214 protein-coding genes and 5 pseudogenes (2 of these 219 running past the window's edge) are annotated in these 225,205 nt (G+C 64.9%); 113 read left to right on the top strand and 106 right to left on the bottom strand.

The features are described from left to right. On the top strand, positions 1–104 hold the final stretch of the coding sequence (locus ACVWZM_RS42165) for a DEAD/DEAH box helicase (protein ID WP_456856208.1). Its footprint begins 1,378 nt before the window's first position; only the last 104 of its 1,482 coding nucleotides appear in the window; its start codon lies beyond the left edge, outside the window; the stop codon is at positions 102–104. Positions 105–520: 416 nt separating this feature from the next. Further along, positions 521–1,588 carry a GGDEF domain-containing protein gene (locus tag ACVWZM_RS42170; RefSeq protein WP_456856210.1) on the top strand — a complete coding sequence of 356 codons (1,068 nt, stop codon included), beginning with the start codon at positions 521–523 and terminating at the stop codon, positions 1,586–1,588. A 147-nt stretch (positions 1,589–1,735) separates the two neighbouring features. Here ACVWZM_RS42170 and ACVWZM_RS42175 read toward each other — a convergent pair whose 3' ends face one another. The 7 genes from ACVWZM_RS42175 to ACVWZM_RS42205 all read right to left on the bottom strand — a co-directional run bounded on the left by ACVWZM_RS42175 (position 1,736) and on the right by ACVWZM_RS42205 (position 8,798). Continuing rightward, the gene (locus ACVWZM_RS42175; protein ID WP_050384272.1) at positions 1,736–2,125 is read right to left on the bottom strand and encodes a HesB/IscA family protein; all 390 of its coding nucleotides are present in this window, start codon (positions 2,123–2,125) and stop codon (positions 1,736–1,738) included. A 162-nt stretch (positions 2,126–2,287) separates the two neighbouring features. Further along, positions 2,288–2,659, bottom strand: coding sequence for an SUF system Fe-S cluster assembly protein (locus tag ACVWZM_RS42180; RefSeq protein ID WP_016845787.1), 372 nt, complete (start codon positions 2,657–2,659; stop codon positions 2,288–2,290). Then, positions 2,656–3,903, bottom strand: a complete 1,248-nt coding sequence (locus ACVWZM_RS42185; RefSeq protein WP_456856212.1) for a cysteine desulfurase — start codon at positions 3,901–3,903, stop codon at positions 2,656–2,658. Before ACVWZM_RS42185 ends, ACVWZM_RS42180 begins: the two co-directional genes overlap by 4 nt. Then, a complete protein-coding gene (gene sufD, locus ACVWZM_RS42190) occupies positions 3,900–5,222 on the bottom strand; it encodes a Fe-S cluster assembly protein SufD (RefSeq protein WP_456856214.1) in 1,323 nt (440 codons plus the stop codon). The genes ACVWZM_RS42185 and sufD overlap by 4 nt, the downstream gene beginning before the upstream one ends. Before the next feature lie 17 nt (positions 5,223–5,239). Further along, positions 5,240–5,992 (bottom strand): Fe-S cluster assembly ATPase SufC, encoded by a 753-nt coding sequence (sufC, locus tag ACVWZM_RS42195; protein ID WP_057018615.1) that lies wholly within the window; start codon positions 5,990–5,992, stop codon positions 5,240–5,242. 57 nt (positions 5,993–6,049) lie between these two features. Next, entirely contained in the window at positions 6,050–7,546 is a 1,497-nt protein-coding gene (sufB, locus tag ACVWZM_RS42200) for a Fe-S cluster assembly protein SufB (protein ID WP_038380064.1), read from the bottom strand. A 94-nt stretch (positions 7,547–7,640) separates the two neighbouring features. Beyond that, the gene (locus ACVWZM_RS42205) at positions 7,641–8,798 is read right to left on the bottom strand and encodes a cysteine desulfurase family protein (RefSeq protein WP_253590347.1); all 1,158 of its coding nucleotides are present in this window, start codon (positions 8,796–8,798) and stop codon (positions 7,641–7,643) included. Between the two features lie 462 nt (positions 8,799–9,260). On the opposite strand from ACVWZM_RS42205, the gene ACVWZM_RS42210 reads away from it, so the two are divergent. Beyond that, positions 9,261–9,908: an alpha/beta hydrolase gene (locus ACVWZM_RS42210; RefSeq protein WP_016843213.1), complete on the top strand. Its 648-nt coding sequence runs from the start codon at positions 9,261–9,263 to the stop codon at positions 9,906–9,908. 98 nt (positions 9,909–10,006) lie between these two features. On the opposite strand, the gene ACVWZM_RS42215 is transcribed toward ACVWZM_RS42210, so the two are convergent. The 3 genes from ACVWZM_RS42215 to ACVWZM_RS42225 form a co-directional block, all read right to left on the bottom strand. After that, positions 10,007–10,336, bottom strand: a complete 330-nt coding sequence (locus ACVWZM_RS42215) for a DMT family transporter (protein WP_028332217.1) — start codon at positions 10,334–10,336, stop codon at positions 10,007–10,009. Between the two features lie 3 nt (positions 10,337–10,339). Continuing rightward, a complete protein-coding gene (locus tag ACVWZM_RS42220) occupies positions 10,340–11,017 on the bottom strand; it encodes a glutathione S-transferase family protein (RefSeq protein WP_141342564.1) in 678 nt (225 codons plus the stop codon). 82 nt (positions 11,018–11,099) lie between these two features. After that, positions 11,100–12,203 carry an anhydro-N-acetylmuramic acid kinase gene (locus tag ACVWZM_RS42225; protein ID WP_057020017.1) on the bottom strand — a complete coding sequence of 368 codons (1,104 nt, stop codon included), beginning with the start codon at positions 12,201–12,203 and terminating at the stop codon, positions 11,100–11,102. Between the two features lie 152 nt (positions 12,204–12,355). Here ACVWZM_RS42225 and tyrS point away from each other — a divergent pair, with 152 nt between their 5' ends. Further along, positions 12,356–13,609, top strand: a complete 1,254-nt coding sequence (gene tyrS, locus ACVWZM_RS42230; protein ID WP_057020016.1) for a tyrosine--tRNA ligase — start codon at positions 12,356–12,358, stop codon at positions 13,607–13,609. Between the two features lie 56 nt (positions 13,610–13,665). After that, the gene (locus ACVWZM_RS42235; protein WP_229192431.1) at positions 13,666–14,913 is read left to right on the top strand and encodes an MFS transporter; all 1,248 of its coding nucleotides are present in this window, start codon (positions 13,666–13,668) and stop codon (positions 14,911–14,913) included. A 675-nt stretch (positions 14,914–15,588) separates the two neighbouring features. On the opposite strand, the gene ACVWZM_RS42240 is transcribed toward ACVWZM_RS42235, so the two are convergent. Continuing rightward, positions 15,589–19,293, bottom strand: a complete 3,705-nt coding sequence (locus ACVWZM_RS42240; protein WP_141342565.1) for a YhdP family protein — start codon at positions 19,291–19,293, stop codon at positions 15,589–15,591. A gap of 227 nt (positions 19,294–19,520) precedes the next feature. On the opposite strand from ACVWZM_RS42240, the gene ACVWZM_RS42245 reads away from it, so the two are divergent. Continuing rightward, a complete protein-coding gene (locus tag ACVWZM_RS42245; protein ID WP_076832291.1) occupies positions 19,521–20,246 on the top strand; it encodes a peroxiredoxin in 726 nt (241 codons plus the stop codon). Positions 20,247–20,346: 100 nt separating this feature from the next. Then, positions 20,347–21,703, top strand: a pseudogene (locus ACVWZM_RS42250) (peptidoglycan DD-metalloendopeptidase family protein). 70 nt (positions 21,704–21,773) lie between these two features. On the opposite strand, the gene ACVWZM_RS42255 reads toward ACVWZM_RS42250, so the two are convergent. Further along, the gene (locus ACVWZM_RS42255) at positions 21,774–21,977 is read right to left on the bottom strand and encodes a hypothetical protein (RefSeq protein WP_076832286.1); all 204 of its coding nucleotides are present in this window, start codon (positions 21,975–21,977) and stop codon (positions 21,774–21,776) included. Further along, positions 21,974–22,849, bottom strand: a complete 876-nt coding sequence (locus ACVWZM_RS42260) for a DUF6502 family protein (RefSeq protein ID WP_076832283.1) — start codon at positions 22,847–22,849, stop codon at positions 21,974–21,976. Before ACVWZM_RS42260 ends, ACVWZM_RS42255 begins: the two co-directional genes overlap by 4 nt. 162 nt (positions 22,850–23,011) lie before the next feature. Here ACVWZM_RS42260 and ACVWZM_RS42265 point away from each other — a divergent pair, with 162 nt between their 5' ends. From ACVWZM_RS42265 to ACVWZM_RS42280, 4 genes are read left to right on the top strand one after another with little or no spacing between them, the layout of a single operon-like run. After that, complete coding sequence (locus ACVWZM_RS42265) at positions 23,012–23,740, top strand: hypothetical protein (protein WP_456856216.1); 729 nt, start codon at positions 23,012–23,014, stop codon at positions 23,738–23,740. Next, on the top strand, positions 23,741–24,385 hold the full coding sequence (locus ACVWZM_RS42270) for a glycosyltransferase (RefSeq protein WP_456856218.1): 645 nt from the start codon (positions 23,741–23,743) through the stop codon (positions 24,383–24,385). It begins immediately after the preceding gene. Between the two features lie 6 nt (positions 24,386–24,391). After that, positions 24,392–24,535, top strand: a complete 144-nt coding sequence (locus ACVWZM_RS42275) for a hypothetical protein (protein ID WP_456856220.1) — start codon at positions 24,392–24,394, stop codon at positions 24,533–24,535. 24 nt (positions 24,536–24,559) lie between these two features. Further along, positions 24,560–25,747 carry an O-antigen ligase family protein gene (locus ACVWZM_RS42280; RefSeq protein WP_456856222.1) on the top strand — a complete coding sequence of 396 codons (1,188 nt, stop codon included), beginning with the start codon at positions 24,560–24,562 and terminating at the stop codon, positions 25,745–25,747. 189 nt (positions 25,748–25,936) lie between these two features. On the opposite strand, the gene ACVWZM_RS42285 is transcribed toward ACVWZM_RS42280, so the two are convergent. Continuing rightward, the gene (locus ACVWZM_RS42285) at positions 25,937–27,172 is read right to left on the bottom strand and encodes an ABC transporter substrate-binding protein (RefSeq protein WP_057020008.1); all 1,236 of its coding nucleotides are present in this window, start codon (positions 27,170–27,172) and stop codon (positions 25,937–25,939) included. A gap of 160 nt (positions 27,173–27,332) precedes the next feature. Here ACVWZM_RS42285 and ACVWZM_RS42290 point away from each other — a divergent pair, with 160 nt between their 5' ends. Next, entirely contained in the window at positions 27,333–29,486 is a 2,154-nt protein-coding gene (locus ACVWZM_RS42290; protein WP_076832281.1) for a carbamoyltransferase C-terminal domain-containing protein, read from the top strand. Here ACVWZM_RS42290 and ACVWZM_RS42295 read toward each other — a convergent pair. The 6 genes and pseudogenes from ACVWZM_RS42295 to ACVWZM_RS42320 all read right to left on the bottom strand — a co-directional run bounded on the left by ACVWZM_RS42295 (position 29,446) and on the right by ACVWZM_RS42320 (position 37,973). Next, a complete protein-coding gene (locus tag ACVWZM_RS42295; protein WP_076832278.1) occupies positions 29,446–30,381 on the bottom strand; it encodes a DMT family transporter in 936 nt (311 codons plus the stop codon). The two genes, ACVWZM_RS42290 and ACVWZM_RS42295, sit on opposite strands and share 41 nt — an antisense overlap. Positions 30,382–30,464: 83 nt before the next feature. Then, entirely contained in the window at positions 30,465–31,334 is an 870-nt protein-coding gene (locus tag ACVWZM_RS42300) for an NAD(P)-dependent oxidoreductase (RefSeq protein ID WP_057020005.1), read from the bottom strand. A 3-nt stretch (positions 31,335–31,337) separates the two neighbouring features. Beyond that, positions 31,338–32,469, bottom strand: a protein-coding gene (gene prfB / locus ACVWZM_RS42305; RefSeq protein WP_141342568.1) for a peptide chain release factor 2 whose coding sequence is annotated in 2 segments (ribosomal slippage) — positions 31,338–32,399 and positions 32,401–32,469 — 1,131 coding nt in all. Because the reading frame shifts where the segments join, the coding sequence is not laid out codon by codon here. Between the two features lie 106 nt (positions 32,470–32,575). Further along, positions 32,576–35,077 carry a penicillin-binding protein 1A gene (locus ACVWZM_RS42310; RefSeq protein ID WP_028332239.1) on the bottom strand — a complete coding sequence of 834 codons (2,502 nt, stop codon included), beginning with the start codon at positions 35,075–35,077 and terminating at the stop codon, positions 32,576–32,578. A gap of 237 nt (positions 35,078–35,314) precedes the next feature. Next, a pseudogene (locus ACVWZM_RS42315) lies at positions 35,315–36,626 on the bottom strand (N-acetylmuramoyl-L-alanine amidase). 615 nt (positions 36,627–37,241) lie between these two features. Further along, positions 37,242–37,973, bottom strand: a complete 732-nt coding sequence (locus ACVWZM_RS42320; RefSeq protein WP_283805978.1) for a hypothetical protein — start codon at positions 37,971–37,973, stop codon at positions 37,242–37,244. A gap of 21 nt (positions 37,974–37,994) precedes the next feature. Here ACVWZM_RS42320 and ACVWZM_RS42325 point away from each other — a divergent pair, with 21 nt between their 5' ends. Together ACVWZM_RS42325 and ACVWZM_RS42330 are read left to right on the top strand one after the other, a co-directional pair. After that, complete coding sequence (locus tag ACVWZM_RS42325; protein ID WP_456814388.1) at positions 37,995–40,526, top strand: Rne/Rng family ribonuclease; 2,532 nt, start codon at positions 37,995–37,997, stop codon at positions 40,524–40,526. 106 nt (positions 40,527–40,632) lie between these two features. Beyond that, entirely contained in the window at positions 40,633–41,865 is a 1,233-nt protein-coding gene (locus tag ACVWZM_RS42330) for an NAD(P)/FAD-dependent oxidoreductase (RefSeq protein ID WP_076832265.1), read from the top strand. Between the two features lie 10 nt (positions 41,866–41,875). Here the strand turns inward: ACVWZM_RS42330 and ACVWZM_RS42335 are convergent. Together ACVWZM_RS42335 and ACVWZM_RS42340 are read right to left on the bottom strand one after the other, a co-directional pair. Beyond that, positions 41,876–43,211 (bottom strand): annotated as a pseudogene (locus ACVWZM_RS42335) (dicarboxylate/amino acid:cation symporter). 219 nt (positions 43,212–43,430) lie between these two features. Then, positions 43,431–44,618 (bottom strand): pyridoxal phosphate-dependent aminotransferase, encoded by a 1,188-nt coding sequence (locus ACVWZM_RS42340; RefSeq protein WP_076832263.1) that lies wholly within the window; start codon positions 44,616–44,618, stop codon positions 43,431–43,433. A gap of 227 nt (positions 44,619–44,845) precedes the next feature. Between ACVWZM_RS42340 and ACVWZM_RS42345 the strand changes: the two genes are divergently transcribed. The 10 genes from ACVWZM_RS42345 (at position 44,846) to ACVWZM_RS42390 (ending at position 55,064) form a co-directional block, all read left to right on the top strand. Further along, a complete protein-coding gene (locus ACVWZM_RS42345) occupies positions 44,846–46,252 on the top strand; it encodes a M48 family metalloprotease (protein WP_057019998.1) in 1,407 nt (468 codons plus the stop codon). An 87-nt stretch (positions 46,253–46,339) separates the two neighbouring features. Next, entirely contained in the window at positions 46,340–47,107 is a 768-nt protein-coding gene (locus ACVWZM_RS42350; RefSeq protein ID WP_016840097.1) for a DsbA family protein, read from the top strand. A 391-nt stretch (positions 47,108–47,498) separates the two neighbouring features. Continuing rightward, on the top strand, positions 47,499–48,317 hold the full coding sequence (locus tag ACVWZM_RS42355; RefSeq protein ID WP_057019995.1) for a DUF1236 domain-containing protein: 819 nt from the start codon (positions 47,499–47,501) through the stop codon (positions 48,315–48,317). A gap of 335 nt (positions 48,318–48,652) precedes the next feature. Then, the gene (gene aroQ / locus ACVWZM_RS42360) at positions 48,653–49,126 is read left to right on the top strand and encodes a type II 3-dehydroquinate dehydratase (protein WP_456856224.1); all 474 of its coding nucleotides are present in this window, start codon (positions 48,653–48,655) and stop codon (positions 49,124–49,126) included. Positions 49,127–49,178: 52 nt separating this feature from the next. After that, entirely contained in the window at positions 49,179–49,676 is a 498-nt protein-coding gene (gene accB, locus ACVWZM_RS42365; protein WP_456856226.1) for an acetyl-CoA carboxylase biotin carboxyl carrier protein, read from the top strand. 24 nt (positions 49,677–49,700) lie between these two features. Next, the gene (gene accC, locus ACVWZM_RS42370) at positions 49,701–51,059 is read left to right on the top strand and encodes an acetyl-CoA carboxylase biotin carboxylase subunit (RefSeq protein ID WP_028344933.1); all 1,359 of its coding nucleotides are present in this window, start codon (positions 49,701–49,703) and stop codon (positions 51,057–51,059) included. Between the two features lie 93 nt (positions 51,060–51,152). Then, positions 51,153–52,688, top strand: a complete 1,536-nt coding sequence (locus ACVWZM_RS42375) for a sensor histidine kinase (protein ID WP_456815246.1) — start codon at positions 51,153–51,155, stop codon at positions 52,686–52,688. After that, positions 52,685–53,125 (top strand): response regulator, encoded by a 441-nt coding sequence (locus tag ACVWZM_RS42380; RefSeq protein WP_057019991.1) that lies wholly within the window; start codon positions 52,685–52,687, stop codon positions 53,123–53,125. Before ACVWZM_RS42375 ends, ACVWZM_RS42380 begins: the two co-directional genes overlap by 4 nt. Then, positions 53,122–54,213, top strand: coding sequence for a sensor histidine kinase (locus tag ACVWZM_RS42385; RefSeq protein ID WP_076832255.1), 1,092 nt, complete (start codon positions 53,122–53,124; stop codon positions 54,211–54,213). Before ACVWZM_RS42380 ends, ACVWZM_RS42385 begins: the two co-directional genes overlap by 4 nt. A 158-nt stretch (positions 54,214–54,371) precedes the next feature. Then, positions 54,372–55,064, top strand: a complete 693-nt coding sequence (locus ACVWZM_RS42390) for a hypothetical protein (RefSeq protein ID WP_456856228.1) — start codon at positions 54,372–54,374, stop codon at positions 55,062–55,064. Between the two features lie 25 nt (positions 55,065–55,089). Here the strand turns inward: ACVWZM_RS42390 and ACVWZM_RS42395 are convergent, their stop codons facing one another. The 7 genes from ACVWZM_RS42395 to ACVWZM_RS42425 all read right to left on the bottom strand — a co-directional run bounded on the left by ACVWZM_RS42395 (position 55,090) and on the right by ACVWZM_RS42425 (position 66,552). After that, positions 55,090–55,416: a BA14K family protein gene (locus tag ACVWZM_RS42395; RefSeq protein ID WP_229160042.1), complete on the bottom strand. Its 327-nt coding sequence runs from the start codon at positions 55,414–55,416 to the stop codon at positions 55,090–55,092. 11 nt (positions 55,417–55,427) lie between these two features. Further along, positions 55,428–55,736: a hypothetical protein gene (locus tag ACVWZM_RS42400; RefSeq protein ID WP_076832247.1), complete on the bottom strand. Its 309-nt coding sequence runs from the start codon at positions 55,734–55,736 to the stop codon at positions 55,428–55,430. Between the two features lie 8 nt (positions 55,737–55,744). Then, on the bottom strand, positions 55,745–57,217 hold the full coding sequence (locus ACVWZM_RS42405; RefSeq protein WP_076832244.1) for an efflux transporter outer membrane subunit: 1,473 nt from the start codon (positions 57,215–57,217) through the stop codon (positions 55,745–55,747). Beyond that, positions 57,218–60,502 carry an efflux RND transporter permease subunit gene (locus tag ACVWZM_RS42410; RefSeq protein ID WP_141342708.1) on the bottom strand — a complete coding sequence of 1,095 codons (3,285 nt, stop codon included), beginning with the start codon at positions 60,500–60,502 and terminating at the stop codon, positions 57,218–57,220. It lies immediately after the preceding gene. A 3-nt stretch (positions 60,503–60,505) separates the two neighbouring features. Next, positions 60,506–63,613, bottom strand: coding sequence for an MdtB/MuxB family multidrug efflux RND transporter permease subunit (locus tag ACVWZM_RS42415; RefSeq protein WP_456856230.1), 3,108 nt, complete (start codon positions 63,611–63,613; stop codon positions 60,506–60,508). Next, entirely contained in the window at positions 63,610–64,929 is a 1,320-nt protein-coding gene (locus tag ACVWZM_RS42420) for an MdtA/MuxA family multidrug efflux RND transporter periplasmic adaptor subunit (protein ID WP_206601537.1), read from the bottom strand. The genes ACVWZM_RS42415 and ACVWZM_RS42420 overlap by 4 nt, the downstream gene beginning before the upstream one ends. Positions 64,930–65,106: 177 nt before the next feature. Further along, positions 65,107–66,552: a DASS family sodium-coupled anion symporter gene (locus ACVWZM_RS42425; RefSeq protein WP_018271403.1), complete on the bottom strand. Its 1,446-nt coding sequence runs from the start codon at positions 66,550–66,552 to the stop codon at positions 65,107–65,109. Between the two features lie 223 nt (positions 66,553–66,775). Between ACVWZM_RS42425 and aat the strand changes: the two genes are divergently transcribed. Next, positions 66,776–67,456 (top strand): leucyl/phenylalanyl-tRNA--protein transferase, encoded by a 681-nt coding sequence (gene aat / locus ACVWZM_RS42430; protein ID WP_076832236.1) that lies wholly within the window; start codon positions 66,776–66,778, stop codon positions 67,454–67,456. 142 nt (positions 67,457–67,598) lie between these two features. Here the strand turns inward: aat and ACVWZM_RS42435 are convergent, their stop codons facing one another. Then, positions 67,599–68,600: a DUF2155 domain-containing protein gene (locus ACVWZM_RS42435; RefSeq protein WP_076832233.1), complete on the bottom strand. Its 1,002-nt coding sequence runs from the start codon at positions 68,598–68,600 to the stop codon at positions 67,599–67,601. Between the two features lie 246 nt (positions 68,601–68,846). Between ACVWZM_RS42435 and ACVWZM_RS42440 the strand changes: the two genes are divergently transcribed. From ACVWZM_RS42440 to ACVWZM_RS42455, 4 genes are all read left to right on the top strand, one after another. After that, on the top strand, positions 68,847–69,626 hold the full coding sequence (locus ACVWZM_RS42440; RefSeq protein ID WP_456814386.1) for an SDR family NAD(P)-dependent oxidoreductase: 780 nt from the start codon (positions 68,847–68,849) through the stop codon (positions 69,624–69,626). Positions 69,627–69,737: 111 nt separating this feature from the next. Beyond that, on the top strand, positions 69,738–70,679 hold the full coding sequence (locus ACVWZM_RS42445) for an alpha/beta hydrolase (protein ID WP_076832230.1): 942 nt from the start codon (positions 69,738–69,740) through the stop codon (positions 70,677–70,679). A gap of 164 nt (positions 70,680–70,843) precedes the next feature. Beyond that, positions 70,844–72,067, top strand: a complete 1,224-nt coding sequence (locus tag ACVWZM_RS42450; protein ID WP_253590372.1) for an SLC13 family permease — start codon at positions 70,844–70,846, stop codon at positions 72,065–72,067. A gap of 114 nt (positions 72,068–72,181) precedes the next feature. After that, complete coding sequence (locus ACVWZM_RS42455; RefSeq protein WP_229193149.1) at positions 72,182–72,616, top strand: hypothetical protein; 435 nt, start codon at positions 72,182–72,184, stop codon at positions 72,614–72,616. A 247-nt stretch (positions 72,617–72,863) separates the two neighbouring features. On the opposite strand, the gene ACVWZM_RS42460 is transcribed toward ACVWZM_RS42455, so the two are convergent. Continuing rightward, the gene (locus tag ACVWZM_RS42460; protein ID WP_456814384.1) at positions 72,864–73,082 is read right to left on the bottom strand and encodes a hypothetical protein; all 219 of its coding nucleotides are present in this window, start codon (positions 73,080–73,082) and stop codon (positions 72,864–72,866) included. Positions 73,083–73,204: 122 nt separating this feature from the next. Then, the gene (locus ACVWZM_RS42465) at positions 73,205–74,143 is read right to left on the bottom strand and encodes a GlxA family transcriptional regulator (RefSeq protein WP_229162640.1); all 939 of its coding nucleotides are present in this window, start codon (positions 74,141–74,143) and stop codon (positions 73,205–73,207) included. Positions 74,144–74,283: 140 nt separating this feature from the next. Here ACVWZM_RS42465 and ACVWZM_RS42470 point away from each other — a divergent pair, with 140 nt between their 5' ends. Further along, positions 74,284–74,970: a DJ-1/PfpI family protein gene (locus ACVWZM_RS42470; RefSeq protein ID WP_057019976.1), complete on the top strand. Its 687-nt coding sequence runs from the start codon at positions 74,284–74,286 to the stop codon at positions 74,968–74,970. 373 nt (positions 74,971–75,343) lie between these two features. Here the strand turns inward: ACVWZM_RS42470 and ACVWZM_RS42475 are convergent, their stop codons facing one another. Next, positions 75,344–75,754 carry an NADH:ubiquinone oxidoreductase subunit NDUFA12 gene (locus ACVWZM_RS42475; RefSeq protein ID WP_057019975.1) on the bottom strand — a complete coding sequence of 137 codons (411 nt, stop codon included), beginning with the start codon at positions 75,752–75,754 and terminating at the stop codon, positions 75,344–75,346. 269 nt (positions 75,755–76,023) lie between these two features. Between ACVWZM_RS42475 and ACVWZM_RS42480 the strand changes: the two genes are divergently transcribed. Continuing rightward, positions 76,024–76,584: a BA14K family protein gene (locus ACVWZM_RS42480; RefSeq protein ID WP_456814382.1), complete on the top strand. Its 561-nt coding sequence runs from the start codon at positions 76,024–76,026 to the stop codon at positions 76,582–76,584. Between the two features lie 67 nt (positions 76,585–76,651). Here the strand turns inward: ACVWZM_RS42480 and ACVWZM_RS42485 are convergent, their stop codons facing one another. Further along, entirely contained in the window at positions 76,652–77,548 is an 897-nt protein-coding gene (locus ACVWZM_RS42485; RefSeq protein WP_076832182.1) for a DMT family transporter, read from the bottom strand. A gap of 180 nt (positions 77,549–77,728) precedes the next feature. Between ACVWZM_RS42485 and ACVWZM_RS42490 the strand changes: the two genes are divergently transcribed. Both ACVWZM_RS42490 and ACVWZM_RS42495 read left to right on the top strand, forming a co-directional pair. Next, on the top strand, positions 77,729–78,133 hold the full coding sequence (locus ACVWZM_RS42490) for a response regulator (RefSeq protein ID WP_026192708.1): 405 nt from the start codon (positions 77,729–77,731) through the stop codon (positions 78,131–78,133). Between the two features lie 19 nt (positions 78,134–78,152). Next, positions 78,153–80,390 carry a CHASE3 domain-containing protein gene (locus ACVWZM_RS42495; RefSeq protein ID WP_456814381.1) on the top strand — a complete coding sequence of 746 codons (2,238 nt, stop codon included), beginning with the start codon at positions 78,153–78,155 and terminating at the stop codon, positions 80,388–80,390. Positions 80,391–80,396: 6 nt separating this feature from the next. On the opposite strand, the gene ACVWZM_RS42500 is transcribed toward ACVWZM_RS42495, so the two are convergent. After that, positions 80,397–81,290, bottom strand: coding sequence for a DMT family transporter (locus ACVWZM_RS42500; protein WP_456814380.1), 894 nt, complete (start codon positions 81,288–81,290; stop codon positions 80,397–80,399). Between the two features lie 818 nt (positions 81,291–82,108). Between ACVWZM_RS42500 and ACVWZM_RS42505 the strand changes: the two genes are divergently transcribed. From ACVWZM_RS42505 to ACVWZM_RS42515, 3 genes are all read left to right on the top strand, one after another. Beyond that, positions 82,109–85,882, top strand: coding sequence for a vitamin B12-dependent ribonucleotide reductase (locus ACVWZM_RS42505; protein WP_456814379.1), 3,774 nt, complete (start codon positions 82,109–82,111; stop codon positions 85,880–85,882). A gap of 233 nt (positions 85,883–86,115) precedes the next feature. After that, positions 86,116–87,147 carry a hypothetical protein gene (locus tag ACVWZM_RS42510; protein WP_456856233.1) on the top strand — a complete coding sequence of 344 codons (1,032 nt, stop codon included), beginning with the start codon at positions 86,116–86,118 and terminating at the stop codon, positions 87,145–87,147. A 334-nt stretch (positions 87,148–87,481) separates the two neighbouring features. Further along, positions 87,482–88,336: an SDR family NAD(P)-dependent oxidoreductase gene (locus tag ACVWZM_RS42515; protein WP_456856234.1), complete on the top strand. Its 855-nt coding sequence runs from the start codon at positions 87,482–87,484 to the stop codon at positions 88,334–88,336. A gap of 133 nt (positions 88,337–88,469) precedes the next feature. Here ACVWZM_RS42515 and ACVWZM_RS42520 read toward each other — a convergent pair whose 3' ends face one another. Next, a complete protein-coding gene (locus ACVWZM_RS42520; protein WP_456815245.1) occupies positions 88,470–88,865 on the bottom strand; it encodes a lysozyme inhibitor LprI family protein in 396 nt (131 codons plus the stop codon). Between the two features lie 87 nt (positions 88,866–88,952). Next, positions 88,953–89,660, bottom strand: a complete 708-nt coding sequence (locus ACVWZM_RS42525; protein ID WP_456815244.1) for a L,D-transpeptidase — start codon at positions 89,658–89,660, stop codon at positions 88,953–88,955. Positions 89,661–89,969: 309 nt separating this feature from the next. Here ACVWZM_RS42525 and ACVWZM_RS42530 point away from each other — a divergent pair, with 309 nt between their 5' ends. Then, positions 89,970–90,665: a hypothetical protein gene (locus ACVWZM_RS42530; RefSeq protein ID WP_456814353.1), complete on the top strand. Its 696-nt coding sequence runs from the start codon at positions 89,970–89,972 to the stop codon at positions 90,663–90,665. A 283-nt stretch (positions 90,666–90,948) separates the two neighbouring features. Then, complete coding sequence (locus tag ACVWZM_RS42535; protein WP_063790162.1) at positions 90,949–91,203, top strand: hypothetical protein; 255 nt, start codon at positions 90,949–90,951, stop codon at positions 91,201–91,203. 206 nt (positions 91,204–91,409) lie between these two features. Here the strand turns inward: ACVWZM_RS42535 and ACVWZM_RS42540 are convergent, their stop codons facing one another. Next, on the bottom strand, positions 91,410–92,534 hold the full coding sequence (locus ACVWZM_RS42540; RefSeq protein ID WP_456815243.1) for a metallophosphoesterase: 1,125 nt from the start codon (positions 92,532–92,534) through the stop codon (positions 91,410–91,412). A gap of 483 nt (positions 92,535–93,017) precedes the next feature. On the opposite strand from ACVWZM_RS42540, the gene ACVWZM_RS42545 reads away from it, so the two are divergent. Further along, positions 93,018–93,806: a hypothetical protein gene (locus tag ACVWZM_RS42545; protein WP_456856236.1), complete on the top strand. Its 789-nt coding sequence runs from the start codon at positions 93,018–93,020 to the stop codon at positions 93,804–93,806. A 13-nt stretch (positions 93,807–93,819) separates the two neighbouring features. On the opposite strand, the gene ACVWZM_RS42550 is transcribed toward ACVWZM_RS42545, so the two are convergent. Continuing rightward, positions 93,820–93,960: a hypothetical protein gene (locus ACVWZM_RS42550; protein ID WP_316395795.1), complete on the bottom strand. Its 141-nt coding sequence runs from the start codon at positions 93,958–93,960 to the stop codon at positions 93,820–93,822. 84 nt (positions 93,961–94,044) lie between these two features. Between ACVWZM_RS42550 and ACVWZM_RS42555 the strand changes: the two genes are divergently transcribed. Then, on the top strand, positions 94,045–95,040 hold the full coding sequence (locus ACVWZM_RS42555) for an LLM class flavin-dependent oxidoreductase (protein ID WP_456814351.1): 996 nt from the start codon (positions 94,045–94,047) through the stop codon (positions 95,038–95,040). Positions 95,041–95,078: 38 nt separating this feature from the next. On the opposite strand, the gene ACVWZM_RS42560 is transcribed toward ACVWZM_RS42555, so the two are convergent. Continuing rightward, positions 95,079–96,311, bottom strand: coding sequence for a S1C family serine protease (locus ACVWZM_RS42560; RefSeq protein WP_456814350.1), 1,233 nt, complete (start codon positions 96,309–96,311; stop codon positions 95,079–95,081). 274 nt (positions 96,312–96,585) lie between these two features. Between ACVWZM_RS42560 and ACVWZM_RS42565 the strand changes: the two genes are divergently transcribed. Next, positions 96,586–96,936: a zinc ribbon domain-containing protein YjdM gene (locus ACVWZM_RS42565; RefSeq protein ID WP_076832150.1), complete on the top strand. Its 351-nt coding sequence runs from the start codon at positions 96,586–96,588 to the stop codon at positions 96,934–96,936. A gap of 11 nt (positions 96,937–96,947) precedes the next feature. Here ACVWZM_RS42565 and panD read toward each other — a convergent pair. The 7 genes and pseudogenes from panD to ACVWZM_RS42600 form a co-directional block, all read right to left on the bottom strand. Further along, positions 96,948–97,336 (bottom strand): annotated as a pseudogene (panD, locus tag ACVWZM_RS42570) (aspartate 1-decarboxylase). 241 nt (positions 97,337–97,577) lie between these two features. Continuing rightward, the gene (locus ACVWZM_RS42575; RefSeq protein ID WP_057019963.1) at positions 97,578–97,880 is read right to left on the bottom strand and encodes a putative quinol monooxygenase; all 303 of its coding nucleotides are present in this window, start codon (positions 97,878–97,880) and stop codon (positions 97,578–97,580) included. A gap of 113 nt (positions 97,881–97,993) precedes the next feature. Beyond that, entirely contained in the window at positions 97,994–99,277 is a 1,284-nt protein-coding gene (locus tag ACVWZM_RS42580; RefSeq protein WP_076832148.1) for a cystathionine gamma-synthase family protein, read from the bottom strand. Positions 99,278–99,458: 181 nt separating this feature from the next. Beyond that, positions 99,459–99,719 carry a PepSY domain-containing protein gene (locus tag ACVWZM_RS42585; RefSeq protein ID WP_057019961.1) on the bottom strand — a complete coding sequence of 87 codons (261 nt, stop codon included), beginning with the start codon at positions 99,717–99,719 and terminating at the stop codon, positions 99,459–99,461. A gap of 128 nt (positions 99,720–99,847) precedes the next feature. Next, positions 99,848–100,585, bottom strand: a complete 738-nt coding sequence (locus ACVWZM_RS42590) for an ROK family protein (protein WP_253590384.1) — start codon at positions 100,583–100,585, stop codon at positions 99,848–99,850. A 228-nt stretch (positions 100,586–100,813) separates the two neighbouring features. Next, positions 100,814–101,551 carry a DUF6065 family protein gene (locus ACVWZM_RS42595; RefSeq protein WP_456814349.1) on the bottom strand — a complete coding sequence of 246 codons (738 nt, stop codon included), beginning with the start codon at positions 101,549–101,551 and terminating at the stop codon, positions 100,814–100,816. 9 nt (positions 101,552–101,560) lie between these two features. Then, positions 101,561–103,273 carry an autotransporter domain-containing protein gene (locus ACVWZM_RS42600; protein ID WP_456814348.1) on the bottom strand — a complete coding sequence of 571 codons (1,713 nt, stop codon included), beginning with the start codon at positions 103,271–103,273 and terminating at the stop codon, positions 101,561–101,563. A gap of 5 nt (positions 103,274–103,278) precedes the next feature. On the opposite strand from ACVWZM_RS42600, the gene ACVWZM_RS42605 reads away from it, so the two are divergent. Continuing rightward, the gene (locus ACVWZM_RS42605) at positions 103,279–103,464 is read left to right on the top strand and encodes a hypothetical protein (RefSeq protein WP_200844517.1); all 186 of its coding nucleotides are present in this window, start codon (positions 103,279–103,281) and stop codon (positions 103,462–103,464) included. A 1,095-nt stretch (positions 103,465–104,559) separates the two neighbouring features. Here ACVWZM_RS42605 and ACVWZM_RS42610 read toward each other — a convergent pair. Continuing rightward, the gene (locus ACVWZM_RS42610) at positions 104,560–105,498 is read right to left on the bottom strand and encodes a LysR family transcriptional regulator (protein ID WP_456814346.1); all 939 of its coding nucleotides are present in this window, start codon (positions 105,496–105,498) and stop codon (positions 104,560–104,562) included. Between the two features lie 116 nt (positions 105,499–105,614). Here ACVWZM_RS42610 and ACVWZM_RS42615 point away from each other — a divergent pair, with 116 nt between their 5' ends. Continuing rightward, the gene (locus tag ACVWZM_RS42615; RefSeq protein ID WP_456856238.1) at positions 105,615–106,418 is read left to right on the top strand and encodes an alpha/beta fold hydrolase; all 804 of its coding nucleotides are present in this window, start codon (positions 105,615–105,617) and stop codon (positions 106,416–106,418) included. Between the two features lie 272 nt (positions 106,419–106,690). Here the strand turns inward: ACVWZM_RS42615 and ACVWZM_RS42620 are convergent, their stop codons facing one another. Beyond that, positions 106,691–107,359 carry an FMN-binding negative transcriptional regulator gene (locus tag ACVWZM_RS42620; RefSeq protein WP_456856240.1) on the bottom strand — a complete coding sequence of 223 codons (669 nt, stop codon included), beginning with the start codon at positions 107,357–107,359 and terminating at the stop codon, positions 106,691–106,693. Positions 107,360–107,445: 86 nt separating this feature from the next. Then, on the bottom strand, positions 107,446–107,688 hold the full coding sequence (locus ACVWZM_RS42625; RefSeq protein WP_057019953.1) for a hypothetical protein: 243 nt from the start codon (positions 107,686–107,688) through the stop codon (positions 107,446–107,448). A gap of 588 nt (positions 107,689–108,276) precedes the next feature. On the opposite strand from ACVWZM_RS42625, the gene ACVWZM_RS42630 reads away from it, so the two are divergent. The 7 genes from ACVWZM_RS42630 (at position 108,277) to ACVWZM_RS42660 (ending at position 111,436) form a co-directional block, all read left to right on the top strand. After that, complete coding sequence (locus tag ACVWZM_RS42630) at positions 108,277–108,450, top strand: hypothetical protein (RefSeq protein WP_016840760.1); 174 nt, start codon at positions 108,277–108,279, stop codon at positions 108,448–108,450. Positions 108,451–108,460: 10 nt separating this feature from the next. Continuing rightward, positions 108,461–109,333 carry a pyridoxal kinase PdxY gene (gene pdxY, locus ACVWZM_RS42635; RefSeq protein WP_456856242.1) on the top strand — a complete coding sequence of 291 codons (873 nt, stop codon included), beginning with the start codon at positions 108,461–108,463 and terminating at the stop codon, positions 109,331–109,333. An 18-nt stretch (positions 109,334–109,351) separates the two neighbouring features. Beyond that, positions 109,352–109,978: a LysE family translocator gene (locus ACVWZM_RS42640; protein ID WP_253590391.1), complete on the top strand. Its 627-nt coding sequence runs from the start codon at positions 109,352–109,354 to the stop codon at positions 109,976–109,978. Beyond that, positions 109,978–110,322 (top strand): tRNA-binding protein, encoded by a 345-nt coding sequence (locus ACVWZM_RS42645; protein ID WP_076832119.1) that lies wholly within the window; start codon positions 109,978–109,980, stop codon positions 110,320–110,322. The genes ACVWZM_RS42640 and ACVWZM_RS42645 overlap by 1 nt, the downstream gene beginning before the upstream one ends. A gap of 140 nt (positions 110,323–110,462) precedes the next feature. Continuing rightward, a complete protein-coding gene (locus ACVWZM_RS42650) occupies positions 110,463–110,693 on the top strand; it encodes a DUF6894 family protein (protein ID WP_028332292.1) in 231 nt (76 codons plus the stop codon). 9 nt (positions 110,694–110,702) lie between these two features. Continuing rightward, positions 110,703–110,876, top strand: coding sequence for a hypothetical protein (locus ACVWZM_RS42655; RefSeq protein ID WP_168857013.1), 174 nt, complete (start codon positions 110,703–110,705; stop codon positions 110,874–110,876). Positions 110,877–111,199: 323 nt separating this feature from the next. Further along, positions 111,200–111,436 carry a hypothetical protein gene (locus tag ACVWZM_RS42660; protein ID WP_016840755.1) on the top strand — a complete coding sequence of 79 codons (237 nt, stop codon included), beginning with the start codon at positions 111,200–111,202 and terminating at the stop codon, positions 111,434–111,436. A gap of 89 nt (positions 111,437–111,525) precedes the next feature. Here ACVWZM_RS42660 and ACVWZM_RS42665 read toward each other — a convergent pair whose 3' ends face one another. Next, a complete protein-coding gene (locus ACVWZM_RS42665; RefSeq protein WP_016840754.1) occupies positions 111,526–111,711 on the bottom strand; it encodes a hypothetical protein in 186 nt (61 codons plus the stop codon). Positions 111,712–111,839: 128 nt separating this feature from the next. Between ACVWZM_RS42665 and ACVWZM_RS42670 the strand changes: the two genes are divergently transcribed. Next, a complete protein-coding gene (locus tag ACVWZM_RS42670; RefSeq protein WP_456856244.1) occupies positions 111,840–112,568 on the top strand; it encodes a class I SAM-dependent methyltransferase in 729 nt (242 codons plus the stop codon). A gap of 61 nt (positions 112,569–112,629) precedes the next feature. On the opposite strand, the gene ACVWZM_RS42675 is transcribed toward ACVWZM_RS42670, so the two are convergent. The 3 genes from ACVWZM_RS42675 to ACVWZM_RS42685 all read right to left on the bottom strand — a co-directional run bounded on the left by ACVWZM_RS42675 (position 112,630) and on the right by ACVWZM_RS42685 (position 114,139). Continuing rightward, positions 112,630–112,836, bottom strand: coding sequence for a hypothetical protein (locus tag ACVWZM_RS42675; protein ID WP_456856246.1), 207 nt, complete (start codon positions 112,834–112,836; stop codon positions 112,630–112,632). 104 nt (positions 112,837–112,940) lie between these two features. After that, entirely contained in the window at positions 112,941–113,165 is a 225-nt protein-coding gene (locus tag ACVWZM_RS42680) for a hypothetical protein (RefSeq protein ID WP_456856248.1), read from the bottom strand. Between the two features lie 392 nt (positions 113,166–113,557). After that, positions 113,558–114,139: a septal ring lytic transglycosylase RlpA family protein gene (locus ACVWZM_RS42685; protein WP_456856250.1), complete on the bottom strand. Its 582-nt coding sequence runs from the start codon at positions 114,137–114,139 to the stop codon at positions 113,558–113,560. A gap of 588 nt (positions 114,140–114,727) precedes the next feature. On the opposite strand from ACVWZM_RS42685, the gene ACVWZM_RS42690 reads away from it, so the two are divergent. Next, the gene (locus ACVWZM_RS42690; RefSeq protein WP_456856252.1) at positions 114,728–115,600 is read left to right on the top strand and encodes a hypothetical protein; all 873 of its coding nucleotides are present in this window, start codon (positions 114,728–114,730) and stop codon (positions 115,598–115,600) included. A gap of 75 nt (positions 115,601–115,675) precedes the next feature. Here ACVWZM_RS42690 and ACVWZM_RS42695 read toward each other — a convergent pair whose 3' ends face one another. Further along, positions 115,676–116,305, bottom strand: a complete 630-nt coding sequence (locus tag ACVWZM_RS42695; RefSeq protein WP_016843930.1) for a L,D-transpeptidase — start codon at positions 116,303–116,305, stop codon at positions 115,676–115,678. 174 nt (positions 116,306–116,479) lie between these two features. On the opposite strand from ACVWZM_RS42695, the gene ACVWZM_RS42700 reads away from it, so the two are divergent. Then, entirely contained in the window at positions 116,480–116,863 is a 384-nt protein-coding gene (locus ACVWZM_RS42700; protein WP_229193534.1) for a hypothetical protein, read from the top strand. Positions 116,864–116,948: 85 nt separating this feature from the next. Here ACVWZM_RS42700 and ACVWZM_RS42705 read toward each other — a convergent pair whose 3' ends face one another. Both ACVWZM_RS42705 and ACVWZM_RS42710 read right to left on the bottom strand, forming a co-directional pair. Continuing rightward, positions 116,949–117,731 carry an SDR family NAD(P)-dependent oxidoreductase gene (locus ACVWZM_RS42705; RefSeq protein ID WP_229193535.1) on the bottom strand — a complete coding sequence of 261 codons (783 nt, stop codon included), beginning with the start codon at positions 117,729–117,731 and terminating at the stop codon, positions 116,949–116,951. Positions 117,732–117,765: 34 nt separating this feature from the next. Then, the gene (locus tag ACVWZM_RS42710; RefSeq protein ID WP_456856254.1) at positions 117,766–118,356 is read right to left on the bottom strand and encodes an NADPH-dependent FMN reductase; all 591 of its coding nucleotides are present in this window, start codon (positions 118,354–118,356) and stop codon (positions 117,766–117,768) included. Positions 118,357–118,548: 192 nt separating this feature from the next. Here ACVWZM_RS42710 and ACVWZM_RS42715 point away from each other — a divergent pair, with 192 nt between their 5' ends. Further along, on the top strand, positions 118,549–118,800 hold the full coding sequence (locus tag ACVWZM_RS42715) for a hypothetical protein (RefSeq protein WP_057019943.1): 252 nt from the start codon (positions 118,549–118,551) through the stop codon (positions 118,798–118,800). Between the two features lie 164 nt (positions 118,801–118,964). Next, a complete protein-coding gene (locus ACVWZM_RS42720) occupies positions 118,965–121,046 on the top strand; it encodes a methyl-accepting chemotaxis protein (RefSeq protein ID WP_456856255.1) in 2,082 nt (693 codons plus the stop codon). 149 nt (positions 121,047–121,195) lie between these two features. Here the strand turns inward: ACVWZM_RS42720 and ACVWZM_RS42725 are convergent, their stop codons facing one another. Continuing rightward, positions 121,196–122,359: an acyl-CoA dehydrogenase family protein gene (locus ACVWZM_RS42725; RefSeq protein WP_456856256.1), complete on the bottom strand. Its 1,164-nt coding sequence runs from the start codon at positions 122,357–122,359 to the stop codon at positions 121,196–121,198. Between the two features lie 234 nt (positions 122,360–122,593). After that, positions 122,594–123,271, bottom strand: a complete 678-nt coding sequence (locus ACVWZM_RS42730; protein ID WP_092086314.1) for a nitroreductase — start codon at positions 123,269–123,271, stop codon at positions 122,594–122,596. Positions 123,272–123,421: 150 nt separating this feature from the next. Between ACVWZM_RS42730 and ACVWZM_RS42735 the strand changes: the two genes are divergently transcribed. After that, a complete protein-coding gene (locus tag ACVWZM_RS42735; RefSeq protein ID WP_021079659.1) occupies positions 123,422–123,670 on the top strand; it encodes a hypothetical protein in 249 nt (82 codons plus the stop codon). 124 nt (positions 123,671–123,794) lie between these two features. Here the strand turns inward: ACVWZM_RS42735 and ACVWZM_RS42740 are convergent, their stop codons facing one another. Together ACVWZM_RS42740 and ACVWZM_RS42745 are read right to left on the bottom strand one after the other, a co-directional pair. Then, the gene (locus tag ACVWZM_RS42740; RefSeq protein WP_076832093.1) at positions 123,795–124,040 is read right to left on the bottom strand and encodes a hypothetical protein; all 246 of its coding nucleotides are present in this window, start codon (positions 124,038–124,040) and stop codon (positions 123,795–123,797) included. Between the two features lie 71 nt (positions 124,041–124,111). Then, the gene (locus ACVWZM_RS42745; RefSeq protein WP_316395812.1) at positions 124,112–125,080 is read right to left on the bottom strand and encodes an AraC family transcriptional regulator; all 969 of its coding nucleotides are present in this window, start codon (positions 125,078–125,080) and stop codon (positions 124,112–124,114) included. Positions 125,081–125,392: 312 nt separating this feature from the next. On the opposite strand from ACVWZM_RS42745, the gene ACVWZM_RS42750 reads away from it, so the two are divergent. From ACVWZM_RS42750 to ACVWZM_RS42760, 3 genes are read left to right on the top strand one after another with little or no spacing between them, the layout of a single operon-like run. Further along, the gene (locus ACVWZM_RS42750; RefSeq protein WP_456856258.1) at positions 125,393–126,187 is read left to right on the top strand and encodes a DUF2336 domain-containing protein; all 795 of its coding nucleotides are present in this window, start codon (positions 125,393–125,395) and stop codon (positions 126,185–126,187) included. Between the two features lie 4 nt (positions 126,188–126,191). Next, a complete protein-coding gene (locus ACVWZM_RS42755; protein ID WP_057019938.1) occupies positions 126,192–126,494 on the top strand; it encodes a PilZ domain-containing protein in 303 nt (100 codons plus the stop codon). A gap of 50 nt (positions 126,495–126,544) precedes the next feature. Next, positions 126,545–126,736 carry a hypothetical protein gene (locus ACVWZM_RS42760; protein ID WP_057019937.1) on the top strand — a complete coding sequence of 64 codons (192 nt, stop codon included), beginning with the start codon at positions 126,545–126,547 and terminating at the stop codon, positions 126,734–126,736. Positions 126,737–126,761: 25 nt separating this feature from the next. Here the strand turns inward: ACVWZM_RS42760 and ACVWZM_RS42765 are convergent, their stop codons facing one another. Next, positions 126,762–127,637: an MBL fold metallo-hydrolase gene (locus ACVWZM_RS42765; protein WP_076832081.1), complete on the bottom strand. Its 876-nt coding sequence runs from the start codon at positions 127,635–127,637 to the stop codon at positions 126,762–126,764. Between the two features lie 110 nt (positions 127,638–127,747). On the opposite strand from ACVWZM_RS42765, the gene ACVWZM_RS42770 reads away from it, so the two are divergent. From ACVWZM_RS42770 to ACVWZM_RS42780, 3 genes are all read left to right on the top strand, one after another. After that, on the top strand, positions 127,748–128,659 hold the full coding sequence (locus ACVWZM_RS42770; RefSeq protein WP_456856259.1) for a dienelactone hydrolase family protein: 912 nt from the start codon (positions 127,748–127,750) through the stop codon (positions 128,657–128,659). A 65-nt stretch (positions 128,660–128,724) separates the two neighbouring features. Beyond that, on the top strand, positions 128,725–129,699 hold the full coding sequence (locus ACVWZM_RS42775) for a glycerophosphodiester phosphodiesterase family protein (RefSeq protein WP_456856261.1): 975 nt from the start codon (positions 128,725–128,727) through the stop codon (positions 129,697–129,699). A gap of 76 nt (positions 129,700–129,775) precedes the next feature. After that, on the top strand, positions 129,776–130,408 hold the full coding sequence (locus ACVWZM_RS42780; RefSeq protein ID WP_168857003.1) for a DapH/DapD/GlmU-related protein: 633 nt from the start codon (positions 129,776–129,778) through the stop codon (positions 130,406–130,408). A gap of 1 nt (position 130,409) precedes the next feature. Here ACVWZM_RS42780 and ACVWZM_RS42785 read toward each other — a convergent pair whose 3' ends face one another. Beyond that, positions 130,410–132,032: an ABC-F family ATP-binding cassette domain-containing protein gene (locus ACVWZM_RS42785; RefSeq protein WP_028344860.1), complete on the bottom strand. Its 1,623-nt coding sequence runs from the start codon at positions 132,030–132,032 to the stop codon at positions 130,410–130,412. A 159-nt stretch (positions 132,033–132,191) separates the two neighbouring features. Between ACVWZM_RS42785 and ACVWZM_RS42790 the strand changes: the two genes are divergently transcribed. Beyond that, positions 132,192–132,635 (top strand): DMT family transporter, encoded by a 444-nt coding sequence (locus tag ACVWZM_RS42790; RefSeq protein ID WP_456856262.1) that lies wholly within the window; start codon positions 132,192–132,194, stop codon positions 132,633–132,635. A 10-nt stretch (positions 132,636–132,645) separates the two neighbouring features. Here ACVWZM_RS42790 and ACVWZM_RS42795 read toward each other — a convergent pair whose 3' ends face one another. Beyond that, entirely contained in the window at positions 132,646–133,350 is a 705-nt protein-coding gene (locus tag ACVWZM_RS42795) for a GrlR family regulatory protein (protein WP_057019933.1), read from the bottom strand. A 285-nt stretch (positions 133,351–133,635) separates the two neighbouring features. Between ACVWZM_RS42795 and ACVWZM_RS42800 the strand changes: the two genes are divergently transcribed. The 4 genes from ACVWZM_RS42800 (at position 133,636) to ACVWZM_RS42815 (ending at position 138,797) form a co-directional block, all read left to right on the top strand. Further along, a complete protein-coding gene (locus tag ACVWZM_RS42800) occupies positions 133,636–134,727 on the top strand; it encodes a hypothetical protein (RefSeq protein ID WP_456856263.1) in 1,092 nt (363 codons plus the stop codon). A gap of 145 nt (positions 134,728–134,872) precedes the next feature. Beyond that, a complete protein-coding gene (locus tag ACVWZM_RS42805) occupies positions 134,873–137,647 on the top strand; it encodes a xanthine dehydrogenase family protein molybdopterin-binding subunit (protein ID WP_456856855.1) in 2,775 nt (924 codons plus the stop codon). Beyond that, complete coding sequence (locus tag ACVWZM_RS42810; RefSeq protein ID WP_028332318.1) at positions 137,644–138,168, top strand: (2Fe-2S)-binding protein; 525 nt, start codon at positions 137,644–137,646, stop codon at positions 138,166–138,168. Before ACVWZM_RS42805 ends, ACVWZM_RS42810 begins: the two co-directional genes overlap by 4 nt. An 11-nt stretch (positions 138,169–138,179) precedes the next feature. After that, entirely contained in the window at positions 138,180–138,797 is a 618-nt protein-coding gene (locus ACVWZM_RS42815) for an Isoquinoline 1-oxidoreductase subunit (RefSeq protein WP_456856264.1), read from the top strand. 16 nt (positions 138,798–138,813) lie between these two features. Here ACVWZM_RS42815 and ACVWZM_RS42820 read toward each other — a convergent pair whose 3' ends face one another. The 5 genes from ACVWZM_RS42820 to ACVWZM_RS42840 form a co-directional block, all read right to left on the bottom strand. Then, the gene (locus tag ACVWZM_RS42820; protein ID WP_092086355.1) at positions 138,814–138,963 is read right to left on the bottom strand and encodes a hypothetical protein; all 150 of its coding nucleotides are present in this window, start codon (positions 138,961–138,963) and stop codon (positions 138,814–138,816) included. A 63-nt stretch (positions 138,964–139,026) separates the two neighbouring features. Continuing rightward, positions 139,027–139,848, bottom strand: a complete 822-nt coding sequence (locus ACVWZM_RS42825) for a tetratricopeptide repeat protein (RefSeq protein ID WP_076832067.1) — start codon at positions 139,846–139,848, stop codon at positions 139,027–139,029. A 32-nt stretch (positions 139,849–139,880) separates the two neighbouring features. Further along, positions 139,881–140,567, bottom strand: coding sequence for a substrate-binding domain-containing protein (locus ACVWZM_RS42830; protein ID WP_456856266.1), 687 nt, complete (start codon positions 140,565–140,567; stop codon positions 139,881–139,883). 5 nt (positions 140,568–140,572) lie between these two features. Further along, entirely contained in the window at positions 140,573–141,277 is a 705-nt protein-coding gene (locus tag ACVWZM_RS42835; RefSeq protein ID WP_057020062.1) for a hypothetical protein, read from the bottom strand. Positions 141,278–141,460: 183 nt separating this feature from the next. Then, positions 141,461–142,495, bottom strand: a complete 1,035-nt coding sequence (locus tag ACVWZM_RS42840; RefSeq protein ID WP_024581543.1) for a glutamine synthetase beta-grasp domain-containing protein — start codon at positions 142,493–142,495, stop codon at positions 141,461–141,463. Between the two features lie 539 nt (positions 142,496–143,034). On the opposite strand from ACVWZM_RS42840, the gene ACVWZM_RS42845 reads away from it, so the two are divergent. Next, entirely contained in the window at positions 143,035–143,247 is a 213-nt protein-coding gene (locus tag ACVWZM_RS42845) for a DUF2735 domain-containing protein (protein WP_051002896.1), read from the top strand. Between the two features lie 90 nt (positions 143,248–143,337). On the opposite strand, the gene ACVWZM_RS42850 is transcribed toward ACVWZM_RS42845, so the two are convergent. Continuing rightward, entirely contained in the window at positions 143,338–143,649 is a 312-nt protein-coding gene (locus ACVWZM_RS42850) for an MliC family protein (protein ID WP_057019926.1), read from the bottom strand. A gap of 85 nt (positions 143,650–143,734) precedes the next feature. Here ACVWZM_RS42850 and ACVWZM_RS42855 point away from each other — a divergent pair, with 85 nt between their 5' ends. Further along, positions 143,735–144,478 (top strand): tyrosine-protein phosphatase, encoded by a 744-nt coding sequence (locus tag ACVWZM_RS42855; RefSeq protein WP_456856268.1) that lies wholly within the window; start codon positions 143,735–143,737, stop codon positions 144,476–144,478. 84 nt (positions 144,479–144,562) lie between these two features. Here ACVWZM_RS42855 and ACVWZM_RS42860 read toward each other — a convergent pair whose 3' ends face one another. Together ACVWZM_RS42860 and ACVWZM_RS42865 are read right to left on the bottom strand one after the other, a co-directional pair. Beyond that, positions 144,563–144,769, bottom strand: a complete 207-nt coding sequence (locus ACVWZM_RS42860; protein WP_035634033.1) for a hypothetical protein — start codon at positions 144,767–144,769, stop codon at positions 144,563–144,565. Between the two features lie 134 nt (positions 144,770–144,903). Further along, positions 144,904–145,593: an SGNH/GDSL hydrolase family protein gene (locus ACVWZM_RS42865; RefSeq protein ID WP_141340476.1), complete on the bottom strand. Its 690-nt coding sequence runs from the start codon at positions 145,591–145,593 to the stop codon at positions 144,904–144,906. A 125-nt stretch (positions 145,594–145,718) separates the two neighbouring features. Here ACVWZM_RS42865 and fabG (ACVWZM_RS42870) point away from each other — a divergent pair, with 125 nt between their 5' ends. Both fabG (ACVWZM_RS42870) and ACVWZM_RS42875 read left to right on the top strand, forming a co-directional pair. After that, positions 145,719–146,399, top strand: coding sequence for a 3-oxoacyl-ACP reductase FabG (fabG, locus tag ACVWZM_RS42870; RefSeq protein WP_456856270.1), 681 nt, complete (start codon positions 145,719–145,721; stop codon positions 146,397–146,399). A 49-nt stretch (positions 146,400–146,448) separates the two neighbouring features. Then, the gene (locus ACVWZM_RS42875) at positions 146,449–146,658 is read left to right on the top strand and encodes a hypothetical protein (protein ID WP_371852171.1); all 210 of its coding nucleotides are present in this window, start codon (positions 146,449–146,451) and stop codon (positions 146,656–146,658) included. A gap of 277 nt (positions 146,659–146,935) precedes the next feature. Here the strand turns inward: ACVWZM_RS42875 and ACVWZM_RS42880 are convergent, their stop codons facing one another. Next, positions 146,936–147,280 carry a hypothetical protein gene (locus ACVWZM_RS42880; RefSeq protein ID WP_456856272.1) on the bottom strand — a complete coding sequence of 115 codons (345 nt, stop codon included), beginning with the start codon at positions 147,278–147,280 and terminating at the stop codon, positions 146,936–146,938. Positions 147,281–147,413: 133 nt separating this feature from the next. On the opposite strand from ACVWZM_RS42880, the gene ACVWZM_RS42885 reads away from it, so the two are divergent. The 3 genes from ACVWZM_RS42885 to ACVWZM_RS42895 all read left to right on the top strand — a co-directional run bounded on the left by ACVWZM_RS42885 (position 147,414) and on the right by ACVWZM_RS42895 (position 148,902). Then, a complete protein-coding gene (locus ACVWZM_RS42885) occupies positions 147,414–148,097 on the top strand; it encodes a DUF2161 domain-containing phosphodiesterase (RefSeq protein WP_057020059.1) in 684 nt (227 codons plus the stop codon). A gap of 107 nt (positions 148,098–148,204) precedes the next feature. Further along, the gene (locus ACVWZM_RS42890) at positions 148,205–148,504 is read left to right on the top strand and encodes a putative quinol monooxygenase (protein WP_076832055.1); all 300 of its coding nucleotides are present in this window, start codon (positions 148,205–148,207) and stop codon (positions 148,502–148,504) included. An 89-nt stretch (positions 148,505–148,593) separates the two neighbouring features. Then, positions 148,594–148,902 carry a hypothetical protein gene (locus ACVWZM_RS42895; protein WP_057019921.1) on the top strand — a complete coding sequence of 103 codons (309 nt, stop codon included), beginning with the start codon at positions 148,594–148,596 and terminating at the stop codon, positions 148,900–148,902. Positions 148,903–149,038: 136 nt separating this feature from the next. Here ACVWZM_RS42895 and ACVWZM_RS42900 read toward each other — a convergent pair whose 3' ends face one another. Beyond that, on the bottom strand, positions 149,039–149,662 hold the full coding sequence (locus tag ACVWZM_RS42900) for a GNAT family N-acetyltransferase (protein WP_141340474.1): 624 nt from the start codon (positions 149,660–149,662) through the stop codon (positions 149,039–149,041). 140 nt (positions 149,663–149,802) lie between these two features. Then, on the bottom strand, positions 149,803–150,201 hold the full coding sequence (locus ACVWZM_RS42905) for a PaaI family thioesterase (RefSeq protein WP_057019919.1): 399 nt from the start codon (positions 150,199–150,201) through the stop codon (positions 149,803–149,805). Between the two features lie 149 nt (positions 150,202–150,350). On the opposite strand from ACVWZM_RS42905, the gene ACVWZM_RS42910 reads away from it, so the two are divergent. Next, positions 150,351–151,136, top strand: a complete 786-nt coding sequence (locus ACVWZM_RS42910; protein WP_057019918.1) for a cobalamin-binding protein — start codon at positions 150,351–150,353, stop codon at positions 151,134–151,136. A 209-nt stretch (positions 151,137–151,345) separates the two neighbouring features. Here the strand turns inward: ACVWZM_RS42910 and ACVWZM_RS42915 are convergent, their stop codons facing one another. The 3 genes from ACVWZM_RS42915 to ACVWZM_RS42925 form a co-directional block, all read right to left on the bottom strand. Continuing rightward, a complete protein-coding gene (locus ACVWZM_RS42915) occupies positions 151,346–152,431 on the bottom strand; it encodes an IS4 family transposase (RefSeq protein ID WP_456851881.1) in 1,086 nt (361 codons plus the stop codon). Between the two features lie 248 nt (positions 152,432–152,679). After that, positions 152,680–153,957 (bottom strand): ArgE/DapE family deacylase, encoded by a 1,278-nt coding sequence (locus ACVWZM_RS42920; RefSeq protein WP_456856274.1) that lies wholly within the window; start codon positions 153,955–153,957, stop codon positions 152,680–152,682. A 54-nt stretch (positions 153,958–154,011) separates the two neighbouring features. Continuing rightward, positions 154,012–154,704: a pyridoxamine 5'-phosphate oxidase family protein gene (locus ACVWZM_RS42925; RefSeq protein WP_456856856.1), complete on the bottom strand. Its 693-nt coding sequence runs from the start codon at positions 154,702–154,704 to the stop codon at positions 154,012–154,014. A gap of 105 nt (positions 154,705–154,809) precedes the next feature. Here ACVWZM_RS42925 and pdxR point away from each other — a divergent pair, with 105 nt between their 5' ends. The 3 genes from pdxR to ACVWZM_RS42940 are packed head-to-tail and all read left to right on the top strand — an operon-like array spanning position 154,810 to position 156,777. After that, positions 154,810–156,324: a MocR-like pyridoxine biosynthesis transcription factor PdxR gene (pdxR, locus tag ACVWZM_RS42930; RefSeq protein WP_456856276.1), complete on the top strand. Its 1,515-nt coding sequence runs from the start codon at positions 154,810–154,812 to the stop codon at positions 156,322–156,324. 46 nt (positions 156,325–156,370) lie between these two features. Further along, positions 156,371–156,520, top strand: coding sequence for a hypothetical protein (locus tag ACVWZM_RS42935; protein ID WP_167350431.1), 150 nt, complete (start codon positions 156,371–156,373; stop codon positions 156,518–156,520). 11 nt (positions 156,521–156,531) lie between these two features. Further along, positions 156,532–156,777 (top strand): DUF6719 family protein, encoded by a 246-nt coding sequence (locus ACVWZM_RS42940; RefSeq protein WP_210262764.1) that lies wholly within the window; start codon positions 156,532–156,534, stop codon positions 156,775–156,777. Positions 156,778–156,828: 51 nt separating this feature from the next. Here the strand turns inward: ACVWZM_RS42940 and ACVWZM_RS42945 are convergent, their stop codons facing one another. Together ACVWZM_RS42945 and ACVWZM_RS42950 are read right to left on the bottom strand one after the other, a co-directional pair. After that, positions 156,829–157,236 carry a hypothetical protein gene (locus tag ACVWZM_RS42945; RefSeq protein WP_018271325.1) on the bottom strand — a complete coding sequence of 136 codons (408 nt, stop codon included), beginning with the start codon at positions 157,234–157,236 and terminating at the stop codon, positions 156,829–156,831. A 42-nt stretch (positions 157,237–157,278) separates the two neighbouring features. Beyond that, complete coding sequence (locus tag ACVWZM_RS42950) at positions 157,279–157,437, bottom strand: hypothetical protein (protein ID WP_310879470.1); 159 nt, start codon at positions 157,435–157,437, stop codon at positions 157,279–157,281. Positions 157,438–157,868: 431 nt separating this feature from the next. On the opposite strand from ACVWZM_RS42950, the gene ACVWZM_RS42955 reads away from it, so the two are divergent. Beyond that, positions 157,869–158,093, top strand: coding sequence for a hypothetical protein (locus ACVWZM_RS42955; protein WP_076832039.1), 225 nt, complete (start codon positions 157,869–157,871; stop codon positions 158,091–158,093). A gap of 43 nt (positions 158,094–158,136) precedes the next feature. Here ACVWZM_RS42955 and ACVWZM_RS42960 read toward each other — a convergent pair whose 3' ends face one another. Continuing rightward, positions 158,137–158,694 carry a CreA family protein gene (locus ACVWZM_RS42960; RefSeq protein WP_028332339.1) on the bottom strand — a complete coding sequence of 186 codons (558 nt, stop codon included), beginning with the start codon at positions 158,692–158,694 and terminating at the stop codon, positions 158,137–158,139. Between the two features lie 223 nt (positions 158,695–158,917). On the opposite strand from ACVWZM_RS42960, the gene ACVWZM_RS42965 reads away from it, so the two are divergent. The 5 genes from ACVWZM_RS42965 to ACVWZM_RS42985 all read left to right on the top strand — a co-directional run bounded on the left by ACVWZM_RS42965 (position 158,918) and on the right by ACVWZM_RS42985 (position 163,515). Further along, complete coding sequence (locus ACVWZM_RS42965; protein ID WP_456856279.1) at positions 158,918–160,648, top strand: L,D-transpeptidase family protein; 1,731 nt, start codon at positions 158,918–158,920, stop codon at positions 160,646–160,648. 102 nt (positions 160,649–160,750) lie between these two features. Then, positions 160,751–161,320 carry a glutathione peroxidase gene (locus ACVWZM_RS42970; RefSeq protein ID WP_456856280.1) on the top strand — a complete coding sequence of 190 codons (570 nt, stop codon included), beginning with the start codon at positions 160,751–160,753 and terminating at the stop codon, positions 161,318–161,320. A gap of 171 nt (positions 161,321–161,491) precedes the next feature. Next, complete coding sequence (locus tag ACVWZM_RS42975; RefSeq protein WP_057019910.1) at positions 161,492–162,493, top strand: polysaccharide deacetylase family protein; 1,002 nt, start codon at positions 161,492–161,494, stop codon at positions 162,491–162,493. A 17-nt stretch (positions 162,494–162,510) separates the two neighbouring features. After that, complete coding sequence (locus ACVWZM_RS42980) at positions 162,511–163,068, top strand: dihydrofolate reductase (RefSeq protein WP_076832031.1); 558 nt, start codon at positions 162,511–162,513, stop codon at positions 163,066–163,068. A gap of 18 nt (positions 163,069–163,086) precedes the next feature. Beyond that, positions 163,087–163,515 (top strand): hypothetical protein, encoded by a 429-nt coding sequence (locus ACVWZM_RS42985; protein ID WP_316395832.1) that lies wholly within the window; start codon positions 163,087–163,089, stop codon positions 163,513–163,515. Between the two features lie 109 nt (positions 163,516–163,624). Here the strand turns inward: ACVWZM_RS42985 and ACVWZM_RS42990 are convergent, their stop codons facing one another. Both ACVWZM_RS42990 and ACVWZM_RS42995 read right to left on the bottom strand, forming a co-directional pair. After that, positions 163,625–164,077, bottom strand: a complete 453-nt coding sequence (locus ACVWZM_RS42990) for a DoxX family protein (protein ID WP_057019907.1) — start codon at positions 164,075–164,077, stop codon at positions 163,625–163,627. Positions 164,078–164,233: 156 nt separating this feature from the next. After that, positions 164,234–166,543, bottom strand: coding sequence for an NADP-dependent malic enzyme (locus tag ACVWZM_RS42995; RefSeq protein ID WP_057019906.1), 2,310 nt, complete (start codon positions 166,541–166,543; stop codon positions 164,234–164,236). A gap of 231 nt (positions 166,544–166,774) precedes the next feature. Here ACVWZM_RS42995 and ACVWZM_RS43000 point away from each other — a divergent pair, with 231 nt between their 5' ends. Beyond that, positions 166,775–168,766, top strand: a complete 1,992-nt coding sequence (locus tag ACVWZM_RS43000; protein WP_456856283.1) for a hypothetical protein — start codon at positions 166,775–166,777, stop codon at positions 168,764–168,766. Between the two features lie 177 nt (positions 168,767–168,943). Here ACVWZM_RS43000 and aspS read toward each other — a convergent pair whose 3' ends face one another. Further along, positions 168,944–170,719 carry an aspartate--tRNA ligase gene (gene aspS / locus ACVWZM_RS43005; RefSeq protein WP_225164578.1) on the bottom strand — a complete coding sequence of 592 codons (1,776 nt, stop codon included), beginning with the start codon at positions 170,717–170,719 and terminating at the stop codon, positions 168,944–168,946. A 200-nt stretch (positions 170,720–170,919) separates the two neighbouring features. Here aspS and ACVWZM_RS43010 point away from each other — a divergent pair, with 200 nt between their 5' ends. After that, on the top strand, positions 170,920–172,392 hold the full coding sequence (locus ACVWZM_RS43010) for a protein adenylyltransferase SelO (RefSeq protein ID WP_456856285.1): 1,473 nt from the start codon (positions 170,920–170,922) through the stop codon (positions 172,390–172,392). A gap of 109 nt (positions 172,393–172,501) precedes the next feature. On the opposite strand, the gene ACVWZM_RS43015 is transcribed toward ACVWZM_RS43010, so the two are convergent. Beyond that, entirely contained in the window at positions 172,502–173,491 is a 990-nt protein-coding gene (locus tag ACVWZM_RS43015; protein WP_456856287.1) for a zinc-dependent alcohol dehydrogenase family protein, read from the bottom strand. Positions 173,492–173,592: 101 nt separating this feature from the next. Here ACVWZM_RS43015 and ACVWZM_RS43020 point away from each other — a divergent pair, with 101 nt between their 5' ends. The 6 genes from ACVWZM_RS43020 to ACVWZM_RS43045 all read left to right on the top strand — a co-directional run bounded on the left by ACVWZM_RS43020 (position 173,593) and on the right by ACVWZM_RS43045 (position 178,918). Continuing rightward, complete coding sequence (locus ACVWZM_RS43020) at positions 173,593–174,492, top strand: LysR family transcriptional regulator (protein ID WP_456784740.1); 900 nt, start codon at positions 173,593–173,595, stop codon at positions 174,490–174,492. Positions 174,493–174,609: 117 nt separating this feature from the next. Beyond that, positions 174,610–174,813, top strand: a complete 204-nt coding sequence (locus tag ACVWZM_RS43025) for a hypothetical protein (RefSeq protein ID WP_253590428.1) — start codon at positions 174,610–174,612, stop codon at positions 174,811–174,813. A 25-nt stretch (positions 174,814–174,838) separates the two neighbouring features. Then, on the top strand, positions 174,839–175,333 hold the full coding sequence (locus ACVWZM_RS43030; protein WP_028344824.1) for a YciE/YciF ferroxidase family protein: 495 nt from the start codon (positions 174,839–174,841) through the stop codon (positions 175,331–175,333). Positions 175,334–175,613: 280 nt separating this feature from the next. Next, positions 175,614–176,135, top strand: a complete 522-nt coding sequence (locus ACVWZM_RS43035; RefSeq protein WP_057019900.1) for an OsmC family protein — start codon at positions 175,614–175,616, stop codon at positions 176,133–176,135. 334 nt (positions 176,136–176,469) lie between these two features. Continuing rightward, positions 176,470–177,693 (top strand): chromate efflux transporter, encoded by a 1,224-nt coding sequence (gene chrA / locus ACVWZM_RS43040; protein ID WP_456780647.1) that lies wholly within the window; start codon positions 176,470–176,472, stop codon positions 177,691–177,693. 70 nt (positions 177,694–177,763) lie between these two features. After that, the gene (locus ACVWZM_RS43045) at positions 177,764–178,918 is read left to right on the top strand and encodes an acyltransferase family protein (protein WP_456856289.1); all 1,155 of its coding nucleotides are present in this window, start codon (positions 177,764–177,766) and stop codon (positions 178,916–178,918) included. 151 nt (positions 178,919–179,069) lie between these two features. Here the strand turns inward: ACVWZM_RS43045 and ACVWZM_RS43050 are convergent. From ACVWZM_RS43050 to ACVWZM_RS43060, 3 genes and pseudogenes are all read right to left on the bottom strand, one after another. After that, positions 179,070–182,538: pseudogene (locus ACVWZM_RS43050) on the bottom strand (ATP-binding protein). Positions 182,539–183,123: 585 nt separating this feature from the next. After that, positions 183,124–184,374: a group II intron reverse transcriptase/maturase gene (gene ltrA / locus ACVWZM_RS43055; RefSeq protein WP_456855066.1), complete on the bottom strand. Its 1,251-nt coding sequence runs from the start codon at positions 184,372–184,374 to the stop codon at positions 183,124–183,126. Positions 184,375–184,897: 523 nt separating this feature from the next. Next, complete coding sequence (locus ACVWZM_RS43060) at positions 184,898–185,521, bottom strand: hypothetical protein (RefSeq protein WP_456856291.1); 624 nt, start codon at positions 185,519–185,521, stop codon at positions 184,898–184,900. A 737-nt stretch (positions 185,522–186,258) separates the two neighbouring features. Here ACVWZM_RS43060 and rnd point away from each other — a divergent pair. Both rnd and ACVWZM_RS43070 read left to right on the top strand, forming a co-directional pair. Next, positions 186,259–187,407: a ribonuclease D gene (gene rnd / locus ACVWZM_RS43065; RefSeq protein WP_057019895.1), complete on the top strand. Its 1,149-nt coding sequence runs from the start codon at positions 186,259–186,261 to the stop codon at positions 187,405–187,407. Positions 187,408–187,763: 356 nt separating this feature from the next. After that, positions 187,764–187,967: a cold-shock protein gene (locus ACVWZM_RS43070; RefSeq protein WP_016847412.1), complete on the top strand. Its 204-nt coding sequence runs from the start codon at positions 187,764–187,766 to the stop codon at positions 187,965–187,967. 77 nt (positions 187,968–188,044) lie between these two features. Here ACVWZM_RS43070 and purN read toward each other — a convergent pair whose 3' ends face one another. Beyond that, on the bottom strand, positions 188,045–188,695 hold the full coding sequence (gene purN / locus ACVWZM_RS43075; protein WP_225159066.1) for a phosphoribosylglycinamide formyltransferase: 651 nt from the start codon (positions 188,693–188,695) through the stop codon (positions 188,045–188,047). After that, entirely contained in the window at positions 188,692–189,765 is a 1,074-nt protein-coding gene (gene purM, locus ACVWZM_RS43080) for a phosphoribosylformylglycinamidine cyclo-ligase (RefSeq protein WP_456856293.1), read from the bottom strand. The genes purN and purM overlap by 4 nt, the downstream gene beginning before the upstream one ends. 160 nt (positions 189,766–189,925) lie before the next feature. Between purM and ACVWZM_RS43085 the strand changes: the two genes are divergently transcribed. The 4 genes from ACVWZM_RS43085 (at position 189,926) to ppx (ending at position 195,085) form a co-directional block, all read left to right on the top strand. Then, complete coding sequence (locus tag ACVWZM_RS43085) at positions 189,926–190,468, top strand: CDP-alcohol phosphatidyltransferase family protein (protein ID WP_028332358.1); 543 nt, start codon at positions 189,926–189,928, stop codon at positions 190,466–190,468. Positions 190,469–190,555: 87 nt separating this feature from the next. Beyond that, positions 190,556–191,233 carry a P-loop NTPase family protein gene (locus tag ACVWZM_RS43090; RefSeq protein WP_168856980.1) on the top strand — a complete coding sequence of 226 codons (678 nt, stop codon included), beginning with the start codon at positions 190,556–190,558 and terminating at the stop codon, positions 191,231–191,233. 131 nt (positions 191,234–191,364) lie between these two features. Next, entirely contained in the window at positions 191,365–193,569 is a 2,205-nt protein-coding gene (locus tag ACVWZM_RS43095; protein WP_076831991.1) for an RNA degradosome polyphosphate kinase, read from the top strand. Positions 193,570–193,582: 13 nt separating this feature from the next. Further along, on the top strand, positions 193,583–195,085 hold the full coding sequence (gene ppx / locus ACVWZM_RS43100; RefSeq protein WP_310884761.1) for an exopolyphosphatase: 1,503 nt from the start codon (positions 193,583–193,585) through the stop codon (positions 195,083–195,085). A gap of 3 nt (positions 195,086–195,088) precedes the next feature. On the opposite strand, the gene ACVWZM_RS43105 is transcribed toward ppx, so the two are convergent. Next, on the bottom strand, positions 195,089–195,928 hold the full coding sequence (locus ACVWZM_RS43105; protein WP_057019890.1) for a TerC family protein: 840 nt from the start codon (positions 195,926–195,928) through the stop codon (positions 195,089–195,091). A 112-nt stretch (positions 195,929–196,040) separates the two neighbouring features. Then, a complete protein-coding gene (gene ndk, locus ACVWZM_RS43110; RefSeq protein WP_016847423.1) occupies positions 196,041–196,463 on the bottom strand; it encodes a nucleoside-diphosphate kinase in 423 nt (140 codons plus the stop codon). A gap of 346 nt (positions 196,464–196,809) precedes the next feature. Here ndk and ACVWZM_RS43115 point away from each other — a divergent pair, with 346 nt between their 5' ends. From ACVWZM_RS43115 to ACVWZM_RS43125, 3 genes are all read left to right on the top strand, one after another. Beyond that, positions 196,810–197,073 (top strand): hypothetical protein, encoded by a 264-nt coding sequence (locus ACVWZM_RS43115; RefSeq protein ID WP_018271306.1) that lies wholly within the window; start codon positions 196,810–196,812, stop codon positions 197,071–197,073. 210 nt (positions 197,074–197,283) lie between these two features. Beyond that, positions 197,284–197,466 (top strand): hypothetical protein, encoded by a 183-nt coding sequence (locus tag ACVWZM_RS43120; RefSeq protein ID WP_038377182.1) that lies wholly within the window; start codon positions 197,284–197,286, stop codon positions 197,464–197,466. A gap of 107 nt (positions 197,467–197,573) precedes the next feature. Then, positions 197,574–199,436 carry an ABC-F family ATP-binding cassette domain-containing protein gene (locus ACVWZM_RS43125; RefSeq protein ID WP_456856294.1) on the top strand — a complete coding sequence of 621 codons (1,863 nt, stop codon included), beginning with the start codon at positions 197,574–197,576 and terminating at the stop codon, positions 199,434–199,436. A 269-nt stretch (positions 199,437–199,705) separates the two neighbouring features. On the opposite strand, the gene ACVWZM_RS43130 is transcribed toward ACVWZM_RS43125, so the two are convergent. The 3 genes from ACVWZM_RS43130 to ACVWZM_RS43140 form a co-directional block, all read right to left on the bottom strand. Then, on the bottom strand, positions 199,706–200,260 hold the full coding sequence (locus tag ACVWZM_RS43130; RefSeq protein WP_083715152.1) for a hypothetical protein: 555 nt from the start codon (positions 200,258–200,260) through the stop codon (positions 199,706–199,708). A 101-nt stretch (positions 200,261–200,361) separates the two neighbouring features. Beyond that, entirely contained in the window at positions 200,362–200,814 is a 453-nt protein-coding gene (locus ACVWZM_RS43135; protein ID WP_456856296.1) for a DNA polymerase III subunit chi, read from the bottom strand. A gap of 15 nt (positions 200,815–200,829) precedes the next feature. Further along, the gene (locus ACVWZM_RS43140; protein ID WP_456856298.1) at positions 200,830–202,332 is read right to left on the bottom strand and encodes a leucyl aminopeptidase; all 1,503 of its coding nucleotides are present in this window, start codon (positions 202,330–202,332) and stop codon (positions 200,830–200,832) included. 369 nt (positions 202,333–202,701) lie between these two features. Here ACVWZM_RS43140 and lptF point away from each other — a divergent pair, with 369 nt between their 5' ends. From lptF to ACVWZM_RS43180, 8 genes are all read left to right on the top strand, one after another. Continuing rightward, positions 202,702–203,868 (top strand): LPS export ABC transporter permease LptF, encoded by a 1,167-nt coding sequence (gene lptF / locus ACVWZM_RS43145; protein WP_016847429.1) that lies wholly within the window; start codon positions 202,702–202,704, stop codon positions 203,866–203,868. Continuing rightward, on the top strand, positions 203,865–204,962 hold the full coding sequence (lptG, locus tag ACVWZM_RS43150) for an LPS export ABC transporter permease LptG (RefSeq protein WP_028335173.1): 1,098 nt from the start codon (positions 203,865–203,867) through the stop codon (positions 204,960–204,962). Before lptF ends, lptG begins: the two co-directional genes overlap by 4 nt. Before the next feature lie 77 nt (positions 204,963–205,039). Further along, positions 205,040–207,457 carry an LPS-assembly protein LptD gene (locus tag ACVWZM_RS43155; RefSeq protein WP_456784733.1) on the top strand — a complete coding sequence of 806 codons (2,418 nt, stop codon included), beginning with the start codon at positions 205,040–205,042 and terminating at the stop codon, positions 207,455–207,457. Positions 207,458–207,539: 82 nt separating this feature from the next. After that, positions 207,540–208,487 carry a SurA N-terminal domain-containing protein gene (locus ACVWZM_RS43160; RefSeq protein WP_143271139.1) on the top strand — a complete coding sequence of 316 codons (948 nt, stop codon included), beginning with the start codon at positions 207,540–207,542 and terminating at the stop codon, positions 208,485–208,487. A gap of 17 nt (positions 208,488–208,504) precedes the next feature. Beyond that, positions 208,505–209,506: a 4-hydroxythreonine-4-phosphate dehydrogenase PdxA gene (pdxA, locus tag ACVWZM_RS43165; protein WP_076831975.1), complete on the top strand. Its 1,002-nt coding sequence runs from the start codon at positions 208,505–208,507 to the stop codon at positions 209,504–209,506. Then, a complete protein-coding gene (gene rsmA / locus ACVWZM_RS43170; protein ID WP_456856300.1) occupies positions 209,507–210,361 on the top strand; it encodes a 16S rRNA (adenine(1518)-N(6)/adenine(1519)-N(6))-dimethyltransferase RsmA in 855 nt (284 codons plus the stop codon). A gap of 19 nt (positions 210,362–210,380) precedes the next feature. After that, positions 210,381–211,439, top strand: a complete 1,059-nt coding sequence (locus tag ACVWZM_RS43175; RefSeq protein WP_456856302.1) for an alcohol dehydrogenase — start codon at positions 210,381–210,383, stop codon at positions 211,437–211,439. A gap of 291 nt (positions 211,440–211,730) precedes the next feature. Continuing rightward, positions 211,731–212,837, top strand: a complete 1,107-nt coding sequence (locus tag ACVWZM_RS43180) for a hypothetical protein (RefSeq protein ID WP_456856304.1) — start codon at positions 211,731–211,733, stop codon at positions 212,835–212,837. A 43-nt stretch (positions 212,838–212,880) separates the two neighbouring features. Here ACVWZM_RS43180 and gmk read toward each other — a convergent pair whose 3' ends face one another. The 9 genes from gmk to ACVWZM_RS43225 form a co-directional block, all read right to left on the bottom strand. Further along, entirely contained in the window at positions 212,881–213,543 is a 663-nt protein-coding gene (gmk, locus tag ACVWZM_RS43185) for a guanylate kinase (RefSeq protein ID WP_456856857.1), read from the bottom strand. Positions 213,544–213,546: 3 nt separating this feature from the next. Next, positions 213,547–214,434 (bottom strand): YicC/YloC family endoribonuclease, encoded by an 888-nt coding sequence (locus tag ACVWZM_RS43190; protein ID WP_316399111.1) that lies wholly within the window; start codon positions 214,432–214,434, stop codon positions 213,547–213,549. 212 nt (positions 214,435–214,646) lie between these two features. Beyond that, entirely contained in the window at positions 214,647–215,897 is a 1,251-nt protein-coding gene (mltG, locus tag ACVWZM_RS43195; RefSeq protein ID WP_076831963.1) for an endolytic transglycosylase MltG, read from the bottom strand. A gap of 127 nt (positions 215,898–216,024) precedes the next feature. Then, positions 216,025–217,290, bottom strand: a complete 1,266-nt coding sequence (gene fabF / locus ACVWZM_RS43200) for a beta-ketoacyl-ACP synthase II (RefSeq protein ID WP_092088244.1) — start codon at positions 217,288–217,290, stop codon at positions 216,025–216,027. A 96-nt stretch (positions 217,291–217,386) separates the two neighbouring features. Then, positions 217,387–217,626: an acyl carrier protein gene (locus ACVWZM_RS43205; protein WP_002716125.1), complete on the bottom strand. Its 240-nt coding sequence runs from the start codon at positions 217,624–217,626 to the stop codon at positions 217,387–217,389. Positions 217,627–217,915: 289 nt separating this feature from the next. Beyond that, positions 217,916–218,653, bottom strand: a complete 738-nt coding sequence (gene fabG / locus ACVWZM_RS43210) for a 3-oxoacyl-[acyl-carrier-protein] reductase (RefSeq protein WP_456856307.1) — start codon at positions 218,651–218,653, stop codon at positions 217,916–217,918. 21 nt (positions 218,654–218,674) lie between these two features. After that, positions 218,675–219,628 (bottom strand): ACP S-malonyltransferase, encoded by a 954-nt coding sequence (gene fabD, locus ACVWZM_RS43215; RefSeq protein ID WP_456856309.1) that lies wholly within the window; start codon positions 219,626–219,628, stop codon positions 218,675–218,677. A 414-nt stretch (positions 219,629–220,042) separates the two neighbouring features. Beyond that, a complete protein-coding gene (locus tag ACVWZM_RS43220) occupies positions 220,043–221,068 on the bottom strand; it encodes a fatty acid desaturase family protein (RefSeq protein ID WP_456856310.1) in 1,026 nt (341 codons plus the stop codon). Further along, a complete protein-coding gene (locus ACVWZM_RS43225; RefSeq protein ID WP_456856312.1) occupies positions 221,065–221,781 on the bottom strand; it encodes a TetR/AcrR family transcriptional regulator C-terminal domain-containing protein in 717 nt (238 codons plus the stop codon). The genes ACVWZM_RS43220 and ACVWZM_RS43225 overlap by 4 nt, the downstream gene beginning before the upstream one ends. A 338-nt stretch (positions 221,782–222,119) precedes the next feature. Between ACVWZM_RS43225 and rpsF the strand changes: the two genes are divergently transcribed. The 4 genes from rpsF to rplI all read left to right on the top strand — a co-directional run bounded on the left by rpsF (position 222,120) and on the right by rplI (position 224,579). After that, positions 222,120–222,584: a 30S ribosomal protein S6 gene (gene rpsF, locus ACVWZM_RS43230; protein ID WP_029083529.1), complete on the top strand. Its 465-nt coding sequence runs from the start codon at positions 222,120–222,122 to the stop codon at positions 222,582–222,584. A 6-nt stretch (positions 222,585–222,590) separates the two neighbouring features. Continuing rightward, entirely contained in the window at positions 222,591–222,830 is a 240-nt protein-coding gene (gene rpsR / locus ACVWZM_RS43235; RefSeq protein WP_016844287.1) for a 30S ribosomal protein S18, read from the top strand. Positions 222,831–222,956: 126 nt separating this feature from the next. Beyond that, positions 222,957–223,925, top strand: a complete 969-nt coding sequence (locus ACVWZM_RS43240; RefSeq protein ID WP_456856314.1) for a hypothetical protein — start codon at positions 222,957–222,959, stop codon at positions 223,923–223,925. Positions 223,926–223,976: 51 nt separating this feature from the next. Beyond that, positions 223,977–224,579 carry a 50S ribosomal protein L9 gene (gene rplI / locus ACVWZM_RS43245; protein WP_057019875.1) on the top strand — a complete coding sequence of 201 codons (603 nt, stop codon included), beginning with the start codon at positions 223,977–223,979 and terminating at the stop codon, positions 224,577–224,579. A 49-nt stretch (positions 224,580–224,628) separates the two neighbouring features. On the opposite strand, the gene ACVWZM_RS43250 is transcribed toward rplI, so the two are convergent. Together ACVWZM_RS43250 and ACVWZM_RS43255 are read right to left on the bottom strand one after the other, a co-directional pair. Then, positions 224,629–225,090: a PaaI family thioesterase gene (locus tag ACVWZM_RS43250; RefSeq protein ID WP_028344793.1), complete on the bottom strand. Its 462-nt coding sequence runs from the start codon at positions 225,088–225,090 to the stop codon at positions 224,629–224,631. Continuing rightward, on the bottom strand, positions 225,087–225,205 hold the final stretch of the coding sequence (locus tag ACVWZM_RS43255) for a TetR/AcrR family transcriptional regulator (protein ID WP_456784728.1). Its footprint extends 487 nt past the window's final position; 119 of the gene's 606 nt are visible here — the last part of the coding sequence; its start codon lies beyond the right edge, outside the window; its stop codon occupies positions 225,087–225,089. Before ACVWZM_RS43255 ends, ACVWZM_RS43250 begins: the two co-directional genes overlap by 4 nt.

Genomic DNA, 225,205 nt, shown 5'->3' on the forward strand with positions numbered 1-225,205 from the left:
GGCGTGCCGAGCCACGGCGGCCGCAGCGCGAGGTGGACCATGAGCCCGCCGATCATTCGCACCTGCCCGCCTTCCTGCTACGACCTGTGCGCGCACGCGCATAAGGCCTGCTCTGATGCCGCCGCGCCAGCGGCGGTATTCCGGACACTTCTGTTACCGCCCACGACCGGCGCACGCGCTGATCCTCAGCGTTTGAAGCAAATGCGCCCAGTTTGCGCCTCGCACCAAAGCGCGATGAGATTTGCGCGAAGCGTCATCGCGCCTTAGCTCGTTGTTTGAGCATGATCTTTTCGGAAAACCGCTGCGCACTTTTCCGGATCATGCTGTAGCGAGCAAACGAAAAGCGCCCGAAAGTGGCGCTCAAGGCGGACAAACATCGGGCGCGCCGCATGGTCGCCGCAGCCGGCTCCCCGTAGTTCCACTGTTTACCTTGCCTTCACTCTCGTCCCGTACCCTCGCCCCAATAGTTTAGTCATTGCTGCCGGGTTTAATCGGCATTGCGTGCATTGAGGACGTGACAGTGGTCAAGCTGCTGGACGAACACGAACGTACGTTGGCCTTTGCCGAAGTCGCGCTTGGCCAGATCCGCTCGCTTCGCCAGACCGCAGTCCCCCGCAACTATGAAATCTGGTACGTCTACGCGACCGGATACAACGCGCCGCTCAACAAGGTCATCAACGAGACGCTGGCGCGCAGTGGCAAGCTCTCTGAATCCGATCTCGAGCAGATCTACGAAACCTACCTTTCGCACATCAAGACCTCGGACCGCATCGACAAGGTCGGCGCGCGCGTCATCGGCGAGATCGACGCCGTCATGAAGCTGATCACCGATGCGCTCGGCGTGTCCGCGACCTATGACGCCAGCCTCGTCGGCGCCAGCGATAAGCTTGCGAGCGCGACCACCCGCGATCACATCAACGCAATCGTCGATAGCCTGGCGAAATCGACGCGCGAGATGCGCGAGACCAATCAGGCATTGGAGAACCGGCTCGCGCTGTCGAAGTCGGAGATCAGCGACCTGCAGCACAGCCTCGAGGCGATCCGTGCCGAGAGCCTGACCGATCCGCTCACCGGCCTCGGCAACCGGAAATATTTCGACCGCTCGATCGACATGGCGGTGCAGGCCGCGCTGGCCAGCGGCGAGCCGCTGTCGCTCCTGATGTTCGACATCGACCACTTCAAATCGTTCAACGACTCCTACGGCCATCTCACCGGCGACCAGGTGCTGCGGCTGGTGGCGCAGTCGCTGAAGCAGAACATCAAGGGCCAGGACATCACCGCCCGCTATGGCGGCGAGGAATTCGCAGTGGTGCTGCCCAACACGGCGCTGCGGCAGGCGCTGACGGTCGCCGACCACATCCGCCGCGCCGTGATGGCCAAGGAGCTGAAGAAGAAGTCGACCGGCGAGATCCTCGGCCGTGTCACGATCTCGGTCGGCGTCTCCATGCTGAAGCCGACTGACGACACCGACTCGCTGATCGAGCGCGCCGACGCCTGCCTCTATGCCGCCAAGCGCGCCGGCCGCAACCGTGTGATCTGCGAGGCCGATCCGGAATACAGCACCGAGATCCAGACCCGCGTGGCGTGATCTGGTCGCTCAACTGCCTCCACCGTCATTGCGAGCGAAGCGAAGCAATCCACCTGCCGCATATGCGGATCCATGGATTGCTTCGCTTCGCTCGCAATGACGGGCAACACAGGTGCCGATCACACAACAATCGATATGCGGACGTCTCTAAACCGTGGCCGGCTTGAGCTGCACCGATTCGCCGCAGCCGCAGGCGGAGACCTGGTTCGGGTTGTTGAACACGAACTGGGCCTGCATCTTGTCGGCCACATAGTCCATCTCGGTTCCAAGCAGGAACAGCACGGCCTTCGGATCGACCAGGATCTTCACGCCCTTGTCCTCGACCACTTCATCGGTCGGACGGATCTCGTGAGCGTATTCGACGGTATAGGACTGTCCGGCGCAGCCACCATTCTTGATGCCGACGCGCAGCCCGACGATCTCGGAATCGGCGCGCTTGGTCAGCTCTGTGATCCGCTCCGCGGCGGCATCGGTTAGTTTCATGACCTGCGGGCGCGGCCGCTTCGGCTTGGCTGGGGTTGGTGAAGCTTGCGTCATGTCACTCATGTGGTCAGTCCCAGCGGCAATTCAATTGCCGGTCCTCTTGAGCCTAAGTTCAATCCGTAAAGGTTCTGACTTGATCAGAACCTTTACCTCTTGTTCTGACGCGTTTTCTTCACGCGAACCGGCATCCACTTCGCTCGAAAACGCTGTGACGCATCACCACATATTGAGGACGAGGCGTGCCTCGTCCGACATCCGGTCCGGCGTCCAGGCCGGATCCCACACCAGATTGACGTTGACGACGCCGACGCCGGGAACGCTGGCGACCGCGTTCTCCACCATCTGCGGCAGCTCGCCGGCGGCCGGGCAGTTCGGCGTGGTCAGCGTCATCATGATGTCGACCGAGCGATCATCCTTGAGATCAACCTTGTAGATCAGGCCGAGTTCGTAGATGTCGGCCGGGATTTCCGGGTCGAATACCGTCTTCAGCGCCGCGACGATCTCGCCGCTCATGCGCTCGGTCTCCTCCGCCGGCAGTGCCGAGGTGGTTTCCATGGTGGCCGTCTTGACTTCGGCTGTATCGGTCATGCGAACAATTCCCGCGCCTTGATCAGCGCCTGCGCCAGATGGTCGACTTCTTCCCTGGTATTATACATCCCGAAGGATGCACGGCAGGTGGCCGTCACGTTGAACCGCTCTAAAAGCGGCATCACGCAATGCGTGCCGGCGCGCACCGCAATGCCCTGACGATCGATCACGGTCGCGACATCGTGGGGATGCGCGCCCTTCATTTCGAACGAGATCACCGGGCCCTTGTTGCGAGCGGTTCCGATCACCCGCAGCGAGTTGATCTCGCGCAGGCGCTCCTGCGCATAGGTGAGCAGCTCATGCTCATGCGCGGCGATGCGCTCCTTGCCGATCGAATTGACGTAGTCGATCGCAGCCCCCAGCCCGATCGCCTCGACGATCGGCGGCGTCCCGGCCTCGAACTTGTGCGGCGGATCGCCATAGGTGACCCAGTCCTTGGCCACCTCACGGATCATCTCGCCGCCGCCGTTGAACGGCCGCATCGCCACCAGATGCTCGTGCTTGGCATAGAGCGCGCCGATGCCGGTCGGTCCGTACACCTTGTGACCGGTAAAGGCGTAGAAATCGCAATCGAGGTCCTGGACGTCGATCGGCAGGTGCACCGCGCCTTGCGCGCCGTCGACCAGCACCGGGATGCCGCGGTCGTGCGCCAGTCGGATCACGTCCTTGACCGGAACCAGCGTGCCGAGCGCGTTCGACATCTGGGTGATCGCGACGATCTTGGTACGCGGGGTCAGAAGCTTCTCGAACTCCTCGATCAGGAAGTTGCCCTCGTCGTCGACCGGTGCCCACTTGATCACGGCACCATGGCGCTCCCTGAGGAAGTGCCACGGCACGATGTTGGAGTGGTGCTCCATGATCGAGAGGACGATCTCGTCGCCCTCCCTGATGTTCACCCCGCCCCAGGACGACGCCACCAGGTTGATCGCCTCGGTGACGTTGCGGGTGAAGACGATCTCTTCACTGCGGCGGGCGTTGATGAACTGCGCGACCTTGCCGCGGGCGCCCTCATAGGCCTCGGTCGCGGCATTGGCGAGGTAATGCAGGCCGCGATGCACATTGGCGTATTCGCTCTTGTAGGCCTCGGTCATGCGGTCGAGCACCGCATTCGGCTTCTGCGCCGAGGCCGCGTTGTCGAGATAGACCAGCGGCTTGCCGTAGATCTGCATGGCGAGCGCCGGGAAATCCTGCCGCACCAGCGCGACGTCGTAACTGCCGTTGGCGACCGCCTTGTGCATGCTCACGCCCTCGCCTGAAGCCAGCGCTGCGCGGTGGCAATTGCGACCTCGCGCAACGCGTCGCTGGCGATGGTCTCGATCGCCTCGCCGACGAAGGCCTGGATCAGGAGCGCCTGCGCTTCCTTCTCGGGCAGTCCGCGGGCGCGCATGTAGAACAGCAGGCTTTCGTCGAGCGCGCCGGTGGTCGCACCGTGACCGCAGGTGACGTCGTCGGCGAAGATCTCGAGTTCGGGCTTGTTGTCGGCCTCCGCGTCGTCGGACAGAAGCAACGCACGGGTCATCATCTTGGCGTCGGTCTTCTGCGCGTCGGGGCGGACGATGATGCGGCCCTGGAACACCGAATGGGCGCGGTCGTCGACAACGGCACGGAAGATCTCGCGGCTCGCGCAGTGCGGCACCGCGTGATCCATGAACAGCGTGGTGTCGGCGTGCTGCTTGCCGTTGATCAGATTGACGCCGTTGGTCTCGACCGTCGAGCCCTCGCCGGCGCAGGTCACCGCCAGCTGATAGCGGCTGACATGACCGCCCGAGGTCAGGCCGAAGGTGTTGAAATGGGCATGCGCGCCGAGCGACACCGTCGCCGAGGAAATGTTGAAGGCATCGACGCTGTCTTCGACCAGGCGCACGTGATCGAGCCGTGAATTGTCACCGATCGCAACAACCAGTCCGTCATGGGTCTGGTAGGCCTTGGCGCCGTCGGCGGCGAGACAGCTCTCCACCAGCGTCACGCCGGTATCGCGGCCGAGCCGGAGCAGCGACCGCGTGAACGTCGAGGCCGGCGCAGTGCCGGATGCGACATGCACGATGTGCAGCGGCTGGGTCAGCACCGTGCCGTTGGCGACGTCGATGACGACCCCGTCGGTCGCCATCGCGCCATTCAGCGCGATCATGGGGTTGGCGACATCAGACGCGAGAGCCTGTGTCGCGACGATCTCGTCGCCGGCTTCCAGCGCAACGCGCAGCGGATTGATCGAGAGCCCTTTCTCCAGATCTCGCCAATCGGAGAGATCAGGCGCGAACGCGCCGTCGACCAGCACCAGACGCCGGACGCCTTCGATCGCGCGGGCCTGTACGACGGCCCTGGCGCGGCTCAGCGCGGCATCATCCGGTGCCGCCGCGAGCGGCAGCACCTCGCGCATCAGCGCGCGCAGGTCGGTGTATTTCCAGTCCTCGATCCGGCGATGCGGCAGGCCTGATCGTTCATAAGCCTCGAAGGCCTGGCGCCGCTGATCGGCGATCTTGCCCTCGCCCGGCAGACGGTTGCGCACCACGGCGAATGCATCGCCCAGCGCGCGCCCGGTCTCGGTCTTTGCAACAACGTTCATCACAAAACCCGCGTTTGTCAGGCAGCGTCTTCGAACTGCGCGTAACCGGACTCTTCCAGCTCCAGCGCCAGTTCCTTGCCGCCGCTCTTCACCACCCGGCCCTTCGACATCACGTGCACGAAGTCCGGCACGATGTAGTTGAGCAGCCGCTGATAGTGGGTGATCACGACCATCGCGCGCTGCGGCGAGCGCAGTGCGTTGACGCCGTCGGCCGCGATCCGCAGCGCGTCGATGTCGAGGCCGGAATCCATTTCGTCGAGGATGCAGACGGCCGGCTCGAACAGCGCCATCTGCAGAATCTCGTTGCGCTTCTTTTCGCCGCCGGAGAAGCCGACATTGACGCCGCGCTTCAACATGTCCTGCGGAATGTTCAGCGACTTGGCGACCTCGCGGACCTTCTTGAGGAAGGCCGGCGACGAGATCTCCTCCTCGCCGCGCGCCTTGCGCTGGGCGTTGAGCGCCGCGTGCAGGAAATTCCAGGTGGTGACGCCGGGGATCTCGACCGGATACTGGAACGCCAGGAACACGCCCTTGGCGGCGCGCTCGTTGGGCTCCATCTCCAGCAGGTCCTCGCCCCTGAACAGGATCTGCCCGCCGGTGACTTCATAGCCCGGCTTGCCGGCGATGACGTGGGAGAGCGTCGACTTGCCGGAGCCGTTCGGCCCCATGATCGCGTGCACCTCGCCCGGGTTCACCGTGAGCGACAGCCCGTGGAGGATCTCACGCTCCTCGACACGAACCTGCAGATCTTTCACTTCAAGCAGAGACATCTGATTTTTCCTGAGCATCACCCCGAGGCGCGTCGGCCGCGCCGTTGGCGGGATGGATTAGCCAACCGAACCTTCAAGGCTGATCGAGATCAGCTTCTGCGCTTCCACCGCGAACTCCATCGGCAGTTGCTGCAGCACGTCCTTCACGAAGCCGTTGACGACGAGGCCGACGGCTTCCTCCTGCGAGAGCCCGCGCTGGATGCAGTAGAACAGCACGTCCTCGGAAATCTTCGACGTCGTCGCTTCATGCTCGAACGTCGCCGAGGAATTCTTGGCCTCGACATAGGGCACGGTGTGCGCGCCGCATTTGTCGCCGATCAGAAGCGAGTCGCAGGCGGTGTAGTTGCGCGCGCCGGTGGCCTTGCGGTGCGCGCTGACCAGGCCGCGATAGGTGTTCTGCGACTTGCCGGCGGCGATGCCCTTGGAGATGATCCGGCTCGACGTGTTCTTGCCGAGATGGATCATCTTGGTGCCGCTGTCGACCTGCTGGAAGCCGTTCGAGATCGCGATCGAGTAGAACTCGCCGCTCGAATTGTCGCCGCGCAGGATGCAGCTCGGATATTTCCAGGTGATCGCCGAACCGGTCTCGACCTGGGTCCAGGAGATCTTCGAATTGCGACCACGGCAGTCGCCACGCTTGGTGACGAAATTGTAGATGCCGCCCTTGCCTTCCGAATTGCCCGGGTACCAGTTCTGCACCGTCGAATATTTGATCTCGGCATCGTCGAGCGTGACGAGCTCGACCACGGCGGCGTGCAGCTGGTTCTCGTCGCGCTGCGGCGCGGTGCAGCCCTCGAGATAGGAGACGTAGGAGCCCTTGTCGGCGATGATCAGCGTGCGCTCGAACTGGCCGGTGTTGCGCTCGTTGATGCGGAAATAGGTCGACAGCTCCATCGGGCAGCGCACGCCCGGCGGCACGTAGACGAACGAGCCGTCGGAGAACACAGCCGAATTCAATGTCGCGAAGTAATTGTCCGAGGTCGGCACCACGGTGCCGAGATATTTCTGCACCAGCTCGGGATGCTCGCGGATCGCCTCCGAGATCGGCATGAAGATCACGCCGGCCGCCTTCAGCTCCTTCTGGAAGGTGGTCGCAACAGAAACCGAATCGAACACGGCGTCGACCGCGATCTTGCGGTTCGGCGTCTGCTCGCCACCGGGCGGCGGCTCGACGCCCTCGAGGATCGCGACCTCGCGCAAGGGGATACCGAGCTTCTCGTAGGTCTTGAGGATTTCCGGATCGATCTCGTCGATCGAGGACAGCGTCTTCTTCGGCTTCGGCGCCGCGTAGTAGTAGATGTCCTGGTAGTCGATCTTCGGATAGTCGACGCGCGCCCAGGTCGGCTCGGTCATGGTCAGCCAGCGGCGATACGCCTCCAGGCGCCATTCCAGCATCCAGGCCGGTTCGTTCTTCTTTGCGGAGATGAAGCGGACGGTGTCTTCCGACAGCCCCTTCGGGGCCTTGTCGGACTCGATCAGCGTCTCAAACCCATATCGATACTGGTCGACGTCGATGCGCCGGACGCGCTCGACCGTCTCTTGTACAGCAGGCATTCAATCCTCCGCTCGCGGTTTCAAGGACCGCGGTGGATCTCAAGTTCCGAAAATCTCTTACGATGCTTTGATGACGAAATCCGCTTAGAACAGTTCAAGCTGTGTTTCGTCGTCCCCCCTTAACTAAGGTATCGGCGAGCTTTCGCCAAGCCTTGAGGGTCAAATCCACGTCTGTCTCCGTGGTAGACCAGCCAAGACTAAGCCGCACCGCTCCCTGGGACACCTCCGAACGGTATCCCATTGCCTCCAGCACGTGGGACGGCTGGACCTTGCCCGAGGAGCAGGCGGAACCGGACGAGACCGCGATTCCCCCAAGGTCGAACCCGATGACCGCCGTCTCGGCCTTCATTCCGGGCGCCGTGAACAGAACGGTATTAGGCAACCGCTTGACGTCATCGGAGAACACCAGCACGTCCGGCGTCTGCCGCAGCCCGTGCTCGAGCCGGTCGCGCAGTCCCCTGACGCGGGCTGCATCGGCCTTCAGCGCCGCCATCGCGGCCTTGGCGGCCGCACCGAACCCGGCGATGCCGGCGATATTCTCGGTCCCTGCCCGCCGCCCGAGTTCCTGCCCGCCGCCGCGCAGAAACGCCTCAAGGCCCTCGACGCCCTCGGCGAGCACCAGCGCGCCTGCGCCCTTCGGTCCGCCGATCTTGTGCGCCGACAGCGTCACCAGGTCGGCCTGCGTCGAGGCCAGATCGAACGGGATCTTGCCGAACGCCTGGATCGCATCGACATGCAGCAGCCCGCCAGCCGCATGGACGATTTCGGCGACATCAGCCACCGGCTGAATGGCACCGGTCTCGTTGTTCGCCAGCATCACCGAGACCAGAGCCGGCGGACCATCGGCCAGCAGTGCGCGCAGATGGTTGAGATCGATCACACCGGCCCGCGTGACATGGATTGCGGAGGTCGCCTCCGTCGCAAACCGACCGCCCGCGAGCACGGACGCGTGCTCGATCGCCGACACCAGGAGCCGCTGCACCGGCGCGCCCGCAGCGCGGCGCAATCCCGGCGTCAGTGCGAGCGCATTGGCTTCGGTCCCACCGGAGAGAAACACCACGTCCCGCGGCCGGCCGCCGACCGCCTTCGCCACGGCATTGCGGGCATCCTCAAGCAGCCGTCGCGCCCGCCGTCCCTCGCTGTGCACCGAGGACGGGTTGCCGATCAATTCCCACGCCGCAGCCATCGCCGCCTTCGCCTCCTGGCGAAGCGGCGTGGTGGCATTCCAGTCGAGATAGACGCGATCGTCCATGGAGCTATCCGCGGCAACCACCATGGTTGCGGCCTTCACTGCGAGATAACGACAGTTAACGACCGAGACCAGATCAGACGTCACCGGCACGGGAGATTTTTCCCGCGCGGCGGGAGCCTCGCGCTGCAGCCAGACACGGCGTTCGCGGTCCCCCAAGCGCGATCGCATTTTGACAGACTGAAACTTCAGGTAGCCTCCGAAGCAATCCGGCCGTGTCGATCCGGATCGCCGTCGCCGCGTCGGCAACGTGCGCGTCGCGACGCGGATTCGCGACCGCCAAGCGGCACAATTTCCTTGATTTTTGCCCCTTGCGTCATGCTAGAAGGCCTCCAGCGTGCCGCGCGGCGGTGCCTGCGCCGATTTCATCACGAGCTGCTCTGTTCGCGAACCGTCGCTGAAGATGGCTCCAACCGGTTGATTGATCGACGTCAATCAAGGGAACGCGGCAATCAAGGGAACACAATGCCTGAAGTCATTTTCACCGGCCCTGCTGGCCGCCTCGAGGGCCGCTACCACCCGGCCAAGCAGAAGAACGCGCCGATTGCGATGATCCTGCATCCGCATCCGCAGTTCCACGGCACGATGAACCACCAGATCGTCTATCAGTGCTACTACGCGTTCGCGCATCGCGGCTTCTCGGTGCTGCGCTTCAACTTCCGTGGCGTCGGCCGCAGCCAGGGCTCGTTCGATCACGGCACCGGCGAATTGTCCGACGCCGCGAGCGCGCTCGACTGGGCGCAGGCGATCAATCCGGAGGCCCGTGCCTGCTGGGTTGCGGGCTTCTCGTTCGGCGCTTGGATCGGCATGCAGCTTCTGATGCGCCGGCCGGAGGTCGAGGGATTCATCTCGATCGCGCCGCCCGCCAATCTCTACGACTTCTCGTTCCTCGCGCCCTGCCCGTCGTCGGGCCTGATCGTGCACGGCGACAAGGATGCCGTGGTGCCGCCCAAGGACGTCAACACGCTCGTCGAGAAGCTGAAGACGCAGAAGGGCATCGTGATCGACCAGCAGGTCATCCCCGGCGCCAACCACTTCTTCGACGGCAAGCTCGAGCCGCTGATGGAGACGGTGACCGGCTATCTCGACATGCGTCTCGCCAACGTGCGCTGACGACGCCGACCTTGTAGCCCGCATGAGCGAAGCGACGTGCGGGTCGCGGCCGACAAGACCCCGGATATCGCTGCGCTCATCCGGGCTACGGCACTGACCTATTCCGGCGCCAGCTTCAGCGCCGCAATCCCGACCAGCACCAGCGCAATCCCTGCGACCTTCATCGGATTGAGCGCCTCGTTGAACAGCAGCACGCCCATGGCCAGCGTGCCGGCCGCGCCGATGCCGGTCCACACCGTGTAGGCGACGCCGACACCGAGCACCTGCAGCGCGCGTCCGAGCAGGAACACGAACGCGGCGAGCAGCAGCAGCGAGACCAGCGTCCAGCCGAGCCGCGTATAGCCTTCGGCATATTTCATCGAAATCGCCCAGCCGACGTCCAGCAGGCCGGCGACGACGAGCGCGATCCAGGCAACCGAATGCGACATGGCTTACGCGGCGAGCTTCAGCATATGCGCGCGGTGGCCGACCAGGAACGCATGCAGCAGCGCCGGATAGTCAGGCGACACCGCACTGCGTACGCTCGGCCGCTGTGCCAGCGCGCTGCGCCAGGCGCGAAGTTTTGGCGTGTGCGTGAAAACAGCGAGATCGGTCAGCTGGTCGAACAGATCGAAATAGCGGAAGATCGGCGCGAACACCGCATCCACCAGACTGAAATTCTGGCCAGCGAAGAACGGACCAGCGCCGAGTGCGGCCTCGACGCGCGCGAATTTTGCCACGACCGCCTGCCGCTTGCTCTCGAAGGCCGCGGCATCGGTGGCAGTCTCGAGCCCCCAGAGATCGCCGAGAATGGCCGAGCCGAACTCCATCCAGGCGCGATGCTCGGCGCGGACAAGAGGATCCTGTGGGTGCAGCTTCGCCCCCGCCTGCGTCTCCTCGATGTACTCGCAGATCACGTTGCTCTCGAACAGCGCGACCTCCTTGCCGTCGTCGCGCGTCACCACCAGCACCGGCACCTTGCCGAGCGGCGAGATCTTCAGGAACCAGTCCGGCTTCCTGGCGAGATCGATGTCGATCCGCTCGAACGGCACGCCCTTCTCACGCAGCGCGATCACCGCGCGTTGCACATAGGGGCAGAGCTTGTGGCTGATCAGTTTCAGGGCGGCCATGACGAACCTCGCGTTCAATGCAACTGCATCGAATTAAATGCAGCGGCATGGAACTGTCAAGGTAGATGCATTTGCATCTAAATCACGGTCGCGCGATAATGCCCCCGGTCATCGGGATCGGCACCCCCGTTGTGGCAGGGTAGCTCAGAGGCAGGCCCTTCATGCCGCGCGCGGCAAGGAAGCCGAACGCCTGCGCCTCGATCGCATCCGCCGCCCAGCCGAGCGCCTCGGCCGGCTCGACGGTCGCCGGCGCGAGGCGCTCGCGCAGCATCCGCAGCATCGTGAGGTTGGAGGCGCCGCCGCCGCAGATGATCCAGCTTTTCGGCTGTTTCGGCAGCAGCGGCACGACGCGGGCGATGGCCGCGGCCGTGAAGGCGGTCAACGTCGCGGCGCCATCGGCCGGCGCCACGGCGCCGAGCTTGAGACTGGCGAAGTCGTTGCGGTCGAGCGATTTCGGCGGCGGCAGCGCAAAGAACGGCAGCTTCAGCGCCTGTGCGATCCAGGCGTCGTCGGGCTTGCCCATTGCGGCGAACTTGCCGGCGGTGTCGAACGGCTGATGCATCTGACGGAACATGAAGTCGTCGAGCAGCGCATTGCCCGGCCCGGTGTCGCAGGCGATCAGCGTGTCCGTGCCGTCGATATACGTGATGTTGGAGACGCCGCCGATATTGACCACGACGATCGGCCCCTCGCGGTTTAGCGATTGCGCCAGCGCGCGGTGGTAGACCGGCACGAACGGCGCGCCCTGCCCGCCGGCCTCGACGTCGGCGGCACGGAAATCGTGCATCACCGGAATGTGGATCACCTTGGCGAGCGCCAGGGCATCGCCGATCTGCACCGTCAACCTCCGCTCGGGGCGATGCAGCACGGTCTGGCCATGGAACCCGACGATGTCGATATCCTGGGCCGAGATCCGGTGCTGTGCTGTGAAGCTGGCGACCGCCTCGGCATGGGCCGTGGTGACGGCCTGCTCGGCCTGCCGCAAAATCCCCGGCCGGGCGTCGCGCCGCGACAGATGGACCGCCTCCGTCAGCGCCTGGCGCAGCAGGCTGCGCTCGCCTTCGGTATAAGGCCGATAGCCCGAGGGGCCGAAGGCCTTGATCTGGCGGCCGTCGGTCTCGATCAATGCCACGTCGACCCCGTCGAGCGAGGTGCCGCTCATCAGACCGAGTGCCGTTAACATCATGCTGGAAGCGCCCCAGCCGGGAACCCCCGGCTTGTCTCAAACAAGTACATCCTATAATGCCACTGCGCGTCCGCCTGCGGCAGCCTCAAGCATCAAGGTTCCGCAAATAGATGCAAAAACCGTAAAACAAGAATGATCTGGCTCGCCGACAAATGACTGCATTTAAATCGGATTTCCTGAACACTTTACAGGAACGCGGCTTCGTCCACCAGTGCTCCGATTTCGAGGGCCTCGACGCGCTTGCCGCGAAGGGCCAGGCGACCGCCTATGTCGGCTATGACTGCACCGCGCCGTCGCTGCACATCGGCAACTTCCTCACCATGATGATGCTGTACTGGCTGCAGCAGAGCGGCAACAAGCCGATCACGCTGATGGGCGGCGGCACCACGATGGTCGGCGACCCCTCGGGCAAGGACGAGACGCGCGCAATGCGCACGGTTGCGGAGATCGAAGCCAACAAGGTCTCGATCCGCGGCGTGTTCGCCAAGGTGCTGCGCTATGGCAACGGGCCTTCCGACGCCATCATGCTCGACAATGCCGAGTGGCTGACCAAATTGAACTGGATCGAGATGCTGCGCGACATCGGCCGGCACTTCTCGGTCAACCGCATGCTGACCATGGACTCGGTGCGGCTCCGGCTCGAGCGCGAGCAGGAGATGAGCTTCATCGAATTCAACTACATGGTCTGCCAGGCCTACGACTTCGTCGAGCTGTCGCGCCGCGCGGGCTGCCGGCTGCAGATGGGCGGCTCCGACCAGTGGGGCAATATCGTCAACGGCGTCGATCTCGGCCGCCGCATGGGCACGCCGCAGCTGTTCGCGCTGACCACGCCGCTGCTCACCACCGCCTCCGGCGACAAGATGGGCAAGACCGCCAAGGGCGCGGTGTGGCTCAACGCCGACCAGTTCTCGCCCTACGATTTCTGGCAGTACTGGCGCAATGTCGAGGACGCCGACGTCGTCAAGTTCCTCAAGCTGTTCACCATCCTGCCGATGAGCGAGATCAGCAAGCTTGCGGCGCTGGCCGGCGGCGAGATCAACGAGGCCAAGAAGGTGCTGGCGACCGAAGCGACCGCCCTGCTTCATGGCCGCGATGCAGCGAACGAAGCCGCCGAGACCGCGCGCCGCACCTTCGAGGAAGGTGCGCTGGCCGAAACCTTGCCGACGGTGGAAATTCCGCGCGGCGAATTTGAAGCCGGCGTCGGCGTGCTGGTCGCCTTCGTCAAGGCCGAGCTCGTCGCTTCCAACGGCGAAGCGCGCCGGCAGATCAAGGGCGGCGGCCTGCGCGTCAACGATGCAGCCGTGACCGATGAGAAGATGCTGCTGACTTCGGCCAATCTCACGCCGGAAGGCGTGGTGAAACTGTCGCTCGGCAAGAAGCGCCACGTCCTGCTGAAGCCTGCATAGGCGCATTCGCATTTGTCGGTTGTCGGGAGCGCGGAAAGCGCGCTCCCATCTTTCCGATGGACCAGACCACGCCTCCGAACGACACGCTTGCAACGCCGGCGAAGCAGTCCCGCGTCGCGCTGAACGTGCTCGCGCTCTGCTTCGTGCTGTCGGTGCTTGGGCGCGGCCTTAGCGACAGCTTCACCGTTTTCCTGAAACCGATCTCGGAAAATTTCGGCTGGGACCGCGCCTCTGTGGTGTCGGTCTACTCGCTGACCTGGCTCGCCAGCGGCCTGACCGCGCCACTGGTCGGACGCCTGTTCGACCGCTCGGGTCCGCGCCTGGTCTATGCGCTCGGCCTCTCGCTGCTCGGTTGCGCCTTCCTCGTCGCCTCGCGCGCGCAAGCGCTCTGGCAATTCCAGCTCAGCGTCGGCCTCTGCGTCGGTTTCGGCACCGCGCTGATCGGCAATGTGTCGAATTCGATCCTGCTCGGCCGCTGGTTCGGACCACGCCTGCCGACCGCGATGGCCGTGATGTATTCGGCGACCGGCGCGGGCCTGTTGCTGCTGTTGCCGCTGTCGCAGGTTCTGATCGACCGGATCGGCTGGCGCGAGGCCTATCAGGCGTTCGGCGTCGGCGCGCTCTGCCTGCTTGTTCCTCTGGTCTTTCTGCCGTGGCGGCTGCTCGCCGGCGGATCGCCGCATATCGTCAGAAAGGCAGAGGCTAGTCTGGCCGACGAAGGCTGGACGCTGCTCAGCGCGATGCGCCACCACGCCTTCTGGGCGCTGTTCTCCACCTTCTTCTTCACCGCGATCGCAATGTATGCGCTGACCGCGCAGATCGTCGCCTATCTGATCGATGTCGGCTTCCCGCCGCTACAGGCGGCAACCGCCTGGGGCTTCTCCGGCGTAGCCCTGTTCGTCGGCATGCTCGGCGTGTCCACCCTCGACGGCATCATCGGCCGCCGGCCCTCGGTGCTGTTCAGCTACGGCGTCTCGATCCTCGGCATCATTCTGCTCTGGCTGCTGCAGTGGTATCCGAACTACTGGCTGCTGACCGGCTTCATCATCTGCTTCGGCAGCATGATCGGCTCGCGCGGCCCGTTGATCACCGCGACCGCGCTGAAGATTTTTCGCGGCGAGCGCGTCGGTACGATCTACGGCACGATCATGATCGGCAGCGGTCTTGGATCAGGGCTAGGCTCATGGGGCGGCGGCCTGATCCACGACTGGACCCACAGCTACAATCCGCTGATCGTCTTCGCGCTGGTCAATGTGGTGCTCGGCCTGATCCCATTCCTGGTGGTGCCGGCGCTGCGACGGTGAGTTCGGACGCGTCCGCTTGCCCCTGCGGAGGCGATGTGGAATCCGACACAAACGCATGCCGGCCTTGGGCCAACGCCTTTGGGCCGACAGGCGGCATTCGCGAAATGAAACAGGCCGCCAACAGCAGCGGCCCTAGTCGATGGCTCCAATTCCTTGATTGCGAGAACCGACTCGAGCAGGCTTGTAAGCCCGGAAGTCGATCCTCTGGTCCGGTACTGCTAGCCGCAGCGACGAACTCTCCGGACCGATCCGTCGTCACGCTCGATCGTGACGGTGCGGCATCCGCGATATCCGCGATCATACCCGTAGGCGCGATAAGCGGGTCGATCGTAGTCTCGGTAGTAACGGGGCTCCGGGCCCACTCTCACGCCGCCGAGCGGAGTATCAACGGCAACCTGAGCTGACGCGGGTGCAATGGAGATCGGCGTGGCCATAGCGAAACCGGCGACCGCCAGTACACCAGCCAATAACAGGGCTCTCATGAGAGTTCCTCCTGAGTTGTTGAATTGCTCTCCAACATCCCAGACAGGGCAAGGTTCCTGCGCGAACGTCATCCGGGCGGCGGGCCGCTCGGACTTGGTCGCAGCCTCGGATGAATGCGGACAGGAACCCGCCGCTGCGCGTCAGCGCGCGAGCTCGACCGACCTTGAAAGCAGGCGTCGATGAGCGAGCGTTCTAGTTGTTCGTCGTCGGCAGATCGTTCGGGCCGTACTGCTTGAACTCGAAGATCTTGCGCGTCAGGCCGGGCGCCAGCGCAGAGATCGGATTGACGCGCAGCACCGGTGCGCTCGGCGTTCCCACCACTTCGTAGGTCACGCCGATCAGGCCTTCATTGCTGCCGGCGCCGAGGAAAATCCCGAAGAACGGGATCTGGCCGAACATGTTGTTCAACCCGTACATCGGAATGAAGGTGCCGTTCATCCGCACCTGGTTGCCGATATAGTCGATGCTGCCTTCGATGGTCGCGCCGATGGTCGGTCCCTTGACCACACCATTGCGGATCGAAAGCTGGCCGCTCTGGCGCGTGAATTCGGCGCGTAGCGCGTCGAACCCGATGCCGTTCTGGGTGCTGACCGGCCCGCCGGCAACGGCCCGATCGAGCTGGGTTTCGCCCTTCACCGAGAATCCGGTGATATTGATGAGCCCTTCCCTGGGGCTCGGCTCAGGGATCGGCGGCTCCATCGCGAGCGTAAGCTGGCCGCCGACCACCTTCGAATAGGTGTCGATGAAGCGCAGGAACGCACCGGCGTCGCTGGTCTGCAGATAGATCACCTCGCGGCCCTGCTGGCGTCCGCGCATATCGACCGTGACGGGGGTGTCGCGACCGACCTTGCCGCTCAGCGTGAACGCCTTGAAGAACCCGTTGCGGCGCGAGACCTTGGCGTCGACGCTGCGCAGCGCTTCGCCGTTGAATCCTGCGACCGCGCCGAGTTTCAGGTCGACATCGAAATCGGTGGTCCTGGTCTTGCTCTTGGGATCGCTATCGCGGCCGGAGATCGCCGACTTCAGGAAGCCGCGGCCGTCGAACACGTCGCCGCGCATCGTCACCTTGATCACGCCGTCGGGACCGCGATCGGCCCGCAGCGAGGTCTTGTCGCCTTCCGACGGCGCGTAGGTCGGGAAGTACGCATTCATGAGATCGCCGTTCTGGTCGACCTCGAGCGCCCCCTTGATCGACACGCCGGCGCCGTCGATCGAGATATCCTCGAACCGGGTCGATTGCCCCTTCGGCACCACGTTGAAGGTCGCCTTGCCGGCCCGGCCCTGCGCCTTGACCCAGCCCGGCAGGATGTTGTCGAGCTTGAGCTGGGTCAGGTCGGCCTCGACGCCCATCTTGGTGGTGGGATTGTCGCCGCTGCCGATCTTGCCGCTCAGCTTGATCGGGATCGCGCCCGAGACCGCGGGACCGAGGTCGAGCCCGAGGCGCGCGCGGCTCGCATCGTCCAGCGTCGCCTGCAGCTTGACGTCGGCGTCGCCCTCAGCCGGCTTGCGGTAGTCGAGCGAGGCCGCCTGCCCGTTGATCTTGACGTCGCCCTTGACCTGGAAGCCGGCATTGCTGGCAATCACTTTCAGCGCGTTGGCTTCGAGCTTCTGGTTCATCACCAGCTTGTCGACGGCAACGCCGGCGATGTCGGCGGTGACCGAGTAGAGCGTATCGGCCTTGGTCAGCTCGCCCTTCACGGGCATGCCGAGATTGATCGTCGCGGTGACGTTGCCCTTGCTGGCGTTGGGATCGATCGGCGGACCGGAGAGATCGCTGAGCCGGTCGGAGGCGAGGATTTCGGCGGCAGCCGGCACCGGACAGTCGACCCGGAACTTGACCTTCGACGGCGACGGCTTCGGCGCCATGTCCGGCACCTCGAAGGTGAAGTCCGACAGCGTGATCTTGCGGCCCGCCGGCGTGTCGGCAATGCCCTGGTTGATGGTCACGGTCGCGCTGCGGCCGGTCACCCTGGCCTTCAGATCCGCGTCATGCACCGCGGGCATCTGATCCACCGGACGCACCGTGACACCCGAGGCGACAATGTTGACCGAGAGGCCGTCATCCGGAATCGGCGGTCCCTTGCGCGACAGGTTGTGCACCGGCGAATTGACGCCTACATCGATACGCTGGAGCGTGCCGCGGTCGATGCGCTCGAGCACCCATTCGCGAACCTCGGGCACGATGATGACCGGCCACATCCGTTTCAGGGCCGAGGCCGACATCGGCGTGCCGGCGAATCCGAGCTGCAGCCGCGGCTCGCCGGAATAGTCGATGCTGCCGGTTCCGGCGACGCCGATCTCGCCATTGGAGATGTCGGCCTGGGTCAGCAGCACGCGCTTCTTGTCAGTGTCGAACCGGAAGCCGATGTTGATGCGATTGAAGATCAACGGCGGTTCGTTCTTGTCGGCGCCGGCCAGCACGATGGTGCCGCCCGACAGGCCGGCCTGCCAGTCGGTGACGTTGTCGTTCGGCGGCTCGAGATGGCCGAGCAGCGTGATGCGGTTGGCGCCCGAGACGACCTTGATCGGCGCCAGCAGTACGCGCCGACCCGAATCCCATTCCACGCTCATCTCGGCCGCATCGATCGGCATCGGATAGTCGGGCGTGTCGGTGTCGATGATGTTGCCGGCGCCGACATTGATCTTGCCGCGGAAGTATGTCGGCAGGCCGTCGCGGCCGAGTTCGCCCTTCATCTCGCCCGACAGCGGCAGGTCGGCGGTGTAGGTCAGATCCTTGGTCCGGAGCGCGAGCAAGATGTTCCGGGTGGAAACCTTGTCGGCTTTGATGTCGACCGAGCGCACGCCGTTCTGCTGCGGTCCGACCAGCACGCGCACCGACCAGGGCTTTGCGCCCTCCTCGCCGAAGCTGAGCGCGACGCCGCCGCCGCTCGGGCGCCGCAGGCTGAGGCTGATGTTCTCGAAGCTCCATTTGTTGCCGCGCTGCTGATCGTCGACGACGAGATTGCCGTTCTTCAGGCCGATCTCGTTGAGGTTCTGCCCGTCGAGGCCGGTCATGCTGAGGCTGTCGAGCCAATCGAGACCGGCGAGCAGCCCGCTCTGAGCCGAATCGGACGCGCCCGCGGAGGGCTCGGCGGCAGCTGGCGGCGAGGCAACCGGCGGCGGCGGGGCTGCGGGTGTCGGACGCGGGAATGTCGGCGGCATCCCCGCCTCCCGCTTGGAGGCAACGCCGGTGGCCAGCGGTTTTGCGGTGTCACCGGCGGACACGGTGACATTGCCGTCTGGCGTGATGCGCACCGACAGCTCCGCGTCGACCAGATTGAGGCTCTCCGCCCGCAACTGGCCCATCAAGAGCGCGGTTCCCGACAGGCGCACTTCGGCCTTGGGCGCGCTCGCAACCACCGCATGGTCGCGGTCGCGGACGATGATGTCGCGGATGCGCACCGCGATCCTGACGCGGCCGGCGCGCTCGATCTGCGTTCCGCCGACCTCGACCGTGTTGCCGTGGCCGATGTTCTCCTCGATCGCCGCGGCGAGCCACGGCGTCGCCATGTCGAGATTGATCGGGCCGGCGCCGAGCCGCCACCACAGCCCGCCGAAGCAGGTCGCGAACATCGCGACCAGCACCACGAGGACCAGTCCGATGCGACGGATCCAGCGCTCGCCGTTCAACCAGCGCCGCATGCCGGAGCAGAAATCGGTGAAGCGATGCAGGTTGGTGTGGGAACGCGCCAGCAATTGCCGCGCACGGTTGCCCGCCGCCTCATCCTGCTCGTCCCACGCAGCGTCGTCCTCCCATTGCGAGAGGTCAGCCCCGGCGCGCGGATTTGGACCCTGCGGCGACGTGTTCCTTGCCATTGCCTCTCGGTGCTGACGGCGAAGCTGATCGCCGCCATCGGGGCGCCCGTCGATCCGTATCGAGCGCTCCTGTGCCGGCATCGCCGCCTATCCTCGCCTAATCATGTTACTCGCCGATGGCCCCCAGAGCGGACCAAACCAACCAATCAAAAGCCAATTCAGCAAGCGGACGGGTCACGCGTCGAATTCCTTGTCACCATACTCCGTGGCCATCAAACTTGCCCAGCGGCCGGTGCGAATCCGGCCGCCGCCAATAAGACCGCAATACCCCAATGGTTGAGCTTCGGAAAGCGACGAAAGGAAGGCGTATGTCCAAGAAAACGCGCAAGAAATCCTCCAACACAACCGGGAAGCGGGTCGCAACAAAGGTTGCGCGCGCCGCAAGCGCAAGCACTGGGAAGTCCGCGACGAAAACCCGCACAGCGGTTGCGAAGAAGGCAGCGGCCAAGAAAACAACTAAGAAAACGACCAAGGCGACCGCAGCGGGTCTTCGAAGCAAAGCCTCGCACAAGGCGGCATCGAAACCGTTAAAGCGAGAGCCGGCCGCGACCGTGACCAGTTCGTCCGCCGTCACACTTGCCGAGGGCGCCGCGGCGCCTGGCTTCAACCTGCCGCGCGACGGCGGGGACAGCGTTTCGCTGAAGGATTTTGCCGGCAAGAAGCTGGTGCTGTTCTTCTACCCCCGCGCCGACACCCCCGGCTGCACCCGGGAGGCGATCGATTTCACCCGGCTCAAAAGCGAGTTCGTAGCGGCAGGGACCGAAGTGGTCGGCATTTCCGCCGACACGGTTAAGGCGCAGGAGTCATTTCGAAACAAACACCAGCTGTCGGTGCCGCTGGTCTCCGATCCGGCCCACCAGATGCTGGAGGCCTATGGCGCCTGGGGCGAAAAATCCATGTATGGCAGGACCTTCATGGGAATTATTCGCACGACGGTTCTGGTCGATTCCGGTGGAAAGGTCGCCCGCATCTGGCGTCATGTGAAGGTCGACGGCCACGCCGAAACGGTATTGGAGGCCGCCCGGGCGCTCTGACGGGACGGGTTCCGTTTCCAGAAAATTAACCATGACGAGCTCAAATCGGCCCCGCAAATTAGCCGTACGGAGCTTGGTCCGACCGGCCGCGGGAGTACCGATGTCGAGCCGGTCCGGACACCACAAACACCATCATCCGCAGGACCATGGCCGGACGCCGGTACGCCGTCCGGCAGCCCATCACCCCGCACCTGCCGCCGCGGCGGTGGCGGCCTCCGGCGAGGGCTATACACTGGTCCATGCCGGCAAGCAGGTCCGGTTCGGGCCGGTGGTGTTCTGGATCATCGTCGGCACCGTGGTGCTGCTCGGCATGTGGTCGGCGGCGACCGCGACCTATTTCGCGTTCCGCGACGACGTGCTGACCCGGCTGATCGCGCGCCAGGCCGAGATGCAATACGCCTATGAGGACCGCATCTCGGAGCTGCGCGCCAAGGTCGACCGCACCACCAGCCGCCAGCTGCTCGACCAGGAGCAGTTCGACCAGAAGCTCGACCAGATCATGAAGCGGCAGTCGACGCTGGAATCGCGCGCCACCGCGCTCGGCGCGATGCCTGACGTCACCAGCACCGGATCGATCAAGCCGCAGGGCCGCGCCGAGGCGGCGCCGTCCTCGGGCACCCTGAAACCCTCCCCGATCAGCGACACCGTGATCTTCGTGGCGCCGCCGGATCGCGAGGCACGACTGGAATCGCGCGCGCCACTGATCGCCAAGATGCAGCCGAACCAGTTCGCCAAGGCCCAGGGCGTCGACAACGTGCTGGTCCGCCTGCAGACCTCGCTTGACCAGGTCGAGCGGCGCCAGGTTGCCGCGCTCGCCTCGGTCGAGGACAGCATCGATTCCAGGGTGCGCCGGATGCGCGGCGTGATCTCCGATCTCGGCCTCAACATGGCGCAGCTCGAGGCGGCGACGCCGCGCTCCGGCATGGGCGGGCCCTTTGTCCCTGTGAAACTCTCTGCCGACGCCGGCGCGTTCGAACGCCAGCTCTATCGCATCAACATCAACCGGGCACAGATGCAGCGACTGAACCAGACGCTGGCGCTGGTGCCTTACCGCAAGCCCGTGGTCGGTGAAGTCGAATTCACCAGCGGCTTCGGCGTGCGCTCCGACCCCTTCCTCGGCCGGCCGGCAATGCATACCGGCCTCGACTTCCGCGCCGCGCAAGGCGATCCGGTGCGTGTCACCGCCAATGGCAAGGTGGTGTCGGCGGGCTGGGCCGGCGGCTATGGCCGCATGGTCGAGGTCGATCACGGCAACGGGCTCTCGACCCGCTACGGCCATCTCTCCGAGATCGGCGTCAAGGTCGGTGAATACGTCAAGATCGGCCAGGGTGATCGGCGCCGTCGGCTCGACCGGCCGCTCCACCGGTCCGCATCTGCACTATGAAACCCGCATCGACGGCGAAGCGGTCGATCCGCAGAAATTCCTCCGCGCCGGCGTCCGGCTCAGCGCGGGCTAGCTCAATCTCACGACGATCGATCTGAAGATCGGCGCAAGCGGTCTCGCTTGCGCCGATCTTGTTTGTGGTTTCAGCGGCGGCCGCCGCCCATGCCGCCGGGCGGTCCGCCGCCACCGAATCCGCCGCCGGGCCCGAACGGACCACCGCCACCGCCGCCAGGGCCGTTGCCCTGGTCGTTGCCGCGCTTCTTGACCTGCGCGCCCGCGAGCGACGTTCCGGCAAGCCAGAACGCTGCCAACAGCGCGCGGCGCGAAATGACCGGCGGGCGCTTCACGCTGCACCGCCTTCGTCGGCATCGTCATCGACCGGACCATCCGGCCCCTCGCGGTAGATGTAGATGCCGAAATTCAAGCGATAGTCGCCGCCCTTGTCTTTTGCGAGCGCGCGGTTGGCCTCGCGGTTGGCGACCTTGAGCGCCTCCATCGCCAGCTCGCGCGAGCGGCCCTCGAGCCGTTTCGCCAGCTTCGCCGACAGGCCGTCGTAATGCACCGCGCGTTCGAGGAAGCGCGGCGCGGCCGACGACACGTTCATCTCGGCGGCCGCCACGTGATCATGCAGGTTGCGGCCGAGATAGTGCCATTTGCGGTCGTCGTCGCCATGCGGCACGAAGGCCTCCTCGACCAGCATGATCTCGTCGTCGTCATTGATGGTGACGAGCTTGCGGTCGAGCCATTCGTCCAGCACGGCGCGCGGCCGCACATCCTTGGTGATCGATTCGACCAGCGTCTCGAACGACGGCGCGCCTCCGTCCGCGGTGCGCGGCAGCGGCAGCGGATCGCCCTTGGCATCGGTGAACTCGGGCCCGGCCAGCCAGCGCGCGATGATCGCGCTGGTGCGCGACAGCGTCGCCGGCACTGCATTGACCGGCGCGCCGGCGCCGCGCAGCCGCGCCACCTCCTTGCGGTGGATGCCGGTCAGCAGGCTGACGCGGCTGTCGGTCTGCTCCTTGCCCTCGAGCGCGAAGTCGTGCTCGGCGACGTTGACATAGAGCTCGCGCAGCAGCTGGGTCAGCGCCGGAAACGTCATGCCGCCGCGGATGCAAAGCCGCACCAGCGGGCGGAACATCCGCGCCAGCGGCGTGTGCAGCTTCGCTGCGGCGATCGGCGCGAACGATCCCACCTTCGACTTCGGGGCCTTGGCATTCATGCCTAACTTTTAGCCGTCCGCGCCGTGGGACACAATCCCACCTCACTTGACGTGTGATATTTTCCCACTTGTGGGAAACAAAATCATCTCCGGACAAGGTTCGCGCGCTCGCCAGCGGGTGTCACGGAGTCCGGCACTGCCGCCATCGCCACGGACCGCTCCATGACGTCTGCCCGATTCGACCTTGCGATCGCGGAAGCCTGCCGGATCGCCCAGGTTCCGTTTGAGGAGTTCGTGTCGACGGTGATGGCGGGCGGCTATCCCTGCCTGCCGGGCGTTGCGCCCGGAACGCCGCGCCGCTTCGACGAAACCGACCTGCTCGCGCTCTATCGTTACCTCGATGAAACCGACATGAACTCGCCGATCATGCGCGGCGGCCTGCGCCGCACCGTCAGCTGGTTCAAGCACAAGCTCGACGCGGCGACCTCGCTCGAATTCATCATCGCCTTCCTGCGCTCGATTCATCTGCTGCCGACCAGCGTCAAGCTGATCGAGAACCGGACCGAGGGCCTCGAATACATTCCGACCGATTTGCGCGATCTCGAATTGTTCGGCGATTTCCTGCTCGAGCCCGGCTTCTACAGCTATCAGGACACCTCGGCCCTGACCCGGTTGCCGCCACCGCGGGTCGATGCGCGCGACTACGACGTCATTCTCGTCGACACCCCGACGCGGGTTGCGATCCAGCGCCGCCCGGGCGCAAAGGTGATTTGCGTCGTGCATGACCTGTTACCGATCACCGATCTCAAGCTGGATGACATCGCAACACGCCTGTTCCTGTCGCGTCTTTACACCAGCGTGAATCAGGCTGACGAGCTCGCCTTCGTCTCGAACTACAGCATGAACCGCTTCCGCGCCCTGCTCCCGCAATATGCGCACATTCCGGTGTGAGTGGTCTATCCGCGGACCCGTTTCGACGTCGCGGAAGCGCCGCTTGTACCGGCGCCAACCGCCGTCCCGGCACGGCCGAGCTTCGTCGTCATCGTTTCAAACGAGCCCCGCAAGAACCTCGCCGCCGTCATCCGCGCCTTCCGCAAGTTGCCGGAGGCCGATCTCGTCGTGATCGGCTATGCCGGTGGCGCCAACCAGGCGCGCAACCTGCCGAAGAACGTCCGTTTCTCCGGCTATGTCGACGAGCACGAGAAGGCGGCATTGATCGCGGACGCGCACGGCCTGATCATGCCGAGCCTCGCCGAAGGCTTTGGCGTCCCGATCATCGAGGCATTCGCGGCCAACACTCCTGTGCTGTGCTCCGATATTGCCGTGTTCCGCGAGGTCGCGGGCGAGCTTGCCGACTATTTCGATCCGTTCTCGACCGACTCGATCTGCGCCTCGGTGCGACGCGTGCTGGCGCAGCAGGAGCAATGGCGCGACCGGATCCGCGCGCGGCGGGCCGAGCTGGCCGAGCGCTTCGGCCACCACACCCAGGCGCGCGACCTGCTGTCGCATCGTGCTGCCCCGGACGTCGCGGCCGCTGCTGCGGCGCTCACCGCCGCGATGGCGACCTTCAACGGTGCAACCGCGCACGGCGTGTAACCGGTCATGAGCACCGATTCCGACGCCATTGGTCTCGCAATCGAACCGCCAGCACGATGGCGCGATCGCGTCCGCACCTGGTCCGCCTCAGTCGCCTATGTCCGCGCCACCGATACCCTGATCGCCCTGGCCACGGCGTCGCTACCCTAGTCGACCACGGCACTCGCCGTCTTCATGCTGCTCTGGCTTGTCGCCGTGATCCCGACCATCGACTGGGAGCAGTTCGTGCTCGACCTCGCGCGGCCTTCCTTGGCGTTGCCGATCGCGCTGGTCGCACTCGCCGTGATCGGTGTGGCGTGGTCGGAGACGAGTTGGGCCGAGCGGCTGCAGGGCATCAAGCCGCTCGGCAAGCTGCTGCTGCTGCCGTTCCTGCTCGGCTACTTCCAGCGCTCGCAGCGCGGGCTCTGGGTGTTCCTGGCCTTCCTGGTGTCCTGCACGGTGCTGATGATCCTGTCCTGGATCGTGCTGGCGCTGCCGCAGCTCAAGCTCGCGCACACCGCATCCGACGGCGTGCCGGTCAAGAACTACCTCGACCAGAGTCAGGAGTTCGCGCTCTGTGCGTTCGCGCTGGCACTGCCGGCATTGACGACGCTGCGGGCCCGGCAATGGCGCTTCGCTGCCGGCGCCATCGCGCTGATGCTGCTGTTCGTCGCCAACATGCTTTATGTCGTCTCGGCGCGGACCGCGCTGGGCTACATGCCGGTGCTGTTGATCCTGTTCGCGTCGCTGCATCTGTCGCGGCGCGCCACGCGGCTGCTGTTCGCCGGCGTCGCGGTCACCAGCCTCGTGGTCTGGACCACGTCTCCCTACCTCCGCCAGCGCATCGCCGACGTCGGCATCGAGTATCGGGCCCACGATACGTCAGGCATCGCTTCCACGGCGCAGCGCCTGACCTATTGGCGGAAGTCGGTGAAGTTCATCGGCGAGGCGCCGTGGCTCGGGCACGGCACCGGCGCGATTAGGCGCATGTTCACGCAGGATGCCGTCGGACAAGCCGGCCTTGAGGCCGAGGTGATCAACAACCCGCACAACCAGACCCTCAATGTCGGGGTCCAGTGGGGGCTGATCGGCATCCTGCTGCTCTACGCGATGTGGATCAGCCACGTCAGGCTGTTCGCCGGCCGCGATCTCGTGAGCTGGATCGGACTCGCCGTGGTCGTGCAGAACATCACAAGCTCGCTGCTCAATTCGCATCTGTCCGATTTTCACGAGGGCTGGATGTACGTGATCGGCGTCGGCGTCGCCGGCGGCATGGCGCTCCGCGCCCGCCGGCCGGAGAAGATTTTGGCCGGACAATGCCGCGGCAGGCGGGTTGAAGCGGCTTGTATAATCCGGAGCTGCATCTGCTCGCGCCGTGTGTGACTCACGGGTGGCGCAACAAATTCAGCGTCGTCCCGGCGTAGGCCGGGACCCATTACCACCGAAGACGATTGTTGCGCGACGCTAGGGCCACAGCTTCCTCACCAACCCAATCCTGTGGTTATGGGTCCCGGCCTACGCCGGGACGACGGTGGTGTTTGCCGAGCGAGCATCGGCTTCATCACTCCCCGCCTACCGCGACGCTTCGTGCCCGACCTCGCCGGTGATGACGTCACCGAACAGCTCCCACGCATCGCCGTTGAAGCGCATCAACTGCATCTGCTCGATCGGGAAGTAGTCGTCGGGAGAGGTGTTGACCATGACGCCCGGCAGCATCAGGTCGGAGTGGAAGTTCTTCAGGTTGGCGGCCTGCTTCATCACGTTCTCGCGCGTGAGATTGTCGCCGCATTGCTTCAATACCTGCATCATCGCCTCGGCCTGGACATAGCCATAGAGGTTGTTGGCATTGGCCTTGTCGCCGTCGGGGTAATACTTGTCCATGAAGGCACGCCAGCTCTGCACCGCCGGATCCTTGTCCCAGGTCGGATCGGTCGGGTCCTTCAGATAGGCGGTCGAGATGATGCCCTTGGAGAACTCGAGCCCGGCCGGCTTCAGCACCGAGGCAACCGAGGTCGCGGTGTTGGCGAGGAAGAATTTCGGCTTCCAGCCGAGCTCGCCCACCTTCCGGATCGCCTGCGCCGAGCCCTTCGGCGCCGCCCAGGAGAAGAAGATGTCGGCGCCGGAATCGTGCAGCGCGACGATCTGCGAATCGATCGAGGGATCGGAGACCTCGTACGACTTGTCGGCGATGATCATGCCGACCTTGTCGCCGAGCCCGTCCTTCAGGCCCTTGAACTGATCCTTGCCGGCATCGTCATTCTGCCAGAACACCGCGATCTTGCTGTCGGGGAATTTGTCGCGAATGTACTTTGCGTAGATGCGGCCCTCGCTCTGGTAGTTGGGCTGGAAGCCCATCGTCCAGGGAAAGTTCTTGGGATCACCGAACTTGGTGCCGCCGGAGGCGACGAACAATTGCGGCACCTTCTTGGCATTCATGTATTTCATGATTGCCGAATTGGACGGCGTGCCGAGCGGCTGGAAGATCAGCAGCACCTCGTCGCTCTCGACCAGCTTGCGCGCCTGCTCGATCGCCTTCGGCGGCGAATAGGCGTCGTCGTAGCTGATGAAGTTGATCTTGCGGCCGTTGATGCCACCCTGCTCGTTGGTCATCTTGAAGAACGCGGCCTCGGTCTTGCCGATCACCCCATAGGACGACGCCGGGCCGCTGTATGGCATGATGTTGCCGATCTTGATTTCGCCATCACTCGCGCCGGGATCGTATTTCTTCTGCGCGGTGGCCGAGGTCGCGATCAGTGCGGCACTTGCGAACGCCGCGATTGCGCCAATATATCCGAAACGAGCCGGCATCGTTTTCTCCCGATTTTTGTCGTTGGTTTTGGCGGCAAGTCTCGCAAGAGACGCATGTGCTGGCAAGCGCTGGGTTTTTCCGCTGGGCGAAACGGCATTGTTGCCTGGCGCTATTTATGATTGAAGGTCGATCTGGGGATCACGAGTCGAGGCGTTCTGATTGCGTAAACCGGACATCCGTACCGGTCCGCGGCATCCGCATCTTGCGGCCGCGGGCTATGAGATCACGCGCCGCCTCAGCGAGTCTGCGCTGGCGAAGCGTGGCCTGCACAAGGCCAATGGCGCGTTCGCGCAGCGCACGATCGCCTCGATCCGCGAAAAGCTGCAGCGCGGCGAGACCGTCTATATCGCAGGCCTCGCCTGCCCCGGCACGCACAATACCGGCGTCGCGCTGGTCGAGATCACCCAGAAGGACGGACCGCGCCTGATCGTCAACAACGAGGAAGAGCGCTTCTCCGGTAACAAGCACACCAACGAGTTCCCGCAACACGCGCTCGACGACATGCGCAAGGTGTTGCAGCGGATGGGCCGCGACATCGGCGATATCGCCGCCTTCGTCACGACATGGGACTATCCGGCGCTGCTGGCGATGCTGATCCGCACCTCGCTCGAGGAAGCGCCGGCCAGCCTCAAACTGCTGCGCGCCCCGATCGCACCGGCGATCAATCTGCGCCAGCTGGATCAGGTGCGGCGGCTGTCGCACCGGCTCGGCAGGATGTACGGGCTCGACAAGCAATTGCCGCTGATCTGCATGCCGCATCACGACAATCACGCCTGGTACTCGTTCACGGCCTCGCCATTCGCCGATGCGCGCGAGCGTGTCGCGATCGCGGTGCTCGACGGTACCGGCGACGTCGGCTCGATCTCGCTCTATGTCGCCGAGAACGGCGAGATGAAGCAGCTCTATTGCAACGAGAGCCTGTTCGACTCGCTCGGTGCTTTCTACACCGTGATCTCATCCAGCCAGGGCGGCTGGACTTGGCTGTCCAGCGAGGGACGCTACATGGGCGCCGCCGCCTGGGGCGACATGAACCGCGCCACCAATCCGTATTATCAGCGCTTGAAGGCGGTGCTGCAGCTCGGGCCCAACGGCAGCGTGCAGCTCAATCGCGCGATGGCCAATTGGTACGCCGATCCCGCCGACAATCCCTATCGTCAGCCGCTGATCGACATTCTCGGCCCGCCGCTGCGCCCGGACCAGCTCTGGAATCCAGACGCCGTGCTGCGCGTCGAGGACATCAATCACCGCCCCGACACCAAGGACCGCGTTGATAAGGCAGCCGCGACGCAACTGGTGTTCGAGGACGCGATGATCCATGTCATCGACCATCTCCTGCGCACCACCGGCACCGACCGCCTGGTGCTGACCGGGGGCGTCGCGCTGAACGCGCTCGGCAACATGCGGCTGCTCGAGCATTTCGACGAGGCGTGGTTCGAGCGGGCGCAGCAGCGCAAGACGCGACTGCATATGTGGGTGCCGCCGGTGCCCGGCGATCCCGGCGTGCCGATCGGCGCCGCCTGGCTGTTCGCGCATATGGCGGGCGCGCCGCGCGGCGCGCCGCTGTCGCACGCATTCTATTGCGGCCTGCCGCCCTCGAACGCCGGCATCACCGCGGCGCTGCAAGCCGACGACATCGCCTCGACCGAGATCGGCAATGTGGCGACGTCAGAAGGGCGCGATGCGGTTGCCGACCTGATGGCATCCATGGTCGCGCAAGGCGGCGTGATCGCGATCTATCAGGGCGCCGCCGAAACCGGCCCGCGCGCGCTCGGCCATCGCTCGATCCTCGCCAATCCCTGCGATCCCGAGGTGCGCGAGCGGCTCAACGAGCGCGTCAAGTATCGCGAGGCGATCCGGCCGCTGGCGCCGATGGCGACGCTGCAAGCTGCGCGCGATTATTTCGAGCTGGAAGACGGCGCCTCCGACGCTGACTACAACGCCTATAACTACATGGTGCTCACGGCGCATTCGAAGCCCGAGGCGCGCGCGAAGATTCCGGCGGTGGTGCATGCCGACGGCACCGGCCGCGTCCAGATCGTGCGCGAGGCCGACGATCCCCTCACCTATGCCTATCTGAAGGCGCTCGGCCGTCATATCGGCGTCGAGATGTCGGTCAACACCTCGTTCAACGTCGCAGGTCCGATCGCGCAGACGCCGGCGCAGGCGATGAACACGCTGCGCCGCTCCAAGGGGCTCGATGCCGTGGTGTTGGTCGCCGACGACGGCACCGCCTACGCCGCCTGGCACGGCGGCGAGCGCGACAGCGGCCGCTTCAGCGGATGGTATGCGGCGTGGAAGCAGGCGCGCGGCTGAACCAAACCAGCACGCGGCCGTCGATCAAGAGCAGCGCGCTCGCGATCACCAGCGCGCCGATCACCTCGCGCAGTGCGATCGGCTCGCCGAGCACGAGATAGCCGAGCAGCATCGCGGTGACCGGAATCAGCAGCGTCACCAGCATCACATTGGTCGCTCCGGAGCGCTGCAGGATCTGAAAGAACACGATATAGGCCAGCGCCGTCGACAGCGCCGCGAGCCCGAGCACGGCGAGCCATGTCGCGGGATGCGGCATCGGCAACAGCCACGGCCGATCGACGACGGCGGCGATGGGCGCCATCAGCACCGCCGAGGCCATCATCTGGAACGTCGCGGTGCCCAAGGGCGGCACGCGCTGCGGCAGCCGCCGTCCGACCAGCGCCGCGATGCCGTAGCTGAAGGCGCCCGCGAGGCACAGCAGGATGCCGATGCCCTGCCGGCTCTCGAAGCCGAGCGCATCGCCATGCAGGATCGCAACCCCGATCAGCCCGACCAGAACGCCCGCCACGCGGCGCGCTTGCAACCGTTCCTCGCCGGCCGCCGCCATCACGACCACCGCGAACAGCGGCGTCGTCGCGTTGAGGATCGAGGCCAGCCCGCTCGGAATATAGGTCTGCCCGAACACGATCAGCGCGAACGGCAGCACATTGTTGAACAGCCCCATCGCAACGAACGGCGCCCAGCCGGACAGGCTGCGCGGGAATTCGATTCCGGCGGCCCGCAGCAGCGGCAGCAGGATGATCGTGCCGAGCACGACGCGCAACAGCACCAGGGTCAGCGGCGGCAATTCGCGCAGGATCACGCCGTTGAAGAAGAACGAGCCGCCCCAGAGTACCGACAGCAGGACAAGCAGCCCCCAGTCGCGGCGATCGATCCAGTTGTCGGCGGAAGGCATGTCGGGCACTCACCTGCAGTCGGACAGGTGACTAGGGCAGCGCCGCGAATATTCCCACCCGATTTCCGACAATGGCGGCCCGCCTATTTCGGCCGCGACACGATCTCGATCATCTGGCCCTCGTCGGCGTCGGGCGCATGGGCCTTCGCCTTGTCGTAGGCGGCGAGCGCGGCGCGGCTCACGGGCACGCCGGGCAGCAAGGTCTCGGCGAGCCGCACGGCGTAGTCGGCATCCTTGTGGCGCAGCGCCGCGGTGAACGATGCGCCGGAGAAGTTGCGGTCGATCATCCGCTTGGAGTGGCGGATCACCTGCGGGCTCGCCACCGCGCCGGTCGCCAGCGCCTCGGCCACCAATTGCATGTCGAGGCCCGCCTGCTCGGCGATCGCCACGCCCTCGGCGAGGCTTGCGATCTGCACCGCGCCGATCAGGTTGTTGATCAACTTGAACACAGTGCCGGTGCCAACCGCGCCGAAATGGCGGATCGTGCTGCCGATCGGCGCTAGGAACGGCCGCGCCCGATCGAGATCGGCGGGATCAGCGCCCACCAGCAGCGTCAGCTTGCCGGCCGCCGCCGCCTCCGGCAGGCCGGTGACCGGGCAATCGATGTAGACCAAGCCACGGCTCTGCAGTTCGCGCGCCATCTCGACCGTGTGCTGGTACGAGACCGTGGAGCATTCGATCGCGAGCGTGCCGGCCTTCATGTTGGCGGCGGCGCCGTCCCTGGTCAGCCAGACCGCGCGCGAGGCTTCGTCGTCGGCGACCATGGTCACGACAGCATCGGCGTCGATTGCGGCATCCTCCGGCGAGGTCGCCCACAGCGCGCCGCGAGCGATCAGGTCCGCGGCCTTGGCCTTGCTGCGGTTCCACACGGCGACCGTGAAGCCGGCATCGAGGTAACGGCCGGCCATGCCGTGGCCCATGCGTCCCAATCCGATGAAAGCGACGCGCGGCATGGGCTAATCCACATCCTCAACGGAACCGGGCCCGGTGCCGAAGGCACGCTGCGCCAAGGTCGCCGCCATGAATTCATCGAGGTCGCCATCGAGCACCCCCGACGTGTCGGAGGTCTGCACACCGGTGCGCAGGTCCTTCACCATCTGATAGGGCTGCAACACATAGGAGCGGATCTGGTGACCCCAGCCGATGTCGGTCTTGGCGGCCTGATCGGCGGCAGCCTGCTCCTCGCGCTTCTTCAGCTCGATCTCGTAGAGCCGCGCGCGCAGCATGTCCCAGGCCTGCGCCCGGTTCTTGTGCTGGGAGCGGCCGGCCTGGCAGACCACCGCGATGCCGGTCGGGATGTGCGTCAGGCGCACCGCCGACTCGGTCTTGTTGACGTGCTGACCGCCGGCGCCGCCCGACCGCATGGTGTCGGTGCGGACATCGGACTCCTTGATCTCGATCTTGATGGAGTCGTCGATCACCGGGAAGATCTGCACCGACGAGAACGAGGTGTGCCGCCGCGCGTTGGAATCGAACGGCGAGATGCGCACCAGGCGATGCACGCCGGCCTCGGTCTTCAGCCAGCCATAGGCGTTGTGGCCGCTGATCTGGATGGTGGCGGACTTGATGCCGGCCTCTTCACCCTGGGATTCTTCGAGGAACTCGATCTTGAAGCCGTGCTTCTCCGCCCAGCGCGTGTACATGCGCAGCAGCATCTGCGCCCAGTCCTGGCTCTCGGTGCCGCCGGCGCCGGCATGGACTTCGAGATAGGAATCGAACTTGTCGGCCTCGCCCGACAGCAGCGCCTCCAGCTCGCGCCGGGCGACCTCCTTCTTGAGATCCTTGAGCGCCTTCTCGGCCTCGGCGACCACGCCCTCATCGTTCTCGGCCTCGCCGAGCTCGATCATGCCGATATTGTCCTCGAGCTCGCGCTCGACCTTGCCGATGCCTGAGAGCGCGTCCTCCAGTGAGGTACGCTCCTGCATCAGCCGCTGGGCCTTCTGGGGATCGTTCCAGAGATTGGGGTCTTCTGCGAGCTTGTTCAGCTCAGCGAGGCGTGCCGTCGATTGTTCGACGTCAAAGATGCCTCCTCAGCAGCCCGACTGACTGCTTGATCTCTTCAACAAGGCGTTCGATTTCCGCGCGCATGGTCTTTCAGGTGTTGGCTAAAAAGGTTCCGGGGGATGTAGCGACCGGCGCGGCAAAGCGCAATCGACTTGGCCGCACTATCCCGGCGATTTGGCCGGACAGGCCGCTAGTAAAGCCCCCCGGTTCCCGGACGCATGAAGAAGCCGCCATCCGGCTGCGCCCCATTCTGCGACGGCTGCGGGCCAGGCGCAGGGCCGCGCCCATCGGCATCGGCGACGCCGATGACCGAATAGTTCTCCGGCGGCGCGGTGCCCGGCTTGAAGGCTTCGAGGATGGTGTTGCCGCCGTCGCCGGGACCGGCGCGCATGCCGGTCTTGGCGTCGACGCGGATCAGCTTGATGCCGGCCGGAACCTTGAACGGCGTCGGCGGCTTGTCGGCGAGCGCAAGCTTGAGGAAGTCGCGGGCGATCGGCGCTGCGACGTGGCCGCCGGTGGCGGCGCGGCCGAGATTGCGCGGCTTGTCGTAGCCCATGTAAACGCCGACTGCGAGATCCGGCGAGAAGCCGACGAACCAGACGTCCTTCTCGTCGTTGGTGGTGCCGGTCTTGCCGGCGATCGGCTTGCCGACCTCCTTCACGACGGTCGCGGTGCCGCGCTGGACCACACCTTCCATCATCTCGGTGATCTGGTAGGCGGTCATCGGGTCGAGCACCTGCTCGCGGCGGTCGACCAGCTGCGGCTCCGGCTGGCTCTTCCAGCCCCCGGGCGCGTCGCAGCCGCGGCATTCGCGGGTGTCGTGCTTGAAAATGGTATGCCCGTAGCGATCCTGGATGCGATCGATCAGCGTCGGCTTCACCCGGCGGCCGCCATTGGCGAACATCGAATAGGCCGTGACCATGCGCATCACGGTCGTCTCGCCGGCACCCAGCGCATACGACAGATAGTTCGGCAATTCGTCATAGACGCCAAAGCGCTTGGCGTATTCGCCGACCAGCGGCATGCCGATGTCCTGCGCGAGCCGCACCGTCACGGTGTTGAGCGAGCGCTGCAACGCGTTGCGCAGCGTGGTCGGGCCGTAATATTTGCCGGTCGAATAGTTTTCCGGACGCCACACGCCGGCGCCCTGCCCCTGATCGATCTCGATCGGCGCGTCGATCACGGTGGTCGACGGCGTATAGCCATTGTCCAGCGCCGACGAGTACACGATCGGCTTGAACGACGAACCCGGCTGCCGGTAGGCTTGCGTCGCGCGGTTGAACTGGCTCTGGTCGAACGAGAAGCCGCCGACCATCGCGAGCACGCGGCCGGTCCACGGATCCATCGCCACCATGGCGCCGGACACTTCAGGCAATTGCCGCAGGCGATACTGGCCTTCGACCGCGTTGCCGTCCTTGGTCACCAGCGGATCGGCGTAGATCACGTCGCCCGGCTGCAGCACCTGCGAAACGGCGCTCGGCGCCTTGCCCTTGGTCTTGGCCCAACGTACGCCGTCCATCGTGATGATGCCGGTCTGCCGCTCCTTGCTGACCGCGCCGCCGAGTTCGCGGCCCGGCTGGAAGCCGATCCGCGCCGACTGATCGCTGGTCTCGAGCACGACAGCCATCCGCCACGGCGAGATGTCGGAGAGCGACTTCACGTCGGCAAGCTTGACGCCCCAGTCACCGGAAATGTCGAGCTTGTGCAGCGCCCCGCGCCAACCCTGCGCCTCGTCGTAATTGACGAGCCCCGCGACCATGGTCTTGCGCGCCATCACCTGGATCTTGGGATCGAGCGTGGTGCGCACCGACAGACCACCCTCGTAGAGCTTCTTTTCGCCGTAGCGCTCGAAGATGTCGCGGCGGACCTCCTCGGCGAAATATTCGCCGGCGAAGATATGCGCGCCGTTCGAGCGGCTGGTGACGTTGAGCGGGTCCTTGCGCGCCTTGTCGGCGTCGGCCTGCTTGATCCAGCCGTTCTCCAGCAGACGATCGATCACATAATTGCGGCGCTCGATCGCGCGGTCGCGGTTGCGCACCGGATGCAGCGCCGCCGGCGCTTTCGGCAGCGCGGCGAGATAGGACGCCTCCGCAATCGTCAGCTCGTTGACCGACTTGTCGAAATAGACCAGCGACGCCGCCGCGATGCCGTAGGCACCGAGGCCGAGATAGATTTCGTTCAGATAGAGCTCGAGGATGCGGTCCTTGGAATAGGCGCGCTCGATGCGCATCGCCAGCAAGGCTTCCTTGATCTTGCGGCTGAACGAGACCTCGTTAGTGAGCAGGAAGTTCTTCGCGACCTGCTGGGTGATGGTCGAGGCGCCCTGCGGGCGACGGTTCGAGCCGTAGTTCTGCGCATAAAGGATCGCAGCGCGCGCCATGCCCTGATAGTCGATGCCGCCGTGCTCGTAGAAGTTCTTGTCTTCGGCGGCGAGGAAGGCGTTGATCACGAGCTTCGGCACCGCCTGGATCGGCAGATAGAGCCGGCGCTCCTTGGAGTATTCGCCAAGCAGCGCGCCGTCGGCGGCATGCACGCGGGTCATCACCGGCGGCTCATAGTCCTGCAGCTGCGAGTAGTCGGGCAGATCCTTGGAGAAATGCCAGATGGCGCCAGCGACGGCGGCGACACCGACCAGGAACACGACGGTTCCGGCGGCGAACAAGAAACCCATAAACCGCACGAGCAGGCGCATTATCGACGTTCCGTTCCTACCCTCCGGCGCTCAGTCGTCAGAAGCGCCTGTCCAAAAGTGCGAAAGCCTCACACAACGAAGCTTTGGCCCAGCGAGCCACCTTGCGCACGCGAGTATACAAGAGCCGCCGGACAATATGGTCGATTCTGCGGACCTGCGGTCCATTGTCTATACCGTCGCGGCTGTGGCCAAACTAGGGCTTCGGCGCAACGGCCCCGGCTTTTCAGCGAGCCGATTTCACTTTGCCGACCCGGCAGTTGCCAGCCGTTTGGCGAAGAACGTGTCGATCGCCTGCACCATCGAGCCGACCGCCTTGTTCCGCCAGCTCTCCGAGACCAGGTGCTCGAGGTCCCCCTTGTTGGAGACGTAGCCGATCTCGACCAGCACGGACGGCACGTCGGGCGCCTTCAGCACCCGGAAGCCGGCCGATTTGAGCGGATGCTTGTGCATCCGCACCGTGGTCTTCATCTCGTCCATCAGAAGACGGGCGAAGCGATTGGAAAACGTCTTGGTTTCACGCTGCGCGAGGTCGATCAGGATGTCGGCGACCTCGGTCGGTTCGTCGGTCAGGTTCACCCCGCCGATGGCGTCGGCCTTGTTTTCCGCCTCCGCCAGCCGTTCGGCCTCGGCGTCGGAGGCCTTGTCCGACACCGTGTAGATCGTGGCGCCCTGGGCATCGCCCTCGCGGCGCGGCAGGGCGTCGGCGTGGATCGAGACGAACAGCGCCGCGGACTGGGAGCGCGCGATCTTCACCCGATCGTTGAGCGGGATGAAGGTGTCGTCGGACCGCGTCATGACCACCCGATACTTGCCCGACTTCTCGATCCGGTCGCGCAGGGCAAGGCCAAAGCCGAGCACCAGGTTCTTCTCGGTCTGGTCGCCGGATTGCGTGCCGTTGTCGATGCCGCCGTGACCGGGATCGATCACGATCAGCGGGCGCGCGTCGGTGACCGCGACCGGCGGCAGCGCCGCCGAGGTGACGGCCGGAATGGTGGCGGGTGGTGGATTCGGAAGTCGCCGGTTTCGATTCGGGCCGGCTCGCGGGCGCCAGCGACTGCACGAAGCTGGTGCGGTCGACCTCCTCGAAGTCCAGCACAAGCCGCGGCGGCTGGCCGTTGGCGGCGTCGAGCACGTAGGAATTCGCGATCTTCACCGGTCCGGTCAGGTCGAACACGATCCGCGAGCCGCCGGGCATCACGAGGCCATAGCGGAACGCCTTCACCAGGCCCCGCCCCGCCGAGCCGGTGCCGGCCGCGAGCTGAAAATCGACCTGCGGGATATCGACCACGACGCGGTAGGGGTCAGCCAGCGGGAAGGCGCGAAATTCGATCTTGCGGTCGAGGTCGAGGATGAATCGGGTCTGCTTGGCGTCGCCGGCGAGCCTGGCGCCGGATGCGACCGGGAAATTCGGGGAGCTCGCGGCCGGCGCAGGCGGGCTGTTCTGCGGGCCCTCAGCGGCGCTCGGGGCGCCGGCAATGGCAAACACCGATGTTGCGGCGCAAAATAGCCCGCATCCCAGAAAAACAAGGTGTTTTGCGCGGTTCGCCACCCGATTCGTAGCCTCCCAGCTGCTTCTTACCGCATTAGAACCACACGGTTAATCGCCCCCTAATGACGCTCCGGCGAAAAGAACCGAGTGTTGCGGCGGCGTGACGCTTCCCTTGCACGCGGCGGTCAATCCACGTATGTACGAGGTGCTGACGGCTAGTACTCCCGGTTGTGTCGCGTTCAGCCTCCCGGTGCAGCGGTGGAACCTTCCTGATCGAAGATCCCGCCGTGTTTTTCCGGTCCCTCCCCAGCCAGCGCCGCGCGCGGCTGACACGGAGTGGCGGATTCAAGCCCGAGCGGCGTCCGGTCCCAGGCACACTCCCTCGCCAGAGGGACGGTTTGAGACAAGGCATAACCGATTATCCGGTCCCTTGGGGCCTCGATATGCGATGGCCGGCAGGCGCTTCGGCGCCAGACGGGGCTTTCAGCAAAAGATACGGCGGTATTTTTCGCCGCCAACATGTTTAGACGGGCCGACGCTTAATGCGCCAGACTGCATTGCCGACCAGGATCCCCCGAATGATCGCGCTGACGCGAGGTGAAAACTTCGCCCGTCGCATCATCCCGGTGAGTTCCCGTCCGGCGCTGCGCCGCGAGATGCGTTTCGGCCTTCCCCTCACCCCCGAATCAGGTGGACCGTCGCGTCACCGGGCGGCGCAGTTTGCGCGCGCCATGATCCGCGCCCGCCGCCGTCAAGAGCTCCAAAATGCCCAACAAGATGTTGATCGATGCCACCCACCCGGAAGAGACCCGGGTCGTCGTGGTCCGTGGCAATCGCGTCGAAGAGTTTGATTTCGAGACCGCCCAGCGCAAACAGCTGCGCGGCAACATTTATCTCGCCAAGGTTACGCGCGTAGAGCCGTCGCTGCAGGCCGCCTTCATCGAGTATGGCGGCAACCGGCATGGCTTCCTGGCCTTCAGCGAAATCCATCCCGACTATTACCAGATCCCGGTCGCCGACCGTCAGGCGCTGATCGAGGCCGACGAGCGCGCCCATCGCGAGGCCGAGGAAGAGCACGAGAACCGCGGCCATCGCCGCCGGTCGCGCCATCGCAATGCCCGTCGCCGCGGCCATGGCGAGCGCGTCCAGAGCGAGGTGATCGAGGGCGCGAACGACACCCAGGCGCTGCCCACCATCGAGGCCCACGAACATCCCGTCGATGCCGAGCATCATGAACATGATGCCGGGCACCAGGATCACGGCGTGGTCGCCCACGAAGGCCACGAGCATGAGGCGCATGATCATGCGCATCACGAGGACCATGAGCATCACGATGATCATGACCACGACGATCATGGCGACCACGATCATGGTCACGACGACCATCACGACCACGATCATGCCCATGATCACGACCACGCCCCCGAGGTGAGCGAGGCGGCGGTTGCCGACGCCCCCTCCGACCCCGTCGTTGCGGTGGTCGAAGCCTCCGCCGCGTCGGCCGCGCCCGAGACCGTCGAGACGATCGAGGTCAATCACGAGCCCGAGCGCGCCCATGAGGAGCAGATCGAGGAAAACGCCGCGCATGCCGACGACGCGCCGCGCGTGGCTTCCGACGAGCTTCACGCCGCCGCGGATGAACACGCGGTCGCCGAATATGGCGCGCTCGCCGAGGTGGTCGCGCCCGAGACCGGGCCTGGCGACGAGGCCGGCGAAGATGACGAAGAGGATGAGGGCGAGGAAGGCGAGGAAGAGGACGTCGTCGAGTCGGTCGGCGGCGACGACGTGCTCGAGGAGGTTCCGGAGCGCCCGTTCCGCCCGCGCCGCCAGTACAAGATCCAGGAAGTGATCAAGCGCCGGCAGGTGATGCTGGTGCAGGTCGTCAAGGAAGAGCGCGGCAACAAGGGCGCCGCGCTGACCACCTATCTGTCGCTCGCCGGCCGCTACGCCGTGCTGATGCCCAACACCGCGCGCGGCGGCGGCATCAGCCGCAAGATCACCTCCGCCCAGGACCGTTCGCGGCTGAAGGAAGTGGTGCAGGATCTCGACGTGCCCGAGGGCATGGGGATCATCCTGCGCACCGCCGGCGCCTCCCGCAGCAAGCCGGAGATCAAGCGCGACTTCGAATATCTGATCCGGATGTGGGAAACGGTGCGCGACCTGACGCTGAAGTCGCAGGCGCCGACGCTGGTCTACGAGGAAGGTTCGCTGATCAAGCGCTCGCTCCGCGACCTCTACAACAAGGAGATCGACGAGATCCAGGTGGCCGGCGAAGCCGGCTACCGTGAAGCGCGCGACTTCATGAAGATGCTGATGCCGGCCAATGTGCGCGCGGTGAAGCAGTATCGCGACGGTCAGCCGCTGTTCTCGCGCATGGGCGTCGAAAGCCAGCTCGACGCAATGTTCTCGCCGACCGTGCAATTGCGCTCCGGCGGCTACATCGTGATCAACCAGACCGAGGCGCTGGTCTCGATCGACGTCAACTCCGGCCGCGCCACGCGCGAGCACCATATCGAGGACACCGCGCTCAAGACCAATCTGGAAGCGGCGGAAGAAGTCGCGCGCCAATTGCGCCTGCGTGACCTCGCCGGCCTGATCGTCATCGACTTCATCGACATGGACGAGAAGCGCAACAACCGCGCGGTCGAGCGCAAGCTGTCCGACTGCCTGCGCCAGGACCGTGCGCGGATCCAGGTCGGCCGCATCTCGCATTTCGGCCTCTTGGAAATGTCGCGCCAGCGCATCCGCGCCAGCGTGCTCGAAAGCTCGACGGAGCCCTGCCCGCAATGCGGCGGAAGCGGTCACGTCCGCTCGGTCTCGTCGGTGGCGCTGCAGCTCTTGCGCGGCATCGAGGAGATCCTGATGAAGGGCGCGACCCACAACCTGGTGGTCCGCACCCGCACCGACGTCGCGCTCTACGTGCTCAACCACAAGCGCGGCCATCTGCGCGACCTCGAAGACTCCTTCCGGGTTTCGCTGTCGATCGTCGCGGATGCCACGGTGCACGGCCAGCAGTCCTACATCATCGACCGCGGCGAGCAGGTGCATACGCTCGAAGCCGCCAAGGCGCTGCTCGCTGCGCAGGCTGCCGCCGCGCCGGCCCAGGCCGAAGAGGCCGATGACGAGGAAGAACTGTTCGAATACGAGGCCGAGATCGAGACCGACGAGACCGAGGGTCTCGCCGACGAGCGGGCGGCCGGTGATGAAGCAAGCGCCGCTGATGGAGAAGGCGACGGCCAGCGCCGCAAGCGGCGCCGCCGGCGCCGCGGCCGCGGTGGCGGCAGCGAGGCGCGTGAAGGCGCCCAGCAGCTGCGCGAGGACGGCGATCTCATGCATGTCCTGCCCGAAGGCACCGAGGCGGTTGCCGCCGCCGATGCCGAAGGTGATGAGGACGAAGGCGACGAGCAGCAGAGCGCTGCCCGCGACGACCAGGCCGGCAATGGCGATCGCCGTCCGCGGCGCCGCGGACGCCGTGGCGGCCGGCGCCGGCGCGGCAGTGGCGGACCGGATGACGGTCTCGCCGGATCGATCTCCGATGAGTTGAGCCCGGCGGCGACGTCGGAGGCCTCCGACGCAGTCGCCGATTTCGATAGCCATGATATGGAGCCGGCTCCCTCGCTGGCGCAGCCCGAACTGGTCGCCGAGCCGCCGGAGTGGCAGCCGACCGAGGTCGCGCCTGTCGAGCCGGTCGCGGCACCCGAGCCCGAAACCCCCGCGGCGTCTGCCGCCGAGGACACTGCCGAAGGTGACCGCGCGCAGCGTCGCCGCTCGACGGTGCGCGAAAAGGTCAACTTCGCATCGCCCCCTCAGCCCGAGGCATCAGCGGCGCTGGTTCAAAGCCCGCCGGAGGAAGCTGCCCCTGAGCCGGCCGCGGCTGCTCCGGAGCCGGCACCGGCCGCTGCGGCCGAGGCTCCGGCCCGCAAGGGCTGGTGGTCGCGCCGCTTCGGCGGCGGCAACTAGCACCACCTGCAAGTCAGAACGCCCGGCTCACGCCGGGCGTTTTTATTGAACAGGCAATCCGTTCGTCAGACGCCGGCGTAACGAAGCCTGACGGAGACGGATCCCAATGCAAAGCGCTATCGTTCTTGGCGGCGGCATGGTGGGCGTCAGCACGGCGCTGCATCTGCAGCGCCGCGGCTGGTCGGTGACGCTCGTCGACCGCAAGGATCCGGGCCGCGAAACCAGCTACGGCAATGCCGGCATCATCCAGAGCGAGGCGGTGCGGCCCTACCCGATGCCGCGCGATCCTGCCGTCCTCGCCCGGATCGCGATGGGGCGCACCAACGACGTGCGCTACCGCCTGGCTTCGCTGCCGCAGCACGCCGGTCCGCTGCTGCGCTATTGGTGGAACTCGACGCCCGAGCGGCACCGTGAAGCCACCATCGCCTGGGCGCGCCTGATCGCCTACGCCACCGCGGAGCACGACACGCTGATCCGCGATGCCCATGCCGACAATCTGATCCGCCGCGCCGGCTATCGCCTGCTACATCGCGACCCGGCCGCGCTCGAACAGGCCATTGCGATCGCCGAGGAGAACCAGCGCGACTTCGGCGTGACGTTTCGCGTGCTTGATGGCCGCGAGCTCGCCAAGGCGGAGCCGTTGCTGCGCGACGACCTGCCCGGCGCCATTCACTGGCTTGGGCCCTGGACCGTGTCGGACCCCGGCGGGCTTGTTTCCGCCTATGCCGGACTGTTCGAGCGTCTCGGCGGCACGCTGTTGCGCGGCGATGCGCAGACGCTGACGGAGACGACGTCCGGCTGGTCGGTCGACACCAGTGGCGGCCGGATCGATGCCGCCCATGTCGTGGTCACGCTCGGCCCGTGGTCACCGCAATTGCTCCGCAAGTTCGGCTACCGGATCCCGCTGGTGCGCAAGCGCGGCTACCACATGCACTACCAGGGCGGCCGCTCGCTCGACCTGCCGCTGGTCGACACCGCGAACGGCTATGCGATGGCGCCGATGGCCAAGGGCATCCGCATCACCACCGGCGCGGAGCTGACCAGTCCCGACGCACCGGCGACGCCGATCCAGCTCGGCTACGCCGAAGCGGCCGCGCGCGAGCTGATCGAGATCGGCAGCCGCGTCGAGCCCGAACCGTGGTTCGGCACCCGCCCCTGCACAACCGACATGCTGCCGGTGCTCGGGCCGGTGCCGCGGCATCGCGGGCTGTGGGTGAATTTCGGCCACGGCCATCAGGGCTTCACGCTCGGCCCCGCGACCGCGCGGGTGCTGGCCGAAACGATGAACGGCGAGGCATCCGCGGTGGACACCTCGCCGTATCGGCTGGACCGGTTCTAACTAAGGAGAACTAGTCCGTCGTCAACGCGGTCTCCATGTCGGTTGGGTCGACCTGTTTGGCGAGATTGGCATTGAGCTTGTCGCGGTCGAGCTCGCCCTCCCACCAGGCGACGATCACGCAAGCCACGCCGTTGCCGCACAGATTGGTCAGCGCGCGGCACTCGCTCATGAACTTGTCGATGCCGAGCACGATCGCCATGCCCGGCACCAGCCGCGGATCGACCACCGCAAGCGTCGCCGCCAGCGTGATGAAGCCGGCACCGGTGATGCCGGAGGCACCCTTCGAGGTCAGCATCGCCACGATCAGGATGGTGATCTGCTGGCTGAAGGTGAGATCGAAGCCCAGCGCCTGTGCGATGAACAGGGTCGCCAGCGTCATGTAGATGTTGGTGCCGTCGAGGTTGAACGAATAGCCCGTGGGCACCACGAGGCCGACCACCGATTTCGAGCAGCCGAGACGTTCGAGCTTCTCCATCAATGATGGCAGCGCGCTCTCGGAGGACGAGGTGCCGAGCACGATCAGGAGCTCGTCCTTGATGTAGGCCAGGAACTTGAAGATCGAGAACCCGGCGATCCGCGCGATGATGCCGAGCACCACGAACACGAACAACGCGGCGGTCAGATAGAACGTCGCGATCAGCCCCATCAGGTTGAGGATCGCGCCGGTGCCGAACTTGCCGATGGTGAAGGCCATCGCGCCGAATGCGCCGATCGGCGCCGCCCGCATCACGATCGAGATCACGCCGAACACCGCATGCGCGGCGTCGTCGATGAACGAGCGGATGGTGTGGCCGCGCTCGCCAAGGCCCATGATCGCGAAGCCGAACAGCACCGAGAACAGCAGCACCTGCAGGATCTCGCCCTGCGCGAATGCGCCGACCACGGTGTCCGGAATGATGTGCAGCACGAAGTCGACGCTCTTCTGCGCCTCCGCCTGCTTGGCATAGCCGGCAACCGCCTGCGCGTTCGCCGCCGCATTGCCGAAGCCGGCACCGGGCCTGACCAGATTGCCGACGAGCAATCCGATCACCAGCGCGAAGGTCGAGACGACCTCGAAATACACCAGCGCCTTGACACCGATGCGGCCGACCTTCTTGGCATCTTGTATATGGGCGATGCCCGATACCACGGTGCAGAAGATGATCGGCGCGATCACCATCTTGATCAACTTGATGAAGCCGTCACCGAGCGCCTTGATCCACTCGTTGGTTGGCAAGGCCCGGCCACAACCAGCCGACCAATGCGCCGAGCACGATCGCGATCAGGACCTGGACATAGAGAACTTTATACCACGGCTTGCTGCCGGCGCTCGCCGGCGCAGCCGTGACAACGGTTGCCGTTGCCATGTGTCACTCCCCCTCAGAAATGGCGGAAACAGCCAAGATCAACTTGGCGGTTCAAGTCAAATGGAACTGTGTGGGCCCTGCCGCTTATCCGCGATGATCCGCCCGCCACAGTGCCGGCGAAACCACGGCACTGCGCTGCGAAACCGATCCGAAAGGCAAAGCGAACGCCGGAAGGCTCTTGATGGCTCTTGGAGTTTGAAGGCTCCTGGAGTTCGCGGGCTATTTAAGCCAATGCGCGATCCGTGCAACTGCTTCCTGCATCTCCGCGGCCGAGCGTGCATAGGAAAAACGGATGAAGGCGCGGCCGTGGATCGGATCGAAATCGACGCCGGGGGTCGCTGCGACATGCGCCTTCTCGAGCATCTCGCTGGCGAAGGCGAAGCTGTCGGAGGTGAAGTCGGAGACGTCGGCATAGAGGTAGAACGCGCCGTCAGCGGGGAGGAATTTGGTCAGGCCGGCCTTCGGCAGCCCTTCGATCAGGATGCGGCGGTTCTCCTGATAGCCGCGCTTGATCGCCTCCATCTCCTCGCGGCCTTCGAACGCCGCTTCGGCCGCGATCTGCGACAGGGTCGGCACCGAGATCGACAGGTTCTGCTGCAGCCGCTCGATCGGCCGCACCAGCACGTCGGGCACCACCATCCAGCCGACACGCCAGCCGGTCATGCAGAAGTACTTCGAGAACGAGTTGATCACGAGCGCGTTCGGCGACAGCTCTGCGGCCGTCACCGCAGGAAACGCATAGTCGAGCCCGTGATAGATCTCGTCGGAGATGAAGCGGATGCCGGCGCTGTCGGCGGCCGCCATCAGGGTCGACAGCGCCTCGCGCGACATCATGGTGCCGGTCGGGTTGGCGGGGCTGCCGACCAGCACGCCCTTCAGCGGCGCCTTGCGATGGGCGGCGAGCAACGCCTCGCCGGTCAGGGCATGGCGGGTGTCGCCGGAGGTTTCGATCAGCACCGGCTCGCAGCCCAGCGCGGTCAGGATATGCCGGTACGGCGGATAACCCGGCACGGTCACGGCGACCCGGTCGCCCGGCTCGAACATCGCAAGGAACGCCAGGATGAACCCGCCCGACGAGCCGGTCGTAACGATGATGCGTTCCGCGTCGACCGCGCAACCATACGTGTCGCTGTAGTGCCGGGCGATGCGCGCGCGCAGCGAGGGAATGCCGAGCGCCGAGGTGTAGTCGATCCGCCCGTCCGCAAGCGCGGCCTGCGCGGCCGCGATCGCCGGCCTCGGCGCACCTGCGGCGGGCTGCCCCACCTCCATATGGATGACATGGCCGCCGGCGGCCTCGATTCGCGCGGCCGCCGCCATCACGTCCATCACCATGAACGGCGGAACATCGCTCCGTCCGGATGCTGTCAACCGGCTGCCTACACGGTCTCTCGGTGTCGCTTCACGCATGGATTTCTGCTATTGCACGGCCGCTGCCGAATTCGGGTTCCCGTTACCGGCTGCCGCCCCAGACTGGCCGCATTCGGTGGCTCCTTATAACGCTTTCAGGCCTAGTGAATACCCGGTTCGCGTGAAGAAGAACTGCAAAAACAACAGACTGCGCCACGCGCCTGATCCGGTCGGGCCCGGAACACGGACTTGTGCCGGCGCGGCCAGTCATCGCCGATAGATCGCCCATGCTGTTCCGCCTCGCGCTTCGCACCAGGACCTTCAAGCTGACCGCGCTCATGACCGCGGTTGCGCTCGCGGTCGGCCCCGTGGTCCCTGCGCGAGCCCAGCAAAAAGGCCCGCCGGTGCTGCGCGACACCGAGTCCGAGCAGCTGTTGCGCGAATACACAAGGCCGATCCTGCGCGCCGCCGGTCTGGAGAAGCAGAACATCCAGATCGTGATCATCAACGACGGCTCGTTCAACGCCTTCGTCGCCGACGGCCGGCGCATCTTCGTCAATTACGGCGCGCTGCTGCAATCGGAGACGCCGAACCAGATCATCGGCGTGCTGGCGCACGAGACCGGCCACCTCGCCGGCGGCCATCTCGCCAAGATGCGCGAGCAGCTGGCGCAAGCCCAGACCCAGATGATCATCGCGATGCTGCTCGGCGTCGGCGCGCTTGCCGCGGGTGCGGGCGGCCGCGGCGGCGGCAATGGTCTCTCCAGCGCCGGCGCCGCGGCGATCTCGGCGCCGCAAGCGGTCATTCAGCGCACGCTATTGTCCTATCAACGCCAGCAGGAGGAGAACGCCGACCGCGCCGGCGTCAAGTTCCTGAATGCGACCGGACAATCCGCCAAGGGCATGTACGAGACGTTCAAGCGCTTCACCGACGAGAGCCTGTTCGCCTCGCGCGGGGCCGATCCCTATCTGCAGTCGCACCCGATGCCGGTCGATCGCGTCTCCGCGTTGCAGGAACTGGCGCGCTCCAGCCCCTATTGGGACAAGAAGGACGATCCGGCACTGCAGCTGCGCCACGACATGATGCGCGCCAAGATCTCGGGCTTCATGGAGCGGCAGGACACGGTCTACCGCCGCTATCCGCTGTCCAACACCAGCCTGCCGGCGCGCTATGCACGCGCGATCACGACCTATCTGCACGGCGATCTGCGCTCGGCGATCGCGCAGATCGACGGCTTGATCCAGGTGCAGCCCAACAATCCCTATTTCCATGAATTGCGCGGCCAGGCGCTGCTCGAAGGCGGCCGGCCGGCCGAAGCCATCGCGCCGCTGCGCCGCGCAGTGCAGCTCTCCAGCAATTCGCCGTTGATCGAGATGCTGCTCGGCCAGGCGCTGGTCGCCTCGGACAACAAGGCCTACACCGACGAGGCGATCAACATGCTGCGTGCCGCGGTGGCGCGCGAGCCAGAGGCGCCGCTCGGCTATACCCAGCTCGCGATGGCCTATGGCCGCAAGGGCGACTATGCCCAGGCCGACCTCGCCTCGGCGCAGGCCGCCTATCTCCGCGGCGACACCAAGACCGCCCGCGATCTTGCGTCACGCGCCAAGACGCGGTTCGCGATCGGCACGCCCGGCTGGGTCAAAGCTGACGACATTGTGAGCGCCAAGCCCATGCCGGGTCAGAAAAACAACTAGAAATAAACCGTAGTTCCATACAACGATCACCTAAACCGGCTCACGGCCCCGCCGTTTTTTTGAGCCACCGCGAACAAGGATTTTGTCATGCCAGCGCTTCGTTTTCTTGCCCCTGCCCTGCTCGCGCTCGGCGTTTGCGCCGCGCCGCTTCCGGCGTCCGCGCAGAGCTTCACCGACACCCAGCGCGGCGACATCGAGACCATCGTGCGCAACTATCTGATCGCGCACCCGGAGGTGCTCGAGGAGGCGATGAACGAGCTGAGCAAGCGGCAGGCCGCCGCCGAAGCCGAGAAGCATGAGCAGAGCGTCGCCAAGAACGCCGACACCATCTTCAATTCGCCGCGCGGCGTCATGCTCGGCAACAAGGACGGCGATGTCACCTTCGTCGAGTTCTTCGATTACAATTGCGGCTACTGCAAGCGCGCGATGTCCGACATGCTCGATTTGATGAAGGCGGATCCGAAGCTGAAGGTCGTGCTGAAGGAATTCCCGGTGCTGAGCCAGGGCTCGGTCGAGGCCGCGCAGGTCGCGGTCGCCGTGCGCATGCAGGATCCGACCGGCAAGAAGTATCTCGATTTCCACCAGAAGCTGCTCGGCGGCCGCGGCGCCGCCGACAAGGCGCGCGCGCTGGCGGTCGCCAAGGAGGTCGGTCTCGACATGGCGAAACTCGAGAAGGATATGGCGAGCCCCGAGGTGAAGGCGACCATCGAGGAGAACTTCCGCCTCGCCGAATCCATGGGCATGAACGGCACGCCGAGCTACGTGATCGGCAAGCAGGTCGTGATCGGCGCCGTCGGCGTCGACAACCTCAAGGAAAAGATCGGCATCGCCCGCTGCGGCAAGGCGACCTGCTGATCGCCGCTCCGACAGCGCTCATCGCGTACAAGATCCGGCTGCGATGCAGCCGGATTTTTTGTGGCCGCCACCGAACCGATTCCGCGCGGGTCGCAACCAAGGGCCGTCACCAACGACGCAAGTCGCGCGAGGCCGAAAATATAGCGCGACCTAATCTCGAGATCGAAGAGCATTTCGGCGGCTTCAATTTCGGCGGCGGCAACGGCCAGCTCGATCATGCGGGCGCGGAGTTCGACTGGGCCTGCGGTTGAAGCAGCCGCGCATTCATCTCGCGCGTTCATCGCGCATTCACCTCAAGAACAAACCGCAAGGAACCGCAAATCAACAGGAACATCGCACATGCTCTCCCGTTGTCGGCGCGGGCAATGCTGAAAAACGAGGAGGAATTACGATGTCTAACCGCTTTCTGATTTCGGTCGCGGCGGCGGCTTTGATCGCCGGCACCGGTTTCGCGAACGCACAGGGCGCCGGCGGCGCCAACAAGGAAACTGGGGCCGGTGGTGGTGCGACCACGCAGCAGTCTGCACCGTCCGGTGGTGCGTCATCGGGCACCATGCAGCATGACAAGAGCGGCATGAAGGGTTCCGAGCATTCGACGACCGGTGAGTCGAGCACCAAGGGTGCGGAGTCCGACAAGTCCGGCACGGCCACCAAGGGCGCGCAGGACAGTACCCAAAAGTCGAAGGGCATGAGCTCGGAGAACGAAGCGACCAAGGGCTCCAAGGAGGGCTCGAAGGACATGAAGGCCGAAGGTCGCGACAAGAGCGGCAACATGAAAGCCGAGGAGCGTGACAAGAGCGGCAAGATGAACGCCGAGGGCCGCGACAAGAGCGGTGCCGGTGCCACGACCAACCAGAACGCTCAGACCAAGAGCCCGGCCGACCCCAACCGCGCGCAGACCAACGACACGAGCCGCACGCAGACCACGACCGGTAACGCGGCAACGTCGGCCACCGCGGCTCCGCCGGCCGAGAAGCGCAGCCAGATCACGACCGCGATCAAGTCGGAGCACGTGACCGAAGCCACCAACGTCAACTTTAACGTGTCGGTCGGCACCCGCGTTCCGGCTGACGTTCACTTCTACCCGGTGCCGGAGCGGGTCGTGACGATCTACCCGCAGTGGCGCGGCTATCAGTTCATCCTGGTCAAGGGCCGCTACGTGATCGTGCAGCCTGAGACCCATGAGATCGTCTACATCATCGAGGGCTAAACCGGCCTCGGTGCGAGGGCGCCCAAACGGGCCCTCGCCTTCATCTCGACCCCGCCCCTTCGGGGCGGGGTCTTGCTTTCGGCCGCACCCCGCAACGCGCCGGTGGATGGCGGGCCGGAGCGCCCGCTGAAGGCAGCTTCCGCAAGATTTGGTTAATCAGCATTTTCCGCAGGTTAGGGCAGGCACCTAACAGGGTGGAGGAAGTTGTTGAAGACGTTCCGATTTCACCTAAAGACTTCCCCTTCGGCCGGTTGTTACCTATAACCCGGCCCACTCCACCCCTTGTCGGACCCCCTCTCGGAACCTTTGGCCGGAACTTGGCAGGAAACTCTGGAATGGCTGCTGCCGGAACGATCTATGTGCTGAACGGCCCGAACCTCAATCTGCTGGGGACGCGCGAGCCGGAGACCTACGGCCGTGCGACCCTCGCCGATGTCGAGAAGCTGTGCGCGGACACCGCACGCCAGTTCGGGCTGACCGCCGACTGCCGGCAGTCCAACCGCGAGGGCGAACTGATCGACTTCATCCATGAGGCCCACGCCAAGAAGGCGGTCGGCATCATCATCAACGCCGGTGGCTACTCTCATACCTCGATCGCGCTGCATGACGCGCTGATCGCGGTCAAGATCCCCGCGGTCGAAGTTCACGTCAGCAACATCCACGCCCGCGAAAGCTTCCGACACCACTCGTTCACTGCTAAAGCCGCCTTCGCGTCACTTTGCGGCTTCGGCATCGACGGCTACCGGCTTGCGATCATCGGCCTCGCCACCAGGATCGGCGTCAAGATCGACGCCAAGCCAAAGACTTAATCGTCAATCCTGACGTTCCCCGTCACCAGACAAAGATTTCGGATCACAGAGCATGGCGCGCCAGCCAGACGACAAATCAACCGCAAAAAAGAACGACTCCAAGAGCGACGACAGCGCCCTCATTCGCGAACTCGCGCTGCTGCTTGCGGAAACCAATCTGACCGAGATCGAGATCGAGCGTGCCGGCCTGCGTGTCCGCGTCGCGCGCAACATCAGCATCGCGGCCTCGGTGCCCGCCGCCTCCGTGGCGGGCGTTGCCGCACCGGCCGCCATTGCCGTCCCGGTGGCTGCGGCTGCGACCGATCTCGCCAAGCACCCGGGCGTCGTGCCGTCGCCGATGGTCGGCACCGCCTATTGGGCGCCCGAGCCGGGCGCCAAGCCGTTCATTGAAGTCGGCACCAAGGTCTCCGCCGGCCAGACGCTTCTGATCATCGAGGCGATGAAGACGATGAACCAGATCCCGTCGCCGCGCGCGGGCACCGTGACGCAGATTCTCGTCGAGGACGGCCAGCCGGTCGAATTCGGCGAGCCGCTCGTCATCATTGAATAGCTTCCGTCAACACCAGGCGCTGCGATGTTCGACAAGATCCTCATAGCCAATCGCGGCGAGATCGCGCTTCGCGTGCTGCGCGCCTGCAAGGAGCTCGGCATCTCGACCGTCGCGGTGCATTCCACCGCCGACGCCGACGCCATGCATGTGCGGCTCGCCGACGAGAGCGTGTGCATTGGCCCGCCGCCGTCGAAGGATTCCTATCTCAACGTGCCGGCGCTGCTCGCGGCCTGCGAGATCACCGGCGCCGACGCCGTGCATCCCGGCTACGGCTTCCTGTCTGAGAACGCGCGCTTCGCCGAGATCCTCGCCGACCACAATCTGGGCTTCATCGGACCGAAGGCCGAGCACATCCGCCTGATGGGCGACAAGATCGAAGCCAAGAAGACCGCCAAGCGCCTCGGCATTCCCGTGGTGCCCGGCTCGGACGGCGCGGTGACCTCGGAGGCCGACGCGCTCGCGATCGGCAGAGACATCGGATTCCCGGTGCTGGTCAAGGCGGCGGCCGGCGGCGGCGGCCGCGGCATGAAGGTCGCCCATACCGAGGCTGACCTCGCGCTCGCGCTCTCGACCGCGGCCAACGAGGCCAAGTCGGCGTTCGGCGACGCCTCGGTCTACCTGGAGAAATACCTGCAGAAGCCGCGCCACATCGAGATCCAGATTCTCGGCGACGGCCGCGGCGGCGCCATCCATCTCGGCGAGCGCGACTGCTCGCTGCAACGCCGTCACCAGAAGGTCTGGGAGGAAGGCCCCTCGCCCGTGCTCGCGGCGGCGGCGCGCGCCAGGATCGGCGAGACCTGCGCCAAGGCGATGCGGGACATGAAATATCTCGGCGTCGGCACCATCGAATTCCTCTACGAGGACGGCGAGTTCTATTTCATCGAAATGAACACGCGCATCCAGGTCGAGCATCCCGTCACCGAAAGCATCACCGATATCGATCTCGTGCTGGAGCAGATCCGGATCGCCGCCGGCGGCGACCTTCCGGCCAAGCAGGACGACATCGCGATCATCGGCCACGCCATCGAGTGTCGCATCAATGCGGAGAACCCGCAGACCTTCCGTCCCTCGCCCGGACGCATCACGCAATTCCATCCGCCCGGCGGCCTCGGCGTGCGGATCGATTCCGCCGTTTATCAGGGCTATGTGATCCCGCCCTATTACGACTCGCTGGTCGGCAAGCTAATCGTGCACGGCAAGACCCGCGGCGAGTGCCTGATGCGGCTGCGCCGGGCGCTGGACGAGATGGTGGTCGACGGGATCGAGACGACGCTGCCGCTGTTCCGCGCGCTGGTGCGCGAGCCCGACATCATCGAGGGCGACTACCACATTCACTGGCTGGAGCAGTACCTCGCCGGTCAGCCGTCCGACGCCGCAAAATAGTTCGGAACTCCGTGGAACCCAGCCCTTCCTCAGACGTACTATAGGATTATTGGCTTTCCACGGGGACGCGTTGAATCCCACTCCCATAGCGAGATCGTCGTGACGGTCGTTTCACGACGCCGGTCGACGTTACAGATCCTCCTGCTGTCGGCGGGATTTTTCGTGCTGGTCGCGGTCAGCGTGGCGTCCGTCCTGCTGGTCAACAAGGCGCGCGAGGACAACGCCTGGGTGATTCACACCGTCGAGACCGACAGCCAGATTGCCAACCTGCTGCTCGACATCAGGCGCGCCGAAAGCGCGACCAGGGCGTATCTGCTGACATCAGCACCACAATACCTGTCCGAGTACCAGTCCGCGGCAGCAGGAGTCCCGGCCGCGCTCAACCATCTCCAGATGATGACCGTGGATAATCCGGCGCAGGTCGCCAATGCCGCGAAGCTCAAGGCCGCCGTCGAGCAACGGCTGGCCGAGTTCGCGCTCAGCATCGAGCGCGTCAAGAACAACGACACGGCGACCAGCATCGACGTCCTGCGCAAGACCACATCGACCGATGCGGTCGAGGCGATCGTCCGGATCGCCCGCGACATCCGCACCGAGGAGGATCGTCTGCTGGTGCTGCGCACCGCGACGGCGGACAAGACCCAAGTGCTGGCCTCCTCCGTCACGATCGCCGGCTCCTGCATGGTGCTGGCGCTCGCCGCTCTCTCGGTGGTGCTGCTGCGGCGATCGTCGCGGGCGCGCGACGAGGCCGAGGCCAGGTTGCGCGACAGCAACGTCAATCTCGAAACCATCGTTGACGAGCGCACCTCCGACCTGCGCGAGGCCAACGAGGAAATCCAGCGCTTCGCCTATATCGTCAGCCACGATCTGCGCTCGCCGCTGGTCAACATCATGGGCTTCACCAGCGAGCTCGAGGAACTGCGCGGCGACATCTTCAAGCGGATCGCCACGCTCAATCGCGCCGCCTCGCTGGCGCCGGCGATGCCGGAAGACGCGACCGATGTGGCCGAGCCAGAGCTCGAAGGCTCCGACAAGCAGCTATCCGACGACTTCAATGAATCGCTCGGCTTCATCAAATCGTCGATCGCCAAGATGGATCGCCTGATCAGTGCGATCCTCAATCTCACCCGCGAGGGCCGCCGCGAGTTCAAGCCCGAACGCATCGATCTGTATGAGCTGATCGACGGCATCGTCAAGACGATGGCTCACCAGGCCGTCGAGGCCAACGCGACCGTCGAGGTCGGCGCGCTGCCCAATATCGTCAGCGACCGCCTCGCGCTGGAGCAGATCTTCTCCAATCTGATCGACAACGCCCTCAAGTACCTCAGGAACGGCGTTCCCGGCGAGATTTCGATCGAGGGCCGCACCAAGCTCGGCTTCGCGATCTTCGAGGTCACCGACAACGGCCGCGGCATCGATCCGAAGGACCACCAGCGCATCTTCGATTTGTTCCGTCGGGCCGGAACCCAGGACAAGCCCGGTCAGGGCATCGGGCTTGCCCATGTCCGCGCACTTGTGCGCAGACTGGGCGGCACCATGTCGGTAGCATCGGAACTTCACAACGGCAGCACCTTCACGATCACGCTGCCTATCAATTGGTCAGGCAAGAACCGGGACAAAGTGACATGAGTGATCCAGTCACCATCATCATGATCGAAGACGACGAGGGCCATGCCCGCCTGATTGAGCGGAATATCCGGCGCTCGGGTGTCAACAATGAGATCATCCCGTTCACCAACGGTACAGAGGCGGTCAACTACCTGTTCGGCAAGGATGGCAGCGCCGTCGAGCGCAAGGGCCAGGCCCTGCTGATCCTGCTCGATCTCAATCTGCCCGACATGACCGGCATCGATATTCTGAGGCGGGTCAAGGAGAACAAATATCTCAAGTCGACGCCGGTGGTCGTGCTGACCACGACCGACGACTCCCAGGAGATCAAGCGTTGCTACGAGCTGGGTTGCAACGTCTACATCACCAAGCCGGTGAACTACGAAAGCTTCGCCAACGCCATTCGTCAGCTTGGCCTGTTCTTTTCCGTGATTCAGGTGCCGCCGGCTGCCGTATGACCAGCGCAACGCCGACACTGCTCTACATCGACGACGACGCGGCGCTGGCGCGCCTCGTCGAACGCGGGCTGACGCGCGCAGGCTACAAGGTCGTGCACGCCGCAAGCGGCCAGGAAGGCCTCGATCGGCTCGCCCAGGGCGGCATCGACGTCGTCGCGCTCGATCAGTATATGCCTGGCCTCGACGGGCTGGAGACGCTGGAGCAGATCCTCAAGATACCGGACGCTCCGCCGGTGGTGTTCGTCACCGCGTCGCAGGATTCGGCGATCGCCGTCACCGCACTGAAGGCCGGCGCGGCGGACTATCTGGTCAAGGACGTCAGGGGCGAATTCATTCCCCTGCTCCAGGTCGCGGTGAACGGCGCGATCCGGCAGGCCGCGCTCCAGAAGGCGCGCGACGAAGCCGAGGCCGAGGTGCACGCCTCGCGCGACCGCTATGCCGCGCTCGCCGCGGAGCGTGAGGTTCTGCTCCGCGAGGTCAACCATCGCGTCGGCAATTCGCTGCAGATCATCGCCTCGTTGCTGCATCTGCAGGCCAACTCCGCAAGCCAGCAGGATGTGAAGGCCGCGCTCACCAACGCGATGGGGCGCGTCGCGGCCGTCGCACAGGTGCACCGCCGCCTCTACACCTCGCACGACTTCAAGACGGTGATGCTCAACCAGTATCTCGAGGCGCTGCTCGAGGATCTCCGGCGATCGGCCGAAGGCAACAAGATGTCGCGGCTGACCTTGAAGGCCGACCCGATCGAGATCGATCCCGACCGCGCGGTAGCGATTGGCATCATCGTCAACGAGCTGGTCATGAACGCCGTGAAATACGCCTATCCCGACGGCGCCGGCCCGATCCATGTCGAGCTGAAGCCGCAAGGCGACGATCTGCAGCTCGCGATCAGCGACGACGGGGTCGGCTTTTCCGATAAGGCCGATCCGCGCGGCACCGGCATGGGCCAGCGGATCGTCAGCGCGATGGCAGCCAAGCTCGATGCCAGCGTCGAGCGCGACCCCGGCCACAAGGGCACCCGCTTCGTGGTGCGGTTCGCCCGCGTCAGCCCGGCGCTCGACAAATCGACAAGCGCCGCCGCCAGCTAATGCCGCCAATTTCAGCAAATTCGATTGATTTGTCCGGTTCGCTTTAACGACTGCGTCATGCTGTTGATGAATCGCGGCGCGCCAAGCCTGACCGATTAAGGAAGTTCTGGGCGTCCCTTGCGATGCTTGTGCCGACTGCTTGGCAGGAGCGGCACGCGATGTTCGGGCGCAGGCCAATTTTTGGAAAGAAGCAAGAGACGACCCAAGAGACAAACTCGGGCGAGCTCAAGGAGACCGTGCGTCCGGCGCCGGGCGCCGAGGGCGCGACGCAGGCTTTTCACAAGCAGCAGTGGGATCACCCGCTGATCGGGTCGATGCTGCGCGATGCAGGCTTCGCGCCTGCTGACGAAGCCAGCATCGTGCCGACGGCAGACAATCGCCTTGCCGTGTTCGCGGCGGCCAACAAGCGATTGCAAGACCGCACCGAGACCTTCAACCGCGACATGACGGCGCGGCACGGCCACTGCCACGCGGTGCCGTTCTTGGTCATCGACCAGAAGATCTGGGATGGACCGCATGGCGCGTTTCTCTACGCGCAGATGGGGCTGATCGGCTACGACGAGTGGAACGTGATCATGCTGGCAGAAGACCCGCAGACCACGGCGTCATGCGGCCTGGCAGGCCATCCCGGCTTCCTTCCATCCGTGACGCAAGTCATGACCGAGCATGTGATCGCGTGGAAGGCGCGGCACAACGCTCTGCTCGAGACATTCGGGATCACCGCGACCGGCGGCCGGGATATCCCGCACGAACAATACGAGATGGAAAAGGACACCCTGCGCAACGAAATCATCGACAAGGCCGGCTGGATGAAGCCGCGCATCATCGACGAGCTCTTGCGCAAGGCCTAGAGGCATCAAGCCTCTGCGAAGCGCCTTACTCGTGCCTGCCGTGGTGCCGGCGTGTGCGCTGCGGACGGCAATCCTGACACGGTGCGCCAAACACCACCTGCGACGGATACGGCCGCGCGGAGTGATATGGCGTCGAGCCGAACAGGCCGGCCGCGCCGAACCCCGCGCTGAAGGGATCGGCCGCGAAATTGCCGGGGAAATAGCCGTTGCTGCGAAAATCGCGGTCGTCGTCCCTGCCGTCGAAATACGCGCCGCCGGTGCTGCCATAGCGCAGCGGCCGCTGCTGGGCCGACGCCGCGGCTACGCTCAGCGCGATGGCGGCGCAGGCGATCAATCCTCTCATGGCGATCATGGCCAGAACCCTCATTGCGGAAGGGTGCCCCAGTCGCCCTTCCAGGCGATCAGGCGTCCCTTGCCGAATTGCAGATAGAGCCCGTCGCTGCGCCTCGACAGCACGCTGCCCCTGACATTGGGCAGCGCGACGAACAATTCATTGCCCGGCGTGCCGCGCACGTAATTCAGGGGAACGCCGAGCGACCGGCTGGCCTGGTCGGCGCTCATGCCGAAGGCGAGCGGAACGCTGTTCGGTGGCCGCTGCTGCGGGCGGGACGCGCCGGTCGATGCGCCGAGCGCGATGACGAGGGCAACGAGGAGTGTCGCGAAACGCTGCATGGCTGACCTCATGGCACTGCCGCCGCCAGCGTACCGGCGGGCGTCCAGCCGCCGCCGAGCGCCTGGAACAGGCTGCTCGCCGCCAGCAGCTTGTTGAGCCGGACCGTAACCAGATTGTTTTCTGCCGTGAACAGCGTCTGCTGCGCCTGCAGCACCGTGATCAGGTTGACCGTGCCGCCGCGCAGCTGCGTCTCGGCGACCTCGAACGCCTTGCGCGAGGCGGCGACGACGTCGGACTGCAGGCGCTCCTGCAATGTGTACTTCTGCAACGCGATCAGCGCCTTCTCGACATCGGCGAAGGCCGACAGCACCGCCTTGCGATAGGCCTGCAGGTTTTGCAGCTGCTGCCCCTTGGCGAGCTTGAGCTGGCTCTCCAGCAGGAAGCCGTCGAACAGCGGCTGGGTCAGCCCGGCGGCGAGCGTGTAGTACCAGGCGCCGGGCGCGAACAGCGCGGCGAGCGCCGCGCTCTGGAAGCCGGTAGTGCCGGTCAGCTGGATCTGCGGAAAGAATGCCGCGCGCGCCGCGTCGACGCTGAAATTGGACGACGCCAGCTGCGCCTCGGCCTCGCGGACGTCAGGCCGCTGGTAGAGCAATTCCGACGGCAGTCCCGGCGTGACGCGCGGCACCGCGATCTGCGTGGTGGACCCGCCGCGCACCTTGAAATCGGCCGGCGCGCGCGCCACCAGCACGGCGAGCGCCGCGGTGTTCTGCCCGACCGTTACCTCGAGCGGCGGGATCGCCGCGCGCTGCGTGGCGACCAGCGCCTCCTGCTGCGACAGATCCAGCTGCGAAGCGGTGCCGCCCGCAAATTGCGACTTGATCAGCGCAAGGATGCGCTCGGCCGCCGCGAGGTTGCGGCGGGTGACCTTGATCTGGTCCTGCGCCGCCAGCAGCTGGAAATAGGTGTTGGCGACCGTCGCCATCGTGGTCAGCGCGACCACCTCGCGATTGTAGCGCGCGACGGTCGCGCTCTCCTCGGAGGCCGACAGCGTCGCGCGGTTCTTGCCCCAGAAATCGACGATGTAGCTTGCGCTCAGCCCCAGGCTGTACTGCGAGAAGGTGCCGCTGGTGCCGAACGACGAACTGGATCCCGTTGCCACGCGCTGACGCTCGGCATTCGCCGATCCGGAGATGGACGGCAGCAGCGCGGCGCCGGACACGCCGACCTGGGCGTCGGCCTGCACGATCTGGGCGATCGCCACCGCGATGTCGAGATTGTAGAGCTGCGCGGACTCCATCAGCCCGGTCAGCTCGGGCGAGCGGAAGCCGCGCCACCAGGCAAGCGCCGGAACAGCCGCGTCGGCATCGCCTTTGGCCGCAGTCTTGTAGCTCGCCGGCACTTCGAGGCTGAGCTCCGGCTTCTCCGCCCCGGGAATACAGCCGGACAGACCGAGGCTGAGGCCGCCGAACGCCGCCACGCGCAGAAACCGGATCGGCTTGCGCATCAACTGAAGATTTCGCAACGCTGTACCTGTCGGCATTTACTCGCCCGGTTGAAGTGAGGAGCCCGGCGTCCGCATCGCGCCGCCACGGCGCGCGCGCTGGGCCCACAGGCGGAACCGGTCGAGATAGAGGTAGATAACCGGCGTCGTGTAGAGCGTGAGGACCTGGCTCAGGATCAGGCCACCGACGATGGCGATGCCGAGCGGCTGCCGCAGCTCGCCGCCGTCGCCCATGCCGATCGCCAGCGGCACCGCCCCGAGCAGCGCGGCCATCGTCGTCATCATGATGGGGCGGAAGCGCAGCAGGCAGGCCTCCCGGATCGCCTCGAGCGGCTCCAGCCCGCGCCTGCGTTCCGCTTCCAGCGCAAAGTCGATCATCATGATGGCGTTCTTCTTCACAATGCCGATCAGCAGGATGACGCCGATCAGCGCCATGATACTGAACTCGGTCTTGAATGCCATCAGCGCCAGCAAGGCGCCCACACCCGCCGAGGGCAATGTGGACAAGATGGTCAGCGGATGGATGTAGCTCTCGTAGAGCACGCCCAGCACGATGTAGATCGCCACCAGCGCGGCCAGGATCAGGAACGGCTGGTTGCTCAGCGAGTCCTGGAACGCCTTGGCGGTACCCTGGAAGGTGCCGCGGATCGTGGCCGGGACCCCAATCCGGTTCATGGTCGCCTCGATGCTGCCGACCGCCGTGCTCAGCGACACGTTCGGCGGCAGGTTGAACGAGATGGTGTTGGCGACCAACAGACCCTGGTGATTGACCGCAAGCGGCGTCGCGCCCTGCTTGAATGCTGCAACTTCCGACAGCGGGATCATGGTCTCGCTGCTGGTGGAGACGGCCGATCCGGTCGAGGCAACGCCCTTCCCGGTCGAACCGATCGAGTTGGTGGCCTGGTTGCGCGCGGCCTGGGCGTTGGCTGCACTGGCCGCGCTGGAGTTGCCTGGGGCGACGACCGTGCCTGCCACCGCGTTGGTCGATTGCGAGCCGCCGACCGATCCGCCGGACGTGCTGATATAGACGTCCTTCAGCGTCTCCGGGTTCTGCCAGTAGCGCGGCGCGACCTCCATGATGACGTGATACTGGTTGCGCGCGACATAGATCGTCGACACCTGCCGCTGGCCGAAGGCGTCGTAGAGGGTGTTGTCGATCTGGCTCACCGTGATGCCGAGCCGGGCCGCGGCGTCGCGGTCGATCACGAGATCGGATTCCAGGCCCTTGTTCTGCTGGTCGCTGTTGACGTCGGCGAGATCAGGATCGCGCTGCAGGGCCGCCGCGATCTTCGGCGTCCATTCATTGAGCTCCTCCAGCGTCGATCCCTGCAGCGTGTACTGATACTGCGCGTTCGAGGCCCTGCCCCCGACCCGGATGTCCTGCACCGCCTGCAGGAACAGGCTCGCGCCCGGCACCACCGACATCTCGCGGCGCAGCCGCGCGATCACGCCGTCGGCGCCGATCTTGCGCTCATCAAGCGGACGAAGCGAGACGAACACGAAGCCGGAATTGGTCTGCCCGCCGCCGGTGAAGCCGACCGCCGTCTCAACCGCCGGATCGCGCTTGATGATGCCGACGAACCGCGCGAGCTTCTGCTGCATCAGCTGGAACGACACGCTCTGGTCAGCCTGGATCGAGCCGACCAGCCGGCCGGTGTCCTGCTGCGGGAAGAAGCCCTTCGGGATCACGTCGTAGAGATAGAAGTTGAGGCCGAACACCGCCGCCAGGATCAGCATCACCGACAGCGGATGCGCCAACGCCGCGGTCAGCGTTCTGCGGTAGAAATTTAGCATCGCCTCGAAGAAGCGCTCGCTCGCCCAATAGAGCCGGCCATGGCTGCCGGCGTCGGGCTTGAGCAGCACGGCGCACATCATCGGCGTGGTCGCCAGCGAGACCGCGAGCGAGATCAGGATCGAGATCGAGATCACCATCGCGAACTCGCGGAACAGCCGCCCGACGATGCCGGCCATCAGCAGGATCGGGATGAACACCGCGATCAGCGAGATGCTCATCGACAGCACGGTGAAGCCGACCTCGTTGGCGCCCTTCAGCGCCGCCTCGAGCGGGCTCAGCCCCTGCTCGATGTAGCGGGTGACGTTCTCCAGCACCACGATGGCGTCGTCGACCACGAAGCCGGTCGCGACCGTCAGCGCCATCAGGGAGAGGTTGTCGAGGCTGTAGCCGAACAGGTACATCGCCCCGAAGGTCGCAACCAGCGACACCGAGACCGCCACCACCGGAATGAAGGTGGCCCGCGCATTGCGCAGGAAGGCGAACACCACGATGATGACCAGCAGCACCGCCAGAACCAGGGTTCGTTCGACGTCCCGGAGCGAGGTGCGGATGGTGGTCGAACGGTCGACCGCAAAGCCTATATCGATCGCCGGCGAGACTGACGCCTGCAGCTGCGGCATCACCCCCTTCACGAGGTCGACGGTACTGATGATGTTGGCGTTCGGCTGCCGGTAGAGGATGATCAGCACCGCCGGCTTGCCGTTCGCGAGACCGGCATTGCGCAAATTCTCGACGCCGTCGGCCACCTCGCCGACGTCGGAGAGATGAACCGGCGCGCCATTGCGGTAGGCCACGATCAGCGACTTGTAGTCGCCGGCCTTGTTGGCCTGGTCGTTGGCGTAGACCTGGTAGCGCTGGTCGCCGACGTCGATGCCGCCCTTCGGGCTGTGGGCGTTGGCGCTCGACAGCGCCGCGCGGACGTCTTCCAGACCGATGCCGTATTTGTAGAGCGCCTGCGGGATCAGATCGACGCGCACGGCCGGCAGCGAGCTGCCGCCGACCACGACCTCGCCGATGCCCTCGACCTGCGACAGCTTCTGCGCCAGCACCGTGGAGGCGGCGTCGTAGAGATCGCCGCGCGTCAGCGTATCCGACGTCAGCGTCAGGATCAGGATCGGCGCGTCGGCCGGGTTGACCTTGCGGTAGGTCGGATTGCTGCGCAGGCTGGTCGGCAGGTCGGCCCGCGCCGCATTGATCGCGGCCTGCACGTCGCGCGCCGCGCCGTTGATGTCGCGGTTCAGCCCGAACTGCAGCGTGATGCGGGTCGCGCCCACCGAGCTCGACGACGTCATCTCGGTGACGTCGGCGATCTGGCCGAGATGTCGCTCGAGCGGACTTGCGACCGTGGTCGCGACATCCTGCGGGCTGGCGCCGGGCAGCGTCGCCTGCACCGAGATGGTCGGGAAATCCACCTGCGGCAGCGGCGACACCGGCAGCTTGAAGAACGCGACAATGCCGGCCGCCGCAAGCCCGAACGTCAACAGCGTCGTTGCCACCGGCCTACGGATGAAGGGCGTTGACGGATCCATGGCTCAACGCGACCCGCTCGCCTCGCCGATCTCGTCCGCCCGCCCGGCAAACCGCAGCGCGAGGCGATCGAACCAGAGGTAGATCACCGGTGTCGTGAACAGGGTCAGCAGCTGGCTCACCAGGAGGCCGCCGACGATCGAAATGCCGAGCGGATTCCGCAGCTCGGATCCCGCGCCGCTGCCGAGCATCAGCGGAAGCGCGCCGAGCACAGCTGCCATCGTCGTCATGATGATCGGCCGGAACCGCAGCAGGCAGGCCTGATAGATCGCCTCCCGCGGCGGCTTGCCCTCGTTGCGCTCGGCATCGAGCGCGAAGTCGATCATCATGATCGCGTTCTTCTTCACGATGCCGATCAGGAGGATGATGCCGATGATCGCGATGATCGTGAGATCCTGTCCGGCCATCATCAGCGCCAGCAGCGCGCCGATCCCGGCCGAGGGCAGCGTCGAGAGGATGGTTAAAGGATGGATGAAGCTCTCATAGAGCACGCCGAGCACGATATAGACCGTGATGATCGCGGCGAGGATCAGGAACAGCTGGTTGGACAGCGAGGACTGGAACGCCAGCGCCGCGCCCTGGAAGCTCGTGATCATGCCGAGCGGCTGGTTGATGTCGGCCTGCGCCTGCTTGATCGCCGTCACCGCCCCGCCGAGCGAGGCGCCGGGCGCCAGGTTGAACGAGACGGTCGCCGACGGGAACTGGCCGAGATGCGAGATCTGCAGCGGCGCGGTCTCCACCCGCATCTTGGCCATCACCGACAGCGGCACCGGCGTCGAGCCCACCGATGACGGCAGGTAGATCGACGACAGAGAGTCCAGCGAAGTCTGCAGCGACGGATCGGCCTCGAGGATCACGCGGTACTGGTTCGAATTGGTGAAGACGGTCGAGACGATGCGCTGGCCGTAGGAATCGTACAGTGCGTTGTCGATCGTCGCCGGCGTGATGCCGAATCGCGCCGCCTGGTCGCGGTCGATGTCGACGAACACCGAAAGCCCCTGCGCCGAAATATCGCTCGTGACATCGCTGAGCTGGGGCAATTCCCGGAGCTTGTCGACCAGCTTCGGCGTCCATTCCGCAAGCTCGTTCGGATCGGCATCCTGCAGGATGAACTGGTACTGCGTCCGGCTCACCGTGCCTTCGATGGTGAGGTCCTGGACCGGCTGCATGTAGAGCGTGATGCCGGTCAGCGCCGCCGTGCTCGCCTTGATCCGGTCCATGATCGTCGAGACATTGGCCTTGCGCTGCTCATGCGGCTTCAGATTGATCAGGATGCGGCCGCTGTTCAGCGTGGTGTTGGTGCCGTCGACGCCGATGAACGACGACAGGCTCTGCACGTCCGGATCCTTCAGGATCGCGCTGGCGAGCCGCTGCTGCCGCTCGGCCATCGCCGCATAGGACACCGATTGCGGCGCCTCGGAGATCGCCTGGATCACGCCGGTGTCCTGCACCGGAAAGAAGCCCTTGGGGATAACGACGTAGAGCAGCGCCGTCAGACCAAAGGTGGCGAGCGCGATCAGCAGCACGAAGGTCTGGCGATCCAGCACCAAATTGAGCATCCGGGCGTAGATCGCAATGACGGCATCGAAGCCTTCGCGGCTGAGCCGCTGGAAGGTGTTTTCCCGCGCCATGGCCTCCGGCTTCAGTAGCTTGGCGCAGGCCATCGGCACCAGGGTCAGCGACACCACGGCCGAGATCAGGATCGTGACCGACAGCGTGATGGCGAATTCGCGGAACAGGCGGCCGACGACGTCGCCCATGAACAGCAGCGGGATCAGGACCGCGATCAGCGATACCGTCAGCGAGATGATGGTGAAGCCGATCTGCTCCGACCCTCGCAGCGACGCCTCGAGCGGCGACTCGCCCTCCTCGATGTAGCGCGAGATGTTCTCGATCACGACGATGGCGTCGTCGACCACGAAGCCGGTCGCGATCGTCAGCGCCATCAGCGACAGATTGTTCAGGCTGAAGCCGAACAGATACATCGCGCCCAGCGTGCCGACCAGCGAGAGCGGCACCGACAGGCTCGGGATCAGCGTGGCGCGGGTCGAGCGCAGGAACACGAAGATCACAAGCACGACCAGAATCACGGCGAGCGACAGCTCGTATTCGACGTCGCGCACCGAGGCCCGGATCGTGACGGTGCGGTCGATCAGGATATTGAGGTCGATCGCGGCCGGCAGCGTGGCCTGCAGCTGCGGCAGCAGGTCCTTGATGCCCTGCACCACCGAGATAACGTTGGCGCCGGGCTGGCGCTGGATGTTGAGGATGATCGCCGGCGTCTCGTTCATCCAGGCGCCGAGCTTGTCGTTCTGCGCACCGTCGACGACGTTGCCGACGTCGCTGAGGCGGACCGGCGAGCCGTTCTTGTAGGCGATGATCAGCGAGCGGTAGTCGCTGGCATTGCGGATCTGGTCGTTGGCATTGATGGTGTAGGCGCGCATCGCGCCGTCGAAGTTGCCCTTCGGCGTGTTGACGTTGGCGTTGCCGAGCGTGGTGCGGAGATCGTCGATGTTGAGGCCATAGGCCGCGAGCTTGCGGATATCAGCCTGGATGCGCACCGCGGGCCGCTGGCCGCCGCTGATGCTGACGAGGCCGACGCCCGGCAGCTGCGAGATCTTCTGCGCCAGCCGCGTGTCGACGAAATCCTGTACCTGGGCCAGCGGCATGGTCTTCGAGGTCAGGCCGAGGGTCAGGATCGGCGCATCGGCCGGATTGACCTTGGCGTAGATCGGCGGCGCCGGCAGGTCCGACGGCAACAGATTGCCCGCGGCATTGATCGCGGCCTGCACCTCCTGCTCGGCGACGTCGAGCGAGATCGACAGGCCGAATTGCAGCGTGATCACGGACGAGCCCGCCGAGCTCACCGAGCTCATCTGGGTCAGATTCGGCATCTGGCCGAACTGCACCTCGAGCGGCGCCGTCACCGACGAGGTCATCACGTCGGGGCTCGCGCCCGGATAGAAGGTCTGCACCTGGATGGTCGGGTAGTCGACCTCCGGCAGTGCCGCGACCGGGAGAAATCTGAATGCCAGCATGCCCGACAGCATGATGGCGATCATCATCAGGGTCGTCGCTACCGGCCGCAGGATGAATGGCCGCGACGGGTTCATTTCTTCTGCCCGTCCTCGGACCGCTTGTGGTGGCCGCCTCCGGGATCAGCGCCGTCCTTACTATCTCCCTTGCCGTCTCCCTTCGCGGCCCCGTTCGCCGCCCCCTTGGCCGCAGCGGCAGGGTTCGCGGCATCGGCGGCGGAGCGCACCACCACCTTCGCACCCTCGCGCAGCTTGTCGGCGCCGTCGATCACGATGCGATCGCCGGCCACGAGCCCGGACAGCACCTCGACCCGGTCGCCGTCGGTGACGCCGAGCTTGACCGGCCGAACCGAGACCGTGCTGTCGGCGTTGACGAGATAGACGAAGGTGCCGGGGACACCGCGCTGGATGCCGGCGGTCGACATCGTCGTCGCATCCTTGTGGGTATCGAGCAGCAGGCGGACGTTGACGAACTGGTTCGGAAACAGCGTGCGCTTGTCGTTCTCGAACTGCGCCCGCAGCTTGATGGTGCCGGTGGTCGCATCGATCTGGCTGTCGAAGGTCTGCAACGATCCCTCGGCGAGCTTGTTGGCGCCGCTGCGGTCATAGGCCGCCGTCGGCAGCACCGCGCCCTCCCTCAACCGCTTCGAGACCGCCTGCAGATTGTCCTCCGGCAGCGTGAACAGCACGCTGATCGGCTCGAGCTGCGTGATCACGACGAGGCCGTTGGTATCGCCGGGCGTCACATAGTTGCCGAGATCGACCTGGCGCAGTCCGACGCGCCCGTTGATCGGCGACACGATGTGACAATATTGCAAATTCACCTCGGCCGACTTCACCGAGGCGCGATCGGCCTCCACCGTGCCCTGGTACTGCGCGACCAGCGCGACCTGGGTATCGAGCGTCTGATGCGGCACGGCGTTCTGCGCGGCGAGGTTCTGGTAGCGGGTGAGATCGACCTGGGCGCCCTTCAGCTGCGCCTCGTCGCGGGCGAGCTGGCCCTTGGCCTGCGCCAGCGTCGCCTCGTAGGGGCGCGAATCGATCTCGGCGATCAGGTCGCCCTTCTTGACCTCATCGCCCTCCTTGAAATCGATCTTCATCAGATAGCCGCTGATCTGGCTCCTGATCGTCACGGTCGCGAGCGACGTCACGGTGCCGAGCGCATTCAGGCTGACGCCGATATCGCCCTTGCCGATCGTCTCCGGTACGATCGACATCGGCCCGGCGTTGCGCCCGCCACCGGCCTGCGGCGGCGCGGCCTGCTGCCGCGTCCACCAGACGATGCCGGCAAGCACCGCCAATACGAGACATCCCGTCAGAAACCCCCGCCAACGCGATCCTCGCCTGGTTCGCTCGGGCGCCACAATCGACGGGTCTTTGATCTGCTGGTCCATAACCTGCCCACGAAGAAACACGAATGAGCTCGCGCGGCTCTATGTGTCCCCTGAACTCCGCGCGCGCCACATCCGACGAAGCATTTTGAAGGCTTCTGCCGGACAAAGCGCGTTAAGAATTGTAAGGATAGCGGCTCTTCCCGGTCGGCCGCTGTTTCTCGCTGGATTGTGGCTATTTTACCCGATCATTTGTAACCAGGGCAACACGATCAGCAACAATCCGGCAAAGTAGATCAGGCCGAAGATCAGCCCGAATTTCCAGAAGTCGCCTTTGCCGATATAGCCGCTGCCGTAATACATCGGCGCCGGTCCCGTGGCATAGGGCGAAATCACGCCCATCAGGCCCAGCGAATAGACGCAGAGCAGCATCAAGGTCTGCACCGACAGGCCGGGAATGCTGGAGCCGACGGCGAGCACCACCGGCAGCACCGCGGCGGTATGCGAGGTGATGCTCGAGAAGAAATAGTGGATCCAGAAGAAGAAGGTGACGAGCAGGATCATCCCGACCAGCGGCGACGTGCCGGAAAGCGGCTTGGCATAGCCCTCGGCGACCCATTTGATGAAGCCGATCTCGTTGAGGCCGGACGACAGCGTGAGCAGCGAGGTGAAATAGAAAAATACCTCCCACGCACTCTTCTCCGCGACGATGTCCTCGAACGCGATCACGCCGGTCAGCAGCATCAGCGAGATCACGACGAACACGACCGTGGTCGCGTTGATGAAATTCGAGCCGAGCAGCGGCACGCTGATGTTGGGATTGGAGCCGCAGATCCACAGGAACATCGCGAGCACCACCAGCACCGCCATGATCCATTCGTGCCGCGACGGCGGCCCCATCTTGGCGAGCTCGCCCTCGCTCCAGGTCACGATCTCGGGGCTCTCCTTGATCTCGGGCCGGCAGACCAGATAGCTGAGCAGCGGCACCAGCAGCAGCAAGAGGATCCCGAGCGGCGCGAAGCCGATGAACCATTGCGACCAGCCGACCTCGATGTTGACGAGCTTCTTGGCGATCGAGAGCGCGGCGGCGTTCGGCGCCAGCGCGGTCAGGAACAGCGAGCTGGTGACGGCCGTGGTCGCGAACGCGGTCCACATCACGAAGGTGCCGATCTTGCCCGCGGTCGGGCCGGGCTCGGAGCCGTAGATGCGCGGGATGTTGCTGACGATCGGATAGATGGTGCCGCCGGAGCGCGCGGTGTTGGACGGCGTCGCCGGCGCCAGCACGAGATCGGAAAACGCCACCGCATAGCCGAGCCCGATGGTGCGGCGGCCGAGGCCGCGCACCAAGAGCAGCGCCAGCCGGCGGCCGAGCCCGCTCTTGCGATAGCCGATCGAGAACACGAAGGCGCCGACGATCAGCCACACCGTGCTCTCGGAAAAGCCGCCGAGCATCCAGCGCAGCGATTTGTTCGGGTCGTGCTCGACATAGCCGCCGATGCCGGCGACCGTCAGGCCGATCAGACCGACCGCGCCGACCGGCATCGATTCAAGGATCAGCCCGGTGATCACGGCGGCGAACACCGCGAAATAGTGCCACTGATTGGCGTTCAGCCCCGAAGGCACCGGGACCAGATAGATCACAAGCCAAACCAGCAACGGCGCAAACGTCCGCCATGACCATTTCATGCAGCGTCCCCCTCACCTGTGTCGATTGTCGGGCGCGCAAGCCGCCGTGTCCCGGCAGCGCCGCCATCTTTTTGTTGCAATCTAGCACGACCGCGCAGTCCGTCTCGGGAAACTGCTGCGGAACGGCGCGCCTTGTGGAGGAACCAGCGCGTTTCGTCAACACGTAGCGTCCCGGTGGCAGCCCCCATCGCAAGACCGCCCGCGCTTTGCTATCCTTGGCGGTATGACGTCACGCGACTCCGCCTCCTCCGAGATCACGCCCGAGGTGCTGCTGCGCGCCTATGCCTGCGGCATCTTCCCGATGGCGGAGAGCGCCGACGATCCGACCCTGTTCTGGGTCGAGCCGGAATTGCGCGGCGTGATTCCGTTCGACGGCTTCCGTGTCGCCTCCCGCCTGGCGCGCACCGTGCGCTCCGATGCCTTCACGGTCACCGTCGATACCGCGTTCAAGGCCGTGATCGCCGGTTGCGCGGCGCCGCAGCCCGGCCGCGACGACACCTGGATCAATAGGCGCATCCGCGATCTCTATGTCGGGCTGTACGCGTCGGGCCATTGCCACAGCGTCGAGGTCTGGCAGGACGACAATCTGGTCGGCGGGCTCTACGGCGTCAGCCTCGGCCGCGCGTTCTTCGGCGAAAGCATGTTTCACACCACGCGCGATGCATCGAAGGTCGCGCTGGTGCATCTGGTGGCGCGGCTGATCGCGGGCGGGTTCGAACTGCTCGACACGCAATATGTGACGGAGCACCTGAGGACGTTCGGCGCGATCGAGATCTCGCGGCGCCGCTATCGCGCGCTGCTCGACAAGGCGATCACGGGCGCGCCGGCGGATTTCCGCAAGCTCGACGCCACCCAGCCGGTCAAAGGTGCCGACGCGCTGGCAATCATCGCCGAGCGCAATTGAACGGTTGATCGCGTAGCCCGGATGAAGCCAACGGGTCGCGCGAACGCGCGCCCGATGACAGGCTCCGCGCAATCCGGGACAAGTCTCTCCGCGGAGAGAAACCCGGAGTTCGCTGCGCTCCATCCGGGCTACGCCGTGCTTGCTAGTTCCCAAACAATCCGCCGAACAACCCGCCCGGCCGCTGCTGTTGCTGGGGCGGCGGAGGTGGCGGCTGCTGCTGCTGGTATTGCGGCTGTGGCGGCGGACGCGGCGCGGCCTGCTTCGGCGGCGCGCGCTTCTGGGCCGGCGGTGGCGGAGGCGTCGGCGCCTTCGGCGGGTCGGGCGCAGCGGTCACGATGGTCTGGTCCGGCCCTTTGCAGTCGGTCAGCCAGATGTCGTAGATCGGATGCTCGACGCCGTGCAGGCCAGGGCTCGCCGCGAACATCCAGCCCGAGAAGATCCGCTTCACCTCGCCCTGCAGCGTGATCTCGTCGACCTCGACAAAGGCATCGGTGTTGGCGGCTTCCGTCGATGGCCTCGTGTAACAGGCATCGGTCTTCACCCGCAGCGCGCCGAACTGCACGGTCTCGCCGATATCCTCGTCGAAATTGATGATGCGCCCGGTGATCTTGTCGAGACCGGAGAAGCTCGCCTTCTTGTTGGTGATCTTGGTCGACGGCGGCTCCTGCACGACCTCGTCGCCCGGCTGCAACGTGGCAGGCGTCTGCGGCGGGGTGCCTGGGGGCGTGCCCTTGGGACGCTGCCCCGGCGGCAGCGGGTTGGCGCCGGGCGGCGTATTGGCGACGGCGGGACCGCCGGGTTGCGGCGGCTGCACCGCGACACCGGGCTGGGTGCCCTGCGGAGCCACCGTCGAGCCGGGCGGCGGCGCCAGCGGCTGCGACTGCACGCTGCCGGGCGGCGGCACCGCCTGGCCTGGCGGCAGCGCCCGCGGCTGTGTCGGCAACAGACGGCCGCGCGGCAATTCCGGCACTTCCTCGTCGTCGTCGCTGGGAGGGGCCGGCTGACCACGCGGGATCGCACCGGGCGGACGCGGCGCGGGATCGGAGAAAATCGTTCCGATCTGCGCGCGCGCGGGCGGCGCAAGCGAGATGGTTGAGGCGGCAACCAGGGCCGCAAAGCCAGTCAGGGCAACGGTTCGAAGCATCTCGCGCGGCTTTAAAGGGCGAATCGGGCTCGCGACAGTCTACCTTGATATCGGCCGCTCGCAGGCCACCGGTTAACACGCCGAATACGGCGGGGAAAGGGCACCCGGCCACCCCTCCCCGGTCCACTGGGCAGCCTCTGGTCACTCCTGGGAACACGTGTGATAGTCCTCACGCTGAAGGCACGCCGCCGCGCGTGAAAACCAGGAAAATCCGGATCGAACCGGACCAGCCAGAGGAAACCCACCATGCCCGATCGCATCAGGCTCGACGGCCGGGTCGCCGTCGTCACCGGGGCTGCCGGCGTCATCGGAACCGCCTCGCTTCAACTGCTCGCCGAACGGGGTGCGCGGATTGTCGCAGTCGACCGCAAGGGCGCCGATCTCAAGGCCGCCATCAAGGACCTGCCCGCCTCGGCCGAGGCCCTCGCAATCGAAGCCGACGTTACCGACGAGGACGAGGTCAAGGACTATGTCCGCGCCGCCGTCGACCACTTCGGCACCATCGATGCCTTCTACAACAACGCCGGCGTCGAGGGCGACATCAGGCCGATCCCCGAATATTCGCTGGAGAGCTTTCGCCGGGTGCTCGACGTCAATGTGGTCGGCGTCTTCCTCGGCATGAAGCATGTGCTGCCGGTCATGCTGAAGCAGAACCAGGGCAGCATCATCAACACCGCCTCGATCGCGGGCCTGATGGGATCACCGATGATCGCGGTCTACAGCGCGAGCAAGCACGCGGTGATCGGGCTGACCAAGAGCGCGGCCTGGGAATGCACCGGCACCAGCGTGCGGGTCAATTGCGTCTGCCCCGGCATGATCGAGAGCCGGATGCTGAGCACGATCCTGCAGGGCCGCTCCGGCGGCAACGCGCCGCCGCCGATCGAGAAGATCGTCGACCGCATCCCGGCGCGCCGGCTCGGTCTCGCAAGCGAGGTCGCCTCCATCGTCGCTTTTCTTGCCTCCGACGAGGCGAGCTACGTCTCCGGCTCCGCCTACACCGTCGACGGCGGCCGCACCGCCGCCTGACACGACCGTCATTCCGGGATGGTGCGCAAGCACCAGACCCGGAATCTCGAGATTCCGGGTTCGATGCTTCGCATCGCCCCGGATTGACATCACCAAAAGAAGGTCCTCCCAATGCCCGTCGTTCTCGATCCCGATGCCGCTGCCGTCTACAAGGCGTTCCAGGAGGCCGGCCGTCCCGCCTATGAGACGCTGACCGCGCCGGAAGCGCGCGACTATTATCGAGCCGCCCGCGTCGTCTCCAATCCCGAGCCTCCCGCGTTGGAATCGAGCAAACCGCTCGCGATCCCGGCGCCGCACGGCACGATCCCTGCCCGCATCTACACGCCGAACACGCTGCGCAAGAAAGACGGGCTCGCGCCCTGCCTGGTGTTCTTCCACGGCGGCGGCTGGGTGATCGGCGACCTCGATACCCATGAGGTGGTTTGCCAGAAGCTTGCCCATGAGGGCGAGCAGATCGTGATCTCGATCGATTATCGGCTCGCGCCCGAGCATCGTTTCCCCGCCGCGGTCGATGACGCCATCACCGCGACCCGATGGGTCGCCGCCAATGCCAGGGATCTCGGCATCGACGCCGCGCGCCTGATCGTCGGCGGCGACAGCGCCGGCGGCAACCTCGCGGCGGTGGTTGCCCTGACCGCCCGCGACGGCGGGCCGAAGCTCGCGGCCCAGCTGCTGATCTATCCCGCGACCGATTTCTCGCGGAAGCATCCCTCGCATCGCGAGCCCGAGACCAGCATCCTGCTGACGCATTCGGTGATCGGCTGGTTCGCCAACCATTATCTCGGTGACGCCGACAACAACGACTGGCGTGCCTCGCCGGCGCGCGCGAAGGACTTTGCCGGCTTGCCGCCGGCCTATGTGCTGACCGCCGGCGCCGATCCGCTCCGCGACGAAGGCGACGAGTATGCGAAATTCCTCAAGGACGCCGGCGTGCCGGTGACCTACCGGCATTTTCCCGGCCAGTTCCACGGCTTCTTCACCATGGGCAAGCTGCTCAATCAGGCCAATATCGCGGTGACCGAGATCAGCGCCTGGCTGAAGACGCTGGGCTGAGCAATCGGACTCGCGGCGACGTGGCTGGCGTCGTTCCCGATCGGGGCTCGCGAGCGCATCGCGAGCCTCTTGCGGCGTTAGTGCGCCTTGAAGTTCCCCACGCCGCGCGATAGTGCCGCCGTCAGCGCTTCACGCCGCCGGGCACTCCAGCCATCGAGATCGACTTGCTCACGCCACTCCTCGTCTACGGTATCCCGCTCGATTTCATCCTGTTCGCGCTGACGCTGCTCGGCGTCGCGATCTTCCATCACCACACGCTCGCGGTGGCGCTGACGGGCCTTGCCGCGATCGTCGCCTACAAGCTGCTGTTCGCGGGCTTTGCGAAATTCGGCGCCGGCCTGCCCGGTCTCGCGCATCACATGGAGCATGAGTGGGTCACGCTCGCCAACCTGTTCCTGCTCCTGATGGGCTTTGCGCTGCTGTCGCGCCATTTCGAGGAGAGCCGCATTCCCGACGAGATGCCGGCGCTGCTGCCCGATGACTGGAAGGGCGGACTGATCCTGCTGGTGATCGTGTTCGTGCTGTCGGGCTTCCTCGACAATATCGCGGCCGCGCTGATCGGCGGCACCGTGGCCCGCCACGTGTTCCGAGGCCGCGTCCATATCGGCTATCTCGCGGCCATCGTCGCCGCATCGAATGCCGGCGGCGCCGGCAGCGTCGTCGGCGACACCACGACGACGATGATGTGGATCGACGGCATCAGCCCGCTCACGGTCGTGGAGGCCTATGTCGCAGCCATCGTCGCGATGCTGGTGTTTGCGGTGCCGGCCTCCCTGCAACAGCACCGCTTTTCCCCGATCGTGAAGGATGCACCGTCCGGCCTCAGAATCGACTGGGCGCGGATTGCGATCGTGGCCGTGATCCTGCTCGCCGCGCTGACGGCCAATGTGACGGCCAATCTGAAGTTCCCCGCGCTGCTCGATACGCTGCCCGTGCTCGGGCTCGCGGTCTGGGCCGCGATCCTGGTCACCTCGGTGCTGCGGCGGCCGGACTGGTCGGTGATGCCCGAGACGCTGAAGGGCACCGTCTTCCTGCTCGCGCTGGTGACGGCGGCCTCGATGATGCCGGTCGAAAAATTGCCCACCGCATCGTGGCAGACCGCGCTCGGGCTCGGCTTCGTCTCGGCGGTGTTCGACAATATTCCCCTGACCGCGCTGGCGCTGAAGCAAGGCGGCTATGACTGGGGCTTCCTCGCCTACGCGGTCGGATTTGGCGGGTCGATGGTCTGGTTCGGCTCGTCGGCGGGCGTTGCGGTGTCCAACATGTACCCGGAAGCCAAATCGGTGGTCCGCTGGATCACCCAGGGCTGGCCGATCATGGCGGCCTATGTCGTCGGCTTCTTTGTGATGCTCGCACTGCTTGGCTGGCATCCCGACGCGCCACATTGACGCAACACAATGCTGCAGTGCACAATTGCACTTACCTCAAAACTGTGGAAAATCGAGACAATTCCGTTGACATTGCTAAACTCCATTCGCCGTAACAAGTTATGGAGAGTTCGCATGAGTGTTAGTGCAGAAGTCCTCGCCCGCGCTCCGTCGGAGCAGATGGAGGACGAAATCAACACGGTGACTTCGCATCGACCACGCAGCAACATCCGGCCCCTCTCGCCGATGCCGGACTATGTCGAGCATCGCAACGGCGTCAACGAGGTGGGCAAGCTGTCGGCCGAGGCGGTCGTGCGCGAATATGAAGCGGCGGTGAAAGAGATCGAGGCCCTTGGATCGGAACTGCAACTGGCCGCCAAGAACTGCGAGGTCATGGTCGCAGGCGTTCATGACATGATCGCGGAGATCAAGGAGTTCGCTGCCGGTTACCGCGATCAGGGCAAGCGCTTCTTCCTGCAGATCGAAGCCGTCTCGCTGATGACCGCGGAGGTCAGGGATACCTGCGAAGCACTCAAGAAGAAGATCGCAACCGATACATTGGGCCAGTGATCTTTCGGTTGAAGCACGGTTCGCGATCAGAGCATCCGTGGATCTCTGCGATCGTGGGCTGATCCTGTATTGGTGAATGACTGCGCTATTCCGGCGCGGCGGAACCGTTAGTTCTATTCAAGACCAAGTCGCTCAAGACTAAGTCGTTCAACATCTTGCCCCGCTTCGGCGGGGCATTTTTTGTTGCGAGACGAGTGATCTCTGCACGGGCTGCGTCCTCGAACCGGCCGGACCTCCGTCCATGCCCTTAACGTGCGTCAGTTGCACGCCCGGTCATGTCCGTTGCCGGAGGCAAATCGGATATCGCGGACCAGCGATCGATGAAATCCTTGGCCGGGAGCGTGTCCGTGCCGGCGACGGCAATGCCGTCGGTCCGGGGCGCGTGCGACTTGATGGTCGCGGCGGTCGCGGTGACAGCCAGCAGGGCGACAGCCACGAACCCGGTAATCGTTCGATGCTTTGTCATTAGAACCTCCTCGGGTCCCCAATGCCCACTTAACGTGGGTCACGGGAACCCTCGTCAGGTTCATCACTGCAAAGACGACATGGATCGCGTGAAATCGGACAACGAGCTTGTCCCAAACGCGCCTACCCGGCCCGCGCCGCACGCCGTAGCGATTGCGGCGGCTGGCCGAAGGCGCGGATGAAGGCGCGGCGCATCCGCTCAGGATCGCGGAAGCCGGTGATCTCGGCGACGCGCTCGATCGCCTCGCCCGACGACTGCACGCGCTGCCGCGCGACTTCGATCCTGAGCCGCTCGACCGCTTTCGACGGCGTCGTGCCGGTCTCCGCGATGAAGGCGCGGGTGAAATGCCGCGAACTCATCCCGGCCTTGTCGGCGAGGTCCTCGACCGTCAGCGGCGCATCGAGATGCTCGCGCGCCCAGGCGAGCAGCGGCCCGAACCGGCCATTCGGCGTCTTCAATTCCAGCAGCGAGGAAAACTGCGACTGCCCGCCGCTGCGCCGATGATACAGCACGAGTTGCCGCGCGGTGTTCTGCGCGACCTCGTCGCCATAGTCCTCGGTGATCATCGCGAGCGCGAGGTCGATGCCGGCGGTGATGCCGGCCGAACTCCAGATATTGCCGTCGCGGACGAAGATCTGGTCCGGCTCGAGCTTGATCTTCGGATAGGTCTTCACGAAATGCGGCGTGCGCTGCCAATGCGTGGTGGCGCGGCGGCCGTCGAGCAGGCCCGCCTCGGCCAGCACATAGGCGCCCGAGCAGACGCTGGCGACGCGAATGCCGCGGCCGGCCATCCGCCGCACGAATGACAGCGTGGCTGGACAGGTCGCCGGCGTGCGCACGCCGTTGCCGCCGGCAATGATCAGCGTCGTGATCGCCGTCGATGGCTTGAAGCCGCGTGCGAGCATCTCGACACCGGACGAAGAGCGCACCGGTCCTGCCTTCACGGCAAGCGTCCTGATCGCCGGCGCGTTGTTGGCGAAGCGCGCCGCGATCTCGAAGGCCGCGATCGGCCCGGCCGCGTCGAGCAGCTGGAAGTCGGGAAAGATCAGGATGCCGATCATCGCCAAATCCTCGCGGGTGACGTTACTTTCCTGGCAGCCCTCTCTCAGGAGCCTTCGTCCGAAAATGAGGGAAATACGCCATTTTGGACGAGAGGCCATCATGCCATCGTGGTTCCGTCAAGCGCTATTTGGAGCCCCCGATGACCGAACCCCTGCAGATTGGATTGCTCGTCTTCCCGAAGGTGACCCAGCTCGACCTGACCGGTCCGCTGCAGGTGTTCTCCTCGGTCCCCGGCGCCAAGGTGCATCTGATCTGGAAACGCATCGAACCCGTTCCGACTGATTCCGTCATGGTCCTGACGCCGACCACGACCTTTGCCGATTGCCCGCAGCTCGACGTGATCTGCGTGCCCGGCGGCTTCGGCACCGACGACATGGTCGGCGACGAGGAGATGCTGGCCTTCCTGCGCAAGCAGGCCGAGGGTGCGAAATACGTCACGTCGGTCTGCACGGGATCGCTGGTGCTCGGCGCGGCCGGCCTGCTCAAGGGCTATCGCGCCACCACGCATTGGAGCTCGATTGATTTCCTGTCGGGCTTCGGGGCCATTCCGACCAGGACGCGCGTCTGCGTCGACCGCAACCGCTTCACCGGTGGCGGCGTCACCGCGGGCATCGACTTCGCGCTGACGCTGGTGTCGGAGCTCGTCGACCGCAAGACCGCGGAAGCGATCCAGCTCAGGCTCGAATACAACCCGGCCCCGCCGTTCAACGCGGGCTCGCCGGAGACCGCACCGGCCGAGATCCTCGCTTTCATGAAAGAGCGGATCGCGCCGTCGCAGGCGCGCCGCGCCGACTTGATGGGCCGTGCCGCGGCACGGCTGTCCTGACCTGATCGCCGCAAAGAAAAAGGCCGCCCGGTTTCCCGAGCGGCCCTTCCTGTCTCACGGTAGCCTCACATTTGCGGGCGATTTCAGGACGTCTGTACCGGGGGCCTATCTCCCGGCCGCATCCAACTCGGAGGCCGCTGCACATCGGGACAGTCGCGATCTGGAGCCCGATCCGACGCGATGGTTTCCCATCTCCGTAAGATGGCCCTATTGAGCCGCGAACCCGCGCCCGGCGCAAGCGGGCAGCATCGGCTGCAGCCCACCTGTCCCCGCTGTTACCGTTGTTCACAGGCGCGCGCTTGCGCTGCCGGGCGCGTGTGCGATGCACGCGCGTCGTTACGCACGTGCACGTCAGAACAACAATGCGTCAAAGTCAGCTTCCCGGCGTCCAGGCGTGATAATCGCCGGTCGCCTTGGGGCGGCGGCCGCTCGCCAGCGTCGAGCCGGACGGGCGGTAAGCCTGCGCGGTGCCGGTCAGGTTCGGCAGATGCGGCTTCTCCCATTCGCGCGCCTGGTAGCTCTCCTCGGTCGGCGGCACATCAACCGTGTGATGCAGCCAGCCGTGCCAGCCGGCCGGAATGCGGGAGGCTTCGGCGTAGCCGTTGTAGACCACCCAGCGGCGCTCGAAATGCAGCGTCGGGTCGATCTCACCGCCCTTGGTGCGGTAATAGCGGTTGCCCTGCTCGTCCTCGCCGACCAGTTCGCCGAATCGCGAGGTCCACAATTGCGTGCCAAAGGTCTGGCCATTCCACCAGGTGAAGAATTTCAGCAGGAATTGTTTCATGCGTGGCCGGTCGTCGGTTCGAGACTATGCGGCTCTGATGCCACCTCATTCCCCAAATGTCCAGCCGCCGCCAAGGTAGCCCCGCACCCCTCGGACAGCCCCCGGTTTATGCACCCGTTTGGCGACCAAATGACGCGCTCACGAGGAGTTTTGTTCAGCTGCCATACATGAGCCGCCGGCTACGCGAAGATGACCCACAATCAATGTGGAGCACGGGAACGTCCGACCACAGAGATGGTTAGACATTCACCGTTTTGATGGAGTCCAAAATGATCAATATGAAGGTTCTGAGCACCGCCGCGGCTCTGGCGCTTGCGCTGCCGTTGGCTGTGGCGCCGACCGTTTCGTTCGCCCAGTCTGCCGCACAGATGGGTGCGATGGGCGGCGGCGGCCACGTTGGCGGCGGCGGAGGTGGTGGTGGCGGCGGCTTTGGCGGCGGCCGCGGAGGCGGAGGTGCCATGGGCGGCGGCGGTGGCGGCGGCTGGCACGGCGGCGGTGGCGGCGGTCACTGGGCCGGTGGTGGCGGCGGCGGTTGGCGCGGCGGTGGCGGCTGGCACGGCGGGTATCATCGTGGCGGCGGGTTCTGGCCCGGCGCGGTGGCCGGTGCGGTCGTCGGCGGCGCCCTCGCCTCGGGCGCGTATTACGGCTCCGGCTATGGCTACGGCCCCGGCTATTATGACGACAGCTACGGCTATTACGATGAACCGTCTGTTGCCGTGGAGGTGCCGAGTGGCGGCGGCGCCAGCTACTGCGCGCAGCGCTACAGGTCCTACGATCCTGCCTCGGGCACCTATCTCGGCTATGACGGCCGGCGGCATCCCTGCCCGTAATGAAGGCCTGAATTCTTGATTGCAAAAGGGCGGCGCCAGCGCCGCCCTTTTTTCATGTACGCAAGTCTTATGTGCGCAAGGCGACCGCGACGGCCGCGAACGTCACCACGAGCGCTGCGATGTCGCTCGTGCTGAGCGGCTCGCGCAGCATCGCCGCTGCCGCAAGCACGCCGACGACGGGGACCAGCAGCGTGCCGATCGACGCGGTCGCCGCCGGCAATCGCTCGAGCGCCGCAAACCAGCAGACATAGCAAAGGCAGAACTGGATCAGCGTCATGTAGATCATCGACGCCCAGCCGAACTGCGACAGCGCGGCGAGCTGCGGCTGCTCGATCATGATGCCGATGATTGCGATCGGCACGCAGCCGATCGCAAGCTGCCAGGCCGCGAGCGACAGCGGCGGCATCGCGAGCTTGAACGATTTGGTCAGCACCGTGCCGAGCCCGACGCAGACCGCGCCGGCGAGCGCGAACAGAATCCCCGGCAGCTTGCCGAGGCTTGCGTCGATGCCGCCGCCGCCGATCAGCACCGCGATCCCGGCGAGCGCCACCGCAAGCGCAAGCGCACGCGGCAGCGACACACGCTCGCCGAGCACCGGCCAGGCCACCAGCGCGACCCACACCGGAATCGATATCCCGAGCACGGCCGCCTCGCTGGCCCGCAGCCAGATCAGCGCGAGGCCCATGGACGCGACCCAGCCGCCGATCGACAGTGTCGACACCAAAGCAAGCCGCAACCACATGCCGTCGGGCACGCGCAGCGTCTGTCCCCGCACCAGCGCGACCAGCCCGAGCGCAACCGCGCCGACCACGCCGCACAGCCCGCGCGCGGACAGCGGCGGCCACTCCGTGAGCAGGAACTTCATGATCGGGAAGTTGAGTCCCCAGCCGATCGAGGCGACCACCAGGAATGCGACGCCAAGCGGTGACAGCGGGGCGCGGCCGGCGATGGGAACTGCGGTCATGGACCTGTCGTAAAGGGGATGGACAAATACAGGTGATGTGTCACGGCTAGCTGGAAATCTGCTTGTCAGCAAACAGCATATGCATTCTATGATACAGACTTTCCGTCTAGGTTCCGCCTTAATTGACGAACAGGCCAAGCGAGTCGCCGGCACGCGAGGCCGTTAGAAAGAGGATGCATCGTGCCGAGCGTTCTCGTGGTTGATGACGACCCGATGGTGTGCGTTGCCATCGAGGTGTGTCTGCAACGCCAGGGCTTCGAGGTCACCGTCGCCGATGGCGGCGAAGCCGGCATGCGCGCGCTCGAGCAGGCCACCTTCGACGTCATGCTGGTCGACGTCTTCATGCCGCATATGCGCGGGTTCGAGGCGATCCGCGTCTTCCACGAGCGTGCCCCCGATATTCCCGTCATCGCGATGTCCGGCTATGCCTTCGCCAATGCCGATCGCGCGCCGGACTTCCTGCGGATGACGATCGAGCTCGGCGCGTCCGCCTGCCTGCGCAAGCCGTTCACCCCGCAGGCGCTGATTGCCGCCGTTAACGAATGTCTTGCGAAGTATGCACCTTCCGCTCGTCTTTCGAAATAATTGCTCGTACTAATCGTCGATGGCTTCCCAGCGTCTCATTCTCGGCAGCGGCCTTGCGATCCTCCTCGTCATCAGCGCGGCGTCGATCGGGTTGGACGTCAAGTCGCGCAGCGAGATTGATTCGGTCGATCGCACGCTCAGCATCCTGAAGCGCATTTCGGACGCGCGTCAGCTGCCGCGCAGCGTCGAGAGCGCGGCGCGCGGTTTCGCGCTGACCGGCGATGCGTCCTTTGCCGACGAGTTTCGCGAGCAGAGCGCAGCCCTCACCGCGGCCTTCGACGATCTGATGGCGGCGGTGACGTCGGCCCCCGAGGAGGCGCAGCTGATCACGGGCACCAGGGTCGAGGTCCAGCGTGCCATTGCGCTCGGCGCCGAGCTGATCAGGTTGCGCAGCGCGGGCGACACGGCCGGCACCGCGGCGCTGGTCTCCGCCGGCGAGAGCCGCGCGCTGACCGACAAGGTCGGCGCGGCGCTCGACCGCCTGGTCACCGAAGAGCGCCGCCTGCTCCGGATTCGCACCGACCAGTCCAAGACCAATGGACGGCTGCTGCTGATGATCGATCTCGCCGGTGTGGCGATGATCCTGCTGCTCGCGATCGCGCTGACGCTGACGGCCCGGCGCGCCAGCCGCGAACTGCAGGGCGCGCTCAGCGCGACCAAGGCGACCAATCTGTCGCTCGAGGGCAAGGTCGCCGATCGCACCAAGGATCTCGGTGCCGCGCTCGAAGAGCTCCGCCGTTCCACCTCGGTGATGGAAACCACCTTCCGCACCATGGCGGAGGCGGTGCTGGTGATCGACAGCGCCGGCACCGTGCTGCTGTCGAACCCGGCCGCCGAGAAGATGCTGCGCTACAAGCCGGGCATGACGGTCCGGCAGCTGCGCGCCATGAGCAACGTGTTCCAGTCCGACGGCGTCACGCCGATGCAGGCCGACGACATGCCGTCGGCCAGGACGCTGCGCGGCGAGGAATTCGACGGGCTGGAATTCGTCGCCAAGCCGGTGCGCGGCGCGCCGGAGATTCACCTCGTGGTGTCGGGCCGGCCGCTGCGCGATGGCGACGACACCATCACCGGCGCGGCGCTGATCTATCACGACATCACCGCCTCGCGCGAAACCGAGCACAAGCTGCAGCAGGCACAGAAGCTCGACGCCATCGGCAAGCTGACCGGCGGCGTCGCGCACGACTTCAACAACATGCTGACGGTCATCACCGGCACCACCGAGACGCTGGTCGACAGCCTGCGCGCCCAGCCGCAGCTCGCGAAAACCGCCGAGCTGATCGACCGCGCCGCCGAGCGCTGCCGCGAGCTGATCCAGCATCTGCTCGCCTTCGCGCGCCGCCAGCCGCTGGAGCCGCGCACCGTCGACATCAACGGCACCGTGGTCGACATCGCCAAGCTGCTGCGGCCGACGCTCGGCGAGCAGATCGAGATCAGTTCGGTGCTGGCACCCGATGTCGCCAGCGTCCATATCGATCCGTCGCAGCTTGCCAACTCGCTGCTCAACATGGCGATCAACGCCCGCGACGCGATGCCGAACGGCGGCAAGCTGCTGTTCGAGACCAGCAACATCGTGCTCGACGACGCCTATGCGGCTGTCAATCCCGACATCACGCCGGGCCGCTACGTGCTGCTCGCGGTCAGCGACACCGGCACCGGCATGTCGCACGCGGTGCAGGACAAGGTGTTCGAGCCGTTCTTCACCACCAAGGAAGTCGGCAAGGGCTCCGGCCTCGGCATGAGCATGGTCTACGGCTTCGTCAAGCAGTCCGGCGGACATATCAAGATCTACAGCGAGGAAGGCCACGGCACCACGATCAAGCTCTATCTGCCCCCCGCCCGCGGCCAGGTCGAGGTCGAGGCGCCCCCGCCGGAGCCGGTGCGGCGCGGCAGCGAAGTCATCCTGGTGGTGGAAGACGACCAGCTGGTGCGCAACTACGTCGTCACGCAGCTAGGCGCGCTCGGCTACAAGACCATCGCCGTGCCCGACGCCCGCGCCGCGCTGGCGCTGGTCGACAAGGGTGAGAAGTTCGACCTCCTGTTCACCGACGTGATCATGCCCGGCGGCATGAACGGCCGCCAGCTCGCCGACGAGGTGCAGAAACGCCGCCCCGGCGTCAAGGTGCTCTACACCTCGGGCTACACCGAGAACGCGATCGTGCATCACGGCCGCCTCGACGAGGGCGTGCTGCTGCTGGCCAAGCCCTACCGCAAGGCGCAGCTCGCCAGCATGCTGCAGCAGGCGCTCGGCGAGTGATGTGAGCTACCTCGTCGCAAGCGCGACGCCGGCGAGGGTGAACAGCAGCGCGACGATCTGGCTTGGCCCCAGCGGCTCGTGCAATGCGACCGCGGAGGCCACCACGCCGATCACAGGCACCGCCATGGTGCCGATCGCCGCGACCGAGGCCGGCAGGCGCGCGAGCGCGGCGAACCAGGCGACATAGGCGACGCAGAACTGGATCAGCGTCGAGTAGACCAGCAGCCACCAGCCGACGGTCGTGATGCGGTCGACATGCGTGGTCTCGATCATCATGCCGACGATCGCGATCGGCACGCAGCCGAGGCCGATCTGCCAGGCCGCGGCCGGGATCGGCGGCATCACCAGCGGATATTTCTTCGCCAGCACGGTGCCGAGCGCAAAGCCGAAGGCGCCGCCGAGCGCCATGATGATTCCCGGCAGCTTCTCCTTGCTTGCGGTGATGCCGCTGCCGCCCATGATCGCGGCGAGGCCTGCAAAGGCCATCACCAGCGCGATGGTCCGCAGCAGCGTCGGCCGTTCGCCGAGCACCGGCCAGGCCAGCAGCGAGGCCCATACCGGCATGGTGTAGGCGATCAGCGCGGCCTCGCTCGCCGGCAGCCAGAGCAGCGCCAGCCCCATCAGCACCATCCAGCCGGTGACGTTGAGCGCCGCATAGAGCACGAGCCGCGGCCACAGCCGTTTCTCGACATGCAGGCTCTGGGCGCGGATCAGCGCCAGCACCGCCAGCAGCACGGCGCCGATCACCCCGGTGGTGCCGCGCAAGGTCAGCGGCGGCAGTTCGCTGAGCAGGAACTTGGTGGACGGCCAGTTGAACCCCCAGCCCACCGAGGTGATGGCGAGGAACATCAGGCCGGCGGGCGCAAGGCGCGGCCGCGCTTGAGGCTTCTGGAGTGTCATGGAACCCGGCAAGGGTGTGAAAAGGATGTGAGTCGGCCTCACCTTGCCCGCGATTTTGTCGCCCGACCATCACGGCTCTGACATGCCTGATCCGTACTTTGCCCGTAGGCCTACGTGAGTCCCCAAAATTCAATCCGGGACCGCGAATAAAAACTTCGCCTGTGAACAGCGGGGCGAAGCTCCGATCCACAGGCGATAGGAATTTTTTTGGCTTGGGAATCCCTGAGGACTCACCGATAGTTGGCCCGATCACAGGCGCGGCACCGACCCCTGTTATCCCCCTCTTTCCACCATATTTAGTGTTTGATTCAGAAACTCGTACTAGTCCTTGACGGGCGTGACGGACATGGCCTAGCTTTCAACCTGTTCGGCGCGAGTGTGTTTGGGTCCCCGCCGGTCGCTCCCACAAGGGTTCCAAAATGACCACTCCGCCAGGCCTTCGGGCCGCGGGTGAAGGGCTTTTCTGCCCTGATTTTGGGGCCGCCGTCGGGGACGACAAACGGGCCGCGAAGGACCCGGAAGCAGAGGCCGTAACCGGCCCGTAAAGAAGCGTACGCGTGACGTGTCGCGTGAAGCGTTTGGGGCGTTGAATGCATGACCCGGAGCACCCGACCAGTCGGGCGCCGCGCCGGGACGATGCCGCCGCAGGACCGGTCATACCGGTGCCCAGCGGATGAGAGAAAACAGGCCGGATCCACCGGCTGAGCTGCGGATGACGGGAGGCGTGCTGACGCGTGTTCCGAAGTCCGCGAACAGACAACATTCCGGCACCTGCGGGGAAACGTGGGGCCGGGCAGAAGAAGAGACGGGGCTCGACCATGCGAATCGAACGACGCAACACCACCAGCGGACAATCTCCCTACGCCGGGATCAATTTCCGCCTGACCACCTCAGAGATCCGCAATCCGGACGGCTCGGTCGTGTTCCGCGCCGAGAACGTCGAGGTTCCGGAGTTCTGGTCGCAGGTCGCCTCCGACGTGCTGGCGCAGAAGTATTTCCGCAAGGCCGGCGTTGCCGCGCGCCTGAAGAAGGTCGAGGAAGAGACCGTGCCGTCGTGGCTGTGGCGTTCGGTGCCGGACACCGAGGCGCTTGGCCTCCTGCCCGAGAACGAGCGCATCGTCGGCGAGACCTCGGCCAAGCAGGTGTTCGATCGCCTCGCCGGCTGCTGGACCTATTGGGGCTGGAAGGGCGGCTACTTCTCCACGGAAGAAGACGCCCTCGCCTTCTTCGACGAGCTCCGCTTCCAGCTCGCAAAACAGATGGTCGCGCCGAACTCGCCGCAATGGTTCAACACCGGACTGCATTGGGCCTATGGCGTCGATGGTCCCGGCCAGGGCCACTATTACGTCGACTGGAAGACCGGCAAGCTGACCAAGTCGAAGTCGGCCTATGAGCATCCGCAGCCGCATGCCTGCTTCATCCAGGGCGTCGGCGACGACCTCGTCAACGAGGGCGGCATCATGGACCTCTGGGTGCGCGAGGCGCGCCTGTTCAAATATGGCTCCGGCACCGGCTCCAACTTCTCGAGCCTGCGCGGCGAAGGCGAGAAGCTGTCCGGCGGCGGCCGCTCAAGCGGCCTGATGAGCTTCCTCAAGATCGGCGACCGCGCCGCGGGCGCGATCAAGTCGGGCGGCACCACGCGCCGCGCCGCCAAGATGGTCGTGGTCGACGCCGATCACCCCGATATCGAGACCTATATCGACTGGAAGGTGAAGGAGGAGCAGAAGGTCGCCGCGCTCGTCACCGGCTCCAAGATCAACCAGAAGCACCTCAAGGCCGTGATGAAGGCCTGCGTCAACTGCGAAGGCAGCGGCGACGACTGCTTCGATCCGGAGAAGAACCCTGCGCTCCGCCGCGAGATCAAGCTCGCGCGCCGCGCGCTGGTGCCGGACAACTACATCAAGCGCGTCATCCAGTTCGCCAAGCAAGGCTACAAGGACATCTCGTTCGACACCTACGACACCGACTGGGATTCCGAGGCCTACCTCACCGTCTCCGGCCAGAACTCCAACAACTCGGTGTCGCTGAAGGACGATTTTCTGCGCGCGGTGGAAACGGACGGTGATTGGAATCTCGTCGGCCGCACCACGAAGAAAGTGACCAAGACGCTGAAGGCCCGCGACCTCTGGGAGAAGATCGGCTACGCCGCCTGGGCGAGCGCCGATCCCGGCCTGCACTTCAACACCACGATGAACGACTGGCACACCTGCAAGGCGTCCGGCGACATCCGCGCGTCCAATCCGTGCTCGGAATACATGTTCCTGGACGACACGGCGTGCAACCTCGCCTCGGCCAACCTGCTGACGTTCTACAGCACCACCACCAAGCGGTTCGACATCGAGTCCTACGAGCACCTCTGCCGGCTCTGGACCATCGTGCTCGAAATCTCCGTCATGATGGCCCAGTTCCCGTCGAAGGCGATCGCCGAGCTGTCCTACGAATTCCGCACGCTCGGCCTCGGCTTCGCCAACATCGGCGGCCTGCTGATGACCATGGGCCTGCCCTATGACAGCAAGGAAGGCCGTTCGCTGTGCGGCGCGCTGACCGCTGTGATGACCGGCATCGCCTACAAGACCTCGGCCGAGATGGCGGCCGAGCTCGGCACCTTCCCGGGCTACAAGAAGAACGCCGCGCACATGCTGCGCGTGATCCGCAACCACCGCCGCGCCGCCCACGGCAACGCGGCCGGTTACGAGGCGCTCTCGGTCAACCCGGTGCCGCTCGATCACGCCTCCTGCCCGCAGGAAGACATCGTCACCCATGCCAGGCTGGCCTGGGACGACGCGCTAGCGCTCGGCGAGGTCAACGGCTACCGCAACGCCCAGACCACCGTGGTGGCGCCGACCGGCACCATCGGCCTCGTGATGGATTGCGACACCACCGGCATCGAGCCCGACTTCGCGCTGGTGAAGTTCAAGAAGCTCGCCGGCGGCGGCTACTTCAAGATCATCAACCAGGCGGTGCCGTCGGCGCTGCGCGCACTCGGCTATCGCGAGAGCGAGATCGCTGAAATCGAGGCCTACGCCGTCGGTCACGGCTCGCTGTCGAATGCGCCGGGCATCAATGCCTCGACCCTGAAGACCAAGGGCTTTACCGACGAAGCGATCGCAAAAGTCGAGAAGGCGCTGCCGACCGCGTTCGACATCAAGTTCGCCTTCAACAAGTGGACTTTTGGCGAAGACTTCATCCGCGACCAGCTCGGCATCGGCGCAGAAGCCATTGCTGCGCCGGGCTTCGACCTGCTCTCGGCGGTTGGGTTCACAAAGCGCGAGATCGAGGCCGCCAACGTGCACATCTGCGGCGCGATGACGGTGGAAGGCGCCCCGCATTTGAAGGCCGAGCACTATCCCGTGTTCGACTGCGCCAACCCCTGCGGCAAGATCGGCAAGCGCTACCTCTCGGTCGAGAGCCACATAAGGATGATGGCGGCCTCGCAGCCGTTCATCTCGGGCGCGATCTCCAAGACCATCAACATGCCGAACGACGCCACGGTGGAGGACTGCAAGTCCGCCTACCTGTTGTCGTGGAAGCTGGCGCTGAAGGCCAACGCGCTGTACCGCGACGGCTCGAAGCTGTCGCAGCCGCTGAACTCGCAGCTCATCGCCGACGATGAGGACGAAGACGATGCGGTCGAGGCGCTCTACGAGAAGCCGATGGCCGCGCGTGCCGCCCAGGTCTCGGAGAAGATCGTCGAGAAGCTGGTCGAGCGCATCGTCGTGATGCGCGAGCGCGAGAAGATGCCGGACCGCCGCAAGGGTTACACCCAGAAGGCCGTTGTCGGCGGCCACAAGGTCTACCTGCGCACCGGCGAATATGACGACGGCAGGCTCGGCGAGATCTTCATCGACATGCACAAGGAAGGCGCGGCGCTGCGCTCCTTCATCAACAATTTTGCGATCGCAGTATCTCTGGGTCTGCAATACGGCGTGCCGCTGGAAGAATATGTCGACGCCTTCACCTTCACCCGCTTCGAGCCCGCGGGTCCGGTGCAGGGCAACGACTCCATCAAGTACGCGACCTCGATCCTTGACTATGTGTTCCGCGAGCTCGCGGTCAGCTACATGGCGCGCTTCGACCTCGCCCATGTCGATCCGAACGAGTCTGGCTTCGACGCGCTCGGCAAGGGCGTCGAGGAAGGCAAGGAGCCGGATGAGGCCCCCGCCCAACACCAGGCGACCAAGTATCTGTCGAAGGGCCTGACCCGGTCGCGCACCGACAACCTCGTCGTCATGCGCGGCGGCTCGGCCGCGGTGAGCCAGGGCGCCGACAACGCGCCCGCCGGCAACCGCGTCACCGCGCTCGCCTCCCACGGCGCAACCTCGCGCGGCGCCTCCGACACCGTCGAAGGCGCGGTCGCCCTGAAGCAGGAAGTCAGCCACGACCTCTCGCCGACCGAGAAGCTCGAGGCGCTGAACTGGAGCAAGCCCGGCACCGCCGCAGCCGCCGCCCCGTCCAAGGCCGAGCGTCGCGCCGAAGCCAAGGCCAAGGGCTACGAGGGCGAGATGTGCTCGGAGTGCGGCAACTTCACGCTGGTGCGGAATGGGACCTGCATGAAGTGCGATACGTGCGGGTCAACGACGGGGTGTTCGTGAGGCTCAACTGAGCAGAGAAGATCGACGCTTTGTCCGGGTTTGCCCCGGGTATCCACGAAGGGCGGCCGACAGGCCGCCCTTTTGCTTTGCTTATTCTCGCACTGTCGCCGGTGTTCAAAAGACTGCGCCAAACTCCTCTTTAGTATCAAACTTCCATTTTCTGTTTGCTTAGCGATCGACCTTCGCTTAACCATAGGTTGTTACAACCTTAAGGATATTCGAGCCGCGATATCATGGATCTCATTACTTCGTCTCTCCTCAACGACTTTACTAAGGAATTTCAGCTCGACGACCTGCCGGAATCCGAGCGCTTTGAACATTTCACAGCGTACGTGACCATTAGAAGACACTATTCCGAGATTTTTGACACGAGCGATGTTGCAGTTGGCTCCGGCAATGATCTCGGAATTGACGCCATAGCCATAATCGTAAACGGCGTTCTCATCACGGACACGGACGCATTCAACGATTTGATCGGAGGCAATCCAGATTATTTGGACGTCTCTTTCATTTTCGTGCAGGCGGAGCGCAGCCCATCCTTTGACGCCTCTAAGTTGGGCAACTTCGCCTACGGCGTCACCGAGTTCTTCAATCCCGACACCAAAGAGCCGCGCAACGATCAAGTGTTGGCGGCCGTCAATCTTATGCAGGCAATCTTTTCGAAGAGCGCCAAATTTAAGAGAGGCAATCCAACTTGTCGTCTCTACTACGCCACAACAGGCAAATGGTCCGGCGATGGCGCGCTTGAAGCTAGAAGGACAGCCGTGGAGGGTGACCTCGATAGCCTCGACTATTTTCCTCAGACAAATGCGATCCGAGCGTTCGCTGCGATGTTCTTGAACGAGCCGCACAATACCGTAAGAAGCTACAAGGCGTTGGCGGAACGGGTTGGCAAAGATATCTTTGTGCAAGGCCATAAACTCCTTCCTTACTACACTGCAGCCTATACGCTTTACCTCCTCGAATATCTCTTCAGGAATCAGAAACTGGATTCTTCGTATAAGATTGCCCGGTATCAGATACTCCTGGCTTATCGCATCTTGGCCAACAAGAATGGCGTACCCGCACTAAATTCACGACACGTAGAGACCTATTGCAAAGATATTTGTGACACCCTTTGGGCTGGAGGAACCACTTCAACCAAGATTATGTTTAGCGCGGTAGAGGCCGTTAAGGCGGTGGCAGGAAAGCACTTTGACCGCGACCCAATTCACACCGCCGCCTTCACCGAATCCTTGATTGAGTATTGCAAAAAACATGCGTAGCAAGCGTGAGGCAGATTAGCCAAACGCATATCGGTAGCGCTCTTGGTTTGAAACGATGACGAACAATTGTGCCCGGCGCATCTCAATCGCGGACACACCATCACGCGAACCACGCGAGCGGACGTAGGGCGGATTAGCCGAAGGCTTAATCCGCCCGTTCGCTGGAAACGATCGCGGGGGGTTACGCTTCGCTGATCCCGTCCTACACGCTACCCCTAGATTACCTGGGCACAGACGCAGACATCCGGCGCGCTTCCCAATCGCTCGAAAGTGCGGTCATATGCGCTCCGGAGACACTTGGCGTTTAGGGCAAGGTCTCGGCTTGCGGGGGAGAATGCGCGTGAAAGAACTCGCTGGAAAGACTGCGTTCGTGACCGGTGCAGCGTCGGGCATCGGACTGGGGATCGCGACTGCTTTGGCCCAGGCGGGGGCGAAAGTCATGCTTTGCGATGTTGAGGAAGCGGCTCTCGCCACGGCGCTCGAGCAACTGAGGCGCACCAACGTCGATGTCGACGGCGTGAAAGCGGACATCTCACTCAAAGCCGAACTCGTGGCGGCCGCCGAAGCCACGACTGCCCGCTACGGCAAGGTGCACATCCTCGTCAACAACGCGGGCGTCGGTGGCGGTGGGCCCTATGGCACCTGGACCGACGCGTCGTGGGATTGGACCCTGGGCGTCAACCTGATGGCGACCATTTGGGGAATCGAGATTTTCGGGCCGTTGATAGAGCAGCATGGCGAGGGCGGACACATTGTCTCCACAGCCTCGATCGCCGGTCTTATTTCAGGGGCGAGCAACGCATACAATGTTTCAAAATACGGCGTTGTCGCGCTGTCCGAGGGACTGCGCCTTGAACTCGCGCCGCGCGGGATCGGCGTATCAGTACTGTGTCCCGGGTTCATCCGCACGCAAATCGTGAACTCGAGGCGCAACCTTCCCGAGCGCTTCGAGGGGGCGGTCCGTACCTTGCCGACGTCGGGCCCAATTGCCGATCAGATCAATCTGATCCGCCAACGCGTCTCCGAGGGCATCGATCCCAACTATGTCGGTGAGCTCGTCCGCGAAGGCATCGAAAACGACTGGCCCTACATCTTCACCGACCTCGAATTCGAGCCGCTCGTCGACGCGCGCTTCGCCGCAATCAAGCAAGGCTTTGACCGGATCCGCGGGCGCACCCCGAAGCGATGAGCGCGCAGCAAGCGTAGGGCGGATGAGTCAATGCGTCGCGCGAATGCGCGCCCGATGACAGGCTCCGCGACATCCGGGACCAGCATCACAGGACGTTGCCACCCGATCCCGCATATCGCTTCGCTCATGCGGGCTACCGGCTGGCACGCTTTTCAAGAAGCAGCGTGCGGTCGGCGATGTCCTTTAATTCGAACGCCTGGGAGTCGAGGAACGCGACGGACCCGTTGTCGGGGTCCGCGGCGAGGCGATGGGTTTCGCTGAGATGATGCTTCAGCCAGGCCCGCTGCTCCCCGAGCAATTGCGCGTGCGCCTCGCCCTTCGAGCTGGCGAGAAGGGCTTGATAGGCGGTGTTGAGCCTCGTGTCCCACTTGTCGATTTCGGTCTTGCCGCACGCGAGCATCTTCGTTGACACCCCTGCGGCCTTGTCCATGCACGCATCATACTCGACGCTTTGCTGCGCGCGGACCGATAAGGTCCCGAGCACGAGCATCGCCGCAACAATGACTGGCCTCCGCGAAAGCATCACCACGTCCAAATCACCCTGCCTGCGTCTTTCGACAACCATCGCCGCACAAAGGCGTCCCTGGCAGCGCCTGGGGCCGACGGCCAACGCAGTTTACGCCGGCAGCACGATCACCTTCGTTTGGAGGGGCGTTCGCGAATAGAGGTCGATCATGTCCTGACTGAGGAGGCCGGTACAGCCGCTCGTAATACCGTTCCCGATCGTTTCGGGGGCGCTGGTGCTATAGATCGTGTAAAGCGTGTACACCCCATTTTGGTAGAGGTAGAGCACGCGCGCGCCAAGTGGATTGTCGAGACCCCCCGCCATGCCGCGAGCATATTTGCCCGCCTCCGGCTGGCGCGCGATCATCTCCTTGGGCGGCGTCCAGGTCGGCCATTCGGCTTTGCGCCCGACATAAGCCTCCCCGCTCCACCGGAACCCATCGCGGCCGACATTGGCGCCATAGCGGGTCGCGTTTCCTTCGCCTTCGATGCGGTAGACATAGTATTTGCTCGGATCGACGATGATCGTACCGGGCGCCTCATCGCTGTGGTACTTCACGGTCTTGCGAAAATATTTCGGATCGACCTTACTGACGTCGACCGCGGGGATCGGGAATTTCTCGTCGGGCACGGGCCCGTAGACCTTCTCCGCCTCGGCCAAGCTCATGTAGTCGGACGCACAACCGGCCAGGCTCAGTGCGGCGAGACCAGCAGCAGAACCGACCAGAAACGCCCGGCGGTTGAGAAGCCGCGACCGAGGCCCAGGCAGAGCGCCCTCGCTCATCGCACCGGCGTCGGCAATTCCACGGTCCATGATCATGATTTCTGATTTTCCCTTGTCCCGTTGCGCGGCCGAAGCAGACTTTGGCATACAGTAGAAGGGAAAAGAAAAGTTCTTCGTCATTGTCTGAGGTTGACCAACAGATAGTCTTGTGAATCCTTCCGAGAACAATGCGAGAACTTCGGCGGATTACGCCTTCGGCTAATCCGCCCTACGCGATGGCAACAACTGATTGATCTCGTGCATGCGATTGATCTGCGGCGCTTTGTCGGACCAAATTAGTATGGAATCACCGCCCCGCCACCCTGCCGCATTCCATGCGGAAAATGAATCGAAGGTGAAAACCCAATGAGACGCGTTGTCGAGGCTTCGCTCGGACTCCTCGCATGGAGCATTCTCCAAACCTCGCCCGCATCCGGCCAGCTCAAGGGCAACGCCGACAACATTTGTCGGAACGGATATTTCCCGCGCGAGAGCACCGACTACAGGCTGGCGAAGATCAAAGGCGCAGCCGGCGACAGGATCTATTTTCGCGGCGACGGCAACGAGCGTTGCCCCGACGACCAAGCCTGTCGTCTGAAAACTTATGTCGTTCGCAACGATGAAGTCATTGTTTCCCGGACGTCAGGCAAGTTCGCATGCAGTTGGTTTCAACCTCGCAAGGGCACTGAGACGGTCGGCTGGATCGAGATCGAAAGGCTTGCGTGGCAGGAGGACATACGAGGACCGGCAGAACGGGATTGGCTCGGCGAATGGCGTGCCTACGACAACGTCATTCGCATCTCGAAATCGAAAGAGGCAGGTCAGCTGGCCATCAAGGGCGAGGCCATTTGGGGTTCGGGCAGCCGCACCCATTCCGGCGAGCTTGATTACGAAGCAAAACCTTCAGGCGATAAGATGAAATTCGGTGACGGGACGGACGAACTCGACTGTCAGGTCACGATGCAGCTCGTCGGCAAGTTACTGGTTGTCGGCGACAACCTCCATTGCGGCGGGACAAACGTCTCATTTTCAGGTGTCTACCAAACGAGACCGACGCGATGAGCATCTCGCGGCTCGTAGGGCGGATTAGCGCAGCGTAATCCGCCCTTCGTCGCGGTAACGCCGAGCGGCGGGTCACGAGGAGTCTATCATCGGACACGCGCTCCGCGCGATCCGTTGGCGAACCCACCCTACTCGTTACGTGCTTGTTCGTTTCGCTCAGGCCGCCTTCGCTGCACCTCGATCGCGAAGAGATTGGTGTGAAGCTGGCAAGATCATTGCCGCTGTCAGACCGAGATCGGCGGGACGAAATCGACCCGTTGCGGACGTAGATGGGTCGGCCATAATGTCTTCTTTTCAAGGCAATTCGGTCGGAGGCGAGATGGTCGATCCGTGGCCCGCAGATGCAAAGTTTCAAATGGGTGACTATGCCGCCAAGAAAGGGCGAGCATCATGGCGCGGTCGAATCGTTGGTTGGTATCGTACGGATTTGACCAGGCTCGGATATGCGATCGAGAGCTACTTCGAGCCCGGCTCGGTGCAGATTTACCCGGAGACGGCGATCGACGCATGGCAGCCGCCGGCCTTGGAACGTGAGTGACCGGTTCTCACCCTCCTGCGACCTTCGGAAAGTTTGCTCGTGCACGAATCGGAAGCCTCGTAGCCCGGATGAGCGAAGCGATATCCGGGACCGGCATCGCCATACGCACGACCGACCCCGCATGTCGCTTCGCTCATGCGGGCTACCGCTGCCGCCCTGGCCGAGAAACAGACCGGACACCGCGCATCGCATGCGCAACAAATCGATCAGACGCCTTCAGCCACACGCAACGTGATCCGGGTCAATTCCGACGGGCGGCCGAGCCGCAAGGCAAAGCCGGGCCATAGCGCGGTGCCGTTGTTGACGTAGAGCGTCATCCCGTCGACGTCGTAGCGGCCGGAGACGAAGCCGGCATTGGCGCGCGCGGCGAGGCGATCGATCCCCAGGATCAATCCGCCATGGGTGTGTCCGGAGAGCTGCAGGGCGACGCCGAGCCGGGCTGCCTTTCGTGCGTCGCTCGGCTGGTGGTCGAGCAGGACGATGGGCGCGCCTTTCGGGGCGCCGTCGAGAACCGCGGCAAGGTCGCGGATGGAATGCCCCCTGTGGCGCGATGCGCGGTCGGTAATCCCCGCGATCACCAGGCGGCCGCCGCCGCGTTCGAGCACGATGTGCCTGTTCTCGAGCGAGCGCAGGCCGAGCGCTTCGTAGTGCGCCATCCAGCCGTCATAGCCGAAGATATACTCGTGATTGCCCGAGATCACGTAGACGCCGTCGGCGGCCATCAGGTCGCGCAGCGGCGCGATGTCGTTGCGCCGCGCATCAATTGTGCCGTCGATCAGGTCGCCGGTGATCGCGATCAGGTCGGCGCCGAGCTTGTTCGAACGCTCGACCACGGCGCGCGCCCATGGCGCGGGAAACAGCCGACTGATGTGCAGATCGGTCAGTTGCAGGATGGTGTAGCCGTCGAACTGTAGCGGAAGTCCCCTTATGCCGACTTCGACATCCCTGAGCGGCGGAATCCGCATCGCCTGATGCACGCCGATCGCGGCGGCTGCGCCCGCGAGCGCAGCAAGTGCGTAGCGGACGCCGTCGGGCGCGCCGACGAAGCCGCCGTGGATCAGCGCGGCCACCAGCAGCCCGGCATCGAGCGCCAGTTGCAGCAGCGCCAGCAGCATGATCGCACCGAACGCCCAGTTGAACAGGACGACCACCGGACGCGGAAACTCCGGCGAGAATTCCGATCCCGACGACAGTCTGTTCCAGCGGTGAAACTGCAAGGCGACCAGCACCAGCAACGCGGCGACGATCTTTGCCGGCAGCGGCCAGTCGAGCGGCCAGATGAAGCGGGCCAGGATCAGCAGGCTGGTCAGGCCGAAGATGAGTTGGGGAATTGGTTCGCTCCGGATCGGATCGGTGAAGACTGTGCGGGTCGGCGCCCGGCGAAGGTAAGGTGGATCGGCAGCGCGCGTAAGCCGCCATCTTCAGCACATTTTCGGCAAGTCGCGCGTCGCCGAAACGCTCTGCGCTTTTGTCCCGGTAGCCCGGATGAGCCAGCGGGTCGCGCGAACGCGCGCCCGATGACAGGCTCCACGACATCCGCGATCTGCCTCGCACCGGCCCCCGCATATCGCTTCGCTCATGCGGGCTACGGGCTGCACGCCTTGCTGCGGAGCGCAGCCGGAGGCCGCGTTGACGCCTCGGGTCTCCTGGCACCTTCCCCATCAGCATTATCGGCCCCTCCCGAAAAATGAACTTGAACATTGCTCATTTCCATGTCAGATATTGAACATTGTTCATTTTTGTCAGAGCCGACGATGCAAACGACCTTCCGGATGGACGGATTGACCGGGTCGGAACGGCCCGTGAAACCGTGGATGAAAGTCGCCCCGACGATCATCACGATCGGCATCATCGCGGCATTCGCGGCGCACGGACGCATCGCGCAGCCGGCGGGCTACAACGATTTCGCCGACCACTCGGCCCTGTCAGGCATTCCGCACGCAGCCGATGTCCTGTCGAACATCGGCTTCGCCCTGGTCGCGATCTGGGGCTGGCTGGCGCTGCGCCCTCACCGCAACAGCGACCAGCTGCGCCCCGGCTGGCCGGGCTATCGCCTGTTCCTGATCGGATTGTTCCTGACCGCGTTCGGGTCCGCCTTCTTTCACCTCGCCCCCGGCAATGGCCGGCTGACTTGGGACATGCTGCCGATCGCGCTTGCCGGCGCGGGCCTGCTGGTCGGCGTCCGCGGCGACACCCGGCCGGGATCGAAGACGAACATCGAAACGATCCTTCTCGGGCTTTACGCCGCCGCCAGCGTCGCGTGGTGGGTCCATACCGACCGGCATGGTGCGGGCGACCTGCGGCCCTATCTGCTGCTGCAGGTCCTCCCGCTCATCCTGATCCCGCTCTGGCAGTCGATCTATCGCGCGCCGCGTGCCGACCGCATCGCATTCGCCGCCGCGATGATGTTGTACGTGCTGGCCAAGATCAGCGAGGTGCTCGACCATCAGATCGCGAACACGCTCCATTTCGTCAGCGGACACACCTTGAAGCATCTGCTCGCGACTTCAGCCACGGCCGCAATCGTCTGGGGACTGACGCGACGGATCTCCGATGGCGGCGGGCGACGGGGTCATTTCGGAATAATGGAAAAGTATCGCTGATTTGCCCGACGCGTCAAGTCGCTTTTCCGAGTGCCGGCGGCAGCCTGCACCTTTGCATGGGGTTGTTTTCGATATTTTGGATGGGCAGCTCTGCTTCCTCGATCGCATCGGGCGGATTGACCGGCAAGGCGACCGCATCCATATGCATCTGCATGAACCGGCTGCCCCCGCCGTTTCGCATCCACCTGGACACAGCCAAATACCATCGGCTCCCCGTCCCTAACGCTCCGGAGTCGCCGTGGCCGCCCTCTCCATTCTCGATCTCGTCCGCGTCACCGAGGAAACCGACGCGCGCGGCGCGCTCTATAACGCGCGCGATGTCGCCGTGCATGCGGAGGCGCTCGGCTATCGCCGCATCTGGGTGGCGGAGCATCACAACATGGCGGGCATCGCGAGCGCGGCGACGTCGGTCGTGATCGGGCACATCGCGGCGGGCACCAAGACCATCCGGGTCGGCGCCGGCGGCATCATGCTGCCGAACCACGCGCCCTACGTTATCGCCGAGCAGTTCGGCACGCTGGCGCGGCTGTTTCCTGACCGTATCGACCTCGGCCTCGGCCGCGCCCCGGGCACCGACCAGCTCACGCTGCGCGCGCTGCGCCGCACGCCGGAATCCGCCGAGAACTTTCCGCAGGACGTGCTCGAGGTGCAGGCCTTCCTCGCCGCCGCCGGTCCCAACCAGCGCATCCAGGCGGTGCCGGCCGCGGGCACCGACGTGCCGCTGTGGATTCTCGGCTCGAGCAATTTCGGCGCGATGCTGGCCGGCGAGCTCGGCCTGCCCTACGCCTTCGCCTCGCACTTTGCCCCCGAGCTGCTGATCCAGGCGCTGCAGATCTATCGCGCCCGCTTCAAGCCGTCGGAGCAGCTCGACCGCCCCTACACCATGGTCGGCGTCAACATCATCGCCGCCGACACCGACGAGGAGGCGCGGCGGCTCGCGACCACGCAGCAGATGTCGTTCACCAACATCTTCCGCGGCGCGCGCGGCCTCAGCCAGCCACCGATCGACGACATCGAGAGCTACTGGTCGCCGGCGGAGAAGGCGCAGGCGATGCGGATGCTCGCGCGTTCCATCATCGGCTCGCCCGCGACGGTGCGCGCCGGCATCGACGCGCTGGTCGCCGAGACCGGCGCCGACGAGCTGATGATCGTGTCCGACGTCTATGATCACCAGAAGCGGCTGCGATCGTTCGAGTTGATCGCCAAGGCCGGCGCGATCGCGCCGCAGACGTAGCCTGCAGGATGGGCAGTAGCCGACACACTAACGCAGCCTCACTTCGGCGCGCCGGCGGGCGCCTGCGACTGTGCGAGCTGGCCGAGCGTCACGCTCAGCGAATTCGGCGCATTGTCCCGCAGCATCGAAAGCTTGACCGAACTGCCCGGCGCTCCCGCATAGACCTTCTTGGTCAGCTCGTTGGCGCTCTTGATCGGCTCGTCATTGACCGAGGTGATCACGTCGCCTCGCCTCAATCCGGCCTTCGCGGCCGGGCCGCCGGTCTGCACGCCGACCACGACCGCGCCGTGCAGATTGTTCGCACCCAAGCTTTCGGCAATGCCGGGGGTGATCGATTGAATCTGGGCGCCCATCCAGCCGCGCGTGACCGAGCCCTTGTCCTTCAGCTGCGGGATCACCGTCTTCACGGTATCGGCGGGTATCGCAAACGCGACGCCGACCGAGCCGCCGGAGGGCGAGAAGATCAGGCTGTTCACGCCGATCACCTCGCCATGCGTGTTGAAGCTCGGCCCGCCGGAATCGCCGCGGTTGATCCGCGCGTCGATCTGGACGAAATCTTCCGACGACCCCGTTTCCAGGTCGCGTGCACGCGCCGAGACGATCCCCGCGGTGACGGTGTTTCCGAGACCGAATGAATTGCCGGCCGCGAGCACCCAATCGCCGGTGCGCGGCGCTTGATCCGCGAGCCTGACATAGCTGAAGTCGGTCCGCCCATCGACCTTGAGCAGGGCCAGGTCGCTGACCGGATCCTTGCCCAGGACTTTCGCCTTGTAGACCTTGTTGTCGCTGGTGCGGACATCGGCGCGGTCGCTCCCGCCGAGGACATGATTGTTCGTCACTGCGTAGCCGTCCGCCGAGATGAAGAAGCCCGAACCGATCGAGGTCATCTCACCCAACTTCGGCAGATTGCCCGGTCCGCGCCTGCCGGGATCCGGAACGGCCCTTCCCGGCGTGTCCTGATCGGGAGAGCCGTCCGGCCCGAGAGAACCGCCGGGGGAGTCACCGGGAGACGAGTCGTCGTCATCCGCCGCAGCCGCCACCTTGGCGTTGACGCCAATCACGGCCGGCCCGACCTTCTCGGCAAGGTCGGCGAACTCGCCGGGACCACCGTTGCCATGATCCGCGCGCGAATTCACCGGCTGTGCGTGGGCAAGACTTGCGGTTACAAGACTTGCGCTCACAAGACTAGCGCCCACCAGCAACGCCGACGTGAAGGCGGCGGTGACGAGCGACGTGCGAAGGCAGACGAAGGCCGAATTTCTCTTATTCATCTTCCGCGTCCATGTTTGGGATCAGCCGATTGCTCCTGGATGAATTGCCGGCCCGGACGCGACGATCAGTGAACCGTTCCCCGCAAGCACAGGGGCGCAATGCCGAGCGACGGACGGCAACGGATAGAGGCGCAGACCGTTCCACCGGCATCCGCGGGTGGACGAGTGGCTCGCCACCTTTGCGCCGCTTTGCGCATCAAATCGCCGGGTTTTTGCTTGCTTTGGCCGCCTGTGCCTCTACGGTGCGCCCGCAACGACGGAGACGATCTCGACTATGGACGCCGCAATGAACTGCCCGAAATGCAATTCCGAGCATGCCTATCAGGACGGCGTTCTCTGGGTTTGCCCGGAATGTGCCCATGAGTGGAGCAGCGATGCGGCCGCGGCCGCCGAGACCGCCCAGCAAGCGGGCGTGCGCGACGCGCATGGCAACCCGCTGACGGACGGCGACAGCGTCATCGTGATCAAGGACCTCAAGGTCAAGGGCTCGTCGTCGGTGGTCAAGGGCGGCACCAAGGTCAGGAACATCCGCCTCACCGAGGGCAGCGACGGACACAACATCGCCTGCAAGATCGACGGCATCGGCGCGATGAATCTGAAATCGGAGTTCGTCAAGAAGGCCTAGCGTAGCCCAGCTTACGCATCCGCCAATGCTTTCGCCGGTGCGGCGGCAGCCTTCGCGATGGGCCGGTTCTTGTCGTCGACCAGCACGACCCGCGGATGAAATTTGCGCGCCTCGTCGGCGTCGAACTGGCATAGGCGACGATGATGACCTTGTCGCCGGCCATGGCGAGCCGTGCGGCCGCGCCGTTGAGGCCGATGGTGCCCGATCCCGCCGGCGCCTCGATCACGTAGGTCGAGAAGCGCGCGCCGGTGTCGATGTTATAGATGTCGACGCGTTCATTGATGAGGAAACCGGCGGCCTCGATCAAATTGCGGTCGATCGAAATCGATCCCTCGTAATGCAAGTCCGCTTCGGTGACGTGCGCGCGATGAATCTTGCCCTTCATCAAAGTCACTTGCATCGAGACCATCCCGTATCGTTGCGTCGGAATTTTCCGCGCCGCCAATAACGGCGCGCCGCCTCCGCGTCAACGTTGTCCGGGTGTACGCTCGCTTCGAGCGCAGTTCCGCGACGATGGGTTTGTCCTGAAATCATTACCGCGCCGGGCTGCAATGCTCCGCGCCACCGAAATCGGAGAATGAATGCGCTGCGGCGGATCCTTTCCGGAGCAGGCTATTATTTGTGACTCGGTAGCGAACGCCCTACTCTCGCTTGCTCGCAATCTCGTTCGCCAAGACCACTATCACCTCGCCGTCGAGGATCGGCTTCGCGACCTCAAAGAAGCGCGCCACAGCCGGCGAATTGTTGTGCCGGTCCATCGCCGCCTGATCCAGGTATCGCTCATACGTCGAAAATATCCGCGGACTGTCGACATCCTGCGAGACGTAGTAGCCGACGGTGGACGGCTCGTTGGCGCGGACATGCTCGACGACGTCGAGCAACGCCTGACGCATCGCCGCCTCATGGCCCTTCTTCGCGCGGATGATCGCCGTGATTGCCAGCATGCACTCTCTCCGGAGGTTGGTAGCCCGTAGGACGGGTTTCGTGGAGTTTATCAACGGGGCCGCGCGACGCGCGGCCCCGTTGGCTCGACCCATCCTACACGCTTTTGACTGGCTCACACCCGGCTCAACGCCTGCGCGATGTCGGCCACCAGGTCGGACGGATGCTCGATCCCGATCGAGAGCCGGATTGTCGAATCCAGCACGCCGATCCGCTTGCGGATGTCGGCTGGCACGCCGGAATGCGTCATGGTGGCCGGCAGGCTCGCGAGCGACTCGGTGCCGCCGAGGCTGACTGCGAGCTTGAAGATCTGCAGCGAGTTGAGGAATTTCTCCGCCGCCTGCTGCCCGCCGACGATATCGAACGAGAAGGTCGAACCGGCGCCGCTGCTTTGGCTCGCGAACACGCGCCCCGCGGGGGACGCCGGATCGTGATGGCCGAGGTAATGCACCTGCGCCACCTTGGGATGGTCGCGCAGATAATCGGCGACGATCCGCGCGTTGCGGTCGGCCTTTTCCATGCGCAGGCTGAGCGTTTCCAGCGAACGGCTGATCATCCAGCAGGAATGCGGATCGAGCTGGGTGCCGATCGCGCCGCGCAGCGCCTTGATGTCCTTCATCAGCTTCTTCGAGCCGAGCGCCGCGCCCGCGATCAGGTCGGAATGGCCGCCGACATATTTCGTCAGCGAGTACAGCGAGAGATCGGCGCCGTGCTCGATCGGCCGCTGAAATACCGGCCCGAGCAGCGTGTTGTCGCAGGCGATGATCGGCGTATGGCCCTGTGCCTTGCCGATCGCATCGGCGATGCGCCGCGTCAGCGCGATATCGACCAGGCCGTTGGTCGGATTGGCCGGCGTCTCGATGAAGATCATCGCGACACGGCCCTTCTTCATCGCCTCGTCGGCAGCGGCGCGGATGACACTCTCGTCGAGGCCGTCGGCAAAGCCCACGGCGTGAATCGAGAAGCCCGCCAGTGTCCTGGTGAACAGCGTCTCGGTGCCGCCATAGAGCGGCTGCGAATGCAGGATCACGTCGCCGGGCCGCGCGAAGGCCAGCACCGTGGTCGAGATCGCCGACATGCCGGAGGAGAACAACGCGCAGCTCTCGGTGCGCTCATAGATCGCAAGCCGGTCCTCGACGATCTCGCTGTTCGGATGGTTGAAGCGCGAATAGACCAGCCCCGCCCCCATGCCCTCCGGAGGCTCGCGCCGGCCCGCGACAAAGTCGAAAAAGTCCTTGCCGTCCTCGGCGGTGCGGAACACGAAGGTCGAGGTCAGGAACACGGGCGGCTTGACGGCGCCCTCCGACAGCTGCGGGTCGTAGCCGTAGTTCAGCATCTGGGTTTCCGGATGCAGCAGGTGATTGCCGATATGGGTTTTGGACGGAAACGGTTTTGTCATGGCCGGTCTCCTGTTCACGGGCCGCCGCGCTGGCGGCGATTCCCGGAATGATGGGACCAGCATACCCCAGCTTTATGCCATTCAGCCAAAGCACGGCATCAGACAGTTCTGGATAACGAACGGCCGGCGTGCGCCTTGCTCCGCCGGCCGTTCCGAATGTCAGGCAGTGTGAAGACGCGGGCTACCAGCCGCGATCCACGTTGCGCACCTCGCCGGTCCGCGCGTCGACATCGACCTTCATCCAGCGGCCGAGGCGGTCACGCCCCTCGACCTCCCACTCGTCGCCGAGGAACTGGGTATTGGACACCGTCACGATGCCGAGACCGGTCGCGACATCGAGCGCGGCCTCCATCGAGACCTGGCTGCCGGAATCGTAGGCCATCGCCGGCGTCGCTGCGCCGATCGCCAGGGCCGCGATCGCGGGAATAATGAAACTTCGCATGGCTCACTCCTCATGGAACAGGATGTTATGCCGCATAAAACGAGCGGCGCACCCATCAGTTCCGACAACAGGAGTGCGAAGCAGCGCGAAACTTCAGCAGTTGCGGCGATTTGGTGGCGGTTCCGGTTTCATCGACGCACGCCGTTCGCCTTGCGCGCTCTCTTCTTCCACATTCGAAATCCGCCTTCGAATGCGTTGGCGTTGTCGCCGAACCTCACCTTGGGCGGCGGGTTGTCGACCTTGTCGGCATTGCCGCCGCCGAGCACGATGTACTCGGGCTCCAGCGCGGCGGACAGCCGCGCGATGACGTCGTCGACGCTCTTGCGCCATTTCTTCCGGCCGCGCCGCTCGAGACCCGCGGCGCCGACATAATCCTCGAACGTCGCGCCCTTGCGGTACGGCAAATGACCAAGCTCCATCGGCTCGTAAACACCGTCCACGATCATCGCCGAGCCGAGGCCGGTGCCGAGGCCGAGAAACAGCATCCGCCCGCCCTGATAGCTGCCGATCGCCTGCATCAGCGCATCGTTGACGACCCTGGTCGGGCGGCCGAACGCGTGGTGAAAATCGAAGCCGGCCCAGCCGCGGCCGAGATTGTGCGGCTCGGTCAGCGGACGGTTGTGAACGACGGGTCCCGGATAACCGACCGAGATCACATCATAGGACCAGTCCTTGGTGAGCAGCTTGACCTGCCGCACCATCTCGGTCGCGGACAGAGTTGGACCCGACTCGAATTCGCGCTTGATGCGCTCCTTGTCGGTCATGACCTTCACATGCGTGCCGCCGACGTCGATCGCCAGCACAGTGCGGCGCGACGCGGGCCCGTTCGTCTTCTTGCTGGTCTTGTTGCCTGCCTTCTTGGCCATCAATCCACTCTCCTATGCGCGCCGAGTGGAGCAGAGAAACGCATCGCGCACCACAGCGACGTTCTGCATCTGACTCCAATTTGTTCGCCAAGAACGAATCGGAATCGAACAAGTCAGGAGAGTCCAAACATTAAGAAGTCGTGTGCATCATCAACGGCGCGTAGCGATTGCGCTGCGGGGCGATGTGGGGCCGTGCGCTGTCCGCACAAATTCGGCCCGTCGGCCGGACTAATCCTTTGACACGAAATCCTTCAAGCGAAGCCGGCTCCGGTGATCCGCATGCGTTTCTTCGCCCGAAGGATTGAGGCCTCGAAAATAGGTCTTTTGCCACCGCTGCTGCGTTGCCCCCGATCCCGGGTCCTGCAAGTCGGTATTGAAGGCGTTGCGGCCTTCGGACCACAGTCTGTGCTCGCGCTCGATGTCGGGCGCCTTCGATAGTGGCAACGTCTCCGGCTCGATCCGCTCAAGACTGCCACGCTCAATCGGAAAAAGATGGCAATAGGGCTCCCCCCGCTCAAATCGTATCTTTGTGTTTGAACGCGTGAATCGCCAGTTCATCGTGAAGGTGTACGGTGACCAATCCGTCTCGATGACCCCGCTCAACGGCGCAATGGCGTCTTTCGGCCTGTTGATGGGTCCGGTGACAAAAAGGTCGAAACCAGGATCGGTGCGGAACAGGCACGGGACGTGGAAGGTCAATACACCATGTCCGAAGTGACTCACAGCCGGCGCGTCGGTGCCGAGATCAGCCTTGACCCGAATGGTCTCCTTATGATTGAGCCCGTCCCAACGAGCCGAGAAGCCTGACGGACAGAGCAGTTCCCAGCCATGGGCGTTTGTAATGTTGAGTGGCAGGCAGCGGTACGCATAGCGCTGGTCGGAAGCATCCATCCAATCGCGCTCGGGCGATGCAGGCCGGATGTGAACCGCATGGCCGTCCATCGTATAGGCAATGAGCTTTGGCATCACCCAGCCTTATCGCGAGAACCAGCTGCTGCCGCTGCTTGGCGGACCAGTCAACTTATAGCTCAACCCTACGCGAACAATGTTTTCAGTCAATTTCGCCGAGTGGTCCCAAGCGTACGCGCTGAGCCCACCGATGTTCTGCGGTGCCGGGGCCATCCGATCACCGAGATCGACATAGAGATATTCGAACTTGGCGGTCCAAGGGCCGCTCACGACGGCCTCCCAGCCGACGCCCGCCGTCCAGCCCGGCTTCACACGGGAGTCGGAGCCCGCAAATCGAAAGCCACTGAAGCCGGGAAAATCTGTTGCCGTCGAAAATGCATAATCCGCATAGGCGAGGCCCGCGGTCACGTACAGCATGTTCGATTGATTGGCCAGGATTCCCAGACGCCCACGGACCGTGCCGAGGTAATTCGAGCGAAAACTGTTCTCCCAGGTGGTTGATACGCCGGCCGCGAGCGGAAACGGCCCGCGCAGCTGGGACGATTGCAGATCTGTGTAGTTGATGTCGGTTTCTAGTCCGATGACCGTCTTGTCATACTGCACGTTGCAGGAAAGGCCGCCGCCGGCAGTCAGCCCTCCCGTGTTCCGGGTACTGATCGAGCCCGCCTGTTGAGCGGCGATTTCGGGAAGGACGCCGTTACGTTGCGCGAAATCGATGATGGCGCCATTTGGATCGGAAGAGAATTGCGCCTTGGCTGAACCATACCCCGCATTCACGCCGACACTGCAGCCAGTCCAGCTGAACGGGGCGACTGGCGGCGGCGCCTTGACCGGCATATAAGCGGCCAACGCCGAGTTCGTCTCGTCGAAGCGCATCCGGAAATGCGCTTTCGCCTCCCAGGCATCGATCCCGGGTGTGAAGAATGACAAATAGCCGCCCGATAGCCATAGTTCGGCTTGCGATCCAAGTTGGGCGCGAACGCCGCCACGCAGCTGTCCATGCCAGCGCGTGAGCCCAATGTCGGTGCCGTCGATCGTGGTAACGGTATCGACAAGCTGTTGCGTGTCGTATCGCAACGTTGCCTGGACGAACGGCTGCAGTAGGAAACGCTGGTCGACCACGAAATCTCGATTGACCTCCACAGAACCTTCGACGTGGCCCCAGCTGTAGGCTTGGCCGGGGATGGGAAATCCCTGGCCGCTTGTAACGCCCCCGACGTCGTCGTGAGCATGAAAAAACGTGAACCGGGGCACGACGCGCGCCCATGGCGTATCGACAATCTGGGTCAGGCTCGCCGATAGAAACACGCGGTCGACAGGCATATTGGCACCATGGCCGAAAACGTCGAAGGCACGATCAAGCCGTGCGTAACCGAGCCAGGCATCAAACAGTGTCGTCGGGCTGACGAACCATCCCAGGTAGGGTCCGCCGCCGATTCCCGACTGATAAATCGATGCATTCAGTCCGTCGTAGGTGACTTTGGTGCTTTCAGGATTGAACGCAAAGCCGGCAACGAGATCCGGGCTGACACGGTAGTCGAGCCCGTATGTGAGTTCAGACAGCGTGCCGTACGACGTGAGTCCGACGATGCGGTCGGTGAAATTGACCTGGCGCGGTGTTACCCAAGCATGCCAACCGTGGCCGATCGACGCATAGGAAGGATTGGTGGCGATGCTTGCGTACTGGTTGAACCCCGCAAGGATCGCGTCCGAGATGAAGTAGCTGCGCGCAAAGTCCGTCCCCAACGCGCGTGCGAGGTTCGCATGCGGCACCGGCATTGGCGATGGCGGCGGAGGTGGTGGCGGCGCCGGTGGTGGTGGTGGCGGCGGTGGCCCCGGCGGAGGCGGTGGCGGCGGTGACGGTGGCACCGGAGTGGGTGGAGGTGGAGGCGGAGGCGGAGGTGGCCCCGGCGGCCCTGGTGGCGGTGGCGGCGGCGATATCGAACAGACCTGGTCACGGAACGCATTGACATCGTTTGATATGGATTTTTCGCCGATCAGAGGTCCTAGGACGCTGCCCCAGGCCCTGAACTTCTCATGATCGTCGAACGATGGCGGAAACACCTCGGTTGCAGTGTCCGTTCGCAGATCGAGGAAGGTAGGTCCTCCGGTAAGCGTTCCGCTCTTGCTGAAGCGCCACATGAATCCAGTCTGCGGATCGCCCTGCACGCTGCTCGCATTGATGCAATAGTCATTGGTCGCGGAGCGATAGCCGTCGAAGCCCAGATGGATTCGGTCCGCGGCGACCGCGACGTTGCCGGAAACGAGCGACGCCGCGGTCCCCAATAAGAAGGGACGAACTCGCGTCTGCCAGTATCGCTCCGTCGGAGCGGAACATGCGTGCTGTCGGTTGGATCCTACCGAGGCTTCGGTTGGCATCGTTGATGGAATCAAGGCCGAACGAGTTCGCGGTGCATCCATCCGCGGTCTCCACAAATCGGCCCCACTGCACGCTAACGCTTGGGGATGAAATATTCAGTCACATAATTGCGGCGTGATGAATTGCTACCTGAAATAGTTTCTTGATGTTGCCGCGTGGCAACGATTCACTACAATTTCCACGATAGTTCCTCGCAACCTCGCGCGATCGGCGCCGAACTCTCCGCATCGTCGCGCAAGCTATGGCATAAACTGCACCTTGCTCCCGTGGGCCGCACAACGATCGCGTTCGCGATCCGACTCCAGTTTGTTCGCGAGGAACGAATCGGAATCAGGAAAATCGGCGCGATCCAGATGTTAACAACGCACATACATCGACCGCATCCGAACAATCGATGTTGTATCATGATGGGATTATTGCTCTCGGCGTGCAACACCGCGGCGCATCTCAGGCACACTGCGTTCTCCCGCATCACTGATCGATCGATGAGTCGCACCACGGCCACGTTCCCGATCCGACTCCAGTTTGTTCGCGAGGAACGAATCGGAATCGAAAAATCGACGCAAAACGATACTTAACAAGAGGTTTGCGCGATTCGATGCAGCGGCGCTTCGTACGGCGGATGAGCGCAAGCGTAATCGGACATCCACCGACGACATCACCGCGTCGGGTTACTCCGCGCCCATTATCGGCCGCGCTTCGCGCGGACCGGTCGGGTCGCCCGCCCTGCACGCTGAGCGAGCCGCCAGCCTTTGAGGTGAAGCCACAGCGCTTCGGCGACCGGTCCGTGCGAATGCTGGCGATGACGGACTGCCGCAAGATTTTCCTCGCGGCCCGGAAAATTCGGTCCGGCGATGCTGATCAGCCTGCCGTCCCGCAGCTCGTCCTCGATCAGCCATGCGGGCAGATGGCCCCAGGCAAGACGATGCAGGATCAGCTCCTTCTTCATCATCTGGTCCGGCACGCTACACTGATGCGCACCTTCGATCAGGAAGAAGTTTTCCGGCGACGCTCGCCGCGCCGTGTCGCGGATGACGCACTGCGTGAAGGGGCGCATCTGCTCCGGCGTGACTTTCTTCGTCCACGCAAACGGCAGAAAGCCGGGAGCGACGACCGGCACCATGGTCGTGCGCGAGAGCCTGATCTGTTCGAAGCGCGGATCGGACGGCTCCGCGCGATGAAACACCAGATCGGCGTTATCATCGATCAGGCGCTCGAGCGGTCCGCCGACCGCCTCATATTCCAGGTGCAGGCGCGTGTTGGGATAGCGGGCAAAGAACGCCGAGAGCATCTGCAGCACCGGCGGCCGCGGACACAGGTCGCCGATGACGATGCGCAGGACGACTTCTTCTCCGCCTGCAAGCTGCTCCGCATAGCCCCGCAGCAGATCGAGCTCGCGCAGCGTCACCTGCGCGCGTGCGTGAAACGTCCGGCCGGCGTCCGTCAGCCCGATACGGTATCCGCTGCGATCGAACAGCGTGAGGCCGAGTTGCTGCTCGAGCCGGGCGACAGCCGCAAACACCGACGGGTGCGACCGGTTCAGCGCCGTGCCGGCGGCCTGAAAGCTTCCCTCGGTCGCGACAGCGTCAAAGCAGCGCAAATCGTGCAGCTTGATCCGATCCATTGTCCATAAAACCTACAGAGATTGATCAATCTTAGTAATTTTTCTTCGAAGGCGCGAGTCCTAGCCTGGGTCGACGCGAAGCCTGCCGGCTTCCACCAGCACAAGGGACTGACGAGATGAGCGGCGATCGACACTTCACCACGGCGGATGGCTGCCGGATTGCGTACCGCATCGACGGTCCCGACGATCGGCCGGTGCTCGCGCTGTCGAACTCGATCGCCACCAACCTGCACATGTGGGATCGTTCGATGCCGGCCCTCAGCCGGTCGTTTCGGGTGCTCCGCTACGACACCCGCGGTCACGGCGGTTCGGACGCACCCACGGGCGCCTACTCGATCGACCGGCTCGGCCGCGACGTGGTCGAACTGCTCGACGCCCTCGACATCGATCGCGCGCATTTCCTCGGTCTGTCGCTCGGCGGCTTCGTCGGGCAATGGCTCGGCATCTTCGCGCCTGACCGCATCGACCGCCTGATCCTCTCGAACACCTCGTCCTATCTGGCGTCCGAACTGGCGTTCGACGAACAAATCCGCGCGGTGCTCGCGGCCACGGACATGAATGGAATCGCGGACGGCTTCATGCGCAACTGGTTTCCGGCAGCGATGCTGGCCGCGCCGAACGAGGTCGTCGACGAATTCCGCAACATGGTGCTGACCACACCGCCGCACGGTCTCGCCGGATGTTACGCCGCACTGCGCGACGTCGATCTCCGCCGCGTCATCTCACTGATTGCGGCGCCGACCCTCGTCATCGGCGGCGAAAGCGACACCGTCACGCGGGCCAGCCACAGCGCTGATATCGCCGCGACAATGACCGATGCCAAGCTCGTTCTGCTGCCCGGCGTTCACATCCTCAATATCGAGCAGCCGGATCGCTTCAACCGAGAGGTCGTGAGCTTCCTGGCGCTCTCCGCCACATGACTGCGTAGCCCAGATGAGCGAAGCGAGATCCGGGACCGCTCCAAGAGTACGTGATCGGGCCCGCATATCGCTTCACTCACGCGGGCTACATGGATCACGCACCACATGTTCCCCATTCGACTCCATTTTGTTCGCAAAGAACGAATCGGAATCGAACAAATCAGCGCGGAGCGATTCTTAACAACACGTTTGCGGATTCGATGGCGATCGGCTCCGTGGAGCGGATTAGCGCAAGCGTAATCCGCCCTCTGCCGCGTTGAGACAGCGCCGGGTTACACGGAGCTGACCCTCCCTGCGCACCGTCCAACGTCGTATTCAAGCTCCGGCCGCAGCGCGCGCATCTTCTCCGCCAGCCTTTGGCTTGCCGTCTCCTCCGCGCGCGCGAGGCGATTGACCAGCGCGACATAATCCGCATCGCTCTTGTGCTGGTTCAGCTTTGACTGGCCCTCGATCTCGTCGACGACGATGTCGATCACCCTGATCCCCGCCAGCATCGCTTCGCGCTTGCCGGGCTCCATCTGCGTCAGGTCCCAGGGTTGCTTTTGCAGCCGCGCCTCGGAGACCGCGAGCAGCGCGTCGCCATGGCCGCGGTTCTCGCCGTGATCGCGCAGATGCGCGACGCCGGACAAATGCACCGCCTCGTAGAGCCAGGTCGAGACGTTGTCGGGTGAGACATACCAGTCGTTCGAGATGTAGGCGTCATCGCCGGAGACGATCAGGAGAAAGCGCCTGACACCGTCGGCGAGCTCGACCAGCGGATTCTTCGCGGTGAGATGGATCTGCACGATCACGCGATCGTCGCGCCGCTCGATCACGAACGGCACGTGGGACGCGCGCGGGCCGCGTGCATCGGCGGCGACGATGGCGCCGAAGCCGCGCGCCGCCGCAAAGGCGAGCGCGCGGTCTTGCTCAATGCGAAACTGGGGACGGAGGATGTGCATGGCGGCGGCGCTCGCGAGCTGGAGGGAGACGACCCAGCAAGGCTAGCGCAACTTTCGCCGGAGATCACCGCCATGCACGATCCGGCTCAGCAGATCATGGCATTGTCGCCGTGATCGCAGACGCCGCCGGGCTGGTCGCGCGGCAGCGCCTCGGACTCGCCGAAATGCGGGACCGCCATGCGCGGCGGACCGCCGCTCCAGCGGCCGGCGGCGGCATGGCTCTTCACGAGCGCGGATGGGCCCGCCGCCGGCACTTCGTGTGCCATGGCCGACGCCGTCAGCATGGCGAGCGCGGTCAGCGCGGCCGCAATCTGTTTGATCCCTGACATCAGTTGCTCCTGTTGGATACGGCGCGCCGGCGCGTTGTTCGCCGCCGCCGATCGGTTCGCGCTCACATCATGATCGATCGCTCTGCCGTCTTATTCCGACGCCATGAGGCAAGCGTTTGGATGCAGGACAGTCCACCCACGCATCTTCTTCCACGTCGATCCGACACGATCGGTTGATCGCAGCGTGACAGACGAGGTCCCGACGCGAACCCGCAAATCAAACCCGGCTGCGCCGCCTGCGACAAAACAGCCCCACGGGCAACTCAGCAAAACCTGTCGATATCAGAGTAAGAAAATATTCCGCTTACTGCCCTTTGCTCGCGGCCCATGGGTGCGATCAGACAAAACATGTCGCGAGAATGCGGATGTATGACTCGCAGCGCACCACACGTTCGATGTCGTCCCGGCGAATGGAGAAAGATGCGCGCGCCGACTCCATCACCGTCATGCCGGCAGTAAAGGCGAGGGCTTTGCCCAGGAATGATCGAGCTTAGCAATGCCGCGGAATCCCAATCCGCCGTTGAACTGACGGCAACTGGCAGGTTACGCTGTCTCCACGCTCACGCCCTCCCGCTGGAAGGATTCCCCATGAACGGCAATCGATATTATGGCGTCCGCGTCGAGGGCGCGAAATACGGCGTGGGGTTCGGCTCGGCGCTGGCGATCGCGATCTCCTACACCAAGAACCATTCGATCCTGTGGGCCATCATCCACGGTATCCTGGGCTGGCTCTACGTCATCTACGCCGCACTGTTCGGGTGATGCGCACAAGATGACCGTCATCTCGATCCAGTCACAGGTCGCCTGGGGCCATGTCGGCAACAGCGCCGCCAGCTTTCCGATCCAGCTGCACGGCATCGATGTCGTCGCCGTGCCGACCACGCTGCTCAGCAATCGGCCGGGCTATCCGACCATCCGCGGCCGGGTGCTCGACGTGCAGCTGGTCGCTGACCTGCTGCGCGGCATCGAGGAGCGCGGCGCGGTCGAGGCCGCGCGGCTGATCCTGTCGGGCTATCTCGGCTCGGCCGACATCGCGATGGACGTTGCCGACTTCGTCGAGCGCGCGAAGGCGGCGAACCCGGCCCTGCTCTATTGCTGCGATCCCGTGCTCGGCGACCGCGACCGCGGCATGTTCGTGCGATCGGACATTCCGCCGCTGGTGCGCGACCAGCTCTGCCCGCTCGCCGACATCATCACGCCCAATCATTTCGAGTTCGAATTCCTCTGCGGCGCGCGCGTGACGACGATCGACGACGTCGTCGCGCAGGCGAGTGCGCTGATGGCGCGGGGACCTGCGACCGTCGTCATCACCAGCGCCGAGCTGGCGCGCACGCCGCACAGCGAGATCGAGACGCTGGCGATCGAGCGCACCCAATCCGACAAGACTTGCGCCTGGCGCCTGCGCACGCCGCGGGTTCCGATCAGCCCGTCCGGCACCGGAGACCTGTTCGCCGCGCTGTTCGTCGCCGCCCGCGCGCGCGGCCTGGCGACGCCGGATGCGCTCAGCCACGCTGGGTCAGGCATCCACGGCGTGCTGGAGCGCACGGCGCAGAGCGGAACCGAGGAAATGCGCATTGTCGAAAGCGCCGGCGTGATGCTTGATCCGAAGCCACGCTTCGCGGCGGTCGCCATCGCCGTATCCTGACATCCGGGACAGGTCTTCATGATCGACATCACCACCCTCCTCACCTACGCCGCCGTCGTGCTCGGTCTGTTCCTGATCCCCGGGCCGGCGGTGCTGCTGGTGCTGGCGCGCTCGGTCACCGGCGGAGCGCGCGTCGGCCTCGCGACCGGGTTCGGTATCGCGCTCGGCGATCTCGTCCACACCGCGATGGCGACATTCGGCCTCTCGGCCGTGCTGATGACCTCGGCGCTGGCGTTCTCGGTCGTGAAATATGCCGGCGTGATCTACCTGATCGTGCTCGGCGTCCGCGCCCTGTTCGAGAAGAACGACGAGCTGGATTTGCCGGCGGCGCAGCCGGTCGATCCGCGCCGCGCGTTCCGGCAGGCGATCTGGGCGGAAATGCTCAATCCGAAGACCGCGCTGTTCTTCCTCGCCTTCCTGCCGCAGTTCGTGCACCCCGGCCACGGCTCGGCGGTGGCGCAGTTCGCGACCCTCGGCCTGATCTTCGTCGTGATGAGCGCGGTCTACACCTCGCTGCTGGCGCTCGCCGCCGGCCAGATCAGCCCGTGGATCAGTCGGCATCGCCGCATCGGGCAGTGGCAGGGCCGCGTGGTCGGCACGATCTATATCGCGCTCGGTGTCCGCCTTGCGTTCCAGGAGCGCTGATGTCCCCGCTCAAGCCGCAGGCCAGCTACGACGACTTCGCCCGCCTCGATATCCGGATCGGCGAGGTCGTCGAGGTGCAGCCGTTTCCCCGCGCCCGCAATCCGTCCTACAAGGTCGGCGTCGATGTCGGCGCCGGGCGAATCATGTGGTCGAGCGCGCAGATCACGAATTACGAGCCGGCGGCGCTGGTCGGCGCGCTGGTCGTGTGCATCTGCAATCTCGGGCCGAAGAACATCGCGGGTTTCACCTCGGAACTCCTGATCCTCGGCGCCAAGGACGCCAGCGGCGAGGTGATCGTGCTCGGTCCGCGCAGCGAGGTTGCGATCGGCGAGCCGATCTTCTGACGTCGGGCTGATCACGGCCGCGTGATTCAAATCGTCTGGATTCCCCGTAGTTTACCGATGGGGGATCACCCGGATTCTCAGTGCCCGCGCGCGCTGCTATTGCAGCGCGCGAGAATCGCTTCGGCATGGGAATCGGAAGAATGTCCGCAGTTTTCTTTCACTGCTCCGACGACAAGCACGTCATCCTGGATCGCACCGGCGCCGCGATGGATCTGGCGGAGGCGCGCGTGTATGCGGAGCAACTGGCGCGCAGCTTTGTCATGACACCGAGCGTGGAGGACTGGCGCAACTGGGCGGTCCACGTCACCGACGACATCGGAACCGAGATCTTCGAGCTGCCGTTCACCGCCATCCTCGGCGAGCTGCACTGAGGGCGTGCCATGAATGCGATGGAACTTGCCCTGCAGCCGTTGCGGCGCCACCTCGCCCGCCTCGTCGCGCGCTGCGTCGCGCTGATCGATGGCGTCATCAATCCCTATCGCCCCGAACTGTATTACATGCGCGGGCCTGGCCCGAAGTGCCGCGCCCGGCGGCAAGCCGCGCTGCGCGACTAGCTTCGCGGCATCCACAATGAGAAAAGGCCGGCGGGCGTTACGCCACCGGCCTTCTCCTGCAGCTGCCGGTTCCCGGAGTCCGGTTCCGCTGCGATTCCACTTGGTCCTGAGCTTGCGACGACTGTTTTAATCAAATCTTAACGGCATGGCGGTGAGCTGGTTCAAAGGACTCCTTCGCCGTGCGGCGTGGCTTGTTCGTTCGTCGTGCTTGATGCGCTGCACATCGTTTTTGCGCCGATCGCACGTTGATTGTGCGCCACGCATCTTAGGGAATGCTCGACTCAGTGTTACCCTGTGATGCAAACCGAAACGGAGACTTCGGAATGCCGTACTACACCTTCGATCTCGTGGTGGGGGACGAGTTCCGCAATCAAGGAACCATCATCCTCGAAGACATCAGCCTCGCCTCCGACCGCGCCGACCAGCTCGCCAACGAGCTGTCGCAGGTCAAGCCGGAGCTGAAGGCGCGCGGCTGCGCGGTGCGCGTCACCGACATCGACCGGCGCGAGCTCTACCGCACGCCGCTCGATCCCGTGCCGCGGTGGCGCAGGGCGGGCTAGCGTCCGTCGGTTAGATCTGCGGCGACCGCGCTCGCCTCGCGCGGTCCCAGTGTTGTTGCGCGACGGCGGGGTCGCTGCCCCGCCCGCCGTCAGCTCTGATGCGGTCCGCGCATCATCTTCAGCGCGTCCTCGATATGGCGCCAGTCGCGCGCGTCGTCGGTCTCGCCCTTGCTTTCGCAAGCAACGGCGTTCTGCGCGGCCTGGGCGATCGCCTCCGGACCGTGCTTCAACAGCATCTGCCGCGCGATGGTGTGGATTTGCATCTCGGCTAACATGGCGCTCTCCTCGGCTGTCGACTGCTGACATCAGAAACCACTGAGCGCCGCGTCTGGTTCCAGCAGCGCGCCGGGCGCGCCACAATCAGCGGTTCCCACCCGGCGCGGCGGCGGCTACAGAGAGAGCCATGGCGCAGAACATCTACGACGATCCCGGCTTCTTCGCCGGCTACAGCCAGCTGCCGCGGCAGGTCCGCGGACTGCTCGGCGCGCCCGAATGGCCGGCGATCCGCGCCATGCTGCCCGATGTCGCGGGCAAGCGCGTGGTCGATCTCGGCTGCGGCTTCGGCTGGGTATCGCGCTGGATGCGCGAGCAGGGCGCCTCCGACGTGCTCGGCATCGACCTCTCGCAGAACATGATCGGCCGCGCCACCGCCATGACGCAGGATGCGGCGATCACCTACGAGATCGCCGACCTCGAGACGCTGGAGCTGCCGAAATCGACCTTCGATCTCGCCTACTCCGCCCTCGCCTTCCACTACATCAGGGATTTCGATCGCCTGGCGCGCATGCTGTATCGCGCGCTGGTCCCGGAGGGGCATCTGGTCTTCACCGTCGAGCATCCGGTCTACATGGCGGCCGTCCATCCGGACTGGGGGCAGGACGAAGACGGCCGCAAGACCTGGCCGGTCAACCGCTACTTCATCGAAGGCGAACGCCGGACCGACTGGTATGTGAAGGGCGTGCTGAGATATCACCGCACCATCGGCACCACGCTCAACGTGTTGATCGGCGCCGGCTTCACGCTGCGCCATGTCGAGGAGTTCTGCCCGACGCGGGAGCAGGTCAAGGCCGCGCCCGAACTGGCCGACGAGCTCGAACGGCCGATGATGCTCCTGGTGTCAGCGCAACGCTAAAGCATGATCCGAAGAGCTAAAGCGCGATGAAGCTTCAACCCGAACTCATCGCGCTTTGGCGTCAAGCCGCGAGCAGCTTGTCGAACTCCTCGGGCGGGTATGATTTACCGTCCTTGTCGGTGATCACCACCTGCCACCCTTCGCTCGCCCAGATCTTGGCCTTGGCGATGATGATGAAGGTGCTCTCGCGCTCGATCCTGACCGTTTCGTTCTCGCGTTCTGCGATCATCTTGTAGGCCAACGCTTGTCCCTCGCCGACTTGGTCCATCCGGCGTTTGTTGGCAGCGGCTTTGGGCCGGATTTCGCTGGGACTGTGACAATTTGGTGGAACCGCCGGCGCAGGATCCGCCAGCGCGCAACGTTCGGTCGCGCCTATGCGAGCTTTCCCATCAAGGTCGGCATATCCAGCGCCAATGAGTTGACGCTGCGCGCGAATCGCATCTGCGGCCCCTCGAAGGTGCAGGTCACGGTGTCGCGAAACGCCGATTCCACGCAGGTCCAGGTCATCACGAACGTGCGCAGGTCGCGCCAGCTGCCGCTCGCGACCATGCGCATCAGGTCGGGCTGGTATTCGTGATGCAGCTTGTTGCCGGTCATCGTCGTGGTGCCCTCGCGCGGCGCATCGAGACCGACCTCGATCCGGTGCGTGCCTCTGCCGTCATCGAGCGTGCGAAGCCGTCAGTTTCTTGATTGTTGTTTGGCATGGCCGCCCTCCAAAGCAGGACGGAGGTTATGGCGCCGGCTCGCCCTGTCGACGCATGCGGCGCGCATGGCGGCCACAAGAAAAACCCCGCCCTGGAGGGACACCAAGGCGGGGAAGGTTCATTGGGTAGAAATCCACGCGCCTGGAAATGGAGAGCGCGGGGAAGTAGCGGCAACAATTCTATTTGCCGCCGTCATTCGGACAACAGGATTAAAGCGCTCGCAACGCCGGGACTTTTTCCCGATCGAGCTGGCAAAAATCCCGGACCTCGCCTGTGCGGCGCGGTTCACTGCACCACGTCGAGCCTGACATTCGTGATGCCCTTGCCGATCATGCCGAGCGATTGCGCCGCAGAATGCGAGACGTCGACGATGCGCCCGGGGACGTAGGGTCCGCGGTCATTGACGCGCACGGTGACCGAACGACCGCTCTTGACGTCGGTCACGCGCAGCTTGGTGCCGAATGGCAATGTCGGATGCGCGGCGGTCAACTCGCGCCCGTCGAACTTCTCGCCGCTCGCGGTCGGCTGCTCCTCGCTGTAGAAGCTCGCGACGCCCTGCGACGCAATCTTGGTGTGGCCGGTCCTGCGCGAGGCATACGGCGTATGCTTGCGCGCCGTGGCGACACGTGTGCGTGTCGTAGATGACGCAGCCCGCGTCGGCTCGATCGACGCAGGCCGGCTCGCTAGCGCCTGTGAGCGCTGGCTGACAACGGAGGACTGCGCGCACGCCGCGAGCGACGCCGCGCCGATCATCACGGCGAGCAGCCGGAGCGGCTTTCGGGCATGCGCAAACAGGATCGGGGCCGCAGCACCATGCGCGCTGCATTTGACGCCGACGTACGAGTTGACTGCATCGTCGCGTGACATGTTGCACCCCCAACTTGCGCCCCCAGCCCAAGCCGAAAATCCAACGGCCTATCAGCCGAATCCAATCGGGGCGGAACGGTGGCGGAGCACGGTCGGAGGTGCCGGACGCCATGCGATTTGCCCTCGGTGTGGTGGATGCGCCACACAACCCAGGGAGCTTTCATCCGGAATGCGGTAGGGGCGCTGCGCGAGAGGCCGTGGACGTTCGTGCGCTTCGTCCCCGGCTTGGGTTCCCGAAACTCCCCAACCTCTCCACCCTGTCGCCTTGCTTTGGTCAAACCGGACTGGAGTCGTGGGGACAGGGTCAGGGGTCAATACAGAGCGTAAATTTGCCGGCCGCCCATTTGCGGTTGACCTTGGAATGAAACGGGGACCGCCATGCAATCGACACTGAAAGACGCAGATCCACACGATATTTTCGCGATCGAACCCAGCTTCGCTCCGGTACGCCCGGACAACGCCGCTGCGCCTGCCGGAAGGGCAGCGCCGGGGCAACGCGAGCCCTATTTCGGCTCGAGCCTCGCGCCTACGTCCACGCCCCCGGTCGCGTCCGCCGCGGCCGTCGCCTCGGTGCCGCCGGTCACGACAATGTCAGTAGCGGCCGAGCCGGCCTATAGCGCGCCAAGCCATGACGGCCGACTGGACGACATCAGATTGGACCGCGCGCCGCGCCCCACCAGCAAATGGGCGATCCGCGCCTTCTGGTTCTGCTTCGCGATCGCTGGCGCCATGGGCACCGCGGCGTGGCAGCACTACGGCGATCGCGCCAAGCAGATCGCCGCCGAGTGGGCGCCTCAAATCGCTGCACTGACTTCGCTGATCCCAGGCAAGGCAGCCTCCGCCTCGGATCAGGTGAGTGCGCCGCCAGCACCGGCGGCGACAACCGATCAGGCGGCAGCTGAAGCTGCACCGGCCACTCCGCCACAGGACGTCGCCGGGGCCGTGCCCGCCACGGCCGCGCCGGCGCCCGCCCCTGCCGCGGCACCGGCTGCCGCAGGAGCGCTCGTTGCGCCCGCTACCGCGGCGGCACCAGCCGCAGCGGCACCCGACCAGACGCAATTGCTGCAATCGATGGCGCGTGATCTCGCGTCGATGGGACAGCAGATCGAGCAGTTGAAGACCAGCATCGATCAGCTCAAGGCCGGCCAGGATCAGTTGGCACAGCGCGTCGCGAAGACGACCGAGACCAGGGCCGTCGAGCCGCGGCCGGTCGCTCCGCCGCGCCCGCGCGCCGCGGTCACGCCACAGGCGGCGCCGCATGCCGCCGTTGCGCCGCCGCCGGTGCGCCGGCCGGCGCAGGCCTATATCCCGCCGCCTCCGCCGCCCGCTTCAGCAGCGCCGCTGCCGGCTCCCGCCGCCCCGCAGGCGGTTGCGGCACCGCGGCCGGTGCAGCAGCAGTCCTCGGTTGTTGACGCGGATGATGGCGGCCCGGTGGTTCGGCCGCCGATGCCGCTGCGCTGAAGCCTGACTGACCTTTAAAAAAGCGTGCGGCCGATCGCGATGACGCGATCGGCCGCAATACACTTTGTATTCGAATTACGCGCTCTGTCCCGGCGGCAGAACGACCACGGTCGCGCCCGGCTTGACCCGCTGATAAAGGTCGATCACGTCGCCATTGGTCATGCGAATGCAGCCCGACGAGATCGCCTGCCCGATATATTCGGGCTGGTTGGTGCCATGGATGCGATACAGCGTGTCCTTGTTGCCCTGGTAGAGGTAGATGCCGCGGGCGCCGAGCGGATTGGCCGGTCCACCGGCGACACGCTTCGGATACGGCCCGAGCCGCTCCTGGATATCCTGGGTCGGAACCCAATCCGGCCATTCGGCCAGGCGGCCGACGGTGGCGACGCCGGAGAAGGCCATCGCCTCCTCGCCGACGGCGACGCCGTAACGGATCGCCTTGCCGCCGGGCAGCACGTAATAGAGGTAGCGCGCGTCGGTATCGACCAGGATCGAGCCCGGCTGCTCCCGACGGGTGTACTCGACAATGTGCCGCTGGAACTGCTGCGGGATCTTGGCATCCGCATAGGGCGGATGCGCCAGCAATTGCCGATCGCGCGACGTCATCGCGACATCCGTCGCCGGCGACAGCGTCGCCTGCATGCAGCCGCCAAGCGCAAGCGATCCCACCAGCACCGCAGCAAGCCCCAACTTTGACACGATCATTCTCCCCTGCGTCAACTTGTGCCACATGCTGCCGAAATCGTGCTCAAATCGTGGCAACGAGGTTGGAACACGTCTGTTTGATCGGTTCTTTCCGTGAGTGTGTCCTGGCGGTTGCACTCGGTTCCCTTGGACGCTAGCCTCACAAAAAACGTCCAAAACCTCCGGAGGAAATTCATGCGTTACGCCCTGCTGATCGGCGGCCTGATTGTCGCAGCAACCCCTGCCCATGCCGATCCGCGCGCGGCCTATGTCACGATGGTGCTGCAGGCCTTTGCCGCCAAGGTCGAGTGCCCCGGCACCGATCTGGTTTATCAGGACCTCGTGCAGCGGGCGCAGGACATGCATCTGCCCGACGGCACCACCGAGAAGGTGCGCAAGGCGATCGCCTTCATGCATACCGGTGGCAAGATGGGCGAGAAGCAGGCCGACGACCTGATGACGGAAGTCGCGATCGCAACCCAGACCACCGACCTCGATCAGCGCCGCGCCGGCAGCATGACGACCTGGTGCCATGACCAGAAGACGCGGCTCGCGGGCTACATCAGGACGAAGGAATAGAAAGCGTTTTCGAGCGAAGCCTGTCCCGCACTTGATGCGGGATGGGCACCGGTTCGCGTGAAGAAAACACGTCGAACGAGAATCCTCAATCGAGCTCCGGCGGCGCGAACCAGTTGGTCAGCGACAGGCCGCCATCGACCACGATCGACGCCCCGGTGACGTAACCGGAGAGCTTGTGCGAGAGCACGGCAAGCGCCATCGGCGCAAGATCGTCCGCCTGGCCAAGCCGTCCGAGCGGAATATGCTTTGCCAGCGCGGGATCGGCGACGAAGCCGCCGGCCGCGATCGCGCCGGGCACCAGCGCATTGACGCGGATGCCATAGCGGCCCCAGCTCTTGGCAAGCTCCTTCACCAGCATCGCCATGCCGGCCTTCGCGGTCGAGTAATGCGGCAGGTTGCGTGGCGTGCCGGCATGCAGCGAGGTGAGCAGCAGGAACGAGCCCGGCGTCTTCGCCGCGATCAGCCTGCGCGCCAGTTCGCGCGACAAATGAAAGCCGGCATCGAGATTGACCGCATGCATCTGCCGCCAGATCTCTTGATCGACGGCCATCGCATGATCGGCTTCGCGGCGCGGCGGCGAAGCACTGTGGACGAAATGGGTCACCTGCCCGAGCGAGGCTTGCGCATGCGCCAACAGGGCGTCGCACGCCGCGTGCTGCGCGAGATCGCCGGCCCACGCGACCGCGAGTTCGGGACGCGGCGCGGCCTTGATCGCCGCCAGAACCCTGTCCTCATACAGATCGGCAAACACCGTCCGCAGACCTTCGCCGACCAGGGCCTGCGCAATGGCGCGGCCGATGCCGTTGCCCGCGCCGGTGACCAGGGCTGTCTCGCGTGCGGGATCGAACGGCGATGTGAAGAGGCTCATGATCGCGAAACTCCCGGGATTGGCAGACCTGCGCTCAGTAGGGCGGCGCCTTGCGCGCCCGCTGTGCCTTGGCGGCTTCGATCCACCAGGAAAAATCCTCGGCAAAGCGCGGAAAGGCGCGTTCGAGCGCCTTGCCGCCCTCGCCGATCGGCTTGCCCTCGGCCGACAGCGTCTGCGCGATCGGCCCCGCACCGATGGTGCTCGATACCACCACCATGCCCATCTCGGACAGCGTACCGTGCCAGGCGGTCGCGGCACGCACGCCGGCGAACCGCCCGGCCGAATAGCTTGCGATCGCCGCGGGACGCCAGAACCATTCCTCGAGGAAATGGTCGGTCAGGTTCTTCAGCCCGGGCTGAATGCCCCAATTGTATTCGCCGGTGACGAACAGGAAGCCGTCGGCGTCGCGGATTTTTCCGGCGAGCGTTTCGAGCACGGCCGGCGCCTGCCCCTTGGGATGTTCCTTGTACATCCGGTCGAGCATCGGCAGGCCGACCTCCTTGGCATCGATCAACTCGACATCGTTGCCGCGGGCACGAAGGCCGTCGACGACGAAGTGTGCCAGCCGGATGCCCATGCGATCCGAGCGATAGGAGCCGTAGAACACGAGTATGCGGTGGATCATGGGGCGATCCTAGCACGGTGCGGCAACAGCGTCCTGCGGCGCGGGCGCGGTGAGCCGCCGCGCACAAGTGTTAACCGGCATGCCGGCTCGTTCCGCCAGCATTAAGCAATTCGTCGCAGGCCCTTCGCCGTGGCCAAAAATCGCCAGATTTGTTTTCTGGATATGTTTTCGCTTCGAGAAGGAGGAACCGACATGCGGATCGCAAAGCTGGTTTTCGCAGGCTCGCTCGCAGCCATCGCTGCCGTTGCCACGCCCGCGCTGGGCAAGAGTACCGAGCGGCAGAAGGCCGACGACAAATCCACGACCACCACCTCGTCCGGCTGCCAGGCCTATCAGCAGGCCGCCGATGGCACCTGGAACCAGCTCCCCTGCGGCGAAGCGGGCTCGAACGGCGCCACCCAGCACCGCCCCGCGGCCAAGGGCGCTGACGACGACGAGCACTGACGTGTCACGCCCGCCGCCACGCGCGGCCGGGCGACGCGGCGCCTTCGACTTTCGGACCAAACGGCCGGGGCCGTTGCGGCGGCTCCCGCATCATAAACCCAAGCTTAATGCACGCCCGCTACGGTTGAGGCCTCCCCTCTCTCGTCAAGAATGGCGCGCATCCCATGAAAATCGGTACTCTCCTGACGGCCGCGATCGTCTCATTGTCCGCGGTCGGTGGCGGACTGGCGGCCTATGTCGCGGTGACCAAGTACCAGACCATGGACAAGATCTCGACCGCGCAGAGCCGGCTCGAAATCGTCCGCGCCGTCGGCGACATCCCGCGCTACATGAACTCCGAACGCGGCATGTCCACCAACCTCTTGTTCAGCACCGGTGCGATCGACCAGAAGCAGATCACCGATCTCGACAAGCTGCGCAAGCTGACCGACGGCGCGCTCGCCAAGGTCAATCAGGTCCGCGCCACGCTGCCCGGCTCGCTCGACGACGGCGAAGCGGTTGCGAGCGCGATCGATGCGCTGAAGGCCAAGTTCGCCGCGCTCCGCGACGCGATCGAGAAGGCGATCGCAGGTCCGGTCGATGCCCGCCGTCCGGCGGCAACCAAGATCGTCGCCGACAACTCCGTCTTCAACGCCGGCGTCACCGTGCTGCTCGACGAGCAGGTGCGCCGCCTCGCCGGCCTTGACGGCAACGCCTACCGCCAGGCCAGCTACGCCAATGTCGCCTGGACGCTGCGCGACACCGGCGGCCTCAATGCCAGCCTGCACAAGGCGCTGGTCGGCGCCAAGCGGGTCGCGACCGAACAGGAAAAGCTGGAGCTGTTCCACAGCACCGGCCGCACCGAGCAGATCCTCTCGACGCTGCAGGAGTTGCGCAACAATCCGGCGACATCAGCCAATGTCCTGACGGCGCTGGGCAAGATGCAGGCCGACTACGTCGAGCGTTTCGGCAAGGCGCTGAAGCTCGCCAAGGAAGGCGCGATCTCCGGCAAGTATGAGCAAGACGTCGAGACCTATTACGCCGAATCCCAGATCGGCCTCGCCTCCATCATCACCGTGCGCGACGCATTCTACGAGAATGCCGAGCAAGGCCTTGCGGGCGCCTATTCGTCGGCGCGCTTCAGCTTCGTGGTGGCGCTGATCGGGCTGCTCGCGGTCGTTGCCGTCAGTGCCGGCCTGATCGTCATGGTCCGCCGCCGCATCCTCAACCCGATCGCGGCCCTCACCGGCCGGATGTCGCGTCTTGCCGCGGGCGAAGTTGCCGAGACGATCCCGGGCGCCGCGCGCAAGGACGAGATCGGCGCGATGGCCGCCGCCGTGCAGGTGTTCAAGGACAACAAGATCGAAGCCGATCGCCTCGCTGCCGAGAAGGAAGCCGAGAACGACGTCAAGATGCGCCGCGCCCGCGTGCTCGACGATCTGACCCGCGCCTTCGAAGCCAAGGTCACCGAGCTGGTCGGCGGATTGTCCGCGGCATCCTCGGTGATGGAGGACACGGCGCAATCGATGTCGGCCACCGCCGCCGCCACCAACCGCCAAGCCGCAATCGTCGCCGCGGCGTCCGATCAGACCTCGACCAACGTGCAGACGGTGGCGAGCGCCACCGAGGAGCTGACCTCCTCGATTTCGGAGATCGCCCGCCAGGTCGCGACCTCGACCGAGATCGCCGCGCGCGCGGTCGATCATGCCCGGCGTACCGGCGACACCGCGCGCTCGCTGGCCGAGGGCGCGCAGAAAATCGGCGACGTCGTGACGCTGATCCAGAGCATCGCGGCACAGACCAATCTGCTGGCGCTCAACGCCACCATCGAGGCGGCCCGCGCCGGCGAGGCCGGCCGCGGCTTTGCCGTGGTCGCGTCCGAGGTGAAGTCGCTGGCCGGCCAGACCGCGAAGGCAACCACGGAGATCTCCGAGCAGATCACCGCGATCCAGACCGCGAGCGACGAGACCGTGACGGCGATCCGGAGCGTCATCGACGTCATCACCGAGATCGACCAGATCGGCACCGCGATCGCCGCCGCGATCGAGGAACAGGGCTCGGCGACCAAGGAGATCTCGCGCAGCGTTCAGGAAGCCGCGCGCGGCACCCAGGAGGTCAATTCCAACATCTCCGGCGTGCAGCGCGCCGCGGACGACACCGGCGGCGCCGCGAACCAGGTGCTGGGCGCGGCCGAACAGCTGTCGACGCAGTCCAAGGACCTCGCCGGCCAGGTCAACCGCTTCCTGTCCGACGTGCGAGCGGCGTAATCGAGAGCACGTGGCGACCACGTGGCAGGTTTTCTCCTCGTCATTGCGAGGAGCGACAGCGACGAAGCAATCCATGTCTCCACTGCGGCACGATGGATTGCTTCGCTTGCGCTCGCAATGACGGGTTTGCTTGAGGGCCGCGCGCCCTGCTAGCCGCCGCGCAGGCCGAGCACGCGGCGGGCAATCGCCTGGCGATGCACCTCGCTCGGCCCTTCGTAGACCCGCATCAGGCGCGCCTTCTGCCACAGCGCGTTCAGCGGCAATTCCAGCGTCACGCCGAGCGCGCCGAGCGTCTGCATGGCGTGGTCGCAGGCGTCATAGGCCATCTCGGTCGCGAACACCTTGATCATCGAGGCCTCGTGGCGGATGTCCTCGCCGCGGTCGGTCTTGTCGGCAGCCTCGCGCACCATCAGCCGGCACGCATGCATGCGCGTGGAGATATCGGCGATCCACCACTGGATCGCCTGGCGCTCGGCGAGCTTGACGCCGAAGGTCTCGCGCTGCCTGGCGTGCTCGCACATCATGTCGAGCGCACGCTTGGTGATGCCGACGCAGGTCGATCCCATCTCGAGCCGCCGCGTGCGCAGCCGCAGCTGCATCGGCGCATAGCCCTTGCCGACCTCGCCCAGCACGGAGTCCTTCGGGATGCGGCAATCCTCGAACACGACCTCATAGGTCGAGCCGCCGCCGACCATCGGAATCTCGCGCTCGATGATGAAGCCCGCCGTGCCCTTCTCGACGATGAAGGAGGTGATGCCGCCCTGGCGCTGATCGTTGCCGACCCGCGCCATCACGATGATGAAGTCGGCGGCGCGCGCATTGCTGATCCAGATCTTGCGGCCGTTGAGCACCCACTGTTCGCCTTCGAGCACCGCGCGCGTCTTCATGCCAGCGGGATCGCCGCCGGCTCCGGGCTCGGAGATCGCGATCGCCGAGGCCATCCGGCCTTCGATATAGGGCTGCAGATATTTCTTCTTCTGCGCGTCGGTACCGACCGCCTGCAGCATGCGCAGGTTCGGCGAGTCCGGCGGCAGCACGAACGGCACGCAACTGCGGCCGAGTTCTTCGTGCACCGCAGCCATCGTGCGCGTCGGCAGGTCGTGGCCACCGAGATCCTCGGGCGCATCGAGGCCCCAGAGGCCGAGCTCCTTCGAGACGTCGCGCAGCCGCTTGCGCTGTTCCGACGTGAGCTCGGGGTGATCGCTGCCGGGCAGCTTCGATTTCAGATAGTGCGGCTCGAGCGGGATCAGTTCGCGATCGACGAATCTCGCGACGGTCTCGCGGATCATAGCTGTCTGTTCATCGTCGCTCATCTGGGATTCCTCGCCCGCGCTGTTGTGCTTCAAAAAACCAGTAGCGCATTTTTTACCGGCGAGAATAGCGGAAACGCGCAGCCGCGCTCACGCTCGCGCGATGGTTTCACGGCGCGGAATTCAATATCCCGCGGCGTGGTCGGCGCGTACGCAAATGCGCCGGACACGCCCGTGCATCGCGCAACCGAGCGTGCCGCACGAGGTTGTTCCCCTGAGCAAGCGAACGACGCGGCGCTAATCGGCAAAGCCGACGTAGCGGACAAAATCGTTGTTGGCCTCGCGGTCGGAGCGTACCGCATTGGCGGCAAAGCCGTCGTCGGGATAGCCCATTGCGACGCAGGTCATGATCACCTCGTCTTCCGGGATGTCGGCGACCTCGCGCACGATGTCGGAGCGCATGATGCCCTGGCCGTTGATCACGCTGCCAAGGCCGCGATCCCAGGCTGCGAGCACGATGCCGTAGCAGAGCGCGCCGAGATCGAAATGGCAGACCGCGCCCGGATCGAGGATCCGGTCGTAGGTCAGGACCAGCGACACCGGAGCATCGAACTGGCGGAAGCCGCGCAGCACCCAATCCTGCCGCATCGGCTTGTCATCGCGGGCGATCCCCATCGCCCCGAACAGCTTCTTGGCGATGTCGACCTGGCGGCCGCGGTGCACGCCTTGGTATTCGCCATGGCTGACGATGTCGCGCTTCACCTTGGCACCGGCGACCATCTCTTCCATGTTGCGGCGGCGCACTTCCTCCAGCGGCGCCCCGGTCAGGACGTGAACGTGCCAGGGCTGGGTGTTCATCGAGGACGGCGCGCGCTTGGCCACCTCGATGATCTCCTCGACGGTCGCCCGCGACACCGGCTGCTTCTTGAACCCGCGCACGCTTTTGCGTGACTGTACCAGCGTCTCGAATTCCATTCCGCGCTTCCCCGATTTTGTTCCGCGCTGCGCGCGGAATTTCCTTGATCTGATCGGGGTATTTTATCGACAAAATCGGCCATGGGAACTTGATCGGGCCAAGAATCCCGTATCCAATCCGGCCACTGGTTTGGTTTAGGGAGAACCCAGATGAAGCGGATTTTCTTGGCGGCCGTGATCGCGACCTTTGCCGCCGGTTCGGCATTTGCACAGGACGCCTCCTGCGAGACGAAAGCCGTCGGCAAGGACGGCAAGCCGCTGGCCGGCGCGGCCAAGACCTCGTTCATGAAGAAGTGCACGACGGACGCCTGCGAGACCAAGGCAGTCGGCTCCGACGGCAAGAAGCTCGCCGGCGCGGCCAAGACCTCGTTCATGAAGAAGTGCCAGAGCGGCGCCTGAGCCTCTCGCCGACGCCTTTCACCCCTCATCGGGACAGACTTCAATCGGGACAAACCATCGGGTCGCGCAGGGCGCGGCCCGAACGGCTATTGGCCGGTGGATCGCCCCTGATCGGCGGGCGCCCTCAGAACGATACGCCGACCCGCACACCCCTGCTCCAAACCCGCCGGCAACGCTTCCGGGTGTTGCCATGAAACATTTCGAAACGCTCCGGCAATTGGGTCGGCTTGGCAAATTCCAGGCAGGCCCCGCCGGCGGAATAGTCCACCAGCCGGCACTCGATCAGCGGCGCCTTCGGTTCAAGCTGGAGCTTGACCACACTGGACACGCATCCGCTCGGACGAACACGCGCAAATCTCCGGGGATGCATTGCCGTCGCCTCTGGTGAAATCGTACCCACAGGCTCGTCGGCGGCCGTTAAGATTCCGTTCAGATCGATGGTTACGAACCGTGTCCGCGGGACGGATCGGCGCGGGTGGCGCCCGGACGGCGCGAGGCGGCCAGTGTTTCGGATGGCGCTTCCCCGAACTGCGACCGATAGCTGCGCGAAAAATCGCTCAAGTGCCAAAATCCGTAGGCCAGCGCGCACATCTTGACGCTGGGCGCACCGGCCAGCAGTTGCTGGCGCACCAGCCAGAGCCGGCGCAACCGCAAATAGCGATGCAGGCTGACGCCCCGGTAGCGCTGGATGGCGTCATGCAGCGTGCGCACCGACACGCCGATCTGCCTGGCCAGTTCGCCGCTGTAGATCGGGTGCGCCACGTCGCCTGCCAGAATTGCGCGCGCGTCGTTGAAGACCTTGAACTGGCGCGTCGTGTTGGCCCGCGTCGTCCACTTGGCCGGCACGATCTCGGCGAAGGCGTTGTCGATCGCCGCAAGCAGCGTCTCCTTGATCGACTCGCCGCTAGCGAACGGGGCATCCTCGGTCGGCTGCGAGGTCACGAGCAGGATGTGCCTTACCACTTCACGCAGCCGATCCTGCGCGCGTTGAGAAATTTCGTGAATGCTGAAATGAAGACCCGGCTGCGGCCAGCCACGATCGACAATCTCCGGCGTAAACATCACCGAGGCATATTGGCGGGGCGTCTCCTCCACCGACGAGTAGAACGCGCCGCCGCCACCGAGCACAATGACCGCGCGATCGCGCTCGACGCCGTTGAAGCGAATCGGGACCCCGTCATCCATCGTGAAGCCGACCGCAGTGGTGTGCGGCGCAAGCTGTGCGTCGACGATCCGCGGAAAGGACTGCGTGTAGTTGAGCTCGCATCCCGGCAAACTCAGGATGACCTGCTCGGCCGAAATCTTCCGCGCGAGTGGCGTGAAATCAACATCCAGATTTCGGATCGAACTCCGGAATGCATCAACATCGTCAAAACGAAAGACTCTCGGCACCGGCAATGGCGCCGTCAAATGACCGCTCCCGTGAAATGCTCTTGAAAAATTGCGCGCGACGCGGCGCCTTGCGCGCCGGCCGCATCAATAAATTCCATGCACAAAATGCGAATCGTCCAATAGGTTCAATCAGGAAAAATGCGGTCCGTTCGTCGAACCGGACAATCCGCCAATGTAACGCGGCTGCCGAATTTCGATAGTCTTTAGCGGGATATCCACCGCCGCGATCGGCCCTCCCCATCAATTTCTATACCCCTATTAAAGATTCGAGGAGCAGATTGGCATCGGGAACGATGATGTTCCTCGTCGCGGACCATTTTAGAGACCGCAATGACAGTTATTGCCTCGCCCGATCTTATTGCCAAACTCGACCATGTCTTGAAAGCTGGCTCGCCCGACCTCCGCACGCGCATGCTGCAGGAGGTGGCCGGGCTGTTTTTCGAAGACGCTCACCGCCTCAGCGCGCACCACGTCGAGATTTTCGACGGCATCCTGGTCCGCCTGACCGAGAGCGTCGAACTACGGACCCTGACCACGCTCAGCCGCTCGCTTGCCGATTTGCGCCTGGTGCCGCGGGAACTCGCGCGCCGCCTGGCCAACCATGACGACGCCGATGTCGCCGCTCCGATCCTGCGCAAATGCGAATGCCTCCCCGATGTCGACCTGATCGACATCGCCTGGATGCGGGCCGAGGGACACCTCTGCGCGATCGCAGGACGCAAGGCCGTCAATGCGGAGCTCACGGACATTCTCCTGATGCGAGGCGACAGCAGCGTGCTTCGGGTCCTCGCGCGCAATCCCGGCGCTGAACTGACCGGCGCGGGCCTCGCCATGATGATCGATGCTGCCGAGGGCGACGACGACATCGCCGACGGATTGATCTCGCGCAAGGATCTACCTCGCCGCGTTCTTGCCGACCTCGTTATGCGGTCCACGCCGCGCCAGCAGGCCCGGCTGCTCAAGCTTGCGCGGCCCGATCTTCAGGACACGATCCGCGCTGCAATCGATGCCAGCGCAGCCCGCGCCTCCGCGACCCCACCAGCCACAATCGACGATGCGGAGGCGCGGGCCACGGTAACGACGAAGCGCTCCCGGGCAGGAAGCGCTCTCAGGTCGTGCGAGTGATGCAATGACGTATGGTGACCGCAGGGCGGAACGCGTCAGGCTCGAGACGCGCTATCCCGTCAATCTCATGGGTGTCGACGGCACGTGGCGGCGGAGTTGCATCCTGCTCGACGTCTCGCAGAGCGGGGCCCGGCTCGAGGTCGACGGATCGCTCGATGTGCTGAAGGCCCAGGAGTTCTTCCTGGTGCTGTCCTCGCGTGGACTGGCCTTCCGCCGCTGCGAGCTCGTTCGCGTCGACGGTGCCGAGATCGGCGTGAGGTTCATCGAAGAGAGACGGCGAAAGGGACGCCCCGTCATTCCAAGGTGAGGATTGCAAAATGAGGATTGGCGCAACCGGCCCGAAGGGAAGTTGACGACATGACCGTACAGAGAGCGACCAACATCAGGGTATCGACCGCCTCCGCCGCACCGTTGCGCGGGACCATCGAGATCGACTGCGCCGGCAGCGTCGCGACGTTTGCGATCGACGAGGAAATGGCGCATCGCCTGTGCGCCGATCTGGAACGGTTTCTGACCCAGGTCCCGCGCCGGACCCGCGCAGCGCGGTGACCTTGAGCTGCCGACTGTCGCGCGCCTACTCCCGCTTGAAGCGATAGTCGAAGCGATCGCCATCCGCCTTGATCAGGCCGACCGTCGGGGCCGGAAAATGGATCGGCAGGATCAGCGTGTCGGTCTCGGCAACGGAGGCAAAGAATTTCCGCCGCGATATCGCCGACTGCTTCGGGTCCCAATCGGGCTTGGCCGACCATTCCGGTTCGCGGCACTGGATTGCATGGTGCATCAGGTCGCCGGCGACCACCGCGCGCTGCCCCTTCGAGAAGATGTTGATGCAGCAATGGCAGGGCGAATGGCCCGGGGTCGGCGTCAGCGTCACGGTGTCGTCGAGCGCGTAGTCGTCGTCGACCAGGAGCGCCTGCCCGGCCTCGACGATCGGCAGGCAATTGTCGCGGAACACCGTACCGGGCGGATTGGCGCCCTTGGCGTTCTCGGCCTCCCAGGCCGCATACTCGCCCTTGTGGAAGACGTATTTCGCGTTCGGGAAGGTCGGCACCCAGCGCCCGTCGCGCAGCGTCGTATTCCAGCCGGTGTGGTCGATGTGCAGATGGGTGCAGAACACATAATCGATCTGCTCATAGGAGATGCCGAGCGCGAACAGCTCGTCGCGCCAGCGCTCCTTGCCCGGGAAGTCGAACGGCGGCGGGTGTCCCTTGTCCTCGCCGGTGCAGGTATCGACCAGGATGGTGTAGCGCGGCGTCCGCACCACGAAGGTCTGATAGGTGATCACCATCATGCCGCGCGCGGCATCGAAGACCTCCGGCTCCATCGTCTTCAGATGATGCTTGAACACATCGTCGTTGTAGGTCGGGAAGAAATCCTGCGGCCGCCGCCACGGTCCTTCGCGCTCGATTACCGCGTCGATCGTGATGTCGCCGATCCTGATCTGCTTCATGGTTGTTTCGCTCCCGGTTTTTTGTAAAGCGTAGCGGGCGGCACCTCGCCTCACAAGCCGAGCGCCGTGCAGCACGCCATGCGGCTTTGCATTGCTGGAGGGAAACAACCATGCCGCAATTCATCCGAATTCCTGCTCATGCTGCGGGAATGACCCATTGCGCGATTCCGATCGTCCTCCTGATGCTCACGACATTGCCGACAGCGGCGGCAGCCGCGCCCGACACCGTTTTCTTTCCGAGCGCCGACGGCAAGACCGAGATCGTCGGCTACCTGTTCAGGCCGCAAACGCCGGGCCCGTACCCTGCCATCGTGCTGCTGCACGGCCGCGGCGGCCCCTATTCGACCAACGTCAACAAGGACTGCACGCTGGTGTCGCGAACCAATCCGTCGGCGGCCTGCAATGCCGGCAGCCTGTCCAAGCGCCACGCGATGTGGGGACAGTATTGGGCCGACCACGGCTATTTCGCGCTGCTGCCGGACAGTTTTGGTCCGCGCGGCAAGGCGCACGGCTTCGGCCGCTACACGCATGACGATCCTGATCGCAGCGACGTCAATGAAAAGACTGTGCGGCCGCTAGACGCCGAGGGCGCGCTGAGCTGGCTGCGCAGCCAGAAGGAGATCAGCAGCAACCGCATCTTCCTGCAGGGATGGTCGAATGGCGGCAGCACCGCGCTGAACGTGATGCAGCGGCAAGGCGCGACGACGTCGGGGTATCGCGCCGCGCTCGTGTTCTATCCGGGCTGCGGGCCGGCCGCGCTGCTGGCGCAGACGCTCGGGTCGGCAGCACCGATCACGATGTTGCTCGGCACGGACGACGAGGAAGTATCGCCCGACCGCTGCCGGGACGTCGCCAGCCGCTCCGTTGCTGCCGGCAGCAAGATCGACGTCGTGGTTTATCCGGGTGCCACCCACGATTTCGACGATCCCGGCCGTCGCCGCCAGTCGAATCCCGCCAACAGCGCGGCGCTCCAGGACGCGATGGTGCGGGCGATTGCCGCAATCGACGGCTTGAAGGATTAGGCCGCCGCAAATCGACCAGAAAGCACCCCTACCCGGGCCGGCGATCCAGCAAGGAACCGAGTCGCTTGGGCAGGAAACTGAAATACGCGGCAGCGGCGATCGTTGCCGTCGCCGCCGCAATCTACCTCAACAACACGAGCCTTCTCGCAACGCATGCCGGCGGCAAGCCGGTGCTGCTCGCCCATCGCGGCATGGCGCAGCGCTTCGACGAGCGCGACCTCAAGAACGACACCTGCACCGCGGCGCGCATGCTGCCGCCGACCCATGACTATCTCGAGAACACGATCCGCTCGATGCGGGCGAGCTTCGAGCGCGGCGCCGATATCGTCGAGCTCGACGTCCATCCGACGACCGACGGCGAGTTCGCGGTGTTTCACGACTGGACCGTCGATTGCCGCACCGATGGCCAGGGCGTCACCCGCGAACAGCCGATGGCGCGGCTGAAGATGCTCGATATCGGCTATGGCTACACGGCCGATGACGGCAAGACCTTCCCGTTCCGCGGCAAGGGCATCGGCCTAATGCCGTCGCTGGACGAGGTGCTTAAGACCTTTCCGGATCGCCGGCTCCTGATCAACGTCAAGAGCCGCGATCCCTCCGAAGGCGAGAAGCTCGCAACGGTCTTGAACCGGCTCGCCGCCGAACGGCGCAAGCTGATCATGGTTTATGGCGGCGACGAGCCGATCGAGACGATCCGGCGGCTTGCGCCGGAGACCCGAACCATTTCGCGCGCGACGCTCAAGAGATGCCTCGTCCGCTATATCGGCTATGGCTGGACCGGCATCGTGCCTGATGCCTGCCGCAACGCCATCGTGCTGGTGCCGATCAACTACGCGCCCTGGCTATGGGGATGGCCGGACCGCTTCCTCAACCGCATGGCCGCGGCCAACAACGCGGTCTTCGTGCTCGGGCCTTATCAGGGCGGCGAATTCTCGACCGGGGTCGACGATGCCGACCTGTTCCGGCGCCTGCCCGAAAGCTATTCCGGCGGGATCTGGACCAACGAAATCGAGACCATCGCCCGCCTCGCCGGGCGTTAGATCCGGCCTCCTCCTGTCATCTCTCCGTCATAGAAATTGTGCGACTGAAGCGGCTCGTCGCATCGAGGACAACGCTATGAACGCACCGAGCCTGACCCGCCCCAAGATCGCCGAAACCGTCATCGAGCCGACGGTCAAGCTGCGCGAGGTCAGGGTCGGACGTTGCTGTGAGGTTCTCGGCGACACCGCGATCGAATACACCGAGCTTGGCGACTACTCCTATCTCGGCAGCGGCTGCATCGTCGCCGACGCCGTGATCGGCCGCTTCTGCGCGATCGCGGCGCAGGTCCGGATCGGCGCGCCCAATCATCCGCTCGAGCGCCCCTCCCAGCATCGCTTCACCTATTGTCCGGAATATTACACCGCCTCAGCCGAGCGCGATCATGACTTCTTCAGGAACCGACGCGCGGATCGCGTCGTGATCGGTAACGACGTCTGGATCGGCCACGGCGTGATCGTGCTGCCCGGCGTCACCGTCGGAGACGGCGCGGTGCTGGCGGCCGGCGCCGTGGTCTCGCGCGATGTCGCGCCCTACACCATCGTCGGCGGCGTGCCGGCCCGGCCGATCAAGGAGCGGTTCAACCGCAAGATCGCCGCCGAGCTGTCGCAGATCGCCTGGTGGAACTGGCCGGCCGAAACCATCTGGGAGCGCCTGCCGGAATTCCAGTCCGGCGACGTCGAGGCGTTTTGCGCGCGATGGCGGACTTGAGCTAGCTCCGCAGTCCCGGCGCTTCCTGGCCGGTACGCGCGACATACTCAGTGTAGCCGCCGCCATATTGGTGGATGCCGTCAGGGGTCAGCTCCAGCACGCGGTTGGAAAGCGCGGCGAGGAAGTGCCGGTCGTGCGAGACGAACAGCATCGTGCCTTCGAACTCGGAGAGCGCTGATATCAGCATTTCCTTCGTGGCGAGATCGAGATGGTTGGTCGGCTCGTCGAGCACCAGGAAGTTCGGCGGATCGAACAGCATCTTGGCCATCACCAGCCGCGCCTTCTCGCCACCCGAGAGTACCCGGCACTTCTTCTCGACGTCGTCGCCGGAGAAGCCGAAGCAGCCGGCCAGCGCGCGAAGGCTGCCCTGGCCGGCCTGCGGAAACGCGTCCTCCAGCGACTGGAACACGGTGCGCTCGCCATCGAGCAGGTCCATCGCATGCTGGGCGAAATAGCCCATCTTGACGCTGCCGCCGACCGCGACCGCGCCGTCGTCGGGCTCGGTTGAACCGGCGACCAGCTTCAGGAGCGTCGACTTGCCGGCACCGTTGATGCCCATCACGCACCAGCGCTCCTTGCGACGGATCATGAAGTCGAGGCCGTCATAGATGCGCTTGCTGCCATAGGCCTTGTGGACGTTCTTCAGGCTGACGACATCCTCGCCCGAGCGCGGCGCCGGCTGGAACTCGAACGCCACGGTCTGCCGTCGCCGCGGCGGCTCGACCCGCTCGATCTTGTCGAGCTTCTTCACCCGGCTCTGCACCTGGGCTGCGTGCGAGGCGCGCGCCTTGAAGCGCTCGATGAACTTGATCTCCTTGGCGAGCATCGCCTGCTGCCGCTCGAACTGCGCCTGCTGCTGCTTGTCGGAGAGCGCGCGCTGCTGTTCGTAGAACTCGTAATTGCCGGAATAGGTGGTGAGCTGGCCGGCGTCGATCTCGACCACCTTGTTGATGATCCGGTTGATGAACTCGCGGTCATGCGAGGTCATCAGCAGCGCGCCCTCATAACCCTTCAGGAACTGCTCGAGCCAGATCAGGCTTTCGAGATCGAGATGGTTGCTCGGCTCGTCGAGCAGCATGACGTCCGGACGCATCAGAAGAATACGCGCAAGCGCGACGCGCATCTTCCAGCCGCCGGATAGTTTGCCGACGTCGCCGTCCATCATCTCCTGGCTGAAGCCGAGACCCGCCAGCGCCTCGCGCGCGCGGCCGTCGAGCGCGTAGCCGTCGAGCTCCTCGAACTGATGCTGCACCTCGCCATAGCGCGCGATGATGTCATCCATCTCGTCGGCCTTGTCGGGGTCGGCCATTGCGGCCTCGAGTTCCCTGAGCTCGGCCGCGACCACGCTGACGGGCCCTGCGCCATCCATCACCTCTGCGACCGCGCTGCGGCCGGACATCTCGCCGACATCCTGGCTGAAATAGCCGATCGAAATGCCGCGATCGAGCGAGACCTGGCCCTCGTCCGGGATTTCCCGGCCCGAGATCATCCGGAACAGCGTGGTCTTGCCGGCGCCGTTCGGCCCGACGAGGCCGATCTTCTCGCCCTTCTGGAGCGCCGCGGAGGCTTCGATGAAGAGGATCTGGTGGCCGACTTGCTTGGAGACGTTATCGAGGCGGATCATGCTCTAATACTGGGGAACTGAGGGTTTGCGGCCTCTTATTCGATCTGGGCCGTGGGTGGAAGCCCATTCCGCAGGTTCGTGCCGCGTTTCGTGCATGCCACGATCGTTGCCAATCGAATATGACATGAAGCGGTTCGACGATCGGTTTTGGGGCATCTTATGCAAGTCTGGTTTCTCTTTCTGCTCGCGCTCGGCGCCGGCATCTGCGTCGCCGTTCAGCAGGTCCTGAACGGCAATCTCAGGTCCGCCCTCAACTCGCCGGCCTGGGCCGGGCTCGTCAGCTATCTCGGCGGGCTCGTGACGATGGCGGTCGTGCTGGTCGCGACGCGCGAGCCGGTGCCGTCCTGGAAGCTGGTGACGGCGGTGCCGTGGTGGGCCTGGAGCGGCGGCGTCCTCGGCGGCATCTTTATCCTGCTGATGATCCTGCTGCTGCCGCCACTCGGCGCCGCGACCCTGCTGGCACTGGTGGTTGCGGGTCAAATGCTCGCGGGCATCGCGATGGACCATTTTGGCCTGTTCGGGCTGGCGCAGCACCCGGTGTCGGTTTCACGGCTGGCCGGCATCGCGCTGATCATCGGCGGCGTGCTTCTGATCAAGGATTGACGGGCTCTCGTCAGGCGCGGCGCATCAGGCGCAATTCGGCGGACAGGCGAAGGCTGCGCTTGCCGGCCAGCGCGATGCCTTCGAGCTCGGCACCGTCCGCACGGCACGAACCGGCAAAACCGATGCCGACTTCATAACCGCCGAACACCGGGTACTCGCCCTTCGCCGGCGTATGCTCCTGGTTGACGATCTCGCCTCGCCAGCGGCCATCGGCCGACGAATACGAACCGAGATAGTAGAAGAACGCATCGCCGCCGAGGATGCGGCCGTCCATCAGCAGCATGACCCCGGTGAGCCCGGCATCGACACCGTCGAGCGCGCGCAGATGGATCGAGTACAGTCCGTTGACGATGCCGCCGGGACCGACCGCCCCGCGCGGCGGCAAGGCCTCGTCGTCGAGCGGCGCCAAATTCGCCCAGAACACGCCGTCCGGCATGGCGTCGGCCTTGCCCTCGAGCAGGATGGTGGAACCCTCGCTCCTGCCGCGCACCTTGATGACGGTGACGTCGGCGCCCATCAGCGGCTTGAAGTTCGGATCGTCATTGTGGCGCTCGGTGATCACCTCGGCGGCGATCTCGCCTTCCGTCACCTGATAGGTGCCGAGATGGGCAAAGGCCGAATTGCCGCCCAGCATCCTGCCGTCATGCATGCACATGATGCTGCGGCCGAATGCGCCGTTGATGCCGTACTCGACCTTGTAAAGTCCGTTGAGCACGCAAAAATCCAAAAAATAAAATTGATTCTATTCGCCCCATAGCACCAGGCCGAGCGCCGCACCATTGCGTCTTTTGGCGCAGGCACGCCCGCAATGTCCGGGTGTGGACAGCAGCCGATTCGTCGCTTAGCTGTAGGCACCGCCCGCGTCGTGCTGCGTCACGCGGGACCTGGTCTGCCGGTTCTCTACTCTCCCAGTTCATTGTGTCCAAGCATTTGCGCATTCCGCCAATGGTCGCGCGGCCGCACCCGGCCTCGACACAGGCGAGGCTTCGAGGAGCATCACATGATCAATCGCTTTGGCCTGGCCGCCGCGCTGGCGCTGCTGCTCGGCGGCGACGGCACAGCCCTGGCCCAGTCACTTCCCGACTATATGGGGCCGATCTCCGGTAAGACCTCATCAACTCCGGCCGACGTCGCGACCAAGGACGTGCTCGCGCTCAACACCGGCATGTTCGAGCTCTATGGCGATGCGGCGCGGATCTTCCAGAAGAACATCCTCGACAAACACCCCGTGATCCTCGGCCTGTTCTCCGGCGCCGGCGGCCGCCTGATCCTGTACCGGCCAGGCAAGCCGCCGACCGAGGCGCCGCAGGTGCCGATCGTCTATCAGCTGCTCAAATCGGTCGGCCACAGCACGATGGCGCTGGCCGAAGTGGTCGGCCCCTATGTCAACAATCCCGACGACAAGACATGGCGCGGGTCGATGCAGGCCTATCGCAGCCGGATGCAGTCGGCGCTCGACGGGCTCGATGCCACGCCGATGCAGGCGGACTGGCGCGACAACAACCGTGCCATCCTCAAGAACAACATCGCTTTCATGGATGAATGCCTCACCGCGGGCGCGATCCCCTTCGCGACGCTCGAGGCGTTCGGCAAGAAGCAGGCGCCGCTGCTCGCCAAGAACGTCGCCTGGGCCGCACAGACCCAGGTCGCGCACTGGATGACGGTCATAGCCGACTGGAAATCCCAGCTCGGCGCCGACTGGGACAAGACCTACGGCGCGAGCAACACGATCTATGTGGCGCGGCAGAACAACGTGATCTTCAGCGTGCTGGCGCAGTTCTTCGGGCCCGACGCCATCAACAGCCGCCTGATGCTGATCGAGACGATCTCCTTCACCACCACGCCGTCGGACATGCTGGAATCGCTGACCCGGATCATCGCGGATCGCTCGGTCGGCGCGCTGTTCTTCGGCAGCTATCACCTGATGGACTATGAGCTGATGGGGGGCGACGCGCGCGAGGCGATCATTGCCGAGACCAAGAAGCGCGGCATGACCGCCTTCCTGCCGCCGCTGGTGCCGTTCGGTTCCAAGCAGTGGCCGACGCTGATCACGCCAGGTCCGGGACCGGCCACCATCGCCGACCTGAAGTGAGCCCAAAGCTACGAGTGAGGCAGCTACGACCTATTGCGGCGTTGCGGTTGCGCTCGCTTTGCCGCAATACTTTCGCGTGTATTGCACCAATTGTTAAACCCCGGCGCGATATGCCGTCGTCGAGGTGTCGATGAAAGATCAGACCATGCGGCCTTCGCGACGCGATTTCGTGAAGTGGTTGTCGGCAGGCGGCATCTCGGTCAGCCTGTCGCATCTGGCGCTGGCGAAGGAACCGGCTTTCGCGACCCGCGAGACGCTGCCCGGCCGCGGCCATTTCAACCCGGCGGAAAAGGGCGCCGGCCGTGTCGACGGCGTCGCCAAGGTCACCGGCGCAAAACTCTACGCGTCCGACTTCCGCGCCGCCGACATGCCGGGCTGGCCCGCGACCACCGCGCACGCCATCCTGGTCCGCGCCGATGACGCGACGCATGTCTATGCCGGCATGGACCTCGCCCGTCTCGATGGTCCGGCAAAGCCGTCGGTTATCGTGACCGCTGCCGATCTCGACCGGATCGGCACGCGGGTCCCGGAATTCTACACCGGCGACCTGTTCTGCCCGGTCGGCAAGACGCCGCTCTATCTCGGTCAGCCGGTCGCGCTGTTGATCTTCGAGCAGTTCGACGCCTTCGACCGGGCGCGCCTCGCGCTGCGCGACGGCGGCTTCGTCAAATTCGGCGACGAGACCGGGCCGGTCATCCTGCCGAACTACGGCGCGTATCGCTTCACGCGCGTGGCGGGCGCCTCGCCTGACGCGCCCGACGTCTATTCGCCGATCCAGGCCGGTTGGGTTTCGCCGAGCCGCATCCAGAACGCGGCGCTGCCGGTCTGGCTGCCGCTCGCCAAGGAGACCAAGGCCGACTACGCCAAGGCCGCAGCCCATGGCGAAGCGATCCGCGCCCAACTCGCCAAGGACGATCCGACACAGCTCGTGCTCGACCGCGAGTTCGAGACCCAGTCGGTCGATCCGATGTTCCTGGAACCGGAGAGCGGGCTCGCCTGGTACAGCGACAACAGCGGCAATCTCGAACTGGTGCTCGGCGTGCAGTCGCCCTATGAGGCGACCGAGTCGATCGCCTTCATGCTCGGCAAGGCTCGTCCGCCGTTCCGGCCCTCGCACATCAACGCGCAGTTCGCCCATGTCGGCGGCGGCTTCGGCGGCCGCGACCATACCCCGTTCGTGCTTTACGTGGCGCTGGCGGCGATGTTCTTCCCGGGCCGGCCGGTGCGGCTGGCGCAGGACCGCTACCAGCAATTCCAGGGCGGCATCAAACGCCACCCGATCAAGATGCGCTCGCGGATCGGCATCGATCGCGCCAGCGGCAGGATCACGGCATTTGCCGCCGATCATGTGCTCGACGGCGGCGGGCTGGCCAACTTCTCGGCCAATGTCGCTGTCGTTGCCGCGACCGCCGCGATCGGCATCTACGACATCCCGAAAGTCGACGTCACCACCGTGGCGCTGCATTCGCGCGGCGTCACCGCAGGCTCGATGCGCGGCTACGGCACGCTGCAGACCATGACCGCGCTCGAAGTCCTGGTTGACGAGGCGGCGAGCGAGCTCAAGGTCGATCCGATCGCATTCCGGCGCAACAATGCGCTGAAGCAGAACGGCCGGACCATGACCGGCAATCCGTACATCGTGTCGGTGCGCACATCAGACATCCTCGACAAGCTCGAGAAGCATCCGATCTGGCGGCAGCGCGCTGACTTCAAGCAGAAGGCGCCGGAGGGGCGGCTGGTCGGCACCGGCGTCGCCTGCGTCACCAAGGATTACGGCTCGGGCGCGGATTGCTCGCTCGGCCGGGTCGAGATCGACCCCGAGGGACGGATCGCGATCCACTGCGACCACGTCGAGATGGGCAACGGCGTCGGCACCGCGCTCGCCAACCGGGTGGCGAGCCATCTCGGCGCCGTCGCCGACGAGGTCGCGGTCTCCCGGGTCGACAGCTACGACGCGCTCGGGCTCGTCACCTCGGGCGATCCCTACACGATGGATCAGAAGACCCAGGATCTCGCCGAGAAGAACCCGCGCTGGGTGCCGGCGATCAGTTCGGCAACCAGCGCGTCGATCGGCGCCCATGTCGGCACGCACTCGTCGGCCGAGGCGGCCCGCGTCATCTTCCGCTTCGGCCTATGGCCGGCGGCGCTCGAGCTCTGGCACATCGCCAAGGCCGATCCCCGCGCCCGCCAATGGGACAAGGCGCACTGGAAGGATGGCCAGCTGGTGCTCGACGATCTCGCGCCGCTACCCTTGCCAAAGCTTGCCGCGACCGCGCATGCGCGCGGCTTCGTCACCGGCGCCATCGCGCACAGCTTCTCGCGCTGGGCCTGGTCGCGCGCCCGCTTCCCGCTGTTCGGCGAGCAGTACCGCGCCAAGATCGACGCGCTCGCTATTCGTCGCGGCCGGAGCCAGTTCGAGCGGATCGACCGAACAAGCGTGAAATTCCCGCCGACCGACAACAACCGGATCGGCACCGCCTACACCTCGATGTGCGGCACGCTGGTCCGCGTCGAGATCGAGCGCGCGACCGGCAGCTTGCGCATCGCCAAGGCCTACAGCGTGTTCGAATGCGGCCAGGCGCTGGTGCCTGAAGTGGTGCTCGGCCAGTCGCATGGCGGGTTCGCGATGGGCGTCGGCTACGCCCTGCTGGAAACCCTGCCGCCGTTCGAAGGCGGCCCCGGCAACGGGCAGTGGAATCTCGGCCAGTACCTGATCGCGCGCGGCTCCGACCTGCCGCTGCACGATCTTGAGATCGAGATGCTGCCGCCGCTGACGCCGGACGAGCCGCCGAAGGGCATGGCCGAGGTGGTGATGATCCCGATCGTGCCGGCGCTGCTCAACGCCATCAACGATGCCACCGGCCACCGCTTCCGCTCACTGCCGGTGACAACAAGCCTGCTCAAGGGAGCGCTGGCGTGACGACGCTCAACCTCACCATCAACGGCCAGAAGCACGGTCCGATCGAGGTCCGCGACGACCTCTCGATGAACGATTTCCTTCGGGAAATGCTCGGGATGACCGGCACCAAGTTCGGCTGCGGCGCCGCGCAATGCCTGAGCTGTGCCGTTATCATCGATAATCCCGACGGCACGAGCTACACCACCCCGACCTGCGTGGTGCCGGCGGCCAATTTCGACGGCAAGGCGATCCGCACCGTCGAGGGCCACGCCAGGGACGGCGAACTCTCGGCGTTGCAGCGCGCCTTCATCGACCACTTCGCGTTCCAGTGCGGCTATTGCACCGCCGGTTTCCTCAACGAAGGCCAGGTGCTGCTCGAACGGCTGGCGAAGACGCCGGTGGCGCGGGACCAGCTCGAGAGCGTCATTGCGGATGCGCTCGACGGCCATCTGTGCCGCTGCACCGGCTACATCAAGTATCATCAGGCGGTGCGCGACGTGATCCTCGCCGATTCCAAACGCTATCTGACCGCCAGCAAGTGAGCGCGCGAGCAATGCCATCGGAAACGCGGTTTTGGATCGTTGCGGTGCTGACGGCGCTCGCGACCAGCCTGTGCGCAGGCTACGCGGCGTCGGAAAGCGCGAGCCACGCCCTCGCCTCGCCGGAAAGCTTTGCCGGCATCGAGAATGTCGAGCAGCGCTCGGCGGCGATCTTCACCGAGCTCGGCAAGGTGTTGACGCATCCGCGCTGCACCAATTGCCATCCCGCCGGCGACAGCCCGCGGCAGGGCGACATCAGCCGCATGCATCAGCCGCCGGTGACGCGCGGTGCGGACGGCCACGGCAAGGACGCCATGCGCTGCTCGATCTGTCACCAGCACGCCAATTTCGACCCCGGTCGGGTGCCGGGACACCCGGAATGGCACCTTGCGCCGCGCGAGATGGCATGGGCCGGCAAGACCGTCGGCGAGATTTGCGCGCAGGTCCGCGACCCGGCGCGCAATGGCGGCCGCAAGGTCGAGGAGCTGATCGAGCATATCGGCAAGGACACGCTGGTGGGCTGGGCCTGGCATCCCGGCTTCGGCCGCGCACCGGCACCGGGCACGCAGGCGCAGGCCGGCGCGCTGGTCGAGGCCTGGGTGAAGACCGGCGCGGCCTGCCCAGTGCCTTAAGTCGCGCAACTCCGAACTAGTGGCGCTTGAAATACTGCACGTCGCGCTCGTGCTTCTCCGCCGCCGCGCGCGACTTGAAGGTGCCGAGATTGCGGCGCTTGCCGGTCTTCGGATTGACCTTGCGGGAATAGAGCCGGTACTCGCCGGAACTTAGTTTGCGGATCATCGCAACGCCTCGCCAATGCCTTTCGCATGTCAACGACATGCCGCGGAGAGCGTTCCAGTTCGGTTAGAAGCAGAGATTGGTCACGGCATTGCCGCGCTTGTCCTTGATGACATAGGGACAGCGGGCCCGCTCCAGCGCCTTCTTGGCATCCTCGTCGCCGAGCGCCGCCGCCCGCTCGTAATAAGCTTTCGCGGCATCGCTGTCCTTCGGCCCGCCGCGACCGGCCTGCGCGAAGGCGCCCATCCGCTCCAGCGCGCCCGGATGGTTCTGCGCAGCGGCCTTCTCGAACAGCGCCCGCGCGCCGACATCGTCCTGCGCGCCGCCCTGGCCTTCGGCCAGCATCATGCCGAGCTGGTACTGCGCTTCGGCATTGGTCTCGGCGGATTTGGCGAGCAATTCGCGCGCGCGTGCCGGATCAGCTGCCGCGCCGCCGCCGCCGAGCGCGGCGAGATTGCTGACGCCGCGCGCGTTGCCGGCCTGCGCCGCGCGCTCGAACAATTTGCGGGCCTGCGCCTCGTCTTTGGCAACGCCGGTGCCGTTGCCGTAGAGCACGCCGAGCTCGACCATCGCCGAGGTCGAGCCCTTGTCGGCGGCCTTGCGCCAAGCGCTTGCGGCTTCCGCCGTCTGCCGGTTGGCGGCATAGGCCCGGCCGAGCTGGTACATCGCGCGGCGCGACGATCTTGCGGCCACCGCGCAGTACTTGATCGCGGTCGCGATGTCGGCCGACGCGATGTCGGGCACGCCCTTCACGTCGGCCGGCTTGTCGGGATCGGTGGGATCGGCGGCAAGCCGGTCGCACAGCACGAGGTCGGCCGATTGCGCATGGGCAAGCACGGGCGCGGCCAGCGCCACAGCGAAGACAATCGCGTGAAGTGGTTTGAACATGACCAGCAGGTTGCGTCGCGGTGCGGGCGAATTCAAGGCTCGAGCCCGGTCTCGCGCAGCACTGGCGCGACGTCAGCCGACGACAGATAGCGCAGCAGATGATCGGCGGCCGCCGCGCGCTGCGACGCTGCCATGCGGCCGGCGGAGAACACCGCCGGGGTCTGCAAATCCAGCGGAATCGGCCCGACGACCTCGATGCCCTCGATCTGCTTCAACTCACTGATCTGCTGGATCGCCAGGTCGGCCTCGCCGCTGACGAGCTTCTCCGCGGTGAAGCCGCTCGGAATGATCACCGCCCGCGCGTTGATCGCCTCCACAATGCCGAGACGCTCGATCAGCTGCGCGAACAGGATGCCGCTGGCGCCGAGCCGCGAATAGGCCACCGCCCGCGCACCGAGCAGCGCCGCACGCAGCGCGGCTTCAGTCGCGATGTCGGGATGAGCCGTCCCCGCCTTCACCGCGACGCCGACATAGGAGCGCGCGAGATCAACGGCACTTTCCCGCGCAACGCGGCCCTCGCCGATCATCTCGTCGAGGCCCTGGCGGGTCAGGATCACGAGATCGGAGCCCTCGCCGCCGCGCAGGCGTTCGAGTAGTGCCAGCGCCGGGGCGAAATCGGCGTCGATCGCAACGCCGCTCGCCGCCTGATAGGCAGCGGCGAGCCGCGCGACCGCGCCCTTCAGCGCCAGTGTCGAAAGAACGCGAACCGAATTGCCCATATGGCCTATGCCCGCCGCATCAGCTTGAGCGCGGCCGTGAGGCGCAGGCTGCGCTTGCCGGCAAGCGCGGTCGCCTCCAGCACGGCGCCCTCGGCGTCGCAGGTGCCGGCAAAGCCGATGCCGACCTCGTGGCCGCCAAAGATCGGGTTCTCGCCCATCGCCGAAGTGTGCTCCTGATTGAGGATCTGGCCCTTCCAGCGGCCTTTCTCGGAGGTGTAGGTGCCGAGATAGTAGAAGAAAGCGTCGCCGCCAAGGATGCGGCCGTTGTTCAGCAGCATCACGCCGGTGAGGCCGCCGTCGACCCCGTCGAGCACGCGGATGTGGATCGAATAGAGCCCGTTGATGACGCCGCCCTCGCCGACCCCGCCGGCGAGCGGGATGTCCCCCTCGGTGATCGGCGTCATCACCGACTGGAACGGCACGCCGGGCAACTCCTTCAGCTCGCCCTTGAAGCGGTAGAGGTCGCCGTCCGGCCGGCCTTTGGCAATCAGCGTGGCGTCATCGGTACCGGCCATCGCGCGGTAGTTCGGATCGGGGTTATGGCGGACGGTCTGGATCTCGACTGCGACCTCGTCGCCGGCTTTCTCGTAGGTGCCGATATGGGCGAACGCCGAATTGCCGCCCAGCATCTTGCCATCGCCGACATACATCACGCCGCGGCCGACGGCGCCGCCGAGTTCGAACCGGACCTTGTAAAACCCCTCAAACAAGCGCCGCATCCCCGGCAGCCAAGATGCACCCGTTATCTAGCGCGGTTCATAACGCAGCGAAACCGGTTTCGGCGGAACGCCGCCTGCAAAGGGTATCGCTAAATAGCGAAGGTCCGCCAAGGCTGTCGCCCTGGCGGACCCGATTTGCGGTACCGGATGGCTCCATCCGGGTCCGATAGCAGCTTAGGCCGCAGCCTTGGCGCCGGTCGGAACCTCGGAGATCGTCTTTAGGATCTGCGAAGCGATCTGGTAGGGGTCGCCTTGCGAGTTCGGGCGACGGTCTTCCAGATAGCCCTTGTAGCCGTTGTTGACGAAGGAGTGCGGAACGCGGATCGAGGCACCACGGTCAGCCACGCCGTAGCTGAACTTGTTCCAGGGCGCGGTCTCGTGCTTGCCGGTCAGGCGCTTGTCGTTGTCCGGGCCGTAGACGGCGATGTGATCCATCAGGTTCTTGTCGAAGGCCTTCATCAGGCTCTCGAAGTACTCCTTGCCGCCGACTTCGCGCATGTACTTGGTCGAGAAGTTGGCGTGCATGCCCGAGCCGTTCCAGTCGGTGTCGCCGAGCGGCTTGCAATGGAATTCGATATCGATGCCGTAGCTCTCGGTGAGGCGCAGCATCAGGTAGCGGGCCATCCACATCTGGTCAGCGGCGGTCTTGGAGCCCTTGCCGAAGATCTGGAATTCCCACTGGCCCTTCGCCACTTCGGCGTTGATGCCTTCGTGGTTGATGCCGGCGGCGAGGCAGAGATTGAGATGCTCTTCGACGATCTTGCGGGCGACGCTGCCGACGTTCTTGTAGCCGACGCCGGTGTAGTACGGGCCCTGCGGCGCCGGATAACCCTCTTCCGGAAAGCCGAGCGGACGGCCGTCCTTGTAGAAGAAGTATTCCTGCTCGAAGCCGAACCAGGCGCCTTCGTCATCCAGAACGGTGGCGCGCTTGTTCGAGACATGCGGCGTCTTGCCGTCGGGCATCATGACTTCGCACATCACCAGCACGCCGTTCTCGCGCGCGGCGTCGGGATAGCAGGCGACCGGCTTCAGCACGCAGTCAGAGCTGTGGCCTTCAGCCTGCTGGGTGGACGAACCGTCAAAGCCCCACAGCGGAAGCTGTTCGAGGGTCGGGAACGACGCGAATTCCTTGATCTGCGTCTTACCGCGCAGGCTCGGCGTCGGCGTATATCCGTCGAGCCAGATATACTCGAGCTTGTACTTGGTCATTGAACCTCTCTGTTGATGATGCAAAACCGTGAGGAACCGAAAGCCAGTCGGCCGCCGCACGCGTACCCGGCCACCATCGGCCGGCTCTTACTAAGCAATTAAAATGCCAGTCGCTGCACTGCGGCGCCCGCCCGGCCGCGGATGTCCACAGCGGAGATCGCATTTTTTTCTGCGACATAGCAGCGCGGCTGGCATGCGCCGCGGTCAGTCAAAATCTTCTCCCAGCGCCCTCCGCCGCCCGTTTCTGCAGCAAATTCGGCTACGGCATCGCCTGCCGCTTAATGCGGCGGCAGCGCCATGTGACAGTTCGTGTCCAACGATCGGGTGCTCCGCAACCATCGTCGCGGCTCAAGCGTTGGTCAGCTACATCCTGCCTCACAGGAAGCAAACCCGAATCTGCCCACGAATTAGCCAAACAATGACTATTTCTTGTTCACTTGCACCCCGCCCAGCCCGGGCCGATATCGAAAACACGGTAACCACACGCGAATGAGTCGGGCGCACCATGGAGGCTCGCTCCGGCCAAAGGAGACTTTGACATGATCACCACGGGCCAAAACCAAGGACCGATCCAGGGATCGGCAACGATCTATCAATTCCCAGCAGGAGGCCGCGCGGCTCTCGGCGGACGCCGCTACGGCGAGACGCGGACGGCGCTCGAACTCGCCGCTGAGGTAGAAACCTCGGCCTGCAGCGAGAGCTGGTACCATCAGGCGGCCATCGACGACGCCAAGCCGGGCCGCGATCACTGATGCCGATGCGATCGAGGGGCGCGACGCAAAAACGTCAGACAGCAGCAGAACAATAACAAGGGTCGGAACGCGAGCGTTTCGGCCCTTTTTTCATGCCAGCTCGCATGCCGTCGCCGGCCGCCTCGCATGCCGGAGCCTGGCAAGCCCGGCCCGGCTGATCTCGAGCGTGACCCCGCCGCCCTTGTAGCGCGTGCCCGTCAGCGACAGGCGCTTCTTCAGCGTCACCGCCTTGCCGTCGAGTTGCAGATGCGCGCGCGTATCCCCGTTGAAGAACCCGGCAATGAATTGCGTGCCGTCGGCGCAGCGATAATTCCGGAAGGCGGACTGCGCCGACACGTTCGAGGAACCAAAGAGTTCGAAAAGAATTGCGCCGATGACAATGGCGCCCCCGCGATAAGTCATATTCTCCCCCCAACGGGCCGGTTATAGACCTGTCTGCGCCGCTATTCCTGCGCCAAGACCTCATCAGCTGCAACAGGCCCGCCCGATGTCCGAAGCCCCTGCCCGTCATCTCAATCTCGCCGGCGCCAGCAATTTTCGCGACCTCGGCGGCTACCAGACGCGCGACGGGCGGACGGTGCGCTGGCGCCAGATCTTCCGCTCCAACCATCTTGCGCATCTTACCGAGCAGGACGTCGCCGTGGTGCGCTCGCTCGGGGTCAGAAGCGCGTTCGATTTTCGCGGCGTCGCCGAGCGCGCCGAGGCGCTATGCGGCATGAGCGACGTCACCGTGCATTCGCTTCCCGTCGAGCCGACCGTGGTGGCTTCGCTGCGCGAGATCGCCAGCAACCGTCAGCTCTCGGAAGCCGATGCGATCGACGTGATGCGGGACTCCTACCGGGGCTATGTGCAGGACAACACCGCGCGCTACCGCACGCTGTTTGCCCATCTATTGGAAGACCGCGCGCCGCTGGTGATCCACTGCACCGCCGGCAAGGATCGCACCGGCTTTGCCTGCGCGCTGATCCTGCACGCGCTCGGCGTATCCGATCAGGTGATCGCGGACGACTATCTCCTGACCAACCGGTTCTACAAACGCGACCCGGCCCACAGCACCGATCTGCCTGACGACGTCAAGCAGGTGCTCGGCACCGTGCGCGCGGCATTTCTGGAGGCTGCATTCGAGGCGATCGATGCCGACTATGGCAGCCTCGACGGTTATTTCCGCGAAGGCCTCGGGCTCGGCCAGGCCGAGCGCAAGGCGCTTGAAAGCCGCTATCTGCAGGCCTGATCAGTTCGCCCGACTTTTCGCCCGACTTTTCGAGCGACGTGCACACCGGTTCGCGTGAAGAAAACGCGGCTGAACCAAAAAAGCTCAGGCCGCTGCGGCCTCGAGCTCGAGTTCCGCATCGAGGTCGGCAATCACATCCTCGAACGCCGAGATCGCCTGCTGGATCGCGGCGATCTGCATCAATTCCCAGCTGCCCACTGGTCCCTTGCGGTTTTGCAGCGCCACCACGAGATCGCGCCGCTGCTCCTTAAGCTGAACCAGCGGTAAACCGTGATCCGGAAGATTTCCCATTCGCATAACCCCTACCTTGGCTGGAGTTCCGCTTCTAAGGAAAGGGTTCTGCAAACGACTTACAGAACTGCTGCAAATTTTATCCAACAGGCCCTACCCCGTAGTCTTACGTAGTCGGGCCGACGTCGTTGGGCTTACGTGATCGCCTCCGGCTTCAAGGCGTCGTCGATCGCGCCGAACAGCGACTGGGTTACGCAATTGGTCGCCCATTCGCTGGTATGAAGCTGCCCGCCATCGTCGAGCTCGGCGAGTGGAATCCCGTCATCGGTCCAGCGCTTCATCAGCGCGAAGCGGCTGAACAGATTCACCTTCTTGCTTGCGGTCACTTCGGCGATCATCGGCATGATCACGTTGGCGAGATTGAGCGCAGCTTCCGTGCCGACGATCGCCTGCGTGTACTGGGAATCCATCACGACGACGTCAAGCGGAAGCGCTGTGAGCACGTCGAGCCCGGCCTCCAGCGTCGCGCGCACCTCGGCCGGATTGTAGCCCTTGTAGACGGCGTTGGTGCCGACCTGCCAGATCACCAGCACCGGCGCCTCAGCCGTCACGTCGGACTCGATGCGCGAATATTCCTCCGGCGCCTCCTGCCCGCCGATCCCGCGATTGATCACGTCGATCATCCGGCCGAAGAAGCGTTGCCGCAGCAGCATCTCGAGCCGCGGCGGAAACGGCAGGATGTTGTCGGCGCCCGCGGTCGAGGACGATCCAAGCGCCACCAGCTTGATCTTGCGCTGATGCCGCAGCGCATCCGCGAAGTGCGGCAGCTTATGTCCGAACCTGATGAGATCGGGATGGGTTTCGCACGGTCTGGGTGTCGGCATCGCAAACATCCTTGAGGTGAATGAATTGATGAATGCGCGCAGTGGGCGGCGAAATTGGCGGCATTGCAAATGAATTCCGCCTGATCATAGTGGGCATTCGTTTGCTCGCGAATGCGGAGACCGCCATGCACGGAAAAGCCATCGTCATCACGGGCGCCCTTGGCGCGCTTGGCAAAGTGGTCGCCACAGAGGCGCTGGCGCGCGGCGCGCGCGTCGCCGGCATCGATCATGCCGCGTCAACGCTTGCGGCGACGGCCGACCATATGGAGCTGGGCGGTGTCGACCTCACCGACACGGCGCAGGCGACCGCCGCGATCGACAAGGCGGCCGCGCATTTCGGCCGGCTCGACGGGCTGATCAACATCGCCGGCGGCTTTACCTTCGAGGCGGTCGGCGACGGCGCCCCGGCGACCTGGCAGCGCATGTATGCGATGAACGTGATGACGGCGCTCAACACCTCGCGCGCCGCTATCCCGCATCTCACCAAATCGGGCGCCGGACGGATCATCAATATCGGCGCACTCGGCGCCTTGCAGGCGGCCTCCGGCATGGGTCCCTATGCCGCCTCGAAGGCCGGCGTGCACCGCCTTACCGAGTCGCTCGCTGCGGAACTGAAGGGCAAGGTCACGGTCAACGCGGTGTTGCCCTCGATCATCGACACCGCCGCCAATCGCGCTGCGATGCCGCAGGCCGACATCTCCAAATGGGTGACGCCGAAAGAGCTCGCCCAGGTGATCCTGTTCCTCGCCAGCGATGCCGCGAGCGCCGTCACCGGCGCGCTGCTGCCGGTGAACGGGCGGGTTTAGATGCGCTCCCTCTCCCGGATGCCTTTCGGGTCGATCTGGCCGATGCCATATGCTCGTGATGACTACTGCAGAAGACATCGAAAAGGCCGTCGAACGGCTGCCTCCTCGTGAGCTGGCCCGCTTTCGCGCCTGGTTTGAAACGTTCGATGCCGAGCGTTTCGATGCAGCGATCGAACGGGACGCAAAGGCCGGGAAACTCGACGCCTTGGCGGACGAGGCCTTGGCAGCTTATCGCGCCGGACAGTCGCGCGACTTGTGAAGCACTCGGCCTCCCCCAAATTTTGGACTGCCTACGAATAACTACCCGTTCCAATCCGTGAGCTCGCCGACGCGAACTTTGCGCTGTTGAAGCGCAATTCACGTCATCCATCTCTACAATTCAAGAAGATCGGGCGATTTTGGTCCGTTCGGGCTGGCTTGCGATATCGCGCGCTTGCCGTCGAAACAAACGAGGATACCTCTGGTTCTGGATCGGCTCGCACGCAGATATGATCGCCTGATCAGCTGAGGCCGCGAGCGCGACTAGCATCGGCAGTTCAGTCCGCAACCAGCAGCCGCAGCTTCGACCGGAAGCGGATGCTCTGCTTGCCGGCGAGCGGCATGCCGTCACCTTCGGCTGTCTGGTCGGTGTAGGTGCCGGTAAATCCGATCGTGACCACCTTGCGTTCCCACACCGGGCGCTCGCCATAGGTCGGCGAATGCTCCTCGTTGGTGACCTCGCCCTTCCACTTGCCATCGGCTGCGGTGTAGCTGCCGTAGGCAAAGAAAAACGAGTCGCCGCCGCGCATCTGTCCGTCGCGCAGCACCATGACGCCCTGGTTGCTACCAGAGACGCCGTCGAGAAATTCGACGGTGATGTGATCGAGCCCGTTCCGGATCATGAGCTGCGCCTGGTCCCGGTTCCGACAATAGCCGCTCGGCCGTGTCTTGGGCAAATTCCAATCGCCTCGGCGGGCGCAATTCCGCGCTATGCTGGCGCACCGAGTCGCGGCCGATGCCGCAGGAGCCTGCCTGTTGGAAACCGCGCTTTATCTGCCCGTCAAACGCTTCCTGGAAAAGCTCGGCTTCACGGTGAAGGGCGAGATCGGCGGCTGCGACCTCGTGGCGCTGAGCGGCGATGATCCACCGGTCGTCGTGGTTGGTGAACTCAAGCTCGCCTTCAATCTCGAACTGATCCTGCAGGCGGTCGATCGCGCCGGCGCCGCTGACGAGGTGTGGATCGCGGCCAAGGTGTCGGCCCGCGGCAAGGGCCGCGAGAGCGACGCGCGCTATCGTAATCTGTGCCGGCGGCTCGGCTTCGGCATGCTCGGTGTCACCGACCGCGGCGACGTCGAGGTGCTGGTGCCGCCGCCGACCGCGGCGCCCCGCCGCAATCCGAAGAAACGTTCACGGCTGATCACCGAGCACCAGAAGCGCAAGGGCGATCCCGCAATGGGCGGATCGACGCGGGCGCCGATCATGACCGCCTACCGGCAGCAGGCGCTGGCCTGCGCCTGTGCGCTTTCGGATGGGCCGCGGCGGGTGCGCGACCTCCGCGCGGATATTCCCGACGCCGGCAAGATCCTGCTGCATAATGTCTATGGCTGGTTCGATCGCGCCGAGCGCGGCATCTATGTGCTGACCGATGCCGGTCGCGCCGCGCTGAAGCGCTGGCCGCAGCAACAGATGAGTGCATCCGGAGCAGAAGCTATCCCGTAGAGCATGATCCGGAAAAGTGCGAAGCGGTTTTCCGAAAAGATCATGCTCAAACAAGAACCTAAAGTGCGATGATGACTTGGCTTCATCGCGCATTGGAGGGGGAAATCATGATCGTCGTCACCGGCAGCGTCACCGCCCGCCCCGACTCGTTCGACGAGGTGCGGCGGCTGAGCCTTGAACATGTTCATCGCTCGCGCACCGAGCCCGGCTGTATCTCCCACGCGGTCCATGTCGACTGCGAGAATTCGCTCAGACTGGTGTTCTTCGAGCAATGGGCCGACCGCGCCGCGCTGGCGGCGCATTTCGCGGTCCCTGCGTCACGCGATTTCGTCCGCTCGCTGCAATCTCTCGCGGCCGCGGCGACCACCATCGAACTTTATGACGCTCACAAGATTGAGAGACTCTAGCTGCATGGCTGGATTGCCATCTCACATTCATATTGCAATGCAACATTGGGGACCTTACGTATCTCTCGCGATTCAATGATGAGGCGGCGATGAGCGGAGACTGGAACACCAAGTATGGCACCCGGCGCGTGCGGCATGATCCGCCGACGCTGGAAGAAGCAATCTTCGCGGCCATCGGCATCACCGATGACGTGGAGGCCCAGGCCGAGATCGCGTCGGCCCTGATGGGGCTGCCCTACGAGGACGTGCTCGCCGAGGTGAAGAAGACCGCGCGCGTCAGTGCCCGCACCGGCACGGCAACCCGTGTCATCGCCGGCGAACAGGGCGCGCAGCGCTCCGTGGTAGTCGAGCGCCGCGTGGTCCGCCGCTTTGCGACCGACAAGCGCACCGGCACCTGAGACGCACCATCCAATTGCTGAAAGAAAAAGGGCAATCCATTGAGTGGATTGCCCTTTTTCGATTGATCTGGGATTCTTGCTGGACGCGTTTCCTTCACGCGAACCGGTATCCACTTCGCTTGGAAACGCTGCCGATTCAGGCCGCCCGGCCCCAGCCGGAGATCTGCATCACCATGCGCCAATACGCGCGGTTCATTTCGACGATCGCGTGCGCAGCCTCGACCGGCGTCACCGCGGCGACAGCCGGCGCCGCTTCGGGCTGCTGCTGCTCGCTCAGGTCGATGCTGCCGGTCGACTCGCCATGACGGAAGGTCAGCTGGGCACCGAACTTGGTGGCGAGCGCCCGCATCGCATCGTTCTGTGCGCCAGTGGTGATGCGCAGGCTGCCGTAGCCCTTGGCGTGCGCCTCGGCGATCAGCTTGCGGAACAGGGTGCTGCCGACGCCCTTCCGCCGCGCCGACCGCTCGACGCTGAAAGCGATCTCGGGCTGGGCATCCGGTGACTGCTCCGGCGGATGCAACTCGGCCGCGCCGCGGACCACGCCGTCCTCGAAATAGGCGATGATGACCGTGCCGTCATTGGCGCAGCGCTCGGCGTAGCGGCGGATGAAACTGTCGTCGATGAAGCCATGAAAACGATCATGACGGCTGGTGCGATCCAGCCGCAGCAGGTGATCGCGCAGCAGCGGAAGCTCTTCCTGCTGGCTCAACGTCCGCACGGTGCCCTTGGCGGCCGTCGAACGAATGGAATCATAGTTCATTTCATAACTCCTCTTGGTAGCCCTCGAGGAGGCGTCGAGTCCCTAGCAACCCCTATATTGTGCGACGCACCATAAAATTCAAGCGCCGAGATTCATTCAATTAAGGCATGTGGTGATTGGTAAATCACATTATCGCCCCATCATAGTACCAGCTGTGTCTGGGTCACCACCGCGACCAGCTTGCCGTCTTCGGTCTCCAGCCTGGTCTGCCACACCTGGGTCCGCCGCCCGCGGTGAACCGGTGTTGCGGTCGCAATCACGGTCGTCCCCTCCTTGGCGCCGCCGATGAAGTTGGTCTTGCTCTCCAGCGTCGTGGTGCCCTTGGCGTCCCCAGGCAGGTTGATCACGGTCGCGGCGGCGCCGACCGAGTCCGCAAGGGCCATCACCGCGCCGCCATGGATCGTGTTGCGGAGGGTGCAGAGGTCCGGCCGCACCACCATTTTCGCGACCACCCGGTCCTGATCGGCCTCGATGAACGTAACGCCCTTCAGTTCCGCAAACGGCATCTTCATCGACTGGATCTTTTCGAGCGGCGTCATGGGCACTCCCTGCTCTGTGGCCTTCTTCGAGGTTGATATCGGGCATGATGGATTGCCAGAGCGGGCCCTGCAATGACGTCTGAGGTAATGGCGCGAATGACGTCATGACATCAGTGACAGTGTGCCTCGGAGCCTGCATACCGCCTGCCATGCGCGACTTCCCTCCCCGTCGGATCGTCTGCCTGACCGAAGAGACGGTCGAGACGCTCTATCTGCTCGGCGAGCAGGACCGCATCGTGGGCGTCTCCGGCTACGCGGTGCGGCCACCGCAGGTCCGCCGCGAGAAGCCGCGCGTGTCGGCGTTCATCTCCGCCGACATGCCAAAGATCCTGGCGCTCGACCCCGATCTGGTGCTCGCCTTCTCCGATCTGCAGGCCGACATCGTCGCCGATCTCGTGCGCGCCGGCGTCGCCGTCCACGTCTTCAACCAGCGCGACGTCGCCGGCATCCTCGCGATGATCCGCAGTCTGGGCGCAATGGTCGGTGCCGCCGACCGCGCCGATCGGCTCGCGCAAAACCTCGAACAACGGCTGGCGACGATCGCGGCAACGCCGCGTCCGGCACCGCGGCCAAAGGTCTATTTCGAGGAATGGGACGATCCGCTGATCAGCGGCATCGGCTGGGTGTCCGAACTGACCGAGATCGCCGGCGGCGAGGACGCGCTGCCGCATTTGCGCGTTCACAAGGCGGCCAGGGATCGCATCGTCACGCCTGACGCGGTGCGCGCGGCGATGCCCGACGTGATCCTGGCGTCCTGGTGCGGCAAGAAGGTCGTGCCCGACCGCATCCGCAAGCGTGAGGGCTGGAGCGAAATCCCGGCGGTGCGCAACGACCGCATCGTCGAGATCAAGTCGCCCATCATCCTGCAGCCCGGCCCCGCGGCGTTGACTGACGGGCTCGATGCGATCGTGAAGGCGTTGTGGGCGGAGCGCTGAAACCTCCAGCGTCGTCCCGGCGCAGGCCCATAGGCGCTAAGATAGTTTGATCATAGTCTGATAGTGGCGCTTATGTCTGGGTGGCTCGCGTAGATGTCGCCGGAGAGCGTGACTGGCTCTGCAGAGTAGAGCGATTGCGGGCTGTGGAATGATCGCTTGCCGTAGCGAAGCGACGAGCTGGCGCAGCAGACGCCACGTCACTGGGTGGGTCAGGCGGCGTCGGGCAAGCGGGGAGAGTCTTCGAGTTCGTCGACGAGCGGCTCGAGCAATAGAATGATCAGCAGATGAGCGAGGATATGGGGTCTGGCGGACCGCTCGTCGGTTCCGGGAGGTCCCTTCAGGCCAATCAGGCTTTTCAGCCGCTTGAAGCCGAGCTCAATGCGCCATCGCAGCCGATAGAGGGCGAGGATATCTGCAGTCGTGAAGTCCTCTGGCCTGAGTGAGGTCACCAGGATCACCCAATCTGCGGCGTCAAGTGTTTGCCTGGAGAGCTGATGACCTCCCTTTTGTGCAGTCCGGCGCGCCTTGCGTCGCGCAGCCGCAGCAGCTTGCGCCGGCTTCTTCGCGGCAACCAGACGCACTGCGAGCGGCGGCGCACCTGACTTGCGCTTTATCCAAATCGGCCGATCGATCAGGCCACGCGCCGAGGCGTTGCGCAGTTCGGCAGTGAGGTCAACAAGATTACCTTCGGCATCGAGCCAGCGCGCGCTCTTCCAGCCGGCCCGGATCACGAAGTCTGCATCGGCATCGACGAGATGCGCCATGCGCTCCGGTTGCAGATAGGCGCGATCGGCAAGACGGATCTCACCGGCAACCGCCGGTATCCGATCCAGCGTCTCGCCCGCTCGCTGATCGGTCAGCTCGAAGTGACCAAAGCGCTCCTGCGGAAGATCGAACGCGCTATGGATACGCCACACTGCGTTCTTGTTCCTGCCGCTCGTCCCAGCCTTGGGGACCGTCGTGGCGTCAACAATACGGATCAGACGACCGCGGCTCGCCTTCGGCGCCGCGTCGGCAAGCGCCTGCTCGACCAAGATTGCCAGCCAATCTCCGCACTGACGTAAGCGATACAACAGAGCCACGTTGGAGATATCGACAAGCCCAACCGACGTGGCCCATGCCGCCGTCAACCGCAGCCCTTTCTCACCAAGGCAATAAGCCAAGATCAGGCGCAGCAAGTCGACCGCATTGCTGATCTCCCGCGGACGGACAAACGCCTTCGTCTTGCGCGCGCTAATGTTCAGAGCCTCGGCTCCGCCAAGTCGGGCGACAACGCGCGCCCAATCTTTGTTCACAAGCGATTCGTGTGCCATTCCATCTTGGAATCACAAACGAATCCAAGGCGCAAATCCTATTTTAGCGCCTATGGGCGCAGGCCGGGACCCATACTCCGCGGCTAATGTTGTGATCGGGACTCGTCCTCGCAGCGCTGCACAACAAGCAAGATTTGTGGTTATGGGTCCCGGCCTTCGCCGGGACGACAGCGAATTTGTTGCGCAATCACGCACAAGACTATGATTGCAATGGCGTAGGGAGAACGAAGCTACGCCTTCTCTACGCCGCACCATTCCGCGATGAACAGCGCCATCGCCTTGGTCGCTTTGCGCAGCGACTCCAGCTCGACATATTCGTTGAAGCCGTGCATCGCCGCGCCGGTGGCGCCGAAGCAGAGGCTCGGGATGTTGTGGTTCAGACCGTAGAAGCGCGTGTCGGTCAACGCGGTGAAGGCGCGGTCTTCCACCGCGCCGCCATAGACGACCGAGTGCGCCTTGGCGAAGGCAGCTTCCGGTGCCTCGGAGTTCACCAACTCGTAGCCTTCCGACAGGAAGCCCGACCATTCGACCTGCGGCGGATTGTTGGAGAGGAAGCGATGATCGCGCGCCGCCGCCGACACGCAGGCCAGAATCTCCTTCTGACACTCCGCGATCGACCAGCCCGGCAAGACCGCGATGCGGCAGTCGACGTCGCACCAGGCCGGCACGCTGGAGGCCCAGTCGCCTCCCTTGATGATGCCCGGATTGAAGTTGATCGGGTGATTGACGCCCTTGAAATGGCGGTCGGCCTTGGCGCGCTCGTTCCAGGCGATCTCGAGCTTCTCCAGCGCATGCACCAGATGATACGCCGCCATGATCGCGTTCGAGCCCGCGCCGGCCTCGAACACATGCACCGGGAAACCGCGCACCTTCAGGCGGAACCAGATCACGCCGACCTGCGAGCGGATCATCGTGCCGTTGGTCGGCTCCGGGATGAAGCAGGCATCGGCGCGATAGCCGCGCTGCAAGGTCGAGAGCGCGCCGACGCCGGTGCTCTCCTCCTCGATCACGGACTGGAAGTGAATCCGCGCCGTCGGCTTCAGGCCGGCCTTCCTGATCGCATCCAGCGCATAGAGCGCGGCGATGGTGCCGGACTTCATGTCGCAGGCGCCGCGGCCATACATCCTGCCGTCCTTGATGACGGGCGAGAACGGCGGCGTCTCCCACATCTCGAGCGGACCGGTCGGCACCACGTCGCAGTGGCCCTGCAGGATCAGCGATTTGCCGGCATTGCTGGCCGGGCGGTAGGTGCCGACCACCGTGCGTGCCTTCGAGAAATCATGCTCAATCGGGCCGAAGCCGCGCAAATCCTTTAGCTCGTCGAGATTGATGTGCCAGTCGTCGACCTCGTAGCCGCGCTCGCGCAGGAGATCGCCGATCATGTCCTGGCACGGCCCCTCGGCGCCGCGGGTCGAGGGGATCGCGACCAAGGCCTGCGTCGTCGCAAGCTGCGCATCGAATCCCTCATCAACAGCGGCAAGGATTCGTTGTTGCGTCTCGGCAGTCATGCTTTGGCTCCATCGGGAAAACAGATCAGGCGGGAGCCGGAGCGTAGCCCGATTTCACTCCGCGGGGTATTGCGCAAAATAGGCGTCCCGCAATGCATCTTCGAGCAGCCGGCCCTCCGAATAACCATCGAGCGTCTTCGGCCGCGTCACGCCGTCGAGCAGCCGCGGACACGGCTCCGGCGCGCCGAGCACGGTGCGCACCGGAATGCGCTCGGCATAGATCGGCAACTCGTAATCCTCGTCATCGTCGGCGACGCCCTTGGCGCGAATTTTTGCCGAGGCCTCCTCGATCTTCATCGCGATGAACGAGGTCGCCTTGATCTCCTGCTTGTTGCTGGCACGCAGGCTCGCGGTGCGCTCGGGAAAGAAACGGTCGACCATCGCGACGATCGCGCGTTCCTTCTCTGCGGGGTCGGTGACGAGATAGGCTGACCCGAACGCCATCACCGCGCGATAGTCGGCCGAGTGGTTGAAGCCGCAGCGCGCCAGCACCAGGCTGTCGAGATGGGCGACCGTCAGGCACACGCGTTGCCCTTCGGACTGGTTCTCCAGCATCCGGCTCGCGCTCGAGCCGTGCCAGTAGAGCCTGGTGCCCTCGCGCCAGAAGAAGGTCGGCGTGCAATAGGGCTGGCCGTCGATCACGTAGGAGACGTGGCACAGCATCGAGGCGTCGAGGATCTTGTGCACGGTGGCGTGGTCGTAGAAGCCGCGGTCGTGGCGGCGCTTCACGCGGCTGCGGGACGACATGGGATAGGACGGAGCGGATGCGCCTTCGGTCACGGTGAGCCTTTCGAAATCTGGAATCTGTCCAGAGTTGTAGCGGCTCATTTGGTCTGCGATAGTGCCAATTCCATGCGAAAAATTCCGACCAATTCTCGGGAGCCCGCGGCGCGCAAGGCCGAGCTGCCGCTCGATCTCGCCGGCCCGCACGTCACCCCCGGCGCGGCCTCGCAGCAGCGGCTCTATCAGGCGCTGTGCCACGCGATCGTCGGCGGCCTCGTCAAGCCGGGCGAGCCGCTGCCGCCGTCGCGCGCGCTCGCCAAGCAGACCGGCTTCCGCCGCAACGCGGTCACCACGGCCTATGAGCGGCTGATCGCCGACGGCTTTGCGGTGGCAACCACGGGCTCCGGAACCTTCGTCGCGGCGCGCATTCCGGCGCAGGCCGCCGCGCCGCGCCGTGCAAGGATCGCGATCGAACCGCCGCAGCACAACGCGCTGTCGCTCGGCTGCACCCATATCGACGAGCGCGCGCTGCAGCGCTTCCGCGCCTTCGCCGGCCGCAGGCTGCGCGCCTTCGGGTCCGAGCATCTGCATTACGGTGATCCCCGCGGCAGCAGCGAGCTGCGCGCGGCGATATCGGACCATCTGCTGTCGGCGCGCGGGCTGCGCTGCGACCCCGACCAAATCATGCTGGCGTCCGGCACGCTGCATGCCCTGCGCATCGTGCTCGGGGCGATCCTCAAGCCCGGCGACCAGGTCTGGTGCGAAGACCCCGGCTATCCGGCGGCGCGGCGCGCGATCGAGCATTGCGGCTATCGTCCGGTGTCGGTGCCGGTCGACATGTCGGGCATGCGCATCGACAAGGGGCGCGCGTCCGCGCCGCAAGCGCGCGCTGCCTATGTCACGCCCTCGCACCAGTTTCCGCTCGGCGTGCAGATGTCGATGCCGCGCCGGCTCGAGCTGCTCGACTGGGCACGGGATGCCGGCGCCTTCGTGTTCGAGGACGACTACGACAGCGAGTTCCGCTACGACGGCGCGCCGCTGTTGTCGCTGGCCGGCATCGATCATCTGCGCCGCGTGATCTATATGGGCACGTTTGCGAAGACGCTGTTTCCCGGATTGCGGATCGGCTATTGCGCCCTGCCCGAAGCCTTGATCGGCCCGGTGACGGCGGCGCGCGCCGCGCTCGACCGCTTTCCCGCCACGTTGATGGAAGGCGCGGTCGCCGACATGCTGAACTCCGGCGCCTTCGCGGCCAACTTACGCAAATCGCGCAAACTCTATCGCGAGGCGCGCGACATCCTGGCGTCGACGCTTGTGAGCGCATCCGAAGGCGAGCTCACGGTTCCCGTGCCCTCGCAGGGCCTGCACCTCGTGGCGCGGCTCGATCCCTCGACCGATCCGCTGATTGCCGCGCAGGCAAAGGCTAATGCCGGCGTCGGCGGCTGGCTGCTCGCCGAGACCTATCATCGCGCGCCGCCTCTGCCCGGCTTCGTGCTGGGATTTTCCGGCCATCCGGTTCCGCAACTCGTTGCATCGGCGGAACGATTGGCGAAGACAACGCTCGCCGCGCTGCGCGCGACGCGCAAGACATCGGTCAAGCCATCCGCCAAGCCGCAGCGCTCTAGGAGAATCGCAGTCACCTGACTAAGGTCGCCCGCGTTCAGTCAGTGTCCGCTTACGGAGATACCGGATGCCAAATCGCAACGTCCTGTATCTCGTGATCGCCGCGCTGGTCGTGATCGCAGGCATGCTCGGCTACAATCTTTATCAGGCGAACAAGCAGCCCGAAGGCCTTCAGATCAATGTCGGCCCCGACGGGCTCAAGATCCAGAACAAGTGAAGGAGGCTGCGATGCTGCGCTTGGGATTCGTCGCGCTGGTCAGCGTCGCAGCTCTTGGCGCGATGACTCAATCCGCCGCAGCAGAGCAGTCCTACATGCGCGAGGGCGACATCGTCGATCTGCGGGTCGGCCAGCGCGTCCTTGTCGATGACGGCTCGTGCCCGGCCGGGCAGATCAAGCAGGTCGTCGGCTCCAGGCTGAGCCAGAACGGCGTGGTGCGGACCAGCAGCTGCGTGCCGCGCCTCGCCAAAAAGTAAAACGCCCCGCTGACGCGAGGCGCTGCGGTCCTCATTGCTTTGAGGCGCGGCTCAGTTCGAGACCGGCTCGAACATACATTGCAGGGTCGGCTTGGCGATCTTGGTGAAGGTCGGCCCGATCTCGCCCTGCTTGGACGGCGGCACCCAATCGGTCTCGATGGTCGGCACGCCGGTCTCGCTGATACCGCGTAGCAGCGCCTGGCGCAGGTCGGGATCGTCCACGGTCGCGGCGGCGTGGTCGTGCAGGCAGCCGCACACCGCCTCGGGATGCGCCCAGCGGCCGAGCATATGCGGCGCGCATTGCCGCACGAACTCGTCGCGCGGTTCAGGCACGCGGTACAGCGAGCGGATCTGCATCGATTCGAGGGGGAGCTGGGATTGGGCCTGCGCGGCGCCCGCCAAGGGCCCCATCAGGACAAGCGATGCCAACATCGCGGCGGAACAGATACGGAGCACCATTGGGAGAGCCTTTAACCGGCAGTTCTGTTTTTTGCGTTGCGCTCAGTTGGCCTGCGCCAGCACCATCGGGACCGGGGTAACTACCGGCGAGCCGTTATAGGAGAAGGTGCCAATCCCGGGCAAACCGCTGTCCGGCGAGCCTGCCATCGACGAACCGGCCATCACAAAGGCGAAGGCGAGGATCAGGCTCATGGTTCGCATCTGACAGTCTCCGTTATTCCGCTCGGCATCCGGCGCCGTTATGTGACGGTCTGATAACGATCTGCCGTTTCCGGAGTTCTGCGGAACAAGCCGAAAATGGTTTCGTCGGAACTCGAATTGTTTCGTCGACCAGCGGTCCACGAAACATTCGGCGGAAAACACCAATGATTTCATCGGCAGGAGCGTGGCTGAAAGGCTGTTGAAAACTTCGCACGACAATGCCGGACCCCGGCCACTGCCGGAGCGACGGCCAATTATGCGTGCAAACTGAACGAGCTAGCGCGCTTTGTTAACTTTCCTTTGCTGAGAGGAGAAGCAGCACAGCAAGGGCGGCGGTGAACCGGGCGGCGGTTTCGTCGACTCATGTCTGGGCGCCGTGCAACCATCTTCGCGGTGGCACGTTGTCGTAATCCCTCCCGATCCAACGAAGGATGTCAGTCGTGGGCAATGGCAACATCGGTGTTGGCAATGAATCCGCGGCGAGCAAATCCGGCCAGCAGCAGATGACGGCCGCGATGCCGCAGCAAGGCGCCTACGTGATGGGCGACAATGAGTGCGCGCCGCAGAAGCTGGTCCGCCTCGTCGGCTGCCGCGACTCGAAGGTCAAACCGGGCCTTGGCATCAGCGCGAAGCAGTTCGGGCAAACCGAGCGCTAGCTCGCCCACCGCCTCAGCCGCCTGGGCCAAGCCCCTGCTCCAGCTATTGAATGAACTCGCCGCACTTCTGCACGGCAGCATCGGCCGCGCCCCACGGCATAATCGGCACCGACGACGTCGAGTTCTTTGGCGAGCCCTCGATCAGGCGGTCCGAATAGACCATGTAGACCAGCACGTTGCGCTTGGCGTCGCAGCCGCGCACGATCTGCATCTTCTTGAAGAACAGCGACCGGCGCTTGCTGAACATGTCATCGCCCTGCCCGAGCTTGGTCTTGAAGCGGATCGGCCCGATCTGCCGGCAAGCCAGCGAGATATCGGAGACTTCCTCGGCAAGGCCAAGCCAGCCCTTGAAGCCGCCCCTCTCCGGCACCGTGAAGTGACAGGCGACGCCCTCGACCTCGGGATCGTCGACGCCATAGGTCGCGAGCTTGTCGTTGGGGCTCACCCATTTGAACACGGTGGAGCGGCGAAAGATCAGGTCCGGCTCGTCGGCCGCGACCGCAGGACCCGCCTGCCCCAAAGCCAGCAACATCAGCAGCACCGCGCATCCCCATCGAGACAACCGTCGCAGGTCACACAAGCTCACAGTTCTCGATGTCATTGAGGTCTCCGCGGGGTGGGTCCCGCCTATGTAGTGCGCAAACGCCGCACAGGAAGGCGCTGACAGTTCGGTGATCGAACGCGGCGCTTTAACCTCTTGTGAGGCTTTTTTGTTACTCTTTCGTCGAAAATACCGCCCTCACGGAAGGGTTAGATCGCTTGCGCTGGTGAACGCTTTGTGCGTCTGCGACAACCAACATGCAGTTTGGACTGGGATTCGGAATATGCGCGCAGGTGGACGGCGGATTTCGGTTTTTGACTTCGCGAATGAGCGGTTCTGGCAGCTGGCAATTCTGACGACCGCCGGCACCGTCGCCGCCTCCACGCAGGCCGATGCAGCGCTCTATTACTGGAACCGCGACTCCGCCTTCTACGGCGACTACGAGCCGATGCCGCAGCCGCACCGGCAAAAGCCGAAGCGCAACACAGCCAAGAAGAATCCGGCGATCGAGAAGGAGGCCGGCAGCAAGCCGCAAGGTCCCCTGATCATCTCGGTCTCGATCGACCAGCAGCGGGTCAGCCTCTACGACGCCAACGGCCTCTATGCCGAGAGCCCGGTGTCGACTGGCATGAAGGGGCATTCGACCCCCATGGGTGTCTTCAGCGTCATCCAGAAGCAGAAGTACCATCAGTCCAACATCTACAGCGGCGCGCCGATGCCGTATATGCAGCGCATCACCTGGTCGGGCATCGCCATGCATGCCGGCGTGCTGCCCGGCTATCCGGCGTCCCACGGCTGCATCCGCATGCCGATGTCGTTCGCGGTCAAGATGTACAATTGGACGCGGATGGGCGCCCGCGTCTTCGTCACGCCGGGCACGATCTCGCCGGAAAGTTTCTCGCACCCGCTGCTGGTCACGCAAAAGGTGGCGCCGCAGCAGCCGGTCGCCGACGACATTCTGAAGATGGATGCGCCGCTCGGCGTGAAGAGCGACAAGGGCGCCGACAAGCAGTCCAGTCTCGATTTGCGCAGCAGCGTCGGCCATGCCGCCGCGTCCCTGCGCGACAACACCCACACCGCCGACGCCAGCAGCGCGATGCCGGCAGCGAGTGCGTCAGTGACAATGTCCGATGCATCCTCTTCCACGGCGCGCGACGCCATCGCGGAGAAGATCGCAGCGGACAAGTCCGAGACAGTGAAGCCCGAGACGGCCGCCGCCGACAAGCCGGCCGAGACCAATTCCGCCGGCCACGACGGCAACCCGACCACAGATGACAACACGGTCGGCGAAACCACCGCCAGCACCGACACGCCAAAGAGCGAGGTCTCCGCAAGCGATCCGGCGAAGGCGGAAGCCAAGGCCGACGAGCCGAAGGTGGACGCCGCCAAGCCTGGTGTTGCCGAGGCGCCCAAGATCGATGCACCGAAGACCGACGCACCGAAGGCCGATGCCTCGAAGGCCGCTGACAAGCCCGCCGAGGCAGCGACCGCAGCTGATGGGCCCGACGCCAAGAAGGATCCGGCGCGGCTGCCGGGCACCGCCAGAATCGACGTGCCGAAGCGCGCCGGCCAGATTGCGGTGTTCATCAGCCGCAAGGATTCCAAGCTCTACGTGCGGCAGAATTTTGCACCGCTATTCGAGGTGCCGGTGACGATCGCGGCAAGCGACCGGCCGCTCGGCACCCATGTGTTCACCGCACAAGCCGACAAGACCGATACGAACCTGCTGCGCTGGTCGGTGGTGACGCTGCCGACCCGCAACGTCGCCCGCATCGACGTCGAAGAGCGTACCTTGCATCGCCGCAAGGTCGCGGCCGCAGCGGTGGCCGAGGCCAAGCCGCAGCCGGTGACCAACAGTCCGGCCGAGGCGCTCGACCGCATCTCGATTCCGGCCGACGTGATGGCGCGGATCAGCGAAGCGCTCGGCACCGGCGGATCGATCATCGTCTCCGACCTCGGTGTGAACCAGGGCGAGACCGGCGAAGGCACTGACTTCATCCTGCCGCTGCGTTGAGGCGATCCGGGCGACCCGCTTCCGGCAATAACGCCTTCTTGAAAGCCTGCGCGTCCCCTCCGGATTATGATCCCGACGAACATCTGTTCCGGGGATGAGACCATGATGGACCGCAGGACCCTGATCGTGACAGCGATCGCCGCAGCCGCGGCATCCCGCCCGCTGCATGCCGAGCAGCCTGCGATGAGCCGGATCACCGCCTACGCCTTCTCATTTCCGGCACTCGGCGGCGGCGATATCAGACTTGCCGACTATGCCGGCCGTCCGCTGATGATCGTGAACACGGCCTCGCTTTGCGGCTTCACGCCGCAATATGCCGGCCTGCAGCAACTCTCGACCGAATTCCGCGATCGCGGCTTCGTCATCATTGGCGTCCCCTCCAATGATTTCGGCGGCCAGGAGCCCGGCGGCCCGACCGAGATCGCCGAGACTGCGCAGCATCAATATGGCGTCACCTTCCCGATCGCGGCGAAAGCAATCGTCCGCGGCGCGAGCGCGCATCCGTTCTACCGCTGGGCGGCGGAGGCTCGGCCAAAGGACGTGCCGCGCTGGAATTTTCACAAATACCTGATCGGCCGCGACGGCTACATCGCCGACGTTTTCGCTGAGTCGGTTGCGCCCGACGACACGCGCATCAAGACCGGGATCGCACGGGCATTGGCGGCCGCCTGAGATATGACGATAATCCCCGGAATTAACTGATCCGACGAGGATTTTGGACACGCGCTCGCCACGTTCATTGCCTTGGCGTCGCCACTGCGACTAGGGTACGATCGGTTGGGGGCGAAGCGACCCGGTCGCGGCAATGCCGGCGCCGGGCGCGCGAGCAGCAGGGAACACGCCATGCGCATTGCGACAGGTCTGATTTTTGCGGGGACCGTATCGTTGCTCGCGTCGAGCGCAGCTTGGTCGCAGACGTCGCCCCCCAAGGGCGCTACTGCGGCACCGACAGCACCAGCGGCCGCGGCTCCCGCGCCCGCCGCCGCAGCCCCGGCAGCGGCCACCGCAACCGCAGCCCCGGTTCCGCCGAAGCAACCGCCACAACCGGCGCGCGCCGCCTGCAACAATCCGAACGCGCTCGGCGTCGGCCGCACGGTCGAGATCGATACCACCGGCGGTCCGGGCTTCGGCTTCGAGCATTTCAAGCAGCTCGACTTCCTGCGCGACCATGAGGTGGTGCTGACCTTCGACGACGGCCCGTGGCCGGGCAACACGCCGGCAGTGCTGAAAGCGCTCGCGGATGAATGCACCACGGGCATCTTCTTCCCGATCGGCAAGCATGCGACCTATCACCCCGAAATCCTGCGGCAGGTCTATGCCGCCGGCCACACGGTCGGCGCCCACACCTGGTCGCACGCCAATCTGAACAACAAGAAGCTGACCGAGGATCAGAAGAAGGACGAGATCGAGCGCGGCTACGCTGCGGTCAAGTGGGCGCTCGAGACCTCACCCTCGCCGTTCTTCCGCTTCCCGGCGCTGCAGCATCCGCCGGAGATGGTGACCTATCTCGGCAACCGCAACATCGCGATCTTCTCCTGCGACCTCGACTCCTTCGACTTCAAGGCGAGCAAGCCGCAGCAGGTGATCGACACCGTGATGAAGAAGCTGAACAAGCTCGGCAAGGGCATCATCCTGATGCACGACTTCCAGAAGCACACCGCGGAAGCGCTGCCCACGCTGCTGACGCAGCTCAAGGCCGGCGGCTACAAGGTGGTCGCGATGCGCGCCAAGTTCCCGGTGACGGTGCTGCCGCAATACGAGCATGAGCTCGCCAAGGACGTCAAGCTGCCGACCGTAAGCTCGCGCCCGGTGAACAGCGTCGTCACCACCGTCGATCAGCAATAACGCCGGCGACAATCCTGGTGCCGGCGCTGCGTATCGAAGGCTTCGTCATCGTCTCCGCCGATGGCCGGCTGGCGAATGCGCGGAATGTGATGCCCGACGACCTCAAGATCGAGGGCGACAAGCGGTTCTTCACCGCGGCCCTCGACCGCGCCGACCTCGTCGTGCATGGCCGTCACTCCCAGGAAGAGCAGCCGAACGCGCCGAAGCGGCGGCGGCTGATCCTGACCAGCAAGGTCGCGGCCACCGCGCCCGACCCCGACAATCCGAAGGCGCTGTTGTGGAATCCCGCCGGCTGTCCGTTCGAGACGGCGAGCCGCGAGGCCGGCGTGACCTCGGGCATGGTCGCGATCATCGGCGGCCCCGGCGTGTTCGGCATGTTCATGGACCGCTACGACACGTTCTGGCTCTCGGTCGCCCCGAAGGTGCGCATCCCCGACGGCGAGCCGTGCTTTCCGGGCGTCCCTGCCCACACCCCGCAACAGGTGCTATCAGCGCACGGCCTGCACGCCGGCGCGCCGCAGCTGATCGATGCCGCGCAGGATGTCAGCGTGACGCCGTGGCGGCGAAGCGCATAGATCCCGAGCCAGCTTGCGATGAACAACGGCATGACCTCCCTGGCGAACGCCGTAGCTCTTGTGGCGATGGCGTCGCTGGTCGCAACCAGCGCAGTCGGCGCCTGCAAAACCACCCTGCGCGGCGAACTCGTGCAAGCGCCCGGCGACCGCAAGGCCTCTGTCGGGGAATTCCTGTACTTCTATCTCGTCGAAATGACGCCGGAGAGCCCGACGCGCTCGGAGAAGCTCTTCCAGTCCTTCGTGGTTCCCAACATGAGCAAGACACCTCCAATTCCGTTCGCCCTGGAGATCGAACAGCCCAAAGACTGCCCAGGCAAACTCGAGCTGCGCGTCGATACCAAAGACCGAGACATCATGCGACTTGGCACGGATGCGTCGTCGGCTGGCAGGAAAACGGTCCGCCTCGAGAGGTTTGAAAGCGTACCTATGTGGGGACCATCTTTCTGAACGTCGCAGAGGGGGTTAGCGCCAGCGTAACCCGCCACCCCTCTTGCCGAATGCGCAGGTCGGCGGGTTACGCCTTCGGCTAACCCGCCCTCCACAGCTGCGTATCGTCCTACACGTCCCCATAGGCCGGGTCGTCGCGGCGCGGGCCGCGGCCGTAGCCGGCGATGATGAACAGCGCGCCGATCAGCGACAGGTTCTTCAGCGCATCGATCAGCGTCCTGAGGTTGTCGGGCGCCGGCTGATTCCAGAAGTCATGGAAGTAGAAGGTGGCGAAGCACACGAAGATGATCAGGAGAATCGCGAAGAACCGCGCCAGCACGTTCACCGCGATCATCAGCCCCGCGACGATCTCGAAGCCGCCGATCGTGACCGCCAGCAGCTGCATGAAGGGCATGCCGACGGCGGTTTCGATCTGCTGCGTATAGGGCGCGACCACGGCCGGGATCGTCACCTTGGCCGCCAGCAGATCCGCCGTCGCCTGGATGCCGAACAGCTTGCTCGCTCCCGAATAGAGGAACAGCACGGCGAACAGGATCCGCCCGAAGGTGATGAACGCTGGCATGGGTCGGCCTCACTGGATGGCAGAAATCGGACGAAGCAGGCGAAGCGATTATGGTCGCTCCACCTGCCTCGATCAAATCGAATCCATCTCGGTTCAAACACGATGCGGAAAACCGCGCTGCGGTTTTCCGAACATAACGTGCTCAAACAACGGCCGTCAGCCGAACAGCGTCGGCTGCGCGCGGCCGGCGCGTTCCTGGGCTTCGACGGCGGCCACCGCCGTCATGTTGAGGATGCCGCGCGCCGTCACGCCGGGGGTGAGGATGTGCGCCGGGCGCGCCGGACCGATCAGGATCGGCCCCACCGGCAACGCGTTGGCGAGCGATTTGATCATTTGATAGGCGATGTTGGCGGCATCGAGGTTCGGCATGATCAGGATGTTGGCCTCGCCTTCCAGCCGCGACTGCGGCAGCACCAGGCGCCGCGCCGCCGCCGACAGCGCGGTGTCGCCCTGCATCTCGCCGTCGGCCTCGATCTCCGGATGCTTGTCCTTCAAGAGCTGGGTCGCCCGCCGCATCTTGCGCGAGGAATCCGTGTCATAGCTGCCGAAGTCGGAATGTGACACGAAGGCGACCCTCGGCTTGAAGGCGAAGCGCTGGACGTGGATCGCCGCGAGCGATGCCACCTCGGCGAGTTCCTCCGCGCTCGGGTTCGGCCGCACCTGGGTATCGGCGAGGAAATGGGCTCCGGTGGAGGTGATCATCAGCGCCAGCGCGGCATAGTCGCTGACCCCTGGCAGGAAGCCGATGATCTCGCGGACATGGCGCAGATGGCTCATGTAGCGGCCCTCGACGCCGCACAGCATCGCGTCGGCCTCGCCACGCGACACGGCAAGCGCCGCGATCACGGTATTGTTGGTGCGGACCACGGTCCGCGCGGCCTCCGGTGTCACGCCGCGCCGGCCGGCGACGTCGATATAGGACTGCACATAGGAACGGTAGCGCGGATCGTCCTCGGGATTGATCAGGTCGAAATCGCGGCCGGCCTTGATCGACAGGCCGAAGCGCTTGATCCTGGTCTCGACCACCGACGGCCGGCCGACCAGGATCGGCCGCGCCAGCTTTTCCTCGAGCACCACCTGCGTCGCGCGCAGCACGCGCTCGTCCTCGCCTTCGGCGTAGATCACGCGCACCGGCTGGGTCTTGGCCTTGGCGAACACCGGCTTCATGGTGAGGCCGGAGCGGAACGCAAAGCGTTCGAGATTGGCGGCGTATTCGTCGAAATTGGTGATCGGCCGGGTCGCGACGCCGGACTCGATCGCGGCCCTGGCCACCGCCGGCGCGATGCGCAGGATCAGGCGCGGATCGAACGGGCTCGGGATCAGCGAACCGGGGCCGAACCCCTGGGTCTCGCCGCTCTCGAAACCATGGGCCACCGCATCCGACGGCGGATCGCGCGCGAGCTGCGCGATCGCGTCCACCGCGGCATGCTTCATCGCCTCGTTGATCGCGGTGGCGCCGACGTCGAGCGCGCCGCGGAAGATGAAGGGGAAGCAGAGCACGTTGTTGACCTGGTTCGGAAAGTCCGACCGCCCGGTGCAGATCATCGCGTCGGGACGCGCCAGACGCGCCTCATCCGGCATGATCTCCGGCACTGGATTGGCCAGCGCCATCACCAGCGGCTTGTCGCCCATCTGCTTGACCATTTCGGGCTTCAGCACACCCGGTGCAGACAGTCCGATGAAGATGTCCGCGCCGGGAATGACGTCGGCGAGCACGCGTGCGTCGGTCTTCTGGGTATAGACCGCCTTCCAGCGATCCATCGTGGTGTTGCGGCCCTCATAGACCACACCGTCGATGTCGCAGACCCAGATGTTCTTGCGCTGCGCCCCCATCGAGACCAGCAGATTGAGGGTTGCGATCGCGGCGGCGCCGGCGCCCGAGCAGACGATCTTCACGTCAGACAGTTGCTTGCCGTTCAACAACAGCCCGTTGACGATCGCCGCGGCGACGATGATGGCGGTGCCGTGCTGGTCGTCGTGGAAGACCGGGATCTTCATGCGCTCCTTGAGCTGCGCCTCGATCTCGAAGCACTCAGGTCCGCGGATGTCCTCGAGATTGATGCCGCCGAAGGTCGGCTCCAGCGCGGCAACGGTCTCGACTACGCGCTCGATCGTGTCGGCCTTGATCTCGATGTCGAACACGTCGATGCCGGCGAATTTCTTGAACAGCACCGCCTTGCCTTCCATGACGGGCTTCGAGGCCAGCGGACCGATATTGCCGAGACCGAGCACCGCGGTGCCGTTCGAGACCACGGCGACCAGATTGGCGCGCGCGGTCAGCGTCGCCGCCTCGGCCGGGTTCTTGGCGATCTCGGTGCAGGCGGCGGCCACGCCCGGCGAATAGGCCAGCGCCAGGTCACGCTGGTTGGCAAGCGGCTTGATCGCCTGGATCTCGAGCTTGCCCGGCCGCGGCAGCCGGTGATAGGCGAGCGCCGCGTTGTGGAGTTCTTCAGACGATGACGACATGCGTGCTCCCCGCGTTCCGGCCCAAATTTCTTGTTTCTGTGCTAATCCAGGCAAAAGTCAGTTGTCCGGCAAATCGAGCCGGATGTGAAGCATGTCCAACCACTTGGATGCAACATCCGATAATATCCCCGTCAACAGGTCCGGGCCGGCCGTTCATCGACGCCTGCCCCTCCCCGCGCCATTCGGCCGGGATTGGCAATTTTTTTCCCTTGATGATCCGGAGTTGACCGAATGAAGAAAATTCTGCTCGGCCTGATCGCCGTGGTTGTGATCGCGGCCGCCGGCTTCTTCGGTTTCGACTTCTACGCCCAGCGCCGGGTCACGCGCGACGTCGAGGCCGCCTTCGAGCAGGTCCGTGCCACTGGCGCCAAGGCGAGCCACGGCAAGATCACGTTCGACGTCAAGAGCCGCACCCTGACGATCGCGGACGTCGCCACCGAGTCGGGGACGCAATCCCCGGTCAGCGTCAAGGTTGCCAGTCTCACGATGACCGGCCTCGGTCAAACCGACGCGGCACGGGTCTCCGCCGGCAATGTCGAGTTCAGCGATGTCGAGATCGGCATGTCGGGACCGACCCCGACGATCGCCTCACTGACCTACAAGGCGCCGCGGATCACGGTGAAGGATTATTCCGGCCCCGCCAGCCTGCCCCAGCTTCCGGCGTCGTCGTCGATCTTCGAGCTGTACCGGTCCGCGTTCGGACTGCTCGCGAGCATCAACGCATCATCGGTCGCTGCGCCCAGCCTGACCGGAACGATGACCTTCAGCGCCGCCGCAAAAGCCGGCGACGGCGCCGGCGGCGAATTCGCCTATTCGGGCATCGCCATCGAAAACATGAAGGACGGAAAAATCGCGTCCAGCAAAACCGACAAGGTTGTGTTCACGATCAACCAGCAGGCGGCCGGCAAGCCGATCAAAATGACCGGCGAGCTCGCCAACATCGCCGCGACCGATATCGACGTCGGCGCGATGGCGGCGATATTCGATCCAGGCAAGGCCAACGATGACAGGGAGTATCGGGTCCAGGGACACGTTTCGGCCGGTCCTTATGTCATTACCGCCGCGCCCGGTGTGAACATGCGGATCGAGGGAGTGACCGTCGACGACACCAGGATCAATCCGTCACGGATGCAACTGCCGGCGCTGCTGGCAATGATGCCGCCGCAAGGGAGTCCGCCGCCGTCTGCCGCCCAGGCACGCGAACTGCTGGACAAGGTCGCCGGCCTCTATTCGGGCATCGGAATTGCAGATGCCGAGATGCATGGGCTCTCGGTCGAGACGCCGCAGGGCCCGCTCAAGCTCGCCTCGATGCGGTTCAACTTCGAACACGGCAAGATCGGCGAGCTTGCGGTCGAGGGACTCGATACCCGTGCGCCGAACGGTCCCATCAAGGTCGGACGCTTTGCGCTGAAGTCGCTCGACGTCGCCAACTTCATGCGGCTGTCGGCACAATTCGCCGCGCAGAAGCCGTCGGCCGAACAGGCGCTGGCGCTATTCCCGCTGATCGAAGGCGTCGAGATCAAGGGCGTCGCGTCGCCCTACAAGGCCACCGGCAAGCCGGTCAACATCGACGTCCTCAGCCTCGACTGGGGTCAGTTCGTCGGATCGATCCCGAGCAAGCTGCGGCTGACCGCGAAGCTGGCGGCGCCGCTCGATGCGGCCGATCCGCGGCAGCAACCGCTCGTCGCTGCCGGGATCGACCGGATGGCCGTCGATGCCGATCTCGGCGCCGTCTGGACCGAGACCTCACGCGCGTTCGCGCTCGAGCCGGTCAAGCTCGACATCGCGGGCCTGCTGAACGCGTCGGCAAAGGTCACGCTCGGCAACGTGCCGCGCGAGGCATTCTCGACCAGCGCCGCGGAAGCGATGGGCGCGGCCGCGCAGATCGAAACCGGCACGATCGAGCTCGCGGTCCACGACCTCGGCGTCATCGATCTCGCCGTCGCTCAATTTGCGCGCACCCGGAACGTCAGCCGCGACGAGGCGCGCAAGGTCATCCTCGACGCCATCAAGACGCAGGGCGGCGAGATCGGCGGGGGTAATCCCGACGCCACCGCGCTCGTCACCGCGATCGGCCAGTTCATCGAGACGCCGGGACAGACGCTGGTCATCAAGCTCACTCCGCGCGCGAAGGCGCCGGCGCTTCAGCTGATGCAGCTCCTCAAGACCGATCCGCAATCGGCGCTGGCGCAGTTCCGGATCGAGGCCTCGACGGGGTTGTGATTGCTGGGCCCTTACCTGCTTTTCCCTCTCCCCGTTCTTACGGGGAGAGGGTCAGGGTGAGGGGCTGCTTCTGCAAAATTGCTGTCGAACGGACTCGCGGAGGCTCCCCCTCACCCGGATTGCATCTAACGATGCAATCCGACCTCTCCCCGCAGGCGGGGCGAGGTGAAGGCCCGCCTAACCCTTCGCCGGCAGGTTGGTGCGGATGTGCAGCTCCTTAAGCTGCTTCGGCGTTGCTTCCGACGGCGCGCCCATCAGCAGGTCCATGGCCTGCTGGTTCATCGGGAACAGCGAGATCTCGCGCAGATTGTTGGTGCCGCAGAGCAGCATCACGATACGGTCGAGGCCGGCCGCCATGCCGCCATGCGGCGGGGCGCCGTACTGGAACGCACGGTACATGCCGCCGAAGCGGTCGATGACCTCCTGCTCGCCATAGCCTGCGATCTCGAACGCCTTCACCATCGCTTCCGGCTTGTGGTTGCGGATGCCGCCGGAGGCGATCTCGTAGCCGTTGCAGGCGATGTCGTACTGGAACGCCTTAATGGTCAGCGGGTCCTGCGTCGTCAGCGCGTCGAGGCCACCCTGCGGCATCGAGAACGGGTTGTGCGAGAAGTCGACCTTCTTGTTCTCCTCGTCATACTCGTACATCGGGAAGTCGACGATCCAGGCGAGCTCGAACCGGTCCTTGTCGATCAGGTTCAATTCCTCGCCGAGCTTGGTGCGCGCGAGACCCGCAAACTTCCAGAATTTCTCGGGATCGCCGGCGACGAAGAACGCAGCATCGCCCTCCTTGAGGCCGAGTTGATCGCGGATCGCAGCGGTGCGCTCGGGGCCGATGTTGTTCGCCAAGGGGCCTGCGCCCTCACCGCCCTCGCGCCACATGATGTAGCCGAGACCCGGCTGGCCTTCGCCCTGCGCCCACGAGTTCATGCGGTCGCAGAACGCGCGGCTGCCGCCGCCGGTGCCCGGGATCGCCCAGACCTGGTTCTTCGGGTCTTCGAGCATGCGCGCGAACACCTTGAAGCCGGAGCCGCGGAAGTGCTCGGAGACTTCCTGCATCACGATCTTGTTGCGCAAATCGGGCTTGTCGGAGCCGTATTTGCGCACGGCCTCCGCAAACGGAATCCGCGGCCAGTTCTTCGTGACCGGCTTGCCCTTGGCAAAATCCTCGAACACGCCGGTGATCACAGGCTCCATCGCCGCGAACACGTCGTCCTGGGTGACAAAGCTCATCTCGACGTCGAGCTGATAGAACTCGCCCGGCAGACGGTCGGCGCGCGGGTCCTCGTCGCGGAAGCACGGCGCGATCTGGAAGTAGCGGTCGAAGCCCGACATCATCAACAGCTGCTTGTACTGCTGCGGCGCCTGCGGCAGCGCGTAGAACTTGCCGGGATGGATGCGCGACGGCACCAGGAAGTCGCGCGCGCCTTCCGGCGAGGACGCCGTCAGGATCGGGGTCTGGAATTCGAAGAAGCCCTGCTCCTTCATCCGCTTGCGCATGGAATCGACCACCGCGCCGCGGGTCATGATGTTCTGGTGCAGCTTCTCGCGACGCAGGTCGAGGAAGCGATATTTCAGCCTGATATCTTCGGGATATTCCTGCTCGCCGAACACCGGCAGCGGCAGCTCGGCCGCCGGGCCCAGCACCTCGATCTCCTTGATGTAGATCTCGACCATGCCGGTCGGCAGCTCCGGATTGTCGGTGCCGGCGGGACGGCGGCGCACCTTGCCGTCGATCCGCACCACCCATTCGGAGCGGAACTTCTCGACCTCGCCGAACGCCGGCGAGTCCGGATCGGCCACGCATTGGGTGATGCCGTAATGGTCGCGCAGATCGACGAACAGCACGCCGCCATGGTCGCGGACCCGGTGAACCCAACCCGAAAGCCGGACCGTCTGGTCGATATCGCCCTCTCGGAGCGCGCCGCATGTGTGTGACCGGTAGCGATGCATAGTCGTTCCAAAAACTGATGTCGGAGGAGAATCGCGATAGGAAACTTCCTATCCGAAGGCGCTGGGTTTACCCGAGCCCGCTCGGGGCGGCAACCAAGGGAACGCCCGCTTTTGGCCCGAAACTGCAGATTTTGCTGCGATCCGGCGCCAGATGGGCGCCAATCGTTTGCCTATTCGGCCCGCAGGCCTATCTTCGGGATATGACCATTCATTTCCCGTTCCAGAACACCTATTCGGCGCTGCCGGCGAACTTTTTCGCCCGTGTCGCGCCGACCCCGGTCGCCGCCCCCCGGCTGATCAAGCTGAACCGGCCGCTCGCGGTCCAGCTCGGGCTGGACCCGGACCTGCTGTCGGCGCCGGAGGGCGCCGAGATCCTTGCCGGAAAGCGGCTGCCTGACGGCGCCGACCCGATCGCCATGGCCTATGCCGGCCATCAATTCGGGCACTTTGTTCCCCAGCTCGGCGACGGCCGCGCCATCCTGCTCGGCGAGGTCATCGACAAGGACGGCGTCCGCCGCGACATCCAGCTCAAGGGATCCGGCCCGACCCCGTTCTCCCGCCGCGGCGACGGCCGCGCCGCGCTCGGTCCGGTCTTGCGCGAATACATCGTCAGCGAGGCGATGTTCGCTTTGGGGATCCCGACCACCCGCTCGCTCGCCGCCGTCGTCACCGGCGAGCCCGTGATGCGCGAGACCGCGCTGCCCGGCGCGGTGCTGACCCGCGTCGCCGCGAGCCACATCCGCGTCGGCACCTTCCAGTTCTTCGCCGCCCGCGGCGACACTGACGGCGTGCGCGCGCTCGCCGACCATGTCATCGCCAGGCACTATCCCGAGCTGACGGACGCCGCCCAGCCCTATCACGCGCTGCTCGCCGGCGTCGTGGCGCGGCAGGCCGCGCTGGTCGCGCGCTGGCTCCTGGTCGGCTTCATCCACGGCGTGATGAACACCGACAACACCTCGATCTCGGGCGAGACCATCGATTACGGGCCCTGCGCCTTCCTTGATGCCTACAACCCGGCGCAGGTGTTCTCCTCGATCGACGAGATGGGCCGCTACGCCTATGCCAACCAGCCGCGCATCGCGTTGTGGAATCTGACCCGGCTCGCCGAATGCCTGCTGCCGCTGTTCGCGGACGAGCAGGAGAAGGCCATCGAACAGGCGCAAGTGATCCTCGGCGAATTCCCCGAAAAGTTCACCGCGGCCTACAATACCGGGCTGCGCGCCAAGGTCGGCCTGTTCACCGTGCGCGACGGTGACGAGGCGCTGATCCAGGATCTGCTCGACGCGATGGCCAAAAACGCGGCCGACTTCACGCTGACCTTCCGCCATCTCGGCGAGGCCGCAAGCGATGACGCCGCGGACGCCCGCGCGCAGTTCACCGATCCCGCGGCGTTCGACGAATGGGCCGCCCGCTGGCGCGCCCGCCTCGCGCTGGAGCCGCAAACGCCGGCCGAGCGCAAGGCCGCGATGCAGGCGGTCAATCCGGCCTTCATCCCGCGCAACCACCGGATCGAGGCGGTGATTGCGGCTGCGGTGAACTCGGATGACTACGCGCCGTTCGAGGAACTGCTGACGGTGCTGGCAAAACCCTATGAGGACCAGCCGCAGTTCGCGGCCTACGCCGATCCGCCGCTCCCCGAGCAGCGCGTGACGCAGACGTTCTGCGGGACGTGAGGTCTTTCCGCCGTCATTGCGAGGAGCGCAGCGACGAAGCAATCCATACCTCCGTGCATGCGAGCCGATGGATTGCTTCGCTTCGCTTGCAATGACGTTGGTGCGACCCTCACACCGTCACCACGATCTTGCCGAACTGCGTGTTCGACTCCAGGTACCGGTGCGCCTCGACGATCTCCTCGAACGCAAACGTCCTGGCGATGATCGGCCTCAAGGTGCCATCGGCAAGCCCGTCGAGGATGAACGCCTTCGCCGCGGTAAGCCGCGCGGGATCGCGCACGATCTCGTGCACGAGGTAGCCGCGCAGGGTCAGGCTCTTGCCGAGCACGTTGGCGAGCGGAAACGGCGTCGGCTCAGGACTGAGTCCACCATGTTCGATCAGGATGCCGCCGGGTGCCATCGCCGCCGTCAGCGGCACGAAGGCGGGGCCACCGACGGCATCGAGCACCACGCGCACGCCGTTCGGTCCCGCGATCTGCTCCAGCCTTGATTGCAGATCCTGCTCCGCCGACGCGATCACGTGCGCCGCGCCGGCCTCGCGCAGCGCCTGCGCCTTGGCCGATGTCCGCGTCACCGCTATCGGGACCGCGCCGATACGGTTGGCGATCTGGATCGCCGCGAGCCCGACGCTGCTCGACGCCGCTGTGATGACGACGAACTCGCCTCGCCCGAGCCTTGCAAGATCGACCAGCGCACCGAACGCGGTGAGATACTGCATCCACACCGCAGCGGCCGTTTCAAAACCGAGCGCGGGCGGATGCTTGACGACAAGCTCCGCCGGAAAGGTCGCGAGCTCGGCATGGGCCGGCCAGCGCACCATCGAGACCGGCGGCACGATGCTCACGGCATCGCCCGGCGCAAATTCTTCGACGCCTTCGCCGATCGCCGCGACAATCCCGGCGGCTTCCAGCCCGAGGCCGGACGGCAGCGTCGCGGTCTCGATATAGCTGCCCCGGCGCAGCGAGGCCTCGGCGCGGTTGAGCCCGAGCGCCTTGACTCGGATCTGAACCTCGCGGGGCGCCGGCGGCGCAACCGCGATCTCCTCGATACGCAGCACCTCGGGACCACCATGCTGGTGAAAGCGGACGCCGCGGGCCATGGGCGAACTCCAAAACAATTGAATGGAATGCCGCTATGCCCGGCGGCGATCGCCGGATAAATCACCCGGTAGCTCCGACAATCGAAACCAGGAGTTTTGAATTGGATCGCCTCACCAGCATGGCCGTCTTCGTCAGGGCGGTCGATCTCGGCTCGTTCGCGGCCGCCGCCGATGCGCTCGAGATGTCGGCCCCGATGGTCGGCAAGCATGTGCGCTTCCTCGAACAACGGCTCGGCGTCCGCCTGCTCCATCGCACCACGCGGCGGCAGAGCCTGACCGATTCAGGGCAAGCCTATTACGAGCGCTGCCGCATCGTGCTCGGCGAGGCCGAGGCGGCCGACGCGCTCGCCTCCGATCAATCGTCGCAGCCGCGCGGGCGGCTGCGGGTGACGATGCCGGCGCTGCTCGGCCGCTACTGCATCGTCCCCACGCTGCTGAAGCTCGCGCAGAAATATCCCGCGCTCGAGCTCGATCTTTCGTTCGGCGATCCGATCGCCGATCTGATGGAGGGCGGTCACGACCTTGCGATCAGGACCGGCGAGCTCAACGAGCAATCCGGCGTGATCGCGCGGCGCATCACGCGCCAGCGCATGGTGGTGTGCGGCTCGCGCGCCTATCTGAAGGCCCATGGCAGGCCGCGCACGCTCGACGAGCTCGGCCGGCACCAGGCGATCGTCTACCGCCGCTCGGGCCGCGTTCGCCCCTGGCTGTTCCCGCGCGCCGGTCTTGCGCCGCACGAGGTCTGGCCGGCCGGGCGGCTCAGGCTCGACGACCTCGAAGCCATCGCGGATGCCGCAGCGCGCGGCATGGGGCTGGCGTGGCTGCCCTCCTGGCTGGTGCGCGAACGCCTCGACACCGGCGCGCTGGTCCGCGTTCTCGGCGACAGCGGGGAATTTCCCTACGATTGCCACGCGCTGTGGCTGCCGACGCCGCGACTGCCACTCAAGATCCGCTTTGCGGTGGATGCGCTCGCGGCCGCGCTGCCGAAGCTCGTGGCGTAGCGCCGCGCCCCCGATTTGTTTGCAACGATTTCGCGCGCGCATCGTTGGCCGTGCAGCGCGGAACGTGCCGCCTCGTCCGATCCAGGTTCCGTGCCGCCGTGATGATGGAGCGCCAGCATGAACCAGCGCGATGACGACCTGAAAACCGCGATCGAGCGCAGCAACCCGAACGGCGTCGAGCCGCCCTTCTCCGAGGACGATCTGCAGCGACAGCAACTCGGGCCGCGCGGCGTGCCCGGGCAACCGGACCCGGCGAAGATGACGCCACAACGCGCCAAGAAGACGCCGGTCGATTCCGGTTCCGGCGGCCACACCGCTTGAACGCCGAAACAAGAAAGGATTCACGATGAGGATCACCAGCTTCAAGGACATGTATGTCGCCGAGCTTCAGGAACTCGCAAGCGTCGAGGAGCAGCTCGCCGTGGCGCTGGCGCGGATGGCGGAGATCGCCTCGCATCCGTCGCTCAAGGATGCGTTCAGCCGCCATCACCGCGAGACCATCGTGCAGGGCGAGCGGTTGAAGTCGCTGCTGCGGATGCACGGGGCCGATCCGCTGGAGCACACCGACCAGGCCATGCAGGCGCTGATCCACGAGACCGCCAAGATGGTCTCGCTGCTGCCCGACGACAATCTGCGCGATGCCGGCCTCGTCGCGTCGGCGCAGAAGCTCGCGCATTACGAGATCGCCGCCTATGGCAGCGCGGCCGCCCTCGCAGGCCAGCTCAACCTGCGCGACGACCAGCGCCTCCTGCACGACAGTCTCGACGAAGAGCGGCACGTCGACACGCTGCTGACGGCGCTCGCCAAGGGTGAGATCAACCAGGACGCCCTCGCCGCGTGACACGGCAGGATGGGTAGCCCGTAGGATGGGTAGAGCGCAGCGAAACCCATCAGCTCATCTCGCGAGCGGCACCACTATGGGTTTCGCGGAGTTCTATCATCTGGACGCGCCTTGCGCGGCCCCGTTGGCTCTACTCATCCTACGCATCGACGCGCGCGGGAAAAATGCTGCTGCAAATTTCGCGCTTCGCGGAGCTGCTGTCGTTTTTATCTCGCGACTATTGCCCTGCATGGGCCGTTCGATCAGCCTCTCATGATCGATGCCATGGGGGAGACGAACGATGAGCTTCAGGTTCAAGCAGGTTTTCGCAGACACCCAACAGGCGCTCGGCGCCGATCCGGCGCAGGCGCAGGCCGTGTTCCAGGCGACTTCGCAACTCGGCGACGGCGTCAATAGCCGCGTTGCCGTGCGGCAATTCAACGTCAGCGTCGACGAGCCGCCGGCGCTGGGCGGCAAGGACACCGCACCGAACCCGGTCGAGTACATCCTCGCCGCGCTCGGCTCATGCCAGGAGATCACCTATCGGCTCTATGCCGACGCGCTCGGCATTCCCCTCAACGGCGTCTCCGTCAAGCTGTCGGGCGCCATCGATCTGCGCGGCTTCTTCAGCGTCGATCCAGACGTGCGCGCCGGTTTCCAGCAGATCGAGGCCGAGGTCGCCATCGACAGTCCGGCCTCCGCGGCTGACATCGCCCGGCTGAAGGAAACCGTCGACCGTCATTGCCCCGTGCTGGACATCCTGCGCAACCCGACGCCGGTGGATCTGAAGTTGCGCACCGGACCGCTGAGTGTGGCCGCCTAACGTGCCATGTGAGCGTTAACTCACTCTCCACCATGCGCCGAGGCCGGCTGCGGTAACCATAAGGCTTAACAGCGCGTCAACGCTCCCCCAACAAGTCTAACTGTTTCTGATGGGGAGAATGGCCCGTGGACGCATTTGCATTCGAATTTATGGGATTGGCGATGATCGCGCTCTGTCTCGTCGTGCTGGCGATGCCCGCCGCGCGCCGGCCGTCGAAGAACATCCGCTACGAGTGAGAGCCGCGAGAAATAAGGCGCTCAAACGTCATCGAATGGCGATATGCTCGCGCTGACGAGTCCCGACCTGGGACGCAAATTGCGGGAATTGACGACGCTTGAACAACACCGACGTCCCGCAGCCCGGCACACCGCCCGCCACCGCGAGCTCGACGCACTCGCCGCTCGAGGTGCTGCTCATCTTCTTCAAGCTCGGCGTCAGCTGCTTCGGCGGCCCGATCGCCCATATCGGCTATTTCCGCGACGAGTTCGTCACCCGCAGGCGCTGGCTTGACGAACAGGCCTATGCGGATCTGGTCGCGCTCTGCCAATTCCTGCCGGGCCCTGCGAGCAGCCAGGTCGGCTTTTCGCTCGGCCTGATGCGCGCCGGGTACCTGGGGGCGCTGGCCGCCTGGACCGGATTCACGCTGCCCTCGGCGATCGCGCTCGTGCTGTTTGCCTTCGGCGCCAGCGGATTGAGCGGCCCTGCGGGTAGCGGCCTGGTGCATGGCCTCAAGCTGGTTGCGGTGGCGATCGTCGCCCAGGCCGTCTGGGGCATGGCGCGCTCGCTTTGCCCCGATCGCGAACGCGCCTCGATCGCGACGGTCGCAGCACTCGTCATCCTCGCCAGTTCGTCGTCGATCGCGCAGATCGGCGCGATCATTCTCGGCGCTGTCGCCGGGCTTTGGTTCTGCCAAGCGCAACAGGCCAACGGGGTCACCCATATCGCGATGCCGGTATCGCGCCGCGTTGGCGTCGCAGCGCTGATCCTGTTCGTCGCGCTGTTGGTCGGACTGCCGCTGCTGTCGCGGACATGGCCCGGCCTCGGCCTGTTCGAGGCCTTCTACCGCTCGGGCGCGCTGGTGTTCGGCGGCGGCCATGTCGTGTTGCCGCTGCTGCGCGAAGCCGTGGTGACGCCGGGCTGGATCGGCGACGATGCGTTCCTGACGGGCTACGGCGCCGCGCAGGCGGTGCCGGGTCCGCTGTTCACCTTTGCCGCCTATCTCGGCGCCGTGATCGGCGGCCTGCCGGGCGCGATCGTCGGCCTCGTCGGCATCTTCCTGCCGGGACTTCTCGTGCTGCTCGCAGCGCTGCCGTTCTGGGATAGCTTTCGCAAACGGCCGGCGGCGCAAGCGATGATGCGCGGCGTCAACGCCGCCGTCGTCGGCCTTCTGGGGGCCGCGCTCTACAATCCGGTGTGGACCAGCAGCGTCCACCGTCCGCTCGATTTCGGCATCGCGCTGGCCGGCTTCGTCCTGCTCACGGCATGGCGCGCGCCGCCGCTCGTGGTGGTCGTGCTCAGCGCGGCCGGCGGCATCGCCACCGGGCTCCTGCAATCGTGAACGACCGTGCGGTCGTTTCGCCGGGTGGATTAAGAACGCCTTCATGCCTCGCCGCCACGATAGCGGATATATGCCGAGCGCATCTAAACAACCGGATCCGACCCGGGTTCCCGTGCTGGACCTGCTGCGGCTTGCCGCGGTCGGGGCCGTGATCCTGTATCACTACGGCTTCTGGGGCGTGGCATCGAACGGCGTGCAAAAGGTGGCGATGCCGTACCTCGCCCCGGTCGCGCAATACGGCTTCCTCGGCGTCCCCGTGTTCTTCGCGATCTCTGGCTTCGTCATCGCCTATTCGGCCGAAGGCCGCACGCCGGTCGGTTTCGCGATCGCCCGCTTCAGCCGGATCTATCCGACCTTCGTCATCTGCATGACGCTGACCTTCCTCGCGACGCTGCTGTTGGGCCACGCGTACTTCCACGTGACGTGGGGGCAATGGCTGGCAAACCTGTTCATCGCAGCCCCGATGCTCGGTCAGCCCTACATGGACGACGCCTACTGGTCGCTGGTGATCGAGGTCGTATTCTACGTCTGGATCACGCTGTTCCTGGCCTGGGGCATCTTTCCGCGGCGCATCGACACGCTCATCGTGGCGTGGATCGCAATCACCTTCGCCAACGAGCTGACCCTCGACGTTCCGCTGTTCGAAAAGCTGTTCATGGCCGACGACAGCGGCTTCTTCGCCGTCGGGCTCCTGATCTATGAGCACTACCGGGGACGGCGCGACACCAGGCTGTACAGCCTGCTGACGCTGGCGATCGGCACGGCGACGTTCCAGGCCGTGCACAAGCTGGAGCGGCTCGGCGTCCACACCCATGGCAGCTTCGATCCCCGCGTCGTGACGGTGATCTGCATCGTCTCGCTCGGCATCGTGTTCGCCGCCACTCGCATCAAGTCGGTAGCCCTGCCTGCAGGCCTCGTCAGGGCCGTCGGCGGCATCACCTATCCGCTCTATCTGCTGCATCTGCAGCTCGGCTACGTCATCCTGCTCCTGATCACACCAACGCCGGACGGGCTGTCGACCGCGCTGGTCGTGACGGGCATGGTGGTGCTGGCATGGCTCGTCTGGCGCTTCCTCGAAGGCCCCGCGCATTATCTCGTCAGGGACAGGCTGACGACCCTGGCCTCGCGGCACGGATGGCCGTCACGCGTTCGCGCGAACGAAGCCCGGGTCGATCGGGACGACGTTGCCTCGCCAATCGAGGCCAGCAGCATCGCCAACCGCTGATCAGTCCGGCGCACATCGCCGGAACAGCATCCACCCAACGTTGCCGCCGCCGCGAACTTGGGCCGAAGCGAACACCATCATTCATCTGCGATGCGTGGAGACGACGGTCAGGCGCAAGCGGGCGGACGGGCCCCGGGGCGCCTCTGTATCCTTAGACCCGCCCGCTCCATTCTTGATCTCCGGGCATTTCCATTGCCAGTTCATTCGCCAGCTCGAGCGCTTCCTTGACGTCAGGCGTACCTAGACCTTCCGTGAACGTTCGAACGACGGGTAGCAACAGCTCGGCCGCTCGCGCCTGTTTGCCGGAATGTCGCCATAGGCGCGCCAGGCTGACAGCTGACCGTAATTCAAAGGACCGCGCGCTTTGCCTGCGCGCCAGCTCGATCGAGGCGAGGAACATTCGCTCGGCGGATTCAACGGACGATGATATCGAGTCATTGAGCGTCATCTCACCTTGCAGACGATAGATCTCGGCTTCGTAAAAATGCTCTCCCGTTCTTCTCCCGATCGCCAGTGCGCTGTCGAGTTCGTGCAAGGCAGCATCCGGCAAGCCGGCACTTGCATAAGCCTTCGCGAGCAGGCTTCTGAACCAGCAACTGGCTAGCCGGGCGCTCATGCCCTCGTAACCGTCGATAGCCATTCGCATCTGGTTCAATCCCTCATCGACATTCCCGAGCTCGGTCATCGCCCATCCTCGCAGGATGGTTGTCTGATGCTTCCAGTGCAGGAAGCCGTGTTCCGATGAGAGAGCCAGTGCCCTGTTGGTATAGTCGTGGGTCCCTTCGACATCGCGGAGATGCTGGCAAACGTAGGCGCCGAATGTCAGCGCAAACGACAGCGTGAAGGGGTGGCGAAGGTCTTCCGCTTCCGAAATAGCCTGCTGGCTATATCGGCGCGCCGCGTCAGGACGGCCCAGAAACCACGACACGTACCCGAGATACGAGAGCGAGACGATGCCAGGATGGATGCCATGCGTTGCCGTCAGGGCGCCGTGTAGATCAGGACTGTACAGATTCCTGAAGCGATGAAGGTGATGTTCGGCGGCGACAAACCGCCCGCGGTACAGCATGGTCATCGCGATCGCCCGATGCGCCTCGATCAGATATCCCGTCTGTTGCGTCGCGGACGAACTTTGGTTCGATGCCTCGCGCCTTGCGAACTGCAGGAGCTCCGCGCTCAGCTCATGCGCCCGTGCGAGATCGCCGCGGATGAAGTGGCACACCCAAAGTCCGCGCGTCGCCGCAAAGACCTTCGCCATGTTGCCAAGATTCCGGCCGAGTTCGAGTGCGCGAACATAGTTCTCCTCGACTTCCCGCACGGCGTATCCCTTTGCCGCGATCAGGGCGGTGCCCAGGGCGATGCGAAGCTCAAGCTCGGACTCGTTTCGGCCCTGCATGCCGGGTGAGGCTTGCAGAACCCCGAGCCCACGACGCAAATGACCGATCGCCTCCAGAGTCGCACCCTTCATTGCGGCCTGCTTTCCGGCCTTGAGCCAGAAACCCGCAGCCGGCTCGCTTTGTCCAGACTCGGTCAGGTGGTAGGCGAGAAGCTCCGGTTCGCGCTCGATCTTTTCCGGATATTTTTCGGCCAGCACGCGTCCGATCTTGGCGTGCAGCGTCCGTCTTTCCCTGTGCAACAAGCTTTCATGCGCCGCATTCTGGATCATCACGTGCTTGAACGAGTACAGCGCCTCCGGCAGAAAGCCGAAGCGGACGATTAATCCGGCTGCCTCCAGATGGTTCAGGGCGGCTTCGATCTGGTCCGCCGGCGCTTCGGCAACCTCGCGAAGGATCTCATAAGAAAACTCGCGGCCGATGGTAGCGCCGATCTGCGCGATTTTCTTGAACGATCCCATCCGGTCGAGGCGGGCCATCAGGGAATCGTTCAATGTCGCGGGAATAGCGAGCTGATGCCACGGACCGGACAAGACGTAACGTCCATGTTGCTCAGTCAAGACGTCGGATTCGAGAACGGCCTTGGTCAGCTCTTCAAGGAAGAGCGGCACGCCATCGGTTTTGACAATGATGTCCTCAATCACCTCTCGGGGAAGCTCCTTTTCTCCAGCCACACGTTCGACCAATATCGTGCGGACCTGTCGGCCGAGACGCTTGAGGTTCGCACTGATGGTGTGCGCGTGATCCTTCCAGCCCGGCTGAAACTCCGGACGACAGGTGATCACGACAAGGATCGACGTGGTGCGAACGTTCTCCACCAGCAGATCGAGCACGGCCCGCGAGGTGGGATCGATCCAATGTGCGTCCTCAAAATCGATCAGGAGCGTCTGCTCGCGCGCTTGCGCGAGCAGATGGTTGACGAGCGTGGCGATCGTCGCATCCTTCAGCTGTTGCGGCGAGAGATCCAGGGCCGCGTAGCGGTCCCCGGTGGGAATTGAAAGCAACGCCGCAAGGATCGGCACCACTGTGTCCGCCTCGCCGTTCGAGGCGGCGACACCAGCTTCAAGCTTTGTCAGCCAAAGCGCAGACGCGTTCTCGCCGTCAAGGCCGAGCGAGAATTTGAGATGCTCGATGAAGGGGTGAAAAGCGGTGCTGCTGTAATAGGGAGAGCACTGGAACGAAACTTGTCCGTGCTGATCACCCGCGATCCGCTCCCGCAATTCCTGAACGATCCTGGATTTTCCAATTCCCGGCTCGCCCCGTCAGCAGCACGACCTGCCCCTCATGGGCTTTCGCTTGCTGCCAACGCGTGAGCAGCAATGCCACCTCTTCGGTGCGGTTGACCAGCGGCGTCAATCGGGAGCCCATGGCTGCGGCAAATCGCGTCTCGGCGCGGCAGGGCCGAACCACGAGCCAGGCCTGGGCCTTCGTGGATATCCCCTTCAGCGCGTGAAATCCGAAGTCCTGGTAGTCGAACTTTCCTCTCAGCAGGGATTGCGTCGAAGACGCAATCACGACGCCGTCCGGAGGCGCCAAGGCCTGCAGACGGGCAGCCAGATTTGGCGTCTCGCCGACTGCGGAATCGTGCTCCTCGGTGTCCTGTCCAACCAGGTCTCCGACGACAACAAGGCCGGTCGCAATCCCGATGCGCACACTGGGCCCATGACTTGCAACGTCGCGGGCGTCGCTCGCTCTCGCCGACGACAGGCTCCGTACAATTTCGAGCGCCGCACGCACCGACCGCTCGGCGTCATCCTCATGCGCATTCGGATAGCCAAAATAGACCAGAATGCCGTCCCCAAGGTAGCGGGCCGCGAAGCCTTCGTACCGCTTGACCACGCTGACGCACTTTTCCCTGAAGCTCGCGATAACGTCGCGGACGTCTTCGGGATCGAACTGCTCGGACAGCGAGGTCGAACCGACCATGTCGCAGAACATCACGGTCAGCTGGCGCCGCTCGGCGCTCACCGCCGCGCTTTCCGCGACGCTCCTACCGCCGGCGGGACCTTTTGCCGAACGGGTCAGGGAAGCAACCGCGCGCTGCAAGCGCTTGCGGTCTCCCAGCGGAAGTCCAAGTTCGACCAGATCCTGCTCGGTCAAATCGGGCAGGATGTCCAAACCGATGCGATGCAGGACAAAGAGGTCGCTATACTGGCCGAGATCAACGGTTTCGAGCCAGTGCTTGAGAGCAGCCTCCATATCGGCGCTTGGCTGTTTCTCCGGCATTGTGATCCGTCCGACTGCGGGCCATTGGCGACAATGGGCCTCGTTCGACGATGCCAAGGGACCTGTTTACCCCAGACTGGACGCGTTCACAAAGTGCGAAAACAAGGAGCAGACCGATCGAAGACGCACTCTGCCCTCGGTCACTCGGATATTCGAGATAGCGCACGCGCTGGTATTTTGGCCCTTCGCCGACTGCGATGGCGCTGTAGGCGAAACCAGAGTCGCCCCCTCGGGCGCCATCATCCAACCTCCGGCATGTTCGGCACTCGGCGCGACAAAGGCGCCCGGCGAACGACGGCGTGACTCACGAATTTGCGCGCGGAGCCATTCGATTTTGCGCGCCATGACAGGCAGCCCCTGCCACCGAGTTGCCCGTCTGGGGCTATCCAGTCCTTGGCAGCGCTGCCCGGTGCCGTGACCAGCGATTGCTCGCCAATCCGGCACAGAACACCGCGTCAGCGCTGTTGGGGATGGTCTGCGCGAACCATCGGTCGACATCCGGCGAGGTTTGGTCGAGTCGCCCGGGGGAGTTTCACCCCCAGGCGCTCACAGATCCGGACGTGAACGTCTCCGCTCATCCGGCTCTTACCGTCCAGCCGCCGTCTTGTGCAGCATCGGCCAATGGGCCAACAGCGTGGGGGTGCGGCAAGCAATGTCCCGTACCCAGTGCTCTGCCCGTCTTCGATGTCGCCGCAGACGTTTGTATTTCGACATCGCCCATCGCGCGAGACATCGGTCGAGATGGCGTAGTGTCGGGTAAAGCGCCGACTTGTAGTACCGACCATAGTAGTTCATCCAGCCTCGAATGATCGGGTTGAACATCCTCGCCAGGTCGTCGATCCTCTTATCCACCCGGCAGCGTAGTTGCCAGGCACGGATTTCCTGTCGGATTGCCTTCGTCGCGGCATTGCTGACACCGGGGCTGAAGTTGACGAAGTGCTTTCCCCAACGGTTCTTCGACCGACGGGCACGGAACGTGTAGCCCAAAAAGTCGAATTTCTGTTCAGGATAATCACCTCGCCGGTCGTCATCCTTACAATAGACTATCTTCGTCTTGTCCGGATGAAGCTCCAGTCCGCATTCGGCAAAGCGCTTCGCAAGCGCCTCCTTCAGTTCTTGTGCCTGCCGCTCACTGTCGCAATGGCAGAGAATATCATCGGCATAACGCTCGAACGGGATGCTCGGATGATTTCTTCGCATCCACATGTCGAACGCATAGTGGAGAAAGAGATTCGCCATCAGCGGTGATACCACCGAGCCCTGCGGCGTGCCCTTCTCTCGGGGTTCAGGGGTGCCGTCTTCCAGTTGAACGGGAGCTTTAAGCCACCGTTCAATGTACAACAACACCCAAGCGCAGTCCGTGTGCTTCCGAATCGCCTTGAGCAAAAGCTCATGCGATATCGAGTCAAAATAGGCCCGAATGTCGAGATCGAGCACGAAGGGATGCCGCCAGCATCGCTGGCGAGCAACCCCAACGGCATCGAGCGCCGATTTTCCGGGTCGATATCCGAACGAGTCTGGATGAAAGTGTTTCTCCAAATCCGGCTCCAGATATCCTTTGACGACCGCCTGAGCAACGCGATCCGACACCGTAGGAATTCCTAGTGGCCTCTTCCCGCCGTCGCGCTTGTCGATCTGCACACGCTTGACCGGCGGTGGAAAGTAGCTACCCGAAGACATTCGATTCCAGAGCTTGTACAGATTGCTCTGCAAGTCTGCCTCGAACACCTCGATCGACTGCTCGTCCACACCGGCTGCGCCCCGATTTGCTTTGACCCGTTTGTACGCCTCCCAAACCCAGCGCTTGGGGATGTCATACGGCTTTGCTTGACCCAAAAGAGTCCTCCCGTTTCCGGTTGTTCTTCCAATCAAGCGGGACAGTGCCGTGCCTTCGCTCCGCCACCATTACAGTGCCTTCGTCACTACTACACACGGCTCCGTCCCTGCATCGCGCATTGGTACTCAGACTCTTGTGGGGCTTCCACTTGAACCATTCCCTTGGCATCGCGATACAGGTTCCCACGTTCCGCACAGAAGCCTGAACCGAGGTCACGCCACCTCGCCTGCCGGACGCCGCCTGAGCCGTAAACAGGTATCGCTCAGACTGATCCCAAGATAACGACTACCCCTTGGTTTTGACGTCTTCCCTACGCTTTCGACAGTTCATCGGTGGTTCGCTTGCGCTCGTCTCCTCGATCCTTACCTGACAGAGTCTTGCTCTGCCTTTTCCGGTCTCGCTCACCACCTCGACCATTGGGCCGAAGCAGCAGCCGGTGGTTTGAACCCTGATCCTGCAACCCGAGTTCGAGGGGCCAACCCCCATCTTCTGTGCAGCAAGGCTGCTCAAAGGTGCTCTACATCACACCTCCTTCGCGCCGTCGTGGCGCACGGTCGTCGGCTCATCGCGATAGCGAAGCCGGCCATAGGCCCCCCGCATCACCATCGTCGTCTTCTCGACGGTTTGACGAGGGTACAGGGTTGCAGCCAGTTTGAGACAGAGATCGTCGAGATCATCCGCGTGCGTGTCGTCCGAGATAGCGGGCACGACGCTGCGGCACTGCGCGCGACCCAGCACGTAGATGACCGGATTTCTCGTCCGCCAGCACAAGCAGAAGTCAGCCGGCGCCGCCGGGTGACCGAACTCCGCCGTCATAGCGGCATCGAACATCCGCTTGAAAGAGCCGCGACCACGATGCGTGTCTCTGACGGCGGTACCCGAGAGATAGATCACCGACGTGCTGGCAACGGCGAGGCGCTGAATGATGAGGTAAGCCACGCATTCACCGCCGTGGTGGAGCAGGACAATGCCGTGGTCGGGCTTGAACGGAGAGTGTTCGCGGGACCAGAACTTTTCCTCCGTCAGCCAATTCGTGTCGATGATGCTGTTGATGCTCTCGAGCACTGCATCGCGGCGCTGTTCCGGGACTTCAGAGGCGATTTGAAACAGCTCGCTGGTGACAGCCCCGGGCTGCGTCGCGATCACGATAGCGGCTCCTCGTTGGTCATCGACTTCAGGTTGCTTTGGCAGAGTACGGCACCCATGATCGGCCAAGCAAGCCGGCCCCCGAGAAAGCTCAGCACTCCGGTTGACCCAAATCGCCATCCCGACGGCGCAAGCTCCCGCAGCGGCGCGCCCCCACTACGACTGTCATCGTCCGCGAAAGCGGGCGATCCAGTACGCCGCCGCCTCTCGGTTCGAGCACAACTGTCTCTGGAATACTGGGCGGATTCAACCGGTCGAGCCGGGCGATCAAAGCTGCAAGTGGGGACGCAATGACGGCGCGGTGCGCCTCGTCACCATGACGGGTCGGTTGCAGAAGTCCGCAAATGTCACAGCCCCAAGCGTGGCGACGCATGACTTCGGAATAATGGAAAAATATCGCTGATTTGCCCGACGTGTCAAGTTGCCGTGTCGAACACCGCTAGCTGTCGGCTCCTTTGCATGGGGTTGTTTTCGATATTTTGGTCGTGTGTCCCGGCGCCAGCGGGCTATCGCCTGTGGCGCTCAGCCCCCGTTCGTCAAGCCGGGCGGTGACACCGAAGATGGCGGACGACCGACGAACTGCCGGCACGACCGGGCCAAAAACACCCTCGAATCACGCCCAATCAATTCAAAAACGGCCCGTCCCTCACCCCGCGCAGGGCCAAAATCCCTGCAAGACCCTTGACATAGCTGCCCTTTCGGCAGAACGCGTGTGGTCAAGCCGTTATGGACACTTCATGGATTTGATTAGCACGACCTCCGACCTCGCCGCCGCCTGCGACCGGCTCGCCAAACACAAGGTCATCACTGTCGACACCGAGTTCCTGCGGGAGACGACCTACTATCCGCTGCTCTGCGTCGTGCAGATGGCGAGCGCGGACGAAGCCGTCGTGGTCGACGCGCTGGCACCCGGCATCGACCTCAAGCCGTTCTTCGACCTGATGTCGAACGAGGCCGTGCTCAAGGTATTCCACGCCGCGCGGCAGGACATCGAAATCGTCTGGCACCTGTCCGGCACGATCCCGCATCCGATCTTCGACACCCAGGTCGCCGCCATGGTGCTCGGCTATGGCGACAGCATCGCCTACGACCAGCTCGTCGACCGCGTCACCGGCCACCGCCCCGACAAGACCCATCGCTTCACCGACTGGTCGCGCCGGCCGCTGACCGACGAGCAGCTCCACTACGCCGTCTCCGACGTGACGCATCTGCGCGAAGTGTTCGCAGCCCTCGATGCCGATCTGAAGAAGCGCGACCGTAGTGACTGGGTCAGCGAGGAGATGGAGGTCCTGACCTCGCCGAAGACCTACGACTTCCATCCCGAGCGCGCCTGGGAGCGGCTCAAGACCCGCGTCCGCAAGCCGCGCGAGCTCGCGGTGCTGATCGAGGTCGCGGCCTGGCGCGAGCAGGAGGCGCAGAGCCGCGACGTGCCGCGCTCGCGCGTGCTCAAGGACGATGCGGTCGGCGATATCGCCACCCATGCGCCGACCTCGCTGGAGAAGCTCGGCAATCTGCGCTCGCTGCCGAAGGGCTTTGAGCGCTCGAAATGGGGCGCTGACATCATTGCCGCCGTGCAGCGCGGGCTCGCCCGCGACCAGGCCATGCTGCCCAAGCTGGAGAAGCCGAGAAACAATTCCAACGGCGCGGCGACCGTCGAGCTGTTGAAGGTGCTGCTGCGCATGACCTCAGAGCGCCACGGCGTCGCCAGCAAGGTGATCGCCACCGTCGACGACCTCGAGCAGATCGCGGCCAGCGATCAGGCCGAGGTCGGCGCCCTGCACGGCTGGCGCCGCGAACTGTTCGGCGAGGCCGCGCTCAAGCTCAAGCACGGCCAGCTTGCGCTGGCGATCGACAAGGGCCGCGTGGTGCGGGTGGACCGGGGTTAGCGCGTCCGCCTGGTGCCCGCCAGGTTCCACCGGCAGTCGGCCAGTGGCCGAACGCGTTGCCCCGGAGTTCGACCGGCACAGGCTGAGGTTGCGTCACGCAAAACCACCGCGCTTGCTAAGGCGCAATTTTCGTGTTGCAATCCGTTCACAATCGGATTTGCGGCCGTTCGACTGTGCGTTTCGCGACGTTGATATCCAAGGCTTCGATGTACAGGGCCTCGAGAGGCGAAACTTCGGACTTGAAGACTTTGGATCTGACGACCCGGGAAGTGAACAGACAGCGCAAAGTCCGCTTGTGGCGTGGCACGTGGAAAACGTGGCCGCGTCTTTTTTATGTCTAAACTGGGAGAGAGACGATGCCGAAGGGTACCGTCAAATGGTTCAACCCGACCAAAGGTTACGGGTTCATCAAGCCAGCCGTCGGCGACAAGGACGTGTTCGTCCACATCTCGGCGGTCGAGCGCGCGGGCCTCAGCACATTGAACGAGAACCAGTCCGTCGAGTACGAGCTGGTGGAGAACCGCGGCAAGGCGTCGGCAGAGAACCTCAAGGTTCACTGAACGCCGCTGCCAGCGGAATTCATCCTGATGCCTCCCCCGGCCGCATCACCCCGGGGGATGTCTCCTGCAACCGCGCGCTAAGGCGCCGGCGCGATCAGGGTATGGTCGGTTGCGCCGCTGCCCAGGGTCTTGCAGAGATCGCCTTCGAGCTTGAGCCGGCCGCTTGCCAGCAGCCGCAGCGCCTCCGGATAGATGCGATGCTCGATGGTGATCACGCGCGCGGCGAGCGTCTCGGCCGTGTCGTCGTCAGCGACCGTGACCGCGCCCTGCATCACGATCGGTCCGGCGTCGGTCTCCGGGATCACGAAATGCACCGTCGCTCCGGACAGCTTGACCCCTGCACGCAACGCCTGGCCGTGCGGATCGAGACCCGGAAAGCAAGGCAGCAGCGAGGGATGGATGTTGAGCATCCGTCCGTACCAGTGCCGCGCGAACTCGGCGGTGAACAGCCGCATGAAGCCGCCGAGGCAGATCAACTCGACCTGCCTGTCGTCGAGCGCCCGCTGCAGCACGGCCTCGAACCCGGCGCGGTCCTTGCCGAACGGCTTGCTCTCGATGACGATGGTCGCAATGCCGCTGGCGGCCGCCTTCTCGAGCCCGGCGGCATCGGCGCGGTTCGAGATCACGGCCACGATCTCGGCCGGGAAATCCGCAGCCTTCGCAGCCTCGATCAGCGCGGCCATGTTGGAGCCGCGGCCGGAGATCAGGATGGCGACGCGGCGCTTCATCGCGAGAGATCGAGATGACCGTTATAGACCACGCGATGCTCGCCTTTGGCCTCGATCACCTCGCCGAGCAGTGTCACCGTCTCGCCGCCGGCGGTGAACGCCTCGGTCACGGCGTCGACCGCATCAGCCTTGACGATCGCGATCATGCCGATGCCGCAGTTGAAGGTGCGCAGCAGCTCGAGCTCGGCGATGCCGCCCTGCTCGGCCAGCCATTTGAACACCGGCAGCACCGGCAGCCGCGCCAGATCGATGCCGACGCCGAGATGCTTCGGCAGCACGCGCGGAATGTTGTCGGTGAAGCCGCCGCCGGTGATGTGGGCGAGCCCCTTCACCGCGCCGGTGTCGCGGATCGCGCGCAGGCAGGATTTCACATAGAGCCTGGTCGGCGTCAGCAGCGCTGCGCCAAGCGTCATGACCGGCGCGAACGGCGCCGGCGCGTCATAGGCAACGCCGGACTGCTCGACGATCTTGCGCACCAGCGAATAGCCGTTGGAGTGCACGCCGGAGGAAGCCAGCCCGATCACGGCATCGCCCGCCGCGATATCCGCGGTCGGCAGCAGCGTGCCGCGCTCGGCTGCGCCGACCGCAAAGCCGCCGAGGTCGTAATCGCCATCCTTGTAGAGGCCGGGCATCTCGGCGGTTTCGCCGCCGATCAGCGCGCAGCCGGATTCGCGGCAACCCTCGGCGATACCAGCGACGATCTGCGCGGTGGCCTCCGGGTGCAGCTTGCCGCAGGCGAAATAGTCGAGGAAGAACAGCGGTTCCGCGCCCTGCACGACGAGGTCGTTGACCGACATCGCGACCAGATCGATGCCGATGCCGGCATGAATGCCGGTCTCGATCGCGATCTTCAGCTTGGTGCCGACGCCATCGGTCGCGGCCACCAGGACCGGATCCTTGAAGCCGGCGGCCTTGAGGTCGAACAGCCCGCCGAAACCACCGATCTCGGCGTCCGCGCCAGGCCGCGCGGTGGCCCGCACCATCGGCTTGATCAGATCGACCAGTCGATTGCCGGCGTCGATATCGACACCCGAATCCGCGTAAGTGAGCCCGTTTTTGCGCTCGGTCATGCCCAATTCCAGATGATCAGGGGCTGGTTACGAGGAATTCCGCCCCCGCGCAATGGCTCGCGGCGCTGCTGCCGCGATACTATGTAGATAACACAAGGCGGCTGCGCAAAAGAGCCGGATATCGAGTAAAATCAGGCTTCTAGCCGGGAAGCGATCCAAGTTGAGCATTCCGAACATCATCACCCTCGGCCGCATCATCCTGGTGCCGGTGATCGTCTGGGCCATCGTGTCCAGCCAGATGGAGATTGCGTTCGCGATCTTCGTGATCGCCGGCGTCTCGGACGCGGTCGACGGTTTCCTCGCCAAGCGCTTCAACATGACGAGCGAGCTCGGCGCCCTGCTCGATCCGCTCGCCGACAAGGCGCTCCTGGTGTCGATCTATGTCGCGCTCGGAATCTGGGGCGCGGTGCCGCGCTGGATCGTGATTCTCGTGGTGTCACGCGACATCATGATCGTCTCCGCCGTGATTGTGTCATGGTTGTTCGACAAGCCAGTCGAGATGAAGCCGCTGATGGTGTCGAAGCTGAACACGGTGGCGCAGGTCGCGTTCGCAGCGCTGGTGCTGGCCTCGCTCGGCTTCGGCTTTCAGCCGCACCCTTACGACCTGATCCTGATGGGCCTGGTCACGATCTTTACTTTGGGTTCGGTGTCCCTCTATCTCGTGGAGTGGGTGCGGCACATGAGCACGATCGAAGCTCGGTAGGCGGGATCCGGAAAAGTGGAAGCCGGTTTTCCCGCGACAAACGCAACGCGTTTACGCATAGCTAGATAAAGTGGTTTGGAGACCTGCGTGGCCAGTAGCGTTCAACCTCGTCAATTGGCCTTGGCCCTGCCGCACGAGGAGAAGCTGACCCGCGACGATTTCCTTGAGGGCCCTGCCAATGAGGCGGCGCTGGCGCTGATCGACGGCTGGCCGGACTGGCCAAACCGAATCATGCTGCTGGTCGGGCCTGACGGCTCCGGCAAAAGCCACCTCGCCGCGATCTGGGCCGAGAGCGCCGGCGCGCGCTCGACCGCGGCGCATGCGCTGACCGCCGACACGGTGCCGACCGCGCTTGCGACCGGTGCGCTCGTCGTCGAAGACCTGAGGCCGGCGGATTTCGACGAGCGCGCGATGTTTCATCTTTTAAATCTGGCGCGCCAGGACGATGCCTACGTGCTGATCACGGCGCGCATTCCGCCCTCGGCGTTCGAGATCGAATTGCGCGACCTGCGGTCGCGGCTCCGCGCGGTGCCGACCGTGACGCTGCTGCCGCCGGACGACCAGCTGTTCCGCGGCCTGATCGTCAAGTTCTGCGCCGACCGCCAGATGAGCGTGGACGAACCGCTGGTCAGCTATCTGAGCAACCGGATCGAGCGTTCCTACGTTGCCGTCCGGCAGGCGGTCGAGCTCCTGGATACCGAGGCACTCCGGCTCGGCCGTCCCGTCACGCGGGCGCTGGCGGCGGAGCTGTTGCGCGACGCCTGATCCATCCCGCGGCTTGACGGCGCAGGCGAGCGGAACATCAATGTCATCGAAACGTCATCGCAATATCACATGGTCTCTGCGGCTCTCGGCTACACCGCCCCGGCCCCTGCCCTGAATTGGACCAGCACTTTATGGACTCGGCACAAGCTACTGAAATCAAAGAAAAAGAGGCGGAGTTTCCCGCCATTCCCGCAATCGCGACCAGCCCCGAACGCTTCATCAACCGGGAGCTCTCCTGGCTGCACTTCAACCGGCGGGTGCTCGAGGAATCGGTCAATCTCGGCCATCCCGTGCTGGAGCGGGTCCGCTTCCTGTCGATTTCGGCGAATAACCTCGACGAGTTCTTCATGGTCCGTGTCGCCGGCATCAAGGCGCAGGTCCGCGAGGGCATTACCGAGCGCAGCCCGGACGGCCTGCTGCCGGCCGATCAGCTCGTGATGATCAACAAGACCGTCTCGCAGCTCGCCTCCGACCAGCAGGCGATCTGGAGCGACCTGCGGGATATCCTGGCCAAGGTCGGCATCCAGCTGGTCGACGGCCGCGACGTCACCAAGTCCGAGCGCAGCTGGATCGAGGATCACTTCCTCCACAGCATCTTCCCGCTGCTGACGCCGCTGGCGATCGACCCGGCGCATCCCTTCCCGTTCATCCCGAATCTCGGATTCACGGTGGCGCTGCAATTGTCGCGGATCTCCGACGGCAAGGCGATGAACGCGCTGATCCGCATGCCCGGCAAGATCGACCGCTTCATCCGCATCCCCTCCACCAAGGAAGGCGCGCCGGCGCGGCTGATCACGCTGGAGCAGGCCACCGGTCTCTTCATCGGCCGCCTGTTCCCCGGCTACACCGTCAAGGGCCAAGGCGCATTCCGCATCATCAGAGACTCCGAACTCGAAATCGAGGAAGAGGCCGAAGACCTCGTTCGCCTGTTCGAGACCGCGCTCAAGCGGCGACGCCGCGGGTCGGTGATCCGGCTCGAGATCGAGGCCACGATGCCAGAGGAGCTGCGCATCTTCGTGCAGCACGCCTTGTCGGCCGCAGACGACGAAGTGATCCTGGTCGACGGCGTGCTGGCGATGAACGAGCTGTCGCAGCTCACCCGCCTCAATCGCCCCGACCTCGAATTCCCGCCCTATGTGCCGCGCCACCCCGAGCGGGTGCGCGATCATGGCGGCGATATCTTCGCCGCCATCCGCCAGAAGGACCTCGTGGTCCATCACCCCTACGAATCCTTCGACGTCGTGGTGCAGTTCCTGCAGCAGGCGGCACGCGATCCCGACGTGGTCGCGATCAAGCAGACGCTCTATCGCACCTCGAACAATTCGCCGATCGTGCGCGCGCTGGCGGAAGCCGCCGAGGCCGGCAAGTCGGTGACCGCGCTGATCGAGCTGAAGGCGCGCTTCGACGAGGAAGCCAATATCCGCTGGGCCCGCGACCTCGAACGCGCCGGCGTGCAGGTGGTCTACGGCTTCATCGAATTGAAGACGCATGCCAAGCTGTCGATGGTGGTGCGCCGCGAGGGCGGCAATCTCACGACCTATGTGCACACCGGCACCGGCAACTATCACCCGGTCACCGCGCGCATCTACACCGACCTCTCCTACTTCACTTCGGATCCGATCATCGGCCGCGACGTCGCGCGGGTCTTCAACTACATCACCGGCTATGCCGAGCCGAGCGACATCGAGAAGATGGCGGTGTCGCCGCTGACGCTGCGCAAGCGGATCATCGAGCACATCCACGGCGAGATCGCCCACGTCAAGCACGGCCGGCCCGGCGCGGTCTGGATGAAGATGAATGCGCTGGTCGACCCTGATATCATCGACGCGCTGTACGAGGCCTCGCAGGCCGGCGTCTCGGTCGAGCTCGTGGTGCGCGGCATCTGCTGCCTGCGGCCGGGGCTGCCGGGACTGTCGGAGAACATCCGCGTCAAATCGGTGATCGGCCGGTTCCTGGAACACGGCCGAATCTATTGCTTCGGCATGGGTCAGGGCCTGCCGAGCACAAAAGCTGCTGTGTATATCTCGTCCGCTGACATGATGCCGCGAAACCTCGACCGCCGCGTCGAGGTTCTCTGTCCGCTGCAAAATCCCACGGTGCATCAGCAGGTTCTCGAACAGATCATGGTCGCGAACCTGAAGGACACCGAGCAAAGCTGGCAATTGTTGCCGGATGGGTCGTCAACGCGTATGAAGGCCGCGAAAGGCGAAGAGCCCTTCAATCTGCATGACTACTTTATGACAAATCCGAGTCTGTCCGGCCGTGGTAAGTCTCTCAAGGAATCTTCACCGCGCCGTCTCACGCGTCGCAACGAGCGTCAGCAGCCATCGTCTTAAGGGGGGCCTTACGGTGAAGCGGCCGCGGAATCGCGCTTCCAGCGTCGCTGTCATCGATATCGGCTCGAACTCGGTTCGTCTCGTGGTCTACGAGGCGATGGCGCGCAGCCTCATCACAATCTTCAACGAGAAGGCGCTGTGCGGGCTCGGGCGCGAGGTGCAGAGCACCGGCCTGCTCGCAACCGATGCCGTCAACAAGGCGCTCACCGCGCTGCGCCGTTTTCGTGCGCTGTGCAAGATCCAGCAAGTCGGCCGCGTCTACGCGATCGCGACCGCGGCCTGCCGCGACGCCAAGAACGGTCCGGACTTCATCGCCAAGGCCGAGCGCATCTGCGGCGCCAAGATCGAGATCCTCACCGGGCCGCGTGAAGCGAAGCTATCCGCGCTCGGCGTCGTCTCGGGCGTGCACAATCCGAACGGCATCGTCGGCGATCTCGGCGGCGGCTCGCTTGAACTGATCGATGTCAAGGGCAGCCGCGTGCGCAGCGGCGTGACGCTGCCGCTCGGCAGCCTCGCGCTGCAGGACCTCTCCAACAAATCGCTCAAGCGCGCCGAACGCATCGTCAAGAACGAGCTGCTCGGCGTCGCCCAGCTCAAGACCGGCCGCGGCCGCACCTTCTATGCCGTCGGCGGCACCTGGCGTGCGCTGGCGCGCATTCACATCATCCAGAGCGGCTACCCGCTCAAGGTGATGCACGGCTATTCGATCCCGGCGGCCGACGCACTCGACTTCGCGCAGCGGCTGCGACGGCTGGCGGCCACCAACATGCTGGCCAATATCGAGTCGGTCGCCGACGCGCGGCGGCCGCTATTGGCCTATGCCGCGCTCGTGCTCGAATACATCATCCGCGTGGCCCAGCCGAAGACCATCGTGTTCTCGACCTTCGGCGTACGCGAGGGCCTGCTCTACGAGATGCTGCCGCAGGCCGAACGCGCCAAGGACGGACTGCTCTGCGCCGCGCAGAATCTCAACGAATTGCTGTCGCGCTCGGCCCGCCACGCCCAGGAGCTGACGGCGTGGACCGACCGGCTGGTGCGCGTCGTCAGGCTACGCGAGACCGAGGAAGACCGCAGGCTGCGGCACGTCGCCTGCCTGCTCTCCGACATCGGCTGGCGGGTGCATCCCGATCATCGCGGCGAGGAAACCCTCAGCCTGATCATGAACGGCAATTTCGGCTCGATCACGCATCAGGGCCGCGCCTTCGTCGCGCTCTCGGTGTTCTATCGCTACGCCGGGCTCAGCGAGGAAAACGAGCCGCCGCCGCAGATCCGCGCGCTGGTGACGCCGGCGATGGACGAGCGCGCCCGCGTGCTCGGCGCCGCATTCCGCGTCGCGCATCTGATCACGGCGGCGCGCACCGGCGTGCTGCCGGCAACCCATTTCCGCACCCAGGGCCGCAAGCTGATGCTGGTGTTCGAGCACCGGATGGTGGATCTGGTCGCCGACCGCGTCGGCAGCCGCTTCAAGCAATTGGCGCGGCTGGTCGGGCGCGCCGGCTCGATCGTGCGGCGCTAGACCTCACGCCGCCTTGGCGGCGTGCTTGGCCTTGCGGAGTGCGTGGCGGCGCCAGATCGACCCCACGACCAGCACCACGATGATGCCGAGCACCGCGAGCGCGATCTCGCCGCCATTGCCGCCATGGGCGAATTGCGGCGACATCCCGACCGACGTCAGCCAGGAATCGAGCTTGGTACCGAGCGGTCCGGCGAACAGCGCGTCCAGCTTCGGATGCACGGCGGGATCGGTCGCGATGACGTCGCCCGCGATCCAACCGAGCAGCGCGGCGCCGGCCCAGACCAGGACCGGCAGCTTGGTGAGCAGCGCCATGATCAGCGCCGCGCCGGCAACGATCAGGGGAACGCTGATCGCAAGTCCGAGCACCAACAGCGGCACGCTGCCGTTGGCGGCGGCGGCCACCGCGATCACATTGTCGAGGCTCATCACGATGTCGGCGACGACGACGATCTGAACCGCGGCCCACAGATGCGAGGCCGCGTGCACGCTGTCCTCGTCCTCCTGCTCCGGCACCAGCAGCTTGGCGGCAATCACGATCAGCGCCAGCCCGCCGACCAGCTTCAAATAGGGAAGCTCCATCAGGCTGGCGACGATGCCGGTGAAGATGACGCGCAGCAGCACCGCCGCGGCGGCGCCGAGAATCATGCCCCACAGGCGCTGGCGCGGCGCGAGCCCGCGGCAGGCGAGCGCGATCACGAGCGCGTTGTCGCCCGACAGCAGGACGTTGATCCAGATGATCTTGCCGACGGCGACCCAGAACGTCGGCGTCGCCATCTCGTTCTTGAATTCGGTGAAGAACGCGCCGATGTACGCCGGATCAAAGATCTGCCACAGCCAGTCCACAGCGAGTCCTATTCGGCCTTGCGGCCGCCCCTGGCGGCGGTCGTCCGCCGCTCCCCGGTTCTACTTCGACGCGGTCTCCTCGGGAGACCGCGCCACTTTCAGCAATACGGTGTCAGCCGACGATCTCGTTGCCGGCGAAGAACTGCGCGATCTCGATCACCGCGGTCTCCGGCGCATCCGAACCGTGCACCGAGTTCTCGCCGATCGACTTCGCATAGAGCTTGCGGATGGTGCCTTCAGCGGCCTTCGACGGGTCGGTCGCGCCCATCACGTCGCGATATTTCAGGATAGCGCCCTCGCCTTCCAGCACCTGGACCACAACCGGGCCCGAAGTCATGAAGTCGACCAGCTCGCCGAAGAACGGACGCGCCTTGTGGACGGCGTAGAAGGTCTCGGCCTGGCCGCGGGTCATGCGGATGCGCTTCTGCGCCACGACCCGCAGGCCCGCCTTCTCGATCACCGCATTGACCGCGCCGGTCAGGTTGCGCTCGGTGGCGTCGGGTTTGATGATCGAAAAGGTGCGTTCAATCGCCATGATTTCGTCCTTGTAAACTTGGCTGGGAGTTGCCGGGGCTTATATCGGCGCGATGGGATAACGGCAAGCGACCCTGTGACGCGTTAGCCTTTAGTTTTGACGCATTTTCACGACGAAAACCGTCGTTAGGGCGCCCTCCGGACAGCGGCCGGCTCGGCCAACTTACCGCGATTTCACCTAGGTGAACCCATTCTGTCAGCGCCGTGCCGCTGCCGTTCAGCTCAAGTCACATAGGCTCTGCAGCGATCGGACGCCTTGCTGGCCCCCCATCCGCAAGCCTCACAGGACGTCTCGGGAAATGTCACCGCGGGCGCGTCGCGCGCGCCCATACCTCGAGGAGACGATCATGTTACGCAAACTCTCGCTTGCCGCCGTCGCCGCGGTTTCGCTCGGTGCCGCCGCGCTCGCCCCGACCTCCGCTTCTGCGTGGGGTGGTTGGCATGGCGGCTGGCACGGTGGATGGCACCACGGCTGGTGGGGCGGTCCGCGCGTCATCGTCGGCGGCCCGGCCTATTACGGCGGTTATGGCTACGGCGGCGGCTGCTACGTGCGCCGCGTGGTGCCGACCCCGTGGGGGCCCCGCTGGCGCCTGGTCAACCGCTGCTACTGATCCATCGAATCTACGACTGCTCCCCTGACTTGCTTCTCGCCCCGGCCCTCGCGCCGGGGCTTTTTTCGGGTCCGCCGGGGGAACCCGGGCATATATGGGACCCACTACCTCAAGGCGAGAGCAAGGCGCGGAAACCAAATTCGGGGTCGCGACTTGTCATGGCGAGGAGCTACTCGAACATGCGAGGTGGAACTCGCCAAGAGACATGCCATGACGATGACAATGAGCAAGATCGACAAGGACGCCGATCAGATTGATCACAAGACCTGCCGTTACATCTGCGATGCCGTAGGCGAACGGCTTCAGCAAAGCATGCGGCCAGAGCCCGCACTTTCGTCTCGCCTGCAGCAACTCCTCGACGAGATGCAACGACGGGAAGGCGATCGCCATTAGATGTTGAGGGCTGACCAGCAGTCCAATTGCGTTTTTGCAACAGCTCCGGGAGAGATTTTACGAACAGACGGGGTTGCGTTTGGCGGCGGGTCCGGTGACAACGCTGCATGCTCTCCATCACTGACATCTCGGTCCGGATCGCCGGACGGCTGTTGATCGATCACAGTTCGGTGCAAATTGTACCCGGAGCCCGCGTCGGATTTGTCGGCCGCAACGGCGTCGGCAAATCGACGCTGTTTCACGCCATCCGGGGCGACATCCCGACCGAGAGCGGCAGCATCGCGCTGCCGCCGCGCTGGCGTATCGGCAGCCTCGCGCAAGAAGCGCCCGACGGGCCCGAAAGCCTGATCAATGTCGTGCTGAAGGCCGATCTCGAGCGCGACGCGCTGCTGCGCGAGGCCGAGACGGCGCACGATCCGCACCGGATTGCCGAAATCCAGACCCGGCTGGTCGACATCGACGCCCATTCCGCGCCCGCCCGTGCCGCGGCGATCCTCTCCGGCCTCGGTTTCTCGACATCAGACCAGGCGCGGCCGTGCGCGGAATTTTCCGGCGGCTGGCGCATGCGCGTGGCGCTGGCGGCGACGCTGTTCTCCGCGCCCGACCTCCTGCTGCTGGACGAGCCGACCAACTATCTCGATCTCGAAGGCACCTTGTGGCTCGAGAACCACCTCGCCAACTATCCGCGCACCGTGATCGTGATCAGCCACGACCGCGACCTGCTGGACACCTCGGTCGATCAGATCCTGCACCTCGATCGCGGCCGGCTGACGCTCTACAAGGGCACCTATTCCTCGTTCGAGGACCAGCGCGCCGCGCGCGAATTGCTCGACGCCAAGCACGCCAAGCGGCAGGCCGATGAGCGCAAGCGCCTGCAGGACTTCGTCGACCGCTTCAAGGCCAAGGCCTCGAAGGCGCGGCAGGCGCAGTCGCGCGTGAAGATGCTGGAGCGGATGAAGCCGATCACCGCGCTGGTGACCCAGGATGTTCATGAGATCTCGTTCCCGGCGCCGGAGAAGCTGCTGTCGCCGCCGATCATCGCGGTCGATGACGTCTCGGTCGGCTACGAGCCCGGCAAGCCGGTGCTCAATCGCGTGACGCTGCGCGTCGATACCGACGACCGCATCGCGCTGTTAGGGGCCAACGGCAACGGCAAGTCGACGCTGGTCAAGCTGCTGGCGGGCAAGCTCGCGCCGTTTGCCGGCCGGATCACGAGGGCCGACGAGCTGTCGGTCGGCTATTTCGCCCAACACCAGGTCGACGAGCTCAATCTCGACGGCTCGCCCTATGATCACATCCGCAAGCTGATGCCGGAGGCGCCGGAGAGCAAGGTGCGCGGCCGCGTCGGCGCGATCGGCTTCTCCGGCAAGGCCGGCGACACGCTGGTGAGGAGCCTGTCGGGCGGCGAGAAGGCGCGGCTGCTGCTGGGGCTTGCCACGTTCTACGGCCCGAACATGATCATCCTGGACGAGCCGACCAACCACCTCGATATCGACAGCCGTGCGGCGCTCGCGGAGGCGATCAACGAATTCCCCGGCGCCATCATCATGGTCTCGCATGATCGCTATCTGATCGAGGCCTGCGCCGACCGCCTGTGGGTCGTGGCCAACCAGACCGTCACGGCCTATGACGGCGATCTCGACGAATATCGACGCATGATCCTGTCGGCCAATGACGGCCGGCCGGCCTCGCGCGAGCGCGTCAAGGAGGCCGCGAAGCCGGAGCGCATCCGCAACGAGAAGCGTGCTTCACCCAGGCAGCGAGTCGCGCAAGCTGAGGCCGAGATCGAGCGCATCAACGGCATCATCGCCAAGATCGATACCGCGCTCGCATTGCCCGATATTTTTACCCGCGACCCCAAGCAGGCCGCGCAACTGACCAAGGCGCGCGCCGGCGCCGAGAGCGCGTTACAGCGCGCCGAGGAAGACTGGCTGGAAGCCAGCGCCGAACTCGACGAAGCGGCGAACTAGACCGGGCGGAGCCACATATCCGATGTCGTCCCTGCGAAAGCAGGGACCCATAACCACAGATGGTCGTTGCTGCACGATCGTCGAACGACGAGTCTCCATAACCACATCGGCCACGGCGTATGGGTCCCTGCTCCCGTGCGCAATTGCGCACTAGGCAGGGACGACCCGTGGAGGGAGCCGAGGCTCTCATTCTTTCCGGTGTGATGTCCGCGCGTCCGGTGTCATGCCCGCGCATGCAGGCATCGATCTGCCGCTGCGGCGAAAACGCTCTAGCCGTGCGAGGTCTTTTTCTTCTTCGGCTTCGCCTGCTTCGGCTCGGGCACGGGATCCGGGCCGCGTTCGACGGACGACAGGCGCCCCGAGGTAAAGGTGTAGATGCCGGCGCGCGCGCCGCGCGACCAGGTCACGACCGCAACGCGCCCGCCGCCCGGAGCGCTGGACAGGTTGACGCTGTCGGGCGCGCCGATGCCGCGCACGACGTCGCATTCAGTGTGGCCGAGTGCAACGCTGCCGCCCGTTGGCTGCGGCGGTGGTGCACCGCCGGCCTGTGCGTTGGCATCGGTGGCGCCCGGCGGCGGTGCCATGCCTGGACAGCTGCCGTCGGCACTGACGAGATCGTCGTTCGTCACCGGCTTGTCCGGCGTCAGTGGCGGCGATTCGATCGAGATGTTGCGGATGAACACCCGCCCGGGACGCGAGAACCATTCCGCATCGCGCGAAAACAAGTCGGATCCGGCGCCCGAACAGCCGGCAAGTCCCGGTGCAAGCACCAGCAACGCCAGCAGCGACTTCCGACTGAATGTTCCGTCCCGCACGATCGACAAAGCTCCTACCCCTTACCTAAGGGCTTGTCCGAACATCACTTTGCGGCATGACCGTGGCCCGCCCCAAGAAACGTCGAATTATCATTAATTAGTAGCTATCGCTATTGGCGCCGCTGCCAGCGTCCCCGCTCGTCGGTCTGCCAATAGGTGACCTCGAAGCCGCGCGCCTTGCAAGCGGTCCAGCTTTCCCTGGCCGAGGCCACCGCGTCGGGGTCGTCGCCGTTGAACACGAGGACCACCCGCTCGTAGCTGTCGCAGTCGGCCGGCAGCGCCGCATTATCGACCAGGAAGCGGACATTGGCCCGATTCGGATTGCTCTCCTCGATCGACAGGATGATCGGCTGGTCCTGCGCGTCGGCGACGCGCGAGGTCGCGTGCGGCAGGAACGAATCGTCACTGTAGGTCCACAGATGCGCGTCGAGCGTCTCGGCACGCTCCTGTGACGTCGATTGCACGACCACGCGCCAGCCGCGCTCGAGCGACTTCTCGAGCAGCGGCGGCAGCACGCTCTCCAGCGTCATGTTCTGCAGGTGGTAGAACAGAACCTCGGTCATGCGCCGGCCGACACTCTATTTCCTGGCTTCATAATAGTCGGAGACCAGCCGCTCGAGCAGCCGGACTCCATAACCCGAACCCCAGCTCTGATTGATCTCGGTCTTCGGCGCGCCCATCGCGGTGCCGGCGATGTCGAGATGCGCCCACGGCGTGCCGTCGACGAAACGCTGCAGGAATTGCGCTGCCGTGATCGAGCCGCCGTTGCGCCCGCCGGTGTTCTTCATGTCGGCAAATTGCGAATCGATCTGCTTGTCGTATTCGGGACCGAGCGGCATGCGCCACACCTTCTCGCCGGTCTCGAGCCCGACCTTGGCCAGCCGCTCGGCGAGTTCGTCATTGTTGGAGAACATGCCGGCGTGATCGGTGCCGAGCGCGACCATGATCGCGCCGGTCAGCGTGGCCAGATCGACCATGAATTTCGGCTTGAACTTCTTGGCGACGTACCAGAGCACGTCGGCGAGCACGAGGCGTCCCTCGGCGTCGGTGTTGATGATTTCGATGGTCTGGCCGGACATTGAGGTGACGATGTCTCCCGGACGCTGCGCATTGCCGTCGGGCATGTTCTCGACAAGGCCGATGGCACCGACCGCATTGACGCGGGCCTTGCGCGCCGCCAGCGCGTGCATCAGCCCGACCACGCAGGCCGCACCGCCCATGTCGCCCTTCATATCCTCCATGCCGCCGGCCGACTTGATGGAGATACCGCCGGTGTCGAAGCAGACGCCCTTGCCGACGAACGCGACCGGCGCCTCGCTCTTCTTGCCGCCGTTCCAGCGCATGATCACGGTGCGGCCGGGTCGCGCCGATCCCTGCGCGACGCCGAGCAGCGCGCCCATGCCGAGCTTGGTCATCGCCTTGACGTCGAGCACCTCGACGCTGACGCCGAGCTTGCGAAGCTGGCTGGCGCGGCGTGCGAATTCCTCGGGATACAGCACGTTCGGCGGCTCGTTGACGAGCTCACGCGCCAAATACACACCGTCGACGACGGACGCTTCAGGCGCGTAGGCCTTCCTGGCGGCGGCAACATCGTCGACGGCGATCGAGACGTCGGCCCGCAGGGCGCCGTCCTCGCCGTCCTTCTTCTTGGTCTTGTAGCGGTCGAACTTGTAGGCGCGCAGACGGATGCCGGTGGCGATCGCGGCGGCCTGGCCGGCGGCCATCGCGGCTTCGGGCAGTTCCGCGACCACGGTCATCGAACCGCTGCCGGCATTGAGCTTGCCGGCCGCCACGCCGCCAAACTTGAGAAAATCCTTCTCCTTGAGGTCGGCCGCCTTGCCAATGCCGATCACGATCAGCCGCTCGACCTTGATTCCCTCCGGCGCCAGGATGTCGAGGACCGCCCCACTCTTGCCCTTGAACTGGTTGGCGGCCGCGGCCCGCTTGACCGTCTCGGCGGCAGCTCCCAGCGCCTTCCGGGTGGCGGCTCCCAGCTTCAATTGGTCGTCGCAAAAGACCACCAGAATACCGCGAGCGGACGCGGAGATCGGAACAAAGCCGACCTTGACGGCGTCGGACATAGGAAAATCCTCCAGAACTCAGGGTGTTGCTCGGACCTGAGGCGGTCCTTCCGGCACGCGGGGTGAGCATTGCATGGCGGTCCGAAACCAGCCCGGACCGGGCTTGTCATACACTATGACCTGCCGGCTGCGCCGCTGCCAAGCGCCGGAGTGGCCGGAAGGCCACAAAAGCGATTAATTAACCATAAATTAAGCGCGCCTTGGCCCGGCCATTTTGTTGACGGATCAAAGGGATGGTAGTGAGAGAGTGACTAGAGGGTGAGCCGGACGGGTCCGCGGCTCGACCATAGGGGAACCCGGGTTGACGGGGATGGTCGAAAGCCGTGCGTTTGGTCGCGTGCAGGGGGCCTTGGGGGTCGTGCGGTAGCGATGGGGTCGATCGACAAGTACATCTTTAAAACGACGCTGGCGTCGTTTGCGCTTGTCCTGGTCAGCCTCACCGGCGTGATCTGGATTACGCAAGCGCTGCGCGGCATCGATCTGATGACCAGCCAGGGTCAGACCATCCTCACCTTCCTTGGCATCACCGGTCTCGTGATTCCCGCCCTGGTGCTGATCATCGCCCCGATCGCGCTAATGATCGCGATCTCCCATACGCTGAACAAGCTCGCGACCGATTCCGAAATCATCGTCATGAACGCGGCGGGCTTCTCACCGATCCGGCTGTTCCGGCCGTTCTTCCTTGCCACCTGCGTGGTGGCGGCGCTGGTCGCCTTCATCGGCGCCTATCTCGCCCCCGACGGCATGCGTCGAATCAAGCAGTGGGACGCCGAGATCACCGCCGACGTGCTGACCAACATCCTGCAGCCCGGCCGCTTCGCCCAACTCGACCAGAACTTGACGATCCGGATCCGCGAGCGCCTGCCCGGCGGCGTGCTCGGCGGCGTCTTCGTCGACGATCGCCGCGATCCGCAGGAGCGCGTCACCATCATCGCCGACCACGGCACCGTGCAGAAGACCGACCGAGGCTCGTACCTCGTGCTCTATGACGGCAATCTGCAACGGTTCGAGGTTGGCAAGCGTGATCCGGCGCTGGTCGCGTTCGCCCGTTACGCCTTTGACATGTCGAAATTCTCGCAGGGCCGCGACGTCACGCTCGGGATTCGCGAGCGCTATCTCTGGGAGCTGATGTGGCCGGACGAGGAAGACAAGACCTATCAGCAGCTGTCGGGCCAGTTCTTCGCGGAGCTGCATGATCGCTTCATGGCGCCGATCTATCCGTTTGCGTTCGCTGCCCTCACCTTCGCCTTCCTCGGCGCGCCGCGCACCACGCGCCAGAGCCGCAATTTCTCGATCGGCGGCTCGGTATTCGCGGTGTTCGGCCTGCGCATGGTCGGGTTCGCCTGCTCGGTCATGGCGGTGAAGACGCCGCTCGCGGCGCTGGTGCAGTATCTGATGCTGTTCGGCGGCATCGGCATCGGCATCTGGATGATCGTCGGCGGCGTGGTCGTCGAACCGCCGCCGCGGCTGATGGAAGCGATCAACAGGAATAACGAGCGCATTGCGCGCCTCTTCCGGAGGCCGGCAACCGCATGAGCATGGTCACAAACACGCTCGGGCGTTATTTCGCCGGCCGCTTCGTGGTCGCGGCGGTGGGCGTGTTCGCGGGCATCTTCGTGCTGCTCGTGCTGGTCGACTACATCGAGATGGTGCGCAAGACGTCGGGCCTCGTCTCGGCCTCCGCGATCACGGTCGCGGAGACTTCGCTATTCCGGGTGCCGCAGCTGCTCGAGAAGCTGATGCCGTTCTGCGTGCTGATCGGCGCCATGACCTGCTACCTCGCTTTGTCGCGTCGGCTGGAGCTCGTCGTGGCCCGCGCCGCCGGCGTCTCGGCCTGGCAATTCATCTCGCCGGCGCTGGCCAGTGCGATCATGCTCGGCATCTTCGCGACCACCGCCTACAATCCGGTATCGGCCAATCTGCGCGAGCTGTCCAAACGGATGGAAGCCGAGCTGTTCGGCTCGGCGCCCGGCGGCGGCATTCAGGACGCGTCCGGCTTCTGGCTGAACCAGATCAACGACGAGGGTCAGGCGATCATCAATGCGGCCCGCAGCGAGCAGCAGGGCGTCCGGCTGACCGGCCTCACCGTGTTCCGATTCGATACGGCGCTCCAGTTCAAGGAGCGAATCGAAGCCCGCGAAGCGGCGCTCGAAGACGGCCGTTGGGTGTTCAAGGGCGTGCGCCGATTCACCCTCGATAAGCCTCCGGTGGATCAGGACACCTTCTACCTGACCACCACCCTTACCCCGGCACAGGTGCGCAACAGTTTCTCCACCCCGGAAACTGTGTCCTTTTGGCAACTGCCGAACTACATCCGTTCGTCGGAGAGCTCAGGGTTCGCGACGGCCGGCTATCGCTTGCAGTATCACAAGCTCATCGCACAGCCGTTTTTGCTGGCTGCGATGGTGATGTTGGCGGCTTCTGTGAGCCTCCGCTTCTTTCGGATGGGCGGCGTGCAGAAGATGGTTTTGAGTGGCGTGGGCGCAGGCTTTCTGCTCTACGTGCTGTCGAAAGTAACTGAAGATTTGAGCAAGGCTGAGTTGATGCATCCCATCGCTGCGGCGTGGTTGCCTGTCGTTGTGGGCAGCCTCACCGGTTTCTTAGCCTTGCTGTACCAGGAGGACGGGTAGTGGCTATCGTCGCCGCCCGCCAGTTGAGGTCGCCTGCTCTCGGGCGGCGCAGTGTCCTGCGCCGTCAACGGAGCCGCATGGCCGCGTTTGGCGTTTCGATCTCAGCTCTCCTCGCCGCGTTCGTCGTGGTCAGCGCGCTCGATGTTGTCGCGTCGACGCCGGCTGCCGCGCAGGCCTTCACCTACAATCCGCGTCCGCCGAAGCCGCCCCGCCCGCCGGCCAAGAATGACGGGCAGATGCTGGTTCAGGCGACCGAGGTCGATTACGACTACAACAACCAGCGCGTCTCGGCCGTCGGCAACGTCCAGATGTTCTACAACGGCACCAGCGTCGAGGCCGACAAGGTCATCTACGATCAGAAGACCAAGCGTCTTCATGCCGAAGGCAACATCCGCATGACCGATGCGGAAGGCAAGATCACCTACGCCAACATCCTTGATCTCAGCGACGACTACCGCGACGGGTTCGTCGATTCGCTGCGCGTCGACACCGAAGACCAGACCCGCATGGCGGCGACCCGCGCCGATCGGTCCAGCGGCAATTACACGGTGTTCGACAACGGCGTTTATACCGCCTGCGCGCCCTGTAAGGATGATCCGAAGAAGCCGCCGCTCTGGCAGGTCAAGGGCGCGCGCATCATCCATAACCAGACCGAGAAGATGCTCTATTTCGAGAACGCCCAGCTCGAATTCTTCGGCGTTCCGATGGCGTATCTGCCCTATTTCTCGACGCCCGATCCGACCGTGAAGCGCAAGAGCGGCTTCCTGATGCCGGGCTTCACCACGTATTCGGCGTTCGGCGTCGGCGTCGAAATCCCCTATTACTTCGCGCTCGCGCCGGACTTCGACGCGACGTTCAATCCGCGCATCACCTCGAAGCAGGGCGTGCTGTTCCAGGGCGAATTCCGCCAGCGCCTGTCGAACGGCGCCTACCAGATCCGGCTCTACGGCATCGACCAGCTTGATCAAGGCGCCTTCGCCGGCCAGCCCGGTGACCGCCAGTTCCGCGGCGGCATCGAGACAAAGGGTCAGTTCGCGCTGAACGACAAATGGACCTGGGGCTGGGACGGCGTGCTGCTGTCCGACTACTACTTCATGTCCGATTACCGGCTGGCCCAGTACAAGGATCCGTTCGGATCGTTCCTGTCGCTGCCGACCGAGGCGATCTCGCAGCTCTATCTGACCGGCGTCGGCAACCGCAGCTTCTTCGACGCGCGCGCGATCTATTATCTCAGCTACTCCGGCAACCAGAACCAGGTTCCGGTGGTCGCGCCCGTTATCGACTACAACAACGTGATCAACAGCCCGATCTTCGGTGGCGAGTTCAGCTACAAGGTGAACTTCACCAACCTGACCCGCGAAACCGCGGTGTTCGACCCGATCACGACGACGGCCAACACCAACGGCCTGTGCCTGACCACATCTGCGGACCCGATGGCGCGCACGCCGTCGCAGTGCCTGCTGCGCGGCATGCCGGGCACCTATACAAGGCTGACCGCCGAGGCGCAGTGGCGTAAATCCTATACCGACCCGCTCGGCCAGATCTGGACGCCGTTCGTCGGCGTCCGCGCCGATGCCATCAACGCCGACATCTCGAACCAGCCGGGCGTTTCCAACTTCCTGCCGGTCGGCGACACCCAGACGGTCCGCCTGATGCCGACCGTCGGCTTCGAATACCGCTACCCCTTCATCAACGTGCAGCCGTGGGGCACGACGACCATCGAGCCGATTGCGCAGGTCATCATCCGGCCCGACGAACCCAGCGCCGGCAAGCTTCCGAACGAGGACGCACAGAGCCTGGTGTTCGATACCTCGAACCTGTTCGCGATCGACAAGTTCTCCGGCTACGACCGCGTCGAAGGCGGCAGCCGCGCCAATGTCGGCGTGCAGGCCACCACGCAGTTCGATCGCGGCGGCAGCGTCAAGGCGATGTTCGGACAGTCCTACCAGATGTTCGGGTTGAACTCGTTCGCAGTCGCGGACGTCACCAACACCGGCATCGATTCCGGCCTGCAGAATCCGCGCTCGGACTATGTCGCGAGCCTCGCCTACTCGCCCAACCGCACCTACACGTTCAGCGTCCGCTCGCGGATGGACGAGGCGACCTGGAACATCAACCGGTTCGAGGCCCAGGCCAGCGCGAACTTCGACCGCTGGTCGGTCAGCCTGATGTACGGCGACTATGCCGCGCAGCCGGAGCTTGGCTATTTGACGCGCCGCGAAGGCATCCTCGCCAGCGGATCGATCAAGGTGGCGGCGAATTGGGTGGTTCAGGGCGCGGCGCGCTGGGACCTTGAAGCGAACAAAATCAACCAGTACGCGTTCGGCGCGGGCTATGTGGACGACTGCTTCGTGCTGGCCGCCAACTATGTCACGTCCTATACCTATCAGGCTGGCTCGACGCCGCCCGTCCTCAGCCACGCGTTCATGTTCCAGATCGGGCTGCGGACGATCGCGCAGACCTCCACGTCCAGCAGTTCGGCTGGCATGCAGTAGCGAGCGGTCTGGCGGGGTGCTTGGATTGCCTGCGGGCCTGTGGCTCCGGCTTGAATTGGTTTAAACGGCTGACATGACGATAATGACGACCGGTAGCCTGCCAACGCGCCGCCATCAGCTAGTGTTGAGTTCCCTGCTGGCTCTTTTCCTCCTGCTCGGAGGCGGTGCGCGACTGCATGCCCAGACCATCGCCGTGATGGTCAATGGCGAGCCCATCACCAATTACGACATCGAGCAGCGCGCCAAGCTGAACGCCCTGACCGGCGGCAAGACGCCTGATCGGAAGACCGTCCTCGACGAGCTGATCGATGAGAAGCTGAAGATCAAGGAAGCCAAGAAATTCGGCGTCGATCCCTCCGCCGGCGATATCGACCAGTCCTTCGGCGGCATGGCGCAGCGGATGCGGCTTTCCGGCGACCAGCTCACCAAGGTGCTCGAGGGCAAGGGCATCCGCCCGGATACGCTGAAGCAACGCATCAGGGCCGACATGGTCTGGACCAGCCTGGTCCGCGGCCGCTTCAAGGAAAGCCTGCAAGTTGGCGAAAAGGACGTGGCCAACGCGGTCAAGGAGGCCGGAGGCGCGGCTGAGGCCGAGGCATTCGAATACAGGATGCAGCCGGTCGTTCTGATCGTGCCCCGCGGCGCGCCGCAGTCGGAGTTCGAGGGACGCCGCAAGGAAGCGGACAGCCTGCGCGAGCGCGTCACCAGTTGCGAGGAAGCCAACACCTTCTTCAAGTCGATGCGCAACGCCGCGATCCGCGAGATCGTCGTGAAGACCTCGGCCGACCTGCCGCAGTCGCTGCGCGACATCCTGGACAAGACCCCGGTCGGCCACCTCACCCCTCCCGAGGTCACCAAGCAGGGAGTTGAAATGGTCGCCCTCTGCGGCAGGAAGGCAACCACCGTCGACACGCCGAAGAAGCGTGAGATGCGCGACAAGATGTACGTGCAGAAGTACGAGGCGAAGTCGAAGGCCTACCTGCAGGAAGTCCGAAAAGCCGCGATGATCGAATATCCAGGCGGGCGATGATCGACTATCGTTGACGCATGGCTCAACCTCTCGCACTTACATCCGGCGAGCCCGCAGGCATCGGCCCCGACATCACGCTCGCCGCATGGCTGCGCCGCCGCGAACTCGATCTCCCGCCGTTCTATCTGCTGGGCGACCGCGCCGCGCTTGCCGAACGCGCCAAGACGCTCGGGCTTGCCGTCGAGTTGGCCGAGGTCAGCGCCGCGGAGGCATCCACGACGTTCGCACGCGCCCTTCCCGTGGTTGCGACCGGCAAGACGGTGACGGCGCGACCGGGCCAGCCCGACGGCACGAGTGCCGATGCGGCGCTGGCATCGATCCGGCAGGCCGTCGCCGATGTCGCCGCCGGCAAGGCCAGCGCCGTCGTCACCAATCCGATCGCCAAGAACGTGCTGTACCGCGCCGGCTTCCGACATCCCGGCCATACAGAGTTCTTGGCCGAGCTTGCCGCAAACGGCGGGCGCGCGCCGCAGCCGGTGATGATGCTGTGGTCGCCGGCGCTCGCCGTCGTCCCGGTGACGATCCATGTGTCGGTCCGCGAGGCGCTGGCGCAATTGACGACCGACCTGATCGTGTCGACCGCGCGGATCGTGGTCGCGGACATGAAGGCGCGGTTCAGCCTCGCGGCGCCGCGGCTCGCCATTGCCGGCCTCAATCCGCATGCCGGCGAAGACGGCACGCTCGGCATGGAAGACGTCGAGATCGTCGCGCCCGCGGTCGAGATCCTGCGCCGCGACGGCATTGCCGTCCGGGGCCCGCTGCCGGCCGACACCATGTTCCACGCAGCCGCGCGCAAGACCTACGACTGCGCGATCTGCATGTATCACGACCAGGCGCTGATCCCGATCAAGACCGTCGCGTTCGAGGACGCCGTCAACGTCACGCTGGGGCTGCCCTTCATCCGGACCTCGCCCGATCACGGCACCGCATTCGATATCGCCGGCACCGGCAAGGCCAATCCGTCGAGCCTGATCGCCGCCCTCCGGCTCGCCGCGCGCATGGCCGCGGCATCAAGCTAAGTGAGCACGATCGACGATCTGCCGCCGCTGCGCGACGTCATTCGCGATCATTCGCTGTCGGCGCGCAAATCGCTCGGCCAGAATTTTCTGCTCGATCTCAACCTCACCGCGCGCATTGCCCGCGCCGCGGGCCCGCTGGAAGACTCCACCGTGATCGAGGTCGGCCCCGGTCCCGGCGGCTTGACGCGCGCGCTGCTTGCGCTGGGTGCCAAGCGCGTGATCGCCATCGAGCGCGACGAGCGGGCGCTGGCTGCGCTCGACTATATCGCCAAGCGCTATCCCGGCCGCATCGAGATCGTGCATGGCGACGCGCAGCGCTTTGACCCGCGTCCCTTGCTCGATGGCGCCAAGGCCAAGATCGTCGCCAACCTGCCCTACAACATCGCGACCCAGCTGCTGGTCGACTGGCTGTCGATCGAGCCGTGGCCGCCCTGGTACGACATGATGGTCCTGATGTTCCAGCGCGAGGTCGCCGAGCGCATCGTCGCCCATGAGGACGAGGAGGCGTATGGCCGGCTCGCGGTGCTCGCCAACTGGCGCGCCGAGACCAAGATCCTGTTTGACATCTCGCCCGCGGCCTTCGTGCCGCAACCGAAGGTCACGTCCTCGGTGGTACGATTGATACCGCGCGCCGCGCCCGAGCCGTGCGACCGCCGCATGCTCGAGCAGGTCGCAGCCGCCGCCTTCGGCCAGCGCCGCAAGATGCTGCGCCAGAGTTTGAAATCGCTGTCGGTCGATCCGGCGCGGCTTGCTGCCGCAGCCGATATCGACGCGACACGGCGCGCCGAAACCATTCCGGTCGCGGGCTTTGTTGCCATGGCCCGGGAATTGGCCGATATACGGGCCACAAAATAGAACAACAGGAGAAAACGTAATGGCGTGTATGGTTCGCCAATCCCTCGTCAAATTCGATGCACCGCTGTGCGAAACCATCGTCGACACGCCGAAGCCCCAGGGACGCGAAGTGCTGGTGCGCATCGAGCGCTGCGGCCTGTGCCATTCCGATCTCCACATCCAGGACGGCTACGCCGATCTCGGCGGCGGCAAGAAGCTCGACACCACCCGCGGCATGACCCTGCCCTTCACGCTCGGCCATGAGATCGCGGGCGTGGTCGACGAGGTCGGCCCCGATGCGCCGAAGGATCTGATCGGGACGAAGAAGGCCGTCTTCCCCTGGATCGGCTGCGGCCAGTGCCGCGACTGCCTCGCCGGCGACGAGAACCTCTGCGTCAAGCAGCGCTTCCTCGGCGTCTCGATCGACGGCGGCTTCGCCACCCACGTGCTGGTGCCCGACGCAAAATACCTGCTCGATTACGATCCGCTGCCGGTCAACCAGGCCGCCACCCTGATGTGCTCCGGTGTCACCGCCTATGGCGCGCTGAAGCGCCTGGTCGATCGTCCGCGCCAACGCAATTTGCTGCTGATCGGCCTTGGCGGCGTCGGCATGATGGGCCTGTCATTCGCGCAGGCGATGTTCAAGCAGCCGATCACGGTTGCCGATCTCAGCCCCGCGGCGCGCGAGACCGCGCTGAAGAACGGCGCGGCGGCCGCCTATGACCCGGCAGAGCCCGATGTCGTCAAGCGCATGCTGAAGGAGAGCGACGGCGGCTTCGACGGCGTCGTCGACTTTGCCGGCAACGAGAAGTCGATGGCGTTTGCGGTGTCGACGGTCGCGCGCGGCGGCAAGATCGTGGTGTCCGGCCTGATGGGCGGCCAGTTCACGCTGCCGATGGTGCAGTGGGTGTACAAGCGCATGACCATCGAAGGCTTCATGGTCGGCACGCTGGCCGAAGGTCAGGAATTGATGGCGCTCGCCCGCGCTGGCAAGATCAAGCCGACGCCGATGAAGGAAGAGCCGATGGCCGACGTCCAGAAATGGATCGACGAGCTGCGCGCCGGCAAGGTCGTCGGACGCATCGTCCTGAAGAACTAGAGCATGATCCGGAAGAGCGTGACGCGGTTTTCCGAAAGATCACGCTGAGACATGACGTCCCGCCGGTGCTGCTACCGCCAGCGGGACGCGGCCGCTCCGATAGAACCTGACGGTCGAACCAAGCCATCGTTCGGTTCACGTTCCGCGGCCTCGGGCTCGCCGCAATTGCGGCACGCCGCGAGCCCCAATTAAGCCCCACCCGTTCCGGATTTGCGGCGCATTGCGACCCAACTCTTTGCCGAGATTGGGATCTCCAGCGTTTGCGTTAAAAAAGAGATACCGGGGACGCGTATGTCAAATCGTTCAGCGAAATTCGCTGCGGCGCTTGCCGCCAGCATCCTGGCCGGCGCCAGTTGCAGCGCCATGGCCCAGACCGCCGCCAATACGGCCAATAGCACCAACAACACGGCGGACACCTGCCTGGCCGCGCCCAAGGGAACCGCGCCTGCGGGAAGCCACTGGTTCTACCATCTCGATCGCAGCAAGAAGAAGTGCTGGTATCTCGGCGAGGCCAAGAACGAGGCCAAGAACAAGGCCGCCAAGACGGCGACGACGAGCACGCAGCAGCCGCCAGCGGCAGCGGCGCCCGATACCACAACGGCCGACGCGACGCCGCCACAGAGCCAGCCGACGCCGCAGAGCCAGCCCGCGCCGCAGCAGCCGGCGATGCGCAGATCAGTCGCCGATGCCCATGCCGAATGGCCCTCGCCCCAGGTCGCAGCCGTACCTGCGCCAAGCGCCGACGCCGGCCAGGCCGGCGGAACGGCAGCGACGCCCGACCCGGCAGCCACGCCCACCGGTACCAACGCGCAGCCGTCCGACGTGAACGCCAGATGGCTGGATGCATCGAGCATGGCCGGAACCAACGGAACCAGACGCGCCGCAGACCAGCCGACCGCGGTTGCGCAGGCAGACACGACGCCGCAACCGGCGGCCGCGCCGGCGCCTGCCGCCCCCGCCACGGCCGAAGCGTCCGTGGAGAAGTCACCGTCGTCGACGCAGATGCTGCTGATCGTGATGGTTGGAGCCCTGGCGCTGGCCGGCCTGGTCAGCACGCTGGTTTTCCGGCTGACCCGCACGCGTACGCCGCCTTACGAGACCGAGGATGAGTGGCAGGCGCCGTGGGATTCGCTGCACACCGAGCCGGCGCCCCCGATGGCAGTTGTCAGCCGGGATCGTCCGCTGCGGCTGTCCGAGGCCGCGCCGCGCCGCGCCGAGACGCCCGTTCCGCGCCGTGCGGAGACGCCCGCTCCACGTCGCGCGGAGACGCCCGCTCCACGCCGCGCCGAGAAGCCTGCTCCACGTCGCGAGACTACGCGTGATCGGGATCAAAGGGAGCAGGACAACAAGCAGATCGCCGCGATGCTGCAGCGGCTTGCGCGCAGCGCGACGAACTAAGGTCCGCTTAGGAAAAAATGCAAACGGACGTGATGCGCTCGCATCACGTCCGCAACGTCTCGAGCTGACGCTGCAGGCCGCGCACGAATTCGGTAAGGCCGGTGCGGCGCTCGCGCTTGAGGCGCTCGGCCTTCAGGATCGACTGCACCTCGGCAAAGGCATCGTCGACGTTGTGGTTGACGACGATGTAGTCGTATTCCGCCCAATGGCTCAGCTCATGACTGGCGCGGCTCATCCGTCCGCGGATGACCTCTTCCGAATCCTGCGCCCGGGTATGCAGCCGCCTCTCGAGATCGGCGGCCGACGGCGGCAGGATGAACACCCGCACCACATCGGCGCTGGCTTTCTGGTGGAGCTGTTGCGTGCCCTGCCAGTCGATATCGAACAGAACATCCTGCCCCACCGCTAGGGCGGCCTCGACCGGCGCACTTGGCGTGCCGTAGCGGTTGTCGAATACGGTGGCCCATTCGAGCAGTTCACCGTGCTCGACCATCTTCTCGAATTTCTTCTTGTCGACGAAGAAGTAATCGCGGCCCTCGACCTCGCCCGGCCGCATCGGCCGCGTCGTCGCCGACACCGACATCTTCAGGCCCGGCTCGCGCTCCAGCAGCATGCGCGACAGCGTCGTCTTGCCGGCGCCCGACGGCGACGACAGCACGAACATCAGTCCGCGCCGCTCTACGCCGTCAAAACCCTGCGCCGTCATCATTCACTCCAGATTCTGGACCTGTTCGCGGAACTGCTCGACCACGTTCTTCATTTCAAGCCCGGTGTTGGTCAGCTCGACGTCGTTCGACTTCGAGCAGCAGGTGTTTACCTCGCGATTGAATTCCTGGGCGAGGAAGTCGAGCCGGCGCCCGACCGGACCGCCCTTGCCGATCATCTCGCGCGCCTGGGCGATGTGCGAGGCGATGCGGTCGAGTTCCTCGCGGATGTCGGCCTTGGTGGCGATCAGGATCGCCTCCTGGTTCAGGCGGTCGGCATCGAAGCGGTCGGACGTCTCGAGCAGGGCCGCGATCTGCTCGGCCAGCCGCGCCTTGATCGCCTCGGGCTTGCGGCCGGGAGCGGTCTCGGCGCGCCTGGCGAGCCGCTCGACCTCGTCCATCCGCTGCATCAGGATCTGCCCCAGCGCATCGCCCTCGCGGCGGCGCATCTCGACAAGGCTGCCGAGCGCCTGCTCGAAGGCCATCGCCGCCGCCTCGCGCGCCGCCTTGTCCTCGTCCTCGTTGCTCTCGGGCTCGACCACCTCAATGACGCCCTTGATGCCGAGCAGTCCGTCGATGCTCGGCGCCACCGCGTCGATCCGCTGCGCGAGCGTGCCGGCGACCTTCACCACGGCGGCGAGCACGTCCTCATTGATCCGGATCGTCTGCGCCGCGTCGGTGCGCTTGACGCTGAGATTGGCGTAGACCGTGCCGCGCGACAGCAGCGCGCCGGCCCGCTTCTTGGCAAGCGCTTCCAGTTCGTCCCAGCCCGGCGGAAGCCGCAACCGCAGGTCAAAGCCCTTGGCATTGACCGATTTCAGCTCCCACTCGAACGTATAGGGACCGCTTGCGCCATGGCTTCGGGCAAAGCCAGTCATGCTCGACAGCGCCATCGCGTGAACTCTCCAACAGAAGGATATGGGACTCACCCGGAGCCTGCGAGACTCGTGGGGAGCCGGTGCGACCTTAAAACGGATTCCGTGAAAGTGGAATTACGTTCCACCACCGGAAAATGCAGAGCTACAGCATGATCCGGAAAAGTGTATGGCGGTTTTCCGAAAGATCATGCTCAAACAAGAAGCTAAAGCGCGATGACGATCGCGCTTTAGCGCTGCACCACCGGCGGCGAATTGGTCTGTTGGGCTGCGCCCTGCCGACCGCGCGGCGGCTTCTTTTGATTGGTGGGCTTCGGCGTCGTCGCCGTGGGATTGGTGTCGGCGCCGGGCGTCGCGGCGGCGGGCGCCGGATCATCCGCGGGCTCGACGGTGTCGTTCTGGATCTGCTTTTCCGACGCGCGCAGCTTGGCGACGTTCTTCGCGTGCTGGTCGTAGGTTTCGGTGAAGGCGTGGCCGCCGGTTCCGTCAGCGACGAAGAACAGGTCGCGGGTGCGCGCCGGATTGGCGGTCGCCTCCAGCGAGGCGCGGCCGGGATTGGCGATCGGTCCGGGCGGCAGGCCGTCGATCACATAAGTGTTGTAGGGCGACGGCTGCGTGATTTCGCTGCGCTTGATCGGACGGCCCAGCGTTCCCTTGCCGCCCACCAGTCCGTAGATGATGGTCGGATCGGACTGCAGCTTCATCCGCTGGCGCAGGCGGTTCACGAACACGGCGGCGACGCGGCTGCGCTCGTCGGCGCGGCCGGTTTCCTTCTCGACGATCGAGGCCAGCGTGACCAGCTGGTCCGGCGATTTCAGCGGCGTGTCGGTGTTGCGGCGTTCCCAGATTTCGGCGAGCACGCGCTTCTGCGCCTGCTGCAGGCGCTGGATCACCTGGTCGCGCGTGGTGCCGCGCGGGAATTTGTAGGTCTCCGGCAGCAGCGTGCCCTCGCGCGGGATCTCGCGCACCGAGCCGGTGAAGATGTCGTTGTCGGAGAGCCGCGTCACGATCTGCTCGGAAGTCAGGCCTTCCGGTATCGTGATGGCGTGCTGCACCACCTTGCCGTCGACGATGGTGGCGATGACGTCGCGCAGGCTGGCGTTCTTCTGGAACGAATATTCGCCTGGCTTGAGATCGGAGCTTGCCTTCAGCGCGAACACGCCACCGATGAAGACCCACGGATTGACGTTGATCACGCCCTCACGCGAGAGCACGTCGGCAATGTCACGCTTGCCGGCGCGCGCCGGGATGTTGACGATCTTGTCTTCCTGCAGCGGTCCCGGCGATTCCAGCGCCTGCTTGCCGTAGTAATACGTCGCGCCGGCGCCGATCATCAGGATGATCAGGATGGTGAAGATGGCATTGCCGACGATCACGAAGGGATTGCGGGCGCGATCCGAGCGCTTGGGCGGCGGCGGAAGCTGTTCGGGCTCCAGCGCGGCGCGTGGACTCCTCGGTGAAATGGGCGGCCTCTCACTCATCGATGCAAACCAATATCCTGCCGGTTGAATCGTGGCCGGGCAAACCCCTGCCCTGCCAATAGCATACGCCCGCTATTAGGAGTCACCGCGGAATACGGCAAAACGGTGGACTAGTTCTAACGACCTACTAATTGGTCACGCGCTGCACGATCACGGAAGCGTTGGTGCCACCGAAACCGAAGGAATTGGACAGCGCCACATTGACGTCACGCTTGCGCGACGTATGCGGCACAAGATCGATCGCCGTTTGCACCGACGGATTGTCGAGATTGATGGTCGGCGGCACCACGTTATCGCGAATCGCCAGGATCGCGAAGATCGCCTCGATCGCACCGGCCGCACCGAGCAGATGTCCGGTCGCGGACTTGGTCGACGACATCGAAACCTTCGAGGCCGCATTGCCGAGCAGACGCTCGACCGCGCCGAGCTCGATCTCGTCGCCGACCTGGGTCGAGGTGCCGTGCGCATTGATGTAGTCGAGGTCGGATGCCGCGAGGCCGGCGCGCTTCAGCGCCATGGTCATGCTGCGGAAGCCGCCATTGCCGTCCGGCGGCGGCGAGGTGATGTGGAAGGCATCGCCCGACAGGCCATAGCCGGTCACCTCGGCATAGATCTTCGCGCCGCGGCGCTTCGCGTGCTCGTATTCCTCGAGCACGAGGACGCCGGCGCCCTCGCCCATCACGAAGCCGTCGCGATCCTTGTCGTACGGCCGCGATGCCTTTTCCGGGGTCTCGTTGAAGCCGGTGGACAGCGCACGCGCCGCGCAGAAGCCGGCGATGCCGATGCGCGAGATCGGCGATTCGGCGCCGCCGGCGACCATCACCTCGGCGTCGCCGAGCGCGATCAGCCGCGCCGCGTCGCCGACCGCATGCGCGCCGGTCGAGCACGCCGTGACCACCGCATGATTGGGCCCCTTCAGGCCGTGCTCGATCGAGACATAGCCGGAGGCCAGATTGATCAGGCGGCCCGGAATGAAGAACGGAGAGACCCTGCGCGGTCCGCGCTCCTTCAGCAGCACCGCAGTCTCGGCAATGCCGGTGAGGCCGCCGATGCCGGAGCCGATCATCGTGCCGGTGGCGAACTGGTCCTCGTCCGACTTCGGATGCCAGTCGGCATCGTCCAGCGCCTGCTTGGCCGCGCACATCGCATAGACGATGAAGTCGTCGACCTTGCGCTGGTCTTTCGGCTCCATCCACTGATCGGGATTGAAGGTGCCGCCAGTGCCGTCGCCACGCGGAATGTAGCAGGCGACCTGGCTCGGCAGGTCGGACACGTCGAACGTGTCGATCTTCTTGCCGCCGCTGTCTCCGGCGAGGATGCGCGCCCAAGTTGCGTCAACGCCGCAGCCGAGCGGTGTAAGCATGCCCAGCCCCGTGACGACAACTCGTCTCATTTCCACCTCTCCGGCCAGCAATGCGCGGCTGATAATAAGAAGCCGGGGGACCGCTCGATCACGGTCCGTCCGGCCCCGTCAACTTCGCGATCGGCGTCAGCTCTTCGCGTTCTTCTCGAGAAACTTGGTCGCGTCGCCAACGGTCAGAATCGTCTCCGCCGCGTCGTCGGGAATCTCGCAACCGAATTCTTCTTCGAATGCCATCACGAGCTCGACGGTGTCGAGGCTGTCGGCGCCGAGGTCATCGATGAAGCTCGCGCTATCGACCACCTTCTCGGGTTCGACACCAAGGTGCTCGACCACAATCTTCTTAACCCGCTCGCCAATCTCACTCATCGTTCAACCTCGTTGTTCCATTGGACCCGACCCCAAGACGATACGAGCCATCGTGGTCGTCTCGATTACTCAGTCGCGCATAGTCTTGATTCGGCCCGGTCGTAGCCGATTAAAGCCCCGGCGAACGGCAGGCGTCGCCCCGCCAATATACAGGGTTTCAAAATCCTGCAATGGCGTTCTTCGCCCATCCACGGGGGCTTCAGCTACCATACTTCCAAAGCCTTGACTACACGCCTGAACCGGCTCCCGAAAACGGCTTTTCGCCGCATTGCGAGAGGCGGCCAGTAGCTCAAATCATAGCCATCCCGCCGTTGACGTGGATCGTCTGTCCGGTGACGTAGGCGGCCTCGTTCGAGGCCAGATAGACCGCCGCGGCCGCGATGTCCTCGGGCGTTCCGAGCCGCGCCGCAGGAACCTTCGCCAGGATGGTTTCGCGCTGCTTGTCGTTGAGCGCATCGGTCATCGGCGTCTTGATGAAACCCGGCGCGATGCAATTGGCGGTCACGCCGCGCTTGGCGTATTCGGCGCCCAGCGTCTTGATCAGGCCGATGATGCCGGCCTTCGACGCGGTGTAGTTGCCCTGCCCCGGATTGCCGGTGACGCCGACGATCGAGGTGATCGCGATGATGCGGCCGAAGCGCTTGCGCATCATCAGCTTGGTCGCCGCGCGCGCCAGGCGGAACGTCGCGGTCAGGTTGACAGCGATCACGTCGTCCCAATCCTCGTCGCGCAGCTGCACGAACAGGTTGTCGCGGGTGATGCCGGCGTTGGCGATCAGGACGTCGACCTGCCCCATCGCAGCTTCCGCTGCCGGCACCAGCGCCTCGACATCATCCTTGCTGGAGAGATTGCACGGCAGGACGTGCACGCGCTCGCCGAGCTTGGCCGCGAAGCCGTCCAGCACCTCGCGCCGCGTCCCCGAGATCGCTACCGTCGCGCCCTGCGCATGCAGCGCCTGCGCGATCGCGCCGCCGATGCCGCCGGTTGCGCCCGTGACGAGCGCCGTCTTGCCAGTCAGATCAAACATCGAATTCTCCTTCCGGCTGCTTCAAGCCGAAGCCGCGAGCGCGTCCTTGGCCGCAGCGATATCGTTCGGACCGCCGACGGACACGCCGACCGCGCCGTCGGCAATGCGCTTGACGAGGCCGCTCAGCACCTTGCCGGCGCCGATCTCGAAGAACCGCGTCACGCCCTGCCCTGCCATATAGGCAACCGACTCGCGCCAGCGCACGGTGCCCGTGACCTGCTCGATCAGGCGGCGGCGGATCTCGTCGGGATCGGTGATGGCGGAGGCCAGCACGTTGGAGACCAGCGGCGCCGCGGGCGCCTTGATGGTCACCCCCGACAGCGCCTCTGCCATCGCATCGGCCGCCGGCTGCATCAGCTTGCAATGGAACGGCGCAGACACCGGCAGCAGCATGGCGCGCTTGGCGCCCTTGGTCTTGGCGATTTCGACCGCGCGATCGACGGCGGCCTTGTCACCGGAGACCACCACCTGGCCGCCGCCATTGTCGTTGGCGGCCTGGCAGACTTGTCCCTGCGCCGCCTCGTTGGCGACCGCCACGGCGGTTTCGTAATCGAGACCGAGCAGTGCGGCCATCGCGCCGGCGCCGACCGGCACCGCCTTCTGCATCGCAAGCCCGCGGGTGCGGAGCAGCCGCGCGGTGTCGCTGACGGAGAGGCTTCCGGCGGCGGCCAGCGCCGAATACTCGCCGAGCGAGTGCCCGGCAACAAAGGCCGCGTTGCGGCCGACCGAAAAGCCGGCTTCGCTCTCGAGCACGCGCAATGTGGCGATCGACACCGCCATCAGGGCGGGCTGGGCATTTTCGGTGAGCTGCAATGTCTCGCCGGGACCATCCCAGATGATCGCGGTCAGCTTCTCGCCCAGCGCGGAATCGACCTCGTCGAACACCGCCTTGGCCGCCGGAAAGGCGTCGGCCAGGGCCTTGCCCATGCCAACCGCCTGCGAGCCCTGCCCGGGAAACGTAAATGCTGCCGTCATCGGCGATCCCTACCTTGTTGAGCGTGATCTCCGCGCAGGCGCTTTACGCCTGCCGCAGGGGAAAACGGTATCCGTGTCGCGCAAAACGCGCCACAGCGGGTCCGGGCCAATCCCTTGCAACCAAGCCTTGGCAGCCCAGGCTTGGCAGCCCAGCCCTTGCAACCGGCCCCGGACCGGGCCGTAAGACACTGACGGAGGCGGTGCTGTCAAGCCGCGCCAGAGGAACCCTGGGGATGCCGGTCCCTGCTCCGGGCTAGTGTCCCGAATCCGAAGTTCGCATCATTTGCCGCACCTTCGGAGCGAACTTCGGATTCGATAAGGACACTAGCAAACTTATGATTCTAGTGTGCTTTATGAATGCGAAGTTCGCGAAAGTAGCTGCCGCGAAATCGCACGAACTTCGCATTCAGCACACTAGAACCCGCCGGCATTCTGGTCGGCGTTAACCTCGGCGCCGGCCCTCGCCCGGCGTGCGCTGTTGACCAGCTGGCCCGGACGATCCTCGTTGGCGGGCCTGGCGGTCGCCAGCCGCAGCACGGCGGCGTAGCCCGGCTGCACCTCCATCCGATCCGCATAACGGCTTTCGCTCAGGATGCGGTGGACGCGCGGCAGGTTGTAGCAGGGCACGTAGAACAGCAAATGATGTTCGAGGTGATAGTTCACATAATACGGCGCGATGAAGAGACGCTCGAGGACATTGGCCCGCGTGGTGCGGGTGTTGCGCAGGGGATCGGAGCTGTCAGGCACGACGGCGTGTTCGGCGATGTTGCGGATGCGCGTGATCACCATCATCCAGGTCAGCAGCGGCACCAGCCACAACAGCGGATAGGCCCACCACACGCCGGCGGCGGCAAGGCCCGCGAACAGCAGCGCGTTGGTGACGCATTGCGGCCCGAGCTTCTTCCAGAAGTTGGCGGCGCGCCGCGACAACGGCCACTCCTTCGGCCCGATCGCATTGAGCAATTGCGCCTTGCGCTGCTGGTAGCCGGTCTGCCCGGTGATGTCGCGGAAGAACTTTCGGCGGTAGCTCAGCTTCGTGATCGGAAACGGCGCTGACAGCACGAGATCGGGATCATCCTCCTGCTGCGTCCGCGCATGATGCTGCAGATGATAGCGGCGATAGCCGCGGGTCTCCGCGAAGATCGGATAGGCGCAGAACCACTGGCTCAGCGTCAGATTGGTCCTCTCGTCCGCCGACAGACAGCCGTGCGCCCCGTCATGCATCAGGATCGCAAGCCCGAGCTGGCGCGAGCCGATGATCGCAACGGCGAGCAGATAGGTCAGCGGATTGGGCCACCACGCGACCAGCGCGATCGCGCCCAGGATCAGCGCCCAGGCATGCACGATCAGGGCTGCGCCCTTCCACGTCGTGCGCTCGCGCACCGCAACCAATTCGTCCTCGGTGAGGAAATCGCGGGCTCGCATGCGAAGCGCGGTCATGTGCTTGTCTCCCCGTCCGTTGAGGATGAAGTGTTGTGATCGCCGACCAGGCGCAGCCGCGTCCCGTCATTGGCCGACGTCGAAGTTGATGTCGCCTGCTCGCCGAGCGCGCGCAGCAATTCGCGGCACATCTCGTCGGCAGCGCGGCCCATCGCGAAACCTTCGACGATTACACCGATCGCGATCGCCCAGAACCGCCGCGAGCTCTCCTCGGGCGCGCGCAGCGAGCGCCAGCCGTGCCGCTCGACCTGGCCCGCATAGGCGCGCGCGCCCTCGCTGTGCAGACGTTCGATGGTGCGCTCGACAAGGGGCGCGAGGTCCTGCCGGCGCCGCGTGAGGGTCAAGGCCTCCGCGAAGAAAGCGACCGTGTCGGTCGCGGTCACGGTCTCGGCCAAAGCGTGGGTGTAGTCGCGCGGGGTGTAGGCATTCAGGGCGGCCTGCTCGGTCGCGCGCGCGAGATAGAGCATGTCGCGGCTGGCCGCTTCGACGAACAGCGCTTCCTTGGTGCGGAAGTAATAGGTGATCTGGCTCGGAAAGGCGTCCGCGGCCGCGGCGATATCGGAGATCGATGTGCCCGAGAGCCCGCGTTCCTTGAACAGGCGGCTGGCGGCATCGAGCAGCAACGAGCGCATCTTGCGCCCCGCCGATCGCGTCGCGCGGACCGCATGCTTCGGATCGGGCGCAGACATGCCGCTGGCGGTCTCCGAACCCATATCTCGTCCTCCCAAAGATGTTTGTATGATATACAAACAAAGAAATCAACGGGAAATCACCCGAGGTTGCGTCAAACGGCCTGGAGGGCCACGACACCTCGCACATCCGGAGGCCGAGAACCCTTGCTTTCGCGGCCAAAATCCGTATAAGCGCGCCATTCGTGGGCTCCGGCCGGGAGCTGAACGGACGGTCTCAGCAAATTCACCCGTTGATTTTGATGTGGCAGGGCCAGTCGGCCCGTCGTCCCGTGCTCCCGCCTTCTGAGCAGCTCGAGTCCTTTCCGAAGGTCTCGAAGGGCTTGTCGCCGGAAACCGCGCCAACACAGGAAAGGACAACCATGCCTCTTTACGAGCATGTTTTTCTCGCGCGTCAGGATGCGAGCACCCAGCAGGTGGATGAACTGACGGCCCAGATGACGGGCATTGTCGAACAGGGCGGCGGCAAGGTCACCAAGACCGAGAGCTGGGGCGTGCGCTCCCTCACCTACCGCATGAACAAGAACCGCAAGGCGCATTTCGTGCTGATGAACATCGACGCGCCGTCGGCTGTCGTCACCGAGATCGAGCGTCAGGAGCGGATCAACGAAGACGTCATCCGTTACCTCACCGTGCGCGTCGAAGAGCACGAGGAAGGCCCGTCCGCTATGATGCGCAAGGCCGACCGCGATCGCGAGCGCGATGACCGTGGTGGTGGCTTCCGTGGCGACCGCGAAGGCGGCTTCCGTGGCGACCGCGAGGGTGGTTTCCGTGGCGACCGGGGCCCGCGCCGTCCGCGTGAAGAAGAAGCTGCGACCGAGGAGTAATGAATCATGGCTGATGCTGGTGCCCGCCGTCCGTTTTTCCGCCGGCGCAAGTCCTGCCCGTTCACGGGCGCGAATGCGCCGAAGATCGACTACAAGGATTCCAAGCTGCTGATGCGTTACGTCTCCGAGCGCGGCAAGATCGTGCCGAGCCGCATCACGGCCGTGTCCGCCAAGAAGCAGCGTGAGCTCGCCCGCGCCATCAAGCGCGCGCGCTTCCTCGGCTTGCTGCCTTACGTGATCAGGTAATCGTTTCCGGCCGGCGGCATACGTCGCCGGCCGCTCATTCTCATAAGGCTTCCGGGTCGTCCGGTCGCCGATGGTTGGGGTTCTCGAAGCAGGACCCCTAACCGCTCAAAGGGGGCGGGACAGCTAATGATCGGGATACTCATTGTTGCACTTGCCGCCGGCGCCGCGTCGGCGCTGATGTTCGCCTCGATCAGTTCGGGCGCGCTGATCTCGATATTGCTGTTCTATCTCGCATCGCTGCCGATCATGGTGGCGGCGCTCGGCTGGGGTCCCCTCACCGCCGCTATTGGTGGAGTGGGTGCGGCATCCGTGCTCGGCACGATCTTCGGCCTTCCGTACAGCATCGCGTTTGCCATGATGGTCGCCGTACCCGGCTGGTGGCTCGGCCACCTCGCCCTGCTCGGACGGCCGATCGCGGGCGCAGCCGGCGACAGCGCCAAGCAGCAGCCGCCTGCGATTGAATGGTACCCCGTCGGCCGCATCCTGCTCTGGATTGCAGCCTTCGCCATCGTTACCACGACCGCCGCGCTGCTCACGCTCGGCACCGATACCGACACGATCACCGGCACGCTGCGGCGCGGCCTGCTCAAGATGCTCAGCGCCGGCGAAGCGCAGCCCAGCGGTGACATCGAACGGCTGGTCGACGCGTTGGTGATCTTCGCGCCGCTCGCGGCGACGGTCATCGCCATGGTGACGCTGACGCTGAACCTTTGGCTCGCCGGCAAGATCACGCAAACCTCCGGGCGGTTGAATCGGCCGTGGCCGGATTTCCGCACCACGGCGCTTCCCGCCGTGACGTTGGTCGCGCTGCTGGCGGCGGTCGCCGTCAGCTTCATCGGCGGCATGCTTGCGCTGCTGGCGCAGATCGTCACCGCGGCACTCGTAATCGCCTATGCGCTCGTCGGCTTCGCCGTTCTGCACACCTTGACGCTGTCGCTCACCAATCGCGGCTTCTGGCTCAGTGGCATCTATGCGGTCGTCGTCATGTTCGGCTGGCCGATCGTGGCGATGTTCGCGCTCGGCATCGCCGACGCCGTGTTCGGGCTGCGCCAGCGCTATCTGCAAACCAGACCGCCGCCTTTGCCGGCGGCTTGAGATTCGATCCAACCACTTAAACCCGTACTTTGCAGCTAAAGGAGAACGAAAATGGAAGTCATTCTGCTCGAACGCGTTGCCAAGCTTGGCCAAATGGGCGAAGTCGTGCGCGTCAAGGACGGGTTCGCCCGCAACTTCTTGCTGAAGCGCGGCAAGGCGCTGCGCGCCACCGAGGCGAACCGCGCCAAGTATGACGGCATGAAGGCCGAGCTCGAGGCCAACAACATCCAGGCCAAGGGCGAAGCCGCCAAGGTCGCCGAGAAGATCGACGGCCGCGACATTGTCATCATCCGCCAGGCCTCCGAATCCGGCCAGCTGTTCGGCTCGGTGACGGTGCGCGACATCGTCGCCGCGCTGGCTGCCGACGGCGTGACGGTGTCGCGCCCGCAGGTCTGGCTCGACTCGCCGATCAAGGTGATCGGCGCGCAGAAGGTGACGATCGCCGTCCACCCCGAGGTCGAGACCAGCGTCACCGTGACGGTCGCCCGCTCCGCCGAAGAGGCCGAGCGGATCAAGCGCGGCGAGGACATCTCGACCCGCCAGGAAGACCAGGACGCCGCCGCCGAGGCGCTCGCCGCCGCCGGCGAATTCTTCGATCCGGAAGCCCAGCACGACGAGGAAGCCGCGCCGGCTCCGGCCGCCGAAGAGAAGTAAGCTTCTCTCCATCGTCCAACCGACTAAACGCTACGAAGCCCGGCCTCGATCAGGCCGGGCTTTGGATTCGTGCCGCCGCCTTGTCGTCGAGCATGGCGATCGACGCCAATGCGGTCGCGGTGTGCTTCTCCTTGCCGTCGATGACGCAGAACACGTCGGCTGCAACGACGGCGACCTGACGTCCCGGCTTGATCACGCGCGCCCGGCAGATCAGACGATCGCCCGAGGCCGGCGACAGCAGGTTCAGCTTGTATTCCGCCGTCAGCGCCGGCTGGCCGCGCGACGTCGCCGCTGCGATCGTGGTGGCGTTGTCGACCAGAAACGCCGTCACTCCGCCGTGAAACAGGCCATGCTGTTGCAACAGCTCCGGCCGGCGGTCGACCGCGAGCGTGCAGGTGCCGCGCGACAGCTCGGCTACCTCGGCACCGACAAGACCCATGAAGCCCTGCCGGCCGACATTGTCGCGAATTCGCGTCGCGATCGGTGCAAAGTCCGGATCGGTCTCGCTCATGAAGTCTCTCCTGTTCGTTCTGGCGCACCCGGCGCCACCACCGCGCGGATCGCGCAGGCGATCAGCGTCTCGACCTGTTCGCGCGGATCGCCGGTGTGGCGGCCCGACAGCCACG

The sequence above is a fragment of the Bradyrhizobium sp. USDA 4501 genome, from assembly GCF_054062115.1.

Excerpts from the sequence above, each read along its gene's own strand:
- ACVWZM_RS42175 (WP_050384272.1), bottom strand. The coding sequence starts at position 2,125 with ATGACGCAAGCTTCACCAACCCCAGCCAAGCCGAAGCGGCCGCGCCCG.
- ACVWZM_RS42180 (WP_016845787.1), bottom strand. The coding sequence starts at position 2,659 with ATGACCGATACAGCCGAAGTCAAGACGGCCACCATGGAAACCACCTCG.
- sufD (WP_456856214.1), bottom strand. The coding sequence starts at position 5,222 with ATGAACGTTGTTGCAAAGACCGAGACCGGGCGCGCGCTGGGCGATGCA.
- sufC (WP_057018615.1), bottom strand. The coding sequence starts at position 5,992 with ATGTCTCTGCTTGAAGTGAAAGATCTGCAGGTTCGTGTCGAGGAGCGT.
- sufB (WP_038380064.1), bottom strand. The coding sequence starts at position 7,546 with ATGCCTGCTGTACAAGAGACGGTCGAGCGCGTCCGGCGCATCGACGTC.
- ACVWZM_RS42205 (WP_253590347.1), bottom strand. The coding sequence starts at position 8,798 with ATGGACGATCGCGTCTATCTCGACTGGAATGCCACCACGCCGCTTCGC.
- ACVWZM_RS42210 (WP_016843213.1), top strand. The coding sequence starts at position 9,261 with ATGCCTGAAGTCATTTTCACCGGCCCTGCTGGCCGCCTCGAGGGCCGC.
- ACVWZM_RS42215 (WP_028332217.1), bottom strand. The coding sequence starts at position 10,336 with ATGTCGCATTCGGTTGCCTGGATCGCGCTCGTCGTCGCCGGCCTGCTG.
- ACVWZM_RS42220 (WP_141342564.1), bottom strand. The coding sequence starts at position 11,017 with ATGGCCGCCCTGAAACTGATCAGCCACAAGCTCTGCCCCTATGTGCAA.
- ACVWZM_RS42225 (WP_057020017.1), bottom strand. The coding sequence starts at position 12,203 with ATGATGTTAACGGCACTCGGTCTGATGAGCGGCACCTCGCTCGACGGG.
- tyrS (WP_057020016.1), top strand. The coding sequence starts at position 12,356 with ATGACTGCATTTAAATCGGATTTCCTGAACACTTTACAGGAACGCGGC.
- ACVWZM_RS42235 (WP_229192431.1), top strand. The coding sequence starts at position 13,666 with ATGGACCAGACCACGCCTCCGAACGACACGCTTGCAACGCCGGCGAAG.
- ACVWZM_RS42240 (WP_141342565.1), bottom strand. The coding sequence starts at position 19,293 with ATGCCGGCACAGGAGCGCTCGATACGGATCGACGGGCGCCCCGATGGC.
- ACVWZM_RS42245 (WP_076832291.1), top strand. The coding sequence starts at position 19,521 with ATGTCCAAGAAAACGCGCAAGAAATCCTCCAACACAACCGGGAAGCGG.
- ACVWZM_RS42260 (WP_076832283.1), bottom strand. The coding sequence starts at position 22,849 with ATGAATGCCAAGGCCCCGAAGTCGAAGGTGGGATCGTTCGCGCCGATC.
- ACVWZM_RS42265 (WP_456856216.1), top strand. The coding sequence starts at position 23,012 with ATGACGTCTGCCCGATTCGACCTTGCGATCGCGGAAGCCTGCCGGATC.
- ACVWZM_RS42275 (WP_456856220.1), top strand. The coding sequence starts at position 24,392 with ATGAGCACCGATTCCGACGCCATTGGTCTCGCAATCGAACCGCCAGCA.
- ACVWZM_RS42280 (WP_456856222.1), top strand. The coding sequence starts at position 24,560 with ATGCTGCTCTGGCTTGTCGCCGTGATCCCGACCATCGACTGGGAGCAG.
- ACVWZM_RS42285 (WP_057020008.1), bottom strand. The coding sequence starts at position 27,172 with ATGCCGGCTCGTTTCGGATATATTGGCGCAATCGCGGCGTTCGCAAGT.
- ACVWZM_RS42295 (WP_076832278.1), bottom strand. The coding sequence starts at position 30,381 with ATGCCTTCCGCCGACAACTGGATCGATCGCCGCGACTGGGGGCTGCTT.
- ACVWZM_RS42300 (WP_057020005.1), bottom strand. The coding sequence starts at position 31,334 with ATGCCGCGCGTCGCTTTCATCGGATTGGGACGCATGGGCCACGGCATG.
- ACVWZM_RS42310 (WP_028332239.1), bottom strand. The coding sequence starts at position 35,077 with ATGCGCCTGCTCGTGCGGTTTATGGGTTTCTTGTTCGCCGCCGGAACC.
- ACVWZM_RS42320 (WP_283805978.1), bottom strand. The coding sequence starts at position 37,973 with ATGGGCATGATCGTGGTCGTGATGGTCGTCGTGACCATGATCGTGGTC.
- ACVWZM_RS42330 (WP_076832265.1), top strand. The coding sequence starts at position 40,633 with ATGCAAAGCGCTATCGTTCTTGGCGGCGGCATGGTGGGCGTCAGCACG.
- ACVWZM_RS42340 (WP_076832263.1), bottom strand. The coding sequence starts at position 44,618 with ATGCGTGAAGCGACACCGAGAGACCGTGTAGGCAGCCGGTTGACAGCA.
- ACVWZM_RS42345 (WP_057019998.1), top strand. The coding sequence starts at position 44,846 with ATGCTGTTCCGCCTCGCGCTTCGCACCAGGACCTTCAAGCTGACCGCG.
- ACVWZM_RS42350 (WP_016840097.1), top strand. The coding sequence starts at position 46,340 with ATGCCAGCGCTTCGTTTTCTTGCCCCTGCCCTGCTCGCGCTCGGCGTT.
- ACVWZM_RS42355 (WP_057019995.1), top strand. The coding sequence starts at position 47,499 with ATGTCTAACCGCTTTCTGATTTCGGTCGCGGCGGCGGCTTTGATCGCC.
- aroQ (WP_456856224.1), top strand. The coding sequence starts at position 48,653 with ATGGCTGCTGCCGGAACGATCTATGTGCTGAACGGCCCGAACCTCAAT.
- accB (WP_456856226.1), top strand. The coding sequence starts at position 49,179 with ATGGCGCGCCAGCCAGACGACAAATCAACCGCAAAAAAGAACGACTCC.
- accC (WP_028344933.1), top strand. The coding sequence starts at position 49,701 with ATGTTCGACAAGATCCTCATAGCCAATCGCGGCGAGATCGCGCTTCGC.
- ACVWZM_RS42380 (WP_057019991.1), top strand. The coding sequence starts at position 52,685 with ATGAGTGATCCAGTCACCATCATCATGATCGAAGACGACGAGGGCCAT.
- ACVWZM_RS42385 (WP_076832255.1), top strand. The coding sequence starts at position 53,122 with ATGACCAGCGCAACGCCGACACTGCTCTACATCGACGACGACGCGGCG.
- ACVWZM_RS42390 (WP_456856228.1), top strand. The coding sequence starts at position 54,372 with ATGTTCGGGCGCAGGCCAATTTTTGGAAAGAAGCAAGAGACGACCCAA.
- ACVWZM_RS42395 (WP_229160042.1), bottom strand. The coding sequence starts at position 55,416 with ATGATCGCCATGAGAGGATTGATCGCCTGCGCCGCCATCGCGCTGAGC.
- ACVWZM_RS42400 (WP_076832247.1), bottom strand. The coding sequence starts at position 55,736 with ATGCAGCGTTTCGCGACACTCCTCGTTGCCCTCGTCATCGCGCTCGGC.
- ACVWZM_RS42405 (WP_076832244.1), bottom strand. The coding sequence starts at position 57,217 with ATGCCGACAGGTACAGCGTTGCGAAATCTTCAGTTGATGCGCAAGCCG.
- ACVWZM_RS42410 (WP_141342708.1), bottom strand. The coding sequence starts at position 60,502 with ATGGATCCGTCAACGCCCTTCATCCGTAGGCCGGTGGCAACGACGCTG.
- ACVWZM_RS42415 (WP_456856230.1), bottom strand. The coding sequence starts at position 63,613 with ATGAACCCGTCGCGGCCATTCATCCTGCGGCCGGTAGCGACGACCCTG.
- ACVWZM_RS42420 (WP_206601537.1), bottom strand. The coding sequence starts at position 64,929 with ATGGACCAGCAGATCAAAGACCCGTCGATTGTGGCGCCCGAGCGAACC.
- ACVWZM_RS42425 (WP_018271403.1), bottom strand. The coding sequence starts at position 66,552 with ATGAAATGGTCATGGCGGACGTTTGCGCCGTTGCTGGTTTGGCTTGTG.
- aat (WP_076832236.1), top strand. The coding sequence starts at position 66,776 with ATGACGTCACGCGACTCCGCCTCCTCCGAGATCACGCCCGAGGTGCTG.
- ACVWZM_RS42435 (WP_076832233.1), bottom strand. The coding sequence starts at position 68,600 with ATGCTTCGAACCGTTGCCCTGACTGGCTTTGCGGCCCTGGTTGCCGCC.
- ACVWZM_RS42440 (WP_456814386.1), top strand. The coding sequence starts at position 68,847 with ATGCCCGATCGCATCAGGCTCGACGGCCGGGTCGCCGTCGTCACCGGG.
- ACVWZM_RS42445 (WP_076832230.1), top strand. The coding sequence starts at position 69,738 with ATGCCCGTCGTTCTCGATCCCGATGCCGCTGCCGTCTACAAGGCGTTC.
- ACVWZM_RS42455 (WP_229193149.1), top strand. The coding sequence starts at position 72,182 with ATGAGTGTTAGTGCAGAAGTCCTCGCCCGCGCTCCGTCGGAGCAGATG.
- ACVWZM_RS42460 (WP_456814384.1), bottom strand. The coding sequence starts at position 73,082 with ATGACAAAGCATCGAACGATTACCGGGTTCGTGGCTGTCGCCCTGCTG.
- ACVWZM_RS42465 (WP_229162640.1), bottom strand. The coding sequence starts at position 74,143 with ATGATCGGCATCCTGATCTTTCCCGACTTCCAGCTGCTCGACGCGGCC.
- ACVWZM_RS42470 (WP_057019976.1), top strand. The coding sequence starts at position 74,284 with ATGACCGAACCCCTGCAGATTGGATTGCTCGTCTTCCCGAAGGTGACC.
- ACVWZM_RS42475 (WP_057019975.1), bottom strand. The coding sequence starts at position 75,754 with ATGAAACAATTCCTGCTGAAATTCTTCACCTGGTGGAATGGCCAGACC.
- ACVWZM_RS42480 (WP_456814382.1), top strand. The coding sequence starts at position 76,024 with ATGATCAATATGAAGGTTCTGAGCACCGCCGCGGCTCTGGCGCTTGCG.
- ACVWZM_RS42485 (WP_076832182.1), bottom strand. The coding sequence starts at position 77,548 with ATGACCGCAGTTCCCATCGCCGGCCGCGCCCCGCTGTCACCGCTTGGC.
- ACVWZM_RS42495 (WP_456814381.1), top strand. The coding sequence starts at position 78,153 with ATGGCTTCCCAGCGTCTCATTCTCGGCAGCGGCCTTGCGATCCTCCTC.
- ACVWZM_RS42500 (WP_456814380.1), bottom strand. The coding sequence starts at position 81,290 with ATGACACTCCAGAAGCCTCAAGCGCGGCCGCGCCTTGCGCCCGCCGGC.
- ACVWZM_RS42505 (WP_456814379.1), top strand. The coding sequence starts at position 82,109 with ATGCGAATCGAACGACGCAACACCACCAGCGGACAATCTCCCTACGCC.
- ACVWZM_RS42510 (WP_456856233.1), top strand. The coding sequence starts at position 86,116 with ATGGATCTCATTACTTCGTCTCTCCTCAACGACTTTACTAAGGAATTT.
- ACVWZM_RS42515 (WP_456856234.1), top strand. The coding sequence starts at position 87,482 with ATGCGCGTGAAAGAACTCGCTGGAAAGACTGCGTTCGTGACCGGTGCA.
- ACVWZM_RS42525 (WP_456815244.1), bottom strand. The coding sequence starts at position 89,660 with ATGATCATGGACCGTGGAATTGCCGACGCCGGTGCGATGAGCGAGGGC.
- ACVWZM_RS42530 (WP_456814353.1), top strand. The coding sequence starts at position 89,970 with ATGAGACGCGTTGTCGAGGCTTCGCTCGGACTCCTCGCATGGAGCATT.
- ACVWZM_RS42535 (WP_063790162.1), top strand. The coding sequence starts at position 90,949 with ATGTCTTCTTTTCAAGGCAATTCGGTCGGAGGCGAGATGGTCGATCCG.
- ACVWZM_RS42545 (WP_456856236.1), top strand. The coding sequence starts at position 93,018 with ATGAAAGTCGCCCCGACGATCATCACGATCGGCATCATCGCGGCATTC.
- ACVWZM_RS42550 (WP_316395795.1), bottom strand. The coding sequence starts at position 93,960 with ATGCAGATGCATATGGATGCGGTCGCCTTGCCGGTCAATCCGCCCGAT.
- ACVWZM_RS42560 (WP_456814350.1), bottom strand. The coding sequence starts at position 96,311 with ATGAATAAGAGAAATTCGGCCTTCGTCTGCCTTCGCACGTCGCTCGTC.
- ACVWZM_RS42565 (WP_076832150.1), top strand. The coding sequence starts at position 96,586 with ATGGACGCCGCAATGAACTGCCCGAAATGCAATTCCGAGCATGCCTAT.
- ACVWZM_RS42575 (WP_057019963.1), bottom strand. The coding sequence starts at position 97,880 with ATGCTGGCAATCACGGCGATCATCCGCGCGAAGAAGGGCCATGAGGCG.
- ACVWZM_RS42580 (WP_076832148.1), bottom strand. The coding sequence starts at position 99,277 with ATGACAAAACCGTTTCCGTCCAAAACCCATATCGGCAATCACCTGCTG.
- ACVWZM_RS42585 (WP_057019961.1), bottom strand. The coding sequence starts at position 99,719 with ATGCGAAGTTTCATTATTCCCGCGATCGCGGCCCTGGCGATCGGCGCA.
- ACVWZM_RS42590 (WP_253590384.1), bottom strand. The coding sequence starts at position 100,585 with ATGGCCAAGAAGGCAGGCAACAAGACCAGCAAGAAGACGAACGGGCCC.
- ACVWZM_RS42595 (WP_456814349.1), bottom strand. The coding sequence starts at position 101,551 with ATGCCAAAGCTCATTGCCTATACGATGGACGGCCATGCGGTTCACATC.
- ACVWZM_RS42600 (WP_456814348.1), bottom strand. The coding sequence starts at position 103,273 with ATGCCGGTGCCGCATGCGAACCTCGCACGCGCGTTGGGGACGGACTTT.
- ACVWZM_RS42605 (WP_200844517.1), top strand. The coding sequence starts at position 103,279 with ATGGCGGCGGAGGTGGTGGCGGCGCCGGTGGTGGTGGTGGCGGCGGTG.
- ACVWZM_RS42610 (WP_456814346.1), bottom strand. The coding sequence starts at position 105,498 with ATGGATCGGATCAAGCTGCACGATTTGCGCTGCTTTGACGCTGTCGCG.
- ACVWZM_RS42615 (WP_456856238.1), top strand. The coding sequence starts at position 105,615 with ATGAGCGGCGATCGACACTTCACCACGGCGGATGGCTGCCGGATTGCG.
- ACVWZM_RS42620 (WP_456856240.1), bottom strand. The coding sequence starts at position 107,359 with ATGCACATCCTCCGTCCCCAGTTTCGCATTGAGCAAGACCGCGCGCTC.
- ACVWZM_RS42625 (WP_057019953.1), bottom strand. The coding sequence starts at position 107,688 with ATGTCAGGGATCAAACAGATTGCGGCCGCGCTGACCGCGCTCGCCATG.
- ACVWZM_RS42630 (WP_016840760.1), top strand. The coding sequence starts at position 108,277 with ATGAACGGCAATCGATATTATGGCGTCCGCGTCGAGGGCGCGAAATAC.
- pdxY (WP_456856242.1), top strand. The coding sequence starts at position 108,461 with ATGACCGTCATCTCGATCCAGTCACAGGTCGCCTGGGGCCATGTCGGC.
- ACVWZM_RS42640 (WP_253590391.1), top strand. The coding sequence starts at position 109,352 with ATGATCGACATCACCACCCTCCTCACCTACGCCGCCGTCGTGCTCGGT.
- ACVWZM_RS42645 (WP_076832119.1), top strand. The coding sequence starts at position 109,978 with ATGTCCCCGCTCAAGCCGCAGGCCAGCTACGACGACTTCGCCCGCCTC.
- ACVWZM_RS42650 (WP_028332292.1), top strand. The coding sequence starts at position 110,463 with ATGTCCGCAGTTTTCTTTCACTGCTCCGACGACAAGCACGTCATCCTG.
- ACVWZM_RS42655 (WP_168857013.1), top strand. The coding sequence starts at position 110,703 with ATGAATGCGATGGAACTTGCCCTGCAGCCGTTGCGGCGCCACCTCGCC.
- ACVWZM_RS42660 (WP_016840755.1), top strand. The coding sequence starts at position 111,200 with ATGCCGTACTACACCTTCGATCTCGTGGTGGGGGACGAGTTCCGCAAT.
- ACVWZM_RS42665 (WP_016840754.1), bottom strand. The coding sequence starts at position 111,711 with ATGTTAGCCGAGATGCAAATCCACACCATCGCGCGGCAGATGCTGTTG.
- ACVWZM_RS42670 (WP_456856244.1), top strand. The coding sequence starts at position 111,840 with ATGGCGCAGAACATCTACGACGATCCCGGCTTCTTCGCCGGCTACAGC.
- ACVWZM_RS42675 (WP_456856246.1), bottom strand. The coding sequence starts at position 112,836 with ATGGACCAAGTCGGCGAGGGACAAGCGTTGGCCTACAAGATGATCGCA.
- ACVWZM_RS42680 (WP_456856248.1), bottom strand. The coding sequence starts at position 113,165 with ATGACCGGCAACAAGCTGCATCACGAATACCAGCCCGACCTGATGCGC.
- ACVWZM_RS42685 (WP_456856250.1), bottom strand. The coding sequence starts at position 114,139 with ATGTCACGCGACGATGCAGTCAACTCGTACGTCGGCGTCAAATGCAGC.
- ACVWZM_RS42690 (WP_456856252.1), top strand. The coding sequence starts at position 114,728 with ATGTCAGTAGCGGCCGAGCCGGCCTATAGCGCGCCAAGCCATGACGGC.
- ACVWZM_RS42695 (WP_016843930.1), bottom strand. The coding sequence starts at position 116,305 with ATGATCGTGTCAAAGTTGGGGCTTGCTGCGGTGCTGGTGGGATCGCTT.
- ACVWZM_RS42700 (WP_229193534.1), top strand. The coding sequence starts at position 116,480 with ATGCGTTACGCCCTGCTGATCGGCGGCCTGATTGTCGCAGCAACCCCT.
- ACVWZM_RS42705 (WP_229193535.1), bottom strand. The coding sequence starts at position 117,731 with ATGAGCCTCTTCACATCGCCGTTCGATCCCGCACGCGAGACAGCCCTG.
- ACVWZM_RS42710 (WP_456856254.1), bottom strand. The coding sequence starts at position 118,356 with ATGATCCACCGCATACTCGTGTTCTACGGCTCCTATCGCTCGGATCGC.
- ACVWZM_RS42715 (WP_057019943.1), top strand. The coding sequence starts at position 118,549 with ATGCGGATCGCAAAGCTGGTTTTCGCAGGCTCGCTCGCAGCCATCGCT.
- ACVWZM_RS42720 (WP_456856255.1), top strand. The coding sequence starts at position 118,965 with ATGAAAATCGGTACTCTCCTGACGGCCGCGATCGTCTCATTGTCCGCG.
- ACVWZM_RS42725 (WP_456856256.1), bottom strand. The coding sequence starts at position 122,359 with ATGAGCGACGATGAACAGACAGCTATGATCCGCGAGACCGTCGCGAGA.
- ACVWZM_RS42730 (WP_092086314.1), bottom strand. The coding sequence starts at position 123,271 with ATGGAATTCGAGACGCTGGTACAGTCACGCAAAAGCGTGCGCGGGTTC.
- ACVWZM_RS42735 (WP_021079659.1), top strand. The coding sequence starts at position 123,422 with ATGAAGCGGATTTTCTTGGCGGCCGTGATCGCGACCTTTGCCGCCGGT.
- ACVWZM_RS42740 (WP_076832093.1), bottom strand. The coding sequence starts at position 124,040 with ATGCATCCCCGGAGATTTGCGCGTGTTCGTCCGAGCGGATGCGTGTCC.
- ACVWZM_RS42750 (WP_456856258.1), top strand. The coding sequence starts at position 125,393 with ATGACAGTTATTGCCTCGCCCGATCTTATTGCCAAACTCGACCATGTC.
- ACVWZM_RS42755 (WP_057019938.1), top strand. The coding sequence starts at position 126,192 with ATGACGTATGGTGACCGCAGGGCGGAACGCGTCAGGCTCGAGACGCGC.
- ACVWZM_RS42760 (WP_057019937.1), top strand. The coding sequence starts at position 126,545 with ATGACCGTACAGAGAGCGACCAACATCAGGGTATCGACCGCCTCCGCC.
- ACVWZM_RS42765 (WP_076832081.1), bottom strand. The coding sequence starts at position 127,637 with ATGAAGCAGATCAGGATCGGCGACATCACGATCGACGCGGTAATCGAG.
- ACVWZM_RS42770 (WP_456856259.1), top strand. The coding sequence starts at position 127,748 with ATGCCGCAATTCATCCGAATTCCTGCTCATGCTGCGGGAATGACCCAT.
- ACVWZM_RS42780 (WP_168857003.1), top strand. The coding sequence starts at position 129,776 with ATGAACGCACCGAGCCTGACCCGCCCCAAGATCGCCGAAACCGTCATC.
- ACVWZM_RS42785 (WP_028344860.1), bottom strand. The coding sequence starts at position 132,032 with ATGATCCGCCTCGATAACGTCTCCAAGCAAGTCGGCCACCAGATCCTC.
- ACVWZM_RS42790 (WP_456856262.1), top strand. The coding sequence starts at position 132,192 with ATGCAAGTCTGGTTTCTCTTTCTGCTCGCGCTCGGCGCCGGCATCTGC.
- ACVWZM_RS42800 (WP_456856263.1), top strand. The coding sequence starts at position 133,636 with ATGATCAATCGCTTTGGCCTGGCCGCCGCGCTGGCGCTGCTGCTCGGC.
- ACVWZM_RS42805 (WP_456856855.1), top strand. The coding sequence starts at position 134,873 with ATGCGGCCTTCGCGACGCGATTTCGTGAAGTGGTTGTCGGCAGGCGGC.
- ACVWZM_RS42815 (WP_456856264.1), top strand. The coding sequence starts at position 138,180 with ATGCCATCGGAAACGCGGTTTTGGATCGTTGCGGTGCTGACGGCGCTC.
- ACVWZM_RS42820 (WP_092086355.1), bottom strand. The coding sequence starts at position 138,963 with ATGATCCGCAAACTAAGTTCCGGCGAGTACCGGCTCTATTCCCGCAAG.
- ACVWZM_RS42825 (WP_076832067.1), bottom strand. The coding sequence starts at position 139,848 with ATGTTCAAACCACTTCACGCGATTGTCTTCGCTGTGGCGCTGGCCGCG.
- ACVWZM_RS42830 (WP_456856266.1), bottom strand. The coding sequence starts at position 140,567 with ATGGGCAATTCGGTTCGCGTTCTTTCGACACTGGCGCTGAAGGGCGCG.
- ACVWZM_RS42840 (WP_024581543.1), bottom strand. The coding sequence starts at position 142,495 with ATGACCAAGTACAAGCTCGAGTATATCTGGCTCGACGGATATACGCCG.
- ACVWZM_RS42845 (WP_051002896.1), top strand. The coding sequence starts at position 143,035 with ATGATCACCACGGGCCAAAACCAAGGACCGATCCAGGGATCGGCAACG.
- ACVWZM_RS42850 (WP_057019926.1), bottom strand. The coding sequence starts at position 143,649 with ATGACTTATCGCGGGGGCGCCATTGTCATCGGCGCAATTCTTTTCGAA.
- ACVWZM_RS42855 (WP_456856268.1), top strand. The coding sequence starts at position 143,735 with ATGTCCGAAGCCCCTGCCCGTCATCTCAATCTCGCCGGCGCCAGCAAT.
- ACVWZM_RS42860 (WP_035634033.1), bottom strand. The coding sequence starts at position 144,769 with ATGGGAAATCTTCCGGATCACGGTTTACCGCTGGTTCAGCTTAAGGAG.
- ACVWZM_RS42865 (WP_141340476.1), bottom strand. The coding sequence starts at position 145,593 with ATGCCGACACCCAGACCGTGCGAAACCCATCCCGATCTCATCAGGTTC.
- fabG (WP_456856270.1), top strand. The coding sequence starts at position 145,719 with ATGCACGGAAAAGCCATCGTCATCACGGGCGCCCTTGGCGCGCTTGGC.
- ACVWZM_RS42875 (WP_371852171.1), top strand. The coding sequence starts at position 146,449 with ATGCTCGTGATGACTACTGCAGAAGACATCGAAAAGGCCGTCGAACGG.
- ACVWZM_RS42880 (WP_456856272.1), bottom strand. The coding sequence starts at position 147,280 with ATGATCCGGAACGGGCTCGATCACATCACCGTCGAATTTCTCGACGGC.
- ACVWZM_RS42890 (WP_076832055.1), top strand. The coding sequence starts at position 148,205 with ATGATCGTCGTCACCGGCAGCGTCACCGCCCGCCCCGACTCGTTCGAC.
- ACVWZM_RS42895 (WP_057019921.1), top strand. The coding sequence starts at position 148,594 with ATGAGCGGAGACTGGAACACCAAGTATGGCACCCGGCGCGTGCGGCAT.
- ACVWZM_RS42900 (WP_141340474.1), bottom strand. The coding sequence starts at position 149,662 with ATGAACTATGATTCCATTCGTTCGACGGCCGCCAAGGGCACCGTGCGG.
- ACVWZM_RS42905 (WP_057019919.1), bottom strand. The coding sequence starts at position 150,201 with ATGACGCCGCTCGAAAAGATCCAGTCGATGAAGATGCCGTTTGCGGAA.
- ACVWZM_RS42910 (WP_057019918.1), top strand. The coding sequence starts at position 150,351 with ATGCGCGACTTCCCTCCCCGTCGGATCGTCTGCCTGACCGAAGAGACG.
- ACVWZM_RS42920 (WP_456856274.1), bottom strand. The coding sequence starts at position 153,957 with ATGACTGCCGAGACGCAACAACGAATCCTTGCCGCTGTTGATGAGGGA.
- ACVWZM_RS42925 (WP_456856856.1), bottom strand. The coding sequence starts at position 154,704 with ATGTCGTCCCGCAGCCGCGTGAAGCGCCGCCACGACCGCGGCTTCTAC.
- pdxR (WP_456856276.1), top strand. The coding sequence starts at position 154,810 with ATGCGAAAAATTCCGACCAATTCTCGGGAGCCCGCGGCGCGCAAGGCC.
- ACVWZM_RS42935 (WP_167350431.1), top strand. The coding sequence starts at position 156,371 with ATGCCAAATCGCAACGTCCTGTATCTCGTGATCGCCGCGCTGGTCGTG.
- ACVWZM_RS42940 (WP_210262764.1), top strand. The coding sequence starts at position 156,532 with ATGCTGCGCTTGGGATTCGTCGCGCTGGTCAGCGTCGCAGCTCTTGGC.
- ACVWZM_RS42945 (WP_018271325.1), bottom strand. The coding sequence starts at position 157,236 with ATGGTGCTCCGTATCTGTTCCGCCGCGATGTTGGCATCGCTTGTCCTG.
- ACVWZM_RS42950 (WP_310879470.1), bottom strand. The coding sequence starts at position 157,437 with ATGCGAACCATGAGCCTGATCCTCGCCTTCGCCTTTGTGATGGCCGGT.
- ACVWZM_RS42955 (WP_076832039.1), top strand. The coding sequence starts at position 157,869 with ATGTCAGTCGTGGGCAATGGCAACATCGGTGTTGGCAATGAATCCGCG.
- ACVWZM_RS42960 (WP_028332339.1), bottom strand. The coding sequence starts at position 158,694 with ATGACATCGAGAACTGTGAGCTTGTGTGACCTGCGACGGTTGTCTCGA.
- ACVWZM_RS42965 (WP_456856279.1), top strand. The coding sequence starts at position 158,918 with ATGCGCGCAGGTGGACGGCGGATTTCGGTTTTTGACTTCGCGAATGAG.
- ACVWZM_RS42970 (WP_456856280.1), top strand. The coding sequence starts at position 160,751 with ATGATGGACCGCAGGACCCTGATCGTGACAGCGATCGCCGCAGCCGCG.
- ACVWZM_RS42975 (WP_057019910.1), top strand. The coding sequence starts at position 161,492 with ATGCGCATTGCGACAGGTCTGATTTTTGCGGGGACCGTATCGTTGCTC.
- ACVWZM_RS42985 (WP_316395832.1), top strand. The coding sequence starts at position 163,087 with ATGAACAACGGCATGACCTCCCTGGCGAACGCCGTAGCTCTTGTGGCG.
- ACVWZM_RS42990 (WP_057019907.1), bottom strand. The coding sequence starts at position 164,077 with ATGCCAGCGTTCATCACCTTCGGGCGGATCCTGTTCGCCGTGCTGTTC.
- ACVWZM_RS42995 (WP_057019906.1), bottom strand. The coding sequence starts at position 166,543 with ATGTCGTCATCGTCTGAAGAACTCCACAACGCGGCGCTCGCCTATCAC.
- ACVWZM_RS43000 (WP_456856283.1), top strand. The coding sequence starts at position 166,775 with ATGAAGAAAATTCTGCTCGGCCTGATCGCCGTGGTTGTGATCGCGGCC.
- aspS (WP_225164578.1), bottom strand. The coding sequence starts at position 170,719 with ATGCATCGCTACCGGTCACACACATGCGGCGCGCTCCGAGAGGGCGAT.
- ACVWZM_RS43010 (WP_456856285.1), top strand. The coding sequence starts at position 170,920 with ATGACCATTCATTTCCCGTTCCAGAACACCTATTCGGCGCTGCCGGCG.
- ACVWZM_RS43015 (WP_456856287.1), bottom strand. The coding sequence starts at position 173,491 with ATGGCCCGCGGCGTCCGCTTTCACCAGCATGGTGGTCCCGAGGTGCTG.
- ACVWZM_RS43025 (WP_253590428.1), top strand. The coding sequence starts at position 174,610 with ATGAACCAGCGCGATGACGACCTGAAAACCGCGATCGAGCGCAGCAAC.
- ACVWZM_RS43030 (WP_028344824.1), top strand. The coding sequence starts at position 174,839 with ATGAGGATCACCAGCTTCAAGGACATGTATGTCGCCGAGCTTCAGGAA.
- ACVWZM_RS43035 (WP_057019900.1), top strand. The coding sequence starts at position 175,614 with ATGAGCTTCAGGTTCAAGCAGGTTTTCGCAGACACCCAACAGGCGCTC.
- ACVWZM_RS43045 (WP_456856289.1), top strand. The coding sequence starts at position 177,764 with ATGCCGAGCGCATCTAAACAACCGGATCCGACCCGGGTTCCCGTGCTG.
- rnd (WP_057019895.1), top strand. The coding sequence starts at position 186,259 with ATGGATTTGATTAGCACGACCTCCGACCTCGCCGCCGCCTGCGACCGG.
- ACVWZM_RS43070 (WP_016847412.1), top strand. The coding sequence starts at position 187,764 with ATGCCGAAGGGTACCGTCAAATGGTTCAACCCGACCAAAGGTTACGGG.
- purN (WP_225159066.1), bottom strand. The coding sequence starts at position 188,695 with ATGAAGCGCCGCGTCGCCATCCTGATCTCCGGCCGCGGCTCCAACATG.
- purM (WP_456856293.1), bottom strand. The coding sequence starts at position 189,765 with ATGACCGAGCGCAAAAACGGGCTCACTTACGCGGATTCGGGTGTCGAT.
- ACVWZM_RS43095 (WP_076831991.1), top strand. The coding sequence starts at position 191,365 with ATGGACTCGGCACAAGCTACTGAAATCAAAGAAAAAGAGGCGGAGTTT.
- ndk (WP_016847423.1), bottom strand. The coding sequence starts at position 196,463 with ATGGCGATTGAACGCACCTTTTCGATCATCAAACCCGACGCCACCGAG.
- ACVWZM_RS43115 (WP_018271306.1), top strand. The coding sequence starts at position 196,810 with ATGTTACGCAAACTCTCGCTTGCCGCCGTCGCCGCGGTTTCGCTCGGT.
- ACVWZM_RS43120 (WP_038377182.1), top strand. The coding sequence starts at position 197,284 with ATGACGATGACAATGAGCAAGATCGACAAGGACGCCGATCAGATTGAT.
- ACVWZM_RS43125 (WP_456856294.1), top strand. The coding sequence starts at position 197,574 with ATGCTCTCCATCACTGACATCTCGGTCCGGATCGCCGGACGGCTGTTG.
- ACVWZM_RS43135 (WP_456856296.1), bottom strand. The coding sequence starts at position 200,814 with ATGACCGAGGTTCTGTTCTACCACCTGCAGAACATGACGCTGGAGAGC.
- ACVWZM_RS43140 (WP_456856298.1), bottom strand. The coding sequence starts at position 202,332 with ATGTCCGACGCCGTCAAGGTCGGCTTTGTTCCGATCTCCGCGTCCGCT.
- lptF (WP_016847429.1), top strand. The coding sequence starts at position 202,702 with ATGGGGTCGATCGACAAGTACATCTTTAAAACGACGCTGGCGTCGTTT.
- lptG (WP_028335173.1), top strand. The coding sequence starts at position 203,865 with ATGAGCATGGTCACAAACACGCTCGGGCGTTATTTCGCCGGCCGCTTC.
- ACVWZM_RS43155 (WP_456784733.1), top strand. The coding sequence starts at position 205,040 with ATGGCCGCGTTTGGCGTTTCGATCTCAGCTCTCCTCGCCGCGTTCGTC.
- ACVWZM_RS43160 (WP_143271139.1), top strand. The coding sequence starts at position 207,540 with ATGACGACCGGTAGCCTGCCAACGCGCCGCCATCAGCTAGTGTTGAGT.
- pdxA (WP_076831975.1), top strand. The coding sequence starts at position 208,505 with ATGGCTCAACCTCTCGCACTTACATCCGGCGAGCCCGCAGGCATCGGC.
- ACVWZM_RS43175 (WP_456856302.1), top strand. The coding sequence starts at position 210,381 with ATGGCGTGTATGGTTCGCCAATCCCTCGTCAAATTCGATGCACCGCTG.
- ACVWZM_RS43180 (WP_456856304.1), top strand. The coding sequence starts at position 211,731 with ATGTCAAATCGTTCAGCGAAATTCGCTGCGGCGCTTGCCGCCAGCATC.
- gmk (WP_456856857.1), bottom strand. The coding sequence starts at position 213,543 with ATGACGGCGCAGGGTTTTGACGGCGTAGAGCGGCGCGGACTGATGTTC.
- ACVWZM_RS43190 (WP_316399111.1), bottom strand. The coding sequence starts at position 214,434 with ATGGCGCTGTCGAGCATGACTGGCTTTGCCCGAAGCCATGGCGCAAGC.
- mltG (WP_076831963.1), bottom strand. The coding sequence starts at position 215,897 with ATGAGTGAGAGGCCGCCCATTTCACCGAGGAGTCCACGCGCCGCGCTG.
- fabF (WP_092088244.1), bottom strand. The coding sequence starts at position 217,290 with ATGAGACGAGTTGTCGTCACGGGGCTGGGCATGCTTACACCGCTCGGC.
- ACVWZM_RS43205 (WP_002716125.1), bottom strand. The coding sequence starts at position 217,626 with ATGAGTGAGATTGGCGAGCGGGTTAAGAAGATTGTGGTCGAGCACCTT.
- fabG (WP_456856307.1), bottom strand. The coding sequence starts at position 218,653 with ATGTTTGATCTGACTGGCAAGACGGCGCTCGTCACGGGCGCAACCGGC.
- fabD (WP_456856309.1), bottom strand. The coding sequence starts at position 219,628 with ATGACGGCAGCATTTACGTTTCCCGGGCAGGGCTCGCAGGCGGTTGGC.
- ACVWZM_RS43220 (WP_456856310.1), bottom strand. The coding sequence starts at position 221,068 with ATGACCGCGCTTCGCATGCGAGCCCGCGATTTCCTCACCGAGGACGAA.
- ACVWZM_RS43225 (WP_456856312.1), bottom strand. The coding sequence starts at position 221,781 with ATGGGTTCGGAGACCGCCAGCGGCATGTCTGCGCCCGATCCGAAGCAT.
- rpsF (WP_029083529.1), top strand. The coding sequence starts at position 222,120 with ATGCCTCTTTACGAGCATGTTTTTCTCGCGCGTCAGGATGCGAGCACC.
- rpsR (WP_016844287.1), top strand. The coding sequence starts at position 222,591 with ATGGCTGATGCTGGTGCCCGCCGTCCGTTTTTCCGCCGGCGCAAGTCC.
- ACVWZM_RS43240 (WP_456856314.1), top strand. The coding sequence starts at position 222,957 with ATGATCGGGATACTCATTGTTGCACTTGCCGCCGGCGCCGCGTCGGCG.
- rplI (WP_057019875.1), top strand. The coding sequence starts at position 223,977 with ATGGAAGTCATTCTGCTCGAACGCGTTGCCAAGCTTGGCCAAATGGGC.
- ACVWZM_RS43250 (WP_028344793.1), bottom strand. The coding sequence starts at position 225,090 with ATGAGCGAGACCGATCCGGACTTTGCACCGATCGCGACGCGAATTCGC.